We start from the raw sequence: 228,978 nt of genomic DNA, 5'->3' as shown, positions 1-228,978 counted from the left end.
GCGGCCTTGACGTCGGTATGGCGTGTGACGAGCCGGACCGGGGTCTGCAGACCCGGGAGCACCACCTGGGGAAGCCGCTCCTGGGCGCGGAACTCCGCGTATGCGCCGACGGGATCCTCGACGAGTTCGGGAGTCAGGTGGACCGGGCGGGTTCCGGCGGCCGGGGTGGTGGCGTGGTGTGAAGTCATGCCGCACAGCGTGCCGGTGGCCGCCTTCAGCCCGGTTTCACCACGGTTTCACGGACGGCGGTCGCGTGGCGCGTCACATAGCCGATCGTGGAGGCGACGGCGGCCAGCACCGCGACACTGGTGAGCGCTGCGGGCAGGGAGTACCAGTCGGCCATGAACCCGATCGCGGGCGGGCCGAGGAGCATGCCGCCGTAGCCGAGCGTCGAGGCCACCGCTACCCCCGTCGGACCGGCGAGCCTGCCGGCGCGCTCGACGGCGACGGGGAAGAGGTTGGCGAGGCCCAGTCCCGTCACCGCGAAACCGAGGAGCGTCGCCCAAACGGACGGGGCGAGTGAGCCGAGCAGCATGCCCGCGGCGGCCGTGGCGCCGCCCGCGACCACGGTGCGGACCGGGCCGAGCCGTTCCAGCAGCGATGTGCCGCCGAGCCGGCCGACGGTCATGGCGAGGGCGAAGGACGAATAGCCGGCCGCGGCCACACCCGGGTGCGCGTCGAGGTCCTGCTCCAGGTGCAAGGCGCCCCAGTCCGCGAGTGCGCCCTCGCCGTACGCGGTGCACAGGGCGATCAGTCCGAAGACCGTCACCAGACCACGGGTCCTGGTGTCGAGACGGCGCGCGGGGTGTGCCGCGTTCCGCACGCGGTCGGGTGGCACCAAGGGCTCGTGGCGCAGGAGTGTGGGCCCGGCGGCCGCCGTCACGAGCAGGCCGATCACGGTGAGCCCCAGGAGGTGCCGGGTGGGGGACAGGGATCCCGCGACCAGTCCGCCGAGACCGGCGCCCACCATGCCACCCAGACTGAACGCCGCGTGGAAGCTCGGCATGACCGGCCGCCGGAGCGCTGCGACCAGGTCGACGGCGGCGCTGTTGAACGCGACGTTGATCGCCCCGTACGCCGCCCCGAAGACCAGCAGTACCAGCCCCAGGGCGAGCGCCGAGTGCGTGAGCGGGGGCAGGGCCACGCTCAGCGACAGCAGGACCGCGCAGACCACGGTCACCGGGTGGCTGCCGTAGCGCCGGCAGAGCCGCCCGATGAGCGTCATCGTCACGACCGCGCCGGCGGAGACCCCGAGCAGGGCGAGACCGAGCGTGCCGGCCGAGGCACCCGTCTGCTGCTTGATGGCGGGGATGCGGACCACCCAGCCGGCGAAGATGAAGCCGTCCAGCGCGAAGAACACGGTGACGGCGATCCGGAGCCGGGTCAGGTCGTTGCCCGGCACGACGCTGTGCGATCGGGTTTTGTTTATTAGCGGCACAAAATCAGCCTAGAGGGCTCCACCGGGCCGGGGCAAGGGAGCCGCCGATGGCGCACGGCCGGTCAGCCGAGCGCCCGGTCCAGGTTGAACGCCGCGCTGATCAGCGCGAAGTGGGTGAACGCCTGCGGGAAGTTGCCCTCCTGCTCACCGGTGTGACTGATCTCCTCGGCGTACAGCCCGAGGTGGTTCGCGTAGGTGAGCATCTTCTCGAAGGCGAGCCGCGCCTCGTCCAGGCGGCCGGCCCGGACCAGGGCCTCCACGTACCAGAACGAGCAGATGGAGAATGTTCCCTCGTCGCCCCGCAGACCGTCCGGGCTCGCCTGCGGGTCGTAGCGGTAGACCAGGGAGTCGGACACCAGGTCCTGGGTGAGTGCGTCGAGGGTGGACAGCCACTTGGGGTCGGTGGGCGCGATGAACTTTGCCAGCGGCATCATCAGCACGGCGGCGTCGAGCACGTCGCCGTCCTCGTGCTGGACGAAGGCCTGCCGCGTCTCGGACCAGCCCCGTTGCATGATCCGCCGGTAGATCGTGTCCCGGCACTGACGCCAGCGGGGCAGATCGGCGGGCAGCCCCCGGCGGTTGGCGAGCCGGATGGCACGTTCGATGGCCACCCAGCACATCAGCCGGGAGTAGAGGAAGTTCTTGCGGCCGCCCCTTGTCTCCCAGACACCCTCGTCGGGCTGGTCCCAGTGCTTGCAGACCCAGTCCACCAGGTCGCAGACGTTGTCCCACTGGTCGCTGGAGATGGGCTGCGCCCACTTGTCGTAGAGATAGATGGAGTCGATGAGGGCGCCGTAGATGTCGAGCTGGAGCTGGTCGGCGGCGGCGTTGCCGATCCGCACCGGCGCGGAGCCCTGGTGGCCCTCCAGATGGTCGAGTTCGTACTCGGGCAGGTCGGTGCGCCCGTCGATGCCGTACATGATCTGCAAGGGGCCCGACGGCCCGCCGTCGCCCGGGATGATGTGCCGGGTCACGAACCGCATGAACGCCTCGGCCTCGCCCGTGAAACCCAGGCGCAACAGGGCGTAGACGCAGAAGGCCGCATCGCGCACCCAGACGTACCGGTAGTCCCAGTTGCGCTCGCCGCCGAGCTGCTCGGGCAGGCTCGTCGTGGGCGCGGCCACGATCGCGCCGGTCGGAGCGTAGGTGAGCAGCTTCAGCGTGAGGGCGGAGCGGTGCACCATCTCCCGCCACCGGCCGCGGTAGCGCGAGGCGGCCAGCCAGTGCCGCCAGTACGCCACCGTGGTGGCGAACTGCCTCTCCGCCTCCGCGCGTGCGCACATGCGCGGAGGGAGGGAATCGTCGACCTGGTCCAGCGAGAAGACCGCCGACTCGCCCTCGCTGAGTTTGAAGTCGGCCCAGACGTCGGAGTCGTCGCCTTCGAGCGGCATCGTGGCGGTCAGGGCCAGGGACAGATCGGCGGATTCGAAGACGGCCACGTCACCGAGGAGGCGGAGGGTGTGCGGCTGGGCGCCGTAACCGAACCGCGGGGCGATCCGCGCCCGGAACGGGAGGGAGCCGCGCACACACAGCACCCGCCGGATCAGCCGGTGCCGGTCGGCCTCGACGCACCCCGTGCCGACGGGCATGAAGTCCTGCACCTCGCCGACGCCGTCCTCGGTGAAGAACCTGGTGATGAGGACGTTGGTGTCGGGGAAGTAGAACTGCTTGGTCCGGGCCGGCACGGTGGCCGTCAGCTCGAAGGAGCCGCCCCGCTCCGCGTCCAGGATCGACGCGAAGACGCTCGGGCGGTCGAAGGCCGGGCAGCAGTACCAGTCGATGGTGCCGTTCGTCCCCACCAGGGCGACCGTGCGCAGATCGCCGATGAGGCCGTGGTCGGCGATCGGCAGATACCGCGAGTCTCCGGGTGCGAACCGGTCGCACGGTGTCTCGGCCATCGAAGCCTCCCTGAACACCAGGTACCGCCCCACCGCAGGTATCAGCTTAGGCGCCCTGGTCAGCGGGGGCACGGGGAGCGGAACCGCGGAGCCTCACGGGCAGGGGCCGGTTCGTCCGCGGTGGGCTGGTGGCCGTGTCTCAGGCCGTGATCACCCGTACGCCCGCCTCCTCGAACGGCCGTACCGCATCGCTCCCCGCCGCGGCGTCCGTGACCAGAGTGTCCACCGACTCCACCCCGCAGATACGGGCGAACGCGCGCCGGCCCAGCTTGCTGGAGTCCGCCGCCACGACGACGCGCTCGGCGCGCTCGCAGAGCAGCTGGTTGATCGCCGCCTCCGCCTCGTCGTTGGCCGCCGCGCCGTGGACGGCGTCGAAGGCCACCACGCCCAGCACGGTGACGTCGAGGGTGATCCGGCCGAGCACGGCGTCCGCGAGCGGACCGACGAGCTCGTACGACTGCGCGCGCGCCACACCGCCCGTCACCACGATCTTGAACTGAGGGCGTACGGCCAGCTCGTTGGCGATGTTGAGCGCGTTGGTGACGACGGTCAGCGCGGGTGAGCCCGACGCCAGGTCTCCGCGCACCGCCAGGGCCCGTGCCACCTCCGTCGTGGTCGTACCGCCGGTGAGGCCCACGGCCTCCCCGGGTGCGATCAGCCCGGCCACCGCCTCGGCGACGCGCTGCTTCTCGGAGGCGTGCCGGGCCGTCTTGTAGCGCAACGGCAGCTCGTAGGAGACGCCGTGCGGCACCGCTCCGCCCCGGGTGCGCACCAGCATCTGCTGCTCCGCGAGCAGGTCGAAGTCCCGGCGGATGGTCGCGGCGGACACCTCGAGGTCGGCCGCCGCCTCCTCGACATCCAGCCGGCCCCGCTCGACGAGCAGTTCGAGCAGTGCCTTCCAGCGGGCGTCGCGCGACATCCGCACTCTCCGTTTCCCAGACGTCCCGACGAACCCGGCGCACCCCGATGTCGGCCTGATGCTTGATTATGCTCGAAAGTAGCCGATAACTTGCAAGAAAACGCACGGCGGGAGGGGATCGCCATGACGCATGTCGTAGAGGAGCTGGCCGGTCAGCCCGAGTGCTGGGCCCGCGCCGCCGCAGGTGCGGACATGTACAAGGACGCGCTTCCGGCCGAGGGGGAGCGGGTCGCGATCGTGGGATGCGGGACCTCCTTCTTCATGGCGCAGTCCGCCGCCGTGCTGCGCGAGACGTCCGGGCAGGGGGAGACCGACGCGTTCGCGGCCTCCGAGTTCCCCCACGGCCGCCCGTACGACCGGGTCGTCGCCCTCACCCGGTCCGGCACCACCACCGAGGTACTCGACCTCCTCGACCGGCTCCGCGGAAGGGCCCGGACGACCGCGATCACAGCCGACCCGCGCACACCGGTGACGGACCTTGTCGGCGACGTGATCGTCCTCGACTACGCCGACGAGCGCTCCGTCGTCCAGACCCGGTTCGCCACCACCGCCCTCACCCTGATCCGCGCCCACCTCGGCAGGCACACCGACGCCGTGGTCGCCGACGCCCGCACGGCGCTCGGCAGACCACTGCCCGAAGGGCTCGTCGACTGCGCCCAGTTCACCTTCCTCGGCCGCGGCTGGACCGTCGGGCTGGCGAACGAGGCCGGGCTGAAGATGCGCGAGGCGGCGCTGGCCTGGACGGAGGCCTATCCGGCGATGGAGTACCGCCACGGCCCCATCAGCGTCACCACCCGCGGCACGGCCACCTGGATGCTCGGCGAGCCGCCCGAGGGGCTCGCCCGGCAGGTCGCGCAGACCGGGGCGCGGTGGGTGGCCGGCGGACTCGACCCGCTCGCCGAACTCGTCGGTGTCCAGCGGCTGGCCGTCGCCGTCGCCGCCGCCCGGGGGCTCGACCCCGACCGGCCACGGCACCTGACCCGCTCGGTGATCCTCCCTCCCGCCACCCACTGAGAGGAGAGGAGTCGTGCCCCTTGCCACCACCGGTGAGCTGATCACCGACGCGGCCGCGGAGCACCGGGCCGTCGCCGCGTTCAACGTGATCACGCTCGAGCACGTCGAGGCCGTGATAGCGGGCGCGGAGGCGGTCCACGCGCCGGTCGTGCTCCAGGTCAGCGAGAACGCCGTCAGGTTCCGCCACGGACGTCTGCTCCCGATCGCCCGCGCGGCCGGCGCCGCCGCCGAACGCGCTGCCGTGCCCGTCGCCCTGCATCTCGACCACGTCCACGACGACGACCTGCTGCGGCAGGCACCCGGTGCCGGGTTCAGCTCCGTGATGTACGACGCGGCCCGGCTGCCGTACGAGGAGAACCTCGCCGCCACACGCGCCGCCACCGACTGGGCCCATGCCCAAGGGCTTTGGGTCGAGGCGGAGTTGGGTGAGGTCGGCGGCAAGAACGGCGAGCCGCCGCCCGACCCGCACGCACCCGGCGCCCGGACCGACCCCGGTCAGGCGGCCGCCTTCGTGGCCGACGCCGGGGTCGACGCGCTTGCCGTCGCCGTCGGCAGCAGCCATGCGATGACCACGCGCACCGCCGCGCTCGACCACGCCCTGCTCAAGCGGCTCAGTGCCGTGGTCGGTGTGCCGCTCGTACTGCACGGCTCCTCCGGACTTCCGGACGGCGAACTGACCGCGGCCGTCACCGGCGGCATCACGAAGGTCAACATCGGCACGGCCCTGAACGTCGCCATGACCGGTGCGATCCGGGAGTTCCTCGTGGCACACCCCGAGGCAGTCGACTCGCGCGCGTATCTCGCCGTGGGCCGGGAGGCCATGGTCCGCAGCGTGGCCCGCCTCGTCACCGTCCTCCTGGGCGGCACACCCGAGGAGGCACCCCGGTAGACGCCGCGGTGGGGCATGCCGCTCCGGCTACTCCCGGACGGCCTTCAGGACGACGAACTTGGCGTTGCTCGCGACCAGTTCGCTGTTGCCGAAGATGCGGCGCAGCGTCACGTGGTAACCCAGGTGACGGTTGCCGACCACCCACAGCTCGCCACCGGGCCGCAGGGCACGCCGCGCGCCCGAGAACATCCGCCGGGCGACGGCGTCCGTGGTGGCCTGGTGGGAGTGGAACGGCGGGTTGCTGAGCACGAGGTCGACGCTCGCGTCCGGCAGCCCGGACATTCCGTCGCCCACCAGGAACTCCGCCTTCCCACCCGCGTTGTCACGGTAGGTGGCCTCCGCCGAGGCCACCGCCTGGTAGGACTCGTCGACGAACACCACCTCCGCCTCGGGTTCGGCCAGGGCGGCGGCCAGCCCGACCACGCCGTTGCCGCAGCCCAGGTCCACGATCCGGCGGGCACCCCCGCCCTGCGGCAGATGACCGAGGAAGAACCGGGTACCGATGTCGAGGTGGTCGGCGCAGAAGACGCCCGCGTGGTTGGTGACGGTCCGTCCGGACAACGCACCGGTGTCGTCGGGGAGTTCGTAGCGGTAGGGCCAGGGGCTGGCGGCTCGTACGAGTGCCGGGTCGGGGGTGCAGAAGACGAGCCGGGACTTCTGCTCGGCGAGCGAGGTGCGGGTCGGGCCGAGAACACGCTCGAACAGCTTCAGCGTCGAGGTGTGGATCTCCTTCACCATCCCCGTGCCGATGACGACCGTCCCCTCGTGCACGGCGGGTGCCAGCCGGTGCAACTGGTCCTCCAGCAGGGCAAGGCTCTTCGGCACCCGTACGAGGAGCACGTCGATGCGGTCCGGCGGAACGTCCCGGGTGGTCAGGAGCCTTGCCGTGTCCACCTCGACGCCGTTGCGCGCGAGATTCGCCCGGGTCGCCTCGCGGGCCAGGAAGGAGTCGGTGATCAGGGTCGGCCGGTGCGCCGCGAGGGCCGTGGTGAGTGCGCCCCACCGGTCGCCGACGACCACGACCGTGCCGTCCAGTCGGGTGCCGTCCGCCGCGAGGTGCCGCAGCAGATATGCGTCGGACGCGTCCCAGGCGCGCAGCCGGTCGCGGGGATCCTCGGGGAAGCGGGCCAGCGTGCAGGTGCCCCAGGGCGTGGTCATACGGTCGTTCATCGTGCGTCCAGGCTAGCCGAGCGGCAGGTCCGGCCCTGTTCCCGGCAGTGGCAGGCGGTCCTGCGGGCCGCGCGCTGCGTGATGATGAGTCCATGGACGCCGAGCTCTTCCCGCGCAGCCGCACCGAAGTCGTCACCGGCGCGGTCCATGTGCCGGACTGGCTGGACGAGGGCCGTCAGCTGCGGCTTCTGGAGGCCTGCCGCGAGTGGGCCCGGCCGCCCGCCGGACTGCGGACCGTGCACACCCCAGGGGGCGGCACGATGACCTCACGGCAGGTCTGCCTCGGCCTGCACTGGTATCCCTACGGATACGCCCGCACGGTCGTCGACGGCGACGGCGCCCCCGTGAAACCGCTGCCCGAGTGGCTGGCCGCACTCGGCAGCGAGGCGGCCGGGACGGCCCTCGGCGCGGCCGCCGTACCCCGCGAGCCGTACGACATCGCCCTCATCAACTTCTATGACGCGGACGCCCATATGGGCATGCACCGCGACATCGACGAGAAGTCCGGCGCCCCCGTCGTGTCACTGAGCCTCGGCGACTCCTGCGTCTTCCGCTTCGGCAACACCGAGACGCGCGCACGCCCCTACACGCACGTGGAACTGCGCAGCGGGGACCTGTTCGTCTTCGGTGGCCCGGCGCGATTCGCCTACCACGGGGTGCCGCGGGTGCGTCCGGGGACCGCGCCGTCCGGACTGCGACTGACGGGGCGGCTCAACATCACCCTGCGGGTCAGCGGGCTCCGGTCGGATCCGGAGCGGATCATGGGAGACTCGCCCTCATGACTGGCAAGGCGGCCCCCCGGACGACAGGGGAAGGGAACACCCGGACGCGGCTCGACCGGGGGCGCGGGGCGCTCGGTCCGGCGCTGGAGCTGGTGCACACCGGGCGTGCGCCGACCCGTGCCGTGCTCACCGCCGAACTGGGCGTCACCCGGGCGACCGCGGGAGCGGTGGCCGCCGAGCTGGAGGCGCTCGGCCTGATCCGGGTCGACGCGCATCCGGGTGCCGCGGCCGGCGCGCAAGGCCGTCCCTCGCACCGGCTGGAGGTCGCCGAGGACGGCCCCGTCGCACTTGCCGCCCAGGTGCACGCGGACGGCTTCCGGGCCGCGCTTGTCGGGCTCGGCGGCCGTATCGTCGCGACCGCGCCCGGCTGCGAGACGGTCGACGCCGACCCGGCGAAGGTGCTCGGTTCGGTGGTGGAGGCGGGCAACGAGCTGCTGCGCCGGACCGGACGGCGCTGCGTGGGTGCGGGACTGGCCGTGCCGTCGGCGGTCGCCGAACCCGAGGGCCTCGCGCTCAATCCGCTCCATCTCGCATGGCCTCCGGGTGCCCCCGTGCGGGAGATCTTCGCCGAGTGCGTGCGCGCCGCGGGCATCGCCGGGCCCGCCTTCGCCGCCAACGACGTCAACCTCGCCGCGCTCGCCGAGCACCGTCACGGGGCCGGTCGCGGTTCCCGTGACCTGTTGTGCGTGGCCACGGGGCACCGGGGCGTGGGCGGTGCGCTGGTACTCGACGGGCGGCTGCACACCGGCAGTTCGGGACTCGCGCTCGAGGTGGGACATCTGACCGTCAACCCCGAGGGACGCCCCTGCCACTGCGGCAGCCGCGGCTGCCTCGACGTAGAGGCGGACCCGCTGGCCTTCCTCGAGGAGGCGGGCCACGACGCCGGGCCCGAGGTGTCGCAGCTGGAGCAGGCCAACGAGCTCATCCGCACCCGGTACCCGGACGACCCGGCCGTCCGTTCCGCCGTGGAGGCGCTGATCGACCGGCTGGGTCTCGGCCTGTCCGGCCTGGTCAACATCCTCAATCCGGACCGCATCATCCTCGGCGGACTGCACCGCACCCTGGTGGACACCGACCCCGAGCGGCTGCGGGCGGTCGTCGCCGACCGCAGTCTGTGGGGCCGCAGCGGAGGCGTCCCCATCCTCCCCTGCACGCTGGACCACAACAGCCTGGTGGGCGCGGCGGAACTGGCCTGGCAGCCGGTGCTCGACGATCCGCTGGCGGCGCTCGCCTGAACCGGCATACCCACGATCGCGCCATCCCGTCGACCCGAGGTCGGCTGGTTCGTCACCGCACCGACGGAGGCGGCGATCCGCGCGGGTCCATCGTGGACGGGCGCCTCGCGAGACGAAGGAGGGTGCCCATCGCATTGCTCCGTCCTGGAATTCGAGGATCGGTGCGGTATTTCAGAATTCCGCCACTGCCTCCCGCAGGTACATCTCCAGCCGCCTGATCGATGCGGTCACGCCTCTCGTATCGAGCCGGCAGGTGTAGAGACGACGGACGAGTGTGGGTTGCCGCATGGGCAGAGCCACGACGCCCGGCGGGGCGTCCGACAGCAACAGCCGCGGCAGCAGCGCGACGCCGAGACCCGCCGCGACGAGATTGAGCGCGGTGCGGAAGTCCATGCCGTCGAAGTCCAGACGATGTCCGCTTCCCCGGTCGCCTTCGAGGGGTGACGCTGCCAGGTCGCGGGCGTCGACCGCGGTGTTGATCCATGCGTCCGACGGCAGGTCGGCCGGGGTGACACCGTCAGTTCCGGCCAGGGGATGACCGACGGGAAGGACGACCATGATCGGATCGTCCATGAGGTGCTCTTGTGTGAGCCCGGTGGGCACCGGCCCGGGAGCGTGTTCGTAGTCGAAGGTGACGGCCAGGTCGATCTCTCCCCGGAACAGCAGCGCATGCGTTTCGCGCTGCTCGAGTTCCCGGAGTGTGATGTGAACTGCCGGATGGGTCGCACGCAGGCGTGCGAGCGCGGGAGGGACGATGGAGGCCGCCGCCGAGATGAACGCGCCGAGCCGCACCTCGCCGCCGGTTCCGTCCGCGAGCGCCGCGAGCTCGGTGGCGGCGCGACTCATCGACACGCTGATCGCGGACTCGGTGTCGAGAAGGACCTGCCCGGCCTCGGTCGCCCGGACGGGCCGCCGGACCACGACTCGAGCACCGACCCGTCGTTCCAGTTCCGCGACCTGCTGCGAGACCGCGGACTGGGTGTAGCCCAGCTCCTCTGCGGCAGCGGCGAACGAGCCGTGCCGCACGACAGCCGCAAGGGTCACCAGATGCCGCGGATCGAACAACCAGGACATGAAGTTAAGGATAGCTTATCGACCCAGAAGGGATCATTGCTTGTGCTAATCCGGAGGGGTGGCCGACGCTGGGCGCATGGACTTCACGCAATTCGACACCGCGATCAACAAACTCCCCCGATGCCGGGTCGGGTTCTACCCCACTCCGTTGCACGCCTTGCCCAACCTGTCGGCGGCGTACGGGATCAACCTCTTCATGAAGCGCGAGGATCTGGCCGGACCCAGTGCGATCAGCGGGAGCAAGATGCGCCTGGCCGAGTTCATCCTGGGGCGGGCCCTGGAGAACGGAGTGACACACCTCATCACCCAGGGCGAATACCTGACCAACTCGGGTCTGCAGTTCGCCGCCGCCTGTCTGAACGCAGGAATCACGCCGATCCTGGTGCTGACGCGGAACGTGTCCCGGCATGGTGAGCTCGGCGAGTTCCGCGGCAACTATCTGCTCAACAAGACGATGGGTGTCGAAACCCACGTCATCAACGTCGGCGGCAACGTCTGGCACTCTCCGGACGAGGCCGCGCGGATCACCGACGCCATCGCCATGCGCAAGGCCGAACTCGAAGCGCAGGGGCACGAGGTCCTCGTCGTCGGGACCGGTGGCGCGCACCCCGACGGCTACATCGCGCACGCCCTGACGTTCCGGGAGATGCTTGAACAGTCCGATGCCGCAGGGGTCGAGCTCGACTACGTCTACCACACGATCGGCACCGGGACCGCGCTGCCGGGGATGCTGGCAGCCAAGCTGAGTCTGGGACACCCGGTGAAGTTCCGGTCGATCTCCATCCAGAGGTTCAACGACGGAGACCGGATGAACCCCGGCGTGATCGTCGACCGGACCAAGGCGGTGCTGGCCACCTTGGGCGCGCCCGTACCCGACGATGCGACGATCCGCGCCGAGATCGACATCGACCAGCGCTTCATCGGCGAGGACTACGCCGTCGCGTCCGCCGAAAGCACAGCGGCCATCCGCGAGCTGGCCCGAGCAGAAGGCGTCTTCGTCGGCCCCGTCTACACCGGCAAAGGACTCGCGGGTTTGCTCGACCACGCCCGCAGTGGGCGGATCCCCGTCGACAGCAACGTCGCGTTCCTGCACACCGGGGACACCGGCAACCTGTTCGAAATTCCCCAAGTCGTCGGCCACATCGCCGACTGATCCCGCAGCCCATCAGCCACGATCACCCCTGACCAGCAACGAGAACCCGACTGAGCCGAACCGGATCGTGCAGCGGTCCTGAAGCGGATCCTTGGGTAGCAGCGGACGCCCGCACATGTACTCCCGCGGGGGTACACACAGTGCCGCTGGCCGTACGACGACCCGGACCCCCGTCCGGCGCCAGTCTCGAGACATCCCGCAGCAACACACCGAGGAGATGACCCGAGATGCAGACCCTGGCCCACTGGGACGGCGGCCCCGGCCCCTGGATCCTGTTCTTCCCGCTGATCTGGGCGGCCGTCGTGATCGGCGTCGTGACGGTCCTGCGCCGCACCGCCTGGCGCGGGCGCGGCGCACCCTGGCGCGCCGTGGACGGCCGTCCGGCGGGCGACTCGCCGATCGCGGTGCTCGGCCGGCGCTTCGCCTCCGGAGAGATCGACGAGGACGAGTACTGGCGCCGCCTCTCCGTCCTCGACGACCAGTTCGGCCGCACGGGCAAGGGCGGTGCCGCATGAGTTCCGGCCCGACCCCCACCACTGTCCCGGACGAGATCCCCGCGGAGCGCAGCGCCTCGCGGGGATCGCATCGGACCGCTCCCACGGCCACCGCGGCACGGACGGCCGCGCAGGTCGTCGACGCCGTCAAGGTGTACGGGAGCGGCGACACCGCGGTCCGGGCCCTGGACGGGGTGAGCGTCGCCTTCGCGGCGGGCCGCTTCACCGCCATCATGGGGCCCTCGGGATCCGGCAAGTCGACGCTGATGCACTGCGCCGCCGGACTCGACACCCTCACCTCCGGCTCCGCCCTCATCGGTGACACCGATCTGAGCAGCCTGGACGACCGCCGGCTGACCCTCCTGCGCCGTGACCGGATAGGCTTCGTCTTCCAGGCCTTCAACCTGGTGCCGACGCTCACCGTCGCGGAGAACATCACACTCCCCCTGGACCTGGCCGGCGGCAGGGGCGACCCGGAGTGGATCGACGCCCTCGTCGATGTCGTCGGACTGCGCGACCGGTTGCACCACCGCCCGGCCGAACTCTCCGGTGGCCAGCAGCAACGCGTCGCCGTGGCACGGGCGTTCGCCGGGCGGCCCGATGTGGTCTTCGCCGACGAACCCACCGGCAACCTGGACTCCCGCTCCGGCGAGGAGGTGCTCGGGCTGCTCGGCCGCGCCGTGCGCGAGACCGAGCGCACGGTCGTCATGGTCACCCATGACCCCGTCGCCGCCGCCCACGCCGACGAGGTCGTCTTCCTCGCCGACGGACGCCTGGTGGACCGTATGGAGGCGCCGACGCCCGAGAAGGTCCTCGACCGCTTGAAGGCGTTCGAGGTGAGGTCGTGAACGCCTCCCTGCGCCTGAGCGTGTCCTCGCTGCGCGCGCACAAGAGGCGCTTCGCCGGTACCTTCCTCGCGGTGTTCCTCGGCGTGGCCTTCCTGGCGGGCACGCTCGTCATGGGCGACACACTGCGGGCGAGCTTCAGCAGCATGTTCGGCGACGCGACCGCCGGCACCGACGCCGTCGTGCGCAGCGCCGACACCATCACCACGCCCGGCGAGAGCCAGGGCGTCCGGCAGCCCGTGGACACCTCGCTCGTCCCCGCGATCGAAAAGGTCCCCGGCGTCGCCGCCGCGGTGCCCCGGATCGAGGGCCGCGGCCAGCTCGTGGGAGCCGACGGCAAGCCCGTCGGCGGTCAGGGCCCGCCCACCCTCGCGGGCAACTGGATCACCGACGCCCGGCTCAACCCGTACCGGATCGCGGAGGGCAGGGCCCCGGCGAGGAGCGGTGAGGTCGTCGTCAACCGGGGCGCCGCCGAAAAGGGCGGTCTGAGGATCGGGGACACGACGACCCTGCGCACACCCGACCCCGTCGAGGTGACCGTGGTCGGGCTCGCGACCTTCGGCGGCCAGGACGGCATGGCGCAGGTGACCTTCACCGGCATGACCCGTGCCGACGCCGAGAAGTACCTCACCGCCGAGCCCGGTCAGGCGGCGAGCATCCAGGTGCGAGCCGGTCCCGGGGTGAGCCAGGCACGGCTCGTCTCCGAGCTGACCTCCGTGCTGCCCAAAGGGGTCGAGGCCATCACCGGCCAGGAGTCGGCGCGGGAGAACACGGAGATGATCTCCAGCCAGTTCCTCACCCTGTTCACCACCTTCCTCCTGGTGTTCTCCGGGGTCGCGCTGCTCGTGGCGACCTTCTCGATCCACAACACGTTCGCGATCGTCGTCGCCCAGCGCACGCGGGACAACGCCCTGTTGCGCGCGCTCGGCGCCTCGCGCCGACAGGTGGCCGTCGCCACGCTCGTCGAGGCCGGTGCCGTGGCCGTCGTGGCGTCGGCCGCCGGGCTGCTGGGCGGCCTCGGTATCGCGGCCGGGCTCCAGGCCCTCTTCCCGGCCATCGGATTCCCCTTCCCCGAGGGCGGTCTGGTGATCGGGGCCCTGTCCCTGCTGCTGCCGCTCGCGGTCGGCATCCTGGTCTGCCTCGGCTCCGCACTGCTGCCCGCGGTACGGGCCGGACGCACCGCACCGCTGGCCGCGCTGCGGGAGAGCGCTGTCGACCGGTCCGCGGGCAGCCGTACGCGCACGGTCGTCGGTGGCGCATGCGCGGCGGCGGCCCTCGCGAGCACCCTCGTCGGAGTACTGGTGAGCCCCTCCCTGTGGTCGGCCGGTCTCGGTGCCGTCCTCGCCCTCGTCGCGTTCGTGGTGCTCGGCCCGGCCGCGTCGCGGGTCGCGGTGCGGGCGCTCGGTTTCCCGGTCGACCGGCTGCGCGGTGTCACCGGCGGCCTCGCCCGCCGCAACGCCCTGCGCAGTCCCAAGCGGACGGCGGCGACCGCGAGCGCCCTGATGATCGGTGTCGCCGTGGTGTCGCTGTTCACCGTGTTCGGCGCGTCCCTGAAGGCGACGATGGACCGGACCGTGTCCCGCTCGTTCGCCGGTGACGTCGCCGTCAGCAACCCCTCGTTCGGCGCGGGCGGCAGCGGGCTGAGCCCGAAACTGGCCCCCGCGATCGCACGGCAGCCGGCCGTCGCGGACGCCGTCGGCCTGGGCCGCGGCGTGGCGAAGGTGGACGGCAGCGGCCGGGCCCTGACCGTGACCGATCCCGGCGCACTGGGACGGGTCTTCGACCTCGGCACCGTACGCGGCTCCCTGGACCACCTCGGCGGCGACGGCATCGCGATCACCGAGGAGGAGGCCGGCCGGCAGCATCTGGCGGTCGGCGGCACGGCTCGGCTCACCTTCACCGACGGGACCACGCAGTCCTTCACGGTCCGTGCGGTCTACGGCCGGTCGGAACTCGCGGGCGACTACGTCATCACCCGTGCCGCCTGGGCCCCGCACCGTACCCAGGACTCCGACACGCTCGTCGCCGTCGCCTTCAGGCCCGGGGTGGACCCGGCCGAGGGGAAGGCGGCGGTGGAGCGGGTGGCGGAGCGGTTCGGCAACCCGTCGGTGCAGACCCGGGACGAGTACGCGCAGTCGTCGGCGGGCGGCATCGACATGATGCTGAGCCTCGTCTACGCGCTCCTGGCCCTGGCGGTGCTCATCGCCCTGCTCGGTATCGCCAACACCCTGACGCTGGCGATCCACGAGCGCACCCGCGAGCTCGGGCTGCTCAGGGCCGTGGGGCAGACACGGTCCCAACTGCGGGCGATGGTCCGTTGGGAGTCGGTCCTCGTGGCCGCCTTCGGTACGACCGGCGGGCTGGTCCTCGGTGCCTTCCTCGGCTGGGTCCTGGTGGAGGCCTCCGGCGGCGCGTCCGACACCGCGTTCGCTTTCGCGCTGCCTCCCGTGCGGCTCGCGGTGGTGGCGCTGGTGGGTCTCGCGGCCGGTGCGCTCGCGGGCCTGCGCCCGGCCCGGCGAGCCGCCCGACTGGACGTCCTGCGCGCCATCGCCGCGGAGTGATCCGCGCGAGCCCGCGCCCGGGCCGCACCTGGGGGCGGGCTCACCGCCCGGTCAGCCGGCAACGGCGGACCGGGCGGGAGAAACGTGTTCCGTCCTGCGCTCGTCGACCGCGAGCGAGCGGGCCGACGTCTCGAGCGCGGCCTCGTACGGCGTGAGGGCGCGCACCGGACGGGACGGTGCCGAGGACGAGGCGGGCAGCGTGAACCAGACGACTTTGCCCGAGTCGCCGTCCGGGCGCGCACCCCAGCTGTCGGACACCGCCGCGACCATCGCGAGTCCGCGCCCGCTGGTGGCGGAGACGTCCGCGTGGCACAACTGCGGCAGTCGCGGATCGTGGTCGTGCACCGAGACGGTGAGCCGGTCGAGCAGCAGTTCCATCTCCACGGTGCAGGTCTTGTCGGGCTGGGCGTGCAGGTGGACGTTGGTCAACAGTTCCGTCACACCGAGCGCCGCCCGGTCTATCAAGGGATCGAGGTGCCAGTAGCGCAACTGCGCCGATACGATTCTGCGGACTTGTCCGATCCGCGACGGCAGGGCTTGGAGCTCCACCGTGCAGTGCCTGCTTGGCTGGCTGATCACGGCTGCGACTCCCCGAATTGAGGTCCGGAAGAAGACGGAGATCGGATCCAGCAGGAGGGCTGGGCGTACCTGCCGCCTGCTGTGCGGCTGAGTACTCCGGCCGCTTAGTGCGAACGGCTTCGTACGGGGGCCGCCCGCTGACGTGACCGGCGGGCTGGTTCTTCAGCGTTATCGCCGGTAAACCCAGAGTGAGGTGAGACCAGCGTGACGCAAGGGGTGAAGTCCTGCAACTCGCGCCGCGCTCAGCCGCGGGCGGCCCTGCGGACCGCCTCGATGAACCGGCGCGCAGACGGCCCCGGCCGGCCCGGAGCGGCGTCCTGCTCGCCGAGGATCAGTGAGTAGCGGGTGCCGTTGAGATCCGCCGACGCCCGGTCCTGCGGTGCGTACCAGGGCTTCGACGCACGCACCGCCTGCACCGGCGCGCTGTCGATCTCGCTGCCGTAGCTGGTCAGCAGCCGCAGCCTGCCGTCGCTGATCCGGACCTCTCCGGCCCGCGTGAGCGACCGCAGTCCCTTTCCGATCCGCACACCTGTGGCCGTGAAGTCCGGCTCCGCCATGCTGCCCTGCCCCCTTGTGCGCTCGGCTGTGTCCGGTCCGGATCGCCCATGGGCCGCGATCCGGGGTGGTCCTGTCGAGTCCGCTCATGGTCCCGCGTGCTGCCCGTACGGGCGCTGCGCGCACGGTCCGGCCGCACCGGCCGGCCTCCCACGCCGTGCAGTCTGCCCGCACCCGGCGCCTTCCACCAGTGTGCACGGCAGGGTCGCAGCGGGTATCCGGCGCACTCGCGCGGATGCGCCCCCACCGTTTTCCGCCGACTTCCCCAGCGGTGCCTTTGAGCAGCTCAAAGGCGTGTTTATGCAGGTGGGAAGCGCTGCCGAAGGTGTCTATGATCGAGGCGTCCGACCGTGTGAACCGGGCGTCGGACACCCCGGTAAGGAGTCCCGTGGTGAGCACCCCGCAGATCACCCGCCCCGGCGGGACGTACGACGTCGACCGCAGCGACGCGGAGTACCGCTCCTGGCTCAAAGAGGCCGTCCGCAAGGTCCAGGCGGATGCCAACCGCTCGGCCGACACGCATCTGCTGCGCTTCCCGCTGCCGGAGCAGTGGGGCATCGATCTCTATCTGAAGGACGAGTCGACCCACCCCACCGGCAGCCTCAAGCACCGCCTCGCCCGGTCCCTGTTCCTGTACGGGCTGTGCAACGGCTGGATCAGGCCCGGCCGTCCGGTGATCGAGGCGTCCAGCGGTTCGACCGCGGTCTCCGAGGCGTACTTCGCCAAGCTCATCGGTGTGCCCTTCATCGCGGTCATGCCGCGCACAACGAGCCCCGAGAAGTGCCGTCTCATCGAATTCCACGGCGGGCGCTGCCACTTCGTGGACGACTCGCGCAAGATGTACGAGGCCTCGGCCGCCCTGGCGGCGGAGACCGGCGGCCACTACATGGACCAGTTCACCTACGCGGAACGGGCGACGGACTGGCGGGGCAACAACAACATCGCCGAGTCCATCTTCCGTCAGCTGGAACTTGAGCGGTTCCCGGAGCCCGCGTGGATCGTCGCCACCGCCGGTACCGGAGGAACCTCGGCGACCCTCGCCCGGTATGTGCACTACATGCAGTACGACACCCGCATCTGTGTGGCCGACCCGGAGAACTCCTGCTTCTTCGACGGGTGGACGACGGGAGACCCGGACGTCACCTGTGACCGGGGCTCGCGGATCGAGGGCATCGGCCGGCCGCGGATGGAGCCGAGTTTCGTACCGGGCGCCATCGACCGGATGATGAAGGTGCCGGACGCGGCGACGGTCGCGGCCGTGCGGGCCCTGGAAGCGGCCATCGGCCGCAGGGCGGGCGGCTCCACCGGCACGGGCCTGTGGAGCGCGCTGAAGATCGTCGCCGAGATGGTGGCCGAAGCCCGCACGGGCAGTGTGGTCACCTTGCTGTGCGACCCGGGCGACCGCTATCTGGACAAGTACTACTCGGACGCATGGCTCGCCGAGCAGGGGCTCGACATCGCCCCGTACACCGCGGCGATCGGGTCACTCCTGGAGACCGGGGTGTGGCCGGACTGACTCCGGCCCGGCGCCCTGCGCCGCCAGCCTTCGGTCCAGTGCCTGCACGGCGCCGCGGAAGGCGCGTCCCAGGCCCCCGCGCCCACACTTCAGAGCGAATCGGAAGACCGCCGACCCGTCAGCCGCGAAGGTCCACTGCACCCGGGTGCCCGTACCGGCAGGGGTGAGCCGCCACTCCTCGAGCAGCGCGCGCATCCCGGGCACACCCGTCTCGTCGACGCGGTACGCGTAGACCTCGTTCGGCTCGGCCGCTACCACGGACTCCAGGTAGCGGGTGCCGCCCGCCAGATGCACCTCGCGACGGGTGCCGTCGTCGAGGGGGCGGGCGTAGGTCACGCCGGGGAACCACTCGCTCCAGCCCGGGACATCGTGGGCGAGAGCCCGGAAGACCGCCGCCGGGGATGCCGTGATCTCCCGGACGAAGACCAGCCGGACGGGAGCGGTCTTCGTGAAGTCGAGTCCCACCGGGCGCAACAGACGTGCCATGGACGGAACCTCCTCGCGGGAACACCGGCGTCCCCGAACGGAAGCGGTGGTGCGGGTCGGCGCCCACCATAACTGGCGGCCTGTCAGATGTCAGTATCCTCTTCGGCATCCCCCGCCACCACCAGCCGCCTGAGGTGCTCCGAGATCTCCTCCCGCGCCTCGGCGGGCAGCCCCGCGTCCGTGACGAGGGTGTCGACCTGCTCCAGCGCGGCGAACGAACTCAGGCCCACCGTGCCCCACTTGGTGTGGTCGGCGACGACCACCACACGCCGCGCGGACTGCACGAGCCGCCGGTTGGTCTCGGCCTCCGCCAGATTCGGCGTCGAAAGGCCCGCCTCCACCGATATCCCGTGCACACCGAGGAACAGCACATCGAAGTGGAGGGACGCGATGGCCTGGTCGGCGACGGGGCCGACGAGCGAGTCGGACGGGGTTCGCACCCCGCCGGTCAGCACGACCGTGGCGCCGCCCTGGCGCTGGCCGGAGGTGCGCTGTGCGGAGTGGAAGACGTCCGCGACGCGCACCGAGTTGGTGACGACGGTCAACTCCGGTACATCGAGGAGGTGGTGGGCCAGCGCGTAAGTCGTCGTCCCGCCGGACAGCGCGATCGCGGTACCCGGCGCGACCAGTTCCGCGGCGGTCCGGGCGATGTCCTCCTTGGCCGTCAGTTCCAGGCCGGACTTGGCCTCGAACCCCGGCTCGTGCGTGCTCGCCTCCACCACCGGGACCGCGCCGCCGTGGACCTTCTCCAGTACGCCCTGACGGGCGAGTGCGTCCAGATCGCGGCGGACCGTCATGTCGGAGACGCCCAGCTTCCGGGTGAGCTCGTTCACCCGGACACCGCCGCGTCGTCGTACCTCGTCGAGGATCAAGGCGCGGCGCTGCTCCGCGAGGAGGTTCTGATTCTCGCTCACGTCCGCATTGCTCCCTTTCGCCTGATCCATCACGGCATGGCATCCATACCGGCTCCGACAAGGCCATTCTCCCGCCGCCAAAGCCGAGGCCGCCCCATCCTCGCACGGCTTGCCCTGGATGGAGCCACCCCCCCGTGCCCCGTGAATCACCTTCCGCAGTTCGTCACGTCACCCGTATCGGGGAGATTCCGTGAGAACGGGTGTGCACACCTGGGGCACCGGAGATCATCTGCCTGCGCATGACACACGGTACGCAACGCGGGGGAAGTGCTGAGCAGTGGAGCGTGCACGGGAACACGGCGACACCGGGCAGCGGCCGCCGGAGAGCGGGACCGACCTGGAACTTCTGGTCCACGGTGTCGGTGGCACCACACCCGAGGAGATGCTGGGCGATCCGCGCACGGTGCGTGTCTCCGGTGACGAGACGGCCGCCGTCCACCGCCGCGAGGCCGACGCCGGCGCCGACGCCGAGCGGAACCCGCGGGACCGCGGAGGTCCGGTGCCCGAGGCGTACGTGTGGTGCAACCTCACCTCCGGGAACGCCGCCCGTGCCCTGTGGCTGTTGCTGCTGCCCTTCATGGTGGTCAATCTCGCGCACTGGATGCGCCCCACGACGACCGGACGGCCGCGGACCGTCCGCCTGTACGGACTGATCGTCCGTCTCCTCGGGCTCACCCTGACCGTGCTGCTGGTCGCCGCCGCCTGCGAGGTCGCCCTCGACCTCGGTGCCTGGCAGTGCGCCGGTACGCGCGCGTGCGCCGAGCGCCACTCCTGGCTCGGCTTCCTCTCACCCGCGGTCTCCGACCAGGGCTGGTGGAGCGAGCCGGGACGGCGGCTGGCCCTGGCGTCGCTGGTGCCCACGGCGCTGACCGGGCTGCTCTGGTACCTGTCGCACCGCACCTGGAGCGCGTACGAGTCCCAGCAGCCGATCTCCCGCCCGGCCGAGCCCGACGAGGAGCCGCACCGCACCGCACTCGACAGCCCCGGGTTCTGGTACGGACGGCGCCTGGTCGCCCGGTTGCGCGCCGCCCACACCGCCGCGGGTTTTCTCACGGTCGCCGCCGCGCCGGCCACCGCCGCCGCCCGGTACGACAGCCGGCACGGCTCCGTCGAACTCGAAGTCCTCGGCCGGCTCCTGTGCGCAACTCTCCTCGTCGGCGGCCTCGTTGTGGTGGGGGTGGTGTGCCGACGGGGCCGCACCGAGAACCGGCTGGACAGGACTCTCGACCGGGCACTGGTACGCCGACTGCCCGCGGGTGCGCTGGTGCTGCTCGCCGTGACCGCGGTGTACGCCGGCTGGTCGCGCCCGGGCTGGCGGTCCGCGGACCGGTTGCCGGGTGACACCACGTTCGGCGCGCTCGCCCTGGCGCAGGGGGTGCTCGTCGTCGCGCTGGGCGTCGTCGCCCATGTCCTCCACCGCACCCACCCCGACACACGCACCGCGATGCGCGGACTGGCCGGACCCGCGGTCGCGATGCTGGCCTGCGCGCTCGGCGGGGTGATGTCCGGCGGCGTGGCCCAGCGCGTCGCCGACTGGCTGGACGGGACCCGGCACATCATGGCCGGTCCACCCGTCCTGCTCACCTGGCAGGCGTCCACGATCCCGCCCCTGCTGCTCGTTCTGCTCGTCGTCGTGGGCCGGCTGGCCCGGCGCACCGCGGTGCTGCGCCGCGCCGGGACCGCCGCGGTGGAACTCGCCCACCAGGGCGAGCCCGAGGACGAGGCCCGCACCCGCCGTATCGCGGGCACCCGGGCCATGGCCGCCCTCACCGACCGGGCGCCGCTCGTCGTCGCCGTCATGTCCGCCTCGACCCTGCTCCTGGGCGCGCTGGCCCTGGTGGGGGCGTTCGCCGGGCATGACACCCCGGAAGGGGCCGCCCGGGGCAGCCACGCCTTCGTGCGCGGAGCCGCCGAGACCGCTCAGGCGCTCGGCTCCTGGCTGATCGGCATCGGCTTCCTCCTCTTCGTGACCTGGGGACGCCGTGCCTACAAGGACGCCTCGGCACGGCGCACCATCGGCATCCTGTGGGACGTCGGCACCTTCTGGCCGCGTGCCGCGCACCCCTTCGCCCCGCCCTGTTACGCCGAGCGCGCCGTGCCCGACCTCTCCTGGCGCATGGCCACCTGGACCGAGGCCACCGGCGGACGGCTCGTGCTCTCCGGTCACTCCCAGGGCAGTGTGCTCGCGGCGGCCGCGGCCTGGCAGCTCGAACCCTCGGTGCGCCGCAGGGTGGCCCTCCTGACCTACGGCTCGCCGCTCGAGCGGCTGTACGGGCGCTGGTTCCCGGCCTATTTCGGGCCCGCCGCGCTCAGTTCCCTGCACCGCGAGGTGGCCTGCTGGCGCAACCTCTACCGCCTCACGGACCCGATCGGCGGACCGATCCGGCTGCCCGGTGACTGCGGCCCGCAGGTGGACCGCGCACCCCTCAGGGATCCGCTCGCCTACGGCCGCACCGCCGAGCACCCGCTGCCCGCGCCGATCCTCGGGCACGGCGACTACCAGGCGGACCCGGCGTTCGCCGAGGAGCGCGAGCGGCTGCTGAGCCGGCTGCGGCCGGGGCTGCCGGGACCCCGTCCCGCGGGGCCGGGCACGGAGGCGGGGAGCGCCGGTCAGGGGAGCTCCGGCAAGTCCTCCGGGTAGAGCAGGGTCAGCTCGTCCGTGCTCGGCTCCGCCAACTGGGCGACCCGGCCCGCGTGCCGCTCCACCATCGCCTCGAAGGTCTGGCGTGCGGTGCGCCCGTTGCCGAACGCCGGTCCCTTCGGAATCGCCGTGAAGTACTTCAGGAGCGCTTCGCCCGTGCCGGGGCCGAGCCGGTACTCGTGCTCCTCGGACTGCTGCTCCACGATCCTCAACAGCTCGTCGGGGCCGTAGTCGCCGAACCTGATGGTCCGTGAGAAGCGTGAGGCCACACCGGGGTTGACCGAAAGGAAGCGCTCCATCTCGGCCGTGTAGCCCGCGACGATGACCACGACCGCGTCACGGTGGTCCTCCATCAGCTTCACGAGCGTGTCGATGGCCTCACGGCCGAAGTCGCGCCCGGAGTCCTCCGGGGACAGGGCGTACGCCTCGTCGATGAACAGCACCCCGCCGCGTGCCCGTTCGAAGGCTTCCTGGGTGCGGATGGCGGTGGAGCCGATGTGCTCGCCCACCAGGTCGACCCGGGACACCTCCACGAGGTGGCCCTTCTCCAGGACGCCGAGCGAGGCCAGGATCTCGCCGTACAGACGGGCGACCGTCGTCTTGCCGGTGCCGGGGGAACCCGTGAACACCAAGTGCCGCCGTACGGACGCCGCCTTGAGGCCCGCCTGCTGCCGGCGGCGTCCGACCTCGATCATGTCGGTCAGGGCCCGCACCTCGCGCTTGACGCTCTCCAGACCGACCAGCGCGTCGAGTTCCCCGAGCACGGCCGCCGAGGTGCGGGCGGGCTTCTCGGGATCGGGGACCGCCGTGAGGAGATGGTCCTGCTCCGTGGTGCGCTGACCGGGGATGGCGCCCAGCAGACCGGAGGACATGGCCGTCGTCTGTACGGCGGTCTCCTGGGGCGGTTCGGGCAGCCGGAGCCCGGCGCTCTCGTCGCTGGTGCAGTCCTCCACCACCGGGCCGTCGCCGGAGGTGCCCGGGCCGCCGTCCGCGAACTCGTAACCTCCGCGCGCGCACCGCTCGGTCCGGCACTTCCTCAAGGTGGCCCGGCAGCCGTCTATCACATGGAAGCCGTAGCCACCGCTGCCCGTGACCCGGCAGTTCAGGAAGCTGCCCCGGCCGTCCGCCGAGACGTAGAAGCCGGCCTCCGCCGGTGAGGTCACCGTGCACCGGTCGATGGTGGGATCGGCGCCCTTGGTGACGATCACGCCGGTCTGGGTGCCGTCGATGGTGCAGCCGGACAGTGTGCCGCCGCTGCCGTGGTCCCGGAACCAGGCGCCCGTCGCGGCATCCCGGATCCGGCAGTCGTCGAGCTGTGCGGTGGCGCCGTCGCTCACCGACACTGCCGTGTTGCGCACCTGCGTCAGATCGCTGTCCACGACGTCCGCGCGCGAGCCGCGGTCGAGGACGAACAGGGCGTCCGGTACGTCGTGCACCCGGCAGGACTCGAGCACCGCGGTGGCGCCGTCGCTGACCCACACCGCCGGATAGTCGCCCGTGCTGTCGAAGATCTCGCACTGGTTGGCGTCCACCCGGGTGCCCGGATCCCACACCGAGAGGCCGTTGCGGCCGAACTGACGCACCGATGTGCGGGTCAGCGTGAGCACCGAACGGGAGCGCAGGTCGACCGCGTTCTCGGGGATGTCGTGGATGCGGCAGTCGGCCAGCGTGAGCACGGCGTCGGTGTCGAGCGTGACACCGTCGGCGGTCGTGCGGTGCACATCGCAGTCCGTCAGATGTGCCGTGGCCCGGGCGGTCACCTGCACACCGGAGCCCCGGATCTCGTACACCTCGCAACCGACCGCCTCCAGCGAGGAGTTCTCACCCGTCACCGACAGACCGGCGCCCGAGGCGTGGTGCACGCGGCAGTGTTCGAGACGCGGGCGGGCACCGCCGCGGACCGCGACACCCGACTGGGCCGCGGCCACGACCTCGCACTCCTCGAACACGCCGCCGCCACCGTCCACGACGGCGATGCCGACGCCCGCCGGATTGTCGACGGTGCACCGCCGGACGGTGGGGCGGGCGCCGCCGCGGACCTCGATGCCGGCCGCCGAGCGCGTGGTGATCCGTACGTCCACCAGCTCCGGGGCGCCCTCCTCGACGAGCAGCGCGGGCGCGGCCGCGTCCTGCCCCTCGATGTGGAGGTCCTGCACCACGGCGGAGGCCCGCACGGTGAGCGGCACCCCGTCCACCGGGGCGATGCGCACGGAACCGGGGGAGCCCTCGGGGCCGCGCAGCGTCACCACCCGATGGAGGACGAGGTTCTCCCGATAGGTGCCGGGTGCGACGGTGAGGACGTCTCCGTCGCCCGCGGCCTCCAGGGCGGCGGCGAGCGACGCGTACTCACCTGTGCGGCGCCGCCACCGCGATGTGCCGGTGTGCGTCACCTGGACCGTGCCCTGTGCCATGGCGCTGCTGTGCCCCCACCTCGTACTCACGCGGGTTCTCGCGAAGATGCCGGACAGCGGACCAGCCGACCGGTCCACCGTAGCGTGCGCGGACGTACCCGGTTGACCGGAGGCCGAAGGCGGTCAACTGCCCGTTCCGGTGCGGCCCCAGTCCGGGCCCGCCCTGTCCCACGCCTGGTCCCATCGTGTGTAACGGCGGCGGACCATGCGCCAGACGATCAGCCGGCGGCCGCCTTCTATGAGCGCTCCGGTCAGTCCGGCCGCGCCGGCGCCCGCGAGCACGGCGTGTGTCGTCGCGGTGGCCCGGTCCAGCGGGCGGGTCACGAGGCCGCCGTGGGCGTCGGTCCAGATGCTGAAGTGGTCGCCCGGGTGCGGGGACTCGAGCTCGGCGAGGACCGCCGCGTGGCGTCTGGTGCCGTCCGGCGCGGTCCAGTCGGCGAGTACCCGGCTGTGCGCGTTCCCCGTCGTCGAGGACTCCGGATCCGGGTCCAGCACCACGCGGTTGAGCTTCTTGACGACGGTCGCCACCACCAGGTGGCGGCTGTGCTGCTGGTCCCGCACGGCATTCTGCAGGGACCCCTGGGCGACCGAACCGATCACGACCCCGGCCAGGGGCGCCGCGGCAAGGACCAGGAGCAGGGCGGCCAGCGCCGTCCAGGCCTCGGCCAGATCGGTTCCACGGCACAGAGGATTGCCCCGCCAGCGCCACAGACCGCTGATTGCTCGCACCGTCCCGCACCCCCTTACGCGTCCGTGATAACCCCGGAACCCGGACGTCCGCCGCCGAGCCGGAAAAGAGAGAGCCACATCACCTCTCCCGGGCCGACGCGCCTTTCATGAATTTCTCACGTCGGCTCAACGACCGTGCCGGGTTCCGCGGTTCCCCCGACCGACACCCGATCGAGGTGTTCCCGGGGAGAGATATGAAGGGGTCGTTTCCGTAACGGGTGTGCGGGACTCGACGCGGTAGGGCGAGCGGCGACATCGGGGAAGCGGCGGCGGGCCGCCCCCGGCGCCGGGGGCGACGGTCCGAACCCGCCCCGGCGGTTCTCAGTCGAGGATGGTGACGGGGTCGCCGAGGCGGATGACGCCCGGCGACTGCGGCACCAGGTTCTGCCCGAAGGCCAGCTTGCCGCCGACCCGGCGGTGGCGGGCGAGGGTGCGCAGCGGTTCCTTGCCCCGCTCGGCGGTGGTCTGGTCCGTTGTGGTCACGACGCAGCGCCCGCACACCTTGGCGACCCGGAAGACGACCTCTCCGACGGCGATCCGCGTCCAGTCGTCCTCGGCCCAGGGCCGCGTTCCGGCCACGACGACGTTCGGCCGGAAACGGTTCATGGGCAGCGGGCCCTCCGCGGCGTGGTCGCCCTGTGCGATCAGGGAGTTCAGGGCGTCCAGGGACGAGACCGTCGTGAGCAGCAGCGGGTAGCCGTCGGCCATGCTGACGGTCTCACCGGGGCGCCCGAAGGGCGGGTCGTGGATGGGCCGGCGGACGGCCGGATCGTCCAGGTGGACGAGGCGCACGCCCACGCCGACGTACGTGCTGAACCAGTCGTCCGCGGCGCGGCCGGCGGCGACCGTCTCGATCTTGTCTCCCGCCCACTTGGCCGTCGTCGTACCGCCGGACGGGTCGGGGACGGTCACGGTCAGCGGGTCCAGGCCGGGTGCGGACACACGGATCGCGCCGCCGGGCAGCAGCTCGGCGGCGGCCAACGCCAGGTGCGGGTGCTCGCGTTGTGTGACGACCCGGCCGGACTCGTCGATCAGTGCCCAGCGCCGGTCCCCGGCCAGCCCCCAAGGCTCCACCACGGCCTCGTGGGGTGCCTGGCCCCGCAGTGCCTTGACCGGGTGGACATGAAGGGAGTGCAGCACTGGATTCGGCATGAGGCCATCGTCCCATCGAGGGCCGACGGCCTCATCCCGTGAAATGGATCAGTATCCGCGGTACTGCCCGTTGTTGTACGGGTCCTGGTACGGCGCCGGGGCCGGTCGGGGTGCGGCGGGACGGGGTGCGGCGGGGCGCATCGCCTCGTAGCCCGTGCCCATGGGGCGCGGCGGCTGCATCTGCTGCTGGGCAGGGTAGCCACGGGGGCCGGCCGCCTGCTGCGGGATGTACGCGGTGGGGGCCTGCTGCAGGGGCGCGGGATGCGGGGCCGCCTGCGGGTAGCCGTAGGCGGGGACCTGGGGGGAGGGGGCGGCCGGCAGCGCGGGAAGCGCCGACGGCAGCGCGGGCAGATTGCTGCCCGGGATGTCGTACGCGGAGGGGACCCGGATCGGGGCGATCTGCGGGGTTCCCCGCTCGGCGACGAGCCTGTCGTAGATCGGAGTGTCCGGGAAGGGCGACGCGGAGTAGTAGCCGCCGCCATAGGTGGAGCGGGGGGAGGTCATGGCACATAAGTTAAGCCCACGATGTGCTGGTTGGGGAGACCGATAAGAGGGTTGTTTTCCGTGTCCGGGGTGACGCGGGATCCCCAATGCGAGCGAACTTGGCAAAAAAGGGCAATGAGCGGGGTTGAGATCGTGTAAAGGCCGAGTTCCCGGTGGGTTACCGGGGGTTGGCCGGTGGTCCCGCGGTCGGGGTCATGGGAGTTCGGGCTCCGGGGGAATAGGTTGACCGCGACGGTTGCAACGGACCGCTCCGGGCCTCGGTCCCGGTGCGGCACCACGTGATGGGGGCGGACATGTCAATGTCGAAAGGATCCAACCTTCAAGTGCCGACGGCGGCACTGCGCGTCGAACTGGGCTGGCGCCCAGGACCCGGCGTGCCCGACGTGGACGCCTCGGCACTGCTGCTGAACTCCGGGAAGGTCCGGACGGACGGGGACTTCGTCTTCTACAACCAGCCCGCGCACTCCTCGGGTGCGGTGCGCCACGAAGGCAAGCGGAACGCCGGCGGCCAGGTGACGGACACGCTCGTGGTCGATCTCGCGCGCGTGGAGCCCGCGATCGAGACCGTGGTGCTCGCCGCCTCCTCCGACGGGGGCACGTTCGGGCAGGTGCCCGGGCTGGCCATCCGTGTGCTGGACGCCCAGCAGGGCACGGAGATCGCACGCTTCGACCCTGCGGCGGGCGCCGAGACCGCCTTCGTGCTGGGGGAGTTCTACCGTCGCCAGGGCGCCTGGAAGTTCCGTGCCGTCGGGCAGGGCTACAGCAGTGGGCTCGAAGGGCTGGCGACGGACTACGGCATCACGGTGGACGAGCCGCAGCGCGCGGCACCGCCTTCTCCGCCCGCCCCGCGTATCGACCGGCCGGCCGCGCCGGTCACGGTGCCCCCGCCGCCGATGCCGCCCGTGGCGGTGCCTCCGCCTCCGGTGACGGCGGTGCCGCCCACCTCCCCGTACGGGCCGCCGCCACCCGCTCCGACGGGGCCCTACGGTGCGCCCGCGCCCGTGCCGGCCGTCCCTGCTCCGGTGCCCCCGGCCCCGGTCCGCCTCACCAAGGTCACGCTCACCAAGCAGGCCCCCTCGGTCTCGCTGAGCAAACAGGGCGGAACGTCCGGTTTCATGCGCGTGAACCTCAACTGGCAGGTGCACAAACAGTTTTCCGGCTGGGGCAGCAAGCGCGGGCGGGCCGTGGCCCGGCACTCGGACCTCGATCTTGACCTGTGCGCCCTGTTCGAACTGTCCGACGGCAGCAAGGGGGTCGTCCAGGCGCTCGGCAACGCCTTCGGCTCGCTGCACCATCCGCCGTACATCCACCTCGACGGCGACGACCGCACCGGAGCGGTGGAGACCGGTGAGAACCTCACCGTCAACCTCGACCGCACGCAGAGCTTCAGGCGGATTCTCATCTTCGTGACCATCTACGAAGGCGCCCGCTCCTTCGCCGACCTGCACGCCACGGTCACGCTCCAGCCGCAGCACGGCGCACCGGTCGAGTTCTCCCTCGACGAGTGCACGGTGCCCTCGACCGTGTGCGCCCTCGCCCTCATCACCAACTCCGGCGGCGATCTGATCGTCCAGCGCGAGGCCCGCTACCTCGTTCCGGAGCGCGGGGTCAGCCCGCAGCGCACGATCGACCGCGCCTACGGGTGGGGCATGAACTGGACCCCCGGCAGAAAATGACGCGGCCGGTCGCCCCCGCGACCGGCCCGTTCACCGCTCCTCGAACGCCGCGTCCGGGCGTGCGTAGGTGCGGCCCTTCCAGGCCGCACCTCGCCCCCGGTAGTGCTGCACCGCCGAGTCGACCGTCATGAACAGATACAGCAACGCCGTGACCGGAAGCGACAGCGCGAGCAGCGGCGGCTGGCGGTAGTAGCGCAGCATCGGGAGGTACGTCGCCGTCATCACCAGTTTCGCCAGCCCGCCGATCACCACCGCCGCAAGGTTTCCGGTGACGATCCCGGTGATCAGGGCGGCCGACGGAACCAGATAGACGAGGGCCAGTCCGAGCACCGTGCCGGCCAGGAGCAGCGGATTGTGGCGCAGTTGGGCGTAGGCGCTGCGGGAGACCATCCGCCACAGGTCGTGCAGTCGCGGATACGGCCGCACGCTCTCGACGCGGTCGGCGAGCCCCAGCCAGATGCGGCCGCCGCCGTTCTTGACCGCTCGCGCGAGCGCCACGTCGTCGATGACCGCCTGCCGGATGGCATCGGGGATACGCGCACGCCCGGCCGTCTCGGTGCGCAGCAGCACGCAACCGCCTGCCGCGGCAGCCGTTCGGCCCCCGGGCACCGCGATCCGGCGGAAGGGGTACAGCTGGGCGAAGAAGTACACGAACGCGGGGACGACGAGCCGCTCCCACACGCTCTCCACCCGGAGCCGGGCCATCTGTGAGACGAGGTCGAAGCCGCCGGTGCGCGCCGACGCCACCAGTTCCCGCAGGCTGTCGGGGGCATGGGCGATATCGGCATCCGTGAGCAGCAGATACTCGGGTTCACGCACACGTGCGAGGGCGATCCCGTGGCGCACGGCCCACAGTTTGCCGGTCCAGCCGGCCGGCGGTTCGCCGGGCGAGTCGACGGTCAGCGGCAGCCCGCCGTGCCGCTCGGCGAGGTCGCGGGCCAGCTCCCCGGTGCCGTCCGAACTGCCGTCGTCGATCAGGAAGACCTCGGCTCGTCCGGGATAGTCCTGCGCGAGCAGCGACGGCAGGCTCCGCTCCAGTACCGCTGCCTCGTCGCGTGCGGGCACGACGATGCAGACGGACGGCCAGTCGCCGGGGTCCCGGCGGGCCGGCAGTCGCACGTCCGTACGCCAGAAGAAGCCCTGGCACAGCAGCAACCACAACCAGGCCGCGAGTGACAGCGCGGCAGTCCACACGATGGCGCTCACGCGCGCAGTCTGCCCCACCACGAGGGCCGACCGTGGCACATCGTCTATCGTGGCCGGGTGAAGATCGCGCTCATGGACTCCGGACTCGGCCTCCTTCCGGCCGCCGCAGCGGTACGCAGACTCCGGCCCGACGCGGATCTCGTCCTCTCCTGGGACCCCGACGGGATGCCCTGGGGCCCGCGCACCCCCGAGGACATCACCGCCCGCGCCCTGGCCGTCGCCGAGGCGGCCGCCGCACACCGTCCCGATGTGCTGATCGTCGCCTGCAACACCGCCTCCGTGCACTCCCTGCCCGCGCTGCGTGCCCGCTTCGAGCCCGATCTCCCCGTCATCGGCACGGTGCCGGCGATCAAGCCGGCCGCGGCGGGCGGCGGACCCGTCGCGATCTGGGCCACGCCCGCCACCACGGGGAGTGCCTACCAGCGCGGACTCATCCGGGACTTCGCGGACGGGGTGACCGTGGCCGAGGTGCCGTGCCCCGGGCTCGCCGACGCCGTGCACCATGCCGACCGCCCGGCCGTCGACGCCGCCGTCGCCGCGGCCGCCGCACTGACCCCCGAGGACGTCACCACCGTCGTCCTCGGCTGCACCAATTACGAACTGGTGGCCGAACCCATCCGTACGGCCCTCCAGAGGCCGGGCCACGCCCCGCTGATCCTGCACGGGACCGCCGGAGCGGTGGCCGCGCAGGCGCTGCGCCGCCTCGGGGAGACCGCGGCGCCGGACGCCCCCGCCGTGGGCGGGCTCACGGTGCTGCTGAGCGGTCGTGAGGGCGTGCTGCCCGCCGAGGCGCTGACGTATCCCGAAGGCAGGCTTCTCCAGGCGGTCAGCCCCGCACGCTGAGGGGCGCACTGCTCCCCTTTACAGAACCGGCGCCGGACTCTGTGACTCTGCGCAACCTGGTGCCCGCGTTCCGGAAGCTGGGTATTCTCGATGCATGAGGGACCATCCCCAGGGCGACCCCGATATCTGGACGGGACGTGCGACCAATCGTGCCCAGTGGCTGCTGGCGCTCGGCGGTGCCGCCTGTATGGCGCTCGGCATCGCGCTGGCGGTCGAGTCGGCGTGGACGTCCGGCATCGTCCCCCTGGTGATGTCCGTCGTCGGCTGTATCGCGGCCGGGCTGCTGGTCCTGTTCGGAACGCTCGCGTTCGTGCACGTGGCGGTGAAGGTCGACAAGGACTGCCTCGAGGTCAGATGCGGCCACATCGGCGTCCCCCGCCGCCGCATCCCCCTCTCGCTCGTGGCCGGCGCCGAGTTCGCGCCCAGGGTCACTCCCCGGCAGTGGGGCGGTTGGGGCTACCGCTGGCGTCCCGAGAAGGGCACGGCCGTCGTGGTCCGGCGCGGTGAGGGCGTGGTCCTGCGGCTGTGGGACGGTCACACGTTCACGATCACCGTCGACAACGCCGAGACGGCGGTACGGGTCATCCGCGCCCGGCTGCACCCGAGCCTTCCGGGCGCCACGCACTGACCCGTGCGGCCGGACGGCCCGCCGTTTCTTTTTTCACGTCGGGCATCCGGTGTGTCCACCCCGGCGGACCACCCCTCAAGTCTGCGTCCGCGTGCCTCCCTCGTCCGCCAGCGGGCGTGCCGTCGCGATGCCGGCGAGCAGACCCGTTCCCGCCGTCACCGCGGTGAAGCTCAACGCGTTGCCCACCGACGCGATCACGGCGAGCACGGTCAGCGTGGCGCCCCCCGTCAGCGCGACGGGAGTGGGGCGCCCGGTGCGCCACAGTGCGTACAGCACCCAGCAGAAGACCGCCGCGAGCAGTGCCGCTCCGGTCACTCCCTGTTCGGCGGCCAGTTGCAGCGGCGCGGAATGGGGCTTGGCGTCCGGCAGGAGGGACTGCGCGGCTGTGGGACTCAGCTCCCCGAAGCGCCCGGGGCCCGCGCCGAGCCCGGGGTCGCGGTGAGCGAGCGTGAGCGCGTCCCGCCAGAGCAGGACCCGGTGCGGGCCGAGCTGGTCCTCGAGATAGGAGCCGAGCCCGTTCGGCACCACGTTCCCGGCGACCGCCCAGGTCGTCCCGGTCACCAGGACCGCCACGAGTGCGAGACCCGACAGCGCGAGGGCGCGATGCCGCATCCGGTCGGCGGCGAGCGAGCACAGCAGGACCCCGGCGGAGGCGACCAGGCCCGTTGTCGAGCCGAGCGCCGCCGCCACCACCGCGATTCCCAGGGCCGCCGACCGGAGCGCCAGCCGCTGCGCCGGGAACCGGGCCGCCCAGGCGGCGCAGCAGGCGGCCCCCGTTGACAGCGCGAGCAGCGCGGCGATCGCACCGATGTCCCCGGGTGGCGTCACGACCTGCGGTCCTGCCGTGGCGTGCGGTGCGGCGAGGGCCAGCCCCAGGCCGGCCAGCGCCCCCGCGGCAGGAGCGGCGACCGGCAGAAGAGCTCCCAGTATCCGTCCGGCCGCATAACCCGCGGCGACCGCCAGCACGGCGAGCAGAAATCCCTCGGGCCGGCCGCCGTGTGCGCCCGCCGTGATCAGCGACCATGCGGCGCAGGCGCCGAGCACCAGGACGCCCGCTGTATCAGAAACGTTTCGTCTGTCGTCTTCCGCGTCCGCGGCCCCGGTTGCGGACTCCGTCCCCATGGATTCCACCCCGCCACCCCCCTGTGCCGGGCCCGACCGTCCGGCCGTATCCGGCCGCACCTCACAGGCTCGGGCACACGGTAACGGGTGATGCGCCGGTTTGTGGATGAGTTGCGCAGGAACGATGCACCGGATGGAGGGGAGCCAACGCCCCGAACGGGGACGGGGCGGTCCGGATGCGCCCGAACCGAGCTGTCGGGGGTTCGGTCACGCGCCGTAGACTCCCCGGGTGACCGTCACCGCTACTTCCGTGGGCGAGCCGGAGCGGCTCGAACCCCGGTCCGCAGGGGCACCCCGTGCCGTGCGCCGGGTTCGGCGCCTCGTTCCTGCCGCAGCCGCGGCGCTCTCCGGAGTGCTGCTGTACGTCAGCTTTCCGCCCCGGACGCTGTGGTGGCTGGCGCTGCCGGCCTTCGCCGTGTTCGGCTGGAGTCTGCGCGGCCGCACCTGGAAGGCGGGTCTCGGTCTCGGCTATCTGTTCGGTCTGGGTTTCCTGCTTCCGCTGCTCGTCTGGACCGGCGTCGAGGTCGGTTCCGGTCCATGGCTCGCGCTGGTCGCTGTGGAGGCCCTGTTCGTCGCGCTCGTCGGCGCGGGCATCGTGCTGGTCTCGCGACTGCCCGCCTGGCCGGTGTGGGCGGCCGCGGTGTGGATCGCGGGGGAGGCGGCACGGGCCCGTGCGCCGTTCGGCGGCTTTCCCTGGGGGAAGATCGCCTTCGGTCAGGCCGACGGCGTCTTTCTGCCCCTCGCCGCCGTCGGCGGCACTCCGGTGCTGGGGTTCGCGGTCGTGCTCTGCGGATTCGGTCTCTACGAGATCGTTCGCGTCGCCGTGGACGGGCGCCGCGGGGCGGGGCCCTGGCGCTGGGCGGCCGTCGCCGCCCTGATCAGTGTCGCCGCTCCCGTGCTCGGCGCCGTGGCCGCGCGCTCCCTGGTCAGCGACAAGGCCGAGAACGGAACCGCCACCGTCGCCGTCGTCCAGGGCAACGTGCCGCGCGCCGGGCTCGAGTTCAACGCGCAGCGGCGTGCCGTTCTCGACTACCACGCGCGGGAGACCGAGCGTCTGGCCGAGCGGGTCCGGGAGGGCAAGGTGCCGAAGCCCGATCTGGTGCTGTGGCCCGAGAACTCCTCGGATGTCGACCCCTTCGCCAATCCCGACGCCGCCGTCGTGATCGAGGGCGCCGCGAAGGCGATCGGCGTACCCATCTCCGTGGGCGGAGTGGTCGAGCGCGGGGGCAAGCTCTACAACGAGCAGATCCTGTGGGATCCCGACAAGGGCCCGGTGGACACCTACGACAAGCGGCAGGTGCAGCCCTTCGGCGAGTATCTGCCGCTGCGGTCGCTGCTCGGTGTCATCAACAAGAACTGGACGTCGATGGTGCGCCAGGACTTCAGCCGGGGGCACGAGCCGGGCGTCTTCACCATGGCGGACGCCAAGGTCGGCCTGGTGACCTGCTACGAGGCGGCCTTCGACTGGACCGTGCGCAGCACCGTCCTCGACGGGGCGCAACTGATCTCGGTCCCGAGCAACAACGCGACCTTCGACCGCAGCGAGATGACCTACCAGCAGCTCGCCATGTCCCGGGTGCGGGCGGTGGAGCACAGTCGCACCGTCACCGTGCCCGTGACCAGCGGTGTCAGCGCCGTGATCATGCCGGACGGGAAGATCACCCAGCGGACCGGGATGTTCGTCGCCGCCTCACTCGTCCAGAAGGTGCCGCTGCGCTCCTCCGAGACGCCGGCCACCCGGCTCGGCGTCCTGCCGGAGATGCTGCTGGTGCTGGTCGCGGCCGCCGGGCTCGGCTGGGGGGCGGTGTCGGTGATCCGCGGCCGCCGCGGGCGCGCCGCACAGGACGTACGTGTCGATGAGCCGGGGGTGTCGGAGTCGGCCCGTTAGGCTCTGGCCATGGCCACTCCCGACTTCATCCGTACCATCCGCGCTTCGGCCGGACATCAGCTGCTGTGGCTCCCCGGTGTCACCGCCGTCGTCTTCGACGACGACGGCAGAGTGCTGCTGGGGCGTCGTGCCGACAACGGCCGGTGGTCGGTGATCGGAGGCATCCCCGACCCGGGGGAGCAGCCCGCGGCCTGTGCGGTGCGCGAGGTGTACGAGGAGACGGCGGTGCGATGCGTCCCCGAACGGGTCGTCCTCGTGCAGGCACTGGAACAGGTGACCTACATGAACGGCGACATCTGCCAGTACATGGACATCACGTTCCGCTGCCGGGCCGTCGGCGGTGAGGCACGTGTGAACGACGACGAGTCGCTCGAGGTCGGCTGGTTCACGGTGGACGCCCTGCCCGAACTGAACGAGTTCGGCCTGCTCCGGATCAAGCAGGCACTGTCCGACGTACCCACATGGTTCGACCCCACCCATCCGCTCTGAAGTATGTGCGATGAACATATGGGGCGGGGGTGGGCCACTGCCTAGGGTCGAGCCATGACGCCTGCCCCGCACACCTCGCCCGACCTCGGCGGACGCACCGCCCTCGTCACCGGTGCCGCCGGCGGCATCGGCCGCGCCTGCTCGCTGCGGCTGGCCGCAGCCGGGGCCAAGGTGAGAGCGGTCGACCGGGACGCCGCGGGTCTCGACGACCTGGTCGGCGCCGCCCGCGGTCTCGCGGGCACCCTCGAGCCGCACGTCCTCGACCTCACCGACCTCGACGCCGCCGAGGAGATCGCCGCGGGCACCGACGTCCTGGTCAACAACGCGGGTCTGCAACTGGTCAGCCCGCTGCACGAGTTCCCGCCCGACGTCTTCCACACCGTGCTGACGGTGATGCTCGAGGCACCGTTCCGGCTCGTGCGCGGGGCGCTGCCCCATATGTACGGACAGGGCTGGGGCCGCATCGTCAACATCTCCTCGGTGCACGGGCTGCGTGCCTCGGCGTTCAAGGCGGCGTACGTCAGCGCCAAACACGGACTCGAAGGGCTCTCGAAGGCCGCCGCCCTGGAAGGCGCCCCCCATGGCGTCACCTCCAACTGCGTGAACCCGGCCTATGTGCGCACGCCCCTCGTCGAGAAGCAACTCGCGGACCAGGCGCGGGTGCACGGGATCCCCGAGGAGCGCGTGCTCTCGGAGGTGCTTCTCCAGGACAGTGCCGTCAAGCGATTGATAGAACCCGAGGAGGTCGCCGAGGCGGTGACCTATCTGTGCAGCCCCCAGGCGTCCTTCATCACCGGTACGTCGCTGGTGCTCGACGGCGGCTGGACGGCGCACTGAGCCGGGCATGTCAAAGGTTGTCCACAGGTCGGGTGGACCCGGCCCCGCCGTGGGCCATTCTGGGGGCATGGCTCGCGATCACGTACAGTCCGCGGAGCGCCTCGGCACCGGAGCCGAGGCGCCGTTCCTGGAGCTCCTGGCCCGGCGCGCGTCGGCCGACGCGTACGAACAGCCGGTGCTGCTCGCCCGCGCCGAAGGCCTGTCGGCGGAGCGCGTCGACGCGCTGGAGCGGGCCAAGGTGCTCGCCCTGCGCGTGCGCGCGGAGATGGAGGGCCGGCGGCGGCGCGAGGCCGAGCTGTCCGCCCTCTTCGAGACCGCCCACGACCTGGCCGGGCTGCGCGACGTCGACGCCGTGCTGCAGGCGATCGTGCAGCGTGCCAGATCCCTGCTGAGCACGGACGTCGCCTATCTGACCCTGCACGACGAGGCGGCCGGGGACACCTATATGAGGGTCACCGAGGGCTCGGTCGCGGCTCGCTTCCAGCAACTGAGGCTCGGCATGGGGGAGGGGCTCGGCGGACTCGTCGCCCAGACCGCCCGGCCCTATGTCACACCGGACTACTTCGACGACGACCGCTTCCAGCACACCCGCACGATCGACACCGGGGTGAGCGACGAGGGTCTCGTGGCGATCCTCGGCGTACCGCTGATGATCGGTCCTCAGGTGATCGGGGTGCTCTTCGCCGCCGACCGGCGGGCCCGGGTCTTCGAGCGGGAGGAGATCGCGCTCCTGGGCTCGTTCGCCGCGCTGGCCGCCGCCGCCATCGACACCGCGAACCTGCTCACCGAGACGCGTTCGGCCCTGGACCGGCTCGCACGCGCCAACGAGATCATCCGCGACCGCAGCGGGGCCGTCGAGCGGGCCTCCGACGTCCACGACCGCCTCGCCGAACTCGTCCTGCGCGGCGGTGGCGTCCACGACGTGGCGGCGGCGGTCTCACAGGTCCTCGACGGCACGGTCGAGTTCGCAGAGGTGTCCACCGCCCGCACCGCGGCCCTGGAGGCGTCCCGCGCGGAGGGCCATGCCGTGCGCCACGGGCAGGACTGGATCGCCGCGGTGTCGGCCGGCGACGAGTTGTTCGGCGCGCTGGTACTGCGGGGCCATCCGGGGCTCGACCCCGTCGACCAGCGCACCCTGGAGCGGGCGGCCATGGTCACCTCGCTGCTTCTGCTGGCCCGCCGCTCGGCCGTCGAGGCGGAGCAGCGCGTCCGGGGCGAGTTGCTGGACGATCTGCTCGACGGCCGTGACCGCGACCCGCGTGTGCTGCGCGAGCGCGCCGCGCGGCTGCGCGCCGACCTCGACGCCACCCATGTGGTGCTCGCCGCCCGTCTCGAGGGCACATCGGGCGACGCCGACCAGGAGGCGGCCGCTCGCCGTCGTCTGTGGTCCGCCGCGTCCCATCTCGCGTCCACCCGCCGTGGGCTCGCCGCAACCCGCGCCGGCGGTACGGTCCTGCTGTTGCCCCTCGAACCGGGTGACAGCGCTACGGATCTCGCCCGCCGCACCGCCGGAGAGCTGGGCACCGCCGTCCATGAACGCGTCACCGTCGGAGCGTCCGGGCCCGTCTCGGACCTCGCCTCCCGTCCCGACGCGGTGGCGGCGGCCCATGCGGAGGGGCAGCGCTGCCTCGACGCGCTGCGACTGCTGGGCCGGACCGGGGACGGCGCCGCCGCCGACGACTTCGGATTCCTCGGGCTGCTGCTCGCCGGGGACCGGGACATCGCCGGCTATGTCGAGCGCACGATCGGCGAGGTCGTCACCTACGACGAACGCCGCGGTACCGACCTCGTCCGCACCCTCGACGCGTACTTCGACTGCGGGATGAGCCCGGCTCGCACCAAGGACGAACTGCACGTGCATGTGAACACGGTGGCGCAGCGTCTGGAACGGGTGGGCAGGCTCCTCGGCGCCGACTGGCAGAGCCCGGCCCGCACCCTGGAGATACAACTGGCGCTGCGACTGCACCGGTTGTCCTCCTCGCCCGTCTCCCGTTGACCCGGGGCCGCCTTCCGTACCGGGCGGCGGCGCGTCCCGGAGGAGAACGGCGAGCGGCCCCGCACGCGGTGGCGCACGGGGCCGCTCGGTGCCGGTCCGTCAGACGATGGGTGCGTCCGCCGTGCGCGTCCCGGCGGGTTCCGTCTCCACGGAGGAGTCGACCCGGGCCAGGTCGCGGTGGCGCGTCTCCTTCGCGACGCCCACCGCGATGAGGGTGAGAACGGACGCCCCGATGACGTACAGGGTGATCGGCGTGGAACTGTCGTACTCGGAGAGCAGCGCGGTCGCGATGAGCGGAGCCGGGGCACCGGCCGCCACCGAGGCGAACTGGGCGCCGATGGACGCACCCGAGTAGCGCATCCGGGTCGCGAACATCTCCGAGAAGAAGGCCGCCTGAGGTGCGTACATCGCCCCGTGCAGCACCAGTCCGACGGTCACGGCGAGCACGAGGTTGCCGAACCCGCCCGTGTCGGTGAGCGCGAAGAACGGGAACATCCACAGCCCCACCCCGGCCGCGCCCAGCAGATAGACCGGCCGGCGGCCGATCCGGTCCGAGAGCGCGCCCCAGGCCGGGATGACGGCGAAGTGCACGGCGGAGGCGATGAGTACGGCGTTGAGCGCGGTCTGTTTGGAGACCCCGGCCGACGTGGTGGCGTAGACGAGGATGAAGGCGGTGATCACGTAGTAGCTGATGTTCTCCGCCATGCGGGCGCCCATGGCGATCAGCACGTCCCGCCAGTGGTGGCGCAGAACGGACACCAGCGGGAGCTTCTCGGAACCGGCCCCCGGCGCCGAGCTGCGGGCCTCGGCCTGTGCCAACGCCTGCTGGAACACAGGCGATTCATCGACAGACAGACGAATCCACAAACCGACGATCACCAGCACTCCGGACAGGAGGAACGGGATGCGCCATCCCCAGGAGACGAAGGCGCTGTCGGAGAGGACGGCGGTCAGCAGCGACAGCACGCCCGTGGCGAGGAGCTGCCCGGCCGGTGCACCGGTCTGCGGCCAGGAGGCCCAGAAGCCGCGCCGCCGTGCGTCACCGTGCTCCGACACGAGCAGGACGGCGCCGCCCCACTCACCGCCGAGCGCGAAGCCCTGCACCAGACGCAGCACGGTGAGCAGGACGGGCGCGGCGGCGCCGACCGTGGCGTGCGTGGGCAGCAGACCGATGGCGAAGGTCGCGCCGCCCATCAGCAGCAGACTCAGCACCAGCAGCTTCTTGCGGCCGAGCCGGTCGCCGTAGTGGCCGAAGACCAGGGCGCCGAGGGGACGGGCGGCGAAGCCGACGGCATACGTCAGGAAGGACAGCAGGGTGCCGACGAGCGGGTCGGAGTCGGGGAAGAACAGCTTGTTGAAGACGAGCGCGGCGGCGGACCCGTAGAGGAAGAAGTCGTACCACTCGATGGTGGTGCCGATGAGGCTGGCGGCGACGATACGGGGGAGACGGGACGGCGCTGGTGGAGCGGTCGCGGAGGACGACATCGGAACCACTTCCTGGCGTTCGACGGGGACGATTGTGTGTCGCCACACCGTAGGAACGGGCAAGTGGGAGGCGTATGTGGTGGGACACCACAGTTCTGGGTGCTGAAGTGCGTGCTTCCACCATGAAGGGTGTACCGACGTCCCGTATCGGTGTCGGTGGGCCGAGCGCACCGGCCCGATCCGCGAGCCGAGCCGGATCAGGACGGCCTGCCCGGGGACGGGGAGGGGAAGCGGCTGTCTGCGAACTGCCCCTCCCCGGGCGGCGTTCGAGGGCGGTTCAGCCCGGTTCGGCCCCCTTGGCCGCCGCCTCCTCCTCCGTCCGCGCCCGGCCGGTGGCGAGCGTGTCACCCGCACTTTCCAGATGTGCCGGTGCGGCCGCTCCGCCCGGTCGACCACGGATTCCATCGCGTTCGGTGTTTCGACAGGGCTTTCCCCGGCGAAGCGGTCGTAGATGCCTTCGAGCGGAATTTCTGGTCGAAGGACGGCTCGCGCGTGGTACTGGTTGTGCACCCGGACGGTGCAGCCACAGACCGTGCAGCGCGGGCGTGGTACCCGCCCGGGTACTGAGCATGCGGGGAGAGGCGGGTATGGCAGACCGGCTGGACGAGGAGTACGAGGGCCGGTGTCCCGGGAGTCAGGACGCCGATGAGCCGGAGACGACGATCGCATTGTCGGGTGACGGCGGGTGCATAGCCGAAGCGCGCCGTCTGGCTGCCGCCTTTCTCACCCAGGACTCCACCGGGCAGGGTCGCGGCATCCCCGAACGGGTCGTGGACCTCACCCAGTTGGTGGTCAGCGAGCTGGTCACCAATGCGCGCAAGTATGCTCCGGGCCCCATTCTGCTGCGGTTGCGAGTGGCCCGCTCGACGGTGCAGGTCGAGGTGTGGGACAGCGACCCCGTTCTGCCGACGGCTCGAGCCGCCGACCCCGAGCGGGTGGGCCAGCACGGACTGGAGATCGTGAAGGCCGTCGCCGCCCACCTCAGCATGCGGGCGGAGACGGTCGGCAAGCGCATCACCGCGTGGCTGCCGCTGGACTCCGGACCTGCGTAGGACGTCCGTCGGGCGTCGTACGGGGCCCATGCCGAAGCCCGCGTGGGACGACCGCGGTCCCAAGTGCTCCGCGGCGGGGCCGACGGGACTCGTGGCGATCGCAGGTCCGTCGGGAGTACGGGTGAACACCATGGGCCGCCGGGGTGGAGGGTGCAGCCGGAGGAATGCCGGTCGGCAGCCGGGGTATGCGCCTGCTTGCCGGACGGCGGACCGGTGGGACCAGGCCGATCGACAGGGAGGGCGCATCGTGGCGACGAAGACCGTGCGGACGACCGAGCAGACGGTGGACGTGCCGGAGATCGCGGACCCGTCCAAGGTCGCACCCAGGGACGCGCGGGAGTTGTCCAAGCTGTTCTTCGGGCAGCTGGCGGTGCTGGAGGAGGGCACGTCCGAGTACCAGCACGTCCGCAACACGCTGATCGAGATGAACACGTCCCTGGTCCGCTTCGCGGCCGGCCGGTTCCGCAGCCGTGGACCGGAGGAGATGGAGGACATCGTCCAGGTCGGTGTGATCGGACTGATCAAGGCCATCGACCGGTTCGAGATCTCCCGCGAGGTCGAGTTCACCTCGTTCGCCGTCCCGTACATCGTGGGTGAGATCAAGCGGTTCTTCCGCGACACCTCCTGGGCCGTGCATGTGCCCCGCCGGCTGCAGGAGGCGCGTGTGCAACTGGCCCGCGCGAACGAGGAGCTGCGCAGCCGGCTGGGCCGGGCGCCGACCACCGGGGAACTGTCGGATCTGATGAGCCTGCCCGAGGACGAGGTCGTCGAGGCGCAACTGGCCTCCAACGGCTACACCTCGGCCTCTTTGGACGCGGCGATCGCCGGCAGCGAGGACGGGGAGTCCGCGTTGGCCGACTTCATCGGGGACGAGGACGCGGCCCTGGAACTGGTCGAGGACTTCCACGCCCTCGCGCCGATGATCGCCGAACTCGGCGAACGCGACCGCCGGATCATCCACTGGCGGTTCGTCGAAGAGCTCACCCAGGCCCAGATCGGCGAACGCCTGGGCGTCTCCCAGATGCACGTCTCCCGCCTGATCACCCGCCTGCTGGCCCGACTGCGCGAAGGCATGCTCTGCGGCGACTGACGGCCGGGGATCCGCCGGCACGCAGAACGCCCGGCAGGCGCCGTCATGTCGTCGCGCCCGCGACGGCCGTACTCCGCCCCGGCGACCGCCGGACCCGCCGGGGCTCCGCGGACCGGCCGCCGCCGGACGTCACTTCTTGGGGGGCTTGACGGCGACGTCGAGGTAGAAGGCGTCGATGCTGTGGACCGCCGCCTCGAACTCCTCGAGGTTGACCGGCTTGGTGACGTAGGCGTTGGCATGGTGGTGGTAGGCGCCGGTGACGTCGTCGGGAGCGGCTGACGTGGTCAGTACGACCACCGGGATGGTGCGCAGGTCGGCGTCCTCCTTCACCACGGCAAGGAACTCGCGGCCGTTCATGCGGGGCATGTTGAGGTCGAGCACGATCAGGTCGGGCCGCTCCTTGGACGGGTCGCGGAGGTAGTCCAGGGCGGCGATGCCGTCGGAGACCTGGGTGAGGTTTCGGGTACCGCGCTCGGCGAGTGCGTCCTGGATGAGCATCGCGTCGGCGACGTCGTCCTCGACCAGCAGCACGTCATAGGGGCGGATTGCGGCGGCAGCCATGATTCACGAGCTCCGGGGGGTTGGGTGAGGGGTGCTGTTGCTGATCAGCCCGGGCCAGCGGCGCCGGGCTCCTTGACGGCTCATGCCGAGGGCCTGGCCGATCTCCGGGTAACCGGCTCCGCTCGCGGCCGCGGTGTGGGCCACCTCGTCCTCGAGATGCCGGACGGCCTGTTTGACATCGGCGAGGACACGCAGGCGTACGAGGGCCCGCCGGCGCGACTCCTCGGTCATGTCGAGGGGCTCTGCAGGCGGGTGGGCGGCTTCCTGCGCCAGTCGCCGGGCGAGTTCGTCCACCAGCTGGGTCACCAGCGCGGCCGTCTCCCCGTCCGTCGGACGAAATGTGGAAGGTGGACCAGGCATGGCACCACCCTAGGGCGTTGATCTCGGATGGGACAACAGGCGTTGTCGGACCGCGGGTACAGTGTGCCTGTCGCGCCACGGCGCGTGTGACCGGTCGGTCGGGGGAGAGATGCAGGGCGCGATGACAAGCAAGCGGACGGACACCGCGGGTGTGTTCGCCGGCTGGACCACCCGTCGCTGGCTGCGGGCCGGTGTGGCCACCACCCTGATCCTCCTTGCGGTGCTGGGGTCGTTGGGGGGCTGGGCCATGTGGCGCACCTCGCAGATCACCTCCTCGTTGGTCGACCGGCGCTCTCCGGCCCTGATCGAGTCGATGCGGGTGGAGGAGGCCCTGGTCAACCAGGAGACCGGCATCCGCGGCTACGGCCTGTCCGGCCGGAAGGACTTCCTGCAGCCGTACGCACAGGGCGTGGCCGACGAGAAGGCGGCGTTGAAGCGGCTGCGGTCCCTGCTCGGCCACGACGGCCGGGCTCTCGACGACCTGGCCGACGTGGAGAAGCTGGCCGGCACCTGGCGTGAGCGCATAGCCCAGCCCGTATCGGGGGCCGGCCCCGCGGAGGCTTCGAAGATCACCACGGCACGGGCCGACGAGGGAAAGGCCGTGTTCGACTCGCTGCGCCGTGCGATGGCACGTCAGCAGTCCCATCTGCAGGACGAGCGGGTGGTGGCCACGCGGGACCTGCGTCGTGCGACGGCGCTGCGGAACTGGATGTTCGCCATCATCGGCCTTGTCATCGCCCTGGTGGCCGGTCTCGTCTTCGAGGGGCTGCGCCGCGGCATCACCGGCCCGCTGAGCACGCTCGGCGCGGCTGCCCGCGAGGTGGCGCGGGGCCGCTTCGACCGTTCCCTCGCCGGTACCGGTCCCGCCGACCTGCGCCGGCTCGCCTCCGACGTGGATTCGATGCGTCTGCGCCTGGTGGAGGAGCTGCGGTTCAGCGAGGGGACCCGCCGGCTGCTGGACGAACAGACGGAGGACCTGAAGCGCTCGAACACGGAGCTTGAGCAGTTCGCCTACGTGGCCTCGCACGATCTGCAGGAACCTCTGCGCAAGGTGTCCAGCTTCACCCAGTTGCTTCAGCGGCGCTACGGCGGCCAACTGGACGACAAGGCCGACCAGTACATCGCCTTCGCCGTCGACGGCGCCAACCGTATGCAGAGCCTCATCAACGACCTTCTGGCCTTCTCGAGGGTCGGCCGGGTCCACAACGACCACCAGACCGTGGACCTCGAAGAGGTGCTGAGCCGCACCCTGGACACCTTGAGCGTGGCCGTGGAGGAGAGCGGCGCCGAGATCACCCGTGATGTGCTGCCCACCGTCGTCGGGGATCCGACCCAGTTGGGCATGCTCTGGCAGAACCTGCTGTCGAACGCGATCAAGTTCCGCAGCCCCGACCGGCCGCCGCGTATTCGGATCGGCGTCGTGCCCCAGGGGGATGCGTGGGAGTTCGCGGTGACCGACAACGGCATCGGCATCGCACCGGAGTTCCGCGAGAAGGTCTTCATCCTCTTCCAGCGACTGCACACCAAGGACGCCTATCCGGGCACCGGCATCGGCCTTGCGATGTGCAAGAAGGTCGTCGAGTTCCATGACGGCACGATCAGGCTCGACCCCGACGTCGAGCTCGGCACCCGCGTTGTCTTCACCCTCCCCGCCGTCACTGCCGCGACGGCGGCCCCGGACAGAGAGACACAGCCGTGACCGCTCCAGCCGCAGGCCGCGACGAGCAATATGACGTGCTGCTGGTGGAGGACGACGACGGAGACGCCCTCCTGGTCGAGGAGTTCCTCCACGACACCGATCTGCCGCATGCGCTGACACGGTGCCGCACGGCCGTCGACGCGCGTGCGGTCCTCGCCTCGGGGCCCGTCGACTGCGTCCTGCTCGATCTGCATCTGCCGGACGCGTCCGGAGTGGAGACCGTCCAGGCGATCCAGGCGGCCACCGACGCCGCCGTCATCGTCCTGACCGGCCTGGACGAGCCCCGCGCGGGAGTCGACGCCCTTGCCGCCGGTGCCCAGGACTACCTCGTCAAGGGCAAGGTCGATCCCGACCTGATGCAACGCGCCGTCCGCTACGCCGTCCAGCGAAAGCAGGCCGAACGCGCCAACGCCGCCCTCCAGATCGGACGTCTGCGTGCCGAGGAGAACGCACGCCTGGAACGCGGGCTGCTCCCGGAACCCCTGTTGTCCTCCAGCACGGTCAGCGCCTCCAGCCGCTACTACCCCGGACGTGCGCAGGCGTTGTTGGGCGGCGACTTCCTCGACGTCGTGCAGACGGGGGACGGACAGGTCCACGCCGTCATCGGAGACGTCAGCGGCCATGGCCCCGACGCGGCGGCGCTCGGCGTCTGCCTGCGCATAGCGTGGCGTGCCCTGACCCTCGGCGGCCACCGGGATCAGCAGCTGCTCCATCTCCTCGAACAGATCCACATAGCCGAACGCGCCGGCAGCGACCTGTTCACCACGTGCACCTTGATCACCCTGGATCCGCAGGCGGCCTCCCTCACCCTGCACCTCGCCGGCCACCACGAACCGCTGCTCGTCACCCCCGACGGCACCCATGAGGTGGCGGCCGCCCATGGAGTCGCGCTGGGCATCGCACCCGGACTGGGCCAGTGGCCCGCCACCACGCTGGCACTCCCCGCGAGCGGCGCGCTGGTCGCCTACACCGACGGTCTCATCGAGGGCTTCGCGGACGGCACGGGCGCCCGCCTCGGGGTGGACGGTCTGCTGCGCATCATCGACACGCTCCATGCACCCGATCCCGGCACCCATCTCGACGAGCTCATCACCCGCACCCGCACGCTGAACGCGGACCGGCACACAGACGACCTCGCCGTGCTGCGCCTGGACTGGAACACGGGCACCGCCGGCCCCACGGCGAAGACCTCGCGCACCGCACCTTAGCCGTCCGCCGGTGGTCCGCTCCGCGGTCGCCGGAGCACACGCATGGACCCGAGCGCCGATCGGGCGGCCACGCCGTCATGCGTGGCCGCCCGATCGCGCCGCGAGCCACGGCCGTGGCCCGAGGCGCCCTACTGGGCTGCTCCGAAGTCCTGGGTCCAGTAGTCGTTGGGCTGCGCGAGACCGACGCCGATCTCCTTGAATCCGCAGTCGAGGATGTTGGCCTTGTGACCCGGGCTGGACATCCAGCCGGCCATGACCGCCTCGGGGGTGGCGTAGCCGTAGGCGACGTTCTCCCCGTAGGAGCTCCAGTCGTATCCGGCACGGGTGATGCGGTCGCCCGGGGCGGACCCGTCCGACCCGGTGTGCGACATGTTCGCGTGGGCCGCCATGTCCTCGCTGTGCGCCTGCGCGGCCTTCGTCAGCTTCGCGTTGACGGTCAGCGGTGAGCAACCCACCTTGGCCCGCTCGGCGTTGACCAGCTCCACCACGCGTGCGACGTCTCCGGACGCAGGAGCGCCGGCCGCGGGCGCCGAGGCGGTGGCCGTCGGTGTGCCCGGCGTGCTCCGCGGTGTGGCGGGTGCGGAGGCGGAGGGGGAAACAGGGGTCTTCGGGGTGAGCCGCGGTGCGGCGGTCCTGGGCCGGGGAGCGGTGGTCTTCGCGGGAGTCGACGGCGAGGTGGCCTTCCGCGTGCTCGCGGCGGGTGCGGGGGTGCTCGATGCTGCCACCGTGGGTGTGCTGTGCCCGTCCGCGTTCCAGCTGTAGTACCGGTCGGCGTCGTTGCGCCGATGCTTGGTCTCCAGCTTCGCGGCGGCGTACGACGGGTGCCCTGCGCTGTCCCTCCAGTTCGCACAGGCCACGGCGGCGGACGGCACGCCCACGGCCCCCACGGCGACAGCGGCGATGACTATGTTCCGACGGCTCTTCTTGCGGTGCTTCCCCATGCGTGACCTCACTCGGTAATCGCCGAGCGCTCCCTGTGCGGCTGGCTTTTTGCGGACCCACCCCTGAACCACGGCGATGCCCTGCGGCCGTCATTCTCAGTACGGGCTCACAGGGCGCGCAAAGAGCCTTGGTACTACTTTGCTTCGTAGGTGCGGATGACCCTTGCAAAGGAAGAGCGGTCGCTCCGCCCCCTGCTGCGGAGGCCTGTGACGTTCCTGTCGCTCAGTCAGAAGCCTTACGCAAGTGCGAACAGGCGATATCGCCGAGAGGGAAGAAGTCCTCGAATCCCGGATGTGCTGCACCGCCGCCAAGACGGACAAATCCCGTATGTCATCGGAGCGGCATCTACTATTGAGGCCGGTTAGTTCCGGGATCGATGTGATGGATATCACTGATTCGCGGATTTTCCGTCGAGGTCACGGAAAGGGCAATTTCTGCTCGGTGCCCCCGAAGGGTTTGAATCACCCTCACGGTGCATACCGCTCTCGGCCGTCACAAGAGGCGCGAACGGGAAGGATACGGAACGATGGGAGCCCCCGTCGGACATAGCGAGGCCAGGCTTCCCATGGTGACCGACCGCAACTCTGCGCCGTTCCGCGCCCGCGACGAAGACGCCAAGTGCCCCGTCGTGGAGCCCGGATGGGCTCCCGCGCCGTGTTGCGCCCTGGTGTGGGGCATATCTCGTCACGGTGACGCATCCCCATGTCAGCGTGCCGGAATCACAGGTTCGAGGCACCCCTGACCTCGGTTCCGGCGGCCCGTCGGTACGGTCCGTGTCCGGCGCCGTACTAGGATTGTCCGCTTGTTCGGAGCTGGACCGGAAGATCCCCAGGCATACCTGCGGGCCCACCAGCGCCCCGGAACGCTCCGGGAACGAGACGTGAGGACCCGATGGCAGCCCTCCAGCAAGGCCCCGCACTCGCGCCGTCCGAGGAGCGGATGCGCGCAGAGTTCGGTGACCGTGCGCTCTTCTCCGCCGCTCCCGCCGCCTCGCCGCGGACGCTCGTGGACGTCCTCGACGCCTCGGTACGGGCGCATCCCGACGAGCCGGCCCTCGACGACGGTAGGCGTTGCCTGACCTACCGTGACCTCGCCCTCGAGGTCGAGTCCCTCAAACGGCGCCTCGCGCACGCCGGAGTCGGCCTCGGCGACCGGGTCGGCGTCCGTGTTCCGTCCGGGACCAACGATCTGTACGTGGCGATCCTCGCCGTCCTCGCGGCGGGAGCCGCCTACGTCCCCGTGGACGCCGAGGACCCGGACGAGCGTGCCGAGCTGGTGTTCGGCGAGGCGCAGGTGCGCGCCGTGATCGGCGCGGGGCACCGGCTGACCGTCGCCGAACCCTCCGATGCCCCCGACGCCCGGCCGGGCGTCGAGCACGACGCCTGGATCATCTTCACCTCCGGCTCCACCGGAAAGCCCAAGGGCGTCGCCGTCAGTCACCGCAGCGCCGCGGCGTTCGTGGACGCGGAGGCGGCCCTCTTCCTGAAGGAGGAGCCGATCGGGCCCGGCGACCGGGTGATGGCCGGTCTCTCCGTGGCCTTCGACGCCTCCTGCGAGGAGATGTGGCTGGCCTGGCGGTACGGGGCGTGCCTGGTGCCCGTACCGCGCTCGCAGGTACGCAGCGGCGCCGATCTCGGCCCCTGGCTGGTCGAGCAGGAGATCACCGTCGTCTCCACCGTGCCGACCCTGGCCGCGCTCTGGGAGCCCGAGACCCTGAACGACGTCCGTCTGCTGATCTTCGGCGGCGAGGCCTGCCCGCCGGAGCTCGCGCAGCGGCTCGTCACCGAGGGCCGCGAGGTCTGGAACACCTACGGGCCGACCGAGGCGACCGTCGTCGCCTGTGCGTCGCTGCTCACCGGCGAGGAACCGATCCGGATCGGGCTGCCGCTGAACGGCTGGGAACTGGCCGTCGTGGATGACGCCGGGCAGCCGGTGTCGATGGGCGACAGCGGTCAGCTGGTGATCGGCGGGGTCGGGCTCGCCCGGTATCTCGACGCCGAGAAGGACGCGGAGAAGTACGCGCCCCTCGAGGCCCTCGGCTGGGAGCGTGCCTACCGCAGCGGTGACCTCGTCCGGGCCGAGCCGGAGGGGCTGATCTTCCTGGGGCGCGCCGACGAGCAGATCAAGCTCGGCGGGCGGCGCATCGAACTCGGTGAGGTGGACGCCGCGCTGCAGGCCCTGCCGGGTGTGGCAGGTGCGGCCGCGGCCGTGCGGACCGCCCGCAGCGGGAATCAGCTCCTGGTCGGGTACGTCGTCACCCAGGAGGGATGGGACCGCACGGTCGCCGTCGGGAAGCTGCGCGCCGAACTGCCCGCCGCCCTGGTACCGCTGCTCGCACCGGTCGACGATCTGCCCACCCGCACATCCGGCAAGGTCGACCGCAACGCCCTGCCCTGGCCGCTGGAGGGCCTGGAGCAGCCCGCTGCGGAGCTGTACGGCACCGAAGCCTGGCTCGCCGAGCAGTGGACCGAGGTCCTCGGCATCCCGGTGGCGGACGCCTCGGACGACTTCTTCGCGATCGGCGGTGGCAGCCTGGCCGCAGCTCAGCTCACCACCCGTCTGCGCACCCGCTATCCCAGCGCGGCCGTCCTCGACATCTACCAGCAGCCGACGCTGCGCAAACTGGCCCGCCATCTGGAGGAGTCGGCGCAGGACGACGGTGCGCAGCGCGTGGTCGTGCCGGTCCCGGCGCGGACCCGGGTCCTGCAACTCCTCCTGCTGGTTCCCCTGTTCACGGTGCTGGGGCTGCGCTGGACCGTGGCGCTGGCCGCGCTCGGCAACGCTCTGCACTGGTTCGGTGCGTATCCGTGGGCGCCGAGCACCTCCTGGTGGGCCGTGGCCGCGGGGGCGGTCGTGTTCTTCACCCCACCGGGGCGGCTCGCCGTGGCCGCGGGCGGGGCACGGCTGCTGCTGCGGGGCGTCAAACCCGGGCAGTACCCACGGGGCGGCAGCGTCCATCTGCGGCTGTGGACGGCGGAGCGGCTCGCGGAGTTCAGCGGGGCGTCCTCGCTGACGGGCTCCTGGCTGGAGCGGTACGCCCGGGCGCTGGGGGCCAAGGTCGGCGCCGATGTCGACCTGCACTCGCTGCCGCCGGTGACCGGCATGCTCAAACTGGGCCGGTCCGCGGCCGTGGAGTCCGAGGTGGACCTTTCCGGTTACTGGCTGGACGGCGACCTGCTGGAGATCGGTCAGGTGAAGGTGGGCGCGCACGCCGTGGTCGGCACACGCAGCATGCTCTTCCCGGGAGCACGGGTCGGCAAGCGGGCCGAGGTCGCGCCCGGATCGGCCGTCGCCGGCCAGGTCCCGACCGGACAGCGCTGGGCGGGCGCCCCCGCCGTCAAACTCGGCAGGGCCAAGCGCAACTGGCCCGACGAACGACCGCAGCGCGGCCCGTGGTGGCGGGCGATGTACGGCGTCACCGGCTTCGCGCTGACGCTGCTGCCGGTGCCGGCCGCCGCGGCCGCGCTCCTGGTGGCGCACATGTTCGTCGATCCGGCCGCCGGGCTCGGTCGGGCACTGCGGGGGGCGGCCGAGGCCCTGGTTCCCGCGACGCTGGCGTTCGGACTGATGTACGCGCTGCTGCTTCTGATCGCCGTACGGCTGATGAGCCTCGGTCTCCGCGAGGGCACGCACCCGACGCACAGCCGGATCGGCTGGCAGGCCTGGACGGTCACCCAGCTGATGGACCGCTCGCGCGAGACCCTGTTCCCGCTCTACGCCGGTCTGGTCACCCCCGTGTGGCTGCGGCTCCTCGGGATGCGGATCGGGCGGGGCGCCGAGGTGTCGACCGTTCTCGCCCTGCCGAGTCTGACCACGGTCGGTGAGGGAGCCTTCCTGGCCGACGACACGCTGACCGCGCCGTACGAGCTGGGTGGCGGCTGGATCCACATCGGGCGCGCGGAGATCGGGCGGCGGGCGTTCCTCGGGAACTCCGGGATGACCGCGCCGGGCCGGAGTGTGCCCGACGGCGGACTGGTCGGTGTGCTGTCGGCGACACCGAAGAAGGCGAAGAAGGGCACCTCCTACCTGGGACTGCCCCCGGTGAAGCTTCCGCGCGCGGTGTCCGGCGGCGACCAGAGCCGCACCTACGAACCGCCGGCCCGGCTGCTCTGGGCGCGCGGGCTGGTGGAGCTGTGCCGGATCGTGCCCGTGTTCTGCTCGGCGGGGCTCGCGGTGCTGACCGTGGCGGCACTCAGCGCACTCGGCGGGTGGGCGTGGCTGCTGTGCGGGCTGGTGCTCCTGGGCGCGGGGACGGCGGCCGGTGCGGTGTCCGTGGTGGCGAAGTGGCTGCTCGTGGGCCGGCACCGTACCGGGGAGCACCCGCTGTGGAGCTCGTTCGTGTGGCGCAACGAGCTGGCGGACACCTTCGTCGAGGTGGTGGCCGTGCCATGGCTGGCCGGGTCCGTTCCGGGCACACCGCTGATGACGCTGTGGCTGCGTGCACTCGGCGCCCGGATCGGCCGGGGCGTGTGGGTGGAGAGCTACTGGCTTCCGGAGACGGACCTCGTGACGCTGGAGGACGGGGCGACGGTCAATCGGGGCTGCGTACTGCAGACCCACCTCTTCCACGACCGGATCTTGAGGACGGATACTGTGGTCCTCCGTGAGGGCGCGACGCTGGGTCCTGGCGGAATCGTCCTGCCCGGCAGCACGGTCGGTGCCCGCACCACACTGGGCCCCGCCTCGCTCGTGATGGCGGCGGAGTCGGTGCCCGACGACACCCGCTGGCTGGGCAACCCGATCGAGGCATGGCGTCCGCGGAGGCGCGCGGCGTGACTCGTCAGGGGCCGGAAGTCGGGACACCGGCACGAGGTACGAGCACGGCGCAGGGAGCAGACGCAGCAGTGAGCGGTCAGCAGAAGGTGGAAGCGGACCCGTACTTCCCCGACAACGGCGATCCCCGGTACCGGGTGCACCGCTACGAGCTCACGCTGGACTACCGGCCCGGCCCCAACCGGCTCGCCGGGACGGCGCGGCTCAACGCCATAGCGGGCCGGGCTCCGCTCACCGAGTTCCAGCTGAACCTGGCCGACTTCCGGATCGGCCGGATCAGGGTCGACGGGCGGGCGCCGCACTATGTGCACCGCGGCGGCAGACTGCGGATCCGCCCGCAGAAGCCGATCCGGGCGGGTGCCGCGTTCACCGTCGAGGTGCACTGGTCGGGCAATCCGAAGCCGGTCGGCAGCCCCTGGGGCGAGATCGGCTGGGAGGAGCTGGAGGACGGGGCGCTGGTGGCGAGCCAGCCCGTCGGGGCGCCCTCGTGGTACCCGTGCAACGACCGCCCGGCGGACAAGGCGTCGTACCACATATCGGTCACCACCCCGTCGACGTACTCGGTCGTCGCGGGCGGGCGTCTGCTGACCCGTACGACGAAGGCGTCCACGACCACGTGGGTCTACGAACAGCCGGCCCCCACCTCCAGCTATCTGGTCGGGCTGTCGATCGGCAGGTACCAGACGGTGCTCCTCGGCGACGCGGGTGACGCGGGCGTGCCGCAGTACGGGCATGTCCCCGCGCGTCTGCTGCCGCAGTTCTCCAGGGACTTCGCGCGCCAGCCCGCCATGATGGAGCTGTTCCAGGAGCTCTTCGGCCCGTACCCGTTCGGCGAGTACGCGGTCGTGGTGACGGAGGAGGAGCTCGACGTCCCGGTCGAGGCCCAGGGTCTGTCGCTGTTCGGCGCCAACCATGTGGACGGGGCCAGGGGCTCGGAGCGGCTGGTGGCGCACGAGCTGGCGCATCAGTGGTTCGGCAACAGCGTGTCCGTCGCCGACTGGCGGCACATATGGCTCAACGAGGGCTTCGCAAAGTACGCGGAATGGCTGTGGTCGGAGCGGTCCGGGGGTTCCACGGCCGCACAGCTGGCCGCGGTGGCGCACCGGAAGCTGTCCTTGCTGCCACAGGATCTGCGGCTGTCCGACCCGGGCCGCAAGCGGATGTTCGACGACCGTCTCTACGAACGCGGTGGGCTCGTGCTGCATGCACTGCGCTGCGCCATGGGCGAGGAGGCGTTCCACCGGATGCTGCGCGGCTGGGCGGGCGTGCACCGGGGCGGGGTCGTGACGACCGGCGCCTTCACCACGCACGTCGCCCGGTTCGCGAGCCGGCCGCTGGACGACGTGTTCACGGCGTGGGTGGAGGAGGCCGCTCTGCCGCCGCTTCCGTCCCTCGGGCCGCCGATGCCGAGTCGTCCGTCCTATCCGCCGAGCAACGCCGGATCCGGCTGATACGGCACCCCGGACGGGCGGCCGGTGCCGCGGACGCCCGCCCGGGTCCGGCCACGTACGGCCGGCCCCGTTGCGCGCGGCCCTGAACCCCGGGCGGGCCGCGGTGCATGACGCGGCGACCGGCCGCGGTGTGTGACGCGCCGGACGCAGCCCGTCGGGCGTGCGCTCAGGCGGGGGACGTCTGGGAGAGCTGCCGCTCGAGGTGGGCCAGTCGCGTGCGCAGCTCCTTCTCCGTGGTGCGCCGCTCCGTGACCTCACGCATGATCGCTGAGATCCCGGCGATCCGGCCGGTCGCGTCGCGCAGCAGCGCCACCGAGAACTCGATCGACAGGCGGTGGCCGTCCCGGTGGGTGGCGGGCACGCCGAGGAGTGTGTCTCCGTACCGGGTCAGACCGGTGGCCATCGTGTGCCGATATCCCTTGCCGTGCCGTTCCCGCAGCTTCTCCGGGATGATCAGGTCGAGGCTGCGGCCCACCGCCTCGTCCGCCGTGTGACCGAACATCCGTTCCGCTCCGCCGTTCCAGACCTGGATGATCCCCTCCGGATCTGCCACCACGATGGCCTCGGAGGACTCACGCACGATCGCCTGGGCCAGCCAGCCTTCCGGCTCGCCGACGCGCCCGGTGCCGTGGCCGCCCTGCTCGGGCGGGGCTCCGTTCCCGACGGCCGCGTTGTTCTCGTCCACGGCGGTTTCCTCCTTCCGGGGCGCGCCCCGAGGACCGCTTTTCTGTGCGTGCGGCGGGCGCGCCACCTTCTCCGGATCGACGTCGTCGTCAGTATGGCGTCCGGTTCGTGAATAAGGAATACTGCATACAATATCGCTCGAGGTGAAGGAGAGCCGCTCATGTTGTTCCGGCAGCTCGAGTACTTCGTGGCGGTCGCCAGGGAGAAGCACTTCGCGCGGGCGGCCGATGCCTGCTACGTCTCGCAGCCGGCCCTGTCGATCGCCATCGCGAAGCTGGAGCGGGAGCTCAACGTCACGCTGATCAACCGGGGGCGGAACTTCGAGGGACTCACCCCCGAGGGCGAACGGCTCGTCGTCTGGGCCAAGCGGATCATCGCCGAGCACGACGCGTTCAAGTCCGAGGTGGCGGTCATGCAGTCCGGCGTCACCGGCACGCTCCGGCTGGGCGCGGGCCCCACGGTGTCGACCACCACGGGGCTCCCGGTGGCCGCCTTCTGTGCGATGCACCCGCTGGCCAGGGTGAAGGTGTGCTCGCGGCTGTCCTCCGCCGAGCTGGTGCGCCAGCTCCGCGATTTCGAACTGGACGCCGCCATCGCCCACTTCGGCCCCGACGACCGGGAGGGCCTGGAGATGCTGCCGCTGTACGAGGAGCAGTACGTGCTGCTGGTGTCCGGCGAGCAGCTGGTGCCCCCGGCCCCCACCATCACCTGGGCCGAGGCCGCCCAGCTCCCGTTGGCGCTGCTGACCCCGGACATGCGGTTCCGCCAGTTCATCGACAACGCCTTCGAAAGCTCGGGCGTCACGGCGACCCCGCAGGTCGAGACGGACTCGGTGGCCTCCCTCTGCGCCCATGTCTCCACGGGGGCATGGGCAAGCGTCGTCCCGCACACCTGGCTCAGCGCCATGCCGGTGACCGGGGGGACCCGGGCCGTCCGGCTGGTCGAGCCGAACGCCAGGGCGCAGATCTCGGTGGCTATCCATGCGGCCACGCCCGGATCGGTGGTGGCCCGGGCGTTCCTCAACGTGGTGGCGGGGCTGTCGCTCGACGAGGTCTTCGTGTCCGAGCGCCCCGACCCGGCTGCCGGACCCGACGCGGCCGAAGGCCTCCGAGGCAAGCAGCTCGTGGACGTCAGGGGAACGGGCTGAGGGGGGCTGTCCCGGGGCGGAGAGGCCTCTTACGAGGTGCTTCGGCCGGGCCCCGCGAGCGCATCCCGCGCAAGCGGCCGACCCCGCTCCCTTCGATAAACGCGGTAAATCAGCTGGTTGGCAAAAGATCTTGGACGCGCCGGCCCCATGGCGCGGATGGTGAAACACGGAAGACGAACTGGGCGACCCGCTAGGGAGGATCCGGACCATGACGGACGCTGTCGTACAGGACACGGGCGTGGAGGGCGCCGATCAACCGGCCGCCCTGACCGACGGGATCCATCTGGTCGTCGACGCACTCAAGCTCAACGGTGTCGAGACCATCTACGGGGTCGTCGGTATCCCGATCACCGACCTGGCCCGTCTCGCGCAGGCCTCGGGCATCCGCTACATCGGTTTCCGGCACGAGAGCGACGCCGGCCACGCGGCGGCGGCGGCCGGCTTCCTCACGCAGAAGCCGGGCATCTGCCTCACGGTGTCGGCGCCGGGCTTCCTCAACGGACTCGTGGCGCTCGCCAACGCCACCACCAACTGCTTCCCGATGGTGCAGATCTCCGGGTCGAGCGAGCGGCACCTCGTTGATCTCCAGCGCGGCGACTACGAGGAGATGGACCAGCTCGCGGCGGCCAAGCCGTTCGTCAAGGCCGCCTATCGAGTGCACCGGGCCGAGGACATCGGCCGCGGCCTCGCCCGCGCGATCCGCACCGCGATCTCCGGCCGCCCCGGCGGGGTCTACCTGGACATCCCGGCCGCGGTGCTGGGTGAGGTCCTCGACGCCGAGAAGGGCGCCGCGTCGCTGTGGCGGCTCGTCGACCCGGCGCCACGCCAACTGCCGCAGCCGGAGGCCGTGGACCGGGCGATCGAACTCCTCGCCGGCGCCGAGAGGCCCCTGCTGGTCCTCGGGAAGGGCGCCGCGTACGCCCAGGCGGACGACCTGATCCGGGAGTTCGTCGAGTCCACCGGCATTCCCTACCTGCCCATGTCGATGGCGAAGGGCCTGCTGCCCGACGACCATCCGCAGTCGGCGTCGACGGCCCGGTCTCTCGCGCTGCGCCGGGCCGACGTAGTCATGCTGGTCGGCGCCCGTCTGAACTGGCTGCTCGGCCACGGCGACGCGCCCCAGTGGAACCCGGACGCCAAGTTCGTCCAGGTCGACATCGCAGCCACGGAGATGGACAGCAACCAGCCCATCGCCGCTCCGCTGGTCGGGGACGTCGGCTCCGTGATGGAGGCCCTCGTCGAGCGCAGCAAGCCGGGCCGGATCACGGCCCCGGCACCGTGGCGCGAGGAACTCACCGCCCGCTCCGCGCAGAACGTCGCCAAGATGTCCGGTCGCCTGAAGGCCGCCGCCACGGCGCACCCGATGAAGTTCCTCGGCGCGCTCCAGGCCATCCGCGACGTACTGCAGGAGAACCCCGGCGCCTACGTCGTCAACGAGGGCGCCAACGCGCTCGACCTGGCCCGCAACACGATCGGCATGCAGGTGCCGCGCCACCGCCTGGACAGTGGCACCTGGGGCGTCATGGGCATCGGCATGGGCTACGCCATCGCCGCCGCCGTCGAGACCGGCGGCCCGGTCGTCGCCATCGAGGGCGACAGCGCGTTCGGGTTCAGCGGCATGGAGATCGAGACGGTCTGCCGCTACGACCTGCCCATCGTCACCGTCGTCCTGAACAACAGCGGCGTCTACCGGGGCGACGACGCCTCCCCCTCCGACGATCCGGCACCGACCGCGCTGAAGGCCCGTCACGACCTCATGATCAAGGCGTTCGGCGGCACGGGCTACCAGGCGACGACGCCCGACGAGGTCGCCACCACCCTTCGCGAGGCACTGGCCGCGGGCGGTCCGGCACTGATCGACTGCGTGATCGATCCGACGGACGGCACGGAGAGCGGCAACATCGCGCACCTCAACCCCAAGGGCATCAGCGTCCCACGCTGAACCACGTCCCGGCCCTCGCACATTCCGCACCGAGACGATTCACGAGAGAGAAACCAATATGACTGAACTGCCGCTCTCCGGGATTAAGGTCATCGACTTCACCGGAGTGCAGGCCGGACCGGCCTGCACACAGATGCTCGCCTGGTTCGGAGCCGACGTCCTCAAGGTCGAGCGCACCGCCGGCGGCGACGTGACGCGCAACCAGTTGCGCGACATCCCCGACGCCGACGCGCTGTACTTCACCATGCTGAACAGCAACAAGCGCTCCCTGGCCATCAACACCAAGTCCCCCGAGGGACGGGAGGTCATGGAGAAGCTGATCCGTGAGGCCGACATCCTGGTGGAGAACTTCGCACCGGGTGCCATGGACCGCATGGGCCTGGACTGGGAGACCCTCCAGGAGTGGAATCCGCGGCTGATCTTCGGCTCCGTCAAGGGGTTCAACGAGGACTCGCCGTGGAACGACCTGAAGGTCTACGAGAACGTGGCCCAGTGCGCCGGCGGCGCCGCCTCGACGACCGGCTTCTGGGACGGCCCGCCCACCGTCAGCGGAGCCGCCCTCGGCGACAGCAACACGGGCATGCACCTGCTGATCGGTCTTCTGACGGCGCTCATCGATCGCGACCGGACCGGCAGGGGCCAGAAGGTGGCGGTGTCCATGCAGGATGCCGTGCTCAACCTGTCCCGGGTCAAGCTGCGTGACCAACAGCGCCTGGACCGGGTCGGCTACCTGGAGGAGTACCCCCAGTACCCGAACGGCGAGTTCGGTCAGGCCGTGCCCCGGGGCGGCAACGCCGGCGGCGGTGGCCAGCCCGGCTGGGTGCTCAAGTGCAAGGGCTGGGAGACCGACCCCAACGCGTACATCTACTTCACGGTCCAGGAGCAGAACTGGAAGCGGACCGCCGAGGCCATCGGCCGCCCCGAGTGGGCCGAGGACCCGGACTACTCGACCGCCAAGGCCCGGCAGTCCCGCATCTTCGAGATCTTCGAGGAGATCGAGAAGTGGCTCGCCGACAAGACGAAGTACGAGGCGGTCGACATCTTGCGCAAGTGGGAGGTGCCCTGCGCCCCGGTGATGAGCATGAAGGAGCTCGCCGAGGACGAGGCGCTGCGCCGCAGCGGGACTGTCGTGGAGGTCGAGCAGAAGGGCCGCGGGACGTATCTGACCGTCGGCAGCCCGATCAAGTTCTCCGGGTTCAAGCCGGACATCAAGGGTGCCCCGCTGCTCGGTGAGCACACCGACGACGTCCTCGGCGCGCTGGGCTACGACGCCGGCGCCATCGCCGCGATGCGCGAGAAGCAGATCGTCATCTGAAGCGGTCCGTCCGTCCGCGGACAGGGTGAATGACGCGAGAGCGGACGTCCTGTCCGCATCACGGAGCCGGCCCCGGCCATCGGCCAGGGCCGGCTTTCCGTTGTGGGTTCCCGGTAGCCCGGACGGGGGAGTAGAATACTGTATACGGTATTCAATCCTTCTGGTGGCAACATGTGGGATCACGTCCAGAGCGGGACTCCGGACCGCGGGGGAACGGTGGCGCACGGCCCGGCGGCCGCCGCTCAGCCGGACCCCGCTCGGCATGCGTTGCTCGTCATGCCCGCCCGGCCGGCGTCGGTGCGCAGTGCGCGGCACATCGCCGAAGCGCTGCTCCGCCGCTGGGACCTCGGTGCCGACGACAGATACACGGCCGTCCTCGTCGTCGACGAGCTGGCGGCCAATGCCGCCGAGCACGGCCATCGGCGGCTGACGCTGCGCCTGGACCTGGGGCCGGACCTCCTGCGACTGCAGGCGCATGATCACGGAGGGGGCCGCCGACCCGCTCGTCCATGCCAGGACGCCGACCCCGACGAGCACGGCCGTGGCCTGGCGATCATCGACGCGCTCGCGGCGCGGATGGAGATACGGCGAGACGCCGCAGGGTGGTGCGTCATGGTGGAGCTCCCCGTGACGCGTCCCGGGCCCGGGGCGACGCGGGTGTACGGAACGCCCGAAGCGGCCGGACGCGACGGTGCCCGGCCGCTGGGCTGACCGCGGGCCGGCCTGGCCCTCGCCTCCTCCTCCGTCTCTCAGGGCGACTCCCGCGTCAGCCGCGGGGCCGGAGGGGACGCCTGCCGCCCGGGCAGGGCGCGCCCGGGCGCCACCCCGATGGCGCTGAGCGCGGCTCCCTGCCCATGTCCCGCGGTACGGCGGCGGACACCCGGACCTCGCCGGCGTTCCGGCGAGAGGCGTCCTGCCGCCGCAGAAGGGCACACGGGGCGTCGGGGTGCCGCAGAAAGGGCGTCCGGGGCGTGGGGATGCCGCGGGGCGCGTCCTCGGCCCCGGCCCGACACATCCGCTCCTTGGCCCAGGCATCGTCGACGTGGTCGGTCGAGGCCGTGTGCGGATGCACGGTCGGCCGCCGGCTGCGTGTGAACCATCGCTGCACAGGTATTGCATACTGTATGGAGTCTACGCATCCTGATTCCATGGCCCACAACCAGACGCCCTCCGCAGCCCAGGCCCTCGACATCCTGTTGACGGGCAATCAGCGCTTCGTCGCCGGAGATCCGCAGCACCCCAACCAGGACGCCGCACGCCGCGCCGCCCTGGCACCCGGTCAGCATCCGTTCGCCGTGGTTTTCGGATGCTCCGACTCACGACTGGCCGCGGAGATCATCTTCGACCGCGGGCTCGGCGACCTCTTCGTCGTGCGTACCGCAGGACATGTGCTCGGTCCCGAGGTGCTCGGCAGCATCGAGTACGGGGCGGGACAGCTGGGCTGCCCTCTCGTCGTCGTGCTCGGGCACGACGCGTGCGGTGCGATCCGTGCGGCGCGCACGGCTCTCGCGGAGGGCCTGGCCCCGTCCGGATACGTCCGCGATGTCGTCGAGCGCGTCACGCCCAGCGTGCTGACCGCGCGCGCTGCGGGGCTGAGCGAGGAGGCCGACATCGTGGACGAGCACATACGGCACACCGTGGATCTGCTGCAGAACCGCTCACCCGCCCTCGTCGGCGGGCACGCAGCCGTCGTGGGCCTCTCCTACCACCTCGGCGACGGACGGGTCCGGCTGGTCACCAGCCGCGGCCTGGACGGCGTCGCGGCCGCCTGAGCGTTCGGGCTCCCGGCACACGACTTCGCCTCACCCCCCTTCGACATGAAGGGGGGTGAGGCGAAGTCGTGTGCCGCAGGCGCCCGCCGGTCAGCCCGTGGGGGCCTCCTGCGACCGGGCCAGCAGCCCCGCGGCGGCGACGACCACGGGATCCAGGCCGTCCGACCCGGTCTCCACCAGCTCCAGCAGCCGGGCCCGCATCCGGGGGTCCCAGAACCGGCGGATGTGGCCCGCGATCGCCTCCGCGGCCTCGTCACCGGGTACATGCCGCAAGTTCGCGGCGATCTGGTTCGCCATCCGCTGCTCGGACGGCAGGGCGGCGGCCATCTCAGTCCACCGCCGCGAGCCGCTCGGTCCCGAGGGACTCGCCGGCGTGCCGCTCGAGCGGATGGGCCAGGCCCACCTGCACTGCGGTCACCTTGTACTCGGGGCAGTTGGTCGCCCAGTCCGAGTTCTCGGTGGTGACCACGTTGGCGCCGGTCACCGGGTGGTGGAACGTGGTGTAGACGACGCCCGGCGGCATCCGGTCGGAGATCCGGGCCCGAAGCGTCGTACTGCCGACCCGGCTGGCCAGCGTCACCAGGTCGCCGTCGGTGATGCCCCGGTTCTCGGCGTCCAGCGGATGCAGCTCCAGCAGGTCCTCGGGGTGCCATGCCACGTTGCCCGTGCGCCGCGTCTGCGCTCCCACGTTGTACTGACTGAGGATGCGGCCCGTGGTCAGCACCAGCGGGTAGCGAGAGGTGGTCCGCTCGTCTGTCGGCACATAGGCCGTGACGACGAACTTGCCCTTGCCGCGGACGAACGCGTCGACGTGCATGGTCGGGGTGCCCTGCGGAGCCTCGTCGTTGCACGGCCACTGGACGCTGCCGAGCTTGTCGAGCAACTCGAAGGAGACACCCTTGAAGGTGGGTGTGACCTGGGCGATCTCGTCCATGATCTGGCTCGGGTGGTCGTACGCCATGGGATAGCCCATGGCGGTGGCGATCTCGCTGACTATCTGCCACTCGTGCTTGCCCGTCTTGGGCTTCATCACCGCCCGCACCCGGTTGATCCGGCGCTCGGCGTTGGTGAAGGTGCCGTCCTTCTCCAGGAACGAGGCGCCCGGCAGGAAGACGTGCGCGAACCTGGCCGTCTCGTTGAGGAACAGGTCCTGCACCACGACCAGGTCCATCGCCGCCAGCGCCGCGCTGACGTGCTGGAGGTTCGGGTCGGACTGGGCGATGTCCTCGCCGTGCACGAACAGGCCCCGGAACGAACCGTCGATCGCCGCGTCGAACATGTTCGGGATCCGCAGCCCCGGCTCGGGCAGCAGGGAACGGCCCCACAACTCCTCGAACACGGTGCGCACCGCATCGTCGGAGACATGGCGGTAGCCCGTGAACTCGTGCGGGAAGGAACCCATGTCGCAGGAGCCCTGCACGTTGTTCTGGCCGCGCAGCGGGTTGACGCCCACGCCGTCCCGGCCGATGTTGCCGCAGGCCATCGCGAGGTTCGCCATCCCCATGACCATCGTGGAGCCCTGGCTGTGCTCGGTCACGCCGAGACCGTAGTAGATGGCCGCGTTGGGCGCCTGCGCGTACAGCCGGGCGGCTGCCCGCAGTTCCTCCGCTGGAACGCCGGTGACGGGCTCGGTGGCCTCCGGGCTGTTCTCGGGGAGGGCGACGAACCGGGCCCAGTCGTCGAACCCTTCGCACCGCGCATCGACGAAGGAGCGGTCGACCAGGCCCTCGGTCACCACCACATGCGCCATGGCGTTGATGACGGCCACGTTCGTGCTGGGCTTGAGCTGCAGATGATGTGCCGCCTGGATGTGCGGCGAGCGCACCAGGTCGATACGCCGCGGGTCGACCACGACGAGCTGGGCGCCCTCGCGCAGTCGCTTCTTCATGCGTGAGGCGAACACCGGGTGACCGTCGGTCGGATTGGCGCCGATGACCATGATGAGGTCGGCCTTCGCCACCGATCGGAAGTCCTGTGTGCCGGCCGACTCCCCGAAGGTCTGCTTCAGCCCGTACCCGGTGGGGGAGTGGCAGACCCGGGCGCAGGTGTCGACGTTGTTGTTGCCGAACGCCGCGCGCACCATCTTCTGGACGACGTAGACCTCTTCGTTGGTGCACCGCGAGGAGCTGATGGCGCCGATCGAGCTCGGCCCGTACGCGTCCTGGATGGCGCGCATCTTCTCCGCGACCGTCCGGATGGCCTCGTCCCATTCGACCTCGCGCCACGGGTCGGTGGTCTTCTCGCGCACCATGGGCTTGAGCTTGCGGTCGGGATGGGTCGCATAGCCGAAGGCGAAGCGGCCCTTGACGCAGGAGTGGCCCTCGTTCGCCCCGCCGTCCTTGTAGGGCACCATCCGGACCAGTTCGTCGCCGCGCAGCTCGGCCTTGAACGAGCAGCCCACGCCGCAGTACGCGCAGGTGGTGACCACCGAGCGGGAGGGCATGCCGAGTTCGACGACCGACCGCTCCTGAAGCGTCGCGGTCGGGCAGGCCTGGACACAGGCGCCGCAGGAGACGCACTCGGAGTCCAGGAAGGACTCACCGGCACCGGGGGAGACCTTGGAGTCGAAGCCGCGGCCTTCGATGGTCAGCGCGAAGGTGCCCTGCACCTCGCCGCAGGCGCGCACGCACCGCGAACAGACGATGCACTTGGCCGGGTTGAAGTCGAAGTACGGGTTGCTCAGGTCCGGCGCGGCGTCGAGGTGGTTCTCGCCCTCGTACCCGTAACGGACCTGGCGCAGCCCCACCACGCCCGCCATGTCCTGCAGTTCGCAGTCGCCGTTGGCCGAGCAGGTCAGGCAGTCGAGCGGATGGTCGGAGATGTACAGCTCCATGACGCCCTGGCGGAGCTTCTCCACCTTCGGCGTCTGGGTGCGTACGCACATCCCGTCCGCGACCGGTGTGGTGCAGGACGCCGGGGTGCCGCGGCGGCCGTCGATCTCCACCACGCACAGCCGGCAGGAACCGAACGGCTCCAGGCTGTCGGTGGCACAGAGCTTGGGTATGTCGATTCCGGCCTGCGCCGCCGCGCGCATCACCGAGGTGCCCTCGGGCACCGTGACGGGCAGCCCGTCGACCTCGACCGTGACGGTCGCCCCGCCGGGCCGTTCCGGGGTTCCGAAGTCGGGCTCCTTGAGCAGTGTCATGCCGTGCCCTCCCCCCTCGTGAGGAAGTCGTCGGAGAAGTGTGTGACGGCGCTGCGTACCGGCATGGGGGTCAACCCGCCCATGGCGCACAGCGATCCGTCGGTCATCAGCTCACAGAGGTCCTCGAGCAGGGCGAGGTTCTCGTCGCGCTGCTCGCCGGCCACGATCCGGTCGATCACTTCGACGCCGCGCACCGAACCGACCCGGCACGGTGTGCACTTGCCGCACGACTCCGCGGCGCAGAACTCCATCGCGAAGCGGGCCTGCGCCGCCATGTCGACGGTGTCGTCGAAGACCACGACACCGCCGTGGCCGAGCATGGCGCCCGCCGCGGCGAACGCCTCGTAGTCCATGGGCAGATCGAACTGGGACGTCGGCAGGTAGGCGCCCAGCGGCCCGCCCACCTGCACCGTGCGCACCGGCCGTCCGCTGAGCGTCCCGCCGCCGTAGTCCTCGATCAGCTCGCGGAGGGTGACGCCGAACGCCGTCTCGACGATGCCGCCGTGTGCGATGTTGCCGCCGAGCTGGAAGACCTGTGTGCCGCGCGAGCGTTCCACGCCGAGTTCCTGGTACGCCTTCGCCCCGTCGGCGAGGATCACCGGAACCGTGGCCAGGGTCAGGACGTTGTTGACGACGGTCGGCTTGCCGAACAGCCCCTCGATGGCGGGGATGGGCGGCTTGGCGCGGACGACGCCGCGCTTGCCCTCCAGGCTCTCCAGCATGGAGGTCTCCTCACCGCAGATGTACGCGCCGGCGCCGACCCGCACATGCAGATCGAAGGTGAGGTCCGAGCCGAGGATGCGCTCCCCGAGCCAACGGCGATCACGCGCGATCGCGATCGCGGCCCGCATCGTGGCCACCGCGTCCGGGTACTCCGAGCGGATGTAGACATAGCCCTCGCGGGCGCCGACCGCGTGTGCGGCGATCGTCATGCCCTCGATGAGCATGAACGGGTCGCCCTCCATGACCATGCGGTCGGCGAACGTGCCGCTGTCGCCCTCGTCGGCGTTGCAGCAGACGAACTTCAGCGCGTCGGCGCAGTCGAGCACGGTCTTCCACTTGATGCCGGCCGGGAACCCCGCGCCACCCCGGCCGCGCAGACCGGACTCGGTGACGGCGGCGACCACGTCGGAGGGCGGCAGGTCCAGGGCTCTGCGCAGCCCGACGAGGCCGCCGTGGCGCTCGTAGTCCTCCGGGGAGATGGGGTCGATGATCCCGACCCGGGTGAACGTGACCCGGTTCTGGCGGGCCAGCCACGGAAGTTCGTCCACGACACCGAGCCGCAGAGGGTGGTCCGCGCCGTCCAGGAAGCCTGCGGCCAGCAGGTCCGCCACGTCCGAGGGCGCCACGGGACCGTAGCCGATCCGGCCCTCGGGGGTGGCCACCTCGACCAGTGGTTCCAGCCAGAGCATGCCGCGCGACCCGTTGCGCACCAGGGTGATCGGCAGGTTCCGGGCGTCGGCCGCCCGTCGGATCGCCTCCGCCACCGCGTCCGCCCCGACCGACCGCGCGGCCGAGTCGCGGGGGACGTACACCGTCACCGGGGAGTTCGATGTCCGTGTCATGACGAGACCGCCTCGTCCACGATCGAGCGCAGACGTTCCGCGCTCATGCGTCCGAGTACCTCGCCGTTCACCTCGACGGAGGGGCCCAGCGCGCAGTTGCCGAGGCAGAAGACCTGCTCCACCGTCAGAGAGCCGTCCGCCCGCGTCTCCCCGAGGGCGAGGCCCGTCCGGTCCCGGGCGGAGTTCACCAGTGCGTCGGCGCCGAGGGCCTGGCAGGCCTCCGCGCGGCAGATGCGGACGGTCGTGCGGCCGGCCGGCTCCCGGCGGAAGTCGTGGTAGAAGGAGACCACCCCGTGTACGTCCGCCCGGGACAGATTGAGCTCACGGGCGAGCATCGCGACGGCCTCCTGCGGGACATGGCCGAGTTCGGCCTGGATGGCGTGCAGGATCGGCAGCAGTGGACCGCGCTGCCCGCGATGGGCGGCCGCGATCGCACCGACAGCGGCCTCCGTCGTCACGTCACCGACGCTCGTCGTCATGGTTCCTCCCTACGGGGATGGTGATCGACGAGCCCGGACACCTCGCCGCGCTGCTCGTACCGTGCATGACGCCTCTCAATGCATACGGAACTTTGTATACAAGCTTCACTCTGTGTGGCCCCCTGGCGACTCTGAAGGCTCATCGGATACTGTATGCAGTTATCATCGGCTGCGTCCACCGTCCGGAACGGGTCAACCGCGGTCACCGCGGACCGGGGCGGGCGGTCAGGCGAGTGCGCGGACCCCGGGCGCCCCGGTGGGCGATCCGGCCCCCGCGGTGGACATCGCGGCCAGCCATGCGCGGACGGTGCTCAGCAAGCCGTCCGCCTCGCCGTCCCGTTCGAGCAGTGCACCGGCGGGGAGCAGGACGGGATCCGCGCAGACCGTCGACGTTCCGCTGCCGCGCGGACCGTCGCCGCTGGGGCGGGCGGGCACGAACAGGCCGGGCGCATCCGCAGGCACCAGCCACAGGGACGGTCCCTCCCCGCCGTGTGCCGGCGGGGAGGACCAGATGTAGCCGTCGGCCTCGCCCGCCCCGACGACATCGCGTTTGCGGCCGCGCAGGGCCACCACGTCCCCGGTGCGCGTCTCGGTCGAACCCGTCGGTGACGGTGCGGCCCCCGGTGTTCCGGCGTCGTCGGCGTCGGTGAGGGCGAGCGTGCCGAGGTGCAGGCCGACGGCGACCTTGCGGCGCATCCAGTGCGAGCCGTACGCCTCGATGAAGGCGACGGCGGCGTAGTGGGACCGGACCACCGCGCCGGTGGCGGGGCAGGCGCGGGACACGTCGGTCACGACCTCGGCGGCCTCGGTGAGGCCCAGCCCTCCGCCGCCGAGATCGGTGGCGACGGTGAGCCCGAGCAGCCCCGCTTCCCCGAGGGCGGTCACCGAGGCGCGGGGAAATCTCCCGCGCGCGCCGGTCTCCTCGGCGGACGGCTCGATGGTGCTGCTCAAGACGTGGGAGAGAGCGGAGCGGAACGACATGGAGCGGCTCCCTGCGGTCTTGGAGGGGTGACGCCTCATGGGCCGGCGGGGCGGACTCCGCGAAGCCCCCTCTCATGGGTGATTGCATACTGTATACCGCCATGGGGCGACGGGTATCCATCTCTGCTCGGGTGAAATATGGCGTCAGGCCCCGGCGGGCTTGCGTGAACGCCGGCGGGTGGGGCTACGAGGCCCTCACTGCTCCGCTGTCGCGCGCCCGTGGTAGCTGGCGCGGGTGTGCTCGGTGTGGGCCCGCATCAACTGCTGTGCCCGCTGTTCGTCGCCTGCCTCGATGGCGTCGATCATGGCGCGGTGCTCGATCCAGGAGAGTGCGCCACGAGTGCGGGCGACGGGTGTGTAGAGCCACCGGACGCGGCGGTCCACCTGGGCGGACAACTCGGCGAGCACCGAGTTCGCGGCCAGTTGCATCACCTGGGCGTGGAAGGCGGCGTTGGCGGCGACCACGACGTCGACATCGTCGGACACCCGGGCTCGTTCGCCCGCCGTGCACAATGCGCGCAGCCGCTCGGTGGCGCGCGGGGTGGCGTTGGCAGCTGCCAGCCTCGCCGCCTCGGCCTCCAGCAGACCGCGCACGACGAGCAGTTGGTCGGCCTCTTCCTCCGTGGGGTCGTGCACGAACGCGCCCTGGCCGGGGCGCAGATCCACCCAGCCCTCAGTGTCGAGGCGTTGCAGCGCCTCCCGGACCGGTTGGCGCGAGACGCCCAGTTGGCCGGCGAGTTCGCTCTCGACCAGATGCCGGCCCGGTTCGAGCGACCTGGTGACGATGAGTTCCAGGAGAGCCTCGTAGACCCGCTCGCGCAGCGGGCCGGGCCGTTCCACCTTCGGCACGGCGCCGGTCGGCAAGGCCATGACTCCACCCCTCGGTAGCGGCTCACCAGAGCCGCCCGATATTGGATTTCGTCTACAGTCTACTCCGCCCTGGACCGCGGGTGTCGGGCCGCCGCCCCGCTCGCGTCGGCCTGAGGCCCGCACGAGCTGGGTCCCTGCCCGCGTCCCGCCTCTTCCCTTGTCACGAGCATACGAAATACTGTAGACAAAGCGGGGTCGACGACCTCACGAGGCCCTGCCGACCGGGGAGATGCGCCGACCGTCGACCCCGCGGCCGGCCCCCGAGGCGGGTCCACACCGATGTCGGCGGTACTCCATGAACGTGTTCACGGGCGGACACCGCCTGAATCGGCGAGCGGCGGCCACCGTGAGCCGAGGGCGACGCGGCACGTGACACGGACGCGGGACCGGCCGGCGGGTGCGCCCCCTGGGCCGGTCGGTCCCCGGCGTCCGGACCGGTCACCCGACCCGGGCGGGGGACGCCGCCCGGACCGGTGTCGCGACCGGATCCGGACGGCCATCGTGCGGCGTCGGTGCGTCAGGGCCGCTCGTACGTCCGCTCCAGAATCTCCAGTACCTCGGACTCGTCCGGCAGCCGCGGCGCGTTCTTGGTCACGGCGTCGGCGACCGCGCCCGCCGCGATGGCCGGCAGCAGGCCGCGGTCGGCGCCCAGGTCACGCAAGGGGCGTTTGACGTCCAGTTGTCCGGAGATCTCACGTACGGCGGTCACGGCCGCTGCGGCCCAGTCGCCGTCGGCCGGGGGGTCGAGACGCATGGCTCGGGCGGCGCGCTCGTAGGCGTCCTGCGCGGCGGGTGCGCTGAACTCCATGACCTCCTCGAGCACGGCGGCGAGGGCGACTCCGTGCGGAGTGCCGGTGTGGGCCGTGATCGCATGGCCGATGCCGTGCACGAGGCCGAGTCCCGAGAGGGTCAGGGCCTGACCGGCCAGATGCGCGCCCATCATCAACTCGGCGCGGGCGCCGAGGTCCGAGCCGTCCCGGAACGCCACGGGCAGGGCGCGGCTCACCATGCTCACGGCCTGGGCGGCGTACGCGACGGAGAAGGGGTTCGCGCCCCGTGACGCGAGCGACTCGATGCCGTGGACGAGCGCGTCGAGGCCGGTCGCGGCGGTGGCCGCGGCGGGCAGTCCGAGCGTCAGCTCCGGGTCCAGCAGGGCGATGTGCGGCTTGACCGAGGGATGCCCGATGTACACCTTGCGGCAGGCCGCGGCGTCCTCGATCACGCCGAACCCGTTCGTCTCGGCCCCCGTGCCCGAGGTGGTCGGGACGGCGACCAGCGGAAGCCCGGGTGCCGCCCCCCAGAGGTGGTTGGCGTCGGCTGCCACCGCGTCCGGATTGCCGACGAGCAGTGAGATGCCCTTCGCCGCGTCCAGCACCGAACCGCCGCCGAGCGCGATCACCGCGGCGGGGCCGAAGGCGCGTGCCCGGGCCGCGCCCGCGTCGACGTTGCCCGTGGACGGGTTGGGCGCCACCTCGTCGTGGACGGTGTACTCGACATCCGCCGAGTCGAGGATCTTGAGGACGCGCTCGACGACACCGGCGGCCCGCAGTCCGCGGTCCGTGACGACGAAGGCGCGGTTGTGGCCGGTCGTCGCGATCAGTTCCGGCAGGCGGACGATGCGGCCGGGGCCGAACTCGACACGGCAGATCGGATCGATGCTCAGCGACGGTGTGCTGAGGCCGCCGTGTGGGGAAGGGGTCATGGCTTGAGGCTCCTGGAGTGCTGCGTACGGGTTCAGACCGTGAGTGCCGCGCCGGCCGGTGCGGCCGCCGGGTTCGGCAGGCGGAACTCCCGCCCCGCGAGGGTCTCGTAGAGACGGACCGGGCTCATCTCGCCCGCGAGGTCGCCGTGCTGTGCCTTGGAGCGGCGGTAGATCTGCTCGACCAGGGCGGACAACTCGGTGGACACGCCCAGATCACGGCCCAGGTCGACGGCGAGGCCGAGGTCCTTGCAGGCGAGGGCCATGGCGAACGAGTCGTCGTAGTCGCCATCGGCGAGCACGCACATGATGTCGCTCTCCAGGAAATGGGAGGCGGCCGGGCTCGCCAGCAGCGCGCTGCGCAGCACGCCCAGGTCGACACCGGACTTCACGCCCACGGCGAGGACCTCCGAGGCGGCGACCAGGTGGCTGAACCAGAGCAGGTTGATCATCAGCTTGACGGTATAACCCGTGCCGAGCGCACCGACGTGCAGGATGCGGTCCGGGTCGCCCAGGGACTCCAGGACGGGCAGGGCGATCCGGAAGTCGTCCTCGAGGCCGCCCACGAAGATCTGCAGGGCCCCGGCCTCCGCACCGCGCGCCATGCCGCTGACCGGTGCGTCGAGCCGGCGCACGGCCCGGGCGTCCAGCACCGCGGACGCCACCCGCTCCGCCGCGGCCGGGGTCGAGGTCGACATGTCGATCCACAGTGCGCCCTCGGGCAGTGCCTGAGCCGCGCCGCCCCGTAGCAGCACGTCCTCCACGATGCGGGGGTTGGGGAGCATCGTGATCAGGAACTCGGCGTCGCGCGCACAGTCGGCGGGGGAGTCGGCCCAGCGGGCGCCGAGCGCAAGATGTTCGACGGCGGCCTCGGGCCGGGTGTCGTGCACGGTGACCAGGTGGCCCGCGTGGATCAGGTGGCGGGCCATGTGGCGTCCCATGTTGCCCAGGCCGATGAAACCGATCCTCATCAGTGTCCTCGCTGCTGTCGGAGAGCTGTCGGAGAAGAGAAAGAAGGGGGCGCCCCGCTCCGGGGGCGGGTCAGGCGAGATTGATCCAGGTGGTCTTCAGCGCGGTGTACGCGTCCAGTGCGTGCAGCGACTTGTCGCGACCCGCACCGGTGGCCTTGAAGCCGCCGAACGGGGTGATGACGTCGCTGGCGTCGAAGGTGTTGATCCAGACGGTGCCGGCCCGAAGCCGCTTCGCGGTGCGGTGCGCCACGGTCACGTCCCGCGTCCACACCGAGGCGACCAGCCCGAAGTCGCTCTCGTTGGCGAGCCGCACGCCGTCGTCGACGTCTCCGTCGAAGGACACCACGGCGAGGACCGGCCCGAAGATCTCCTCCTGACCGACGGCGGAGGTGTTGTCGACGCCGTCGAGCACGGTGGGTTCGAGATAGCTGCCGCCGGTTCCGGCCAGTGTGCGGCCGCCGCCGAACAGCACGGTCGCGCCGTCCCGTACGCCCTGCTCGACATGGCCGAGAACCTTGGTCAGCTGGGCCTCGTCCACGATCGGGCCCATCACTGTGGCCGGGTCGAGGGGGTCGCCGACCCGGAAGGTGTCGTCGGTGATGCGCCGTACGGCGTCGAGCAGCCGGTCCTTCACCGAGGAGTGCACGACGACGCGCGACCCCGCGTTGCAGGTCTGGCCCGCGTTGTAGAAGATGCCCCAGGCCACGGCCGAGGCGGCGGCCTCGATGTCGGCGTCGGCCAGGACGAGTTGCGGCGACTTGCCCCCGGCCTCGACGGCGACCTGCTTGCCGTTGGACTCGCCCGCGTAGACCTGGAAGAGCCGGGCCACCTCCGCCGAGCCGGTGAAGGCGATCTTGTCGACGTCCGGATGCCGGCCGAGCGCCTGCCCGGCGATCTCGCCCCGTCCCGGGACCACGTTGAGCACGCCGTCGGGCAGCCCGGCCTCGGTGGCGAGCGCGGCCAGCCGCAGCGCGGCGAGCGAGGTCTGCTCGGCGGGCTTGAGGACCACGCTGTTTCCGGTGGCGAGCGCCGGACCCAGTTTCCAACTGGCGATCAGCAGGGCGTAGTTCCACGGAACGACGGCCCCGACGACGCCCAGGGGCTCCCGGGTGATCAAGGCGAGCGCGTCACCCGGGGTCGGCGCGATCTCGTCGTACGTCTTGTCGATGGCCTCGGCGTACCACGCGATGGTCTCCGCGGCCTTGGACACGTCCACCCGCAGCGACTCGGTGATGGGTTTGCCCATCTCCAGGGTGTCGAGGAGGGCCAGTTCCTCGGCATCGGCGCGGATCAGCTCCGCCCAGTGGAGCAGGATGCCCTTGCGTTCCTTGGGCGCGAGGTCACGCCAGCGGCCGTCGTCGAAGGCGGTGCGCGCGGACCGCACGGCACGGTCGACGTCCTCGGCGGACGCGGCCTGCACCGTGCACAGCACCGCGCCGTCGCGGGGCGACACGCTCGCGAAGCCGTCACCGGACGTGGCATCGGTGAACGTGCCGTCGATGAACAGGCGGGCCTCGAAGGCGAGTTTGTCGGCCGCGGCCCGCCATTCGTCGTGGGACCGGGTCAGCAGGTCCTCGATGGTGTACGTCACTTGACCCTCCAGCGGTCGATCGCGTCCTCGTCCAGTTCGATGCCGAGACCCGGCCTGTCGGGCACCTCGAGGCAGCCGTCGGCGTTCACCTGCACGGGTTCGGCGAGCATGAAGTCGCGGCGCTCGGGGGTCCAGCCGGGCGGGTCGTAGGGGAACTCGAAGTACGGGCCGCCGCCGACGCCGGCCGCGACATGCAGGTTGGCGAGCACGCCGATGCCGTTGGTCCAGCTGTGCGGCGTGAACTGACGGTGCTTCAGGTGTGCGAGCTCGGCGAGTGTGCGGGCGCGGTGCATGCCGATCGCGAGGACCACGTCCATCTGGTAGACGTCGAGGGCGTCCTCCTCCAGATAGCGCAGCAGTTCAGTGGGCGAGTGGTGCATCTCGCCGGCGGCGATGCGCACGCCCGGGTTCTCGGCGCGCAGCCGCTTGAAGCCGTCCAGGTCCGCGTACGGCAGCGGCTCCTCCACCCAGAACACGTCGAGTTCGGCGAGCCGGGCGATGGTCTTGCGGGTCTTGGCCAGGTCGGAGGCGTTCGCCGTGTCACCGGCCATCCGCCAGGACTGGTTGAGGTCGACCATGATCTCGAAGTCGTCGCCCAGTTCCTCGCGAACGGCCCGGACCGACGCGATCCCCTCGTCGACGCGGTTGCGGTCGATGCGGATCTTCATGGCCCGGAAGCCGGCCTCGCGCACCTTCAGCGCCGTCGCCACCCGCTCCCCCGGGGACTTCAGCTCTCCGGAGGAGGCGTACGCGGGCAGTCGCCTCGCCGCGTTGCCGAACAGCTCGGAGACGGGACGCCCGTGCACCTTGCCGATGACGTCCCACAGGGCCGCCTCCAGCGGCCAGTAGTGGGCGCCGTGGAAGTTGGCCGTCTCGATCGCCCTGACGTGCCGCGTGATCTCGAGCGGGTCCTCGCCGACGAACAGGTGCTTGTAGGTGTCGAAGCCGTCCATGAGGTCGCCGGACCCGATCCCGGTGATTCCCTCGTCGGTGTGCACGCGCACGATCGTGGCGTCAAAACGGCTGCGCGGCTCGGGGTCCCAGGCGGCGCGGAAGGGCGGATCGAGTTCGAGGCGAAGGCGGTCCAGGGTGATGTCGGTGATCTTCACCGGGCGACCACCTCGGGCGCGGACGCGGCGAGCACCTCGGGGGAGGGTGTGTAGAACGGGTTCGTCGCACCTTCCCTCGCCGCGGCGAGGGCGTCGTCGACCGACGGGGTGCCCGTCACGGCGGCACGGATCGCACCGTGGGCCGCGGCCCGCTGGTTGCGGAAGCAGGCGTCGAGGTCGTGGACCGCCGGGTTGACCCACACCGCGGCGATGATCAGCAGCTCGTCGGCCTCCCCGGGCGGGATCAGGCCCTGCGCCACGGCGTCCAGCACACCCTGCGCCAGGCCCGCCTGGGCGCTGCCCCAGATGGCGCGTTCGTGCAGATCGCTTCCGGCGACGGCCTTGTTCACGAACAGTGTCAGCGGCCGGACCGGCACCGACGGGCGTACGACCGTCATGAACGGCACATGTCCCGCGCTCGGCGTTGCCAGCGCGGTCGCCCAGGCAGTCTCGACCGGGCCGCCCTTGCGGCCGATCACCACGTTCGTGTGTGCGGCGTCGGCGCCGTCACCGACGAAGGACTCGCCGATGAGCGCGGTCGCGGCAAAGGGGGAGGGCATCGGAACTCCTGGACCTTCGGTAGCGGGGGGGTTCGGCAGGGAACCCGGGTGCGACGGGGCAAGGGATGAACCTCGCATTCCGCGCAGTTCATCCGGCCCGATGCGGCGAATCTAGGTCTGCCGCCACCCCCTCGCAAGGCGGCCGGGGGAATCGAAATGCCGGTTGCTCTCCTGACAACTCAGAGGTTGACCTGGGGTTCCTTCCCCGTGTCACGGGCCTAGGATGACGGGCGTGACGGACACCTCCTCGGCCTCGCGGGGTCACGGCCTGCGCCGGGACATCGACCTGCTGGAGGCCCTCGCCTCCGACGAGGCGCAGACGGCCGGCGGCCTCGGCGTCGTGCGCCTGGCGCAGCTGGTGGGACGCGAGAAGAGCCAGGTCTCCCGGGCTCTGAAGGCCCTCGCCGCCGAGGGGATCGTCGAGCGCGACCCCGACACGCTGGAGTACCGCCTGGGATGGCGCCTGTTCTCCCTCGTCGCCCGCACGACGGAGAGTCGCCTGGTACGGATGGCCGAGCCGGTCATGCGCGCCTTGTCGGCGGACCTGGAGGAGACCAGCCACCTGTGCGTGCTCAGCGACCGCGAGGTGCTGACGCTGCTGTCCGTCTCCGGGCACTCCTTCCGCGTCCACGGCTGGGAGGGCCGCGGGGTGCCCGCCTGGCAGACGTCCGCCGGTCGCGTGCTGCTGAGCGACGCCACGCCCGACGAGCTGTACGTCCGCTTCGGCACGACGAGCGAAATGCCCGTCCCGGAACTGTGGGGGCTCATCCAGGACGCCAGACGGCTGGGGTACGCGCGCGTGAGCGAGGAGTTCGAGGCCGGTCTGGTCGGAGTGTCCGCCCCGGTGCGCGACTTCCGGGGCCGTGTGGTCGCCGCCCTCAACATCTCCGCCCCCAAGGCGCGGTTCGGCGACCGGCTCGACGAGGCGGGACGCACGACGGCCCGGGCCGCGACCCGGGTGTCGGCGCTGCTCGGCTGGCAGCCGCGGCGCCCGCAGCCGGCCCGGGCAGGGCTGGTCTGAACAGGGGAGGGGACACACGGCCCGGGATCCCGGCCGCGGGGCGACGGTGATCGTCCGAGTTGCCCTGACAGCAACCCCCGTTGCGATCCGTCGGAGTGGCCTTGTCCGCCGTATGTCGCGCTCGTAAATTCACCGCGCATCGGACGAGCCCCGGTCCGAACCGAGAAAAGAGCAGCTCATGAACCTCGTCGGCATCGACACCCTCGCCAAGTCCCCGCTCGCCGACGGCGACGTGCTCATCGGCGGTCGCTGGCTCCCGGCCGCCGACGGACGGACCTACCCCGTGCACGATCCGGCGACCGGCGCCCTCGTCCGCGAGGTCTCCTCGGCGGGTCCGGGCGACGCCCTCGCCGCGATCGAGGCGGCCGACAGGGCGGCGGCCGCCTGGCGTGCGACGCCGGCGCGGCGCCGCTCGGAGGTCCTGCACGACACCTTCCGGCTGATGCGGGAGCACACCGACCTGCTCGCGGGCCTGATCGTGCTCGAGAACGGCAAGGCCTACCGGGACGCGGCGGCCGAAGTCGGCTACGCGGCCGAGTTCTTCCGCTGGTTCGCCGAGGAGGCCGTACGCATCGGCTCGTCCTTCGGCGACGCCCCGGGCGGTGGTTTCCGGCATGTCGTACGCAGGCACCCGGTCGGCGTCACCGCGTTCGTCACTCCCTGGAACTTCCCGGCCGCCATGGCCACCCGCAAGATCGCCCCCGCCCTCGCGGCCGGCTGCCCCGTCCTGCTCAAGCCCGCCCCCGAGACGCCGCTCACCGCCCTCGCGGTGGCCGCGCTGCTCGCCGAGGCCGGACTGCCCGAGGGACTGCTGAACGTCCTGCCCACGGACCGCGCCCCCGAGGTCGTCTCGACCTGGCTCGGCGACGAACGGATCCGCAAGTTCTCCTTCACCGGCTCCACGGCGACCGGCAGGCTGCTCCTGGAGCAGGCCGCGGCCAACGTCGTCAATGTGACCATGGAGCTCGGCGGCAACGCCCCCTTCGTCGTCTGCGTGGACGCCGACGTCGACGCCGCCGTGCGGGGTGCGATGGACGCCAAGATGCGCGGCGGCGGCGAGGTCTGCATCGCCGCCAACCGGTTCTACGTCCACACCGACGTCGCCGCCGAGTTCACGGAGAAGTTCGGTGCCGCCATGGCGGCCGTGCGCACCGGCCCCGGGACGGAGGAGGGTGTCGCCCTCGGCCCCATGATCAATCAGGCGGCGGTCGACAAGATCCGTTCGCTTGTCGACGACGCGGTGGCCCGTGGCGCGACGATCGCCGCACAGGGCACGGTCCCCGACGGACCGGGCAACTTCCACCCCACGACGGTCCTCACCGACGTGCCCGAGGAGGCTCGCATTCTTCACGAGGAGGTCTTCGGGCCGGTTGCCCCGCTCACCACCTTCACCGACGAGGACGAGATGCTCGCGCGCGCCAACGCCACCGTCCACGGCCTGGCTTCGTACGTCTACTCGCGGGACGTCGCCCGTGCCCTGCGCATCGCCGAGCGCCTCGAGGCCGGCATGGTCGGCGTCAACCGGGGCCTGCTGTCCGATCCCGCCGCCCCCTTCGGCGGCGTCAAGCAGTCCGGCCTCGGCCGGGAAGGCGGCCGCGAGGGAATCGAGGCGTTCCTCGAGACGCAGTACATCGCCCTCGACTGGCCCATCGACTGAAACCTCTTGTACGTCCCCACACCCGTCCGTTCCCCGAGTTCCTCTTCGCCATGCCCTGAAACGGGCCCGGGCCCCCACCCCGGACCGCCCGGCCACCGAACAGACAAGGACCGCTCATGGCAACGACGCCTGCGACCGAGCCCCAGTTCGAGACCCCACCGTCTCCCGTCCCGCTGCGTGAACGCCGCCGCCTGCACACCAAACTGAAGCTCGCCACGCAGATAGGCGAGGGCATCGACGGCTACATCATCGGTGGCATCGGCATGGCGATGGGCGCCCTGACCACCGACCTCCATCTGTCCACCGTGATGGAGGGACTGGTCGGGGCCTCGCCGCTCATCGGCATCTTCGTGGGCGGCCCGGTCTTCGGGCGCCTGGCCGACCGGTTCGGGCGGCGCCCGGTGTTCCTCGCCGACATGCTCGTCTTCCTGGTCGGCTCGGTGCTCCAGTTCTTCGTCACCGACGGGCTGCAACTCTTCGTCATCCGGCTGCTGATGGGTGTGGCGATCGGCGGCGAGTACGCCATCGGCGCTCCCCTGCTCTCGGAGTACGCGCCGAAGGAGGGGCGCGGCAGGCTGCTGGCCAGCCTGGAGATCAGCTGGTACGTCGGTTACGCGCTGGCGACCGTCGTCGGCGCGCTGTTCGCGGACGTCCAGGGCGGCTGGCGCTGGTCCCTGGCCAGCAGTGCGGTGATCGCCGTGGTGTGCGTGGCGCTGCGGGGCGGCATCCCGGAGTCGGCCCGCTGGCTGCTGAGCAAGGGCCGCCGCGAGGAGGCCGAGGAGCTCATCACGAAGTACGGCATCGAGATCGACGTGGCGGCGGAACTCGACGAGCGCACCGAGGCGGGACAGGAGGGCTTCCGCTCGCTGTTCAGCCGCCGGCACATTCGCAGCACCGTGTTCGCCAGCGTCTTCTGGGCCGCGCTCGTCCTGCCGTACTTCGCGATCGGCACCTTCTGGACCCAGGTCTTCGACGCCCTCCACATGGGCGACAACGCGGTCGCGGCCCTGCTCGTCTACTCCTTCACGGCCGTCGCCGGCGTCACCGCGGGCTGCCTGGTCGTGGACCGCATCGGCCGCCGCAGGCTGCTGATCCCGCCGTTCTGGATCACGGCGGGCTGCCTGGCCCTGGTCGCGGTGTGGCCGTCCTCCACGCCGGTCATCGTGGCCGGTTTCCTCTTCTTCATCTTCCTCAACGCCGCCTCCAGCGCGCTGACCGCGGTCTATCCGCTGGAGGTGTTCCCCACCTCGCTGCGCGCCACCGGCGTGGGTTTCGCGACGGCCATGAGCCGAGTCGGCGCCGCCGTGGGCACGTTCCTGCTGCCCATGGGCCTCGACCACTTCGGCGCCCGGTTCGTTCTCTTCGTCGGCGCCGGGGTGCTCGCGGTGGGCGGCCTGGTGTCGCAGTTCCTGGCACCCGAGACCACCGACATGGACCTGGCAGCGGCGGCCCGGACGGCCCGCGAACCGGCCTCCTGACCCGGAATCTCCTCGGGACGCCTGCCGCGCTCGCCGTGTGGTGCGCGTCGAAGGGCCCGGCCGCCGTGGCTGCGACCGGGCCCTTCGACGTGCGCAGATCAGGCGTTGGGGTCGAACGGGATCCCGGACGGCATGGAGTTCGCCAGGGCGTACTCGAAGTCACCATCCTTGATCTTGATGGTGGCCGAGCCGAAGTTCGCGCTCATGAGCTTGTCGCGGAAGCCCGCGGGGTAGCCGTTCCAGCCCACCAGACGCGGGTAGAACCAGCCGCCCGTGGCGTTCTCCGGCGGCTCGTCGTTGTTGTTGGCGAACCGGAAGCAGTGGGTGGAGACGCCGTCCTTGTGGTACACGATCTTCGGGTGGGTCCCGTCGAAGCGCACCGACGAACGCCCGGCCACCTGATAGCCGGAGTGCTGCGACACCGACACGTACTGGACCTCGTTGTTGTTGATCCACACCACGACGTGCTCCCAGTCGTGGGTGTGGCCGATGGCCGCGGGACCGAGCGTGGCCTGGTCCTTCTCGAAGTAGCTGGCGTACACCACGGCGCACCAGCCGTTGTTGCACTTCTCGCGCGAGTAGGTGTTGGCGTTGGCCAGCTGGGCGTAGTCGTGGCAGTGCCCGTTGACGTCGCCGCCCAGCTTCAGACCGGGGTTGATGGTGCCGTCGACGCCGATGGCCGCGGTGGCGTAGCAGCCGTCACCGTCGTAGTCGTAGGCGGGGGAGAAGGACTGCTCCAGACCGTCGGCGTTCTGGGGCAGGAGTTGCAGAACGTTGGCCTGGGCGCTGGCGGGCAGCGCCACGACCAGCGCGATGGCGGCGAGGGCGCTCGCGAACGCGGAGCGGCGCAGCCGCCGCGAGAGCCTGGGGACGGACGGAGTTCTTCTGCGGCGTGCTGTGGGGGGTACCTGGTCGCGCACGTCAACTCCCTGCGGGCGTCAGAGGACGGGGTACATCCCGGGGTCTCCTGGGGAGGGAGTGACCCGGGCGCCGAGATTCTCGCAAGGAGTCGGTGGGCAGGACGAGCCGCGTGACTGAACATTGGCGCAAACATCGCTGAACTCCCCTGTTGAGGAGGGAAGTTCAGCCGTACAGCGCCGGGGAGGGGAAGCCGCAGCAGCCGCCGCGGCGCTTCTGGTGCGCCGGTCCCGGCGGCGGGCCCCGTACGACGGTGGACCGGACCGGGAGCCGTGCGCGCCGGTGTCAGGCCGCGGGGGCCGGGTAGGTCGGGTACTCCACCCCGGAGACGTGCTGCACGACGCGGATGACCTGGCAGGAGTAGCCGAACTCGTTGTCGTACCAGAGGTAGAGGATCGCGTTGTCGCCCTCGGCCTTGAGAGCGCCCGCGTCCACGATCGACGCGTGGCGCGAGCCGATGAAGTCGCTGGAGACGGCGTCGGGAGCGCTGATGAAGTCGATCTGACGGCGCATCGGCGAGGTCAGCGAGACATCACGGAGGTACTCGAGGACCTCCTCGCGGGTCACCTCACGGGCGAGTTGGAGATTGAGGATCGCGATCGAGACATCGGGCACGGGCACGCGGATCGAGCTGCCGGTGATCCGCGCCTTGAGGTCGGGCAGCGCCTTGGCGACGGCGGAGGCGGCACCCGTCTCGGTGATCACCATGTTGAGCGGCGCGGAGCGGCCGCGCCGCTCGGACTTGTGGTAATTGTCCAGCAGGTTCTGGTCGTTGGTGAAGGAGTGGACGGTCTCCACGTGTCCGCGCAGAACGCCGTACTCGTCGTCCATCGCCTTCAGCGGCGGCACGATCGCGTTGGTGGTGCAGGACGCGCAGGACAGGATCCGCTCGTCGGGCTTCACCATGTCGTGGTTGACGCCGTGCACGATGTTGGGCACATCGCCCTTGCCGGGCGCGGTCAGCACGACCTTGTCGATGCCGGGACGCAGGTGTTTCGACAGGCCCTCGCGGTCGCGCCACTTGCCGGTGTTGTCGATGAGGATGGCGTCCTTGATGCCGTACGCCGTGTAGTCGACCTCGGCCGGGTCGTCGGCGTGGATCACCCTGATGGTGTTGCCGTTGGCGATGATCGAGCAGCTCGCCTCGTCGACGGTGATCGTGCCCTGGAACTGGCCGTGGATGGAGTCGCGGCGGAGCAGGGACGCCCGCTTGACGAGATCCTCGGCGGCCCGGTCACCGCCGCCGCGCACGACGATCGCACGCAGCCGCAGACCGTTGCCGGAACCGGCCTTCTCGATCAGCAGGCGGGCGACGAGCCGGCCGATGCGGCCGAAGCCGTACAGGACGACGTCGCGTCCCTCACCGTGCTCGATCTTGTCGGCACCCGTGGCCCCGGCCACCGCCCGGGCGGTGAAGTCCTCGACCGACAGGCCCTGGTCGTCGGTCCGGTACATCGCGGCGAGCATGCCGATGTCGATCTGGGACGGGCCGAGATCCAGGGTGCCGAGCGCCTTGAGGAACGGGAGGGTCTCGGTGACCGAGAGCTCCTCCCCGGCGATCTGCCGTGCGAATCGGTGGGTCTTGAGAATGCTGACCACCGACTTGTTCACCAAGGAGCGGCTGTGCAGCAGGACCGTGACGTCCCGCTCCCGGTGCAGCTTCCCGATGATCGGGATCATCGACTCCGCGATCTCCTCGCGGTTCTTCCAGTTGGTGAACGAGTCGTCGTTGACAGTCACAGATTTATCTTTCGAGCTAGGCGGCGCTCATATGGTAAACGCAGGGTTGTGCGGGCAGGTCGTCAGGGTTCGACCGGCGCGGTGGATGCGTGGGTCCGCGAGGGCGGCTGCCGTTCGCAGGCCCGCCGGAGGAAGGGTTCGGCCGGGGCGGAGACGACGGCGCACGGCAGTCGAGGGCACCGGATCGATGGCCGGTTCGCGCCGCGCGACGGCGGGATCGTCCGGTGAGGTGAAGCCCCGGCCCGGGGCCCGCCGGGTCCTGGTCGCGGCGCCGCGGTGCACGCAGACTTTCAGCCGGTCCCCAGGAAGGCTGTGATGTCCGAGGCGGAACACTCCGAGGCCACGGCAGGTCCCACCGGGCCGCGCGCCCGTGGTGACTTCACCGGCGGCGTGTACGGATCGCTGCTCGCCGCCTCCGTGGTCGTGGGCGCCGGTGCGGCCGGCGTGTTCTCGCGCGTCGAGCTCGTGGTGCTGCTGGTGAGTACCGCCGTGGTGTTCTGGATCGCGCATGTGCACGCCCAGCTGTTCGGCGCCCGCCTGGCGCAGGAGGTCCTGGACCGCCGGGTCGTGCTGCACGTCTGCTGTGAGGAATGGCCGATCGTCAAGGCCGCCGTCCCGCCCGCCGCCGCTGTGATCGTCAGTCCGCTCCTTGGCCTCGACCTCCTGGGCGGGGCCTGGCTCGCGCTCGCCGTCGCCGTGGCCGGCCAGGTGGGCTGGTCGGCGGCCGCCGCTCGCACCGCGGGAGCCTCCTGGCGCCTGGTGATCGTCAGCGCCGCGGTCAATCTCCTGCTCGGGCTGCTGATCATCGTCTGCAAGATCGTCCTGAGGGACTGACACCGGGGCGGGCCGTCGCCCGGTTCACCTTCCGCAGGTGAGGCCGTGCGGTGCGGCGGGGCGGAGCATCGCGGACGGGGCGCGGTACGGCCGCCCGGGCACAGCCGAGGGAGAGCAGCTCATGCGCTATGAGATCCGCGTCGACGGACAGCTGTCGGACACGCTCACCGAGGCGTTCCCGGAAATGGACCACCTCGTTCTCTCGGGACAGTCCGTGCTGGTCGGGCCCGTCGTCGACGAGGCTCACCTGTACGGGTTGCTGGCCCGGTGCCGGTCGCTCGGACTGCGTGTCGTGGAGATGCACCGGCTGCCGGAGTGAGCACGGCCTCGAGGGGCCGGACGACCTCACCCGCCATGGGTGACCCGGCATGCGGTGGACGCCTGGTCCGCACGGGTCCGTACACCGCCCCCTCGGCGAACCTGCCGTGACCCGTACCGATCCTGCCAGGAGGAGCCATGACCGTACCCCGTGGTCGGGCGTCGCGCACCGGGCCGGAGCACCTGTCCGACGGCACCGGGCACCGCACGGACGACGACCGCGGGGTACTGCGGGTGGGTCTCGCCGCCTCGTGGACCCTGGTGCTGAGCTCGGCGCTCGCGGCGCTGATACCGGGCATCATGGTGCTGGCCTGGCCAGGAGGGACCCTGCACGTGCTGGCGGTCCTCGTCGGACTGTCCCTTCTTGTGGCCGGGGCGCTGCGGTTCGTCGCTGCCTTCCCCCTGGAGGAGCGCGACGAACGGGTGCCGCGCCTGCTCGTCGCGGTGCTGCTGGTCCTTGCCGGGGTGCTGTGTCTGCGGCACCCGTTGCAGACCATCGCGGCGCTGTCCCTCATCGTCGGGGTCGTATGGCTGGTGACCGGCATGCTGACCGCCTACACGGCCTTCAGCGACCGTGACCTGCCGCACCGGGCGTTCGTCCTCGGCACGGCGGCACTCGGCATCGTCGCCGGGATCGTGGTGCTCGCCCTGCCGATCGAGTCCGCGGTCGTCCTGGCGCGGCTGCTCGGCCTGTGGCTGGTGCTGCTCGGACTGGCGGAGCTGGTGGTCGCCTTCGCATGGTCGGCCGCATTGCGCAGGGCGGGAGCCGGAGGGCGGTCCGGTGGATCCGCGGCGGCGTGATCAGCGTCGTCCGCCGGCCCGAACCGTCCGCCGCGCGCGGGATGTGCCCGCGGGCGCCGAAGCCGCCCCTGCCGCCGACGGTGGCTCCCTGAGCCACCGTTGCGGAACGAGGTCCAGAACCGCGGGCGCGCCCGCGGCACCGGCGCTCACCCCTGCCGGGTGAGGTCGCGCCGTCCCCGCCTCGCGCACCCTGAAGACGGCACCGGCGGCCGGGGCGAAAGCCCGGAACGGAGGAGAGACATGGTCGCGCAGACGTACCTCGCCTACGACTATCCACTGCTGAGCGCCTTCTGGACGATGCTGTGGTTCTTCCTGCTGGTCATGTGGTTCGTCCTGCTGTTCAGGGTCGTCCTTGACGTGTTCCGCGACGACTCCATGAGCGGTTGGGGCAAGGCCGGCTGGCTCGTGTTCCTGGTCGTGCTCCCCTTCCTCGGCGTCCTCGTCTATCTCATCGCCCGTGGGAAGGACATGGGCCGTCGGGAGGTGGCGCAGGCGCGCGCCCAGCAGCAGGCCTTCGACTCCTACATCCGTCGGACCGCGGCGGAAGGCGGACGCCACAGCAGTACCGACGAACTCGTCCGGCTGTCCGAGATGCGTACCCGCGGCGACATCACGGACGAGGAGTTCCGCCGGGCGAAGGACCTGGTCCTGTCCGATCACACCGCGTCGGGGCGCCCGGCGACCGCGGCGGACGCGCGTTCCGCCGCCCCGGCCCACCGTCCCTGACAGGCGGTCCGGGAGGCGGCGGTCCCCAGGGGGCCGTACGGACCGTCGGGTGCTCACCCCGCATCTGCGGCCGCCACGGACGGGCGGTCGACGCGGGCGGTGACGACAACCCGGCCCGTCCCGGCCCGGCTACGCGCTGCGCCGCCGGCGGGCCGGCTGTTTCGCCGCGGTCTTCTTCGCCGTTTCCTTCGTGGCCGTGGTCTTCTTGGCGGTCTTCTTCGCGGTGCTCTTCTTCGCGGCGGTCTTCTTGGCAGGTGCCTTCTTCGCCTTGGTGCCGGCGGCGGTCTTCTTCGGGAGCTCGTGCACCTCGGCCTCGGGAGCCTCACCGCGGGACGCCTTCGCCTGGGCCACCGATGCCTGGAGTGCGGCCATCAGGTCGAGCACCCTGCCCGGTTCGCCCTCCGGCTCCGGGGTCTCGGGCGGTGCGTGCCCCTCACGCTTGGCCTCGATCACCTGCTCGAGCGCCTCGGTGTAGTGGTCGGCGAAGTCGGGCCCTTCGAGGTCGTCGCGGGTCATCCGGTCGATCAGGTGCTGTGCCTCGGTGATCTCGCCGTCGGAGAGCCGGATGTCCGGCGGTGCCAATTCGGCCGGGTCCCGGATCTCGTCCGGCCAGCGCATCGAGTGCAGCACCAGCGCCTCGTCCCGCACCCGCAGCAGACCCAGCCTCTCCCTGCCGTGCCAGGCGAACTTCGCCACGGCGACCTTCGACGTCCTCGCCAGCGCCTTGCGCAGCAGGGCGTACGGCTTCGCGGCCACCGTGCCGGAGGCCTGGAGGTAGTAGCCCTCGCCGACGCGGAGCGGATCGATGGACCCGGCGGGTACGAACGCCACGATCTCGATGGCCCTCGCCGTCGGCAGGGGCAGTTCCCGCAACTCCTCGTCGAGCACCGGGACGATCTGGTCCTTGGTGAGCGCGTAGCCCTTGCCGATCTCCTGCTGCGGGACCTCGCGGTCCTCGACCTCGCAGTACTTCCGGACCCGCACCCGGCCCATGTCCTGCAGGTGGTACTGGTGGAAGCGGACGCTGTGGTCCTCGGTCGCGGGCACCACGTCCACCGGGATGGTGACCAGGCCGAAGCTGATCGCTCCCGACCAGATGCTGCGGGGCATCGCGGACCTCCATGACGTGCCTCCGGGTCACCACCCTACGAAGCGCTCGAGCGCACGGCACGGCGGAGTGGTCCACGGGGATGACCGGTGCGGCGGCCGACCGGCACGGGTCCAGGTCGATCCGCCGGGCCCCTCGGCCGGCGAGCCCCCGGTGAACCGCGAGGGAACTCTTGGTGTCAGTCCCTGCCAGGGGCTTTCCGGACGGGAGCCGCTGCCTAGCATGAGGTGATCGCGCCGCACGAAGGCGCGCGGGTACGTTCGCACGTTGTTCGGGGAGGCGCGGAGGAATGCCGGTGCCCGGCCTCACCTTGCGGAGGGGCCGCGTCTGGGCCGCGGGCGGGCTCCTGCTCACCCTCGTCCTGGTGGCGGCGTTGCTGATCACCACACTCGGCGGAGCCCGGCATGCGCGGGCCGCCGGCGACGGGCTCCGGCACACGGCCGTCGAGGTGTCGCCGAGTGGCTGCGGCCGCGGCTGGACGAGTCCGGTTCCCGGGCTGCAGGTCTTCGATCTGCACAACACCTCGAGCGATCCCGCGGAGGTCTATCTCGAGGATCCCCGCAGCCGGGCCGTGTACGGAGAGCTGGAGGGTCTCGCCGCGGGCACCACCCGTTCGCTGACCGTCCGTCTCGGCAAGGGCTCGTACGCGTTCACCTGCCTGCCCGACGACGCCGACGCGGTCACCGGCCCCACGGTCCGCGTCACCACCGGCGGCAGGCCCGGCCCCGCCGCGGCCCCCGTCACCCAGCACGATCTCATCCCGCTCGCGATCGACTACCAGAAGTGGGTCGGCGGGGGTCTGAACGACGTGGTGCGGCTGACCGGCCGGCTGCAGGAGGCCATCGACCGCGGCGACCTCGACGCGGCCCGGAAGGCCTGGCTGCCGGCGCACCTCGAGTACGAGCGGCTCGGTGCGGCGTACGACGCCTTCGGCGACTCCGACGCACAGATCAACGGAACGGACGCCGGGCTGCCGGGCGGTGTGAAGGACCCCTCCTTCGTGGGCTTCCACCGCATCGAGTACGGGCTGTGGCACGGCGGGTCCGCGCAGCAGCTCCGCGCCCCGGCGGCGGCCCTCACCAAGGCCGTCCGCGGCCTGCGCGACGACTGGGCGCAGGCCCGTATGGACCCGGCGCAGCTGGGTCTGCGGGCGCACGAGATCCTGGAGAACACCGTGCAGTTCGAGCTGACCGGGCGGACGGACTACGGCAGCGGCTCGAGCCTCGCCACCGCCCGCGCCAACATCGACGGCACGCGTGCCGTAGTGTCCCGGCTGCGTCCTCTGCTCGCCTCGCGCTATGCGGACCTGCCCGTTCTCGAAAGGGATCTGGACCGCGCGCAGCGCACCCTGGACGGCTTCCACCACGGCGACCGGTGGACCCCGCTCACCGGGCTCGACCGCACCCAGCGGGAGCAGGTCGACGCCGCCCTCGACGACCTGGTCGAGCGGCTGGCCTCGGTCGCGACGCTCTGCGACCCCCGGAGGACAGTGTGAACGCCGGGCCCGCCACGGGTGGTTTCGGACGGCGCGGTTTCCTGCGCGGGGCCGCCCTCGCCGGTGCCGGCCTCGCCGCCGGGGGCGCGGCGGCCCCGTCCACCGCCGACGCCACGGGCACACCACCCGTCGTGCCCTTCCACGGCACCCACCAGCAGTCGGTGGTCGCGGCCCCGCGCCGGGTCACCGCGTTCACGGCTCTCGACGTCACCGCCGAGAACCGCGCGGAACTCGGTGAGCTGCTGCGCACCCTGACCGACCGTGCGCGCTTCCTGACCGCGGGCGGAACGCCTCCGGCCCTCGGTATCACCGGGCCGCCCGCCGACTCCGGTGTGCTCGGCGACCGGTTGCCGTCCGGCGCGCTGGCGGTGACCGTCGGCGTCGGTGCCTCGCTCTTCGACGACCGCTTCGGTCTGGCCGCGCGCCGCCCGCGCAGACTCGCGACGATGCCCGCATTCCCCGACGACGACCTCCGCCCCGAGTGGTGCCACGGCGACCTCAGCCTCCAACTGCACGCGGACGACATCGACACGGTGCTGCACGCCCTGCGGGACATCGCGCGGCACACCCGTGGCGGTATGCAGGTCCGTTGGCGTCTCGACGGTTTCTCCAGCCGGCCCCGCCCCAGCGGAACCCCGCGCAACCTGATGGGTTTCAAGGACGGCACCGCCAACCCCGACCCGTCCGACCCGCGCGAGATGGATCGCCTGATCTGGGTGGACCGCGGCATGGGCGAGCCGGACTGGGCGCAGGGCGGCAGTTACCAGGTCGTACGGCTGATCCGCATGCTCGTGGAGTTCTGGGACCGGGTCTCGCTGAGCGAACAGGAGCGGATGTTCGGCAGGGCCCGGGAGTCGGGTGCGCCGCTCGACGGTGACGCCGAGCACGACACCCCCGACTACCCGAGCGACCCCAAGGGCGATGTCATCCCGCTCGACAGCCACATACGCCTCGCCAATCCGCGCACACCGGGGACCGCCGGCCAGCGGATCCTGCGCCGTGCGTACAACTACGACCGGGGCGTGGACAGCAACGGCAATCTCGACATGGGACTGCTGTTCTGCTGCTACCAGCAGGACCTCAGCCGTCAGTTCGAGACCATCCAGAAGCGCCTCGAGGGTGAGCCGCTCACCGACTACATCAAGCCGTTCGGCGGCGGCTACTTCTTCGCCCTGCCGGGTGTGCGGGACGGTGCGGACTGGTACGGGCGCGCCTTGATGTCCTGAACCTGTTCGGACAACTTCCGGGTTCATTGGTCAATACACGGTCAAGGTTTTCCCCTGCTTCCCTGACCCTCTGTTCATGCGTCCGACATCGCCGCTCCAGCATGGTGCCGCCCGTCCGGCGGAGCATCCCTGACCGTACGGCGCAATGACGTTCGTGTCCGGAAGGTGAATCAGCATGGCCAGCAGGGGAAGAAGAGCAACGATGAGGGGCCTTGGTGCGCTCCTGGGCGCGGCCGCGCTCACGGCCCTCGGCGCAAATGTGCCGGCGTGGGCCGCCCCGCCGGCCGGGCACGGTCACGGGCAGAGCCACTCCTCGACGGCCACGCCCATTCAGCACGTGGTCGTGCTCTTCGACGAGAACGTCTCCTTCGACCACTACTTCGCGACCTACCCGCAGGCCGCCAACAGCGACGGCACCAAGTTCACGGCGTCCAAGAAGACTCCGAAGGACGTCGACAACCTGCGCACCGCCGGGCTGCTGACGAAGAACCCCAATCAGTACGCGCCCAAGCGGCTCACCCCGTCCCAGGCGGTGACCTGCGACCAGAACCACGGCTACGGGCCCGAGCAGTACGCCAACAACGGCGGAAAGAACGACCAGTTCGTCCAGAACACGGACTCGGGCAAGTGCTCCGGCAACCTGTTCGGCGAGCCGGGCCTGGTGATGGACTACTACGACGGCAACACCGTCACCGCGCTGTGGAACTACGCCCAGAACTACTCCCTGGGCGACCGCTCCTACAGCTCCGTCTACGGCCCGTCCACGCCCGGCGCGCTCAACCTGGTCTCCGGCCAGACGCACGGTGTCGTCTCCATGGACCCCGCGTCCGGCACCGAGCACCCCAAGCAGACCACGACGCCGGACTCCTACACCGTCCAGTCGCCCGACGCCAAGGGTGTCGGCACGGTCGTCAACGACCCCGACCCGGCGTACGACGACTGCTCCGACAAGGATCACACCAGCACGAACGCGCTCGCCGCGATGCAGGGCCGCAACATCGGTGACGTGCTCAACTCCAAGGACGTCAGCTGGGGTTGGTTCCAGGGCGGCTTCCGGCCGTCCACCCCGTGGGACGGCCAGCAGGGCCACTACGCCAAGTGCGACGCCACCCACACCAATGTCGGCGGTGCCGCGGCCATCGACTACAGCCCGCACCACTCGCCGTTCGAGTACTACAAGTCGACGTCCAACCCGCACCACCTGCCGCCCCGTAACGTCGACGAGATCGGCCACAGCGGACAGGCGAACCACAACTACGACCTGACGGACTTCAGCGCCGCCCTCAAGGCGGGCAAGCTGCCGGCGGTCAGCTTCCTCAAGGCCGCCGAGTACCAGGACGGCCACGCGGCCTACTCCGACCCGATCGACGAGCAGCACTTCCTGGTCGACGAGATCAACGCGATCCAGAAGTCGCCGCAGTGGAAGTCGACCGCCGTGGTCATCGCGTACGACGACTCCGACGGCTGGTACGACCACGCGTACGCCAAGCCGGGCAACGGCTCCAAGGACACCTCGGTCGGCTCCAACGGCAAGACCACCGACAGCCCGGCCTGCCAGGCCGGACCGGCGGCGACGGGCGGCTACGCGGACCGCTGCGGCCCGGGCACGCGTCAGCCGCTGCTCGTGGTCTCCCCCTACAGCAAGGTCAACAAGGTCGACCACACCCGGACCGACCAGTCGTCGATCATCCGCTTCATCGAGGACAACTGGCACACGAGCCGGATCGGCGACCACTCCTTCGACGCCGCCGCCGGCTCCCTCGGAGGTATGTTCGACTTCCGGCACCCGAACAACAAGCAGGTGCTCCTGAACTCCGACGGTTCGGTGAAGTCGGTCGGCAAGATCCACCCGGTGAAGGCCGTCGCCACCAGCATCACCCCCGGTCCCGCCATGCAGAACACGGCGGCGACCACGGACGCGTCGTCCTTCCCCGCCCTTCCGCTGGGCATCGGGGTGGGCGCCCTCGTGGCGGTCGGTGCGACCGGCACCTTCCTCACCATGCGCCGCAGGGACCGTGCGGCAGCCTGACGCCGCACGGACCTGAGCGGGCGGTGGCCCCGGGACTCCCGGGGCCACCGCCCGCTCTGCGTCGTGTGTCACCGTGCCCGCGGTCGGCAGGGACCTCGGCGGCCGGTGGGGCACCCGCCGATCGCGGACACGGATGACGCATGGCCCGACGCCGGATGGGTACGCGACCGGAACCCGCCCGGAGCCGGCGGTTCCGGGCTGTGTCCGCCCGCCACTATCTGGGGATCCGCCATGAACACGCCCGACAAGAACCACCGACCGACCGCAGCTCAGGCCGCACTCGACACCCTCGCGGTGCACGCCGAGGATTCGGACGCGCTGGACACGCTGGCCGGGAGCGACGTGCTCGTCCCCGTGCCGGACGATGTCGCCGAGGAGGAAGCCATCGACCCCTACGCCGTGGCCCTGCCGGTCCTGGAGCAGCCCGACGGCGAGCAGACGGTCCCGGTGTTCACCTCGGAGACGGAGATGGCCGGTCTGCTGCCGTTCGTCTCCCGATACCGGCTGGTGCCGCTCGGGGCGCTCGCCTCCCAGTGGCCCACGGACGAGCTCACGCTCACCATAGACGCGGCCTCGCCGCACGGGCTGACCCTGAACTCCGACGGGGTGCGCACACTGCTGGCCCGCCACTAGCGGCGTCCCGCCCGCCCGGTGCGTCCGCGAGCACGCGCCCGCTCGGCCGCGGGCGCGTCGGGGCGCGCGGCCCTGCAGGGGAACCACCGCGCCGGGCCGCGTCCCGCCGAGGTCACAATGACCGCATGAGATGGATCTCCGGTGCGGTCGGCGCGCTGCTGCTCGTGGCCGTCGTCGCCAGCATCCTGCGCACGCTGGTGGTACCGCGCGGCCTGTACTCGGCGCTCATGTACCGGTTGTGGTGGGTCCTGCGCGGTGTGCTGCGGCTCGGCGCCCTGCGCGGGGGTTACCAGGCCATCGACCGCGCACAGACCTGGCTCGGATCGCTGATCCTGATGGGCATGCTCGCGACCTGGCTCGGCGGGGCGCTCATCGCATTCGGCCTGCTGCTGTACTCGCTGTCCTCACTGGGCTGGGCCGACTCCCTCCGCGAGGCGGGCTCCAGCCTGTTCACGCTCGGCTTCGCCAGCGGCCGGCGGCTGCACCTGTCCGCGCTGGACTTCCTCGCGGCGGCCACCGGGCCGGTGCTCATCGCCCTGCAGATCGCCTACCTCCCCACCCTGTACGCCGCCTACAACCGCCGCGAGCTCGAGGTGACCCTGCTCCAGTCCAGGGCAGGCGAACCGGCCTGGGGGCCCGAGATCCTGGCCCGGCAGTGGCTCGTCGACACCGAGACCGCGCTGGCCGAGCTCTACCGGGCCTGGGAGCGGCAGGCGTCGGACATCGGCGAGAGCCACTCCACGTATCCGGTGCTGCTCTCGTTCCGCTCGCCGCGAGCCCACCGCCACTGGCTGGTCGGCCTGCTGTCCGTCATGGACGCGGCCGCGATGCAGCTCTCGCTGACCCCCGGCAGCGCCCCGCCGGAGGCCCGACTGGTGCTGCGGGCCGGCTTCTCCGCCCTGCGTGACATCGCGCGTGCCCTGCGTATCCCGTTCGACGCGGACCCGGAACCGGACGCCCCGATCCAGCTCACCTTCGCGGAGTTCGAGGCGGCCGTCACGATGGTGTCGACGGCGGGGTTCCCGGCCGAGCGGTCCGCCAAGGAGGCCTGGCGGCACTTCCACGGCTGGCGGGTCAACTACGAGGCGATCGCGTACGAACTGTGCCGCCGCTTCGACGCCGTCCCGGGGCTGTGGAGCGGTCCACGCGACTTCGTCTTCACCCCGATCCCGCCCCGGCGCCCCGTCGACCGGCAGCCGGCCGGAGATCGGCCGGAACTGCCCCCTGCGGCAGGGTAGCCGGGACCGTGCGGAGGGAAGAGCCCACGGGAGGCGGCCGACGGTGCTGGGGGGATGGTCGTGAGGGTCGTACTGCTGGGCACGGCGACCGGTGGCGGCTTCCCGCAGTGGAACTGCGCATGCCCGCTGTGCCACGCGGCGCGCGACGGCTAACTGCCCTGCCGCAGCCAGGAATGTGTCGCCGTCTCGGGCAACTCGCGGGACTGGTGGCTGCTCAACGCCTCACCCGACATCCGGACCCAGCTGGCGGCGGCCGCCCCGCTCCGCCCGGGGCCCGGTCCGCGGGACACCCCGGTCAGGGGCGTGCTGTTGACCGACGCGGAGGCCGACCACGTCACGGGCCTGGGCGTGCTGCGCGGGGCTGCGGAGCTCAAGGTGTACGCGGCGCCACCGGTCCTGGAGGCGCTGGCCCCGCTGCGGCGGCCCTCGACCGCTACGCGGTGTGGCACTGGGCGGACGCCCTGACCGAGGGCGGATTCGTTCTGTCCGGTGGTCTGGTCGTCACGGCTCATCCGGTCGGCGACAGGATGCCCGGGTGTCCACGCGGCACCCGCGGATCGGCCTCCTGGGTGATCGCCTATCGCGTCGAGGATCTGGCCACGGGTGGTGTGCTCGTGTACGCGCCGCGCGTGGGCGTCCGGTCCCGGTCCCTGGACGAGCTGCTGCTGACAGCCGACTGCGCACTGCTGGACGGCACGTTCTACGCCGCGGAGGAGATGGGTACCGCCGTACCGGACGAGTCCGGGACGGCGGCCGGGGGGGGCAGCCCGGCGTCACGGGTGAGCACGGCAGTCTGGTCGCCCTGGCCCGGCATCCGGGTCAGGGCCGGATCCACAGTCCCCCCGGCGGTACGGACCCGCTGCGGGCCCCGGTCCCGACGGCCCGCCGTCCCGTGATCGTGGCCGGGGCCGAAGTCCTCCCGGACGGCGCGGAGTTCAGCGTCTGACGGGTCACACCCCGGTCAGCGTGCGGGTCAGGACCTCGCGCTGCAACGGCAGTACCAGAGCGTGCAGTTCGCGGCCCCGCTCGGTCAGTGCGACCCACACCCCGCGCCGGTCCTCCTCGCACACCGAGCGCAGCACAAGGCCGTCCTTCTCCAGCCGCGCGATCAGCCGGGACAGGGCGCTCTGGCTCAGATGGACGCGTCCGGCGATGTTCTGTACCCGGCACTGGGAGCCCTGCTCGAGTGTCTCGTCGGCGAGGATGTCGAGCACCTCGAAGTCGCTGGCGCCGAGGCCGTGCGGATGCAGCACGCGGTCGATCTCGCACATGGTGCGAGCGTGGACCGACAGGATGTCCCGCCACTGCGCCTCGAGCCGGGCACCGGCCGTATTCGCTGCCATACCCGCACGGTAACAGAAAAGCGACCCTTTGTTTACAGTGCAACTAGTGCGTCTGCAAGCAAACCCGCCGGTGCCGGGGCGGCGCGGTGGTGCCCGGCCTCCAGGCCCTAGGCGACCGGCTCCTGGAGCAGTCCGACCAGGTTGCCGTCCGCGTCCCTGACCGAGGCGATCAGCTTGCCCCCGCCGACGTCCTGGACGTCCTGGAGCAGCTCGGCCCCGGCATCCAGCAGTGCTGCGAGACGCGCCCTGAGGTCGGGCACCTGCCAGTAGGGCACCGGGCCCGTCATGCCCTTGGCGTGGCCGTTCGGGTCGAGTCCCAGTTCCTGTCCGGCAGCCCTGAATCCGACGTAGTACGGCTCGTCCGCGTAGGGCTCCACTTCCAGGAGCGCGCGGAAGACCGCCTTCGCCCGGTCGAGGTCCTTGACGGGATAGATGATGGTCGTGAGGCCGGTGGTCATGGGTGCTCCTCCGTGATGGATGGACCGACGTGATCCGTCGTCGCTGCCACGCTATGGCCGCGGATCGCCCGAAGGCTTCTCCGAAACTGACCGGTTCCGTGCGCGCCCGCAGGGATCCCTTCCGCCGCTGCGCACCCGGGCCCGACCCCGGCAGGGACGGCACACCCGGCCACTTCGGCGCATTCGGACCTCGGCTCCGTCCCGCATCGCGCGCGAGAGTGGGTGGGAGGGCGGTACAAGGGGGCGGGATGCTGAAGAGACCCGTGAACGGGCGGCGGATGCGCATTCTCGAGTGGCTGAGGGATCCGGTGACCCACTTCCCGCCGTTACGGCACGGCGACCGGGTCGAGGACGGGGTGACGGCGGCGGCCGTGGCCGAGAAGCTCGCCGTCCCCCGCTCCGTCGCCGAGGCCGATCTGCGCCTCCTCGCCGCCGTCGGTCTGCTGCGCACCAGGAGGATCCGGCTGCGTACGTACTACCGCCGTGACGAGGTATGCATCGCCGAGATCGCGCGCTTGTTCGAGAAGGGGTGGTAGCCCCGGCCCTTGGGCGTGCGCCTGCGGCGAGCGGGCGGCGGCAGCGGCGCGGGCCGGGTGAACCCCTGGCGGCGTCTCCGCGTCCGCGTGTCCCCGGGAGCCGTTACCCTGTTACCCGGCCGCGATCATGTATGGCGCCGCGATGGTGGGGCCCGCCCTGCCCGGCTCACGGCGCCACCGCCGGGGGTCCCTGCTTGCGATCGAGCGCGCCCGTTCGACAGGGCCCCCGGCGGGCGGGAGAGGTCTCCCCGATGAGAAGCCTGTCGGAGCATCCCGATTCCCGGACGGGGAAGGTGAGAACTCGTTGTGAATCGGCCGTGGGCGCTGGTCGCGCCGAAGTGGACAGGCCCAGTGCCGTCACACGGTCCTCGCCCCGGGACACCGCCGTGATCGATGCCGCTGGCTGTGCGGTGCGGGGCATGCCGGCCGCCGCGGTTGCGGTCGGCCCCGGCTCGTCCCACCTGCGTTTTCCGATCGGCAGGCGGCGGTGCGAGACACCGGACGCCTGTCGGGCGTCCGCACAGGAGACCCTGCGGCCGGCCGGGACGGGGCCGGGCCCTACGCTGCCGCCAACGCCATGGCGGGTGCGGCTGCGGGTCCGGATGCAACGTTGCCGCCGTTCCGTCCGCCGGGGCGCGGTGGCCCCGCTCGGCGGACGTGGCCCGCACATAGTAGAACCTTCTTGCAGTACTACCGTCTACAGCACTGTCGACCAACTTCTCAGAACTGGATCCCATGAGCGTCATCAACGTCGGTCAGGCCGTAGTCCTCGGAGTCGTCGAGGGGGTGACCGAATTCCTTCCCGTCTCGTCGACCGGCCATCTCAAGATCACTGAAGGCCTGATGGACATCCCCGTCGACAACCAGGCCGTCGTCGGCTTCTCGGCCGTCATCCAGGTGGGCGCGATCGCCGCCGTGCTCCTGTACTTCTTCAAGGACATCGTGCGGATCGTCTCGGCCTGGTTCAGGGGCCTGGTGAACAGGGAGGAGCGGTACCACCACGACTACAAGTTCGCCTGGTGGGTGATCGCCGCGACCGTCCCGATCGTCCTGGTGGGCCTGGCCGCCAAGCCTCTCATCGACGGTCCGCTCGCCTCGTTGTGGGTGGTGGCGGGTTCGCTGATCGTCGGCAGTGGCGTGATGTGGTGCGCGGACCAGATGGGCCGGCACAAGCGCGGTGAGGACGACACCTCGTTCAAGGACGCGATGCTGGTGGGCGGCTCGCAGATCCTCGCGCTGCTCTTCCCGGGCTTCTCCCGCTCAGGCGCCACGATGTCGACCGCGCTCATCCTCGACCTGGACCGCGTCGCCGCCACGCGTCTGTCGTTTTTCCTCGGCATCCCCGCGCTGACGGGCGCCGGGATCTACGAATTGAAGGACGCGCTCGGCGCGGGGGTGGGCGCCGCGCCGCTGGCCGTCGGCACGATCGTCTCGTTCGTGGTCGCGTACGCCTCGATCGCCTGGCTGCTGAAGTTCGTCGCCAAGCACTCCTTCAACGCCTTCGTCATCTACCGGATCGTCGTCGGTGTGGGTCTTCTGGGGTTGTTGGCGACCGGCACGCTCAACTGATCCCGGGCCGCCCGCGGTCCGCGGGACGCCGCGGGACGGTCGTGCATCGGACATGGGGCGTGGAGCCGACGACCGGCTTCACGCCCAGCCCCTGAGCCGGGGCGGATCGGGCGAGCGATCCGCCCCGTGAGGCGGCACGATGGAGTCCATGCCGTCGTTGCAGGCCTTCCAGCACGTACTGGAACGCATCGCCGAGGAGATCGAGAGGACGCCCGGGCGCGGGCGCGCCGCGGACTACATCCCCGCACTCGCCGCCCTCGACCCGCGCCGCTTCGGCATGGCGGTGTGCGAGCCGGACGGAACCGTGTACGGCGTGGGGGAGTGGCGGCAACCGTTCTCCGCCCAGTCCGTCACCAAGGTCTTCACGCTCGCCCTCGACCTGGCGGGTGAGGGTGACGCACTGTGGGAGCACGTGGGCCGGGAGCCCTCGGGCAACCCCTTCAACTCGCTCGTCCAACTGGAGTACGAGAACGGCATCCCGCGCAATCCCTTCATCAACGCGGGCGCCCTCGTCGTCACCGACCGGCTGCACACCCGAACGGGCCACGCGGCGGAGAGGCTGCTCGAGTTCCTCAGAGCGGAGAGCGGAAACCCGGCGCTCGCCTTCGACCTGGACGTGGCGGCCTCCGAGACCGTGCACGGCGACCGCAATGCCGCCCTGGCCCATCTCATGGCGTCCTACGGCAACATCGACAACCCCGTGCCGGTCCTTCTCGAGGAGTACTTCCGGCAGTGCTCCATCGAGGCGTCCTGCGCGGACCTCGCCCTGGCCACCGGGTTCCTGGCCCGGCACGGACTGCGTGCCGACGGCACCCGGCTTCTGACGCGCAGCCAGGCCAAGCAGGTGAACGCGGTGATGCTGACCTGCGGCACATACGACGCGGCGGGCGACTTCGCCTACCGGGTCGGCCTCCCCGGCAAGAGCGGCGTCGGCGGCGGCATCGTCGCGGTCGTCCCCGGCCGGTGCACCCTGTGCGTGTGGAGCCCGGGGCTCGACGAACGCGGCAACTCGGTGGCGGGCGTTGCGGCACTCGACCGCTTCACGACCCTCACCGGGTTGTCCGTCTTCTGAGTCCGAGGCTCCGACCGGGCTCTGCGAAGCCCAGGTGAACTGCCGATCACACGGAGGTCATGTGGAGGCCGCCGCGGCGAGGGGCGGACGTCGCTTTCTCGCCACCCGTCGTTGACACGCTTTCCGAGTGTTGGCCATGGCTTTCCCTGTCGATCTCCGCCGCTGCCAGGCGCTCGGTCTGGCCGGTACCGCCTTTCTCGCGTTGGGCGGTGAGACCGCCGGAGCACTGCCGGTCGCGGATCTGGTCTCCCCCGAGTCCGGGCGCGCCGCCCTCGGACTCGTGGGTGTTTACTTCGGGGTCGTCCTGCTGATCGCCGCCTGGGCGCTGCTCGGCAGGGTGATCCGCGGTCCCGAGCCGCCCACGCCGCGCGCACTGCTGCTCGTCCTCGCCGTCTGGGCGGCACCGCTGCTGCTCGCACCGCCGCTGTTCAGCCGCGACGTGTACAGCTACCTCGCGCAGGGCGCCATGGTCGATGCGCACATCGACGTGTACGCGCACGGGCCTGCACAGCTCGGTGGCCCGCTGGCGGACGAGGTGGCGCCGGTGTGGCGGGACACCGCTGCCCCCTACGGGCCCGTCTTCCTCGGTGTCGCCTCGGCGCTCTCCGGGCTGACCCGCGGTGAACTGCCCGCCGGTCTGATCGGCATGCGGCTGGTCGCCCTCGTCGGCGTGGCCCTGATGGCCGCGGCGCTGCCGCGCCTCGCCCGGCAGTGCGGTGCCGATCCGGCCGCTGCGCTCTGGCTCGGCGCGCTCAACCCGCTGGTGCTGCTGCACCTGGTCGCCGGCGCCCACAACGACGCCATGATGCTGGGGCTGCTGGGCGTGGGCCTGCTGGCCGCCCGCGGCCGCCTGCATCTCCTCGGAGTCGTCCTCGTGACGCTCGCCGCGCTGGTCAAGGCACCGGCCGCGCTCGGCCTGCTGGCCGTCATCGCTCTGCGCCGCCATGTGGGCCTCGCCAGAGCGGTGGCGACGACGACGGTCGCGGCGGTCCTCACCACGGTGGGGGTCACCCTGCTCGCCGGCACGGGATACGGCTGGGTCGCGGCGCTCAAGACACCCATCTCGCCGCACAACTGGTCGCCCACGAGCGTTCTGGGCCGGATCACCGGTCGTCTGCTGGACGGTTTCGGCAGCGGCTTCGCGCCCCTCGCGATCCCCGTGTGGCACGCGGCCGGACTTCTTGCCACCATGCTTGCAGTGCTGTTCATATGGCTCAAACTCCGTCCCGGACCGATCTACGCGCTCGGTCTGAGCCTCGCCGTCGTGGCCGTACTCGGCCCGGCGATCCGGCCCTGGTACGCCCTGTGGGGACTGTTCCTCATCGCCGCGGCGGCGCCCAGCGCCTCCGTACGCCACCGGGTGGCCGCCGCCACCGCCGTCCTCGCCCTCGCCGTGCTGCCGAGCGGCGGACCGCCCGACGTACCCCAGGTGGTCCTCGCCGTCTCCGGCGGCGTACTCGCCGTGGTCGTGCTGTGGCAGGCGCACCAGGCTGCCCAGACCCCGGTGTTGGGACGGACCGCGTGAGAGCGCCGCACACCGAGCGCGGACGGCTCGTACTGGTCCTGTGTCTCGCCGCCGCCGTGACCCTCTTCACCGCGACGGTGCCACTGCTGCGCGGCTGGTTCGACCTGCGCGTCTACTACGGGACGGTGGACGCCTGGATGCACCACGGCGGCCACATCTACGACTACCGGGTGCCCGGGACGACGTACGGCTTCACCTATCCGCCGTTCGCCGCCCTGAGCATGCTGCCGATGGCGTTCGTCGGCCTGAGCACGGCCATCGTCTGCGCGCTGCTGCTCAACCTCGCCGCCGTCTCCTTCGTGCTGTGGATCCTGATCGGTCCGGAACTGCGCCGCTACGGCTGGTTCGGCTGGGCCCTGGCCGCGTGCGCGCTGGCGCTGCTCGAACCCGTACGGGACACCTTCAGCTTCGGGCAGGTCAACCTGCTGCTGCTGGCCCTCGTGCTCACCGACGCCTGGCTGCTGTCCAGTGGGCGCGGGCGATTCGCCGGCATCGGCATCGGGCTCGCGGCGGCCGTGAAGCTCACGCCCGCGGTCTTCATCGGCCTGCTGCTGATCGCCCGCAGATGGCGGGCCGCCGCCGTCGCGACGGCCGTCGCCGTGGCCGCCACCCTGTTCGCGGCCTGGGCCGCGCCGGGCGCCTCCCGCTTCTACTGGGCGCACGCCCTGTGGGACACGAACCGCGTAGGGCGCCTCGACTACGTCTCCAACCAGTCGCTGCAGGGCGTCCTCGCCCGGCTCGCGGCACCGGACGATCCGAGCCACGCCGCCTGGGCCCTGGCCGTCCTCGCCGTCCTCGCGGTGTGGGTGTGGCGCACGCACCGGGCGCTGCGGTCGGGGGACTGGCGGGCCGCCTTCGCGCTCACCGGGCTCACGGCCTGCCTGATCAGCCCGATCACCTGGGTGCACCATCTCGTCTGGCTGCTGCCGTCGTTCGCCGTTCTGGTGCACGCGCGCCGGCTGCGGCTCGCGGCCGTCCTCTACGCCGTGCTGTGCAGCAGCGTGGTGTGGCTGTGGTTCGACGACGCGTCGGGGATCGACGGCTTCCTCGGCAGCAACACCTATGTGTGGATCACCCTCGGTCTGCTGCTGTGGCTGCCGGTCGGTCAGCCGCGGGCCGACCGTCTGCCTCTGAGCCAGAGCGCCAGCGCGACCACCGCTCCCACCGCCAACCCGGCCGTTCCCGCGAGCACGGCCCTCGCCGGCCAGTCGGGGGCCGCCGCCGCCGCGGTCGGCACCGCGGTCGCCCCGGACCGTGACACGGCCGGCCGCTCGGGCAGGAGCGAGCCGACCGGTGTGACGCGTCCGGCGGCGGTGAAGCCCCAGTCGAGCAGCGAACGGGCCTCTTCGTAGACGTCGTGGCCGCGGTGCCGCTGAGGGTTCATCACCGTCACGATGAGGGTGCGCCCGCCGTGGCGCGCGGCGGCCACGAGCGTATTGCCCGCGTTGGTGGTGTAGCCGTTCTTGATGCCGATCAGACCGGGGTAGGCGGCCACCCCGTCGCGGCCGGTCAGCAGCCTGTTGGTGTTCGCGATCTCGAACGAGGCCGCGCCGTCGGCGGGGAACCGCGATTCGACGGTGCCGCAGTAGTGCCGGAAGTCCGCGTTCTGGAGCCCGGCCCGCCCGAACACCGCGAGGTCGTAGGCCGACGACACCTGTCCATCGGCGTCGTACCCGTCGGGTGAGACCACGTGCGTGTCCAGGGCGCCCAGCTCGTCTGCCTTGGCCTGCATCTGACGGACCGTCGAAGGCACACCGCCGTTGATCGCGGCCAGGACGTGCACGGCGTCGTTGCCGGAGTTCAGGAAGACGCCCCGCCACAGATCGCTCACCTGGTAGGTATGGCCCTCCTGGACGCCGACGAGGCTGCTGCCCTCCCCGATGCCCTGCAGTTCCCGGTTGGTGACGGTGTGCCGGGTGTCGGCGGGCAGCACCGGCAGGACCGTCAGGGCGAACAGCGTCTTGAGCGTGCTCGCGGGCGGCAGTGCGCGGTGCGCGTCGTGCGCGGCGAGCACCTCGCCCGTCGTGGCGTCGCCGACCACCCAGGACAGCGCCGACACATCCGGCAGCGCGGGGGCCCCTGAGCGCGGCTGCACCTGCGTCCCGGACGCGTACAGGAGCGAGGCGGCCGGGCGGGGGGCGCCGGGGCCGCTCCCCGTGTCGGAGGCCGCCGGGTGCGCCGGCAGGGCCAGCGCCCAGATCACGCCGAGAAGGCACCAGGAGGAGGCCGTGCGGGGCGAGCATCGGATGGTCATACCGGACATAGTAGGAATGGTGACGGTTCGTACGCACCGAAGAGATGGGCCGAGTGGGGGGATCGTGCACCCGGATGTCGCACATCCGGGGGATCGGAGCTGAACCGCTCAGCCGACGGGCAGCGTGGGCTGGACGAGCCGCAGGAAGGCCGCGTTGTCGGGAGTGGCCCGCATCCGCTCCAGCAGGGTCTCCAGGTTCGCCTGCCCCTCACGGGACTGCAGAGCGCGGCGCAGACCTCGCACTGCTGTCAACTCGCGTGCCGGAAGAAGGAGTTCTTCGCGCCGGGTGCCCGAGGAGGTGATGTCCACGGCCGGATAGACCCGGCGGGAGGCGAGGGCGTCGTCCAGGCGGAGCTCCATGTTGCCCGTGCTCTTGAGCTCCTCGAAGAAGTAGGCGTCCGCGCGGGACCCGGTCTCCACCAGCGCGGTGGCCAGGATGGTGAGCGAACCGCCTTCCTCGGCCAGGCGTGCGGCGCCGAACAGCCGCTTGGGGCCGTGCAGGGCCGCGGCGTCCACGCCTCCGCTCAGGGTGCGGCCGCCGGCGGCGGCCACGTTGTTGTGCGCCCGGCACAGCCGGGTCAGCGAGTCGAGCAGGATGACGACGTCCTCACCCTGTTCGACGAGTCGCTTGGCGCGTTCGACGACCAGTTCGGCGAGCGCGATGTGCTGCTTCGGCGTCCGGTCGAACGTCGAGGCGTAGACCTCTCCGTCCACGGAGCGCCGCATGTCGGTCACTTCTTCCGGCCGCTCGTCGAGCAGCACCACCATCAGGTGACACTCGGGGTGGTTGCCTGCGAGGGCCGCGGCGATCTGCTGGAGCAGCACGGTCTTGCCCGTCTTGGGCGGCGCCACGATGAGCCCGCGCTGTCCCTTTCCGACGGGGGAGACGAGGTCGAGCACGCGTCCGGACAGGCCGGCCGCCGGGTGTTCGAGCCGCAGCCGCCGGCTCGGGTGCAGCGGGGTGAGGTCGCGGAAGTGCGGGCGGTGCCGCAGCTCCTGCGGAGAGCGGCCGTTGACGCTCTCGACCTCGGTGAGGGAGCGTCCGCCGGGGGTGCCGACGACGGTGTCGCCCCTGCGCAGCCCGTATCGGCGGACGAGAGCAGGGCCGACCTGGAGGTCGGCGGGCGAGGACAGGCAGCCGGCGGCGCGCAGATGCCCCTTGCCGTGCTGGTCGATGTCGAGCACGCCGGTGACGGTCCGGGTCGGGACCTGCTGCTGTGCGGGGGGTTGTTCCAGAGTGACGGTCATGAGTGGTCCTTTCGAGGACGGACTGCACGGGACAAGAGGGGGAAGGGCCGGGGGGCGGCATGATCACGCCTCGTCGCGGCGGAAACCGGTACCTCGGGCACGGCGACACACGCCGCTCACGAGGTGATCCGGGAAAGCCGATGCGTCGGTCGCAGAAGGACGGACGAGTCAGCGAACTGAGGAGGAAAGAGCACCGGCGCCCAAGAAGAGGCGTCCACGGGTGCTGATCGCACTGTAGCACTCAGCGGCCGATCGGGATACGCCACGGCTCTCGGACTGTCCAACGCGTCGACGGCCTCGTTCATTCCGGACTCCGGCGCGAACGGGCCACGACCCCCGCGCAGTGGTGCGCACGGGAGCTGCGCGTGATGCCGGGAGCAGGCAGAATCGACCGTCGTACGGCGTCGGTCCCGACCCTTTCGACGAGGAGTTGCCGGTGGACACCCCTTCCGCCGCACCACACCGCATGGCCCCTTCGGGCGGCTGTCCCCACGCCGACAACGCGCGGCTGCTCGCCCGGGGTGCCGTCGTACCGGTGGTGCTGCCGGGGGAGATCGAGGGGATGGCCGTGGTGGGGCACGAGGCGCTCAAGGAGTTCCTCGCGCACCCCGACGTCGCGAAGAACGCGCGGCACTTCACCGCACTGCGCGAGGGGCGGATCAGCGAGGGCTGGCCATTGCTGACCTTCGCCACCGTGCAGGGCATGACCACCGCGGACGGTGACGACCACCGGCGGCTGCGCTCGCTCGTGAGCCGGGCGTTCACGGCGCGGCGCGTCGAGGAGTTGCGGCCCCGCATCGAGGAGCTGACCGTCTCGCTGCTCGACGACCTCGCCCGCGCGGCCGCGTCGGACGGCGGGGTGGCCGATCTGCGGCACCACTTCGCGCTGCCTCTGCCACTGGGCGTCATCTGCGAGCTGCTCGGTGTCGAGGACCGTCATCGGGACCGGCTGCACCGGCTGTCCGGACATGTCGTCGCCACCGACATCGGTCCGCAGCAGGTGATCGCCGCGAACCGTGAACTCGTCGCCGTCCTCGGCGAGATCGCGCAGGCCAGGGCCGAGCACCCGGGAGACGACCTCACCAGTGCGCTCATCGCCGCCCGCGACGAGGAGGGCGACCGGCTCAGCCAGCAGGAGCTGATCGGCACACTGGTACTGATGATCATCGCCGGGCACGAGACCACGCTGAATCTGATCACCAACGCCGTACGGGCGCTGTGCGACCACCGCGACCAGCTCGAACTCGTCCGGTCGGGTCATGCGACCTGGGGGGACGTCGTCGAGGAGACCCTGCGCTGGGACGCTCCCGTCAGCTACTTCCCCTTCCGTTATCCCGTGCGGGATCTGACCTTGGGCGGCACGGTCGTCCCCAAGGGCACGCCCGTGCTGGCCGGATACTCCGCCGCCGGGCGCGACCGGGCCGTCCACGGCTCCGACGCCGACCGGTTCGACGTCACCCGGCCGCGCCGCGGCGGGGCCGTGCGGAGCCTCTCGCTCGGACACGGCGCCCACTACTGCCTGGGCGCGCCGCTTGCCCGCCTGGAGGCCGGGATCGCACTGGAGGGCCTGTTCACCCGCTTCCCGGACCTCGAACTCGCGCTGCCCGAGGGCGAGCCGCCCCGGCACGCGAGTTTTGTCGGCAACAGCGTGCTCACCCTGCCCGTGCGCCTGTGATTCCGCGCTCGTGGCGGCGGTGCGGGCGGCCGATGCCCCTGGACGGGTCTCCCGGGCCGGCAGGGGGCGGGGAGAAGGGCCGGGGTACGGGACCCCGGCCCTCCGGCGTGCTCAGCAGTACAGGTTGGAGCCGGGGCTGACGCCGAGGATGGAAGTGAAGCGCTGGTAGGCGTCCACGCGGCTCTGGACCTGCGCGGGGTTGCGTCCGTCGCACTCCAGGGAGCCGTTGATGCTGCGGATCGTCTGGCCGAAACCGGCCTGGTTGACCATCGCGTTGTGCGGGGTCATCGTGCCGGGGCCGGACTGCGTGTTCCAGTACCACAGGCCCGTGCGCCAGGCCACCGCGGAGTCGTTCTGCACCAGCCACGGGTTGTTGAGGAGATCGATGCCGAGCGCGTCCCCCGCGGCCTTGTAGTTGAAGTTCCAGCTGAGCTGTATGGGACCGCGTCCGTAGTACGCAGCCTGACCGGCGGGGCAGCCGTAGGGCTGGCTCCAGTCGCAGTAGGTGGGGTAGTTGGCCGTGTTCTGCTCGACCACGTAGACCAGGCCGCCGGTCTCGTGGTTGACGTTGGCGAGGAAGGCCGCGGCCTCCTGCTTCTTCACGGTGTCGCTGCCGGTCTTCGCGAACCCGGGGTAGGAGCTGAGGGCCTGGACGAGACCGTTGTAGGTGTAGAAGGAGTTCCGGTTCGGGAACATCTGGTTGAACTGGGCCTCGGTGACCACGAATCCGGACGGGTTCTGGTTGCCGCCGCCGCCCGCGGGGGCGTTCCACTTCTGGTTGGCCGCGCCGGTGCAGCTCCAGATCTGCAGGCGGGTGCCGTTGGCGGAGTTGTTGTCCCGCACGTCCAGGCACTTGTTGGCGGCCGGGTTGACGATGTCGTGGGCCGCGGTGACCACCCACTGCTGGTTGGCGCTGCCGGCGCAGTCCCACAGCTGGACCGCCGCGCCGTCGGCGGTGCTGCGGTCGACGACGTCGAGACACTTGCCGAGCGCCCGCAGAGTGCCGTCACCCGGGTTGGACCAGAGCTGCGCTCCGGTGCCGTTGCAGTCGTAGAGCTGTACGGCGGTGCCGTTGGCACTGCTCGCTCCGGCCACGTCGACGCACTTGCCGGCGAGTCCGGTGATCCGGCCGTCGGCGGCGTGAGCGGGCAGCACGGTCGAGAGTGCCATGAGGACGGCGGCGAGAACGGCGCCGACCGTGAGTCGGCCCAGGAAGGCGCGTCTGGGGAAGAAGCGTCTGAGGCGGGGGGTGGCCATCACGGAGTTCACTCCTTGTCGGTTCTGGACGTTCCGGGTGACGACGACGCGTGCGGCGCCGGGGGTGTCCCGCTCCTGCGCGGGGCGCCCGCCGTGGCCGTGCTCGGTCGACGGTCGATGCGACTGAACTTCGGTCGTGTGCAAGTGACTTGACGGCCCGGAACCTAAAGGTCTGAACCAATCGCGTCAAGAGGTGAAGCGTCGCAACGTTGTCGTCCCGGCCAACTTCCCAGAAGTCGAAGGCCGCTCGGGGGGACGTGGAAGGCGGGTGGAACCCGCCACGCCGCAGCCGTGGCTGATGGGGCATCAGGAGACGCGTGGTGCAGCGGCCGGGTGCCGGACAGGGGTCGCGGGCACCCGACCGCTCTATGCGTCCAGTTCGAAAATGCCGTAGCCGAACCCACGGGCGGTGACAGTCCCGCCGGAGATCTCCACACCGGAGGACTCCAGGGCGCGGGCGGCGCCGAGGAAGGGATGAGCGGACTCGTCCCGGCGGGGGTTGACGACCACCAGAAAGCGGCCGCCCCGTACGTACACGAAGGGGTATCCCGTGTGCAGCACCTCCAGCGAGCCCTGCGGGCCGAGTTCGGGCGTGGTCGAGCGCAGGGCGATCAGCCGGCGTACGAGGTGCAGCAGCGAGGTCTCGTCGGTGCGCTGTGCCGCGACCGTGGGGCGATCGGGGGAAGGGTCGAGGGGAAGGTAGAGCCGGTGCCCGGGGGAGGTGGAGAAACCGGCGTTCGGACCGTCGTCCCACTGCATCGGGGTGCGGGAACCGGCGCGGTTGTAGCGCGGACCGAGGACGCTGCCCTCCTTGTCGGGCAGTCCGGGGACGTAGCGCATGCCGATCTCGTCGCCGTAGTAGATCGCCGGCAGCGTCGGCCACGTCAGCTGGAACGCGAAGGCCGCGGGCAGCTGTTCGGGCGTACGGGGGCCGCAGTTCAGCCGGGAGAAGTCGTGGTTGGCGGTCGGCAGGGAGATGAAGCCGGAGCCCCGCACGGCCGTCGCCGCCTTGTCGTACGCCTCCACGAACGGGCGTGGGGAGCCTTTGCCCTCGGGGTCGAAGAAGCAGTCCATCGGGTCCCAGGCCGCGTCCAGCGTGCCCTCGCCGTTGTTCCACAGCGAGCGCAGGGGCAGGCCGTTGGTGGGGCCGCCGAAGTGCAGGAAGAAGTCCGTGTGGAAGCCCGCCGGGACCGACACCTCCGGGTCGCCCCACTCCGACAGCAGCACCGTCTCCGGATGGGCCCGGTCCAGCCACTGCCGGAGTTCGGTCCAGACCCCGGCCGTCTCCGAGCGGTCCTGGTCGTCCTTGACGAGTGAGGCGGCCATGTCGACACGGAACCCGGCGAGGCCGAGCCCGAGCCAGTGGTCCATGATCTCGCGGAGCGCCGCGCGGTTGGCGCGCGGGCCCTCGGCGTCCACGGGCTGCCGCCAGGGTTCGGCCGGATCCTCCCGCGCGTAGCCGAAGTTGAGCGCGGGCTGGACGTCGAAGAAGTTCGGCAGGTACGAGCCGGGACGGGTTCCGGGTGAGGGGACGAAGCCGTCGGGACGGCCCTCGGGGGCCCAGATGTAGCGGTGGTCCTCCGGGTCGTCGGCGGAAGCCCGGAACCAGGGATGCCGATCGGAGGTGTGCCCGGCCACCAGGTCGAGCAGGATGCGGATACCGCGGCGGCGCGCCTCGTCGACGAGCGCGGCCAGGTCTTCGGCGGAGCCGTAGCGCGGCGCGACGGTGAGGTAGTCGGCGACGTCGTACCCCGCGTCGCGGAAGGGCGAGACGAAGCAGGGGTTGAGCCACACGGTGTTGACGCCCAGCCACTCGAGGTGGTCGAGACGCTCGGCGATCCCGTTGAAATCGCCGATGCCGTCGCCGTCGGAGTCGGCGAACGACTGCGGATAGATCTGGTAGAAGACGGCGTCGGCCAGCCAGGCGGGGGCGGGACGGAACGAAGTCATGGGCGGGACCCTACGGCAGTGGGCGCGGATCCGGAGGGGCGCGTCCCCCTTGATCGGGGACGATCCGGCGTGCGCGGCCGGGAAGCGGCCGCCCCGGTCCCGGCTCCTCACGGGGAAGGGATCCGGGGAAGGGAACCCGTGCGTCCCCCGCAGCCCCTAAGCTGACCATGATGTTCTCCCCGCACGGTCCCACCCTCCGCGAGCTGGCCGTTCAGGCGCTGTCCTCGGTCGAGCGCGGCTACGACCTGCTCGCGCCCAAGTTCGACCGAACCCCGTTCCGCACGCCCGACTCCGTGCTCGGCGCGGTCGAGGGGGAGCTGGAGGCCCTGGGGCCCTTCGAGCACGGGCTCGACCTCTGCTGCGGTACGGGCGCCGGCGTGGATGTGCTGCGCAGGATCTGCCGCGGGAGCGTGACGGGCGTCGACTTCAGTGCGGGGATGCTGGCCGTCGGGCGGGAGCAGGTGCGCTCCGACGGACCGCCCGGCGTCGCCTGGGTGCGTGCGGACGCCCGCGCCCTGCCCTTCGGTCCCGCCTTCGACCTGGTCGTGAGCTTCGGTGCGTTCGGCCACTTCCTGCCGGAGGAACTGCCCGGCCTGTTCGCCGAGGTCCACTCCGTGCTGCGGCCTGGCGGACGGTTCGTCTTCCCCGTCGGGGCCCCGCCGCGTCCGGACTCGGCCTGGTACTGGGCGTCGCTCGGCTTCGACGCGGTGATGCGCGTGCGCAATGCAGTCCGTCGCCCGCCCTTCGTCATGTACTACCGGACCTTCCGCTTCGGTGACGTACGGCGTGAGCTGTCCCGCGCCGGTTTCGTGGTCGAGCACCGGGCGCTGCCCGCCTTCGGACGCCGGCCCGACGGCAGCCCGCGCTGCCGGCTGATCGTGGCCACACGGGGGAGCGGCACACCGCGGGCCTGACCCGATGGTCGGGTGGTGCGGGGCCATGTCCGCGCCTCCTGGTGACAAGACGTAGCCGTGCGCGATCGGTGCGCGACCAGATCTGGCATTGGTGTAAACCACCAGGGAAGTGCGGGCCGGGAGTCGGCCGGATCCCGTCCGCACCGGCTACGCCCGGAGCGAGCGGTACAGGGCGTCCAGGAGCGCCATCTTCCTCGGGTCGTCGGCGATGTGCGGGCCCATCCGGTTCATGACGTAGCCGAGGGACACGCCCGCCTCGGGGTCGGCGAGACCGCAGGACCCGCCGAAGCCGTCATGTCCGAAAGCCCTCGGGTTCGGTCCGTAGGAACCCTCCCTACCACTCAGCCACACCCCCAGCGCGATCTCCGTGTCCCTGCCGAGCCCGGCGCCCAGCACCAGGTCCCGGCAGCTGCCCTGTCCCTCGCGCACCTGTTCGGCGGCTGCGGGCGACAGCACCTGCCGTCCGTCCCATGACCCCCGCCCGGCGAAGATCCCGTACAGCGCGGCGACCGCCCGCGCCGTGCCGTGGCCGTTGAGGGCGGGCAGTTCCGCGGCCCGCCACCCGGGGCTGTTGGCCTCGGCGGCACCGACCAGCGGATTGGCCAGGGCCGCCACCGCCACGGGCGTCAACTGGGAGAAGGCCGCGGCCTGTTCACTGCTGTCCGCGACCGGCGGCTGGACCAGCTCCGCCGCCCTGCCGGACTCCTTCTCGGGCAGTCCGATGGTGAAGTCGATGCCGAGCGGTCCGGTTACCTCGCGCTCCAGGAACGCACCCGGCAGCAGCCCCGAGACCCGCCGTACCACCTCGCCCACCAGGAACCCGTAGGTCAGCGCGTGGTACCCGCTTCTCGTGCCCGGTTCCCACCAGGGCTCGGTCGCCGCGAGCCGGGCGACGGTCAGTTCCCAGTCGTACAACTCGTCCGCCGAGTGCGGCTCCCTGATCCCCGCGAGGCCGGCTCGGTGGGACAGCAGATGGCGCACCAGCACGGACTCCTTGCCCGCGGCCGCGAACTCGGGCCAGTACTCGGCCACCGGAGCGTCCAGGTCCAGCAGACCGCGGTCGGCCAGGATGTGCAGACACAGGGCGGCCGGACCCTTGGTCGTGGACCAGACGTCGACCACCGTGTCGCGCTCCCAGGGCCGGGTGCGGCTCGCGTCCGCCCAGCCGCCCCACAGGTCCACCACCGTCTCGCCGTTCAGCGTCACGGCGACGGCCGCACCGAGCTCCTGCCGCCCGCGGAAGTTCTCCTCGAACGCCTCGCGGACCGCCGCGAAACGTGGATCGCACCGTCCGTCGATCTCTGGCTCGTACTGGGACATGGGCCCTCCGGTCCGTCGCGGGCCCGCCCGGCCGGACGGGCGGGGCGTGTTGAACATACCGACTGGTCGGACTGAGCGGAAGCCGTCGGACGGGCCCGGGGCGGGAGGCCGTGGCGCGGCCGACGCCGGTCGTTCCCGTCCCGGCGCGCGTCCCGCCGACGGCGTCCGGACGGTCGTGGCCGGAGTGGTTCCGGCACCGTCACTCCGAACGCTCCACCGCGCTCCGGTACCCGGGATGACGGTGCTTGAAGAGCCAGAAGACGGTCGAGGCGACAAGTGCCCAGCCGGCGAGGACCAGGAAGGGGAAGGCGTGAAGCCGGCCGGTGAAGTAGACCTCGGTGTGGATGGCGCTGATGGCGGCACCCGTGGGCAGCCAACGGCCCACGGCGCCCAGGAGCGGGGGCAGGAGCGGCCAGGAGACCGCACCGCCGGACGAGGGGTTGCCGATCAGGACCATCAGGCCCCAGGTGGGGATGATCGCCCACCGCCCGATCAGGACGGCGAACATCAGGAAGACCATGCCCGCGGCGAACATCGTCAGCGCCAGTGTCAACCAGGCCGACACGAAGGGCAGATCGACGGCGTGGAGCAGCCAGTCCACGACCGCGGCGATCGTGAACGCCCCGAGCAGGGAGTAGGCGACGGTGAACACGATGCGCTGGCCCGGGGTCAGTTCCTTCGCGTGCACATTCATCTGGATCGCGCCCACGAAGCCGAGCACCACCGCCGCCAGCGCGATGTAGAAGATGGCCAGACCGCGCGGATCACCTCTCTGGTTCGGTTTGATGTCCCGCACCGTGACGTCCGTGCCCACTTTCTGCCCGACGACGGGGGCCGCCTGCTCCAGGACCTGCGCCACCGACGCCCCCGACGCGGACGAGACGTCCATCGTCACCGTCCGCTCCTGGCGCACGTCGAAGATCGCGAACACCGTCTGCTCCTCGACCGCGTTCCTGGCCTGCGCGTAGTCGGGGTAACCGTGGACGTCGAGCGAGGCGTTCAGCGCCTTCTCCATGCCCGCGAGGAAGGCCGCTCCGTGCGCCGTGCCGTGCGGGGCGACGACCGCGACCGGCACCCGGTGCGGCACGGGATCGGAGAAGGCATAGGTGTACGACCACGCGAAGAGACCCGCCACCACCGCGATGATGAACACGAGGACCGTCGCGGGCAGGAACGGGGAGCGCCTGGCCGCCTGCCAGCGCTCGGCCCGTGTCGGAGGCCGCCGGTGGGCTCCGTGGCCACCGGTGTCGTGCGCCTCGGACTCGGGCATGGCAAAGACGCTAGGGCAGCCGGGTGCGCTCTGCATCCGGAGGATGCCGGCGCCGCCATGCGGCCGCGCCGGTGCGCGCGAGGACCCGGGTCCGCGGCCCGGATCACGCGCCCGCCGCGTGTTCGGTGGGAGGTGTCCGCCCCGATCAGCCCTTCGGAGCGGCCCGGTGCCCGCCGTTGCCCACGGCTCGTCAGAGACGGGCCGGCAGCCAGCGCAGCTTGACCGCTTCCTGGTACGGACCGCCGCCCTCATGGTCGTTGAAGTCGTACACCTCGATCTTCTTGTCGTCGTGCGCCCAGGCGTTGAACGCGGCGAACACCGTGGACGGGGGGCATGTCCGGTCCTCCAGCGCGGCCGAGAACAGCGCGGGGGCCCGGCCCCGCGCGGCGAAGTGCACGCCGTCGAAGTACGACAGCGTGCGCATGACCCGCTCGGTACGGCCGCGATGCGTCTGGAGGTAGTTGCCGATCTCCCGGTAGGGGTTGCGGTCCGTGAGCGTCGTGGCGCGCGGGAAGTCACACAGGAACGGCACGTCCGGCGCCACCGCCACCAGATCCGGTACGAGGCCACCGACCGCGATCGTGATGCCGCCGCCCTGGCTGGTGCCGATGGCCGCCGTGCGGGAGGCGTCGGTCAGCGGATGCGAGCGGGCCGCCTCGACGGCCCGGACCCCGTCCGTGAACAGCCGCCGGTAGTAGTACGTCTCGGGGTCGTCGACCCCGCGCGTCATGAACCCGGGGAACGCGGGAGCACTGCCCACCGGGTCCGGGGTCTCGCCGCCGCCCCACGCGCTGCCCTGGCCGCGGGTGTCCATGACGAAGTGCGCGAAGCCCGCCGACGCCCACAGCAGGTGCGTGTGCGGAAGGGCGCGTCCGCCGCCGTAGCCGATGTACTCCACGACCGTGGGCAGCGGTCCGTCCACGGACGACGGCACGGTGAGCCAGCCCTTGACGGGATGGCCGCCGAACCCGGCGAACGTCACGTCATGGACCTGGACCGTCCGCAGACCCGTGTCGACCGGTTCGAAGCGGGCGTCGAGGTCGTGCTCACGGGTCTCCTGCAGCGTCTTCGCCCAGAACGCGTCGAAGTCCGACGGCTCGACGGAGGCGCTGCGGTACGTGCGGAGTTCGTCGATCGGCAGGTCGAACAAGGCCATGAAGGATCTCCTGGCGTCGGGCATACGGATGATCACACCGTACGGTGGCCGTTCCGGGCCCGCCAGACCCCTCCGGCGTCTGCCCCCGCCGCACGGGAGGGCACTCCCGTCACGCCGTGCGCCGCCCCCACTCCGGACCCGTACGGGCCCACTCGGCCTCCCATTCCGCCATGCGGTGCCGCTGGGCGACCCGGCGGATCACGGCACGGGCCAGCAGTACCGCCCCGGCCGCTCCGGCCCCGGACCACACCCCCGTCGTCACGGCGTGCTGCCACACCGCGGTGTCGCTCGGCGGGGCGGCGACGCTCCGGTCCCTCGCGTCCAGCCACACATCCGCCCGATCGCCGCGCAGCGAGCCCGCCGGGACCGGCGCGACCGCGGTCCGTGTGCCCTTGTCGGGTTCGGTCCAGCGCACCTTCACCCGGTACTGGGGCTGCTTGCCGCCCTGCGCCGAAGGCACCTCGGACGGGGCGTCCTCGAGGAGTACCGCGGACACCTGATGGCGCTCGGCACGCTGGGTCAGCTGAGTCGTGTGCGCGGTGCCGTAGGCCCACAGACCCGCGGCCGCACCGGCGAGCGGGGCGCCGAAGCACAGCAGAACGGTGAGGAGCGCGGCAGTCCACGCCTCGATCACATCCGACCTGCGGCGCAGCGGATTGCGCCGCCAACGCCAGCCGCGCACCCGGGTTCGCATCTCGACCTCCTTGCCGCCACGTCCCGCTCGTGGACGGGCCGAGACCTCCGCCGCGCGGGACAGGTGTGGAATCCGCGCGCCTTCCCGGCCACGAGAAGGACCCCCTCGGCCGTGCACCGCACCACCCCTGTCGGCGCACCAGCCCGCCACCCGCACAGAACCGGGCGGCGAGTACTCATGGCCGTGTGCCAACAAGGAGCGCGACGCTTCCGCCATGAAACGGCTTTTTACCCCGATTCTCCTCTCGGGCGACGTTCCCGGCCATCCGGCCCCGAAACCCGGGACCGGGGGTCAGCCGAAGCGTTCGACGCGGATGCGGTCCACCGGCTGCCCCGCTTCGACGAGCAGCCGGGAAGCGTGCTCCGCGAAGCCGTTCGAGCCGCACACATAGGCCTCCCACCCGCCGGGCGGCGCGTCGGCGACCAGCGGCGCAACATGGGCGGCCGACATGCGGCCCACGGGCACCCCCGCGGGGGCGCCGCGGGTGAAGACGGGCGTGGTCTCGGCCCCGTACTCGTCCGCGTAGATCAACTCCCGCGGCCCCCGCGCCGAGACGAGAAGCCGCAGGGGCACCCGAAGACCGCGCGACCGGTGGTGGCGCACCATCGACATCAGCGGGACGACTCCGGAGCCCGCGCCGACCAGCAGTGCGGGCCGGTCGCCGGGCCAGGCGAAGAAGCCGCTCAGCGGGCCCCGCACCTCGACGGTGTCTCCCGGCCTCGCCACCGTGTGGAACCAGCCGGAGACCTCACCGCCCTCGACACGGTCCAGGGTGAGTTCGATGTGCCCGGCGTCGCCTGGCGGTGACGCGATCGAATAGTGGCGCTGCGCCACATAGCCGTCCCGGGCGGTCAGCCGCAGCAGCAGATGCTGTCCCGGCAGATGCCCCGCCCACCCGGGAACCGCGAAGCGGAAGGTGGCCGCGTGCGGGGTCTCCCGGCGGATCGCGGTCAGCGTCGCCGTCCGCCACGCGGACGCCGCGTCGCCGCCCACGGCGATCCGACCGGGTACGGCGAAGCGCGTGGGCGGCACGAACGGCCCGGGGACCAGGGTCGTCTCAGTCACCGGAGTACCGCTGCTCCTGCCAGGGGTTGCCCCGTGCGTGGTAGCCGTTCTGCTCCCAGAAACCCGGCTCGTCGTGGTCGAGGATCCTGAGGCCGGCGATCCATTTGGCGCTCTTCCAGAAGTACAGGTGGGGCACGAGGAGCCGGGCGGGACCACCGTGCTCGGCGGGCAGCGGACGGCCCTCGTACTCGAAGGCGATCCAGGCGCGTCCGCCGCGCAGATCGGCCAGTGGCAGGCTGCTGGTGTAGCCGGTGTGGGAGTACGCGACGGCGTGTGTGGCGTCGGCCCCGGGTCCGACGAGGTCCAGGAACACGTCCAGGGAGACCCCGCGGAACCGTGTCCCGAACTTCGACCAGCCGGTCACGCAGTGGATGTCGCCCTCGTAGGCCGACGCGGGCAGGGCACGCGCCTCCTCCCGGTTCCAGGTGCGGGGCTCGGCCACCAGACCGTCGATCCGCAGGGTCCAGTCGGCGGCGTCCAGGTCCGGCGTCACCTCGGCGGACAGGACGGGCCAGTCGTCGCGCGCGTCGTACTGGCCGGGTGGCAGCCCGGGATCGGGGACCCGCGGGCGCCCGGTGAAGTCTCGGGTGACGTTCATGGGGGTGGTGCCTCCAGGCCGCCGGTACGGCACGGCCGGTTCGTGCGTGATCGATGCGTACGCATACAACGGTACGCGCTCGCCGGTGCGCCCCCGCCACCCACCGGACGCGATCATTGCGAGTGCATGAACTCCGCGCCCGCCCGGGAATAGCAGGCGGGTGATCTTCCTTGCGGTGTAGTGGCCGGAACCGGTGGCGTCAGCGGCGGTGGGTCCGGCGAGCAGCGAGGGAGAGTGAGGCGGGACATGCCCAAGGCGTACGCGTACACGCGGTACGGCGGCCCCGGGACCGAGGCGTTCATCGACGTGGACCGACCGGCCTCGGGCCGCGGGGAGCTTCTGGTCGCCGTGCGTGCGGCGGGTGTCAACCCGATCGACTGGAAGCTGCGCTCGGGCTTCCGGCGTCCCGGCGATACGGGCACGCCCGAGTTCCCCGTCGTGTTCGGCAGCGAGGCCGCGGGCGTGGTGGAGGAGGTCGGCGAGGGCGTGACCGGCTTCGCGATCGGGGACGCCGTCTTCGGCAACACCGTGGCCGGCGGCTACGCCGAGTACGCCGTGCTGCCCGCGTCGGTGACCGCGCAGGTGCCGGACGGCCTGTCCTTCACGGACGCGGCCGTGCTGCCCGTCGCGGCCGCCACGGCCTACGACGGGATCCGCGGCCTGGATCTGCCCGCGAGCGCGACCGTGCTGATCACCGGCGCGGGCGGGGGAGTCGGTGTCGCCGCGGTGCAGCTCGCGCGCGCCTTCGGCCTGAGCGTCGTCGGAACTGCCGGTGAGGGCAAGAAGGACTTCGTCGAGGGCCTCGGCGCCGTGCACGTCCCGTCGGGACCGGACCTGGCCGCCAGGGTGAGGGCGGCCGCGCCGGGCGGCATCGACGGCGTCTACGACCTCGTCGGCGGCGACGTGCTGACCGAGGCGGCGACCCTGCTCGCCGACCGCTCGAAGCTGATCAGCGCCGGAGCGTCGCCCCAGGACGTCGAGCGGCTCGGCGGGTCACGCGTGGTCCGCGCCCGTACGGCCGCGGTGCTCGACGAGGTCGCCCGCCTGGTGGAGCGCGGAGACCTCGATCCCCGCGTGACCGAGACCTTCCCGCTCGAACGGGCCGGGGCCGCCCTCCGCGCGGTCGAGGGCGGCCACGCCCGGGGCAAGATCGTGATCGAGGTGGGCGCATGAGCACCGGGCGGCACGTCCTCGACAACCCCGCACTCACCTCGCTGACCGGACCGCATGCCCACTTCGCCGAGCGCCGGGGCCGCGTTCTGCGCTACCCCCTGGACGTGTCGCCGTGGGTGGGACTGCCCGACGAGCCCGGCGCCGACGACTGGGCCGACCTCGCGGCGCTCGCCGGTCCGGGAGCCGAGGCCCCGATCCCCGGCTTCGGTGGTCGGGTCCCCGAGGGGTGGGAGGTCACCTTCGCCCTGGACGGGGTGCAACTCGTCGACGACGGCCTGGCCGCCGTGCCCGACGCCGAGGCCGTACGGCTCACCCACGCCGACGTGCCGGAGATGCTGGACCTGGTCGAGCGCACCCGGCCCGGACCGTTCCTGCCGCGCACCATCGAGCTGGGGACCTACCTGGGTATCCGCCGGGACGGCGCGCTGATCGCCATGGCGGGCGAGCGGCTGCACCCGCCGGGCTGGACCGAGATCAGCGCCGTGTGCACCGATCCCGCCTTCCGCGGCCAGGGCCTCGCCACCCGGCTGATCCTGGCGGTCGCGCACGGCATCCGCGAACGGGGCGAGACCCCGTTCCTGCACACCGCTGCGGAGAACACCAACGCCATCCGGCTCTACGAGTCCCTCGGCTTCCGGCTGCGCCGCACCACGAGGTTCCTCGCGGCGCGGGTTCCGCAGCGTGCGGGGGACGAGCAGACCGTCGGGATCTGACGGTGCGCCGGCCGGTCGTCAGCCGGTGGCCGGCGTGAGCGGAGTCGCGGCCGCCGCGTTGTACCGCAGCAGATACGCCGCGAAGCGTTCCAGGTCGGCCTCCGACCAGCCCGCCAGCCGCTCCTGGAACGCCTTGCGCCGGCTCTCGTCGACCGTGGCGAGGATCTCGCTGCCCGCCTGGGTCGGATACAGCACCTGCACCCGGTGGTCGTCCGTGTCGAGCCGCCGTCCGATCAGCCCCGCCCGCTCCAGCGCCGCCACCTGCCGGCTCACCGTGGACTTGTCCAGCCCGTAGTGGGAGGCCAGGTCGGTCGCGCTGCAGCCGCCGCTCTGCTCCAGATGTCCGAGCAGGGTGTACGAGACGAGCGACAGCTGCGGATGCATCCGCCCGGCCGTGGCGCGGGCGCGGCGGGCGAACGCGGTCAACTCGCGATTGATGGTCTCGACCGCCGCCCGGGCGGCGGGGGCGTGCTCCGCGGTGGTCCCGGCGGACCTCTCGGCTGTCGTCACGGCACTCCCTCCTCGCATGTATGGTTGCACTGTACAACTTGAAGGTGCGGCCGAGGGAGCCGGCTCTCACGGCGAGGTCTTCGGCGCGCGGACCTCCTGCTAGGGTGAGCGCTCCGGCCGTGGATCGCCCCGGCCGTGCGTACCGAGGGAGGTGAGCCCCATTACCGCTGTGTCAGCTCGGGTGCTCTCCCCTCACGACGGCGTGGATCGGCGCCGGTAGATCACACGAGGGCGCCCTTCGGTCAACCGGAAGGCTTCTCGGCCCCATGCCACCGCTTTCACTCTCCGACGTCGTCTCCGCGCTGCGTACCGCCGGCTGTGTCTTCGCCGAGGACGAGGCGCAGCTGATCCTGTCCACCGCCCGTACGCCCGACGAGGCCGCCGCCATGGTCGAGCGGCGCGTCGAGGGGCTGCCCCTCGAACAGGTCCTGGGCTGGGCCGACTTCCACGGTCTGCGCGTCATCGTGGAACCCGGGGTCTTCGTGCCCCGCAGGCGCACCGAGTTCCTCGTCTCCCGGGCGGTGGCCCTCGGGCGGCACGCCCGCGTCGTCGTGGATCTGTGCTGCGGCTCGGGCGCGGTGGGCGCCGCCCTCGCCGCGGCGCTCGACGGACCCGAACTGCACGCCGCCGACATCGATACGGCCGCGGTGCGCTGCGCCCGCCACAACGTCGCCGCGTACGGCGGCCGGGTGCACCAGGGCGACCTGTTCGCCGCCCTTCCCGAGGAACTGCGCGGCCGTGTCGACATCCTGGCGGCCAACGTCCCCTATGTGCCCACGGACGAGGTCCCCCTGCTGCCGTCCGAGGCCCGCGACCACGAGCCCCTGGCCGCCCTCGACGGCGGCATCGACGGTCTGGACGTCCTGCGCCGGGTCACCGCCGAGGCGTGGCGATGGCTGGCCCCCGGCGGGCTTGTCCTGGTGGAGACGAGCGAACGCCAAGTGCCCGGTGCCCGCGAGGCGTTCACGCGCGGCGGTCTGGACGTCCGGCTGGCCGTCTCGGCGGAGCTGGGCGCCAACGTGCTGATCGGCACCCGCCGGTAGCACGGGTGCCCGGCCGGACCGGTGAAGGTCACACCCCCAGGGTTGTGCAACTAGTTGCAAAACCGGGGCGCGGTCGTTTACAACGGATTCACGACACGCCGTACGGAGGGCCCCGATGAGCCGCTACCCGCATCTGCTGACCCCGCTCGACCTGGGCTTCACCACGCTGCCCAACCGTGTGCTCATGGGCTCGATGCACGTGGGCCTCGAGGAGGCCGAGCGCGGCTTCGAGCGCATGGCCGCGTTCTACGCCGCCCGGGCCCGCGGAGGGGTGGGGCTCATCGTCACCGGAGGCATCGCCCCCAACGAGGCCGGACGTCCCTACGAGGGCGGCGCCAAGCTCACCACCGAAGCGGAGGCCGAGCAGCACTCCGTCGTCACCGAGGCCGTGCACCGCGAGGGCGGCCGGATCGCGATGCAGCTCCTGCACTTCGGCCGGTACGCCTACCACCGGGACCTCGTGGCGCCCAGCGCGCTCCAGGCCCCGATCAGCCCGTTCGTGCCGCACGCGCTGACCGGGGCCGAGGTGGAGCAGACGATCGAGGACTATGCGCGGGCCGCCCGCCTGGCCCGCCGGGCCGGGTACGACGGTGTCGAGATCATGGGCTCCGAGGGCTACCTCATCAACGAGTTCATCGCGGCCCACACCAACCGGCGCGAGGACGGCTGGGGCGGTTCGTACGAGAACCGGATGCGCTTCCCGGTCGAGATCGTGCGACGGGTCCGGGCTGCGGTCGGCGAGGACTTCATCATCGTCTACCGGCTGTCCATGCTGGACCTCGTGCCCGGCGGGTCGACGCTCGACGAGGTCGTCACGCTCGCCAAGGCGGTGGAGGCCGCGGGGGCGACCATCATCAACACCGGCATCGGCTGGCACGAGGCGCGCATCCCGACGATCGCGACCTCGGTGCCGCGCGGCGCCTACACCTGGGTGACCAAGAAGGTCATGGGCGCCGTCTCCGTCCCGCTCGTGACGACCAACCGCATCAACACCCCCGAGCTGGCGGAACAGTTGCTCGCCGAGGGCCACGCCGACATGGTGTCCCTGGCCCGCCCGATGCTGGCCGACCCGGAGTTCGTCGCCAAGGCCGAGGCCGGGCGCCCCGAGACGATCAACACCTGCATCGGCTGCAACCAGGCCTGTCTCGACCACACCTTCAGCGGGCAGATCACCTCCTGCCTGGTCAACCCGCGGGCCTGCCACGAGACCGAACTGGTCCTCTCCCCGACGCGGCTGCGCAAGAAGGTCGCGGTCGTCGGCGCGGGCCCCGCCGGACTCGCCTGTGCCGTCTCGGCCGCCGAGCGGGGGCACGACGTCACGCTCTACGACGCGGCCGACGACATCGGCGGTCAGCTGAACATCGCCCGCAAGGTCCCGGGCAAGCAGGAGTTCGACGAGACGATCCGCTACTTCCGCACCCAGCTCCGACAGCATGGCGTGGACGTCCGGCTGAACACCCGTGTCGCCGCGGGCGACCTCGCCGACCACGACGAGGTCGTCGTCGCGACCGGTGTCGTCCCGCGCACCCCCGAGATTCCCGGCATCGACCATCCCAGGGTGCTCGGCTACCTCGACGTGCTGCGCGACGGCGCCCGCGTCGGTGATCGGGTCGCCGTCCTCGGGGCTGGCGGCATCGGCTTCGACGTGGCCGAATACCTCACCGACGGCGGTGACAAGGCGAGCGAGGACCCGGCGACGTACTTCCGGCACTGGGGCGTCGACATGGACTACCGCGCCCCCGGTGGCCTGACCGCACCCGAGCGTCCCGCCCCGCCGCGCACCGTCCACCTCCTGCAGCGCAAGACCTCGAAGGTCGGCGCGGGACTCGGCAGGACCACCGGCTGGATCCACCGCACGGAGCTGAAGCACCGCGGCGTGACGATGGTGCCGGGCGTGACCTACGACCGGATCGACGACGCCGGGCTGCATCTCACGGTGGACGGCGAGAGCCGGCTCCTGGAGGTCGACACGATCGTCCTGTGCACCGGACAGGAGCCGCGCCGGGACCTGTACGAGGAACTGGTGGCCGCGGGCCGGACGCCGCACCTGATCGGCGGGGCCGACGTGGCGGCCGAGCTGGACGCCAAGCGTGCGATCAGGCAGGGCACCGAGCTGGCCGCGGCGCTCTAGGCCCCGAACGCCGTCCTTAGGATGGGCCCATGTCACTCCCGCACGCGATCCTGACCGCACTGCTGGAGAAGCCGTCGTCGGGACTCGAACTGACCCGGCGCTTCGATCGGTCGATCGGCTACTTCTGGTCGGCCACCCACCAGCAGATCTACCGTGAACTGGGACGGCTGGAGGGCGAGGGCCTCATTCGCGCGCTGCCCGCCGAGCAGCCGGCCCGTGGGCAGAAGAAGTCCTACGAGGTCCTGCCCGCGGGCCGCGCCGAGCTCGCCCGCTGGACCGCGGCGTCGCAGGACCCCAAGCCCCAGCGCGACGTGCTGCTGCTGCGGCTGCGGGCCGCCGCCGTCGTCGGCACCGAGGGTATCGAGGCGGATCTGCGCCGCCATCTCGCCCTGCACCAGCAGCAGTTGGCCGAATACCGGGAGATCGAGGAGCGGGACTTCGGGGCCGGCAAGGACTCGGTGCAGGACCGTCTTCAGTACCTTGTGCTGCGGGCGGGCATCGACCTGGAGACGTTCTGGATCCACTGGCTGACCCAAGCGCTCGAGGAGTTCGGCACGCTGCCCGCCCGGGAAGGGCAGCCCGGGAGCGGCTGAGCCGGCGCGGGGACTCAACGGCCCGTCGTCACGGTCCGTTCCGCCGAGAGACCGCCCCAGGTTCCGTCCGGCAACTTCGCCTGGATCCGCACCCGGTGGGTGACCCCGGAGTCCCGGCCCACGTAGAAGCTGTAGGTGGCGGTCGAACGCGGGATCGTGCCGCCCCAGACGAGCGAGGTGGCGGGTTGCCCGTCGAGGTGTATCCGGTACTCGGTGACGACACCGTCCACGTCCGGCGCGACCCATGCGAGATCCAGGTAGTACGCCCCGTCGGCCCGGTGGGTGGTGGCCCGGAACCGGGTCGGCGCGGTCCCCTGCGCGTCGCCGGAACCATGCGGAGTGGTCAGCGCCAGCGCGGGGCTCGCCGCCGAGAGGTTGTCGGCGGCGTCCCGGGCCCGGACGGTGAACGAGTAACGGGTTCCGGGGCGCAGACCGGTGACCACGGCCGCCGTCTGCCCGCCGCTCACACTGTGGATCTTCGAATCGCCCTGGTAGATGTCGTACGACGTCACGCCCCGGTCGTCCGTCGAGCGGGCCCAGGCCAGTTGTACCGCCCGGTTCCCCACGGCCTTTCCGGTCGGGTGCCCCGGGCGGGACGGGGCCCGGTCGTCGGCGGCGACGGCGGCGGGAGTGGTGGCGCGGACCTCCCGGCTCGCCGGACCCAGCGCGCCCTCGGTGCTCCGGGCCCGGACCGTGAAGACGTACGACGTCGAGGGCGCGAGCCGGACGACGTCCACCATGTGCTCGCCGGCCCGGACCTCCTTCACCTTGGCGCCGCCGCGGTACACCTCGTAGGAGGCGACGTCCGGGCCGCCCTCCGCCCGGTTCCACATCACGTGCACGCTGGTCGCGCTGCCCGCCACCGCGGTCACACCCAGGGGAGCCGGGGGAACGCCTCCGCCGTCGCCATGTCCGCCGCCCCAGGCGCAGGACGCCAGCAGCAGAACCGAACCGCAGATCACCGGCACGGGAGCGCGTCGCACGGGGTGCCTCCCCTCGACAGGATTGGTCTGTACCTGTATGCCATGGGTGACGTGGTCGCATCAAGAGGGAGGGTGATGGTGACCGGCATACCGCCCGACTACGTATGCTGGTGCCGGACTCGGCGTGAACTCTCCTTCTTGCCAAGGCAGTTCGGGCCGACGGCGCGGACCGCTGTCGTCGCAGATCCCGCGCCGGCGAATGCGGCCGAGCGGCCGGGCCCGATGGGCGCACCGGCCGCTCGGCCGCCCGGCGAGCGAGCCGTACCGGGCGGCCGCTGTTCCCCGGAGCGCCGTCACTCCTTGCGGTAGGTGTACGCCTCCGTTGCCGCCGCCTCCACCGCGGCCAGATCCGCGCCCGCAGACGCAGTGACCACGGCGGCGACGGCGCCCTCGACGAAGGGCGCGTCGATCAGCCGGGTGTTCTCCGGGAGTTCGTCGCCCTCCGCGAGCAGCGCCTTCACGGTCAGGACGGCGCTGCCCAGGTCCATGAGGACGGCGACCCCCGCGCCCCGGTCCACCGCGGCCGCCGCCGCGCTCACCAGCTCGGCGCTCGTACCGAGCCCACCGTCGGCCGTACCGCCCGCCGGGGCGACCGGCGCCGTCGTGCCGCCGCCGGTCAGCCCTCTGGCCAGGTCGGCGACCGACTCGGCGACGGCGGCACTGTGCGAGACGAGCACGATGCCCACCAGCTTCGCGGGGGCCTCACTCACCTGCGGCCTCCACGAGTGCGGCGATCAGCAGGGCCGACGAGGTGGCACCGGGGTCCTGGTGCCCGATGCTGCGCTCACCCAGATAGCTGGCACGGCCCTTGCGGGCCTGCAACGGTGTCGTCGCGACCGCGCCCTCCTCGGCGGCGGCGCGCGCCGCCTCGAACGAGGTACCGAGGGCCTCCACCGCCGGCACCAGCGTGTCGACCATGGTCTTGTCGCCGGGTGCCGCACCGCCCAGTGCCATGAGCGCCTCCACACCCGCTCGCAGCGCCTGTGCCAACTGCTCCCGGCTGACCTCGGCAGCGTCCCCGAGGGCCTTGCCGGTGCGGCGCAGCAGAGTTCCGTAGAGCGGACCGGACGCGCCTCCGACCGTCGAGATGAGCTGCCGGCCCGCGAGTTGGAGGATCTCGCCGGGGAAGTCCGGCGACTCCTTCTCCAATGTGGCCGCGACCACGCGGAACCCGCGTTGCAGGTTGCTGCCGTGGTCGGCGTCGCCGATGGGTGAGTCGAGCGCGGTGAGCCGTTCCGCCTCGCGGTCGACGGATGCGGCGGCCGCCGTCATCCAGCGGCGGAAGAAGTCGGCGTCGAGCACTGGATCTCCTTGCATGGTAGGGACGTTGACCGCACTCACCTGCCCCAGCGCAGCGCCGCGGTGCTGACCGGAGCGTCCCACAGCCGCAGCAGCTCCTCGTCGACCTGGCACAGACTGACCGACGCGCCCGCCATGTCCAGGGAGGTGACGTAGTTGCCGACCAGTGTGCGGGCGACGGGGACACCCCGCTCGGCGAGTACCCGCTGCACCTCCGCGTTGTACCCGTACAGCTCGAGAAGAGGCGTCCCGCCCATCCCGTTGACCAGGACCAGCACGGGGTTGCGCGGCTGGAGGTCGTCCAGGACGGCGTTCACCGAGAAGTCGGCGATCTCACGGGAAGTCATCATCGGCCGCCGCTCGCGCCCCGGCTCGCCGTGGATGCCGATGCCCAACTCCAGCTCACCCGGCGGGAGATCGAAGGTGGGGGTGCCCTTCGCCGGGGTGGTGCCCGCGCTGAGGGCGACACCGAAGCTGCGGCAGCTCTCGTTGACCTGCCGAGCGAGGGCCTCCACCCGCTCCAGGGGCTGCCCCTCGTCCGCCGCCGCGCCCGCGATCTTCTCCACGAAGAGAGTGCCCCCGGTGCCACGCCGGCCCGCGGTGTAGAGGCTGTCGGTGACGGCGACGTCCTCGTTCACCAGGACCTTCGCCACCTGGATGCCCTCGTCCTCGGCGAGCTCGGCCGCCATGTCGAAGTTCAGCACGTCACCGGTGTAGTTCTTGACGATCAGCAGCACGCCCGCGCCACTGTCCACGGCCGCCGCCGCGCGCACCATCTGGTCGGGCACCGGGGAGGTGAACACCTCGCCGGGACAGGCCGCCGACAGCATTCCCGGGCCGACGAAGCCGCCGTGCAGCGGCTCGTGCCCGGAGCCGCCGCCCGACACGATGGCGACCTGACCGGGGACCGGAGCGTCGCGCCGTACGATCACCCGGTTCTCCACGTCGACGATCAGCTCGGGATGCGCGGCCGCCATGCCCCGCAGCGCGTCCGCGACCACCGTTTCCGGGACGTTGATCAACATCTTCACGGGTACCTCCTGGTGAGCCTGGCAGTGGCCCCCGACCTGCTGATTCCTCGGTCGGAGTCGATGGTGGGTGCGGTTTCGGTCTCGGCGGTCCGTGGCGGCGGGCAGCGGCCCGCGGTGGTTGGGCGCCGGTCGGCGGCCGGCGCCACCGACAGGCCGTCAGGCAGGCGTTTCATACGAATGGGCGGTGTCGACAGTGCACTGTTGGAAGTATCGGCGCTCGCGGCGCGATGGTCACGTGGCTGGACGTTCTTGGTCACACGCGCCCGGTACTTCGACGCCGGGGGGTTCGCCCTGCGTCCGCTGCGGCACCGCGGTCGACGGGGGCCTCGGCACCCGCTCCTTCGGCGTCACCCCGGAAGAACCGGCGGCGTTCCGGGCGGAGTTCGGGATTCCGGAGGCGTACGAAGACAGCGCCCGTAGCGGCCACGCCACCCGCGGCCACCGCGCGCACGACCCGGCGTCCCGGAGCGCCGCGGTCGCGCAGCACCGGCTCGGCCCGGACGACGCCGTCCCGCCGCGCACCGGGCCGCATCGCCGACCACGGTCCGGTCCGGGCCGTGCGCCGTCGGGCCGGGCCGTGGCCCGCGGGTCCGCTCGCGGCGGGCGGCCCGGACGGCGGTCGCGCCCCGGCCGGTGCGGATGCGGGCGTGGGCCGTGTTCCCTAGCGTGGCAGGCGTCGACGTCTCCGTCTGGAGGGACCTGCCATGGCCGTGCCCCGGATCCTGATCGTCGGTGGCGGATTCGCCGGGATGGAGACCGCGCGCAAACTGGAGCACATCCTCAAGCCCGCCGAGGCTTCGCTGAGGCTCGTCACCCCCTACGACCACCAGCTCTATCTGCCCCTGCTGCCGCACGTCGCCGCCGGGATCCTCACCCCGCAGTCGGTCGCGGTCTCGCTGCGCCGGCTGCTGCGCCGCACGGTCATCGTGCCCGGCGGCGCCGTCGGGGTCGATCCCGGCGCCAAGGCCGTGGTGGTCAGGAAGATCAACGGCGAGATGACCGTCGAGCACTACGACTATCTGGTGCTGACCCCGGGCAGTGTGACCCGCCAGTTCGACATCCCGGGGGTGGACCGGCACGCGGTGGGCATGAAGACGCTGGCCGAGGCGGCCTGGGTGCGCGATCACGTCATCTCCCAGCTCGACCTGGCGGCGGCCAGTTCCGACCGTGCCGAGCGCGAGACACGACTGCAGTTCGTGGTGGTCGGCGGTGGCTACGCCGGTACCGAGACCGCCGCCTATCTGCACCACCTCACCGCGGCCGCGGTCAAGCGCTACCCGGGCCTCGACCCCTCGCTCATCAAATGGCACCTGATCGACATCGCGCCCAAGCTCATGCCCGAACTGGGCGACCGGCTCGGTGCCAAGGCGCTCACCGTGCTGCGGCGGCGGGGCCTGAACATCTCCCTGGGGGTCTCGGTCGCGAAAGCCACGGAGAACACCGTGACCTTCACCGACGGCCGCGAGCTGCCCTGCCACACCCTCATCTGGACGGCGGGGGTCGCCCCCAGCCCGCTGATCGCCACGCTCGACGCGGAGACCGACCGGGGACGGCTGGTCGTCCGGCCCGATCTGCGCGTGCCCGGCCTCGACGGGGTGTTCGCGCTGGGCGATGCCGCCGCCGTGCCCGATCTCGCCAAGGACCACGGTGCGCTCTGCCCGCCCACGGCCCAGCACGCCATGCGCCAGGGGTGGATCGCCGCGAAGAACGTCGCGGCGGCGCTGCACGGGATGCCGCTGAATCCCTACCGGCACCGGGATCTGGGGCTGGTCGTGGACCTCGGGAGCGCGGATGCGGTGTCCAAGCCCCTCGGCGTCGATCTCACCGGTGTCCCCGCACAGGCCGTCGCACGCGGTTACCATCTCGCGGCACTGCGCACGGCTCCCGCCCGCCTGCGCACCCTGACGAACTGGACGCTCAACGCGCTGGCGGGCTACGACTTCGTCCGGACCGGCTTCCAGGCGGAGCGTCCGGCCACGCTCAAGGACTTCGAGCGGACCGACGCCTATCTCACGCCCGATCTGATCGCCTCGCACACGATGGGCACGGGGAAGCGCTGACGGGCGCCGCGGGAAAGCGCTGACCGTGCGGGGTGCGGCTCCCGGCACGCCGGAGGTGCGGCAGCCGTGCGGCCTCCCGGCCGAGGGCCTCACGGCGGCCGGGCGCAGCCCGTCCCGCTCCCGCCGAACGAGCCGTCCCGGCGACGGCGCCGTGCCGAGGGGCTCGGACGCGAGCCGGTACTGCCGTGTGCCTTCACCCGGTGGGCGGTCGGACGGCGACCGTTCCTCGGGATCTCCTCGGGTTCGCGGTTCTCCAGGACCGTGGCGACCGGGCCGCCCTCGGGGAACCGCGGCTGTTCCTCGGGACGGGACGGCGCGGGTCCGGCTCGCGGCCGCGGATGCGTGCACCCGGCCAGAAGGCGCCGATCAGCAGTGCCACCACGATCACGCCCGCCACGAACGGTCCGATCCGGAGCAGTGGGTCGCTGCCCGAGGCGATCTCGAGCGATGCAGTAGTCATCCGGCGTGGGTACCCCCCGAGCCGGTCGAACCGGATCGCCCGGCCCGCGGGTGGGGACCGCCTCGTGGGCCGGTCGGGCGGTCGTTCGGGTCCGGCCGTTCCCCGGCCGCGCCGGGTTTGACATGCTCCGCCCCGGCTACCCGCACCCCGTGACGACGACATCCCAACAGGAGGTCTACCGCTTCCTGGAGGACCGCTTCGCATGCGCGCAGTCGTGCACCCAGTGCGCGCGGGTGTGCGCCCTGCGAGCGAGCCTCGCCGAACCGGACGGGACCCACGACCAGGAACTGCTGCGGCGCAAGGGCATCATGTGCGCGGAGGTGTGCGACGCCACCTGCCGGGTGCTCTCCGAGCAGGAACGGCAGGACGAGAACGCCGTCCGCGGTCAGGTGGAGTGGTGCCGCCTCGCCTGCCTGGAGTGCGCGCACGTGTTCGATACGGACCCCGGCGGCGCGGAGGCCGCCCGTGCCTGCCGCGCCTGCGCCCGGGCCTGCAGTGATTTCCTTCGGACGCTGAGCTGACGGATCCCGGCGACGGCTCCTGCATCGACCGCGCGGCGCACGGCCGGCGGTCCTCCCCGTTCATCGCCATTCCCAATTTCTGAAACACGTTCTACGGTGTGCGCCGTCAGGACCGGCTTGGGGAACCTGGAGGCGCCGTGCATCTCGACTACACGCCCGAGCAGCAGCGGTTGCGCACCGAACTGCGCGGCTACTTCGCCCGGCTGGTACCGGACAACGCCTACGCCCGCTACGCCGATCCCGCGACCCAGAAGCGCTTCTACCGCGACACCATCCGCCGCCTGGGCACCGACGGCTGGCTCGGCGTGGGCTGGCCGGAGGAGTACGGCGGGCGCGGGCTGACGCCGATGGAGCAGTTCATCTTCTTCGACGAGGCGGCCCAGGCGGGCGTCCCGCTGCCGCTGATGGCCCTCAACACCGTCGGGCCGACGATCATGCGGTTCGGCACGGAACAGCAGAAGACGTTCTTCCTGCCGAAGATCCTCTCCGGTGAGATCGACTTCGCGATCGGCTACAGCGAGCCGGACGCGGGCACCGACCTGGCGTCCCTGAAGACGCGCGCGGTACACGACGGCGAGGGGAACTACGTCGTGGACGGGCAGAAGATCTGGACCACCAACGGCGACACCGCCGACTGGGTGTGGCTCGCCGTGCGTACGGATCCCGGTGCCCCTTTGCACAAGGGCATCACCATGCTCCTGGTGCCGACCTCCGCCCCCGGCTACTCCTGCACGCTCATCCGCACGCTGGCCTCGCACGACACCACCGCGAGCTACTACGAGAACGTCCGGGTCCCGCTCTCCCACCGCGTCGGCGAGGAGAACGAGGGCTGGCGGCTGATCACCAACCAGCTCAACCACGAGCGTGTCACCCTCGCCGCGCACGGCACCATGGCGATCCGCGCCCTGCACGACGTGCAGCGCTGGGCCATGGAGACCAAGCTCGCCGACGGACGCCGAGTGATCGATCTGTCCTGGGTCAGGCGCCACCTCGCCCGGACGCACACGAAGCTGGACGCGCTGAAGCTCCTCAACTGGCGGATGGTGAACTCCGTCCAGGAGGGCACGCTCACCCCGCAGGACGCCTCGGCCGTCAAGGTCTACGGCTCCGAGGCCCGCCGCGACGCCTACGCCTGGCTCATGGAGATCGTGGCCGCCGCGGGAGGGCTGAAGGAGGGATCGGCGGGCGCCGTGCTCCTCCACGGCGAGCTGGAGCGCGGCTACCGTTCGGCCGTGATCTTCACCTTCGGCGGTGGCAACAACGAGATCCAGCGCGAGATCATCTCCTGGATCGGCCTGGGGATGCTGAGGGTGCGCAGGTGACGCCGGTCAGCTGCGCGGCCGGGGTGCGAATCCCGCCTTCCCGTAGCACTCGTCGATGAGCCGCATCGTCGCCAGCGCGTCCTCCGCGTCGATCGGCAGCGGCTCCCCGTGCCGTACATGGGCGGCGAAGGCGTCGATCTCGTAGGCGTACGAGGACCTGCGGCCCAGTTCCTCCGTGCGCTCGCCTGCCTCCGTGCGCACCACGACCCGGTCGTCCTGGTGCGGCAGCACGAAGTCGACGGCGACCGCCTCACCCCGGGTGCCCACCACCCGGCAGGTCGCCTGCCAGGCGTCCTCCACCATGGAACAGCGCGCGGAACCGGTGACGCCGCCGGGGAACTCGAGGTCCGCGTCCAGCCATGCGTCGACCCCGGGAGCGCCGCTGCGGTCCCCGCCACGGGCGGAGACGAGCCGGGGAGCCCCGCCCGCCCACGGCGCGAACATCCGCTGCGCGTGCAGTCCGTAACAACCCAGGTCCATCATGGCGCCGCCCGCCAGGGGCAGCGACCAGCGCACGTCGTCGTCCGGCGGGGGAGTCATCGCCACGACGGTCTCCACATGCCGCAGCTCACCGAGTTCACCGGAGGCCAGCAGTGTGTGCAACCGCTGGTTGACCGGGTGGAAGAGGTAGTGGAAGGCCTCCATGAAGACGGTGCCCGCCTTAGCGGCCGCCTCCCGGACCTCGGCCGCCTCCTCGGCGTTGCTCGCGGACGGCTTCTCGCTCAGCACATGCTTGCCCGCGCGCAGCGCCGCGAGGTTCCACGGGCCGTGCAGTCCGTTGGGGAGCGGGTTGTAGACGACCTCGACCTCCGGGTCGCTGACGAGATCGGCGTAGGAGTCCACGACCCGCTCCACGTCGTGGGCGTCGGCGAAGGCCCGCGCGCGGTCCCGGTCGCGGGCGGCGACCGCCACCAGACGGTGGCCACCCTCGCGGGCCGGGGAGACGAGAGCCCGTTCACTGATCCGGGCCGCGCCCAGGATCCCGATCCGCAGCGGCTCGCTCATCCCTCGTCCACCTCATCCATGCCGTGCCGAACCTCGTCCATCCGCACCGGGCGGTGCTCCGCCAGCGAGAGCGCGCAGGCCTCGGCGATCCAGCTGGCCTCGATGGCGTCGGCAACGGTACACGGCGAAGGGGTGCGCCCCGCCACGACCTCCGTGAAGGCGGTGAGTTCGGCACGGTAGGCGTCCGCGAAGCGGTCCATGAAGAAGTGGTGCGGGGTACCGGCCGGGAAGGTCGCGCCGGGTTCCACGGACCGCAAGGGCAGCTTGTCCTCCAGGCCCACGGCGATGCTGTCCTTCATACCGTGCAGTTCCAGGCGGACGTCGTAACCGCGCGCGTTGTGCCGGGAGTTGGAGACCACGGCGAGGGTGCCGTCGTCCAGGGTCAGGATCGCCGAGGCGGTGTCGACATCGCCGGCGGCCGCGATGTACGCGGCGCCGCGGTTGCCGCCAGCCGCGTACACCTCGGCGACCTCCCGCCCGGTCACCCAGCGCACGATGTCGAAGTCGTGCACGGAGCAGTCGCGGAAGATGCCGCCGGAGACGGCGATGTACGCCTCCGGCGGCGGCGCCGGGTCCAAGGTGGTGGAGCGCACGGTGTGCAGTCTGCCGAGTTCGTCGGCGAGGACCGCCTTGCGCGCCGCGACACAGCCCGCGTCGAAGCGCCGGTTGTAGCCGATGTGCACCTCGACGCCGCTGTCCCTGACCGCGCGCAGCACGGTCAGGGACTCCTCGACGGTCTTCGCGACCGGCTTCTCGCAGAAGACGGGGACGCCCGCCTCGACCGCGGCGAGGATCAGGGACGGGTGCGCGTCCGTGGCGGCGGCGATCACGACACCGTCGACCCCGGCGGCCAGCAGTGCCTGGGGCGAGTCGACCACCGTCGCCCCGAAACGCTCCGCAGCCGAGGCGGTGGCCGCAGCCACGGGGTCGGTGACCACCAGTGACTCCACAGCGTCGAGTCCGGCGAGGGTGGCCGCGTGGAAGGCGCCGATGCGGCCGAGGCCCAGGATGCCGATACGCATGAGATGTTGCTCCGATCGATCGTGGAAAGCGGTGCGTGAAGCGGTTCGCGCGGTGGCGTCGTCAGCCGAGTCCACCGAGGACGATCTGGTCCCAGTCGATCACCGAACCGGTCACCACGCCGCTGCGGTCGGACAGCAGGAAGACGACGAAGTCGGCGATCTCGTCGACCTGGCCCAGCTTGCCCATCGGCTGCGACTCTGCCGCCTTGCGGCGCCAGTCGTCGCCGGCGCCGTGGAAGGCGCGCTGGACGGCGTCCTCGCCCTCGGTGTCCGTCCAGCCGATGTTGAGCCCGTTGATCCGGATCCGGTCCCAGCGGTGCGCATGGGCGGCGTTGCGGGTCAGACCGGCGAGTCCGGCCTTGGCGGCGACGTAGGGAGCGAGGAAGGGCTGCCCGCCGTGGGCCGAGGAGGTGATGATGTTGACGATGGTGCCGGGTGCCTCGCGCGCCACCATGTCCCGCACGGCCGCCTGCATCGCGAAGAACGGCGCCCGGAGGTTGATCGCGATGTGCGCGTCGAACAGCTCCGGTGTGGTGTCCAGCAGTGTGCCGCGCGAGGTCAGTCCCGCAGCGTTCACGAGGCAGTCGATCCGGCCGTGACGCGCCACGGCCTCCTCCACGCCGCGGCCTGCCTGTGCCGGGTCGGCGAGATCCGCCTGCACGAAGGTGGCGCCCGACTCGGCCGCGAGTTTCTCGCCCACCTCGGCCCGCCGCCCGCTGAGGACGACGCTCGCGCCCTCGCGTACGGCGGCCCGGACGATGCCGGCGCCGACCCCCTGGCTCCCGCCGTTGACGAGGACGACCTTCTCCTCCAGAAGTCCCATGGCTGCTGTGTCCTTTCAGATACGGCGGCGTTCGGCGCCGGCCCGCAGTTCCTCGGCGAGCCGCTCGGGGCTCCAGCCCTGCGACAGGGCCCGCGAAACGGTGTCAGCCTGGGACGGCGGCGCCAGCCCGTCGACCGGCGGGTCCAGGTCGAGATTCGTGGGGAAGGGGTAGCCCTCGGCGCAGGCGGCGACCACCCGGCGCAGCCAGTCCTCACCGGCCCCCTCGCCCCTGCGCCGCAGCAGCACCGGGTAGACCGAGTTCGACACCGTCTCGCGGTCGACCGTCTCCATGGCGCGGCCGAAGGCGGAGGAGATCTGCAGCAGGTTCGCCATGCGCCTGATGTCCGTGGACCGGTTGTGTCCTGCGGCGTGGAAGAGGGCGGGGTTGAAGAACGCCGCGTCACCCTTCTCCAGGGGCAGCTGGACATGGTGCTCGGTGAAGTACGCGACGAACTCCGGCCTGCGCCAGGCCAGATAGCCCGGTCCGAATTTCTGCGAGTGCGGCAGGTACAGCGTCGGGCCGGACTCCACGGGCATGTCGCAGTGCGCCACCGCGCCCTGGAGGGTCAGCACGGGCGACAGGCGGTGGACATGCGCCGGATAGCGGGCGGCCCGGTCCTGGGTGAGGAATCCGAGGTGGTAGTCGCGGTGCACACTCTGCGCGGCGCCGCCCGGGTTGACCTGGTTGATCTGCGAGGTGATCTGGTAGCCGGGACCGAGCCAGGCCTCGGCGACCAGCGCCAGCATGTCGTTGGCGTAGTAGTCGGCGAACGTCTCGGGGTCGCGGACGGCCATCTTGTCGAGCGCGTTCCACACCCGGTCGTTGGCGCCGGGCCGGGCGAAGTGGTCGCCGCGGGCACCGCCCGCCGCCCGCTCCTGCTCGATGACCGCGGTGAAGACGGCGCTCGCCCGGTCCACCACGGTGAGATCGGGGAACGCCCGCTTGAGCACCACGATGCCGGGCCCGTCCATGAGGGCACGCACCCATTCGCTCTGCACGCCCCTCGGGTCGGCGGCCCTCAGCCGGTCGCTGTCGTAGAGCAGGACGTCCTGCTCCACCCCCTCGGCGAGCGGATAGTCACCCGGATCGGTGCGCCGGTCGACCAGGGTGCGGAAGGCGTCGAGGTCGCAGTCCTGCTCCCCGAACCAGGTTCCCGGCCCGATGGCGGTGAGAGACATCGCAAGGTCCTTTCGCCGTGCCGTCGTCTCCGCCAGTCTTGTGAACCCGAGCCCCTCATTCAATGAGCAGAAACCCATCAAAAAACCATCATCGGCAGCCATCCGCAGCAGCCGTCCTCGACCCCCGGGACACAGCCATGGGACACCCGTACACGATCCGTGAGATCGCACGTCAGGCCGGACTGAGCCAGGCCACCGTCGACCGTGTCCTCAATCGTCGGGGCGGGGTCCGGGAGAGCACGGTGCGCGAGGTGCATCAGGCGATCGAGGACCTGGACCGGCAGCGGACACAGGTCCGTATCGGTGGACGTGCCTTCATGATCGACATCGTGATGCAGACCCCGGCCCGGTTCTCGTCGGCGATCCGCGACGCGCTCGAGGCCGAACTGCCCTCCCTCCAGCCCGCCCTCGTCCGCTCCCGTTTCCACTTCCGTGAGACCTGTCCGCCCGCGGAGCTGATCGGCATCCTGGAGCGCATCGCCCGGCGAGGCACCCAGGGTGTGATCCTGAAGGCCCCGGACCTGCCGGAGATCACCGCCGCCGTGGGCAGGCTGGTCGCGGCCGGGATACCCGTGGTCACCCTCGTCACGGACCTTCCCGGCAGTGCGCGCCACGCCTATGTCGGCATCGACAACAGGGCCGCGGGGGCCACCGCCGCCTATCTCCTCGACCAGTGGCTCGGCGAGCGGGCCGGACACGCGCTCGTCACCATCAGCCGGGGCTTCTTCCGCGGCGAGGAGGAGCGCGAGATGGGATTCCGCGCCGCGCTGCGGATGTCGCGGCCCGGCTGTGCGCTGGTCGAGGTCACGGACAGCGACGGGCTTGACGCCACCCAGCGCGACCTCGTGCTGAGCGCGCTGAAGCGGGATCCCGCGATCAACGCCGTCTACTCCGTCGGCGGGGGGAACGCCGCGACCGTCGAGGCCTTCGACGCGCTCGGCCGCGACATCGCCGTCTTCATCGCGCACGACCTCGACCGCGACAACACCCGGCTGCTGGGCGAGCGCCGTATCTCCGCCGTGCTCCACCACGATCTGCGCCAGGACATGCGCCGCGCCTGCCAGACGGTGATGCGGGCGCACGGAGCGCTGCCGGAGGAAGGCCCTCACCTCCCGTCGCCCATCCAGGTGGTCACCCCGTTCAACCTGCCGCCCGACGCGGCCGCGGAGGGTTGAGGAGCCGGCCGGGCGCGGTCACACTGACGACGTGGACGCGGATCCGGGGTTCTTCGGGCCCTCCTCGGTGACCTGGCAGATGCACGGCGACCCCATGATGTGGGTGGCGGGCATCCGAGCGCTCTACCTCCAGGCCCTGCACCCGCCGACCGTGCGCGGGGTCATGCAGAACTCCGACTTCCGGCGCGACGCCTGGGGCAGGCTGATGCGCACGGCCAACTTCGTGGGGACGACGACCTACGGCACCACGCAGGCCGCGGAGCGGGCGGCCACTCGGGTGCGGAAGATCCACGCCATGCTCGGGGCGACGGATCCGGACACGGGCCGGCGCTACGGGGTCGGCGAGCCCGAACTGCTGCTGTGGGTGCACTGCGCGGAGATCGACTCCTATCTGCACGTCCTGCGTCGCTCGGGCTTCCGGCTCACCGACGCGCAGGCCGACCGCTACGTCCACGAGAACCGGGTCGCCGCCGGTCTTGTGGGACTGGATCCGCGGGAGGCCCCGGCCGACCGGGGAGAACTGGCCGCGTACTTCGAGAAGGTGCGGCCCGAGCTCGCCGCCGGACCCGAGGCGCACGAGGTGGACGACTTCCTGCGCCGTCCGCCCGTCCACCCCGTGCTCCGACCGGCGCGCGCCCTGCTGTGGCGGCGTGTGGCCGATCTGGCGTACGCCTCCCTGCCCCCGTACGCCCACGAGTTGTACGGCAGGCCTGCTCCCGGACCCACCACGGTGACCCGGCGTCTGCGCCTCACCGGCACCCTGCTCCGCTGCATTCCCGCACGTCTGCGCTGGCAACTGCCTCCCAAACACATCCTCCGCGCAATGGCCAGACTCGGCCCGGGCGCACGTCCTGCGCCGTACAAAGTCGGCAGATAACTCGCCATACTGGACGGGCCAGGGGAGGGGCGGGGCCGGGACGGGGGCGATCTCAGGCGATGGCGGAGACCAGGCTGATCCAGGGCCGGTATCGGCTGCTCGAGTTGATCGGGCGCGGCGGAATGGGCGAGGTGTGGCGCGCGAGGGACGAATCCCTCGGCAGAAAGGTCGCGGTGAAGTGTCTCAAGCCGATCGGCCCGGACCAGGACCATTCCTTCACGGGGGTCCTGCGGGAGCGGTTCCGGCGCGAGGCGCGCGTGGCCGCCGGCCTCCAGCATCCCGGGGTGACGGTGGTGCACGACTTCGGCGAGTCCGACGATGTGCTGTACCTGGTCATGGAGCTGCTTCAGGGGCGCAATCTCAGCCAGCTTCTGGAGGACAACAAGCACCATCCGCTGCCGCTGGCCGACATCGTCGACATCGCCGAACAGGTCGCGTCGGCGCTCGCCTACACCCATCGCCAGGGCATCGTGCACCGTGATCTGAAGCCCGCCAACATCGTGCGGACGGGCGACGGCACGGTGAAGATCTGCGATTTCGGCATCGCCCGCCTCGGCCACGACATCGGCTTCACCACACGGCTCACGGGCACGGGCATCGCGATGGGCACCCCGCACTACATGTCACCGGAGCAGATCGGCGGGGAACCGGTGGACCAGCGCAGCGACCTGTACTCGCTGGGGTGCGTGCTGTACGAGATCGCCACCGGCGTACCGCCGTTCGACCGCGACGACGCGTGGGCCGTTCTCGTCGGACACCGCGACACGTTGCCGGAGCCGCCGCGCAGTCACCGCGCCGATCTCCCGGAGTACCTGGAGCGCATCGTCCTCGACCTGCTCGCCAAGAGCCCCGACGAGCGCCCGCGGGACGCGCACGAGCTGGCGCGGCGGATCGGCGCGGGCCGCACCCGGTCCGTCTATGTGCCCACGGTCGTCTCGCCCGCACCCGTCGTCCGCTCCTCCTCCCGCGAGCCCCGGCTGCCGTCCTGGACCCGGGGCATGACCACCGGTCACAAGGCCGCGGGCACCGGGCTGCGCACCACCCCGCCCGACGGCCCGGCGGGTCTGACCGACGAGTGGGTCGCCCGTCCCGGCACGGGCCGTCCGGCCGGGCCGGCACCTACGGAACGGCCCACTCCGCCACCGGAGAGGGTGAGCGCCCTGGCCGACCGGCACAACGCGGGGCTGAGCCTCGGCAGGCTCGGCCGTTGGACCGAGGCCGGCCAGGTGCACCGCGGGGTCGCCGCCGAGCGTGAGCATCTTCTCGGCCCGGACCATCCCGACACCCTGGCCAGCCGCTACGAGGTCGGCTTCACACTCAGCCGCACCGGCCGCCCCGCCGACGCCCTGCGGGAGTACACCCACGTCGCCCGGGCCAGGGAGCGGGTGCTCGGCCCCGACCACCCGGACACCCTGGCGGCACGCCAGGAGATGGCCTACGTCCTCGGACAGCTGGGCCGGCCCTTCGAGGCGCATCAGGTGTACACGTCGGTGCTGGCCACCCGGGAGCGCACCATGGGACCGGACCACCCCGACACCCTGCGCTGCCGCCACAACATCGCCTTCAACCTCAGCCGGCTGGGGCGTCTGGAGGACTCGTACCGGACGGCGTACGAGGTGGCGGAGGCCCGGGCCCGGGTGCTCGGCGCCGCACACCCCGACACCCTCGTCACCCGGTACGAGGTCGCCTATGTGCTGGGCCAGTTGGGCCGCTGGGGCGAGGCTCTGCAGACGTACCGGGACGTGGCCGGGGAACGGGCCGCGGCGCTGGGCCCCGACCATCCGGACACCCTCGCCGCCCGCCACGAGATCGGCATCAGCCTCGGCCGGCTCGGACGCAGCGCGCAGGCCCTCGCGCTCTACCGCGAACTGGTGGACGACCGCACCCGGGTCCAGGGCCCTTCGCACCCCGAGACCCTCCGCGCACGGCACGGCCTGGGCGTCAACCTGGGCCGCCTCGGCCGCTGGGAGGAGGCCCTCGCCGAGGCCCGCGACGTGGCCCTGCTGCGCGAGCAGGCACTGGGCCCCGACCACCCGGACGCCCTGGTGAGCCGACGCGAGGTGGCCGTCGGACTGGGCTGGCTCGGCCGCTGGGCCGACGCCCTGAGCGAGTACCGCCGGGTGGCGGCCGCCCGGGAGCGGGTTCTCGGCCCCGACCACGCCGACACCCTCGCCAGCCGCAACGACGAGGCCCACTGCCTCGAGCAGCTGGGCCGTGGCCAGGAGGCGGTGGAGCTGTACCGGAGAGTGGCGGTGTCACGGCAACAGAGGGCGGCGGCCGGACCCTGAGGCGCGCGGTCGGCCCGCCTCTGGCCGATCCGGATCATGGCGTGTTACGAAGGGGCATGCCTGCACACGAGGAATACGACGCCGTGATCGTCGGCGGGGGCCACAACGGACTGGTGGCAGCCGCCTATCTGGCGCGGGCCGGGCGGTCCGTGCTGGTCCTGGAGCGGCTGGAGCGCACCGGGGGAGCCGCGGTCTCGACGCGGCCGTTCGCCGGAGTGGACGCACGGCTGTCGCGCTACTCGTACCTGGTCAGCCTGCTGCCGCGGAAGATCGTGCGGGACCTGGAGCTCGATTTCCGGGTGCGGGCGCGGACCGTGTCCTCGTACACGCCCGTCGAGCGCGACGGCCGGCCCACCGGACTCCTGGTCGGCGGCGGCGAACGGCGGACCCGGGAGGCGTTCGCCCGGCTGACCGGGTCCGAGCGCGAGTACGAGTCCTGGCAGCGCTTCTACGCGATGACCGGGCGGGTCGCCGAAAGGGTCTTCCCCACGCTCACCGAGCCCCTGCCCACCCGGGACGACCTGCGCCACCGAATCGACGACGAGGAGGCGTGGCGGGCGCTGTTCGAGGAGCCGATCGGCGCCGCCGTCGAGGCGAACTTCGCCGACGACCTGGTACGCGGTGTCGTCCTCACCGATGCGCTCATCGGCACCTTCGCGGACGCCCACGACGCCTCCCTGCGCCAGAACCGCTGCTTCCTCTACCACGTCATCGGCGGCGGCACCGGCGACTGGGACGTCCCGGTCGGAGGCATGGGTGCGCTCACCGACGCGCTCGCGGCGGCCGCGCGTGCCGCCGGCGCCGTGATCGCCACCGGGCGGGAGGCGGTGCGCATCGAGACAGACGGGCGCGCCGCCGAGGTCAGTTACCGGAGCGAGGACGCGGAGGGCACCGTGTCCGCCCGCCACGTCCTGGTCAACGCCTCACCGCAGGAGCTGGCCAGGCTCACGGGTGACACTCCACCCGCCCCGGCCGAGGGCGCACAGCTCAAGGTGAACATGCTGCTCACCCGGCTGCCCGCGCTGCGGGACACCGGCGTCGATCCGCGTGAGGCCTTCTCCGGCACCTTCCACATCGCCGAGGGGTACGGGCAACTGGCCGCCGCCCATGCCCAGGCGGCCGCGGGCGCACTGCCCTCGGCGCCGCCCTCGGAGATCTACTGCCACTCCCTCACCGACCCGACCATTCTCGGACCCGACCTCGTCGAGCGCGGCTACCAGACCCTGACCCTCTTCGGTCTGCACACGCCCGCGCGGCTCTTCGAAGGCGACAACGACGGTGTGCGCGACGAATTGCTGAAGTCGACGCTGGCGCAACTCGACGCCCACCTCGCCGAGCCCCTCGAGGACTGTCTGGCCCTGGACGCGGACGGCCGTCCCTGCATCGAGGCGAAGACCCCGCTCGACCTGGAGCGCGATCTGCGTCTGCCCGGCGGCAACATCTTCCACCGTGAACTGGCATGGCCGTACGCACAGGAGGGCACGGGCCGCTGGGGCGTGGAGACCCCGCACGCGAACGTCCTGCTGTGCGGTGCCGGAGCGGTACGGGGCGGCGGGGTGAGCGGGGTGCCGGGGCACAACGCGGCGATGGCGGTCCTCGAAACGGCGGAGAGCACCTCGGCACCATGACCGGGCGGCGGACGCCCGTTCCCGCACGCCCCGCACCGGGGTCGTGGCCGGGTCCGGGCTCCGCGGGTTCCCGGCAAGTGATCTGACGGAGTATCAGAAACAGTCTTCCCTCCTCCGGACCGCTGCGGCATCCTGCGCCCATGCAGACGGAGCTGAGCGAGCAACTCGGCGTCGAGCACGCCCTCTTCGGCTTCACGCCGTTCCCCGCCGTGGCCGCGGCCATCAGCAGGGCCGGCGGCCTCGGCGTGCTCGGCGCGGTCCGCTACACCGCCCCCGACGACCTCAAGCGCGACCTGGACTGGGTCGAGGGACATGTCGACGGCAGGCCGTACGGGCTCGACGTCGTCATGCCCGCCAGGAAGGTGGAAGGCGTCACCGAGGCCGATGTCGAGGCGATGATCCCGCAGGGGCACCGCCGGTTCGTCGAGGACACCCTCGCCCGGTACGGGGTGCCCGAACTGGCCGACGGCGAGGCGTCGGGGTGGCGGATCACCGGGTGGATGGAGCAGGTCGCCCGCTCGCAGCTGGACGTCGCCTTCGACTACCCGATCGCACTGCTCGCCAACGCGCTGGGCTCCCCGCCCGCCGACGTCGTCCGGCGCGCGCACGACCGGGGTGTCCTGGTCGCCGCGCTCGCCGGCAGCGCCCGGCATGCGCGCAAACACCGGCAGGCGGGCATCGACATCGTCGTCGCCCAGGGGTACGAGGCCGGTGGACACACCGGGGAGATCGGCTCCATGGTGCTCACCCCCGAAGTCGTCGACGCCGTCGCTCCGTTGCCCGTGCTGGCGGCCGGCGGCATCGGCTGCGGCCGGCAGGTCGCCGCCGCCCTCACGCTCGGCGCGCAGGGGGTCTGGCTCGGCTCGATCTGGCTGACCACCACCGAGGCGGAACTGCCCTCGCGCGCATTGGTGCGCAAACTGCTCGCCGCGGGATCGGGCGACACCGTCCGCTCCCGGGCGCTGACCGGCAAACCGGCCCGGCAGTTGCGCACCGAGTGGACCGACGCCTGGGACGACGCCGGCGGACCCGGCACACTCCCCATGCCCCTGCAGGGGCTGCTCGTGGCCGACGCGATCTCTCGCATCCAGCGGTACGAGGTGGAACCGCTGCTCGGCACTCCGGTGGGGCAGATCGTCGGCCGGATGAACGAGGAGCGCAGTGTCCAGGCGGTCGTCGACGACCTCACCCGCGGCTTCGAGCGGGCCGTCGACCGCCTCAACCGGATCGCAGGAAGGAGCCGGCAGTGAGCCAGGAGGCCAACGGATTCTGGGCCCAGGCCGGGGAAGACCCCGACCGTAGGGTCCTCGTCGCGCCCGACGGGGAGGAGTGGACCGCCCGACGGCTGCTGTCCGCGGCGAACAGGATGGTCCACGGACTACGGGCGGCGGGGCTCGAACGGGGGGACTCCTTCGCGGTGGTGCTGCCCAACGGAGCCGAGCTGTTCACCGCCTATCTGGCCGCCACCCAGGCCGGCCTCTACCTCGTCCCCGTCAACCACCACCTCGTCGGACCCGAGATCGCCTGGATCGTCGCCGACTCCGGCGCCAAGGTGCTCATAGCGCACGAGAGGTTCGCGGAGGCGGCGCGCGGCGCCGCCGACGAGGCGGGGCTGCCGGCCGCGGGACGGTACGCCGTCGGCGCGGTCGAGGGCTTCCGGCCCTACGCCGAACTCCTCGACGGACAGCCCGAGTCGGCCCCCGGCGGACGCACCCTCGGCTGGGTCATGAACTACACCTCGGGCACGACCGGGCGGCCCCGCGGCATCAGGCGTCCGCTGCCCGGCACAGCGCCGGAGCAGTCGCATCTCGGCGGTTTCCTAGGCATCTTCGGCATCAAGCCGTACGACGACAACGTCCACCTCGTCTGCTCACCGCTGTATCACACGGCGGTGCTCCAGTTCGCCGGCGCGGCGCTGCACATCGGCCATCGGCTGGTGCTCATGGACAAGTGGACGCCGGAGGGGATGCTCCGCCTGATCGACACCCACCGGTGCACCCACACGCACATGGTCCCCACCCAGTTCCACCGGCTCCTCGCGCTTCCGGACGAGGTGCGGGCGCGCTACGACGTCTCCTCCATGCGGCATGCCATCCACGGCGCCGCCCCCTGCCCCGACCACGTCAAGCGGGCGATGATCGAGTGGTGGGGCGACAGTGTCGAGGAGTACTACGCGGCCAGCGAGGGCGGCGGTGCCTTCGCGTCAGCCGAGGACTGGCTGAAGAAGCCCGGAACCGTCGGCAGGGCGTGGCCCATCAGCGAACTCGCCGTCTTCGACGACGACGGCAACCGGCTGCCGCCCGGTGAACTGGGCACCGTCTACATGAAGATGAGCACCGGCGGCTTCTCCTACCACAAGGACGAGACCAAGACGCGCAAGAACCGCATCGGGGACTTCTTCACCGTGGGCGACCTCGGCCAGCTCGACGAGGACGGCTACCTCTTCCTGCGCGACCGCAAGATCGACCTGATCATCTCCGGCGGGTCAACATCTACCCCGCGGAGATCGAGGCCGCTCTGCTCGGCCACCCCTCCGTCGCCGACGCGGCCGCCTTCGGCATCCCGCACGACGACTGGGGCGAGGAGGTGAAAGCGGTCGTCGAACCCGCGCCGGGCCATGAGCCGTCGCCGGCGCTCGCCGAGGCCATCCTCGGCCACTGCGCCCGGCGGCTCGCCGACTACAAACGGCCCAGGAGCGTCGACTTCGTAGGAACGCTGCCCCGCGACCCGAACGGCAAGCTGTACAAGCGCCGGCTGCGCGATCCGTACTGGGAAGGCCGCACCCGTCCGGTGTGAGTCGGGGCCGGTTTTCTCGTGCCGCGGACGTAGGGAGCTTGACCTCCCCGGCGGCACGGAACGAGGATCGCGCCAGGCTGAGGCGGACGAAGGGGCTGTTCATGACGGCGGGACGAAGCGTCACGGTCGACGGCACGCTGCGGCGCAGTGCCCGGCGGACCCCGGAGCGCAGGGCGATCGACTACGGCGACCGGTCGTGGACGTACGCCGAACTCGACGACGCCGTCTCCCGCGCCGCCCGCGTCCTGCGCGATGCCGGGCTCTCGCGCGGGGACCGGGTCGGTGCCCTCGGTCACAACTCCGACGCGTATCTGATCGCCTTCCTGGCCTGTGCCCGCGCCGGTCTCGTGCACGTTCCGATCAACCAGAACCTGATCGGCGACGACCTGTCGTACATCGTGGAGCAGTCGGGCTGTGCGCTCGTACTCGTGGATCCGTCCCTCGCCGGCAACCTTCCCGCCGGCGTACGGGTGCTGGCGCTGCGGGACGCCGACGACTGCCTGCTCGTACGGCTCGCCGGCACCGAGCCGTACGACGGAGCGGAGCCGCGGGGCGAGGACCTGGTGCAGCTCCTCTACACCTCCGGGACCACCGCGCTTCCCAAGGGCGCGATGATGACGCACCGTGCGCTGGTGCACGAGTACCTGAGCGCGATCACCGCCCTCGACCTGAGCGCGGGCGACCTGCCGGTGCACTCGCTGCCGCTGTACCACTCGGCGCAGATGCATGTCTTCCTGCTGCCCTATCTGGCAGTGGGAGCGCAGAACGTGATCCTCGACGCGCCCGACGGCGACCGGCTCTTCGACCTGATCGAGCAGGGCCGGGCGGACAGCCTGTTCGCGCCGCCCACCGTGTGGATCGGCCTGGCCGGCCGCCCCGACTTCGCCACCCGGGACCTCAGCGGGCTGCGCAAGGCGTACTACGGCGCCTCGATCATGCCGGTGCCCGTCCTGGAGCGCCTCAAGGAGCGGCTGCCCGAACTCGCCTTCTACAACTGCTTCGGGCAGAGCGAGATCGGGCCGCTGGCCATGGTCCTCGGACCGTACGAGCACAAGGGGCGCATGGACTCGTGCGGGCGGCCGGTACTGTTCGTGGAGGCGAAGCTCGCCGACCGGGCCGGCGATGACGTCCCGGACGGAGAGCAGGGCGAAATCGTCTACCGTTCCCCGCAGTTGTGCGAGGGCTACTGGGACAAGCCCGAGGAGAGCGCCGAGGCCTTCCGGGACGGTTGGTTCCATTCCGGGGACCTCGCCGTACGGGACGCGGACGGGTACTTCACCATCGTCGACCGGGTCAAGGACGTGATCAACTCCGGTGGCGTCCTGGTCGCCTCACGGCAGGTCGAGGACGCGCTGTACACACATCCGTCGGTCGCCGAGGCGGCGGTCGTCGGCCTGCCGGACGAGCGGTGGATCGAGGCCGTCACGGCCGTCGTCGTCGCACGTGAGGAGGTCACGGAGGCGGAACTCATCGCCCACACCCGGGAGCGGCTCGCGCCCTTCAAGGCGCCGAAGCGAGTGCTGTTCGTGGACGCGCTGCCTCGCAACGCGAGCGGGAAGATCCTCAAACGGGAGTTGCGGGACCGGTTCGGCGACACGGTGTGAAACGCGACGCGAGGAGGCGCGGAACACCGGCTCCCCGGCTCGGCGCCGACCGCGCCGGGCCCGACTCCACGCCGAGTTGTCGCGTGCCCGACCCGGCACCGCCGTCGCCTCCACCGATGCCGTTCACTGCGCCCGGGCACGCACCGGACATGCGCTGCTGCCTCTCCGCCCCCCTTGCGGCCGTGTCGGCCCTGCCCGCCCCGTGCGAGCTGCTGCGCTCCGGCGCCCTGCTCGCCCCGGCCCTGTTGCGGGCCGCCTCCGTCGCCGTCCTCCGCCGGCCGGTGCACAGGGGCCGGCCCGCGCACCGCGACGCCGTCGCAGCCGTCCATCTGGAACTGGTGACCCTGGCCGAGGACCACGCCGTCGTCACCTGGTACACCGGGGTACCGGGCACCCACGACGGACTGGGCCGGATGATCCCGGCGGTCACGGAAGGCGAGGTCGTCTACGGAACGAGCCCCTGGCGCCTGAACCGCACCGCGGGGGAGGACCGGCCCACTGCGTACCACCAGGTGGAACTCACCGACCTGGAACCGGGGCAGACGTACTACTACCAGGCCCGCTCCCGGGGTGTGGCCGCCGCCCCCACTCCGCTGCACCTGGTGCGCGGCAACGCCGTGGGCACCGTTGCGCACGGCCTCGGCACGCGCGGAGGCCCGTACTGCTTCACCACACCGCAGCCCCCGCCCGGGCGCCATCTGCTGACCATCGCGCTGTGCAACGATCTGCACCTGGGCGAGACGACCGCCGGACTCGTGGGCCGTCTGCCCCTGATGCGGGGGGTCTCGCAGGAGTCGGGGCTCGCGCCCTATCCCGAGATCATGAGCCGGGCGATGGTGGAGGAGGCGCGCCGTCGCGGTGCCGACCTGCTGCTGGCCGCGGGGGACATCTCGGCCGGGGGAGCCCCGAGGGACCTGACGGAGGCCAGGCGCATACTCGACGGTTTCGGGGCGCACGGCCGGGACTACTTCGTCGTACGGGGCAACCACGACCGAGCCGCGCTCGGCACCTGCCGCGAGGACTGCCGGCAGTGCTCGGGCATGAGCGCGGACACCTTCCGGGAGGGGTTCGCCGGTGCGGACGGGTCCGCGTACTTCGCGCGTGACGTGGGCGGACTGCGGATCGTCGGCCTCGACACCTACGAGAAGCACGGGACCGGAGCGGACGCGGGCGGCCTCGGTGGCGAGCAACTTTCGTGGTTCCGGCGCCAGTTGAAGGAGCACAAGGAACAACCCACCGTGGTCTTCGGCCACCATCCGCTCACCGTGCGGGACTCCGTCTTCCCCGTGACGGCCGGCCAGCGGTTGCGCCGCGACCAGGCCCGCACGATCCTCGAGGCCTACGGCGCCGCGCCCGGCGTCTTCCTCCATCACGCGGGCCACACCCATCGCAACAAGCGCACCCTCCTGCCGCAGGCCCCGCACGTGACCCTGCAGGAGGTCGGTGCGGTCAAGGAGTATCCGGGCGGCTTCTGCCTGCTGCGGATCCACGCCGGCGGTTACGCGCTGAACTTCTACCGCGCCGGTGGCGCCGCGGCGAGGGCGTGGACGGAGCGCAGCCGCTGGGTGGCGGCGGGCCTGTGGCCGCATCACGCGCTGGGCCGTTCCGTCGCCGACCGCAACGCCGTGGTCGTCCGCGACCTGTCCGGCATCCGGCGCCCCACCCCGTGAAGGAGTCGCCGGGATGCCACCTTGTCGGCGGTGCCTGCGAGGAGGCGCCGGTCACCGGCCCGTGCGCAGGTCCACGATCCGCCGGATCTTGCCCACCGAACGCTCGAGCGACTCGGGTTCGACGATCTCCACCGCCACCGAGACGCCCACGCCGTCCTTCACGGCCGCGGCGATGGCGAGCGCGGCGGCCTCCCGGATCTCGGAACCGGCGTCGGGCCGCGCCTCGGCCCGTACGGTCAGTGCGTCGAGCCGCCCCTCACGGGTGAGCCGGAGCTGGAAGTGCGGTGCCACACCCGGCGTCCGCAGCACGATCTCCTCGATCTGGGTGGGGAAGAGGTTCACGCCGCGCAGGATGACCATGTCGTCGCTGCGCCCGGTGATCTTCTCGATCCGCCGGAAGGTGCGCGCGGTGCCCGGGAGCAGACGGGTGAGGTCCCGGGTCCGGTAGCGGATCACGGGCATGGCCTCCTTGGTGAGGGAGGTGAAGACCAGCTCGCCCTCCTCACCGTCGGGCAGCACCTCACCGGTGATCGGGTCGACGATCTCGGGGTAGAAGTGGTCCTCCCACACGTGGAGGCCGTCCTTGGTCTCGACGTACTCCTGTGCCACGCCCGGACCGACGACCTCCGAGAGGCCGTATATGTCGACCGCGTCGATGGCGAACCGCTCCTCGATCTCGCGTCGCATCTCCTCGGTCCACGGTTCGGCACCGAAGATCCCGACGCGCAGCGAGGTGCTCCGCGGGTCGACCCCTTGGCGTTCGAACTCGTCCAGCAGGGTCAGCATGTACGAGGGGGTCACCATGATGATGCCCGGCTTCAGGTCCTGGATCAGCTGCACCTGCCGTGACGTCATGCCGCCGGAGGCGGGGACGACCGTGCAGCCGAGGCGTTCGGCGCCGTAGTGGGCGCCGAGGCCTCCGGTGAACAGGCCGTAGCCGTACGCGACATGCACCGTGTCACCGGGCCGGCCGCCGGCCGCGCGGATCGACCGGGCGACCATGTCCGACCACATGGACAAGTCGTTCTCGGTGTACCCGACGACCGTGGGGCGCCCGGTGGTGCCGCTCGAGGCGTGGATCCGCCGGAGCCGCTCCCGGGGCACCGCGAACATCCCGTACGGGTAGTTCTCCCTCAGGTCCGCCTTCACGGTGAAGGGGAACCGGGCGAGGTCGGCGAGCGTGCGGCAGTCGTCTGGGTGGACGCCGGCCTTGTCGAAGGAGTCCCGGTAGAACGGCACGTGTGTGTAGGCGTGTCGCAACGATGCCCGCAACCGCTCGATCTGCAGGACCCGCAGTTCCTCCGCGTCGAGCCGTTCTCCCGCGTCCAGCAGGTCGTGCGCTTCCGCCATCGCGCCGTCTCCCTCGCCAACCACATCAATCCGGGCGACCGATCATTCGGTCGGATCTGCTGGGGATCAGTAATCCAGCTCGTCGGCCCGCAGGCAAGAGGTCTGCCTCCGGTTTCCTGCGCCGCAGTGCGCACGCGCGAGGAGGGTGCGCGATCGCGGCCGGCTTCCGCCTGCCCGAAACGATCAGGGACATGCCGCGTCCGCCCCCTGCGGAGGGACCTCGCTCGCTGTCGGGGCGAGCCGGCCCACTCGTCGGCCCACTCGTCGGCCCGCTCGGCGGCGCCCCGGCGACCTTCGGCGGCGGCCGCCGTGCGCGGGTCCGAGTGCGGCCGAAACCGGTGGACCCCACGATCCACGGATGTGACCAGGGGGCCGACCGTGGAGGCACTGCGCCACCCGGCGCGCGCCGGCCGCGCCCCCCGCGAGGCGGCATGCCATTCCGGTCGCGTCATGAGACAGACCTCGATCACCGCCGAGTCCCTGAGGGCTCGGGTCCCCGACGGGCGGAGCGAACGTGCGATCGGTGAGACGGTCGCAGGCGCCGCGCGAACACCCCGATGGGCGGCCGGACCCGACATCGTCAGCGGTTCGCCGCCGCCGCGATCTGCTTCGCCCAGCGGTAGTCCGCCTTGCCGCTCGGCGAACGCCGGACGGCCTCGGTGATCACCAGCTGGCGCGGCACCTTGTAGCCCGCCAGCCGCGTTCGGCAGTGACTCCGGATGTCGTCCAGGGACGGCCGCGCCGCTCCCGTGCGCAACTGCACGACCGCGGCGACGTGGTTGCCCCATCTCGCGTCGGGCACCCCGGTCACCAGCGCGTCGTAGACGTCCGGATGTGACTTGAGCGCCTGCTCGACCTCCTCCGGATACACCTTCTCCCCGCCGGTGTTGATGCACTGCGAGCCGCGACCGAGGACCGTGACGACCCCCTCCTCGTCGACCGTGGCCATGTCGCCGAGGAGCACCCAGCGCACGCCGTCCTTGAGGAAGAAGGTCTCGGCGGTCTTCCCCGGGTCGTTGTAGTAGCCGAGGGGTACGTTCCCGCACTGCGCGACGCGGCCCACGTCACCGGCCGCCACCGGTTCATGGGTGACCGGATCCACCACACGGGTGCGGGAGTTGACGTGGATGCGGAAGCCGTTGTCCGGGCCGGAGTCGGGGGTGGCGGTTCCGTTGAAGCCCGACTCCGAGGAACCGAAGTTGTTCAGCAGCACGGCGTTCGGGACGAGTGCCTGGAACTGTGCCCGCACCGTCTCCGACATGATGGCCCTGGACGACGACACGCTGAACAGGGACGAGCAGTCCGTGCCCTTCATCGGACCGTTCAGTGCGTCGATCAGCGGCCGCAGCATCGCGTCGCCCACCAGCGACACGCTGGTGGCCTTCTCCTTCTCGACGGTGCGCAGCACCTCTTCGGCCACGAACTTGCGGTGGATCACGATCCGCTGTCCGAAGTTGAAGCCGATGAACGCCGTCAGCGTGGAAGTGCCGTGCATCAGCGGGGGAGTCGGGAAGAAGGTGATGCCGTCCCCGCCGGCGGCGACGCACTCGGCGAGCTCCTGCGGCCTGCGCACCGGATCGCCGGTCGGTGCGCCGCCGCCGAGGCCCGCGAAGAACAGGTCCTCCTGGCGCCACATCACACCCTTGGGCATGCCGGTGGTGCCGCCGGTGTAGATGATGAACTGGTCGTCGGCCGAACGCGGGGCGAAGTCCCGCCCGGGAGAGGCGGCGGCCACGGCCTCGGCGAAGTCCTCGGCGGGCGGGCCGGCCGCGTCCGGGGGCGGGGTGCCCACCCGCAGCAGATGCCTCAGCCTTTCCGCCCGGGGCGCGGCCGTGGCCACCCGGTCGGCGAACTCCGCGTCGAAGACGAGCGCAACCCGGTCCGCATCCCGGTAGAGGTACGCCAACTCCTCCTCGATGTAACGGTAGTTGACGTTCACCGGGACGATCCTGGCCTTCAGGCAGCCGAGCACCGTCTGCAGGTACTCGATCCCGTTGTACAGGTGGAGCCCCAGATGCTCCCCGGGCCGCATCCCCGCGTCGAGCAGGTGGTGTGCGACGCGGTTGGCCGCCGCGTCCAGGTCCGCGTAGGTGAGGCGGTGCTCGGCGCCCGTGCCGGGGTGGTCGACGTACACGAGCGCCTCGCGGTCCGGAACCACGTCGACGACCGACTCGAACAGGTCCGCAAGGTTGTACTCCACCGCTCCTCCTGACCCCGGCGCCGCTCCGCGAAGAAGGCGATCCTCGGTTCGCGGGTCATCAGAGCAAAGGCCGGCGCAACTGGGAAGGGCCCCGGCACAGGAAATCTGACTATCTGTCAGAAAACCCTTGTCCTGGCTCCGCGCCTCCTGCAACCTGTTCTCGTTCCGCAGACGGGAGGAAGCGATGGGTGGGACCGAACACCTCACCGTGCAGCGCGAAGGCGCCACACTGGTGCTCACGCTCAACCGGCCCGAAGCCAGGAACGCGCTCTCGTTGCCGATGCTGGTGGGGCTCTACGACGGCTGGATCGAGGCCGACGAGGACGACGAGGTCCGCTCGATCGTGCTCACCGGCTCCGGTGGCTCCTTCTGTGCCGGGATGGACCTCAAGGCCCTTGCCGGCAAGGGGATGGAGGGGCAGCAGTACCGCGACCGGCTCGCCGCCGACCCGGATCTGCACTGGAAGGCGATGCTGCGCCATCATCGCCCCCGCAAACCGGTGATCGCCGCCGTCGAGGGGCCGTGCGTGGCGGGCGGCACCGAGATTCTGCAGGGGACCGACATCCGGGTGGCGGGGGAGTCCGCGACCTTCGGCCTGTTCGAGGTGCGGCGCGGACTCTTCCCCATCGGTGGTTCGACCGTCCGCCTCCAGCGGCAGATCCCGCGGACCCACGCCCTCGAGATGCTGCTCACCGGTCGCCCGTACACGGCAGGCGAGGCGGCCGGCATCGGTCTTGTCGGCCGTGTCGTGCCCGACGGCACCGCGCTCGCCGCGGCCCTGGAGACGGCGGAACGGATCAACGCCTGCGGCCCGCTCGCGGTCGAGGCCGTCAAGGCGTCCGTGTACGAGACCGCCGAGATGACCGAGACCGAAGGGCTCGCCGCCGAACTGAAGCGCGGATGGCCCGTCTTCGACACGGCGGACGCGAGGGAAGGCACCCGCGCGTTCGCGGAGAAGCGGCCGCCCGTCTACCGACGCGCGTGATCCCCCCGGGAGACACAAGGAGATACGGGATGCCCGAAGTCCTCAAAGCCCCCCTCGTCGTGGAGTTCCCCTTCACCCGCTCTCTCGGGCCCGTGCAGAGCGCCTTCCTCACGGGTCTGCGGGAACGTGTTGTCCTCGGGGTGCGGACAAGCGACGGCCGGACCCTCGTCCCGCCCGTCGAGTACGACCCCGTGACCGCCGAGGAACTCCGCGACCTCGTCGAGGTCGCCCCCACCGGGACCGTCACCACATGGGCCTGGAACCACGCCCCCCGCCGCGGCCAGCCCCTCGACCGCCCCTTCGCCTGGGTCCTGGTCCGGCTCGACGGCGCGGGCACCGCCCTGCTGCACGCCCTCGACGCCTCCGGCCCAGGTGCCGTACGGACCGGCATGCGGGTCCGGATCCGCTGGGCCGCGGAGCGCTCCGGCGCCATCACGGACGTCGCCTGCTTCGAGCCCTACGACGGTGATCCCGTCGAACCGGGCGGCCACGACGGCGAGTTCGAGGACGGGGTGACCGGCATCATGGTCCCGGCCCGGCTCGACTACGTCTACACGCCCGGTCGCGCACAGTCCGCCCACATCGGCGCCCTGTCCGAACGCCGGACCGTGGGCGAGCGCTGCCCCTCGTGCCGAAAGGTGTACATCCCGCCCCGAGGCGCCTGCCCCACCTGCGGTGTCGCCACGTCCGAGCAGGTCGAGGCGGGGCCCCGCGGCACGGTCACCACCTTCTGCATCGTGAACATCAAGGCGAAGAACCTCGACATCGAAGTGCCGTACGTCTACGCGCACATCGCCCTCGACGGCGCCGACCTCGCGCTGCACGGCCGCATCGGGGGCATCCCCTACGACCAGGTGCGCATGGGGCTGCGGGTCGAGCCGGTGTGGATCGAAGGGGCGCGCCATCCCGATCACTACCGGCCCACGGGTGAACCGGACGCGGACTACGAGTCGTACAAGGAGCTGCTGTGAGGCTGGAAGAAGACCCAGAGGTCCGCGAGATCGCCGTCGTCGCCTTCGCGCAGACCGACCATCGGCGCACCACCGAGGAACTCTCCGAGGTGGAGATGCTCATGCCGGTGCTGCACGACGTGCTGCACCGGACAGGTCTGCAGGCCGCCGACATCGATTTCACCTGCTCCGGCTCCAGCGACTACCTCGCGGGGCGCGCCTTCTCGTTCACCCTCGCACTGGACGGCGTGGGAGCCTGGCCCCCGATCTCCGAGTCGCACGTCGAGATGGACGGCGCGTGGGCGCTGTACGAGGCCTGGACGAAGCTGCTCACGGGTGACGCCGACACCGCGCTGGTCTACGCGTACGGCAAGTCTTCGGCCGGATCCGTACGGGACGTCCTGACCCGTCAGCTCGACCCGTACTACACGGCGCCGCTGTGGCCGGACTCGGTGGCGCTCGCCGCGCTCCAGGCGCAGGCGCTCATCGACGCGGGTGAGACCGATGAACCGGCGCTGGCCGGCATCGCCGCCCGCAGCCGTACCGCCGCGGCCGACAACCCCCATGCACAGTTGAGGGGTTCGGTCCCGCACGGTGACTACCGGGTTCGGCCGCTGCGCACCGGCGACTGCCCGCCGATCGGCGACGGTGCCGCCGCCGTGGTCCTCGCGGCGGGTGAGCGGGCCCGGGAGCTGTGTGCACGCCCCGCGTGGATCCGGGGCATCGACCACCGGATCGAGGCGCACGGCCTCGGAGTGCGCGACCTCACCGACTCGCCGTCGACACGGCTCGCGGCGGAGAAGGCCGGGGTCTTCGAACGCCCCATCGACACCGCCGAGTTGCATGCGCCGTTCACCGCCCAGGAGGTGGTCCTGCGCAGGGCCCTGCGCCTGGACGGCACGGTCACCGTCAACCCCTCCGGAGGGGCCCTCGCGGCCAACCCGGTGATGGCCGCCGGTCTGATCCGCATCGGAGAGGCCGCCGCCCGTATCCACCGCGGCGCCTCCGACCGCGCGCTCGCCCACGCCACGTCCGGCCCGTGCCTGCAGCAGAACCTGGTCGCCGTACTCGAAGGGGAGCCGCGATGAGCAAGGAGCCCGTGGCCGTCACCGGCATCGGACAGACCAAGCATGTGGCGGCGCGCCGGGACGTGTCCATCGCCGGGCTCGTCCGGGAGGCCGCCCGACGTGCCCTGGAGGACGCCGAGTTGACCTGGTCGGACATCGACGCCGTGGTCATCGGCAAGGCGCCCGACTTCTTCGAGGGCGTCATGATGCCGGAGCTGTATCTCGCCGATGCCCTCGGCGCCGTCGGCAAGCCCATGCTCAGGGTGCACACCGCGGGTTCGGTGGGCGGTTCCACCGCTCTCGTGGCGGCGGGTCTCGTCGCGGCCCGTGTGCACGGCACGGTGCTGACCCTCGCCTACGAGAAGCAGTCCGAGTCCAACGCCATGTGGGGTCTGTCGCTGCCGATCCCCTTCCAGCAGCCGCTGCTGGCCGGAGCGGGCGGCTTCTTCGCCCCGCACGTGCGCGCCTATATGCGACGCAGCGGCGCCCCCGACACGGTCGGTTCACTGGTCGCTTACAAGGATCGGCGCAATGCCCTGAAGAACCCGTACGCCCACCTGCACGAGCACGACATCACCTTGGAGAAGGTGCAGTCCTCGCCCATGCTCTGGGACCCGATCCGCTACTCGGAGACCTGCCCGTCCTCCGACGGCGCCTGTGCCATGGTGCTCACCGACCGTGCGGGAGCGGCCCGTTCACCCCGGCGTCCCGCATGGATGCTCGGTGGAGCGATGCGCAGCGAGCCGACCCTCTTCGCCGGCAAGGACTTCGTCTCCCCGAGGGCGGGCAAGGACTGTGCCGCCGACGTCTACCGGCAGGCGGGGATCGCCGACCCGCGCCGGGACGTCGACGCGGTGGAGATGTACGTGCCCTTCTCCTGGTACGAGCCGATGTGGCTGGAGAACCTCGGTTTCGCCGCGGAGGGCGAGGGCTGGAAGCTCACCGAGTCGGGCGTGACCGAGCTCGACGGGGACCTGCCCGTCAACATGTCGGGCGGAGTGCTCTCGACGAACCCCATCGGCGCCTCCGGCATGATCCGCTTCGCGGAGGCGGCACTCCAGGTGCGCGGACAGGCGGGAGAACACCAGGTGGACCGGGCCCGGCGGGTCCTCGGGCACGCCTACGGCGGAGGGTCCCAGTTCTTCTCCATGTGGCTGGTCGGGGACCGTCCGCCGACCTCGTGACGGCATCCCCGTCACATGACCTGTCGGCAGTGGGATGCGATGGCTAGGCTGGCCGCGGACGACGAACCGGGAGGAGCACGGACGTGGCCGAGAGCACCATCCAGCAGCAGTCGCTCAAGGGCTGGGACAAGCCGGAGCTGGATCTGAGCAAGGCCGACTGGCACTCCAGCAGCCGAGGGCTCGGGGATGTCCAGATCGCCTTTGTCGAAGGGTTCATCGCGATGCGCAACAGTGGCCGCCCCGAGAGTCCCTCCCTGATCTTCACCCCGGCGGAATGGGGTGCGTTCGTGTCGGGGGCGCGGAAGGGGGAGTTCGACCTCACCTGAGCCGCCCTCGTGAGCTGACTCGTCGCCGGTCCGGAATTTCCGGACACGCGGCCGTCGCATCCACGCCGGGGCCGCCTTGTGCGTCAGGCTGGCCCCGGAGGGTGCACAGCGGTGTGCCGGAGGCGAGGAGTCCATGATCACTCTGCCGGTCGTCGTGGCCGTCGACGGATCGGACGACAGCCTGCGCGCCCTCGACTGGGCGCTGGCCGCCGCACGGCTGCGCGCGGCACCGCTGTGGGTGGTGCATGTACGCGGGCAGGTGAGGCGGGCGCAGCCCGACGTCGTGGCCGCCGCGCCTGCGCCATCGGTCGAGGAGCCTGTGCTCGACCACGTCCGCGCACAACTGGCCGACCGGCAGGACCTTCCGGCCACGGAGTACGTGGCCTGCGACGGCGCCGTGGCCACCGTCCTGCCCGAACTGGGCGCGGACGCACAGCTCATGGTGGTCGGCTCGCGCGGCCGAGGGGGATTCGCCAGTCTCATCCTCGGGTCCACCAGCCTCGCGGTCGCGGGAGAGGCCGACTGCCCGGTGGTCGTGGTGCCGCGTCCGGGACGCGAGGTGCACGAGGGTCCCCCCGTCGCGCCGGGACCGCGGGTCGTCGTCGGTGTGGATGTCGACGGCCCCACCGAGGCCACTCTCGCCTTCGCCTTCGCGGAGGCGGACCGGCGCCATGCCGTGCTGCATGTGATCTCGTCCTATCTCTGGGCCCCGCTGGAGGTCTGGTCGGCGCCCGGCCAGATGGTGTCCCCGGACGTCGAGGACGACGCCGTCCAGGAGGAGATCCGCACCCTGGTCACGGGCCTCCTCCCCGTCCACCGCGAGCGGCACCCGGATGTGCGGGTCGAGCTCTCGACCCCTCCCGGCCAGGCCGCGGGCCTTCTGGTCGCCGCCTCCAAGGACGCCGAGCTGGTCGTCGTGGGCCGCCACCGCCGACGGCTGCTGGCCCCCGCACGCATGATCGGTTCGGTGACCCAGGCCGTACTGCTCCATGCGGCGAGCCCCGTCGCGGTGATCCCGCCGGCAGCGGAGCCGATCCGCACCGACGGCTGACCGGAGGGGCCCGCGAGGCACCGGGTGAGCGGACCCGGTCCCCGGGTGCCCCGGAAGCGGATCACCCTCGCGGCAGCCTCCTCGAACGCCCGGGTCGGGGCCGCCGAAGTGCCGGTTCGGGTCGGCCCGGTCGGCGGGCGGGACACCTCGCGGGTCCCGGGGTCGCGCCCCGGGGACCCGCCGCCGACGGGCGCCCCACGAGAGCGGGCCCACAGCCCCGCTTCCCGCTCGGCCACGTACCATTGCGGCATGTCCTTCCTCCGCCGCCGCAGCGCCACTCCCGCCGGGCCGGATTTCGATGTCCTGGCCATGGACCCGGGTGACTGGCCGGGCAATCTCGGTGCCGGTCTGCTGCCCGCTCCCGACGGCAGCTGCCAGGGTGTCTTCCTGCGCTACGACCTGTTCGGCGGCCGCGGTCCCGCGATGATCATCGGCAACCTGCCCGAGGGCTCCCCGGCCCGCGACGTCGCCGAGGGAGAGATCCCGTTCGAGGTGGCCCAGCTCCTCATCGCGCTGGAGAACGACGAGGAGGTCACCGTCGTCGGGAGCGAGGACATCCCGGTGATGCAGGGCGACAACCTTCTGATCGTGCGCCGGCTGAAGCTCTCCGAGGGCCGGATCTCCTGCGTGCAGTTCGACCGCAGTGACAACGTCCTGGTCACCATCGCGGCCTGGGACCGCCCGATCACCGACGACCTGTACGCGCTGCTCAAGCCGTTGCCGGCGGAGCTGTTCCAGCAGGGCTGACCTGCCAGACGTCCATGCAGGAACGGCCGGGCCCCGCGGGGCCCGGCCGTTGTGCGCCTGCTACGAGGCCGAGGGCAGCAGCCGGACGTCCGCCGCCCGGACGAACGCCACCCGGTGACCGAACTGGATCTCGTAGTAGAGGTCCTTGCCGACGACGACCCGGTGCGAGTCCGTCGTGAACGTGACCGCGTAATAGTACTCACCCGGCAGGGCGTCACCGACGGCATAACGCTGGCCGGCCGGCAGCCGGTACGACAGCGGGGAGACCGACTGCGCGGGCACCCCCTCGGGGTACGCCTCCTTCTCCGGGTACGCCCGGCCGTACACGGGGACGTCGGTGAGGCCGGGCTTGGGCGTGACCACGAGGCCCGACGCGTTCACGGCCGTGCGCCGTCCCTTCGGGTCGTGGAACCAGGCCTTCTGGCCCAGGTACCAGATCGCCGTCCAGTCCCCGTCGCGGTCGGCGACGGCGTACCGCTGACCGGTGGATACGCGTGAGCCCACGTCGTTGACGTCGATCGTCGAGGGGTCGCCCTGGGGGCGCAGCCCGATGTCCTTGATCAGTGGGGCGTTCTCGTCGGGCGCGCTGTACAGGCGCAACTCGCTCGAGCCGTGCTCCGCGCACGCCTCGCCCGCGGTGGTGCAGCCCGTGTACTGCGGCCGGTTGGCGCGGTAGTCAGGCAGGATCGTCACCAGACCGCCCCTGGAGCCGGCCGTGGCGTGGAACGGTCTGCCCAGCAGTTCGAAGTAGTGCCGCCAGTCCCAGTAGGGGCCCGGGTCCGTGTGCATTCCGGGGATGGTGGACGTCGTCGTGCCGGGAACGTTGTCGTGTCCCAGGATGTGCTGCCGGTCCAGGGGGATGCGGTACTTCGCGGCGAGGTATCGCACCAGCCGCGCCGACGAGCGGTACATCGCCTCCGTGTACCAGGCATCCGGAGCGACGAGGAAACCCTCGTGCTCGATGCCGATCGACTTGGCGTTGATGTACCAGTTGCCCGCGTGCCAGGCCACATCCTTGGCCTTCACATGCTGAGCGATCAGCCCGTCCGTGGAACGGACGGTGTAGTTCCACGACACATAGGTCGGGTCCTTGATCAGGTTCAGGACGCCGTCCCACTGGCCTTCCGTGTCATGGACGACGATGTACCTGATGCTCTGCGAGGCGGGCCGGTCGCCCAGGTCGTGGTTGCCGTAGTCGTCGCCGAACTCCTCGTACGGCGCGGGGATCCACTCGCAGGCCACGGTCCGCGGGCACTCGGTGCCGTCGGAGGACACGGCGCGCAGTCCGGTGCGGGCCAGTTGCGCGGTGTCGGGTGTCAGCGCGGGCTGCGCGGTGAGCGTCACGCTCTGCCCCAGGTCGGTGGTGCGCCGCTCGCCCTCGCGCATGATCTGGAAGACGTCGTCGGCGTACGCGGACGCCGTGGACCTGTCGTCCGCACCCGAGAACTCCGCCACTGCGCCGTACCAGTCGGCCGGATCCGTGCCGGGCGACACGCCGAGGCGTCGCTGCGCGTCGGCGAGCAGGGCGGCGCCGCCCGCGATGTTCGCCGCGGGGTCGGTGCGCAGTCGCTGCGCCGGGATGCCGGTCAGTGCGGCGGCCTTGGTCAGTGTCTTCAGTCTCGCCGGGAGTACGGAGTCCGCCGGCACCGTCGTGGTGGGCAGCAGCGCAGCACGCGCCTGGTCGCCGCGGGCGTCCTCCGTGCCTGCGCCGTGGTGGGAGGCCCCGGCGATCGCGGTCCGGGCGTCCGTGAGGTGCATCGGGCCGTAGCCGCCCGAGACGCTGGGCGCGCCGGCGTGCGTGTCCCAGCGGGACTGGAGGTACGACACGCCGAGCAGCACGCTCTGCGGCACGTGGTATCGGGCGGCGGCCGTGGCGAAGGCCCCTTGCAGGCCGGCCGGTGCGCCGCTTCCCGGCGCCGCCGGGGCGGCACCCAGCAGTGGAAGCAGCAGGGCGGCCGAGGCGGCGGCCACCGCGGTTCTGCGGGCGCGTCTGCGTCCGGTGGGAGTGCGAAGGTCGATGGCGGATCCGCGCAAGGCAGCCTCCTGGGACGGTGGGGCGCTCTGGGGCGTGCGGGGGCCGAACGTGCGTCAGTGGTACCGGCTTCGCGACGATCCGTCAATCACGCACAGGAGGAGGGGATTTCCCATGTCAGCAGCGGTGGCGTGGATTTTCGCCACGGTAGTGGAACAGCCTGCGGGGCATCAGTGGAGTGGACCAATGGCCCGTACGGAGGAGGCCCGCACGGTGTACGGAGAGGGACCGGACATGACGAAGGCCCGCGGTGCGTCGCTCGCGCGAGCGCACCGCGGACCGCCATCCCCCTCAGCGAGTACCGACCGCCGCTCGTACGGCCTTGCGGGCCATCTGGCAGTCGTCGTGCAGCCGCCGTAGCAGCAGCCGCTGTTCCTCGCCGGACGGCGCAGCACCCGGGTGGGCCACTCCCGATGCCGCGGGGGTCGTGTCGTGCATCGATCGCTGCACGGCCGTCTCATAGGTTCGGATCTCGCGGGTGAGCACGAGCATCAGGTTGACCAGGAAGGCGTCGCGCGAGGCGGGCCCCGCCGACTGCGCGATCTGGCTGATCTGACGGCGGGCGACCGGGGCGTCACCGAGGACCGTCCACAGGGTGGCCAGGTCGTACCCGGGCAAATACCAGCCCGCGTGCTCCCAGTCCACCAGCACGGGACCCGCCGGTGAGAGCAGGATGTTCGACAGCAGGGCGTCGCCGTGGCAGAACTGGCCCATGCCCTGACGGCCCGCGGCGTGGGCGATACCGTGCAGCAGCTTCTGCAGGTCTCCCATGTCCCGGTCCGTCAGCAGCCCCAGATCGTGGAAGCGCGAGATCCGCTCCGCGTAGTCCAGCGGCGCGTCGAACGTCCCGGCCGGTGGACGCCAGGCGTTCAGCCGGCAGATCGCACCGAGTGCCGCCCGGATGTCGGCTCGCGGCGGCGCCTCCGCCGGATGCCGCTGCAACGCGGCCACCCGGCCGGGCATCCGCTCGATCACCAGGGTGCAGTTGTCCGGGTCCGCCGCGATGAGCCGGGGCACCCGCACCGGTGGGCGATGCCGGACGAACGACCGGTATGCCGCTATCTCGTGCCGGAGCCGCTCGGACCAGATCGTGGAGTGGTCCAATAAACACTTGGCGACGGCCGTGCTGCGTCCCGTCGTGCCGACGAGGAGCACGGAGCGGCCGCTTCGGCGCAGCACCTGCACCGGAGTGAACTCCGGGCAGATGCGGTGCACCGAAGCGATCGCCGTGCGCAGCTGCGCGCCCTGGGGGCCGGACAAGTCGATTCTCCCGCTGAGCGGTTGCATGCCGGCACCCGGAACGCGCCGTGCCCTGCCGGCAGCGAGTACAGGGGCCGTCGGCCGCGCGGGGTCGAGGTAGGGGCCGCCGGCACCCGGGCGGGGATGCAGCGACCGGGTGGGGGCGGACACGGAGGACGATGCTGCGTACATGGTTGATACAGATCCCTTCGTGTGCCTTCGAGTTCGGCGCCGCCCGCCCCGGTCGCCGTGGGTGCACCCTGGGGAATGTCCCTGCGGCGACCGGGTCGGGATGGCGCGTTCCTACATGACACCCGTGGGCCCGTGGCACACCATCTGGCGCACCCTGGCGAACCCTGGCGAATAGTCCCGCAGCAACTGACAGAGGGTTACTGTCAACTCAGCCGAGAACCTGGGGGCTTGACGTGAGCGGACAACCCAACACCCGCCTCTCGGACCTGTTCGGCCTTACCGGCTGGTCCAAGGGCGAACTCGCGAGGATGGTGAACCGGCAGGCGGCGGCCATGGGCCACCCCCAGCTGGCGACCGACACCTCACGGGTGCGGCGTTGGATCGACATGGGAGAGATCCCGCGCGATCCGGTGCCGCGGGTGCTGGCGGCGCTGTTCACGGAGCGACTCGGCCGTGTCGTGACCATCGAGGACCTCGGTCTGGTCCGGCACGGGCGCGCGGGGAGACGGCGTGACGACGAACATGCGCAGCACCCCGACGGAATTCCGTGGGCGCCCGAGCGGACGGCTGCGGTCCTCACCGAATTCACGGGAATGGACCTCATGCTCAACCGACGCGGCTTGGTGGGCGCGGGTGCCGCGCTCGCCGCAGGATCCGCACTCAGCAGTGCGATGAACGATTGGCTGCACACCGATCCGGCCCTCGCGGCCGACGCTCCCCGCTTCGACGACCCCCTGCACGCCGACCCCGCTGGGTACGACCGCTATGAGGCCGCCCCCATCGGGTCGCAGGAAGTCGAGGAGCTGGAGCGCTCGGTCGAGGTGTTCCGGGCCTGGGACGCGGCCCGCGGCGGCGGGCTGCAACGCAAGGCTGTCGTGGGGCAGCTCAACGAGGTGGGAGGCATGCTCTCCTACCGCCACCCCGACCATCTGCAGCGGCGCCTGTGGGGCGTCGCCGCCAACCTCGCCGTGCTCGCCGGGTGGATGTCGCACGACATCGGCCTGGAGCCGACGGCCCAGAAGTACTTCGTCATCGCCGCCCATGCGGCCCGTGAGGGCGGCGACCGGCCGCGTGCCGGGGAGGCGCTCTCCCGCGCCGCCCGCCAGATGGTGCACCTGGGCCGGCCCGACGACGCACTCGACCTGATGCAGCTCGCCAAATCCGGCTCCGGCGACGAGGTGCTGCCGCGCACCCGGGCCATGCTCTTCACCATCGAGGCCTGGGCGCAGGCGTCCATGGGCAAGGGGCAGGCCATGCGGCGCACTCTCGGGGAGGCGGAGGACCTCTTCGTCTCCGACAAGAGGGATGTGCCTCCCCCGAGTTGGATGCAGATGTTCGACGAGGCCGATCTGCACGGGATGCAGGCCCTGGCCTATCGCACACTGGCCGAACACGAGCCGGGTGCGGCCGCCATCGCGCAGCGGCACGCCAAGGAGGCGCTGGAGCTGCGTGGTTCGGGCCGGGAGCGGTCGAACATCTTCGACCACATCTCCCTCGCGTCCGCGTGCTTCATCGCGGACGACCCCGAACAGGCGGACCGGTATGCGCGCCTGGCCCTGACGTCGATGGGGGCCAACTCCTCCCATCGCACCTGGGACCGGCTGCGTGAGATGTACCGGCTCACCGGGCAGTACTCCAGCTATCCGAAGATCCAGGATCTGCGTGAGGAGATCAGGCGGGCGCTTCCCAAGGGCCTGACGAAACCCAAGGGCGGTAACAGCGCGCAGGCATGAGGGAGGCCCGCGCCTGTGTCGGAGGTGCCGGTGTCGCGGACGCCCTGAACCGTTTCGTCAGGACTTGATTCGGGCTCAGAACATGCCCGCGGCTCAGGACATGACCCTGGCGAGGAGCACGCAGGCGTTGTCCTCGCGCGCGCTCTCGCCCAACTCCTCCACAACGGTCCGCAGGCAATCCTGTGCTGTGCGGGTTCCGTCGAAGAGCGGAGCCAGGTCGAGCAGCCTCCGGACGGCAGCCGGGCCGCTGTACCCCGGGACCAGCCCGTCGGTGTGCAGCAGCAGCAGGTCGCCTTCCTCGAGCGTCTCCTCGGCCTGCCCGTAGGCGGCCCCCGAGGTCGCGCCGAGAAGCACGCCGTCCGGTGCCGCCAGCATGCGCCCCGTCCCGCCGCGGAACAGCAGCGGGGCGGGGTGCCCTGCTTGCGCCCAGCTCAGGGTGCGGGTGGCGGGGTGGTAGCGACAGCACACGGCGCTGCCCAGGGCCGGCTGGACCGAGGCGTCGAGCATCTGGTTGAGCCAGCCCAACAGGCGGCCCGGTTCGGCCCCGGTCACGGCCATGCCGCGCAGGGCACCGATCAGCGTCGCCATGCCGGACGCCACGGTCACCCCGCGTCCGGTGAGGTCCCCGACGCTGAGCAGCATGTCCCCTTCGGGCAGTTCGAGGGCGTCGTACCAGTCGCCGCCGATCGGCGTGTTCACCGACGCGGGCAGATACCGGGCGGCCAGGTCCAGGGTGCCGGGGCCCTGTCGCGGGAGCCGCAGCGGTCCCCGCCACGGCGGCAGCACGGCCTCCTGCAGTTCGACCGCGAGCCGGTGCTCGCTGTGCTCGCGGTTCCGGTGGTGCCGCAGCGAGTCACGGGTCTCGCTCACGGTCCGCCGGTGGCGGCGCAGTTCGCTGACGTCCCGCAGCACGGCCCACATCGAGGCGGTGCTGCCGTCCGCGGCGAGCACGGGCTCGCCCATCATGTGCACGGTGCGTAACGTGCCGTCCGGGCGCAGGATCTGGAACTCGCCGTCGATCGGCCTGCCGTCGATCAGACAGTCCGTCACCATCGTTGTCAGCAGGGGCCGGTCCTCGTCGTGCACCAGCGAGGGAAGTTCGTCGAGGGTGAGCGCGGGGACCGAGGGGTCGCGTCCCAGGATCTGGTACAGCTCGCCGGACCAGCTCGCCTCGTCGGTCAGCAGGTTCCATTCCGCGCTGCCGACCCGGCTCAGCAGGGAACCGGGGGAGGACGCGGGGCGTGCGGACGGGGGTGGTGGGACGGGGGGTCCGGCCGGAACCGGTGGCGGTCCGTCCCGCAGCTGCGCCAAGTGCTCGTCAAGATCGCGGAGTTGGTGCAGGGCCAGATCGCACAGGGCGCGCTGCCAGCGTCCCTCCGGGTCCGAGCCGTCCTCGGGCGCACCTTGCCGCACAGCGTCCACCTCGCCGCGCAGCCGCCGCGTCTGCGAGATCAGCGCATCGACCGTACCGGGCCGGGGGGGCTGGGCGGCAGGGCGGTCCGCGGAGAGATGGGGTGGCATGACGCGCTCCGATGCGGGGACGGTTCGGCCAAGGCTGGGAGAAGGACCGTTACGACTGTTGCACAGCCCGCGATGCCCTGTAAGGGATTTGGCAAGACACGATACGGTGGTGCTTCTGGCATATGCCACAGGCTCTCCGGAGTGGTCCCGAAAGGCAGATGGCGTACTCGCCGGAGGGGGGCAAGTCTGAGGTGGCGTACGTGACTTGAGGGGTTCGAGGGGCGGACGGCCGGTCGTTCAGTTGTGCGTTCGAGGGGCATGTGTGCGACGGCCGTCGCCCGCGTACGCCTGCGGTCGCGGGGCCAGCTCGACGGACTGCCGAACGCCGCTCTCCAGCGCCAGGACGCCCGCCTCGGCGACCGCCGCGGCCGCGTACCCGTCCCAGACCGAGGGGCCCGCGACGCGCCCCTGCCGGGTGGCGTCGACCCATGCCTGCACCTCGCGGTCGTAGGCCCCCGCGAACCGTACGAGGTAGTCCTGGGCGACCTCCTCGTACGCACCGCCCCCCGTCGTGACGACCATCGTGCGGTCGTCGCCGATCCGGGCGCTGCCGCCTTCGCAGACCGCCTCGCAGCGCACCTGGTAGCCGAACCCCGAGTTGACGAAGATCTCCACGTCGACGAGGGCCCCGCCGGAGGTCTCGAACAGCACGAACTGGGGGTCCAGCAGACCCTCGGGTGCGTCGGACGACGGCCGCGGACGCAGCACGGTCACCGCGGTCAGCTCCTCCTCCAGCAGCCAGCGGGCGGCGTCGATCTCGTGCGACACGGAGCTGTTGATGAGCATGGGTGTGGTGAAGTGCGGCGGCGAGGACACATTGCGGTGCGTGCAGTGCAGCATCAGCGGCCGTCCCAGCCGGCCGCTGTCCAGCAGGGACTTCAGCCGCAGGTACTCGGCGTCGTACCGGCGCATGAACCCCACCTGTGCGAGCCGCCGCCCGAGCCGGGCCTCCGCCTCCACCACTCGCAGGGCCCCGGCCGGGTCCGGTGTCATCGGCTTCTCGCACAGCACAGGCAGCCCGCGCTCGAAGGCCGCGAGCAGCGCCTCCTCGTGTGCCGGCCCCGGGGAGGCGATCAGTACGGCCCGGACCCCGGGTGCGTCGAGCGCGGCGGCCGGCTCCGCGTGCACCGAGACACCGTCGATGCCGGCCGCGGCCTCCTTGGCGCGGTCCGTCTCGGGGTCCGCCACGGACACCACACGCGCACCGCTCACCACGCTGTCCAGCCGGCGTATGTGATCCGCACCCATGTGCCCCGCACCCAGTACCGCCACGCCCAGCAGATCACCCATGCCCGTCCTCCCGCCGCGCCGATCGTCCCTGCGCAGGGTAGACCTCCGGGGTGGGCGTTCTCAGTAGCGGAGTATCCCGGCGATGCCCTGGGCGTCCCCGAGGGCGCCGTCCGGAACGAAGCGGACGTCGGCGCCCGTGTCCAGGCAGCGCTCGACGATCTCGTCCACGATGTCCTCACGGGCGTCGAGATCGCCGCTCTCGGCGGGCTCGAGGTGGTCACCGGCCCCGTCGCGGACCGTCACCCGGTAGTTCTCCTCGACGGCGAGCAGCCGGATACGGCCGTCGGAGGCGTTCTGCCAGACCTCGTCGACGCCGGCGGCGAACGTCTTGTGCCCGCGAGCCGACTCCAGCTCGCGGCTCACCGTGTCGATGTTCTTCCGGTCCTCCTCGTCGATCACCGGCCGGATCGTCTGCCAGACGGCGTCGGCCGTGGCGTGGGCGAGCCCTCCGTGCGGAACGTGCACCGCCTCCCCGGCGACGCTGCCGACCTCGTCGAGCAGGGACAGTGCGGCCTGCTCGCCGGTGATGTACAGCGGGCGCGGATAGCGGCGCAGCATCCCGCTGAGCGCGGTGTCGACATCGCGCAGGAAGCGGCGGGTCCCCTCGTCGCGGAACGTGCTCGGCATGTCGCCGATCCGTTCCTGGCGCTCCGCGTCGAAGTTCTCCCGGCTGCGGATCATCGGGAAGCCGCCGATGTGTTCCTCGGCGACCCGGTCGGCGCCGCCGTTCCACAGCGTCGCGCGGTCGGCCGCGACGGTGAGCACCCAGAAGGGACGCTCCGCGGCCTCCGCGGCCACCAGGTTGCGGGTCAGGAAGGTGTCCGAGAGGACCACCCGCTCGGGCACGGTGCGCGCCAGCGACCACACCTGGTGCTCGCCGGGGGCGGCGAAGATGACCAGGCCGTCCTCGGCGTACGTCAGGTCGACCTCGGCGAGTGCCCGGTCGAGCTGATCCGCGACGTCGAGACGGTGATCACGGGTTACGGCCGGATCGGCTTCGAGCTGCTTCTTGGCGTCGGCCAGCATGTTGCGCAGCCGGACCCGGTCCTGGGAGTTGTCGCGCTCGCGGCGGTGCGTCGGCGTCAGCACCGACACCGCGGGGTACAGCCGTGGCCGGCGCAGGTCCGCGAGGGTCGAGGGACTGAGGTCGTGCTCCATATGAGCACCTTAGGGCGGATTCACGTGTAGGGCATTCGGGGCAATTGGTTGCTATGGTCACTGGGGGTGCCGATATCACACCGTGTACCGCCCACGCCGGGGCCCCACGGCCCGGCGGGGCCGCGGAGCCGGCTCACGACACGTCCGCGTTCCCGGCGGCGTGCCCGCCGGACCGCGTCACGCCGACGTAGGCTCGGAGATATAGCTGCTCGATACAACTGGTTGTCCGGCAGCGGAACCCTTGCGCCGTCGAAGGCGCACACGCCGGTCCGGGCAATCGCACGGGAGGCACGCATGTGCGGCATCACCGGCTGGATCTCCTACGACCGTGACCTGCGGAACGAGATCGCGGCACTGGACGCCATGACCGAGACGATGGCCTGCCGGGGACCCGACGACCGCGGCACCTGGGTGGAGGGGCCCGCCGGCCTCGGTCATCGCAGGCTTGCGATCATCGACCTGGCGGGCGGACGGCAGCCGATGACGGCCGAGACCCCGGAGGGCACCGTCGTGCTCGTCTACTCCGGGGAGGCCTACAACTACACCGAACTGCGCCACCAGCTGATCGGACTTGGTCACCGCTTCACGACCGACTCCGACACCGAGGTCGTCCTGCGTGCCTACCTGGCCTGGGGCGAGCAGCTCGCCGAACGGCTCAACGGGATGTTCGCCTTCGCGGTCTGGGACGGCCGCCACGACAAGCTCGTGATGGTCCGCGACCGCATGGGCATCAAGCCCTTCTACTACGCCCCTACCTCCGACGGCGTCGTCTTCGGCTCCGAACCCAAGGCCATCCTGGCCAACCCGCTGGTGCGGCCCCGGGTCGGCCTCGACGGGCTCCGGGAGCTGTTCGCCATGGTCAAGACGCCCGGACACGCCGTGTGGGACGGCATGCGCGAGGTCGAGCCGGGCACGGTGGTCACCCTCGACCGGCAGGGCCTGAGCCGGCGGGTCTACTGGCAACTGGAGACCCGGGCGCAGCCCGACGACCGCGAGACCACCATCGCCACCGTCCGCTCGCTGCTCGAGGACATCGTGCGCCGGCAGCTGGTCGCCGACGTACCGCGTTGCACCCTGCTGTCGGGCGGCCTGGACTCGTCCGCGATGACCGCGCTCGCCGCCCGGCAACTCGCGGAACAGGGCGAGAAGGTGCGCAGCTTCGCGGTGGACTTCGTCGGGCAGACGGACCACTTCGTGGCCGACGATCTGCGCTCCACACCGGACACGCCGTTCGTGCACGACGTGGCCACCGCCTCGGGCACCGAACACCAGGACATCGTCCTCGACGCCCGGGCCCTCGCCGACCTCGACGTGCGGGCGAAGGTGATCCGGGCACGCGACCTGCCCATGGGCTTCGGGGACATGGACGCCTCGCTGTATCTGCTGTTCCAGGCGATCCGCGGGCATTCCACGGTCGCGCTGTCCGGTGAGTCCGCCGACGAGGTCTTCGGCGGCTACGTCCAGTTCTTCGACGAGGAGGCCAGGCGAGCCGACACCTTCCCCTGGCTGGTGCGTTTCCGCAGGGACTTCGGCGACGACGAAGAGGTTCTGCGCCCCCATCTCACCAAGGCCCTGGACCTCGAGGCGTACGTCGCCGACAGCTACCGCAGGGCCGTCTCGGACATCCGGCGGCTGGAGGGCGAGAGCGATTTCGAGTACCGGATGCGGCAGATCTGCTACCTGCACCTGACCCGCTTCGTGCGGCTGCTGCTGGACCGAAAGGACCGTATGAGCATGGCGGTCGGCCTGGAGGTGCGGGTGCCGTACTGCGACCACCGGCTCGTGGACTACGTCTACAACTCCCCCTGGTCGCTGAAGTCCTTCGACGGCAGGGAGAAGAGCCTGCTGAGGGAGGCGACGGCCGACCTGATCCCGAAGTCCGTGTACGACAGGCTCAAGAGCCCGTACCCGTCCACCCAGGACCCGGGGTACGCCGTCGCCCTTCAGGACGAGGCCAAGGATCTGCTGACCCGCCCCTCCCATCCCGTCTTCGACCTGGTCGACCGCGAACGGGTGTCCCGGGCGGCCCACCGCGAGGCCCCGCAGATCACCCAGCCGTCGCGCCGCGGCCTCGAACGCACCCTCGACCTGGCCACATGGCTGGACATCTACAAGCCGGAGATCTCCTTCACCTGACACCACTGCGCCCCGGTCGCCCGGGGCGCAGGCTCAGCCGGCCGTGTCGGGCCCGCACGAACTCCCGTCGGCCGGCAGCGACCCGTACAGGAGGAACGAGTCGACCTTCCGGTGGACGCACTGGGACGTCGTGTACCCGGTGTGCCCCTCACCCCTGTTGTCGAGGACCACCGCGGAGGGGCCGAGCCGCTTCGCGGTCTCCAGGGTCCAGCGGTAGGGGGTTGCCGGGTCCCCGCGCGTGCCGACGAGCAGCATCTTGGCGCTGTGCACGTTCTTGACCTTCTCCCGGATGAAGTCGGTGCCCTTGGGACGTCCGTAGCACGTCAGCACCTGGGTGAGCCGGTAGCGTCCGAAGACGGGGGAGGCCTCGTCGTACTGGCCCCGCAGCCGCGTGATGTCCTTGGTGATCCGGTCGGCGCTCGGCCGGTCCGGATCGTCGGCACAGTTGACGGCCATCAGCGCGGCCGTCATGTTGTCGACGGGCACGTCGTTGGGTGCGACGATCCCACCGTTCGCCCGATGGACCGAGGGCGCGGAGATGCTGAGGCCCGAGTAGTACATGATTCCCGAGGGATCGCCCTGTTCCATCAACTGGGACAGGCCCTGCTCCAGCATCGGCCACATCCGCTTGCTGAAGAGGAGTTCGCTGATCCCGGCGACGAGGTCCTGCCCCGTGAACGGCTGGCCGAGAGGGGTCGAGGCGGGCTGCTTGTCCAGGCGGGCCACGAGTTGCACGACCTGCTCGCGGGCGGAGCGGGCGTCGCTGCCGAACGGGCACAGGAGATGCTTGACGCACGAGTCGAGGAAGCCCTCCAGCGCGGTCTGCTGTCCCTGCGCGCCCACCAGCCCCTGCTCGGCCAGGGACTCGGTGAGGGTGTCGACACCGTCCAGGACCATCCGGCCCACCTTGCCGGGGAACTGGGCCGCGTAGACCGCACCGAGGCGGGTGCCGTAGGAGAATCCGAGGTAGTTGAGCTTCTTGTCGCCGAGGGCCTGGCGCATCACATCCAGGTCGCGTGCGACATCCACGGTCCCCATGTGCGGCAGCAGCGGCCCGGAGTGCTTCGCGCACTGGTCGGCCGTCTTCCGGATCTGCGTGAGCGCCGCCCGTGGATTGGTCACGTCGATGACGGTGTCGTCCGCGTCCGTGTCCCCGGCCGCCCTTTGCCCGCAGCTGATGGGCGAGGACTGGCCGACCCCGCGCGGATCGAACGTCACCACGTCGTAGGCGTTCGTCAGATGCAGGAAGTCCTTGCCGCCGGCGGCGAGCTCGGGGACGCCCGCGCCGCCGGGACCGCCGAAGTTCAGCAGCACGGAGCCGCGGGACCCGGCCGAAGCCCGGTACCGGGTCATCGCCACGTCGACCGTCCCGGCCTCGGGCCTCGCGTAGTCGATCGGGACCGTGACCTTCCCGCATTGAAGGTCACGGGGCGCCCCCTCGCCGGGGCACGACGACCATGCGATCCGCTGGTTGTAGAACCGGGACAGATCGGGGCCGCCGCCGGCCTCGGTCACCGATGGCAGGGCGGCTCCCAGCAGAGCCAGCACCGCGGCCGCGGCCGTTGCCGTGGTGACCGCGGTGCGGGTGTGCGTGGACTTCATGGCGCCTCCTGGGGCGCCCGGCTGCGGATCCGGCGGCGGCCCTTCGGTCACGTTATGCGGGCTGTCCCGGGCACGCCTCCCGGCGTTCGGCCAGTCGGACACGGTGGGCTCCGCGCCGTCGGCACCCACCGCGCCACGGTGCAGGTCGGACCGGTGGACCCGTCTCCTCAGTGCGTTCGGATCGCAGCCACTCGATGGGGTGAAAGGCAGATAAGCCATAACTCGGATGGTGCGTCTGCGTTTTACGGGGTGCGGGCGAGTGCTCGCGACCAAGTCTGGAAGGCAGGGAACCTATGAAACGGGTTACCCGAAATGGTTTGTTCGTCGCGGCCGCCGCCACGGGGGCGCTGGCCGGGGCGCTGCCGGCGCACGCGGACTCCGCGGCGGACGGCACCGCGGCGGGTTCGCCCGGATTGATCTCCGGCAACACCGTGCAGCTCCCGGTGCACGTTCCGGTGAACGTGTGCGGCAACACGGTGACGGTGGTGGGGCTTCTGAACTCGGCCTCGGGGAACACCTGCGCCAATCGGGGCGCCGACGTGGCCGGGCCGCGGCAGGGCCGCCCTCACGCGCATGGTGCCTCCGCGTCCGGCGTGAGCAGGCAGTCCCCCGGAGTGCTGGGCGGCAACGGTGTGCAGTTGCCGATCCACCTCCCGGTGAACGTCTCCGGCAACACGGTCGGCGTGGTCGGTGTCGGCAACGCGGCCACCGGCAACAAGTCCACGAACACCTCGAGCACCCGGCGTCCCGCTCCGCGGCCCGTCGCGCCGCCGAGGCAGACGCCGGTGCAGCCGCCGAGTAACCGTCCCGTGGTCGCCCTCGCCCACACCGGCGCGGACGCGACCGTGCCCGCACTCGCCGGAGGCGCGGCGCTGGTGCTCGGGGGGACCGTGCTGTACCGCCGATTCCGCCCGGGATCGGCCCGCTGAGCCGACCGCCGTACGCGCCGTAGAGGGCCCCGCCGGACAAACCGGCGGGGCCCTCTGCCATGCAACTGCCCTTGCCGGGCGTCACGTTGGGACACAGGGCGGCGCCGCCCCGCATGGCGCGTGCGGGGATGATCGGGAAGGATGCTCGCGGTGCAGCCGGACGTGGCACCCCCCACGGCACCTCCCCCCACGGAATGGAGCACATCGATGACCTCAGCGGGTCCCGAAGGCCTCGTCGTCGCCCGGGCCACCCTCGACGACTGGCCGGTGATCAGCGGCTGGGCGGCGGACGAGGGATGGAATCCGGGGCTGTCCGACGGCCCCGCGTTCTTCGCCCAGGACCCGGAGGGCTTCTTCATCGGCAGGCTCGGCGACGAGCCCGTGTCGGCGATCTCCGTCGTCAACTACGACTCCGGCTACGCCTTCCTCGGCTGCTATCTGGTACGTCCCGACCTGCGCGGCCGTGGTTTCGGCCGCGCGACCTGGGACACGGCCCTCGCTCACGCCGCAGGCCGCACGATCGGTCTCGACGGCGTCGTCGCCCAGCAGGACAACTACCGGCGGTCCGGTTTCGTGTTCGCGCACCGCACCGTGCGCTTCACCGGAACCGTGCCCGCCGACCAGGTGACGCCCGGTGTGCGGCCGGCCGGGAAGGCCGACCTCGACGCCGTCGCGGACTACGACAGGGCCTGCCACCCGGTCGACCGCCCCCGCTTCCTCGAGCACTGGCTCAGCGCCCGCGGCCACCGGGTCCTCGTCCGCCTCGACGGCGACCGGCTGACCGGTTACGGGGTGATCCGCCCCGCTCGGGTCGGACTGCGCGTCGGCCCTCTCTTCGCCGACACCGCCGACGACGCGGGCGCCCTGCTCGCGGCGTTCGCCGCCGAGGCCGCCGGGCGGGAGCTCGCCGTCGACGTACCGGAAACGAACTCGGCGGGCGTCGCCCTGGCCGAACGCTCGGGTCTCACCCCCTCCTTCGAGACGGCCCGCATGTACACGGGGCCGGTCAGGGCCTTCGCGGGGGAGCGGGTGTACGGGGTGACGACCCTGGAGCTCGGATAGCCGGCGCGTCCTCGGCATGGAGGGGAGCCACCCCGCCGGCGGGCGTGTCCTGGGCGCCACGGGTCGGGGGGCCGGTCCGCCGAAGAGACGCGGCCTCCGGGTACCGCGGCGCCCGGGTCTCGTCGCGGCCACCGTCCCGACACGCGTCGCGCCGGGACGCGACGGCCGCCGGGCTCGTGACGCGGTGTCGCACACCGGCACGCGCGGCGGGAGCGTGCCCGGGAACGCCTCGACGCCGTCCGCCCGCGGTGCGGCGGGGCGCCGAGGTCTGCGCCGCGGCGCAAGGAGTCCACGGTCGGCCGGGACCCGGGTGCGGTCTCCCCGATGCGGCGTATTACCGTGCGGATACATGCCCCGCAGGTTGGAGTGAGCCCATGGACCACGCTGCCGTACTCGCCCTCTACGACCGGGACATGCGGCGGGGTGCCCGCCCCGACGGTCCCGGCACGCGCGTCGAGCGCGACGCCTCGGTGGTGCGCCAGGTCGGCTCCGCACACGACTGGAACGGGATCGTGTGGTCGGACCTGGACGAGGCCACGGCCGATGCGGTGATCGCCGAACAGGTCCGCTACTTCGCCGAACTCGGTCGTGAGTTCGAGTGGAAGCTGTACGGTCACGATCTGCCGGTCGATCTCGGGAAGCGGCTGCGGGCCGCCGGATTCACCCCCGAGCCCGAGGAGACGCTGATGGTCGCCGAGGTCGCCGATCTGACCCTCGACGTCGAGCCGCCCGAGGGTGTGCGCCTTGTGCCGGTCACCGAGCCCGCGTCCGTGGATCTCGTGGCGGACGTCCACCGCAGGGCGTTCGGCACCGACAGCACCCGGTTGCGCGACCAGCTCCTCGCCCAGCTGTCCGGCGACAGCGACCAGGTGGTGGCCGTTCTGGCGCTGGCGGGCGACGAACCCGTGAGCGCCGCCCGTATGGAGCTCGTTCCCGGCACCCGTTTCGCGGGACTCTGGGGCGGGGGCACGGTCCCCGCCTGGCGGGGACGCGGTGTCTACCGAGCCCTGGTCGCCCATCGTGCCGAGGTCGCGGCCTCCCGCGGCTACCGCTACGTCCAGGTCGACGCGTCCGGGCAGAGCAGGCCCATTCTGGCCCGCCTCGGCTTCGAACCGCTGACCACGACGACGCCCTACGTCTCCCCGTGACGTTCCGGCTAGCTGGTCCGCCCGCCACCGCACCGCGCGGTGCGGTGGCCCGGTGAGCGAGGGGGCCGACGACGGCGCCCATGGGCGTGCCCGGACACGGCCGGGCCGAGCGCCTTGTCGGGCTGGGACCGTGACCGACCGTCCGGTGCGTCGGCGGTCGACCGGGTGGGAACGTCGAGGGACGGCCGGGACCCGCTTCGGCGAGCGGAGTGCGCGCATGCATCGGTGCCGGCTCCCGCCGGAGGGCCTCGGTCGCCGGGAGAGGCCGGACTCGAGGACACGCACCGGTCGTCGGTCGCCGACCCGGTGAGCGCTCGCAGGATCGGTCGGAGCGCCGATCCACAGGGGTGCGAGGAATCCGTGGCGGCCGGTCGTGCGGGCGAAGCCCGAAGATCCCGCTCGCCACGGTCCTCGCCCGCAACGCGCCCGCGGCGCCGCGTGAGTGTGACGTCAGCGGTGCGACCGTGCCCGGTCCAGTGCCGCGACGCCCACCGCCGCCAGGCCGATCTGGATGAGCCATTCGATCCAGTCGACGCCCTTGGTGTCGGCCACGCCGACCGCGGCGGCGATGCCCGACCCGATGAAGGCCGCGACGATGCCGACGAGGATGGTCCACAGGACTCCGATGCGCTGGCGTCCGGGGACGACGAGTCGCCCGAGGACACCGATGATGAGCCCGATGACGATGGCGCCGATGATGCTCGAGATCTCCATCTCCGCCCCTTAATGTGAAGGCCTCTGCACTACTTGATGTGCCCGCTGAGCGCGGCAACAGTCCGTTCCGCTTGGGCCTCCGGGCGGGCCGGCGTCGCCGGGCGGGTCCCCGGTCCCGGGATCATGTGGCCGGCACCGTGTGCTCCGGGGTGTTCCAGCCGGAGATCCGTACGCCTGGTGCCGTGCCGTGCAGATCGGCCGTCCGGTAGGTGGCGGTCAGCGTCACCGACTCACCGGGCCACAGGCTCACTTCGTTGTCGGACCAGTGGACGGGAAGCACCGGCCTGCCCGCCGGGTCCACCAGATGCGCGTCGGTGAGCAGTGACGGAGTCCTGCCGGAGCCCGTGGCGCGCAGGGTGACCCTGGTGGTCGACATGCCGTCCCCGCCCGTCCGTGTGGACGCCGTCGCGGACACCGGCACCTGTGCCATGGAGGCGAGTCCGGTCAGATCGGCGTAGCTCGTCGTCGGCGTGTAGTACCAGTCGGTGTGGGCCCAGTCGAGCGTGTCGGGCCTGCTGGACAGCCAGTAGACATTGCGGCTGACCTCCTTGCCCGCCGGGTCGGTCAGGATCAGCCGCGCGAGATAAGTGGTCGGCAGACCGCTCACCGACGAGGGCAGGGCGAGCGCGGTGGTGTGCGCTCCGTCGCCCTCGACGCTCACCCCGGTCACCGCGCGGTCGTACATCCGCCTGCCGTCCGTGGTGTACAGGGAGACGTGGGCGGTGAGTCCGGACACGGCCGTGTGCCGGTTGTTCACCACCACGACCGAGCGGTCGTCGTACGAGTACTGCACGTGCAGCGGCTCATTGGCCTTCTTCGCGCCGAAGTAGGCGCCCCCCTGGTCCAGAAAGCGGTCCACCAACTGCCAGTGCAGCGAGGTCCAGCCGCTGTTGAACATCCAGTGGACGACGCCGGTGGAGGGTTGCACGGCATCGGTGGCGTTGCGTCCGTACGCCTCGAACTGCGCTCGTACGTTCTCGTACTGGGCGAGTTGCGCCTTGCGTACGTAGTCCCCGAGTCCACGCGGTGCGCCGTACCGTCCGGTGAGCGCGTCGTCGTACAGCGCGAGTGTGCCGAACGTCGACGACGGCGAGCGGTGGTACTGCTCGGCCTTCGGGTCCTTCCAGAGGGTGTCCAGCTCGGCCGGGGTCATCATGCGGCGCAGGGTGTCGAGCGTCGGGATGTCGGGGCCCGCACTGGTCTCGGAGTTGAACCCGGTGGCGCCGCCCTCCCGCTTCGCGTACCAGTAGCCCGGCGGCACCCAGTCGTACGGGCCCGTCATCTTCATGCCCGAACTACCCAACCGGGGAGAGGAGTTGTCGGAGGCAGCGGCGATCACCGGGTTCGGCCAGTCGGCGGCCCGCAGAGCGTCCAGGTAGTCCTTCTCGATCGTGGCGTCGGGTGCGAAGTCGCTGCCGATGAGGAAGGAGACGACACTCGGGTGGTCGCGCAGCCGGGCGGCCTCGGCGGCCATGGACTCCTTGGCGACCGGGTGGTCGGCGGCGGTCCACTCCTCGCCGGACTCCTCGCCGTTGACCTCGCCCTCCCACTTGTCGCAGCACTCCCAGCCGGGGAGCGCGAGGATGCCGTAGCGGTCGGCGAGATCGAAGAACTCGTCCGGTTCGATGTGGCCTTCCAGTCGGATGGTGTTGAGCCCGAGATCGAGGGCGTACTTGAGTCGGTCCGCCACGTATGCCGGGTCCCAGCGCAGGAACTCGTCCGGTGACCAGCCGCCGCCCTTGACGAGCAGCCTGCGCCCGTTGACGGTGAACTGCCGTGCGCCGTCGGCGTTCAGCGGTGCCTTGACGTCCCGGATGCCGAAGCTCTCGTGCGCGGTGTCCGACGGGGCCCCGGACACGCTCGCGGTCAGGTCGAGTCGGTACAGCGGCTGCCCGCCCATCCCGGCCGGCCACCACACCCTGGGCGAGACCAGGTGCAGACCGGGGACGTCGGCCGGGCCGAACGTGACCGCCTTCGACTCGTGGGCGGCCAGTGGAACCCTCCTGGCGAAGGAGAGCGAGCCGATCCTCCCGGACACGGTGGCGGTGACCGCGCTCGCCGAGTCGTTGCGGACCCTTGCCTTGACCGTCAGATCGGCGGCGGCGAGCGAGGGCACGTCGAGACGGGTGAGGACATGGGTGTCGCGCAGCGCGACCGGTCCGCCGCGGCGGACGAGCACATCGCGGACGATGCCCATGTTCTGGTCCGGCGGGGGTTGCAGCCAGTCGATCCAGCCCATGGTCAGGTTCTTGTCGGGGTCGTTGGGCCGGATACGGAACGCGACCGTGTTCCTGCCCGCCCGCACGAGTGAGGTGATGTCGAGTTCGTGGTGTGTGTACGCGCCCGTCACAGCCGAGGCGTCCGCGACCCGCCGCCCGTTGACGTAGACGTCCGCGGCCGAGATCACCCCGCTGAAGTCGAGATGGGTGCGCTCGGAGGTGTCCGCGACCGTGAAGTCCGAGCGGTACCACCACGGGACCCGGAAGTCTGCCTTCGGGATCTTCTGCTGGTTGGTCGAGTAGAACGGGTCGGCGTACACGCCGTCTGCGAGCAGCGCTCCGAGCACGGTGGAGCGGGAGCCTGCCGGGTACCAGCCGCGCGCCGGGAAACCGGGGGAGGAGACCGCGACGGGGGAGTCGGAGACCCTGGCCGTTGACTGGATCTCGTAGCGGGACAAGGGGGTGGCGCTGCCCGGCGCGGAGGCGACCTTTGTGACGGGTGGTCCGGGATGCGCCGCTGCGGGGTTCCCTGTGCCGGCCCGAGCGCCGGTGGAGAGCGTGCACATCACGCCCAGGGCGAGGACGGCCGCGGCGGGCCGGCGATGGAGGGCAGGGCGGTGGAACACGGTCGTCTCCTTGGGAGGTGAGGGAGCATCCGCGCTTCGGCACTGCGGGACCCGGCGGCCGGCACCGCGGGATCGGGCGGGACGGGCGACCGACGGTAAAGTTAGGAAACTTTACTAACTGGCGCTTCAAGCTAGGGCGTTGAGGAAGCCCTGTCAATCGTCATGAGGGCAGGGCGGGCCGGTCAGGAACCCGAGCGCCGCTCGAAGACCACGTCGCGTGCCGTGCCCAGCGCCGTGGCCAGCGCCCCGAGCAGGACCGCGTCCTCGCCCAGCCGGCTCGGCGCGATCTTCGGGCGCAACGGCGTGAGGGCGCGCAATGTCTCCCGTACGGGGCGCAGCAGCAGATCGACACTGTGGCCCACCCCTCCGCCGAGCACCACGAGGTCGGGGTCGAGCACCGCGGCCGCCGCCGCGACCGTGTGCGCGATCCGCTCGCCCTCCAGTTGCACCGCCCGGACCGCGGCGGGATGCCCCTGCCGGGCCGCGTCGAACACCGCTTTGGCCGTGAGCTGGCCGGACATGCCGAACGCCCGCGCGGACTCGACGACGGCCACGCCGGACACCGCGTCCTCCAGCGTCTCCGGTTTCTGCCGCCCGGGCCACGGCAGGAACCCGATCTCCCCGGCCCCGCCGTGCGCCCCCGTGAAGAGCCGGCCCTCGCTGACCACCCCCATGCCGAGGCCGGTCCCGATCAGGATGTAGGCGAACAGGCGGCTGCCCGCGCCGACACCGTAGGTGTACTCACCGAGCGCGGCCAGGTTGGCGTCGTTGTGCACCTCGAGCGGGATGCCCAGTTTGTCGCGCATACGGTCGAACAGACCGGCCCGGCCCCAGCCCGGCAGATGCATCGCGTACCGCACCCGGCGCCGTTCCCCGTCGTACACGCCGGGTGTGCCCACCACCGCGTGCGCCACGTCGTCGTGTCCCGCCCCGGAGCCCTCGATGACCTGCCGCGCCGTCGTGACCACCAGATCGGCCAGGGCACCCGAGGTGCGGGCGCGGTTGCGCACGTCGGCACGGGCCACCACCTCGCCGTCGAGGCCGGCCAGCGCGACCCGCAGCCAGCTCCGGCCGATGTCGATGCCGAGCGCGTACCCGGCGGCCGGGTCGGGCGCGTACAGGACCGCCATCCGGCCGCGCTCGGGTGTGTGCGTCCCCACCTCGTGGACCAGGCCGGCCTCCTCCAGGGCGGCGAGCGCACTGGAGACCGTCGGCTTCGACAGGCCGGTCTCCCGGGCGAGTTGGGCGCGCGAGGCGCTGCCGGCCGCACGCAGCCGGTCCAGGAGCAGCCGCTCGTTGGTGCTGCGCAACCGTCTGCGGTTCCAGGTCTGTTCCGGCTGCGCTATGGGGTCACGGGCGGGCATCGCACCATTCTCACGTATTCCTGACGCGCTCTTGACGCACCTAGTAAGGCTCCTTAACTTTATCGCCCAGTCAGCCTCTCCGGGCGAGTCGAGGGGAGCCCATCGCCGGCCGGATAACCGCCGTCCCTGATCCGTCGGCCGCGTCCCGACGTCGGCCCACATTCCGTACATCTCTCCCCGCGTCCCGCTCCAGGAGGTTCCGTGTCCGGTAGCCCGCCACCCACCGGTGGTTTCGTCCGCCGCGTCGGCCTGTTCCAGGCCACCGCCATCAACATGAGCCAGATGTGCGGCATCGGGCCGTTCGTCACCATCCCGCTGATGGTCGCCGCCTTCGGTGGCCCGCAGGCGGTCATCGGCTTCGTCGCGGGCGCCCTGCTGGCGCTCGCCGACGGTCTCGTCTGGGCCGAACTGGGCTCGGCGATGCCCGGTTCGGGCGGAAGCTACGTCTATCTGCGCCAGGCCTTCCAGTACCGTACGGGGCGGCTGATGCCGTTCCTGTTCGTGTGGACGGCGATGCTCTTCATCCCGCTGATCATGTCCACCGGTGTGGTGGGCTTCGTGCAGTACCTGGGCTACCTGGCCCCCGATCTCGGCCGGACCTCCGGGGATCTCATCGGACTCGGTGTCATCGCCCTGGTGATCCTCCTGCTGTGGCGGGGCATCGAGCACATCGCCCGTATCACCGCGGTGATGTGGGTCGTGATGATCGCCTCGGTGCTGCTGGTGATCGTCGCGTCGGCCTCGGACTTCAGCGCGCACCTCGCCTTCACCTACCCGGCGCACGCCTTCGACCTGACGGCAAGTCACTTCTGGCTGGGCTTCGCGGCGGGCCTGACCATCGGTATCTACGACTACCTGGGCTACAACACGACGGCGTACATGGGTGCCGAGATCAAGGACCCGGGCCGTACCCTCCCGCGTTCGATCATCTTCTCCATCCTCGGCATCATGGTGATCTACCTGCTGCTCCAGATCGGCACGCTCGGAGTGGTGGACTGGCATCGCATGACCGACCCGCACGACATCGCCTCGACGTCGGTCGCCTCCGCGGTGCTCGAGGAGACATGGGGCAAGGGGGCCGCGGACACGGTCACGGTCCTCATCCTGATCACGGCCTTCGCCTCGGTGTTCGCCGGTCTGCTCGGTGGCTCCCGGGTGCCCTACGACGCCGCCCGCGACCGTGTCTTCTTCCGCCCGTACGCCAAACTGCACGCCAAGCACCGCTTCCCGACGCTCGGGCTGGCCACGATGGGCGTGATCACCGCGATAGGTTTCCTGATCGGCCGTCATACCGATCTGGCGACCCTGATCCAGCTGCTGACCACGGTGATGGTGCTGGTCCAGGCGCTGGCGCAGATCCTGGCCGTGACGGTCCTGCGCGCACGGCAGCCGGCGCTGCGCCGTCCGTACCGGATGTGGCTGTACCCCGTGCCGAGCATCGTGGCGCTCGTCGGCTGGCTGGTCATCTACGGCTACGCCGACAAGAACTCGCCCGGCCGCCATCCCATCGAGTGGTCGCTGGCCTGGCTGCTGCTCGGCTGCCTGGCGTTCGTCCTGTGGGCCCGGGTGGAGAAGGTCTGGCCGTTCGGCCCGAAGGAGATCAGCGAGGAGTACCTCACCAGCCGGGAGGCAGAGCCGGCGGAGGCGTGAGAACGGAACCGTGACAGGGGGGAACGCTGCGGAGTTCCGCAGGGGTGGCCGGCCCGCCGGGGGTGTCGGGCCGGCCGCTCGCACAAGCGCCCCACCGACGGGCGCCGGCTCAGGACCCGGTGTGCCGCCAGGTGCGGAGCACCAGATCGCGTCCCTTCGACGTGCGGACGACGGGCTCGTCGTCCGCAAGCGCGAAGCCCGTGGACCGGGCGACGGCCTCGCTGGCGGCGTTGCCGGCCTCGATCCGCAGCACCACGGAGCGAGTGCCCGCCTCGCGGACGGCGTGCTCCACGACGAGCCGCACGGCCCGGGAGGCAAGGCCGCGGCCGCGGTGGCCGGCGCCGACGCCGTACGCCAGCTCGATTTCGCGCTCGTCGGGCCCGCTGCGGAAGAACAGGATCTCGCCCCGCGCCCGCAGACCGTCCGTGGTGATGGCGAGCTGCACCGACTGCCTCTCGGCCCGCTTCCTGCGTGCCGCGGCGAGGTAGGTGCGTGCCTCCTCGACGCCGAACGGGGAGGCCACGGGTGTCCACCGGTCGATCTCGGGATCGTCGTACAGCGCGACGAGGTCGGGCACATCGGCGTCGGTCCACTCGCGCAACCGGAGCCCGAGCCCCTCGAGGAGCAGCGGTCGGGACGGGTCGAAGATCCTCAGGTCGTCCACCGTCCGGTCCTCGCGTGCCGGTCGGGCGGCGGCCAAGGGCTCGCCGGAGGCAGGCCGGCGGAACACCGTGGCCGCCATGGCTCCGCGCCGGGCCGGACTCGCAGGCGCGAGGACCGGGCTGGGCTCTCGCGCGCTTCGCAGCGCCGTGCGCAGCGCCCCCACCGGGTCTCCCGCGTGGTACGGCCGCTCGGACGGTTCGATGCCGTCGAGGAACTCCTGGTAACGGACCGCGTGGACGAGATGGGCGAGCGGCTCGGCGAGGCGCAGGGCGCCGGCCGGATCACTGCCGGGGATGTGCGCGCTCCAGGCTTCGGCCCAGGCCCGGGCCGCCGTCGCCCACACCTGCTCATCGAGGAATTCGCGGGCGCGCAGTCCGTCCGCCACCGGGTTGCCCCAGTACGCGTCGGCGAAGTCCACGACGACCGGAGAGCCGCCGTCGCTGCGCCAGTTGCCGGGGTGGAAGTCGCCGTGCACCACCGTGTCGGGCAGGCCGCAGTCCACCAGCCGCTGCCAACGGTCCGTCAGTCTCCGTACCGCGGCGACCTCCTGCCGGCTCAGCCCCGCGGCCGCCGGTCCGTCGAGGAGGGCGTCCACCCGGGTGGCGAGGACGGGTGTGCGCCAGTCCCGCAGCCCGGCGGGCCGGTTCGCCGAGAGGGCGGTCTGGGCCGCCACCAAACGCTTCATCGCCGCGGTCGCCGTACCGGGCGAGGCACCCCAGCAGTCCTCCCCGGGTACGTGTTCCATGAGGATCCGTCCCGGGCCCCGGCCCAGGAGGACCGGCACCAGTGAAGGGTCCGCACCGGCGAGTGCGGTGACGACGGCCCCCTCGTCGGCGGCGAAGTGCGGCGTCGCCTTGAGCCAGACCGGCCCCTGCGCGGTGGGCAGCCGGAACAATGCCGCAAGGTTCCAGGTCCGTCGCTGCTCGACCGGGCCGGTGACGGGTCGTCCCTCCGCCTCCAGGGTGCGCGCGGCCCAGTCGAGGAGTTCCCGCAGGCCTGCGGCACGGGCCCACGGCGCGCGCAGTGCGGAGTCCGTCCCGAACCGGCCGTCGTCGAGGGGGCGCCGCTCCAGCGGCCCGGGTGCGGGGCGCTCCAACGCCTCGACGTGGTAGGTCGCGTGGCCGTCCCGCCCGCCCTCGCCGCCGTCCACCGTCAGCAGGCGCAGGACCAGCACGGGCACCCCGAGCAGCTCCTCCAGCCGTGCGACGACCGGCTCGACCTCCTGCCACCACGGAACGTCCACCGGGAACGGCCCCACGGCCCCGAGGACGTCCTCGCCCGCTGTCACCCATGCGCTCACGGTCCGGCTCACCGCGCCAGTGTGCGGGACCTGCCCGTCCTTGACATGCAAGTAATTGCCTGCATAACGTTGAGTGTGTCATCAGAGAGCGATTCCGCAATGGACCAGGTCTTCAAGGCGCTGGCCGACGCGACCCGCCGCCGGCTGCTGGACCGGCTGCACGAGCGTGGCGGACAGACGCTCGGTGAGCTGTGCGAGCACATCGACATGACGCGTCAGTCCGTCACCCAGCATCTCGCCGTCCTAGAGGCCGCCAATCTGGTCGCGAGCGTGCGGCGGGGGCGGGAGAAGCTGCACTACCTCAATCCGGTACCGCTCCACGAGATCCAGGAGCGGTGGATCGACAAGTTCGAGCGCCCGCGCCTGCGCGCGCTGAGCGCCGTCAAACGACAAGCCGAGGAAGCCATGAGCGACAAGCCCACGTTCGTGTACGTCATCTACATCAGGAGCACCCCCGAAGCCGTGTGGGACGCGCTCACCGACGCCGAGCTGACCGCCGCGTACTGGGGCCACAGCAATGTCTCCGACTGGAAGCCCGGTTCCCGCTGGGAGCATGTCCGCACCGACGGCTCGGGCATCGCCGACGTGGTCGGCGAGGTGGTCGAAAGCGATCGGCCCGGCCGCCTCGTGACGACCTGGACCTCTCCGGAGAACGAGGGGCGCCCGGAGGCGTACTCCAAGGTCACCTTCGACATCCAGCCCCACGCGGACATCGTCAGGCTCACCGTCACCCACGAGGATCTGGCGGACGAGCGCGAGCGCGCGGACGTCGCCGGGGGCTGGGCGGCCGTGCTGTCGAACCTCAAGTCGCTGATCGAGACGGGCAGTCCGCTGCCGCAGGAGCCGTGGCTGGTGCCGAACGACTGATCCGGTGCCGGGCGGCGGAAGGCGCGCACGGCGTGGCCGGTCCGCGACCGCGGGCCGGCCGGGCCGCCCTTCCGCCGCGGTGGCCGGGCGCCGGTGCCGCTATGCGTGCGGGGTGCTCCTCACGGCCGCTCCCGCGCACATCACGCCCAGTGCCACGGCGAGTGCGCCGATGACGATGCTGTTGACCACGACCCCCGTGTCGGGGGCGACGCCGACGATCCACGGCGAAATGATCATCCATGCGCCCATGGCGCACATGGCCCAGCTCAGGCCGTACATCCTCTCCGGCATGATGGTGAATCCGAGGGCCAGCAGCCCGAGCGCGATCCCCATGATGAGGTTGTGCGTCGCGACGGCGGGCTGGCTCGTCGTGTAGTGGAGTATCCACGGGGACGCCGCGCAGTACAGACCGAGCAGGAACACTGGTCCGTCCACGAGCGCCACGTCACGGGTGCCGAGCATGCGGGTGTAGCGGTCCCGCATCTCATGGACATCGGGGTGGGTGGTGATGTCGCCTCTGGTGTGTGAGACGTGAGCCATGACCGGCCTCCTTCGACTCTGCAGGTCCGATCGCGTCCGATGCGGCATAAGTGCCGTATAAGGGTATTTTGCTCTTATTTTTCTTTTATGTGTAGGGGGTGCGGGGCCGGTGACGGAGCCGCTTCGGCCCGGGCCAGCTCGGCCGTGAACTGCGCGCCTGCCAGCAGCGCGAGATGAGACATCCACAGCCACACCAGGAAGACGACCACCCCCGCCAGGGATCCGTACAGCCTGCTGTAGGTGCCGAGTCCCGCGGCGTACGCCGTGAAGCAGGCGGAGGCGGCGAGCCAGAGCGCCCCGGCGAGCACCCCGCCCGGCAGGGCGTGGCGCAGCGTACGGGCCTGGGAAGGCCCGGTGCGGAACAGCACCAGCACCAGGAACGCGACCAGCGCCACCAGGGCCGGCCAGCGCAGCAGGGTCCACGCGGCGGCCCCCGCCTCGCCGAGCCCGGCCCACTCGCCCAGTGCGCGCGCCAGGGGGCCGCCGAGGACGAGCAGCAGCGCACTGCAGAACAACAGGACCAGCAGGATCACGGCCGTGAGCAGGATGCGGTGCGCCGTACGCAGCGCGGGCCGCGTGTCGGCGACACGGTGCTGGTCGTGCAGCGCCCGCCGGAACACCGCCAGGTAGCTGGAGGCCGACCACAGCGCGCTCGCCCCGCCTCCGACGGCCACCGTGAGCGCGGCGGACCGCTCTCCGGCCAGCCGGCGCAGCGTGCTGTGCAGGGCCGAGCCGGACTCGGCCGGGGCCCACGCCGTCACACGGTCGATCAGAGCGTCCGTCAGATGCGGACTGATCGTGCCGATCAGGGAGACCGTCATCAGGAGCATGGGCAGCAGGGCGAGAATGGCGTAGTACGTCAGGGCCGCCGCCCAGTCCGAGGCATCGTCCCGCCACATGGCCACCGGGGTCCGGCGCAACGCCGTCCACAGCATCGGGCCGGCCCGACGGGCCCGGGCGAGCGCACGGGTGACGCCGGGAGGCACGCCGGGGCCGGTCAGTGCGCCGACACGCCGAAGCCATGGCCGTCTCCTGTGAGGTAGTGAGGCCTGTCCCTCCACGGCTGCCCTTCCGTTTGAGCCGCACGGGTGCGCGGCCGCGCGTGCCGCCGCCCTCGGTGACCGCGGTACCGGGCGGCGAACCCGTCCCTCTCCGCCTTCCCTCAGTCGCCGCCGAAAGGCCACCTGATCACCCGGTCGCCGCACGGTGATCCCGTGCCACCGTCCCGGGCCGTTGCGTGAGCGCCCACGGGCATGCATCGGTTCCGCAGCGAACGACCCGTACGGGGTGGGTGTCGGAGCGCCCCGTTCAGGGTGCGGTCTCCTGCTGCAGACAGCTGCGCAGCCGGCGCAGTCCCCTGCGGGCGTGGCTCTTGACCGTGCCCAGGGGCCAGCCGGTGAGCACGGCGATCTGGGCCTGGGTCAGATCCTCGTAGTACGCCAGGCACAGCACCTGCCGTTGTGCGGCGGGGAGCCGGGCCAGCTCGCGGCGGACCACCACGCGGTCGAGAAGGGTCTCGGGCTGCGCACCCGGGGAGTCGGCCGGGCCGAGGCGCGAGGCGGCCGACAGGACCAGCTCGCCGCGGCGTGTCCGGGCGGACAGGGCGTCGGCGATCTTGCGCCGCGCGATGCCCGTGATCCATCCGGGGAGCGCACCGCGATCGGGCCGGTAGCCGCCCCGGCCGCGCCACACACCGAGGAAGACCTGCTGGGTGACGTCCTCGGCCTCCCTCGCGTCGCCCAGACAACGCCACGCCAGCGCGTGGACCATCGGCGACCAGCGTCGATAGGCCTCGGTCAGACAGTCCTCGTCGCCCTCCCTCAGCCCCCGGGCCAGTTCGTCGTCGGCGAGCGGCGGGGGAAGACCGGGGCCGGGGTGTCGCAGTACGGGCATGACGGCGGCTCCTCACACGGGGCGGCGTCCGCCCTGCTCCCCGACGGGGCGGCCGGACCGCGGCGGACGGTCCGGTGGGCCGGTCACCGGGGCGTGCCGACACGCCCCGGTGTGCTGTTCATCGTCCGCGGTCGCCGTCGACGGTCACAACGTGCATCGATTCTGCGTCGTATAGTCGGCGCATGGACGAGTCCTCCGGTGTCCGGAGCGGCGACGAGGGACCCGGGCTTCCCGAGTCGGCAAAGACGGCGCTGACGACGGGCGCGGTCGCCCGTCACCTCGGCGTGTCGCCCACGACGCTGCGCTCGTGGGACCGCAGATACGGGCTCGGGCCCGCGGTGCGGCCCGACGGGCGCCATCGGCGCTGGACGCCGCGCGATGTGGCGATGCTGGAGACCATGTGCCGGCTCACCTCCGCAGGCGTTCCGCCCGCCGAGGCGGCCCGGACCGTGCTGCAACCGGTGGGCGGCGCCCCTGTGCCCGGTGCGTCGCAGCGGACCGGGAGCGTGCCGCGCACCCCCGCGCCCGAGCGTGAGCCCGTGTCCGGCGACACGCGCCAGGAGTGCCGCGGTCTGTCGCGCGCCGCCGTGCGGCTGGACGCCGCGGCCGTGGACGAGCGGCTGACCTGCGCCGTCGATCGCCACGGCCTCGCCGTCGCCTGGCAGGAGGTCATGGTGCCGGCCCTGCACACCGTCGGACGGAGATGGGCGTCGTCGGGCGACCGCTATGTCGAGGTCGAGCATCTGCTGTCCTGGCACGTCTCCACCACGCTCAGGCGCTGTACACCCGCACCCGTGGCGCACGACGGCGCCGGACCGGTCGTCCTCGCCTGTGTGCCGGGGGAGGAGCACACGCTGCCGCTGGAGGCACTCAACGCCGCGCTGGGCGAACAGGGCGTACCCGTACGGATGTTCGGCGCGGCAGTGCCGGCGGAGGCCCTGACCGCGGCGGTGCGGCGACTGGGGCCCGCGGCCGTGGTGCTGTGGGCCCAGGCACGCTCCACGGCGAGCCTGCCGCTGGCCCGGCACGTGGCCGCCGCGGAGTGGGGAGTGAAGGGCGCACGCCGGCAGCCGACGGTCGTGCTCGGCGGTCCCGGATGGGCGGGACGCGCGATGCCGGGCATGGTGCGGCCGCCCGGGCTGCGCGAAGCCCTGGCCGCGCTCACCGCCGGATACGGGGATCTCGCCGCGGCACCGCCCGGGCGGTGACTGCGAGCGGTCCGGGGCACGGCCCGCTCATTCGCGGCCCCGGGCCCGTCTGAACCGGGCAAGGCCTTCCGAGAGGTCGACGACCGGGTCCGGGTAGCTCGCGCAGGCGGCACGCTCCGAGGCGGACAGCTTCCACGGCTCATGCACCGCCGGTCCCTCGATCCCGGCGAGTTCGGGCACCCAGCGACGTACGTAGGCGCCGTCCGGGTCGTGACGCCTGGCCTGGGCGACGGGATTGAGCACGCGGTTGGGTCGCGTGTCCGTGCCGGTGCCGGCCACCCACTGCCAGTTCAGCTGGTTGTTGGCGAGGTCGCCGTCGACCAGCAGCTCGAGGAAGTGGCGGGCCCCCACGCGCCAGTCGATGTACAGGGTCTTGGTGAGGAAGCTCGCGGTCAGCAGCCGGCCGCGGTTGTGCATCCAGCCCTCGTGCATCAGCTGCCGCATCGCCGCGTCGACGACCGGGTAGCCGGTCCGGCCCTCCCGCCATGCCTCGATGTCCTCCAGTGCGGCTCGCCCGGACCGCCAGCGGTCCCGCTTCGTGCGGTAGTCGCTGTCCGCCGCATCGGGCCGCGCCGCCAGGACCTGACGGTGGAAGTCGCGCCAGGCGAGCTGCCGCACGAAGGCGTCCGCGCCGCCGCCGCCCTTGCGCCGGGCCCGATGGACGAGTTCGACGGGCGAGAGCGTGCCGAAGTGCAGATGCGGCGAGAGGCGCGAGGTGGCGTCGCCCGCCAGATCGTCGTGGCGGTCCTCGTAGGCGGCGACACCGTCGCGCAGCCAGGCCGTGAGCCGCCTCCTGCCCGCCGCCTCACCGCCGGGGGCCAGCCCCTGCGAGAGACCCGGCAGCCCGCGGCGTGAGGGGAGGTCCTCGGACCCGATCGGGCCCGGCACCCGTACGGTACGCGGCGCGCCGAGGGCGTCGCGCAGCGGCTGCCGCGACCACTGCCGGAAGTAGGGGGTGAAGACGGCGTAGTGGTCCGAGGACGCCGGTGTCAGCGCGCCCGGCGGCACGGCGGTGGTCACGGTGTCGTGCACATGCAGCCGGCGCCCCTCACCTTCGAGGGCCCGCCGCAGCCGCGCCTCGCGCAGTCGGGCGTAGGCACTGACGTCGGCCGCCATGTGCACCTCGTCGGCGTCCGCCTCGCACGCCACCCGGCACACCTCCTCGACGACGTCTCCCGAGCGGACGACAAGACGGCCGCCCCGCTCCCGCAGACCCGTGTCGAGATCCCGGAGGCAGTCGGCGAGGAACGCCAGCCGGTTCGGGGCGGTGAAACCGGCGGCGGCCACGGCCCGGTCGACCACGAACAGCGGCACCACCTCACGGGAGCCGTCGAGGGCGGCCCGCAGGGGCGGCTGGTCGTGCAGCCGCAGATCGGAGGTGAACAGGACGACCGAGACGTTCATGACGCGAACTCCGGGGACGCGAGGGGCGGTTCGTGCTTCCGGGGGGGGCGGCCCCGTGGACACGGGTCAGCGGTCGGGGGTGCGCTCGTCCGCCCGGACCAGCGGGGTGCGGGCGGCGGCGCGGGCGATGTTGCGGGCCATGCCGCCGAACACGACGGCGTGGAAGGGGGAGACGCTCCACCAGTAGGCCTGACCGAGCAGACCGTGCGGATGGAACAGGGCGCGCTGGCGGTACCGGGTCCGGCCGTCGTCGTCCCGCTCAGCGTACATCTCCAGCCAGGCGAGGCCCGGGAGCCGCATCTCCGCCCGCAGCCGCAGGAGATGGCCCGGTTCGATCTCCTCGACCCGCCAGAAGTCCAGCGAGTCGCCCACCCGCAGCCTTTGTGCGTCACGGCGGCCGCGGCGCAGACCCACCCCGCCGACCAGCCGGTCGAGCCAGCCCCGTACCGCCCAGGCGAGCGGGAAGGAGTACCAGCCGTTGTCCCCGCCGATGCCCTCGATCACGCGCCACAGTGCCTCGGGCGAGGCGTCGACCGTCAGCTCGCGCCGGTCCGTGTAGAGGCTGCCGCCCGCCCAGTCGGGGTCCGTGGGCAGCGGATCGCTGGGGGCGCCGGGCAGCGAGGCGGACGACCAGCGGGTCGTGACCTTGGCGTCGCGCACCCGTTGCAGCGCGAGTCGCACCGCCTCGTCGAATCCGATCGGGTGTCCCGTCGGGGCGGGGACGTACCGCGCGATGTCGTTCTCGTGGCAGACCACCTCGTGGCGCAGCGACTCGGTGAGCGGGCGGGCGATCGAGGTGGGCACGGGGGTGACCAGACCGACCCAGAGACTGGACAGCCGGGGGGTGAGCACCGGGACGGGGAGGACGACCCGGTGGGGAAGGCCCGCGACCTCCGCGTAGCCGATCATCATGTCCCGGTACGTCAGCACGTCGGGTCCGCCGATGTCGAAGGCACGGTTGACGTCGTCCGGCATCCGTGCGCTGCCGACGAGCAGGCGCAGGACGTCCCGTACGGCGATGGGCTGGATCCGGGTGCGCACCCACCTCGGGGTGACCATCACGGGCAGCCGCTCCGTCAGGTAGCGCAGCATCTCGAACGAGGCCGAACCGGAGCCGATGATGACGGCGGCCCGCAGCACGGTGGTGGGGACGCCCGAGTCCAGCAGGATGCGACCGACCTCGGACCGGGAGCGTAGATGTGGGGACAGCTCGCGTTCGGGCACCCCCACGGGGGTGAGACCGCCGAGATAGACGATGCGCCGCACACCCGCGGCCCGGGCCCGCTCTCCGAAGACCCGGGCCGCCCTGCGATCGGTCTTCTCGAAGTCGCCGCCCGAACCGAGGGCGTGCACCAGGTAGTAGGCCACGTCGATGTCGCGCATGGCCTCGGCGACCGAGTCGGCCCGGGTGACGTCGGCGGCGGCCACGTCGACGTCACCCGCCCAGGGCTGGTCGCGCAGCCTGTCGGGAGAGCGCGCGAGGCAGCGCACCCGATGGCCCGCGGCGAGCAGTTCCGGTACGAGCCTGCCGCCGATGTATCCCGTGGCACCGGTCACCAGGCAGCGCAGACCCGGGCCCGTCCCGTCGTCGTTCATCGGCTCCCGGTCCTCCGTGTCGGTTGTCCTGCAACGATCACTTCCCCTCGGGGGGCCGATCCGGATGCGGCAGCGGGCCGATCCACCCGGGTGCGACATGTTCGCGTCGACCGGGGGCAGGCGGAAGGACACGGACTCGTCGTTTCGAGTCGACGATCGAGGTGGGAGGTGTCTGCCGCTATGGGGGCGAAGGTACTGGAGCGCTTTCCCGCGGGAGCCCCGCGCGGATCATGGCCGGCGGAGGAGTACGCGGCGCGACGACGTGCCGAAGGAGAGCCGGCGAAGGTCATCATGGACATCATGTCGGACGCCTTCCTCGTGGTCGTCCCGGGACGCGACGAGGACTGAGCGGAGGGCTCCGGGCGGGCCGTGGCACCGTCGCGTGCGACGACGGCGAGTGGTGCCGCGTTCAGGCCCCGCACGCCGCGTGGCGCAGGTCGTAGGGCTCCCGTGTCGGCCGGCCGGGTCGTCCTCACGGTACGACGCCCGGAATGCGCCGCGAATGCGGGAGATTGCGGGCTCCCCGTCACGCCGAGGTGGCAGCCCTCCCGGTGGACGGGCCGTGTGCCGGGGCCACGGACGCCGCCAGGCTGTTCAGATGCGCCCGGCGCGACTCCTCGGTCTGGCCCTGCACCAGAAGGAACATCCCCTCCCGCGCCAGCCGCTGGGCCTTGCCGGTGAGCAGCATCGCCCGGCCTCCGCCGGCGACCACCGCCGCGGTCGTGGCCGCGCGCATCACCTCGTACGCCTGTGTCCTGAGGGTCGGCCGATCCGCCGGCTCCTCCTGCGGAACCGGACCGTCCGCCAGCGCATAGGCGGCCCTGCGCACCTCGGCGAGCCGGGCCCGCAGGGGCCCGGCGGTGTCCTCGTCAAGCAGGCCGAGCGCAGCTTCCGCGACGCCGAACACCGCCGGTGAGGCGTGCAGGGTCTTGCGGCGGTCGGTCGCCGCCCACCGGTCATGGGGTGCCCGGAGGGCCACCGCCTCCTCGGGCACCCACAGCCCGTCGAGTTCCAGCGACACCGTGCGTGCGGCCGTGAGCGCGGCGAGCCGCAGTGGTTGCGACGCGCGCAGTCCCGGTTGCTCGCGGGCCTCGACGAACGCGAAGACCACCTCTCCGCCATCGCAGACCCCCGCGAGCAGCATGACGTCGTTCAGACCCCAGCCCGAGTACCAGGGCACCGTGCCCGCGAACCGGTGGCCGCCCCGCTCCCGGGTCACCCGTACCGGGATTCGCGGATACGACCGCAGGTGCGCGTACGCCACACCGGAGAGCAGTTCGCCGCGGGCCAGCGGGCCCAGCAGGCGCTCCCGCACCGGCAGATCGCTGTTCGCCAGCGTCTGCACGGGCGTGTGGTGCTGCGTCTGGACGAACCACGTCGAGCAGCAGGCGCCCGCCAGGATCTCCGCGACCTCGCGCGCCACCGAGGCGGGCGCGGCCGAACCGCCGTACTCGACGGGCGCGTTCAGCCCGAGCAGCCCCGACCGCCTGATCGCCTCGAGATGGCTTGCGGGCACCCACTCCTGGTCGACACGCTCGGCCTCGGGTGCGAGCAGGTCCTGCGCGAGCCGGCGGGCGCGGGCGACGAGAGGATGTGCCGGGGTGCTCATGAGGAAGATTCTCCCGGTGTCGCCGGGAGAGGTGTCGATCCGGAGCCCCGCCGTTCGTGTAGGAGGTGAGAGCACCCCGACGGCACCGAGGAGGACGTCATGAAGTACTACCTGCTGAGTGTGATCCAGCCGAGTGAGGGCACCCCGCCCTCGGCCGAGGCCCTGGCCGAGATCATGCGCAATGTCGAGACCTTCCACGACGAACTGCGCGCGGCGGGCGCCTGGGTCTTCGCCGGAGGACTGCACGGTCCGGAGACGGCCACCGTGCTGCGGCCCGAGGACGAGGACGTGCTGATCACCGACGGGCCCTACGCCGAGGGCAAGGAGTACCTCGGCGGACTGTGCCTGATCAAGGCACCCGATCTGGACGCGGCTCTGGAATGGGGCCGGAAGGCGACCCGGGCCACCACCCTGCCCATCGAGGTGCGCCCGTTCCTGCATCCGGCCGAGGACTGATGACCGGGGCCGTCGACGTCGAGACCGTCTTCCGTGCCGAGTACGGTCGTGCGGTCTCCGTCCTCGTCCGGTTCCTCGGCGACATCGACCTCGCCGAGGAAGCGGTCCAGGACGCCTTCGCCACGGCCCTTCGGGACTGGCCGCGGACCGGTGTTCCGCCGAGCCCCGCCGGCTGGATCATCACCACGGCGCGCAACCGCGCGATCGACCGTTTGCGCCGGGAGTCCTCCCGGGACGCCCGCCACGCCGAGGCCGCGCGGCTGTTCGCGCCCGACACACCGGCCGAGGAGGGGCCCGTGCGCGACGACAGGCTCCGTCTGATCTTCACCTGCTGCCACCCGGCGCTGTCCCTCCAGGCGCGGGTCGCGCTGACGCTCCGCCTGCTCGGCGGGCTCTCCACGGCGCGGATCGCCCGCGCCTTCCTGGTGCCGGAACCGACACTGGCCCAGCGGCTGGTCCGCGCGAAGGCGAAGATCCGCGACGCGGGGATCCCCTACCGCGTGCCCCGCGACGCCGACCTGCCCGACCGGCTCGGTGGCGTGCTGACCGTGGTGTACCTGATCTTCAACGAGGGGTACACGGGCTCCGCCGATCTGTGCACCGAAGCCGTACGTCTCGGGCGTCTGCTGGCCGAGTTGATGCCCGACGAGCCGGAGGTCACCGGCCTGCTCGCGCTGATGCTGCTCGTCGAGTCGCGCCGCCCGGCCCGCGCGGGCGAGGGCGGCGAACCGGTGCCGCTGCCCGAGCAGGACCGCACCCGCTGGGACCGCGATCTGATCGGTGAGGGGCAGGAACTCGTACGCCGGTGTCTGCGCCGGGGCCGGCCGGGTCCGTATCAGATCCAGGCCGCCATCAACGCCGTGCACAGCGACGCTGCCACCGCGCGGGCGACGGACTGGAGTCAGATCCTCAGGCTGTACGACCATCTGATGACACTCGCTCCGAGCCCGGTCGTCGCGCTGAACCGTGCCGTCGCCGTGGCCGAGGTGCGAGGTCCCGGGGCGGCCCTCGACCTGGTGGACGCGCTGGACCTGGACGGGTACCACGTCTTCCACGCGGTCCGCGCCGACCTGCTGCGGCGCCTCGGACGCCGGGCCGAGGCGGTGAAGGCCTACGAGAGGGCTCTCGCGCACGCGGACGGCACGGCGGAACGGGTCTTTCTGGAGCGGCGGCTGCGGGACCTCGCGGGAGGACCGCAGGTGTGACCGAGCCCCGGAGGGGCGGCCCGTCCGCCGTCGGCCCGGCCCGAGCCATGGCCGGTACACACCCTTGACTGGTACAGACCAATGGTGTTGAGTGAATCCGCGCAACCCCCCACCGCGGCCGCCCCCAACGGCGTGTGCGCCAGGCTCTGTTGCCCGCCCCCGTCAGGGGGCGGCCGTGCTCGGCTCGACGGAGTTTCACCGATCGGCAACCTCGGCTGCTGACGCCCGACCGTTCGGCATGGTGTCATGCGCATGACCAACGCCGAGCGAAGGGCAACGTCATGCGAACCCCCCACGCCCTGTTCGCCGCGACCGCCGCACTGGTGGCCGCGGCCGTCGTTCCCCCCTCCCATGCGGCCGCAGCCGTCCCCGCCGCAGGGACCTATTACGTCCAGAGCGCCACCACGGGACTCAACGCGGCCGACAACGGCGGAGCCGTGGAGCAGCACAACCCCAAGGGCAACGAGGACCACCAGCAATGGAATCTGAGAGGCAGCGGACCCTCGTACGTCCTCGAAAGCGCCGACACCCAGGGCAGCTGTCTCGGCCGCTCCGGCGACCAGGCCCGCACCGTCTCCTGCACGAGCGCCGACGCGGCGTGGGACATCGCGCCCGAGGGCGATGACCAGTACACCCTGAAGGCACCCGGGACCGAGCGCCATCTCACCGTGGGAGCCAGAGCCTCCGGGTCCAACTACCCGGCCCAGTTGACCGTCGGCCCCTCGGGCGGCCTCGCCACCTGGTACCTCACCCCGGTCGACTCGCCCACCGGCCCCATGCCGTCCCCCGATCGGCGCACCCTCGACCAGGTCACGTTCCTCACCGCGCACAACGCCTACGCCAACGGAGTCGACGGCGGATTCGCGCCGCCCTTCGTGAACCTGGTGCCCAATCAGACCCGCGGCATCAGCTGGCAACTCGACGACGGTGTCCGGGGATTCATGCTGGACATCCATCAGACCCCCGACGGGGCGATCCTCTGTCACGACAGCTGCACCCTGGTGAGCCGGCCGGTCGCCCTCTGGGTGGACGTCCAGCGCATCGTGGACTTCCTCGGGACGCACCCCGATCAGTTCGTCACCGTGTTCCTGGAGGACTACGTCGATCCCGGCGTCCTGCGCAGCGAACTGGCCAGGGTGAACGGGCTGTCGGACGTCCTCTACCGGCCCGATCGCACCGGGGTGCGGCAGAACGGCTGGCCGAGGATGGCCGATCTGATCGCGGCGAACGACCGGCTGCTGATCCTCACCGATCACAGTCGTGCCTCGGACGAGGCCGCGGGACTCACCCGCGACAGCTTCGGCGTGATGTACCAGAAGGACTGGACGGTGGAGAACTACTGGTCGATGGGCCCGGGCATCGGCTCCTCCGACTGGTCCTGCTACAGCCGCTGGTACGACGCGAACACGGTCGTCCCGCTGACCCGCACCGAACCCGGTTTCCGTCCGCTGTTCGTCATGAACCACTTCCGTGACGTCGCGATCGCGTCCACGGCGCAGACCGACAACACCAAACTCGCCGACCGCGCCCGGCGGTTCTGCGGGCCGGCGGCACGGAAGAAGCCCAACTACCTCGCCGTCGACCACTACGACCTCGGCAACCCGGCCTCGGCGGTGAACACGCTGAACACGTACACCTATCCGTAGAGCGCCCCTCGAACCGGATGCGCGGGTCCGCGGAGTGTGTGCATGATCCACCCATGACCTCACGGACGATCACCGCGGACGCCGCGGGCACCTGGACCCTCGGCGATCTGCCCGTCAGCCGGATCGGTTTCGGCGCGATGCGGCTGACGGGCAGTGCCGCCTTCCACCTCGGCACGCCGAGCGACCGCGCGCAGTCGATCGCCGTACTGCGCAGGGCGGTCGAGCTCGGCGTCAACCACATCGACACGGCCGCCTTCTACTTCTCGTCGCTGCGCTCGGCGAACGAGCTGATCAACAGTGCCCTCGCGCCCTACGCCGACGACCTGGTCATCGTCACGAAGGTCGGCCCCTACCGCGACTACTCGGGTCACTGGGGCACCCCGGCCCGCCCGGACCGATTGCGCGGGCACGTCGAGGAGAACCTGCGGCAACTCGGCAGGGACCACCTGGACGTGGTCAACCTTCGCTGGATGGAGGGGTGGGACTCGATCGCCGAACACTTCGGCGCGCTCGCCGAACTGCGCGAGGCGGGTCTGATCCGGCACCTCGGCATCTCGGGTGTCGAGCCCCGCCAACTCGCCGAGGCGCAGGCCATCGCACCGGTGGTGTGCGTACAGAACCAGTACGGTCTCCACGCCCCCGATCCGGACGCGGACGAACTGCTGCGGCTGTGCGGTGAACAGGGCATCGCGTTCGTCCCGTTCTTCGCGGTGGCCGGGCAGGGCGGTGCGCGCGGGCCGGCCGGCGAGGAGCTCGACGAGGTCCGGACCGTCGCCCGGGCGCACGGCGCCACACCGGCGCAGGTCAGGCTGGCGTGGACGCTTCAGCAGGGCCCCCATGTCCTGGCCATCCCGGGCACGGGCAGCCCCGACCACCTCGTGGAGAACGTCGCGGCCGGCGCGCTGCGGCTCACGGACGACGAGATGATGCGCCTGAACACCGTGCGTCTGCAGGGGCGGTAGTCCGTCGCGGCGATCGGGTGCGGCCCCGTCACCGAGGCCTGCGTGATCGTGCGCCCGGGGCCGCCGCGCCCCGTCGCCGCTGCCCTCGGATCAGGGGGGCAGCGGCAGTTCGGCCCAGACGCACTTGCCGTTCGGCGTCCAGCGGGAACCGAAACGGGAGGCGAGCGCGGCGACGATCGTCACCCCCCGGCCTCCCTCGTCGGTCGGTCCGGCACTGCCCGCCCGCAGGACGTTGAGGCTGTGGTCGAGGACCTCGCACACCAGCACCCGGTCCCGGATCAGGCGCAGCCGTACCGGGCCGGCCGCGTGGAGCACGGCGTTGGCGAGCAGTTCGCCGACGATCTGCTCACCGGCGGGGACGAGCCGCTCCAGCCCCCACTCCATCAGGGTGCGAACGGCCGCGGCGCGCAGACCGCCTACGGCCGCGGCGTCGGCGGCCGTCTCCCATTCCCTGACCTGGTCCGGATCCAGCGAGTGGGGCCGCGCCAGGAGCACCGCGACGTCGTCGGACTGCTCCCCGGCCGGGATGGTCGCGACGGCCGCCGAACACAGCTCCTCGAGCGGTGCCCCGGGGCGCTCGCCCAGGGCCCGGCACAGACGGTCCAGCCCGAAGTCGATGTCGTGGTCATGGGTCTCGACGAGACCGTCGGTGTAGAGGACGAGTGTGCTTCCCTCGCTCAACTCGTACTCCACGGTCTCGAACGTACGGGTGCCCACCCCGAGCGGTGCCCCCGGAGGGACGTCGAGCAGCGTGACGGCGCCCGAGGGGTCGACGAGGGCGGGGGGCGGGTGCCCGGCCCGCGCGGCGGTGCACCGCCGGCCGATGGGGTCGTAGACGACGTACAGACAGGTGGCACCCATGATCATGGGGGGCATGGCCTTCGAATCCACGCTGTCGGCCCCGAGCCGGGCGAGCAGGTCGTCGAGGTTGGCCAGCACCTCGGCGGGGGGCAGGTCCAGTGCGGCGAGCGTCATCGTCGCGGTGCGGATCCGGCCCATGGTCGCCGCGGCGTTGATGCCGTGGCCGACGACGTCGCCGACCACGAGGGCGACCCGGGCGCTCGACAGCGGGATCACGTCGAACCAGTCGCCGCCGACACCGCCCCGCTGGTCGGACGGCAGGTAGCGCCACACCACGTCGACGGCGCTCCCACCGCTCGGATGGCTGGGCAGCAGGTCGCGCTGCAGCGCCAGGGCCGCGGTGTGCTCGCGGGCGTAGCGGCGGGCGTTGTCCAGACTCAGCGCCGCCCGGCTGACCAGTTCTTCGGCGACCAGGCGGTCGTTCTCGTCGAACGGCACCGGATTCTCCGTACGGACGAGCAACGTGACCCCCAGGATCTCGCCGCGGGCGTGGAGCGGCAGGATCATCAGGCTGTGCATCCCCAGGGTGACGACCCGCTCACGCCGTCGCGGGTCGTGGTCGAGCCATGAGCCGGGGGAGGCGTCCAGGACGGGTTCCAGATAGGAACGTCCGGAGGTCAGCACGTCCAGGAAGGGGGAGTTCGGGGGGACGAGCACCGGATCGCCGCGAGACCAGACAGACTCCGGTACACCCTCGTGGATCGACGCCAGGCCACAGCGGTGGAACGCCGGGATACGGCCGTCGCCCGCCACGCCCAGCCGGGCCAGGGGCCGCTCGCTCAGATCGGCCGCGTCCAGGAGGTCGACGGTGGCGTAGTCGGCGAGTACCGGCACCATGACATCTGTCAGGTCCTGCGCGGTCTGCATGATGTCGAGGGTGGTGCCGATGCGGGTGCCCGCCCTGCTCAGCAGCGTGATCCTCTCCCGCGCTCGCCGTGAGCTGGTCACATCCACGTTCAGCGAGCACACCCCCGGTCTGCCGTCGCGCGCGTCCTCCACCGGGAACACCGAGAGCGCGTAGGTGCGCCGCCAGCGGCGGTCCAGCTGGTCCAGTTCGCGGCCGATCACCGGCTCACCGCTGTCCAGTACCTCCTGCAGAGCCGCCCTCACGGCGTCGGTGTCCGCGTACAGCGGCGAATGCTCCAGCACGCGGCCGAGCCGATCCCCGGGGGAACCTCCATAGGCCTCGGCGAGTGCCCGGTTCAGCCACGCCATGCGCAGCTCCGAATCCCAGACGGCCATGGGGAAGGGACAGTTCTCCGCGACCGACATCGCGCGGGCCGCTTCCGGCCCGATCACCGAGACCAGCCAGTCCACGGCCCCGTCCTGGCCCGGCAGGGCGCACACCTTCAGACGCAGCTCCACCGTCCGGCCGTCACGCCGGCGCAGCACCACGCGCCCCGACCACTCGCGCCGGAACCCGTGCCCGACCTCGTGGGGCGACGCCAGCAGCGACTCCGCGGACCGCCCCAGAACCTCCTGCGCCCGATAGCCGAGCAGTTCCCGGGCGGCGTCCGTCCACCGAGTCACCGTTCCCGACGGGCCGACCACCGCAAGCGCGGCGCCGGCGTCACAGTACGCCGAACCGGCACCGGACCCGGTGTCGAGGTCGGACATCTCTCCACGCTAGGCCCGCACCATGTCCCCCGCAATCCGTCCAAGGACCGAGGACCGAGAGCTGCGGCGGCCCTTTCATAATGGATGCGCGACCCGGTACGACCGGATTCGCGCGGACTGCATCCCTGCGGACGGTCGACAGGGACGGCCGGTGGGATGAGGAAGGATCCATGACCGAAGCGAAGGACGAGCGTCGCCCGGCGGGCGAGCTGGAAGCGAGCGTCATGGCCGCCCTCTGGGCGGCGGACGCCCCCCGGACCCCCGGTCAGGTCCAGCTGAGCCTGGGCGAAGGGCTCGCCCGCACCACGGTGACGACGATCCTGTCCCGGCTGCACGACAAGGGTGTCGTCGGCCGCCGGCGCCAGGGCCGTGGCTACGCCTATTTCCCCGTCCAGGACGCCCATGGCCTCACCGCCCGGCGGATGCACACCGAGCTGGACCGGGACACCGACCGGCACACGGTGCTGGCCCGTTTCGTGGCCCGGCTCAGCGAGGAGGACGAGCGCGTACTCCGGGACCTGCTGGAGTCCGACGAGACCTGACCTTCCCCCTGCTCCTGCCGCTCGTCGTGCCGTTCGCCGTGTCCCCGCTCGCGCGGCTCCCCTCCCCGCCGCCCTGTGGGTGGTGACCGGCTCGGCGCACGTCCTCGCGCTCGGCCGAGCCGCACGTCGCGCCGGGGAGCACTTCGTGCCCGCCGCGAGCACCGGACCCGTGCCGCAGCGGGTCGCCGCACCGCCGGTGGTCCCGCGCGCGCCGTGCCGGGCGGCCCCCTGGATCGCCGAGGTCCTCGTCATCTGTGCCACGGTCCCCGCCGCCCCGGCGACCGAGGCCGTCGGCATCCACCACGAGGTCGAGGTCGCTCAGGGCGAGGCGGGCCACTGAGCGCCGCCGCTCACCCCCCGTGCCGTGCGTCGGCCGGGGCACCGGGCGTGATGCCGTACGCTACGTGTTACGTATAACTCCCTCCCTGGAAGGTCCGATGAGACGCATCGCCCTGGTCACCCTCGTCGTCGGCGACTACGACGAGGCGATCCGCTTCTACACCGAGGCCCTCGGGTTCCGGCTCACGGCCGACGAGCCGCGGCCGGACGGCTCCCGGTGGGTCGTCGTCGAACCCGGCGCCGGGGCCCAGGGCAGCGGGCTGCTGCTCGCCCGGGCCAAGAACGAGGCGCAGCGCGGCCGGGTCGGCGATCAGACCGGCGGGCGCGTGGGCTTCTTCCTGCACACCGACGACTTCGCCCGGGACCATGCCCGGATGACCGCGGCGGGCGTGACCTTCCTGGAGGAGCCTCGGCACGAGCCGTACGGCAGCGTCGCCGTCTTCCAGGACCTGTACGGCAACCGCTGGGACCTGCTCCAGCCCGCCGAATGACCCACCGACGAGACCCATCTGCCGAGGATCAACCGCACATGACCGCCGCGCACATCGACACCGCCGCCCTCCGCCGCCTCCCCAAGGCCGTTCTGCACGACCACCTCGACGGAGGTCTTCGCCCCGCCACCCTCGTGGAACTGGCGGACGAGGTCGGCCACACCCTGCCCGCCGACGACCCGCGGGAACTCGCCGACTGGTACTACGAGGCCGCCAACTCCGGTGACCTGGTGCGGTACATAGCCACCTTCGAGCACACCCTCGCCGTCATGCAGACCCGGGAGGGCCTGCTGCGCACCGCCGAGGAGTACGTCCTGGACCTGGCCGAGGACGGCGTCGTGTACGGCGAGGTACGGTACGCCCCCGAACTGATGCTCAAGGGCGGCCTCACCCTGCCCGAGGTGGTCGAGACCGTGCAGGAGGGACTCGCCGCCGGCAGGGCGAAGGCGGCGGCCGCCGGCACCCCGGTCCGCGTCGGCACCCTGCTGTGCGGCATGCGCATGTTCGACCGCAGCCGCGAGATCGCGGACCTCGCGGTGGCCTTCCGCGACGCGGGTGTGATCGGCTTCGACATCGCCGGGGCCGAGGACGGCTTCCCGCCCGCCGACCACCTCGCCGCCTTCGAGCACCTGCGCCGCGAGAGCGTGCCCTTCACCATCCACGCGGGCGAGGCGTACGGCCTGCCGAGCATCCACCAGGCCCTGCAGGTCTGCGGCGCCCAGCGCATCGGGCACGGCGTGCGCATCACCGAGGACATCGTCGACGGCAAGCTCGGCCGGCTCGCGGGCTGGGTGCGGGACCGCCGTGTCGCGCTGGAGATGTGCCCGACCTCCAACCTCCAGACGGGCGCCGCCTCCTCGATCGCCGGGCATCCGATCACGGCGCTGAAGGACCTGGGCTTCCGGGTCACCCTCAACACCGACAACCGGCTGGTCTCCGGCACCACGATGACCCGCGAGATGTCCCTGCTGGTCGAGGAGGCGGGCTGGACGGTCCAGGATCTGCGCACGGTGACGGTGAACGCGGTCAAGAGCGCGTTCATCCCGTTCGACGAGCGCAACGCCCTGATCCGGGACGTGATCCTGCCCGGCTACGAGGCCGCGCTCTGAAGCAGCCCGCGGACGTAGGCGGCCTGTCCGGCGTGCTGCAGATCGTCGGACAGGACACTGACCAGCCGCACGCCCAGGCTGACCGGCGGATCCCAGCGCTCGTCCACGATGCGCTCGAAGTCCTTGGCGGTGAGCCCCCGCACGAACCCGAGCGTCTGCTCGTGCACGGCGTCGTAGTAGCCGGTGAGCAGGTCGCCCGATTCCACCTGGACGCGGGCGATCTGCCGGGGGCTGTGTCCGTACCCCGTGTCCTGGCGGGGGAGACCGAGGCCGAAGCGCTTCTCCCAGCCCTGTGAGAGCCAGACCTGCTCGAGGGAGGCGGCGTCGGCGACGTGGTCGTCCTGCACCCGGGTCAGGTGCCAGACGAGCCACGCGATCGAGTTGGCGTCCTCGACGGGCCGGGCGTTGAGCTCGTCAGGCCCCAGCCCGTCGACGGCGGCATGGACTTCTTCCCGGATGCGGCCGTAGGCGTCGATGAGGATGTCCTTCGCATGCATGGGTCCACCATCGCGCATCGGGAGGCACGGCGTCGGGCTGTCGGCCGGAGCCGCGGCCATCCTCACCGTCAGTCCTCGCGGATGCCGTCCTCCGTCTCCGCCGCGAGCAGACCCATCAGTGCCCGGGCAGCCGGGCTGGTCGCCTCGTGCGGCGGCAGCGCTGCGACGGTCTCGTACAGCGCGTCGCTCTTGACCGGGAGCGACACGAGGGTGGACGCCTCCCGCTTCTGTCCGAAGTGACGCGGTACCACGGCGACGCCGAGTCCTTCGTGGACCAGCTCGAGCAGGCTGTGCACATCGCTGACCTCGAGCGTCACCGTCCGCTGAACCCCCGCCTCCGCGAATGCCATGTCGGTCGTGCGGCGCGGTCCCCAGTCGGGGTGGAAGTCGACGAACGCCTCCCCGCCCAGGTCCTCGGGGCTCACCGGGCCGCCGTCGGCCAGCGGGTGCGACGGATGGCACAGTACGGTCATCGGCTCGCTCGTGAGCGGGAGGGAGCGCAACTGGTCGCTGTCCTCCTGGGTGCGCACGGCGAACGCGAGATCCAGCCGGCCCGCCGCGACCTCCTCGGCCAGGGCGCCGGAGCCGGCCTGGCGGAGCCGGATCTCCACGTCGGGGTGGCGGCGCCGGAATGCGGCGAGCAGCCGGGCGACGTCCACCCCGGCGATGCACTGCTCGGTGCCCAGCGACAGGGTGCCGCGCAGCACCCCCTGGACGGCGGCGACGGCCTCCCGGGCGGCGCGCACCTGGGACAGGATCCGCTCCGCCTCCACCAGCAGGGCGCGGCCCGCCTCCGTGAGCGTGACGCTGCGGGTGGTGCGGACGAAGAGCGGCGCCTGGAGCTCCCGCTCGAGGGCGCGCACCGAGGCGGACAGGCCCGACTGGGAGACCATCAGGCGTTCCGCCGCCCGGGTGAAGTGCCGGTCCTCGGCGACGGCGACGAAGTGCTGGAGGTGGCGCAGTTCCATGATTGAGAAGTGTAGATGCTCAATCCCATCGGATTCCTCTGTTGGACCGCTGCCGGAGGGGCGGGTGACAGTGGACCGCGTCGTCAGCCGATCCCACCTGGAGTGCACGTTGTACACGGCAGCCCCCGACCGCTACCAGGCCATGCCCTACCGTCGCACCGGACGCAGGGGTCTGATGCTGCCCGCGCTGTCCCTCGGTCTGTGGCACAACTTCGGCCCCGACCGCCCGGCGGAGACCCAGCGGCGGATCCTGCGCCGCGCCTTCGACCTCGGTGTCACGCACTTCGACCTGGCGAACAACTACGGCCCGCCGCCCGGCGCCGCCGAGTCCGCCCTCGGCGACGCGCTGCGGTCGGACTTCGCGTCCTACCGTGACGAACTGGTCATCTCGACCAAGGCCGGCTACCTGATGTGGCCGGGCCCGTACGGCGAATGGGGCTCCCGCAAGTACCTGCTGTCGTCGCTGGACCAGAGCCTGAAGCGGATGGGCCTGGACTACGTCGACATCTTCTACTCGCACCGCCCCGACCCGCAGACCCCGCTCGAGGAGACGATGGGCGCCCTGCACTCGGCGGTCCAGCAGGGCAAGGCGCTGTACGTCGGTGTCTCCAACTACTCGGCGGAGCAGACCCGTGAGGCCGCCCGTATCCTCGGTGAACTGGGCACCCCGCTGCTGATCCATCAGCCGCGCTACTCGATGCTCGACCGGCGCCCGGAGGACGAAGGGCTGCTGGACGCCCTGGACGAGCTCCAGGTCGGGTCCATCGCCTACTCACCGCTCGAGCAGGGCCTGTTGACCGCCCGCTACCTGGACGGCATCCCGGAGGGTTCCCGGGCCGCGAGCGACAGCCCGTTCCTGACCTCCGAGTCGGTCACCGAGGACCTGGTGGGCCGGCTGCGCGCCCTCGACGACATCGCCGGGTCCCGCGGCCAGTCGCTGGCCCAGCTGGCTCTGGCCTGGGTGCTGCGCGAGGGTCGGGTGACCTCGGCTCTGGTCGGCGCGAGCAGCCCGCAGCAGCTGGAGGACAGCGTCGCGGCCACCCGCAACCTGGACTTCGACGCCGACGAGCTGGCGCGGATCGAGGCGATCCTCAAGAAGTAGGGCGCAGGGCACCCGGACAGGAGGCGGCGAGACCCTCGGGCGATCAGGCCGTGAGCCGTTCGCTGATCTGCCACAGGCGGGAGGCCGCGTCCGGGTCGACCGCGTACCCGAGGACACCGGCGGTCTCCGTTCCGGCCCGCCAGGCGGCCTCCTCCGCCTCGGGCACCAGCGGGCTGATGTCGCAGTTCTCGCAGTAGACGCCGCCCAGCCCGTCCAGCCGCGGGCTGGTGGCGCACCAGACACTGGTGGCGGCTCCCTGCGCGATCGTCTTGAGCTGACGGGAGGGGTCGCGTACCGGGCGGCCCTGCTCGTCCACCGCACCGGCCGCCCGGATCGTCTCCGCGGGGATGTGCTTGGCGAGACCGGTGTCGATGATCATGCCCGGGTGCACGGAGAAGGCCCGCACACCCTCAGCACGCCCGCGCCGGTCCAGTTCGACGGCGAAGAGGGCGTTCGCGGTCTTCGACTGGCCGTAGGCGCCGAAGGGCTCGTACGTCCGGTGCTCGAAGTGCAGGTCCTCGAAGACGACGGGGGAGAAGCGGAACCCGCGGGAGGAGACCGCGACCACCCGCGCTCCGCCGGCCGCCACCAGCGCGGGCCACAGGCGGGACACGAGCTGGAAGTGCCCGAGGTGGTTGGTGGCGAACTGGCCCTCGTAGCCGCGCGCGTCCCGGTGCAGCGGCGTCGCCATGATGCCGGCGCTGTTCACCAGAATGTGCAGGGGGCGGCCGGAACCGAGGAACGTCTCGGCGAAGGCGTCCACGGAGGCCGGGTCCAGTAGGTCCATCGGCTCGACCTCGACCCCGTCGACGCCCTTCAGGGCGGCCCGGGCCCGCTCGATGTCACGGGCCGGCACGACGACGTCGGCGCCCGCGGCACGCAGCACGCGGGCGGTCTCCAGGCCGATGCCGGAGTAGCCGCCGGTGACGATCGCGACCTTGCCGGTCAGATGGATGCCCTTGATCACGTCGTCGGCGGTGGAGGCGGCGCCGAAGCCGGAGGGCAGGGGCCGCTGGGGGGTGGTGGACATGGTGGGTATCTCCTCGCATCGCTCGGGTCGGCGGGCTGTCCGGACCACCGTAGGTCGCGCGATTCGTACGATGAATGCTTGAGAGTGCGGATTACTTGCGCGATAGTTCAGTCATGCGTGCCGATCCCCTGTCCGACGCCCTCGCCGTCGCCGACGCCCGCAGTGTCTTCTCCGGTGGGTTCACGGCTGGCGGCGACTGGGCAATCAGGCTCCGAGGGCGGGACAAGCTCAAGGTCAACGTGGTCGTGCGGGGACGCTGCCTGCTCGTCCGCGAGGACGGCGGGCAGTCCCTCGCGCTGGAGGCGGGGGACGTAGTCGTCTCCGACGGCAGGCGTTCGTACGTGCTGTGCAGCGCCCCGGGGATCGAGCCGCTGGACTCGGGCGAGGTGCACATGGATCCGGGCGATCGCATGGCCCGTCTGGGCGGCGGCGAGGACTTCATGTGCGTCTCCGGCCACATCGACCTGAGCCGGGACGGTGGTGACCTGCTGCGCAGGGCTCTGCCGGAGCTGATCCACGTACGGGCCGCCGAGGTCGAGGCCCCGGTGCTGGGCTGGCTGATCGGACAGCTGGTGGGGGAGATGACGACGGGCGGGGCCGGCAGCGCGTTCGCGTCCGACCAGCTGGCCCAGTTGCTCTTCGTCCAGGTTCTGCGGGTCTGTCTCGCCGATGCCGAGGTCCTTCCCGCCGGCTGGCTGCGGGCCCTCGCCGACGAGCGCCTCGGCCCGGCGCTGCGGCTGATGCACGGAGATCCCTCACGTCCCTGGCAGCTGGAGGAGCTCGCCAGGGAGGCGGCCATGTCGCGGACCGCGTTCGCCCTGCGCTTCAAGGAGGCCGCGGGCGTCCCGCCGCTGACGTACCTCCTCAACTGGCGTATGACCCTGGCGGCGCGCGCCCTGCGCGAGGAGGAGACACCGGTCGCGGCGCTCGCCCAGTCCGTGGGCTACACCTCGGAGAGCGCCTTCAGCAACGCCTTCAAGCGCACGGTGGGCGTCGCGCCGAGGCGCTACCGGGACGCGGCGCGGGCGGCGGTCGAGGGCTGAGCACATCTGTCGCCGGATCACCGGGTCCGGGGCGGCACGTTCCGGCGGTCTCCGGGAGCTGTCGCCAAGGGCCCTGAACGGGGCGCGGACCAGGCGCGCGTGAGCCGTTCCGCGGACGTCGAGCTGTCCACGTCCGTCGTTCCGCGGACCCCGGACCGTCCATGTGCACCGGGAACTCGCGTTGCGCCGGGGGGCGCGCGCACTACTCGGCCGGCCCGGCGCACGAGACCGTCGCACGGGTACCCGTGCGATCCCGCCGCAATCACCCGGATAGACCCTGTTGTGCTGCGGTTGTGATGCCTCAGAACCTGGCGAACACTGGGCAGGTACGGGCAATTCGACTACGGCGGGCGATACGCGGCCGTGTGTCGCCGCCGGACGGGTGGCAATCGTGACGATCTCGCCCTTCGGGTCAGGCGACCCGTTTTCCGATCTCTTCAATCGCTTCTTCGGTATGAGCCCGGCCACCTCGCCGCCGGCCGTGCAGCGCGTACCCATCGGACGGCTGCTCAGCGACTCGTCCAACGAGCTCCTCGCCGCCGCCGGCGCGCAGGCCGCCGAGGACGGCTCCGACCTGGATGCCGTACACCTGTTGTGGGCCGCCACCCAGGTGCCGGCCGCGCGTCAGGTGCTGGAGCAGGCGGGCGTGGATCCCGAGCGGCTCGCCGCCGATCTGCAGAACTCGCTGCCCTCCGGGACCGGCACCGCCGAGCCCGCGCTCACGCCTGCGGCCAAGCGCGCCCTGCTCGCCGCTCATGCCCGCTCCCAGGCGGCGGGCGCCTCCTACATCGGTCCGGAGCACATCCTCGCCGCGCTCCTCGACGATCCGCGCTCCCCGCTGGCCCGCACCCTTCAGTCGGAGGGCGCCTCCCCGGAGGCGCTGAGCGCTCCCGGACGTCAGGCGCAGGCGGCAGGCGGTCATCCCGACACCCCGACACTCGACGAGTACGGGCGCGACCTCACCGACGAGGCGCGCAGCGGCCGCCTCGACCCCGTGGTCGGCCGGTCCTCCGAGATCGAGCAGACGGTCGAGGTCCTCTCCCGCCGTACGAAGAACAACCCGGTGCTCATCGGCGATCCGGGCGTCGGCAAGACCGCGATCGTCGAGGGACTGGCGCAGCGCATCGTCGGCGGTGAGGTGCCCAGGGTGCTGAAGGACCGTCGTGTGGTCTCGCTCGACATGGCCGGGCTCGTCGCGGGGGCGCAGTACCGCGGTCAGTTCGAGGAACGGCTGAAGAAGGTCATCGACGAGGTCTCGGCGTCCAAGAAGGGGATCATCCTCTTCATCGACGAACTGCACCAGGTCGTGGGTGCGGGCGCCACCGGCGAGGGTTCGATGGACGCCGGAAACATCCTCAAGCCCGCCCTCGCACGGGGCGACCTCAGCGTCGTCGGCGCCACGACCCTCGACGAGTACCGCAAGCACATCGAGAAGGACTCGGCGCTGGAGCGCCGCTTCCAGCCGGTCATGGTGCCCGAGCCCAGCGTCGAGGAGACGATCGAGATCCTGCGCGGACTGCGCGACGCGTACGAGGCCCACCACCAGGTCCGTTACTCGGACGAGGCGCTGGACGCCGCGGCGTCGCTGTCCGACCGCTACATCAGCGACCGGTTCCTGCCCGACAAGGCCATCGACCTCATGGACCAGGCCGGGGCCCGGGTCGGGCTGCGCGCCGTGGTCGACTCCACGGAGGTCGCGGACCTGGAGGACCGTATCGAGCGACTGCGCCGGGAGAAGGACCAGGCGGTCAGCGCGGAGGACTTCGAGCGCGCGAGTGAAGTCAAGCGACAGATACCCGAGTTGGAGCGGGAACTGTCGGAGATCGCCGAGGGCGGGGCGGCCACGGCCTCCATGGTCACCGTCGACGACATCGCCGAGGTGCTCTCCGCACGTACCGGCATCCCGGTCTCCCAGCTGACGGAGACCGAGCGCGAGCGGCTGATGAAGCTGGAGGACCTGCTGCACGAGCGGGTCATCGGCCAGGACCAGGCGGTCACCGCCGTGGCCCAGGCCGTACGCCGCGGCCGGGCCGGGATGGGCGACCCCAACCGCCCCACCGGCAGCTTCCTCTTCCTCGGCCCCACCGGCGTCGGCAAGACGGAACTCGCCAAGGCACTCGCGGACCTGCTCTTCGGCGACCCCGACCGCATGGTCCGATTCGACATGAGCGAGTTCCAGGAGAAGCACACCGTCTCCCGGCTGGTCGGCTCCCCGCCCGGTTACGTCGGTTACGAGGAGGCGGGCCAGCTCACCGAGGCGGTGCGCCGCAAGCCCTACAGCGTTGTGCTCTTCGACGAGGTGGAGAAGGCCCATCCGGACGTGTTCAACCTGCTGCTGCAGGTTCTCGACGACGGGCGGCTCACCGACGCCCAGGGTCGCACGGTCGACTTCCGCAACACCGTCGTCATCATGACGAGCAACATCGCCTCGAAGCACATCCTGGACCACCAGGGTGACGTCGAGGAGATCAGGGACGATCTGATGGCCGAGCTCCAGGCGCACTTCCGCCCCGAGTTCATCAACCGGATCGACGACGTGATCGTCTTCCACTCGCTGGTGCGCGAGGACCTGGTGCAGATCGTAGACCTGCTCCTGGACGGCACCCGGCGGCGGCTGCACGCGCAGGACGTCCGACTGGAGGTCACCGAGGCGGCCAAGGATTGGCTTGCCGAACGGGGCCACCAGCCGGAGTTCGGCGCCCGTCCACTGCGCCGCACCATCCAGACGGAGCTGGACAACCGGTTGTCCAACATGCTGCTGGACGGGACGGTCAACCCGGGTGACACGGTCCTGGCGGACGTCGCGGACGGCGATCTGGCCCTGCGCCTCAAGCCGCGAGGCGAGGGCGAAAAGGCCGCACAGGCCCGGAAGACGGACGAGGCCGAAGGCGGCAAGGAGGCCGACGGCGCGTAGCGGCGGCGGCCCGGACCGATGCTGTGGACCGCGCCCGCGGCGTGCAGGGGTTCGTGCCCTGCCGGGACGCGGTCCACGGGGTGCGCGGGTCAGGGCCCGCCGGCGCGCGGCGTACCGCGTGTTGCGTTTCGCGCCTGCCTGTACGCGGTCTACCTCGGGTTCGGGGCCGCGCCCGCCGGGACGCGGTCGAGGAAGCCCAGGACCGCTCGGATCCGTCCGTCGTCGGCAAGGGTGATCACGTCGAAGCCGGCGACGGGGGCCGACCCGTCCGCCTCGTTGACCAGTTCCCAGGCGAAGCGCGCGATGCCATGGTGGCCGTCCACCGCGCCCGAGAGCCGGAAGGAGAAGCCCGGGAACTGCTCGTGCGCCCCCGCGATCACCGCGGCGATCTGCTCGTGCCCGCTGACGTCGGCCAGTGGATCGGTGTAGCTTCCGTCGCCGGCCCAGGCGGCGGCGACGGCCTTCGCCAGCGCCTGGGGGTCGTTCGTGTTCCACGCCTCGAAGTAGCGGGCGACGGCGGTTTCGTGGCGGGCGGTGTCTGCGGACATGGCGGATCAGCCTCCATCGAGGTCATGGTGCCGGGCGGGAGCCGGATCCCGGGGCTCGGTGCCCCTCGGGCCGGTACGGAAACGATGCCCGGACGCGCCCATGGGCGTCGATTACCTCCGGGGTAAGCGATGCCCCCGCCCTCTGCCGAATCGTTTCGGCCATGAGGCTCGCATGAATATGCCAGGAGACTCGCCGAAATGGCGTGGTGACAGAGAGTCAGGAGTGACGATACTCGAGTAACAGGGTGATCCGGCCACGACCGGAACGCGCCGTCGCGCGCCGCGCTCGGGTCACCCCCGTGCACAAGCGAGCGCATGCAAGGCACCACGAGCCCGACCCGGCACGGAGTACCGCACTGGGGGACGATCGTGCACGACGAATTCCTGTGCCATGTCACGGCATACGGCATCTGCGGCGGCCGACGCGTCGGTGTGCCGTTGGGCACCTATCGAGCGCCCACTCTCGCCCTGGCGCTGTGGTGGATGCGGGACCGGGCGTGCTGGATCGCGGAGCGGCTCGACCCGCACCCCGACGACCCGCTCTTCCCGCCGAACTCCCTCGCCCCCGTCGCCGACACCGTGCCCGATGTGCCGGGCGTGCTGCGGGACTGGTGCGGTGACGACGGCCGGCAGCAGGAGGCGGCCGAGGAGCTGGCCGCCGGACGGCTGGTGCGTGTCTCCGTCAGTGACGACACCACGGAGTACGAACTGCTCGCGGAATCCGTGGACGCGCTGCGCATGCAGCGCTTCGTCCCCGCGCTCTCCACCCCGGCCGCCTGACAGCCGGCCCGGTCCCGCGGCCTTCGGGTGCTAGGCGGCCTCGCGCCGTCGGCGCACTCTCCAGGCGAGCAGTCCGCCGGCGAATCCGGTGACCAGCCCCCACAACGCGGCCAGGCCCAGTGCGGTCCACAGCTGCGGCGTGAGGAGCAGCACGCCGGACAGTCCGCCTCCCAGATCACCGATACCCAGCAGGGTCAGACCGTAGTGGGCCGACACCCGGCAGACCAGACAGATCATCAGCACGGTGAGTACCAGCGCGGCGGCCATGTGCAGGGAGTTCTGCCACGGCCGGACCCGAGCCGGCGACCGCGCCGCCATCACGAAGGCGGCGGTGAGGATCAGCAGCGCGGCGACGGCCACCAGCCACCACACCCGGCCGTCGTGCTCGGAGAGTGTGCCGAGGTCGAGCGTCGAGACGTCCGGTGTGCGAAGGACCTGGTCGAGCAGATGTGGCACGGGAAGCCCGAACGGTCCGTCCACCCGGCCGTTCCAGGTGGCGCCCAGTCCGAGGGTGAGGGCCGGCCACACCACATTGGGCAAACCCAGCAGGATCAGGGCGAACGTCCGGGCGGGATGCCCGCGCGTCGCCGCCACGACCAGCCCGATCACCAGGCCCACTGCGACACAGGTGAGGAGCAGGCCCACCATGGCGTAGGCGGCGGGACGCACCCGGTCCTGAAGGCGCAGCAGCCGGGCCGGGAGCGGCGCGCTGCGGGAGACCAGCAGAGCGAGGACGAGCACCCCCGCCAGCCACAGCAGCCCGAAGAGCACGGTCAGCGGCAGGTCGGCCCGGTAACCGATCTGCGGCTCGACGCCGAGCAGGTCTTCGATGTCGCCGATGGACCCGTTGCCGGGCGGGGCGGTGAAGGTCTGGCGGGCCACCCGTGCGAGTCCGAGCAGGGCCAGCAGCCACAGCACGGCGATCCGGGCCGCCCACCCCGCCAGCTCGGACGCCGGGGCGACGGCCCGGTGGCGCAGCGGCCGCAGAAACCCGGCGGCGATCACGAGCGCTCCGCCGAGCGTCACCGACAACGGCATCACCGTCAGCTCCGCCTGGGTGTCGGCGAGGGCGCCGGCGTCGCCCGCCAGCCTCACGGTGCCGCCGACCGCGGCGACCAACGTGGCCGCGACCACCCGGGGGAAGCCGTTGTCGGGAACGCCGGTGAGGCCCGCCGCCCACAGTCCGAGCGCGGCCGGCACGATCATCGCGATGAGCCCGGCGAGCACGGTCGCGAGAGCCCGGCCCCAGCCGTGCGGCACGGCCGGTGGGCTCGCGGTGGGGATGTCGGCCTGCCGGGACGGAGTCGAGGCGCTCACGCTGCCACGGTAAGCAGCCCTTCCACGCAGCGCCTGCCGAGCGGTCCGGTCGCGTCCGCCGGGTGGCGGGCCCGCCACCCGGGGCGTTCGACCCCGATCAGCCCTCCGGTCCGGCCGTCAGGTCGCCCCGCACGACGAGCGCGTAGTCCCCGAGCCCGAGCAGCCGATCGCCCGCAACCTCGCCCAGTGTGGTGACGACCTTCTCGATACGGCCGCTGGACGCGTCGAACACGATGTCCTGGACCGTCCCGCGGTCGTCGCCGTCCTCGGACAGCACCCTGACCCCGAGCGCCTCGTTGCCCGGGCCGGGCGGCCCGGCCTGCGGCAGGACGTCCGACTCCACGAGCACGGCGTCGGTCCCGATCGCGTGCAGGGCGTTCCAGCCGACCGCCCCCTGTGCGCGGCCGCGCCGCCCCGTCACCCGGATGTGGGTGATCCGTCCGCCCGCCGCGTCGACGGTGAGGGAGGCGAGCGTCCCGATCTCCTGTGCCTCACCCAGGGTCACCACCGGCAGACCCCGGACCCGGGAGTACGTCGTCATGGCAGCGGCCCCCTCTCCACACCGCCCGCCGCGGGTTTGCCGAGTGCCTGGAACGCCGCGACGCGGGCGGCGAATCCGGCGAGGTCGTCGGCGACGAACCGAACGGCGTCCGCGGGGACCACCAATGCCCGCCCGGACACTGCGAGCGTCTCGCCACGGGGCACGAACACCTGGCGGCGGCGTCTGCGCGACCCTGTGACGAGCGACTCACGGGCGTCGAGCCGGAAACCCACGACTCGTCCGCTGGTGCCCGCCTCGACCACGACGTCGAGCACGACACCGATCTCCGTGCCCTCGTCCGTCAGCACCCTGGCACCGACCAGCCGGCCGTGCGCCGCCTCCCTGCGCGCCACCACCGCCGACCGCTCGGCGAGCACCTCCGCACCGCGGATCATCACGGCGTGCCGGCCCAGTGCGTGCACGGATGCCCACGGCAGGCTCCTGCGCAGCGGACCTGCCAGCAGGCCACGGCCGCTGAGGGTGAATCCGGTCACCTGACCGGCCGGGCCGTCGAAGACCGTGTCCTTCACCTGCGCGACCACGTCCCCGCCCAAGGTCACCACGGGGCGCCCGGACAACTCGCGCGCGCCCGTCAACTCGTTCACCGCGCTTGCCGCCTTCCGGAGTCCTGTCCCCGTTGGACGGCGATCACCGTGCCCGCCCGCCGGCGCGCCTGCACCCACAGGAGCAGCCCGAACAGCAGCACCACCACCGCAGCCACGAGGACCGGCCACAGCCACCAGCTCACGGTCCACCTCCGGTACCCCGGCCCTGACGGCGTACGGCAGGGCGTCGTACCCTGCGAATGCCCCGGACCGACGCGAAGATGCCCCCGGCGGACGGGGCCGTCGAACTCGCGACGGCGGGGCCGGCAACCACGGTGACTGGGGAACGCGTCACTGGGTACGAGCACTGGTGCGGTGCCCTCGGGGGCGCCGTGACGACGAGGACCGGCATTCGAGAGAGACCGTATGAGGGAGCACCTGGACGAAGTGGTGATACCGACACACTTCGACACGCCCGTCGAGCCGCTGCGGAGAGCGTCGCACTACACCGGCGAACCGGGGTCCGTCACCGAGGCGAGGGCCTTCGGTGAACTGTTCCTCGAGCAGCTCCGGTCCGAGTGGTGCGCCTCCATCGACGGGCGCACCACCGGCGATGTGCTCCTGGTGGTGAGCGAACTCGTCACCAACGCGCAGCGGCACAGCCACGGCCCGTACATCCTCGAGCTCGAGGGCACCGACACCGATGTGACCGTGGCCGTCTACGACAGCAGTGCCGCCCTGCCCCGGCGTTATCCGAAGGACCCCGGGCGTATCGGCATGCACGGGCTGGAGATCGTCCACGCCCTGGCCACCCGGGTGACGTGTGAGCGGGTCCCGGTCGGCAAGCGGGTCACGGCCGTGGTGCGTGCGGTCTCGCCCTCGTGCGGTCTCGCCCTGTGGCCCGTCAGATGGCGTCGACCCGCCTGACGTCGTCCAGCATCCCGCGGCGCAGCTGCTGGACGATGCGCTTGATCAGGCGCGAGACATGCATCTGCGAACAGCCGAGGCGGGCGCCGATGTCGGCCTGTGTGGCCTCCTCCACGAAGCGCATGTGGATGATCGTCCGGTCACGCTCGCTGAGCTTCGCCACCAGCGGGGCGAGGGTGTGGAAGTCCTCCACGAGGGCCATGCCGTCGTCCTCCTCGCCGATGAAGTCGGCGAGCACGGCCTCTCCGTCCTGGTCGTCCCCGGTCAGCGTCGCGTCCAGCGAGGACGAGTTGTAGCCGTTGGCCGCGATCTGCGCCTCGATCACCTCGTCCTCGGGCAGATTCATCAGCGCTGCCAGTTCCGCGACGGTCGGCTCACGATCCAGGCGGGTCGCGAGCTCCTCGCGCGCCTTCGCCAGCTCCACCCGCAACTCCTGCAACCGGCGCGGCACATGGACGGCCCAGGTGGTGTCGCGGAAGAACCGCTTGATCTCGCCGACGATGTACGGCACCGCGAAGGAGGTGAACTCCACCTCGCGGGAGATCTCGAACCGGTCGATGGCCTTGATGAGGCCGATCATGCCGACCTGGACGATGTCCTCCATGTCGTCGCCGCGGTTGCGGAACCGTCCGGCCGCGAAGCGCACCAGCGACATGTTCATCTCGATCAGCGTGTTGCGCGCGTACTGGTGCTCGTGGGTGCCCTCCTCCAACGCGGTCAGCCGCTGGAAGAACTGACGGGACAGCTCTCGTGCATCACGAGGAGCGATCGTCCTCGGGTCCGTGACGGTCGGCAGGCTCTCCTCACCAACCCTGGTCCGGACCGTCCTGTCGGTGACCGTCGACCAGCTCATGGCGGTGTCCATTACCTCTCCCACGAAACTCACTGTTGGGCCTCTCGGCGTTGTCCAGGCGTCGTGTGTGCGCGTGTACCCCCGACTCCGGGAACCATGTGGGCACATGTGTGGCAACCTCGTGAGGCCGGTCACTCCGGCAGGGCGAGGGCCACCGCGGCACGGGCGGCGCGGTCCTGAAAACGGGTGGCGCGCCGGCGGACCGCGGCCGATGCTCGTGCCATGACGGATCTCACCGGAACGGAAGACGGCTCGTCCCTTTCGGCGGAAAAGAAGTTCGGGTGGTCGGACATGTTCGTCCGGCCCGACGACGATCCTCGTGGCGACAGTGGCTTCGTGGGGGAACGGGCCACGCTCGTGGGCTATCTGCGCGATCAGCGGCTGACGCTGGAGATGAAGTGCGCGGGGCTGGACGCCGAGGCGATGGCCCGCCGTTCGGTGCCGCCCTCCGATCTCTCGCTGCTCGGCCTCGTCCGTCATATGTCCGGCGTGGAGCACCGCTGGTTCCGGCAGGTGCTGGCAGGTCAGGACGTGCCGCGGCCCTACCGCACCGAGGAGGACCGGGACGCGGACTTCAACGGCGCGGTGGCCGAACCCGAGGTCGTCGCCGAGGCCTGGCGGACCTGGCGCGCCGAAGTCGCCTTCGCGGAACGCTTCGTCGCCGAGGCGCCGGGCCTCGACGTCACCGGAACGGTCGGCGACGAGCCGATCGCCCTGCGAGCGGTCCTCGTCCACATGATCGAGGAATACGCCCGTCACAATGGCCACGCCGACTTTCTGCGGGAGCGGATCGACGGGCGAGTCGGTCAGTAGGGGCGCCCCGCGCCGCGGCTCGGACCCGGCGGTGGCGGTCACCGCGGCGCGGGATTCACCCAGGGCGGAATGCCGCACCCTTCCGGTGCCGCCCCGGATGCCTAGGCTGAAGGCGTGAACAATCGAGCGCCGAACGAAGCCCGCGTCATCCCCCTGCGTCCGCAGACCGCTCCGCCCCGTGCCGACGGCCCGGCCCGGCCCGCGCAGCCGCAGGAGCGGGCGCCGCGTACCCCGGCTCCGCGGGAGCCGTTGTGGCGCGACCTCGTCGGTGACGTGCTGCGGCGCGAGCGGCTCGCGCAGGAGCGCACGCTCAAGGACGTCGCGGAGTCGGCCAGAATCTCCATGCCGTACCTCTCCGAGCTCGAGCGGGGCCGCAAGGAGGCCTCTTCCGAGGTCCTCGCGGCCGCCGCCCAGGCGCTCGGCCTCGGCCTTTCCGATCTGCTCTCGCTCGCCCAGGGCGAGTTGGCGCGGCACACCCTGTCGCGTACCGGCCGGAGCCGTACGTCTCCGACGGCGAAGTACGACGGGCTGTGCCTCGCCGCCTGACCGGCTCGGGGACGTACGGGGCCCCGGTCCCCGTCAGACGAACGCGAGCCGGCGACTCAGCACCTCGTCGGCGAGTCCGTACGCGACGGCCTCCTGCGCGGTGAACACCTTTTCCCGGTCCATGTCGGCACGCAGGGTCGTCGCATCGTGATGGGTGTGATGGGAGAGCACCTCCTCCACCTGGGCGCGGATACGGACCATCTCCTTGGCCTGGAGGCTGAGGTCCGAGACCGTGCCCTGCTGCCCGCCGCTGGCCGGCTGTCCCAGCAGCACCCGGGCGTGCTGAAGCACGAACCGCCGCCCGGGATCGCCGCCGGCCAGCAGGACCGCGGCCGTGGAGGCGGCCTGCCCCACACAGAACGTGGAGATCGGGGCCTGCACGAACGTCATCGTGTCGTAGATCGCCATCAGTGAAGTGAACGATCCGCCCGGCGAGTTGATGTAGATCGAGATCTCGTGCTCCGGGTTCGACGACTCCAGATGCAGGAGTTGCGCGATGACGACGTTGGCGACACCGTCGTCGATCTCGGTGCCGAGGAAGATGATCCGCTCGTTGAGCAACCGGCTGAAGACGTCGTAGGAACGCTCGCCCTGTGCGGTCCGCTCGACGACGTAGGGAACCGTGTACGACCCCATGTCACAACCCCATCCGTCGGCGTGCCGTGGCCGGGCGGACGTCGGCGAGCGACTCCACCACCCGGTCCACCATTCCGTAGTCCCTGGCCTGCTCGGCGGTGAACCAGCGGTCCCGGTCGCCGTCCCGCGCGATGGTCTCCTCGCTCTGCCCGGTGTGCTCGGCGGTGATCCGCTCGATGGCCTTCTTGGTGTACTGCAGGTTCTCCGCCTGGATCTCGATGTCGGCCGTGGTGCCCCCGATGCCGGCCGACGGCTGGTGCATCATGATCCGGGCGTTCGGCAGCGCGAACCGCTTGCCCCGGGCGCCGACCGTGAGCAGGAACTGCCCCATGCTGGCGGCGAACCCCATCACCAGGGTCGACACGTCGTTGGGGACGAGCCGCATGGTGTCGTAGATGGCGAGCCCCGCCGTGACGGACCCGCCGGGGCTGTTGATGCAGAGGCTGATGTCGGCGCGGGGGTCCTCGGCCGACAGCAGCAGAAGCTGGGCGCACACCCGGTTGGCCGAGACCTCGTCGACCTGTGTGCCCAGGATGACGATCCGCTGGGCGAGCAGTTGCGCGGCGAGATGGTCGTCGAAGCGGCTGGGTGGGGTGTCGCCCTCCTGCGCACGGGGCGAGAGGGTGGTCGGTGGAGTCATCGCGTCTCCTTGTCGTGGCGCGGAAGCCGTCGACTCCACTGTCGATCGCGGGCGGTGCCCGCAGGAGGATTCTCTGCCTACCGCAGATTCGCCCTGGGCAGAGGGCCGGCTCAGCCCTTCTCGCGCAACTCGCCGAAGAACGCCCGGACGTCGTCGATCAGCAGATCGGGCTCCTCCATGGCTGCGAAATGCCCGCCGGGGGAACTCCGTCCAGCGCACGATGTTCTCGGTGCGCTCCGCGGTTCTCGGTGCGCTCCGCGCGGTGGCGCGCTCCGACGTTGTCGAGGAACTCGACGATCGAGCCCGGCCGGCCATGGGTGACGATCAGCGGGGTGGCGTCACGTTCGGGCGAGCGGATGTGGGCGAAGTGGACGCTCGCCCCGTCGATCTCCGTCGTGAACTGCGGGGGTTCGGCATGGTTCGCGCGCCATCCGGATCGATTCGCGTCCTGCCGATGAGTTCCGGTGCCGGGACCGGTCGATACGGATGACCGCATCATGCTCCAGGAGGAACTCATGGCCACCGATGGATTCACCACCTGCCTCTGGTTCGACGGCCAGGCCGAAGAGGCGGCGCACCACTACGTCTCGATCTTCAAGAACTCGAGCATCGGACGGATCGGCCGCTACACCGAGGCCGGACCGGGTCCGGCGGGCTCGGTGATCGCCGCCGAATTCGTGGCCAACGGCCACAGGTTCGTCGCGCTCAACGGCGGCCCTCAGTTCACGTTCAACGAGGCGATCTCCTTCCAGATCTACTGCGAGAACCAGGAGGAGGTCGACTACTACTGGGCCAAACTCACCGAGGGCGGTGGCCGGCCCGGGCCGTGCGGCTGGCTCAAGGACAAGTACGGCGTGTCATGGCAGGTCATCCCGGACGGGCTCATCGAGATGACCGGCGACCCGGATCCGGAGAAGGCCGCCCGCACCACCCGGGCGATGCTCTCCATGGGCAAGCTCGACATCGCCGCGCTCAAGAAGGCGTACGAGGGCGAGTAGTCACCGGCTGTCCGCGGCAGGCCCGCCGGAGGGCCGGCCGCCGGCTGCGCGGATCCTGCCCGGGGTCCGGCTCCGGCTCCGGCGGTGGGCCCTCCGCCCGCGGAGCGGCAGACCGTCCCGACCCCGGAATCCGTATCGGCGCCCGATGGACCGGCGCACGCCGTGCCTTGCCCGGGTTCGCGGCCGAGACCTACAGTGCGGTTTCGGAAGGTTCGCTCATCGGTGCGAAACTTTCGAAATCCTGCGCCGGAGGGAAGTGCCGAACACCATGCGGACGTACGCCAACCCCGTGATAGGCGGGTTCCATCCCGACCCCAGCGTGTGCCGGGTCGGCGAGGACTACTACGCCGTGTGCTCCAGCTTCGAGTACTTTCCCGGCATTCCCCTGTTCCACAGCCGCGACCTCGTCCACTGGCGGCAGATCGGCAATGTCCTGGACCGGCCGGGGCAGTGGTACGCGCCGGACGGGACGCCCGCCTCGGGCGGCATCTACGCGCCCACGATCCGGCACCACGACGGCCGTTTCCATGTGATCACCACGGACGTCGGCGGCAGGGGCAACTTCCTGGTCAGCAGCGACCGTCCGGAAGGCCCGTGGTCGGACCCGGTTCCGGTCGCGCTGGAGGGCATCGACCCCGACCTCGCCTGGGACGACGACGGCTCGTGCTGGTGTGCGGTCTCCGGTGTCCGGGTGGCCCGGATCGATCCGGAGACCGGCGCGGTGCTGGAGGGTCCGCTCCCTGTCTGGTCCGGTACGGGAATGCAGCATCCCGAGGCGCCGCATCTGTACCGCGTCGGTGCGTGGTGGTACCTGATGGTGGCCGAGGGCGGCACCGCCCACGGGCACAGCGTGTCCATCGCCCGGGCCCGCTCTCCGCGTGGCCCCTACGAACCCGCCCCGGCCAATCCGATCCTCTCGCACCGCAGCACCGACCTGCCGATCCAGAGCACCGGCCACGCCGACCTCGTGTCCGCGCCGGACGGCACCTGGTGGATGCTGCTGCTGGCCACACGTCCCCGGGGGTACTTCCCGGAGTTCCACGTCCTGGGCCGCGAGACCTTTCTGACCCCCGTGGAGTGGGTGGACGGCTGGCCCCGGGTCGGACCGGTGCGGGAGCGGCACCCGGCTCCCGCGGCCTGGCATCCCGTCGAACCCCCGCCAGTACGGGAAGACTTCGACACCGCGGACCTGGCGCCGCACTGGATCTCGCCGCGTCGCAGACCGGACGGCTCCTGGTCGCTGAAGGAGCGGCCGGGGCGGCTGACCCTCACCGCCACCGGGGACAGCCTCGACCGCCCGGGGCACACGTTCGTCGGCCGGCGGCAGCAGCACCACGACTGCCGGGTGGCCGTCCGCGTGGACCCCGGCGCGGGCCGGGGCGGACTGTCCGTCCGTATGGACGAGGCCCATCACTACGACATCGAGGTCGGCGCCGGCACCGTGAGCGTGCTGGCCCGTATCGGGCCGGTGCGGCAGTGCCTGGCTCGACACCCGGTGCCGTCCGGCGAGGTGACGCTGACCGTGGACATCCGCACGGCCGATGTACTGCCGCCCACCGTGATCGCCGACGGCCCGCAGGGGCTGGGCGTCAGAGCGGGCGGACCCGACACCATCACCTTCTCGCTCGGCGGCGGTACCCCGGTCCGCCTGGCCGAACTCGACGGCCGCTATCTCTCCACCCAGGTGGCCACCGGCTTCACCGGCCGGGTGATCGGCATGTACGCGACCGAGGGCACCGTCGCCTTCGACTGGTTCGACTACGAGCCCGCGGAGGGCGTCGATCGCTGACCGGACGCTCAGAACCGGGCGTCGGCCGGCCGCTTCGCACGCCGATGCCGTCGCGCCTCGAGTTCCTCGGGCTCGACCAGGGTGAGCATGGGTTCGCCTTCCGCGCACAGCATCACCGCCAGGAACCGTACGGGCACATCGTCCCTGTTGTTGGCGGCCTGGTAGTGGATGACGTCGCCGCCCGGTTCCCAGAAGGCCTCGCCCGCGGTGATGACGCGTTCGGGCTCGCCCTCGAGTTCGAAGACGAGCTCACCCTCAAGCACGTAACCGAAGGCGGGTCCGGAGTGACGGTGCGGCGGTGTTCCGGCGTCGCCGGGCGGAACCTCGACGACGACCGTCATGGCGTGCGGGCGGTCGGGGACGAAGGGGGGCACCTGTGTCAGGAGTTCAGTGATCATGAGACTTCCGCTTTCTCGTCAGGGTTCTGCTCTTGTTCTCCGGGCTTTCGCCGCACTGGACGGGAACGGGGCGTGGGAGCCCCACCACCGCCGTGCGAACCCCGTCAGATCCGGGCGACGTGGCCGGCGTTCATGCGAGTGCCGTCCGGAATCCGGACCGCCAGCTCGGGTGGATCGGGCGCCAGCCCAGCGACGTGGCCCGGGCGTTGTCTGCGCCCCGCTCCCAGGGGGCGCCGCCTCCCTCCGCGCGCGGGGGTACGGGGGCTCCCAGGACGTCGGCGAGGACGGGAACCCACTCATGGGCCGGTGCGGGCTCGTCGTCGACGATGTTGAACGTTCCGCTGGGCCAGGTGAGCGCGGACACGGCCGCCATCGCGGCGTCCGCCACGTGGAGGAACGACGTCACGGCGTCGTCGGCCGGCACGGCGCCCCGGGCGAGCGCGGCGCTGATGAGGCCGTCCGGCGCGTACCAGGTACCCGGCCCGTAGAGGGTGCCGTACCGCAGCACCACATGCTCCTGCATTTCGGCCACGGCCGACTCCAGCGCCCGCACACCCCCCACCGGCACGGCGCGGGGACCGTCCGCCTCGGTGTCCAGGGGGGTCTCCTCGCCCGCAGGTCCGGTTCCGGGCCGGTAAGCCCATGAGATGGACTGGGCGACCATCCTGCGGACCCCGGCCTTCCCGGCGGCGTCGACGAGATGACGCGTCCCCTCCCGGCGGATCCGGGCGTTGGCCACCGAGTCGTGCATGGCCAGGGAGGTCAGCTGATGCACCACGACGTCCGGGGCGGCGCCGAGGACGGCCGCCGTCACGGATGCGGCGTCGAGGGCGTCCATCACGACACCCTCGACACCGGCCGCGCGCAGTGCGGGCACGTGGCCCTCACTGCGGGTCGTCACGACGACGTCATGGCCCTCCGTGACCAGGCGGGGAACCAGCTCTCGGCCGATGACCCCGGTCCCGCCGGCGACGAATACACGCACGTCAAACTCCTGCATCGATCAGGGGAGGTCGTCGGGCGTCCCGTGCGGGCCGCGCCGCGCGTATCCAGCGGGCGGGCACGCGCCGCGACGCCGGATCGCGGGGTCATGTACTCCCTGTCGCTTCCCTGACCCTGCCCAGTAGACGAAACAGCCGCCACGAATGTGATGTCCCGTCCCGCCCGCCGCCCGGAGCGCGAGGCGGGGTCCGGTCCTCCGGTACGGCCGGGGCGAGGGGCGTCACAGGGGCAAAATATGCATCTGAAATGAAAATTTTGCTAGGATCCGTGGCGCCCACACCACAGCGACATGGGACGTGTCGGCCCCTGGCGCACTCGGGAAGGGAGAGGCGTGTGAAGGCCGTTTCCACCGACCGCAGCCCTGCCACGCCGAGCGGGCCCGCGACCTTGCCGGGCTCCGCGGCCGCCGGTGCGGACCGGTCACGGCTCCGGGATCTGTCCGGCAGGACGGACGTGGAGGATCTCGTGCGCGGCTTCTATCGGGCGGCCTTCGCGGACCCGCTGATCGGCCCCGTCTTCACGGACGTGGCGCACATGGATCTGGAGGCGCACATGCCGGTGATGTGCGACTTCTGGGAATCGGTGCTCTTCAGGGCGGGCAAGTACCACGGGAACGCACTGCAGCCGCACCTGGCCCTGAACCGTTCGGTCGCCCTCGAGCAGCAGCACTTCGCGAGGTGGCTCGGTATCTGGCACGCGACCGTGGACTCGCTGTTCCTCGGGGAGAAGGCCGAGTTGGCGAAGACACAGGCAGTCCGCATCGGCGGCTCCCTGCTGCGGCGGCTGCACGACGGAGACGCCAGTGAGTATGTGACCGTCCGGCGGCGCGAGAACGGCTGAACGCGGCACACGCTCGCGGCGCGGTCCGGGTGCCTGGGCGCTGCGAATGATCGTCAAGAACTGTGGGCCGGTCGGTCCCGGCCTTGTTCGGGCGGGTCGATCGCGACGAGTTCGACCTCGAAGCCGTCGTCGTTCTCCAGATAGGCGGCGTAGTGCTGCCCACCGCCGGCGTACGGATGCCGCTCGGGGAACATCAGATGCCAGCCGTGCCCGGCGGAGTCGGCCACCAGTTTCTCGACCGCGGTGGCGTCCTCGACGTGGAAGGCCAGGTGGTTCAGCCCCGCCCGGCAGCGATCGTGCCGTTCGGCGGTGAGATCCGGCGACCGCTCGACGACCAGATAGGTCGGGCCGAGCAGCCAACTGCGGCCGCCGTCCCAGTTCTGGTGGACGGAGTACCCCAGCGCCTGGAGCAGCCAGCCGAACGAAGCGAGCGCCCGGGGGAGGTCCGGCACCCACAGTTCGACGTGATGCAGTGTGCCGTGCGACGGCCGGCTCATGCGGTCGACTCCTCGGCGCGTGCGAGCAGTTCGGGGGCCGTTGGGGACGGTGGCAGCGGGGTCATTGCGGTGCCTTCCCGGCCCGCGCCGCAACGCGGGCCTTCTTGATGACCATCAATCGATCACTCCGGAAGGTACGCCCTTCGCATCCCGCCCCGAGGCCGATCCCACACGTCATGAGCACCACGACGCCGCCATGACACGGCACCGTCGCGGGCGGTCAGTGCTCGATGCTGCGCCGCATCTCTTCGTCGGTCGGCTCGACCACCTGCGCCGAAGGCCCGTGGAAGCCGCGCGACAGGCGCACCCTCGCCCGCTGGAGGCGAGAACGCGCGCGCGTGTCCTCCTGCGGCCCGGGCGCCAGGGGCAGGTACTGCTCATGGGACGTCAGGACATGTCGCTGTGCGGCATCGAGCGGCTTGTGCAGTTCCACGTACTCGCCGTGCGGCAGACGGCGGACGACACCCGTTTCCGAGCCGTGCAGCAGCTTTTCCCTGTCGCGGTACTGCAGACCGAGGCACACGCGCTTGGTGATCACGAACGAGGCCGCGGGGACGACGAAGAGCGCGATGCGGATGACCCAGGTGACGGCATTGATGGACAGATGGAAGTGCGTGGCGAAAATGTCGTTCCCGCCCCCGACGAGCAGACAGAAATAGAGGCTCATCCAGGCGACGCCGAGCCCGGTGCGCACGGGCCGGTTCCTCGGCCTGTCGAGCAGATGGTGCTCGCGTTTGTCCCCGGTGATCCACGCCTCGAGGAAGGGATACACACCGATGAGCAGCAGAACCACCGGAAACACGAGCAGAGGTATGAGCACACCGAGCGCGAGGGTATGCCCTGCCATATCGATCTCCCACCCCGGCATGATGCGGATGAGGCCTTCGGCGAATCCCATGTACCAGTCCGGCTGGGCTCCGGTCGAGACCTGATCGGGGCGGTACGGGCCATAGCTCCACACAGGATTGATGGAGGCGATGGAGGCCATGGCGGCCAGTGTCCCGGCGACCATGAAGAAGAACCCGCCCGCCTTCGCCGCATAGACGGGCAGCAGCGGCATGCCCACGACGTTGCGATTCGTCCTGCCGGGTGCCGCCCACTGGGTGTGCTTGTGATAGACGATCAGGATCAGATGCGCGACGATCAGCGCGGCGAAGAGGGCCGGAAACAGCAGGACATGGATCGAGTAGAAGCGCGGAACCAATTCCGTGCCGGGGAACTCACCGCCGAAAAGGAACATGGAGAGATAGGTGCCGACGATCGGTACCGACAGGATGGCACCCTCGAGGAACCGGAGCCCGGTGCCCGACAGCAGGTCGTCCGGCAGCGAGTATCCGACGAATCCCTCGAACATGCCGAGGACCAGCATGATCCAGCCGAACAGCCAGTTCACTTCCCGGGGCTTGCGGAAGGAGCCCGTGAAGAAGTGGCGCATCATGTGGACGAACATTCCGGCGACGAAAACGAGAGCCGCCCAGTGATGCATCTGGCGGATGAGGAGCCCGCCACGTACGTCGAAGGAGATGTCGAGCGTGGAGGCGAAGGCCTCCGACATGCGGATGCCGTTGAGCGGGATGTAGCCGCCCTGGTACACGACCTCGTTCATCGAGGGATGGAAGAAGAAGGTGAGGTAGACCCCCGTCAGCACCAGCACGACGAAGCTCCACAGACAGACCTCGCCCAACATGAACGACCAGTGGTCCGGGAAGATCTTCCGCATATTGGCCTTGGCGATGGAGTACAGGCCCAGCCGGGCGTCCGCCCAGTCGGCCAGTCGCTCTCCTCGGGGCGACTCGTGTGGGTCCTTGGTGTTGCTGATCGTCACCTTGAGCTCTTCTCTCAGGACCGCGTCAGCGGTTCACGGGCGGGAAGTGTCGCGAGTTACGACGGTGTGCAAGGTGCTGATGTGAGGTGACGGAGGACACAGCGCGGCTCCTCGTGCCGGGACCGGAGGGGCGTGTCGCGGCGGAACGCGCGCTGCGCGACGCACGGGCCCGTTGCCGGGCCCCGACCGGCCGGCCTCACGTTTTCCTGTGCCGCACCGTCGTAGGGACATGCTGAAGAGACACTGTTGCGAGGCGGAGCGCGAGCCCTTGACGAGGTCCATCCGCGACGAGGTCGTGCTGCGGGAGCAGCCGCATGACTGACACACCACGGTCCGACGCCGACGACCGGTCACTGACGGCCGTGTTCGGCGAGCGCCGGGCCCTGCTCAACCTTGCGTTCCGGATGCTCGGGTCGTCGTACGACGCCGAGGACGTGGTCCAGGAGACCTATACGCGCTGGTACGCCCTCTCCGAAGAGGACCGGCGCGGCATCAGGACACCGATGGCCTGGCTGGTGCGTGTGGCCGGCAGGATCTGTCTGGACCAGCTGTCCTCCGCGCGGGTCCGACGCGAGAGTTACCTGGGGGAGTGGCTGCCCGAGCCCCTGCCCGGGACGCCGTGGGACACCGGGCGCCCCGCCGATCCGGGGACGGATCCCGCGGAGCAGGTCAGTCTGGACGAGTCGGTCACCATGGGCGTCCTGGTGGTCCTGGACTCGGTGACCCCGGCAGAACGTGTCGCGTTCATCCTGCACGACGTCTTCGGAGTGCCGTTCACCGAGATCGCCGAGACCGTGGGCCGCTCACCGGCCGCATGCCGTCAACTCGCCTCGACGGCAAGGCGCCGCGTCAGAGCCGCGCAGCCGCGGAGCGTGCGTGGCTCACGGCATCGTGATGTCGTGTCGGCCTTCAAGCGCGCTTGTGAGACCGGCGACCTGGAGATGCTGGTCGGACTGCTCGCTGCGAACGCCACCGCCACGTCGGACGGCGGCGGAAAGGTGCGCACCGCGCTGCGGCCCGTGGTCGGCGCCGACAGGATCGCGCGGTTCTGCCAAGGAGTACTGCGCAAGGAACCAGGAGTCTCCTTCGAGGAAGTGCTGGTCAGCGGGCGACCGGGACTGGTCGGGCGGATCGGCGGGGCCACCGTCCTGGTCATCGCGATCGAACTCGACGATGAGGACCGCATCGATCGTCTGTGGGTGATGATGCACCCGGACAAGCTGCATGCCTGGCGCAGCCGGGACGTCGGGTAGCGCACGTCCCGCGGGGGAGTGAACCGCGGCGCGCACGGGAGGGGCCGGACGTCCGGCCCCTCCCATGAGTCCCGCGCGCGTGCCCTCGAGCACCGTCGGGCCCCTGACACGGACGACGCGTGCTACAGGACGTGACCCGCGGCCGTGGCACTGCCGTTGAGGGCGTCCACGTCGCTCCTGCGTACCCGGATGAGTACCACTGCCATCAGCAGTGCCACGGCGGCCATGGCCGCGGCGGTCAGGAGGGCCGACGCGATGCCGTGCGTCAGTACCGCGTGTCCCCAGGCACCGGGCAGCTGCCCCGTCCGGGCCAGCTGAGACCTCTCCGCGGGACCGGCCTGTGCCATGAAGGACGGCAGTTGGTGCTCCGCTTCGTCACGGCTCGCCGTCCCGAAGACGGTCACCATGATGGAGAGCCCCAGTGAACCGCCCACCTGCTGCGCCGCATTGAGCACACCGGACGCGGCTCCCGCCTCGTGGTGCGCCACACCCGAGACCGCGGTGAGAGTCAGCGTCACGAAATTGAGGCCGATGCCCGCACCGAAGATGAGCATGGGTCCCAGCACACCGCCCGAGTACGTGCTGTCGGGTTCGATGAACGTCAGCCAGTACAACCCTGCGATGGAGAGGGCGGATCCGACGATCACGAGCGGCCTGGGACCGAGGACGGGCAGGAACCGCTGAGTGAACCCGACCGCGACGACCAGCGCCCCGGTGAAGGTCAGTGAGGCCAGACCCGAGGTGATCGGGCTGTAGCCGAGCACGATCTGGAAGAACTGGACGATGAAGAAGAACATGCCGTACATCGCGCCGGCCAGGCACAGGATCATGACGTAGGAGCCCACGCGATTGCGGTCGCCGAACAGGCGCAGCGGGACGATGGGATCCGCGGCGCGGGATTCGATCAGTACGAAAGCGGCGAGGAGTACGGCCGCCGCCACGAAGGAGGCGACGGTGACGGTGTCGCTCCATCCGTCCTCGGAGGCCCGGATGAACCCGTAGACCAGCGACGCCATGCCCAGGGTGGAGGTCGTGGCGCCGGCGATGTCGAAGTGCCCGGGGCGACGCGTGGACTCGTTGATGTACAACGGTGCGAGCACTGCGATCACCAGGCCGATGGGGACGTTGACGAACAGCACCCAGCGCCAGTTCAGCCACTCGGTGAGCATGCCGCCCGCCAGGAGACCGACGGCCGCCCCGGCGCCCGAGACGCCGGCGAACACCCCCATCGCCCTGTTGCGCTCAGGTCCCTCGGGGAACGTCGTGGTGATGAGGGCGAGCGAGGTGGGAGACGCTATGGCGCCGCCGATCCCCTGCAGAGCCCGCGCGGAGAGGAGCTGCCAGGGCTCGTGCGCCAGACCGCCCAGCAGGGACGCGAGGGTGAACAGGAGGATGCCCGCCGTGAAAACACGTCGGCGCCCGAGGATGTCGCCCGCCCGTCCGCCGAGCAGCATCAGCCCGCCGAAGGTGAGGGTGTAGGCGCTCAGCACCCATGACAGGTCCGTCGTGGAGAAGCCGAGCGACCGCTGAATGTCCGGCAGCGCGATGTTCACGATCGTGCTGTCGAGCACGATCATCAGCTGGCACGTGGCGATGACGAACAGCGCGAGTCCCGGATGGTTGCTGCGCCGGGTTCCTCCGGCGACCGGGGCGTCCTTGTGCAGTGGGGCCGTCACCGCTCGGCTCCCTGCCGGTTGGTGCTGCCGGCCCCGACGCCCATGGGCTCGTGATGTTCTTCAAGACAGTCGGACATGTGTTCCTTCCGTTCTGGGTGAGGCCTGCCGCGCGTCTCCTCACGGCATGGAGAGGGCGACGAGAGGCGGCGCCGGGGATGTGCACGGCCGGGAGCCGCTCACCGGATCGACGACACAACATGGGCGGGCGTGAGGTGACGGCTGTCACAGCGGTGGCGGGTGCGCCGGATGCCGTGCCCGCGCTCCACGGGTCTCACCGCCTCGCCGGCGCGAGCGCTCATGGCCGGATGTGAGCGGTCCTACATCACACACCCCGGCGCCCGGACGTCATCTCCTCGAGGCCAGGAGGAGGAGTCCCATGGGCGGACCGGCACAGCGGCGCATCGTGGTCGGCGTCAGCGGTTCTCTGAACAGCGTGGTTGCCTTGCAGCGAGCCGGTGTCGAAGCCCGGCTCAGCGGGCGCCGGTTGCTGGCCGTACTGGTGTGGCGGCCGAAGGACACGGATCCGCCGCGCGGGTCCGCCGCGTCGGCGCCCAAGGGCACCAGAAGGGCAGCGATGCGGCTCCTGGCCGACACGCTGAACGACGTCTTCGGTGCCACCGACCACGACGTGCAGGTCGAGGGACTGGCCATGTCCGGGACGGCGGGCCGCACGCTCGTCCAGATCGCCCGGCGGGACGACGACCTGCTGGTCGTGGGGGGAGGGCATCGAAGGAGGCTGCGCCGATGGCGCTCCCCGGTCGCCCGGTACTGTCTCACCCACGCCTCGTGCCCGGTGCTCGTCGTGCCGCCGTCGCCCCTCCAGCTCGACCTGGAAGCGATGACCGGCCGGAAACTGCTTCTGAGGGGTAGGGGGGACGACCCCGTCGGGGAACTGCGCCGGGCCGGTCCGCGAGGGCCCGAGTACACCGACGGTGACCGCTGATCGTGCGGCGAACGGTGATCGGGGGCCTGTGGCGACAGGTCCTAGGGATCGATGCACCTCGGCGTCAGTTGCTGTTCGGCCCAGATGAGTTTGCCGTCCGGGGTGTGGCGGGTGCCCCACTTGCGGCTCAGCTGGGCGACGAGGAAGAGTCCGCGGCCGTTCACGTCCGTGGTGCGGGGATGGCGCAGCCGCGGGGATCCGCAACTGGTGTCGTACACCTCGCAGGTCAGGAAGCGGTGGCGGATCAGGCGCAGCCGGACCGGACCGCTGCCGTGGCGGATGGCGTTGGTGATCAGCTCACTGACGATCAATTCCGTGGAATCGGCCAAGTGCTCCAGTTGCCAACGGGCGAGCTGTCGGGTGGTCAGCGCCCGGGCGTGGCCGACAACGGCCGGGTCGGCCGCGAACTCCCATGAGACCGTCCGGCTCGGGCCCAGTGAACGGGTGCGGGCCAGAAGCAGGGTGGCGTCGTCGATGGGTGCCCGGGCGGGCAGTGCGTCCACCACGCTCGAGCAGAGGTCCTCCAGGTCGAGGCCGGGGTGGGCCAGGGCGGCGGCCAGGCGGTCCATGCCGGCGTCGATGTCCTGGTCGCGGGACTCGATCAGACCGTCGGTGTACAGGGCGAGCACGCTGTTCCCGGGCAGCTCCAGGGTCACCGACTCGAAGGGGGCCAGTCCGAGTCCGAGTGGGGGTCCGATGGGCAGTTCGGGGAAGGTGACCCGGCCGTGGGGGTCGATGATCGCGGGCGGCGGGTGGCCGGCCCGGGCCATCGTGCACTGCCCGGTGGCCGGGTCGTACACGGCGTACAGACAGGTGGCCCCGATGGTCGCGGCCGCCGGGTCGCCCGGCTCGACGTCGTTCTCGGCGAGGCGGACGACCTGTTCGTCGAGGTGGGCCAGGAGGTCCTCGGGCGGCAGGTCCATGTCGGCCAGGGTGCGTACGGCGGTGCGCAGTTGGCCCATGGTGGCGGCGGCGTTGATGCCGTGGCCGAGGACGTCGCCGACGACCAGTGCGGTGCGCGCGCCGGACAGGGGGATGACGTCGAACCAGTCGCCTCCGACACCGTGGTGGCTGTCGGCGGGCAGATAGCGCCAGGCGACGTCGGCGGCGGGCTCGCCGGTGGCCCGGTGGGGAAGCAGATGGCGCTGAAGGGCCAGGGCCGCGGAGCGTTCCCGCGCGTACTGGCGGGCGTTGTCCAGGGACAGGGCCGCCCGGCCGACGAGTTCCTCGGCCAGCAGCAGATCGTCCTCCTCGAACGGCCGGGGGTCCTGGGTCCGCATGAACGCCGCCATGCCGAGTACCGATCCGCGCGCGTGGATCGGCACGATCATCAGAGAGTGCATCCCGGTCTCGCTCATCCTTCGAGCGCGCAGAGGGTCCTGGTCCAGCCACGCCTCGGAGGACGAGTCCACCACCGGGTACAGATGCGATCCGCCGGACAGAACGGTGGTGTAGGGGGAGGTGGGCGGGACGAGCACCGGTTCCCCCAGGGCGAACAGGGACTCCGGCGCTCCCGGGTGGATCGAGGCGAGGCCTGCGCGGCGAAAGAGGGCGTGACGTCGATTCCCGGGGCCGGGGCGGGTCGGCGGATCCTCGCCCAGCAGGACCGGGTCCGCCAGGTCGACGGTGGCGTAGTCCGCGAGGAACGGCACGGCGAGGTCGGCCAGTTCCTGTCCGGTGCGCATGACGTCAAGGCTGGTTCCGATGCGCTTGCCGGCCTCGTCCAGGAGCGCCCGGTGCTCTTGCGCGCGCCGGGCGTCGGTGGTGCCGGGATCCACGGCGCACACGCCCAGCGTACGGCCCCGGGCGTCGTCGAGGCGGAAGAAGGGAGCCGTCGACGTGGAGTCCTGGCGCGCATCCGGCTGAAGGAGGGCCCGCTGATCCGGGTCGATCAGAAGGCCGCCGTTGTCGAGGAGTCGGTGCATCACTCCCTCGAGCGTCTCGGCCTGGGCGCCCTGGACGCCGTTCACCCAGATACAACGCAACCGGGTGTCCCGTATCTCGACGCCTATCGGCGGCCGCTGCGGAGCGCCGCCAGCGGACGGGGGCGACTCCGTGGCGACGGTGTCCTCCGCCGTCCAGGAGGGGAGCGGGGCCGGGTTCGACGCCGTCACGACCCACTGGGCCCGGCCGTCCCGGCCTGCCAGCGACTCGACGCACAGGCCCACCTCGATTTCGTGGCCGTCGCGGTGAAGGACCCGGGCCGTGCAGGACCAGCGGCCCCGGGGGCCGCTCCGCGCCGCGACCGTCGCGGCCCTCGCCCGGTCCTCCTCGGTCGCCAGCAGGCCGGCTGCGGACTGTCCGACCACCTCCGCGGGGGAGTGCCCGACGAGCCGCTGGGCGGCCTGCGACCATCCGACCACCGTTCCCTCCGCGTCGAGCACCGCGAGCGCCGCGCCGACCGCCTCGAGGGACTTCCGGGCCTCGGACGTTGCCGTTTCCGTGGAACTGCCCACCGTTCATTCCTTCTGTGTCCCCCCTCGATACGGTCTGCCCGAGTGCGTGGCCGCCAGGTCGTGTGCCGGCATCCGGGCGGGAAGCGAATCGAGCGAGGCGGCCAGGACGGGCCTGCACCCTTTCACCGCACCCGGCCCGCGGCACCGGCGTCGGCTCGTCGGACGGGCGAGGGACCGGCGCCACCATGCCGCCGTGCCCGTACGGATCAGGGCCGTGAAGGCTTCCGGGGCGGAGTCCCGCGGTCCGGACGCGGCACCTGCTCGGGACGGCACCCCGGGCTCCCCTGTGCTTCGTTCGTCTTCATGTCCGCCAGGCTACGCAGTCGGCGACATCGAGATGTGGTCCAATTTCATGACATATTTCCGGGACAATTCGGTGATCGGGGTCTGTTCCCGATGTCCCGCCCCGGCGTGCTCGGCCCTCGGGGCCGGCCTCAGGCCCAGGAAGTCAGCTTGTCCGGGTTCCGAATGATCCACACATCCGTGATCCGGGACCCGACGACCTGCAGGGAGACGACGGCGGTCACCACTCCGTCCACCCGGCACACCAGCGCCGGACGATGTCCCGCGATCTCGACCGTCATGAGTGCCACGGTGAGAGTGGGCTCCCTGCGGCACACACCGATGAGGTAGCGGGCGGCCTTGTCCGATCCGTGGATGGGCCGGGGAGCGGCACGGACGTGTCCTCCGCCGTCCGCCCGGGCGGTGACCTGCGGGTCCAGCAATCGGATCAGACTGTCCAGTTCGCCTGTCCGGCAGGCCCTCTTGAACTCGCGGACCAGTTGCCTGTACTCCTGCAGATCCGCCTCGTTGCGGCGCGCTGAGGTGATGCTCCTGCGGGCCGCCGCGGCCAGCGCCCGACAGCTCTCCGTGCTGCGGCCGACGATGGTGCCGATCTCGGCATAGGGGACCTTGAACACGTCGTGCAGGACGAAGCTCACTCGCTGCGCCGGGGTGAGGGCCTCCAGCAGTACGAGCATCCCCATGGTGACGGACTCGTCGAGGGCGACCCGGTCGGCGGGATCCCCTGTGTGGTCCGAGGTGGGTACGCTGCTCCACGCCGCGCTGTCCGGCAGCGGTTCCGGCAGCCATTGACCCGTGTACTTCTCCCTGCGCACCTGCGCGGACCTCAGGTGGTCGAGGCAGATCCGGCCGGCCACCCGCACCAGCCAGGCCGAAGGGGACCTGATGTCCGCACGGGCCGCGGCGGACATCGTGTACCACCGGGCGTATGCCTCTTGCACGACGTCCTCGGCATCGTGCGTCGAGCCGAGCATCCTGAAGGCCAGCGCCATCAGCATGGGCTGGTCGTGCAGTGTCGGGTTGGAGCCGGGGCTCAGCTGCCCCGCGTCCTTACCCCGCATGAGCCTGAATCCTATGGACGACGAGACGTCCGCGCGAACGCGCCGGGTCTCTGTGGATGTCTTGCTTCCATCGTGCCCGCCCGACGATGGAATGGGCGTACGGCGATGGAGCGGGCGTGCGACCTGACCGGGTCAGGCCGCCGTTTCCTGTGCCGACCGGGCACGCTCGCGGGCGTCGTGACCGTGCATCGCGCGCCGTTCGCCCTCCGTGGTACCGCCCCATACCCCCTGCACATGGCGGTTCAGGGCCCAGTCCAGGCATATGGCCTTGACGGAGCACCGCAGGCACACGGCCTTCGCCGCGGCGGTCTGCGCCGCTCCGGGGCCACTGCCGCTGATGGGGAAGAACAACTCCGGATCCTCGGTGCGGCACGCCGCGGCTTCGCGCCAATTCATGGAAACCTCCTCACGCGGACAGTCCGGTTGTTCCGGGGGCCCGGACTCGGGACGGGGCGCCGCGCCGGCGCTGTCCGGCCGGGAATCCGCTGGTCGAGTCGTCTGCACGGTCGTGGGTACGGCTGCCGAAGTGGTGCACGTGGCGCAGCCCGCCGGCCGCGGTCCTGAGCTGACGCTGAGTGTCATGTCTGGGATGGTAGGAACGCCCGCACCATAACGTCCAAGACGCAGATGCGCGGACGATGATAGGCAGAGGCTATGGTCACTGTGCGACGGTTCCATGACCCCGGCCCGCAGCGTCTGCGCTGCCGGTGGTCGGGCCTTCACTCTCACCTGTATATGACGGAACAGCGCGCGCGTATGTGACGTGCTGGACCGCGACGGCGGGTGCGGTGCCGCTTGCGGCCCACCCGTCATGACCTGTTCCATCCGCGCAGCTTGTCCGGGTTGAGGACGAGCCAGACGTTGATGATCAGGTGAGCGCGAAGGTCCAGGGTGACAGCCGCCGCCACCCGGCCGCCGCACCTCACCACCAGCCCGGCCCGGCCGTTCACGCTTGCTTCGGCAAGGGCGAGGCCGGGGCTCGGAGTCAGCAACGTGGCAAGGCTTCGGGCCACGTGCGGGGCCCCGCCGACGGGATGTTCCGGTGTCCGGATCCTGCCGCCCCCGTCGAAGACCGCCGAGACGTCGGGGGCGAGGAGAGCCGCCAGACGGCCCCGGTCACCCGTCTCGCACGCCGTCCGGAACTCACGGACGACCGCCCGGTGCTGTTCCGCCGTCACACGCCCGGCCGCAAAAGCGCGCAAGGACTGCCGGGCCAGTTCCCCGACGGCTTCGTACCGCGGCCCGTGATCGTGGACCCGGCGCACACCCGGTGCGGCGTCGCCGGACGGTTCGCCACCCGGCGACGCCCCCTTCCTGCCGGGGCCGAGCGCGCCGAGGGACTCGGCGGCGGCCCCGGGTGCCGGGGCGTCCCGCGCCGCGGCGCTGTCGTGGCCCCGCCCCGCGAGCCCCGGCGGGTCGTACGCCCCGGGCTCGCCCAGCCCGTCCGGGCGCGACCGGCAATGAGTCACCAGCGTGTCGGCCAGCCATGCTCTCGGGTTCGGTATCTCGCCGTCGTCCATGGCATACCAGCGTCTGTATGTCTCCTCGACCGCGTCGTCCGCCCTCGACGCGGAACGGAGGAGACCGTATGCGAGGCCGAGCAGATACCGTCGCTCTTCGAGCAGTTCGGACAGGGGGGCGATGCCTTGGCGGCCGTTCATCCGGGTCCTCTTCTCCTGGCTCCCGGCGACGTCCATGAACGGCCGGCTGATATGTCCTCGGGCGGGCGACAGCGGCGCAATCCCGGGCGGGTGCGGCCGCGGTTCACGGCATCACTCTGCACAGGGTGTCCAGTGCACAGGCCCATGCGCTGTCGGGGGGAGCCGCGTAGTTGACCACGAGCGCGTCTCTTCCGGGCAACTCCGGTGCCGATCCCGCCGGTTCGTAGCGGAACGTCGCGATCCCGGTCACCGCGAGGCCCTCCCGGGAAGCCGCCCGGACGACCGAGGACTCGGTTCCGCGGGGTAGTTCGAGGACCGCCAGGAGTCCGGCGGCCAGACCGGTCACGCGGACGGCGGGCGCCCTCCGGGCCAGGGCCGACACCAGTTCGTCGCGGCGCCGCCGGTAGCGCAGTCGCATCGAGCGCACATGACGGTCGTACGAGCCCGAGGTGATGAACTCCGCGAGCGTCAACTGCCCCAGGGCGCTGCACATGTAGTCGCCGTGGCCCTTGGCCGCCACGACCTCCGGGACCAGTTCCTCCGGCAGCACCATCCAGCCGAGCCGCACACCGGGGGCCAGGGACTTGCTCACCGAGCCGAAGTACACCACCCGCTCCGGGGCGAGCCCTTGCAGCGCGCCCACCGGCGGACGGTCGTATCTGAACTCCCCGTCGTAGTCGTCCTCCATGATCAGCCCGCCGGTGGAGCACGCCCAGTCCACAGCCGCCGTGCGCCGGTCGGGGTGCAGTGTGCCGCCGGTCGGGTGCTGGTGCGCTGGTGTCAGCAGCACCGCGCCGACTCCGCGCAGCCGCGCCAAGTCGCCGACGCGGGCGCCGTGTTCGTCGACGTGGAGGGGAGCGGTTCGAAGGCCGGCGCCGGTCAGCAGCTCGCGATGGAGGTCGAGACCGTACGACTCGACGGCCACCGCCCGTACCAGCCGCGTCCTGAGCGCCTGTGCCATCAGCGCGAGACCGTGATGGAAGCCGGAACAGACGACGATCCGCTCCGGCACGGCGTACACCCCACGGGCCCGTGCCAGATAGTCCGCGAGGGCGGTGCGGAGCCGCATCTGCCCCAGGGCGTCGCCATAGCCGAAGGCATCGTTCGGTGCCGCGGTCAGCGCATGGCGCGCGGCGGTGAGCCACGCCCTGCGGGGGAATCCGGCAAGGTCCGGTGACCCCGGCTGCAATCCGAAGGCAGGACGCTGCCGTGCGGGTTTCGGCCGGGCGGCCGGGTGGGCGGTGGCCGGGTTCGGTTCGGCGCGGCGGGCCACCCGGGTGCCGGAGCCCTGCCGCGCGGTGAGCCACCCCTCGGCGACGAGCTCGGCGTAGGAGTCGGCCACGGTGTTGCGGGAGACGCCGAGATCGGCGGCGAGCGAACGTGAGGGTGGCAGCAGGGTGCCGGGCGCCAGCCGCCCCATGCGCACGGCCTCCCGAAGAGCGTGTGTGAGCCCGGCGCGCAGCCCTGGTCCACGCACGTCCAGATGCAGGTCGGTGATCATCGGACCGGACTTCTGCGGGAGGTTCTCATGGCATGTGTGGCACCTGTGGCATGCGTGGCACACAGACCCGAGGCCGCCGCCCGCGGGGACACCGCGCCGGAGTCCTCGGCGGGGTGGGCCACCGGCGGAGTCGGTCGAAGAGTGATGGTCATACCCATATGACGCGGCAGAGGACTGATCCGTGATGGACCGGCTCCTCGACGACCGGGGCCGCCGCTGCGTGCCGGCGCGGGCCGACCCCGCGCGAGCCGGTGGCCGTCGGCGCCCGGGGCGATCCGTTCCGGCGGGAAGGGCCCCGTGGTCCCGGCTCCGGCTGCGTTCGGTGGCCGTGCGTTCCGGTGCCGCTTGCGCCGGTGGCCGTGCGTTCCGGCGCTGCGGGACCGGTCCGTCCCGCTGGGCCGCGCGGGCCAGTCCCGTCACCGGTTGGGCGCGCCCCGGATGCCGGCGCGGCGCCGTCCCGGTAGCCGTGGAGCATGCGCATCCTCGGCGAGCTGGACCAGCGTCTGTTCACCCGGGTCGCCACCGCCCGGGTGCCGGGTGCCGATCCGGCGCTCACCCGGCTGAGCCGTGGCGCCGACCACGGCCGGCTGTGGCTGGGCACGGCGGCCGCACTCGCCGCGCTCGGGGGTCACAGGGCCCGCCGGGCCGCGCTGCGCGGGATCGGTTCGCTCGCGATCGCCTCGCTCACCGTCAACACCGTCGTCAAGTGGAGCGCCCGGCGCCCGCGCCCGCTCCTCGACCTCGTGCCGTCGGTCCGCCATCTCACCCGGCAGCCCCGGAGCACGTCCTTCCCCTCCGGTCACTCCGCCTCGGCCGCGGCGTTCGTCACGGGGGTCGCACTCGAATCGACCCGCTACGGGGCAGTGGTCGCACCCGTCGCGGCGGCCGTGGCGTTCTCCCGGGTCTACGTGGGCGTGCACTATCCCGGAGACGTCCTGGCCGGGGCGGCGATCGGGGTCGGCGCCGCGGTGCTCACCTGCCGCTGGTGGCCGCCGCGCCCGGCGAGCGCGGAGCCGGAACGGCGGCCGGCCGAAGCGCCCGCCCTGCCCGACGGCGACGGGCTTGTCGTCTTCGTCAACGCCCGCGCCGGATCAGGGGCCGGGCCCGCCGCGCTGCCGCCCGCCGTCCTGATCGAGGAACTCCTGCCCCGCGCCGAGATCGTCGA

197 protein-coding genes and 4 pseudogenes (2 of these 201 only partly in view) are annotated in these 228,978 nt (G+C 71.5%); 102 read left to right on the top strand and 99 right to left on the bottom strand.

What is annotated here, in order from left to right; genetic code table 11:
* The 4 genes from RCR19_RS04580 to RCR19_RS04565 form a co-directional block, all read right to left on the bottom strand.
* Positions 1-188 carry the 5' end (the start) of a cytochrome P450 gene (locus RCR19_RS04580; protein WP_331263893.1) on the bottom strand. It extends 1,120 nt beyond the left edge of the window, so only the first 188 of its 1,308 coding nucleotides appear in the window; the start codon lies at positions 186-188; the stop codon falls past the left edge of the window.
* Between the two features lie 26 nt (positions 189-214).
* A complete protein-coding gene (locus RCR19_RS04575; RefSeq protein WP_331263892.1) occupies positions 215-1,402 on the bottom strand; it encodes an MFS transporter in 1,188 nt (395 codons plus the stop codon).
* A 98-nt stretch (positions 1,403-1,500) separates the two neighbouring features.
* Entirely contained in the window at positions 1,501-3,336 is a 1,836-nt protein-coding gene (locus tag RCR19_RS04570) for a glycoside hydrolase family 15 protein (RefSeq protein ID WP_331263891.1), read from the bottom strand.
* Positions 3,337-3,475: 139 nt separating this feature from the next.
* The gene (locus RCR19_RS04565; RefSeq protein WP_331263890.1) at positions 3,476-4,255 is read right to left on the bottom strand and encodes a DeoR/GlpR family DNA-binding transcription regulator; all 780 of its coding nucleotides are present in this window, start codon (positions 4,253-4,255) and stop codon (positions 3,476-3,478) included.
* A 123-nt stretch (positions 4,256-4,378) separates the two neighbouring features.
* Here RCR19_RS04565 and RCR19_RS04560 point away from each other — a divergent pair, with 123 nt between their 5' ends.
* The gene (locus RCR19_RS04560) at positions 4,379-5,269 is read left to right on the top strand and encodes a sugar isomerase (protein ID WP_331263889.1); all 891 of its coding nucleotides are present in this window, start codon (positions 4,379-4,381) and stop codon (positions 5,267-5,269) included.
* A gap of 13 nt (positions 5,270-5,282) precedes the next feature.
* Complete coding sequence (locus RCR19_RS04555) at positions 5,283-6,158, top strand: class II fructose-bisphosphate aldolase (RefSeq protein WP_331263888.1); 876 nt, start codon at positions 5,283-5,285, stop codon at positions 6,156-6,158.
* A 27-nt stretch (positions 6,159-6,185) separates the two neighbouring features.
* Here RCR19_RS04555 and RCR19_RS04550 read toward each other — a convergent pair whose 3' ends face one another.
* Complete coding sequence (locus tag RCR19_RS04550) at positions 6,186-7,328, bottom strand: methyltransferase (protein WP_331263887.1); 1,143 nt, start codon at positions 7,326-7,328, stop codon at positions 6,186-6,188.
* A 92-nt stretch (positions 7,329-7,420) separates the two neighbouring features.
* Here RCR19_RS04550 and RCR19_RS04545 point away from each other — a divergent pair, with 92 nt between their 5' ends.
* Positions 7,421-8,110, top strand: coding sequence for an alpha-ketoglutarate-dependent dioxygenase AlkB (locus RCR19_RS04545; protein WP_331263886.1), 690 nt, complete (start codon positions 7,421-7,423; stop codon positions 8,108-8,110).
* The gene (locus RCR19_RS04540) at positions 8,107-9,345 is read left to right on the top strand and encodes an ROK family protein (protein ID WP_331263885.1); all 1,239 of its coding nucleotides are present in this window, start codon (positions 8,107-8,109) and stop codon (positions 9,343-9,345) included. Before RCR19_RS04545 ends, RCR19_RS04540 begins: the two co-directional genes overlap by 4 nt.
* A gap of 171 nt (positions 9,346-9,516) precedes the next feature.
* On the opposite strand, the gene RCR19_RS04535 is transcribed toward RCR19_RS04540, so the two are convergent.
* Entirely contained in the window at positions 9,517-10,419 is a 903-nt protein-coding gene (locus RCR19_RS04535) for a LysR family transcriptional regulator (protein ID WP_331263884.1), read from the bottom strand.
* Positions 10,420-10,495: 76 nt separating this feature from the next.
* Between RCR19_RS04535 and RCR19_RS04530 the strand changes: the two genes are divergently transcribed.
* The 4 genes from RCR19_RS04530 to RCR19_RS04515 all read left to right on the top strand — a co-directional run bounded on the left by RCR19_RS04530 (position 10,496) and on the right by RCR19_RS04515 (position 15,472).
* The gene (locus RCR19_RS04530) at positions 10,496-11,572 is read left to right on the top strand and encodes a pyridoxal-phosphate dependent enzyme (protein ID WP_331263883.1); all 1,077 of its coding nucleotides are present in this window, start codon (positions 10,496-10,498) and stop codon (positions 11,570-11,572) included.
* Positions 11,573-11,799: 227 nt separating this feature from the next.
* Entirely contained in the window at positions 11,800-12,087 is a 288-nt protein-coding gene (locus RCR19_RS04525) for an SHOCT domain-containing protein (RefSeq protein ID WP_059127462.1), read from the top strand.
* Positions 12,084-12,914, top strand: a complete 831-nt coding sequence (locus RCR19_RS04520) for an ABC transporter ATP-binding protein (protein ID WP_331263882.1) — start codon at positions 12,084-12,086, stop codon at positions 12,912-12,914. Before RCR19_RS04525 ends, RCR19_RS04520 begins: the two co-directional genes overlap by 4 nt.
* On the top strand, positions 12,911-15,472 hold the full coding sequence (locus RCR19_RS04515) for an FtsX-like permease family protein (RefSeq protein WP_331263881.1): 2,562 nt from the start codon (positions 12,911-12,913) through the stop codon (positions 15,470-15,472). The genes RCR19_RS04520 and RCR19_RS04515 overlap by 4 nt, the downstream gene beginning before the upstream one ends.
* A 51-nt stretch (positions 15,473-15,523) precedes the next feature.
* Here RCR19_RS04515 and RCR19_RS04510 read toward each other — a convergent pair whose 3' ends face one another.
* Both RCR19_RS04510 and RCR19_RS04505 read right to left on the bottom strand, forming a co-directional pair.
* Positions 15,524-16,051, bottom strand: coding sequence for an ATP-binding protein (locus tag RCR19_RS04510; protein ID WP_331263880.1), 528 nt, complete (start codon positions 16,049-16,051; stop codon positions 15,524-15,526).
* Between the two features lie 242 nt (positions 16,052-16,293).
* Positions 16,294-16,608, bottom strand: a complete 315-nt coding sequence (locus RCR19_RS04505; protein WP_331263879.1) for a hypothetical protein — start codon at positions 16,606-16,608, stop codon at positions 16,294-16,296.
* A gap of 389 nt (positions 16,609-16,997) precedes the next feature.
* Here RCR19_RS04505 and RCR19_RS04500 point away from each other — a divergent pair, with 389 nt between their 5' ends.
* Positions 16,998-18,122: a PLP-dependent cysteine synthase family protein gene (locus RCR19_RS04500; protein WP_331263878.1), complete on the top strand. Its 1,125-nt coding sequence runs from the start codon at positions 16,998-17,000 to the stop codon at positions 18,120-18,122.
* Here RCR19_RS04500 and RCR19_RS04495 read toward each other — a convergent pair.
* Both RCR19_RS04495 and RCR19_RS04490 read right to left on the bottom strand, forming a co-directional pair.
* Positions 18,090-18,608: an SRPBCC family protein gene (locus RCR19_RS04495; RefSeq protein ID WP_331263877.1), complete on the bottom strand. Its 519-nt coding sequence runs from the start codon at positions 18,606-18,608 to the stop codon at positions 18,090-18,092. The genes RCR19_RS04500 and RCR19_RS04495 overlap by 33 nt on opposite strands.
* A gap of 83 nt (positions 18,609-18,691) precedes the next feature.
* A complete protein-coding gene (locus RCR19_RS04490) occupies positions 18,692-19,522 on the bottom strand; it encodes a DeoR/GlpR family DNA-binding transcription regulator (RefSeq protein ID WP_331263876.1) in 831 nt (276 codons plus the stop codon).
* A 277-nt stretch (positions 19,523-19,799) separates the two neighbouring features.
* Between RCR19_RS04490 and RCR19_RS04485 the strand changes: the two genes are divergently transcribed.
* Positions 19,800-22,163: a hypothetical protein gene (locus tag RCR19_RS04485; protein ID WP_331263875.1), complete on the top strand. Its 2,364-nt coding sequence runs from the start codon at positions 19,800-19,802 to the stop codon at positions 22,161-22,163.
* Here RCR19_RS04485 and RCR19_RS04480 read toward each other — a convergent pair.
* From RCR19_RS04480 to RCR19_RS04465, 4 genes are all read right to left on the bottom strand, one after another.
* Positions 22,133-24,574: a right-handed parallel beta-helix repeat-containing protein gene (locus tag RCR19_RS04480; protein ID WP_331263874.1), complete on the bottom strand. Its 2,442-nt coding sequence runs from the start codon at positions 24,572-24,574 to the stop codon at positions 22,133-22,135. The two genes, RCR19_RS04485 and RCR19_RS04480, sit on opposite strands and share 31 nt — an antisense overlap.
* A 123-nt stretch (positions 24,575-24,697) precedes the next feature.
* On the bottom strand, positions 24,698-25,303 hold the full coding sequence (locus tag RCR19_RS04475; protein ID WP_331263873.1) for a hypothetical protein: 606 nt from the start codon (positions 25,301-25,303) through the stop codon (positions 24,698-24,700).
* A 321-nt stretch (positions 25,304-25,624) separates the two neighbouring features.
* Entirely contained in the window at positions 25,625-26,455 is an 831-nt protein-coding gene (locus tag RCR19_RS04470; protein WP_331263872.1) for an MOSC N-terminal beta barrel domain-containing protein, read from the bottom strand.
* Positions 26,456-26,503: 48 nt separating this feature from the next.
* On the bottom strand, positions 26,504-26,959 hold the full coding sequence (locus RCR19_RS04465) for a DUF6643 family protein (RefSeq protein ID WP_331263871.1): 456 nt from the start codon (positions 26,957-26,959) through the stop codon (positions 26,504-26,506).
* A 293-nt stretch (positions 26,960-27,252) separates the two neighbouring features.
* On the opposite strand from RCR19_RS04465, the gene RCR19_RS04460 reads away from it, so the two are divergent.
* Positions 27,253-28,635: a TerD family protein gene (locus RCR19_RS04460; RefSeq protein ID WP_331263870.1), complete on the top strand. Its 1,383-nt coding sequence runs from the start codon at positions 27,253-27,255 to the stop codon at positions 28,633-28,635.
* 30 nt (positions 28,636-28,665) lie between these two features.
* Here the strand turns inward: RCR19_RS04460 and RCR19_RS04455 are convergent, their stop codons facing one another.
* The gene (locus RCR19_RS04455; protein WP_331269345.1) at positions 28,666-29,859 is read right to left on the bottom strand and encodes a glycosyltransferase; all 1,194 of its coding nucleotides are present in this window, start codon (positions 29,857-29,859) and stop codon (positions 28,666-28,668) included.
* A 39-nt stretch (positions 29,860-29,898) separates the two neighbouring features.
* Between RCR19_RS04455 and RCR19_RS04450 the strand changes: the two genes are divergently transcribed.
* The gene (locus tag RCR19_RS04450; protein WP_331263869.1) at positions 29,899-30,684 is read left to right on the top strand and encodes an aspartate/glutamate racemase family protein; all 786 of its coding nucleotides are present in this window, start codon (positions 29,899-29,901) and stop codon (positions 30,682-30,684) included.
* 94 nt (positions 30,685-30,778) lie between these two features.
* Complete coding sequence (locus RCR19_RS04445; protein ID WP_220290633.1) at positions 30,779-31,312, top strand: hypothetical protein; 534 nt, start codon at positions 30,779-30,781, stop codon at positions 31,310-31,312.
* A gap of 75 nt (positions 31,313-31,387) precedes the next feature.
* Here RCR19_RS04445 and RCR19_RS04440 read toward each other — a convergent pair whose 3' ends face one another.
* Complete coding sequence (locus tag RCR19_RS04440; RefSeq protein ID WP_331263868.1) at positions 31,388-32,434, bottom strand: O-antigen ligase family protein; 1,047 nt, start codon at positions 32,432-32,434, stop codon at positions 31,388-31,390.
* A gap of 229 nt (positions 32,435-32,663) precedes the next feature.
* Here RCR19_RS04440 and lnt point away from each other — a divergent pair, with 229 nt between their 5' ends.
* The 4 genes from lnt (at position 32,664) to RCR19_RS04420 (ending at position 37,644) form a co-directional block, all read left to right on the top strand.
* Positions 32,664-34,322, top strand: coding sequence for an apolipoprotein N-acyltransferase (gene lnt, locus RCR19_RS04435; RefSeq protein WP_331263867.1), 1,659 nt, complete (start codon positions 32,664-32,666; stop codon positions 34,320-34,322).
* Positions 34,323-34,331: 9 nt separating this feature from the next.
* Positions 34,332-34,811 (top strand): NUDIX domain-containing protein, encoded by a 480-nt coding sequence (locus RCR19_RS04430; RefSeq protein WP_331263866.1) that lies wholly within the window; start codon positions 34,332-34,334, stop codon positions 34,809-34,811.
* 54 nt (positions 34,812-34,865) lie between these two features.
* Positions 34,866-35,648, top strand: a complete 783-nt coding sequence (locus RCR19_RS04425) for a 3-hydroxybutyrate dehydrogenase (RefSeq protein ID WP_331263865.1) — start codon at positions 34,866-34,868, stop codon at positions 35,646-35,648.
* A 67-nt stretch (positions 35,649-35,715) separates the two neighbouring features.
* On the top strand, positions 35,716-37,644 hold the full coding sequence (locus tag RCR19_RS04420) for a GAF domain-containing protein (protein WP_331263864.1): 1,929 nt from the start codon (positions 35,716-35,718) through the stop codon (positions 37,642-37,644).
* Positions 37,645-37,743: 99 nt separating this feature from the next.
* Here RCR19_RS04420 and RCR19_RS04415 read toward each other — a convergent pair whose 3' ends face one another.
* A complete protein-coding gene (locus RCR19_RS04415) occupies positions 37,744-39,129 on the bottom strand; it encodes an MFS transporter (RefSeq protein ID WP_331263863.1) in 1,386 nt (461 codons plus the stop codon).
* A 587-nt stretch (positions 39,130-39,716) separates the two neighbouring features.
* Between RCR19_RS04415 and RCR19_RS04410 the strand changes: the two genes are divergently transcribed.
* Positions 39,717-40,181, top strand: a complete 465-nt coding sequence (locus tag RCR19_RS04410) for an ATP-binding protein (protein WP_331263862.1) — start codon at positions 39,717-39,719, stop codon at positions 40,179-40,181.
* A 247-nt stretch (positions 40,182-40,428) separates the two neighbouring features.
* Positions 40,429-41,271 (top strand): RNA polymerase sigma factor SigF, encoded by an 843-nt coding sequence (locus RCR19_RS04405; protein ID WP_331263861.1) that lies wholly within the window; start codon positions 40,429-40,431, stop codon positions 41,269-41,271.
* 129 nt (positions 41,272-41,400) lie between these two features.
* Here RCR19_RS04405 and RCR19_RS04400 read toward each other — a convergent pair whose 3' ends face one another.
* Positions 41,401-41,832 (bottom strand): response regulator, encoded by a 432-nt coding sequence (locus RCR19_RS04400; protein WP_331263860.1) that lies wholly within the window; start codon positions 41,830-41,832, stop codon positions 41,401-41,403.
* Positions 41,833-41,835: 3 nt separating this feature from the next.
* Positions 41,836-42,192 carry a hypothetical protein gene (locus RCR19_RS04395; protein WP_331263859.1) on the bottom strand — a complete coding sequence of 119 codons (357 nt, stop codon included), beginning with the start codon at positions 42,190-42,192 and terminating at the stop codon, positions 41,836-41,838.
* Positions 42,193-42,313: 121 nt separating this feature from the next.
* Between RCR19_RS04395 and RCR19_RS04390 the strand changes: the two genes are divergently transcribed.
* Positions 42,314-43,891 carry an ATP-binding protein gene (locus RCR19_RS04390; protein ID WP_331263858.1) on the top strand — a complete coding sequence of 526 codons (1,578 nt, stop codon included), beginning with the start codon at positions 42,314-42,316 and terminating at the stop codon, positions 43,889-43,891.
* Positions 43,888-45,099 carry a fused response regulator/phosphatase gene (locus tag RCR19_RS04385; RefSeq protein ID WP_331263857.1) on the top strand — a complete coding sequence of 404 codons (1,212 nt, stop codon included), beginning with the start codon at positions 43,888-43,890 and terminating at the stop codon, positions 45,097-45,099. The genes RCR19_RS04390 and RCR19_RS04385 overlap by 4 nt, the downstream gene beginning before the upstream one ends.
* A 128-nt stretch (positions 45,100-45,227) precedes the next feature.
* On the opposite strand, the gene RCR19_RS04380 is transcribed toward RCR19_RS04385, so the two are convergent.
* Positions 45,228-46,040: a CAP domain-containing protein gene (locus RCR19_RS04380; RefSeq protein WP_331263856.1), complete on the bottom strand. Its 813-nt coding sequence runs from the start codon at positions 46,038-46,040 to the stop codon at positions 45,228-45,230.
* 892 nt (positions 46,041-46,932) lie between these two features.
* Between RCR19_RS04380 and RCR19_RS04375 the strand changes: the two genes are divergently transcribed.
* Both RCR19_RS04375 and RCR19_RS04370 read left to right on the top strand, forming a co-directional pair.
* Positions 46,933-50,817, top strand: a complete 3,885-nt coding sequence (locus RCR19_RS04375) for a Pls/PosA family non-ribosomal peptide synthetase (RefSeq protein ID WP_331263855.1) — start codon at positions 46,933-46,935, stop codon at positions 50,815-50,817.
* Positions 50,818-50,885: 68 nt separating this feature from the next.
* Complete coding sequence (locus RCR19_RS04370; protein WP_331263854.1) at positions 50,886-52,265, top strand: M1 family metallopeptidase; 1,380 nt, start codon at positions 50,886-50,888, stop codon at positions 52,263-52,265.
* Positions 52,266-52,431: 166 nt separating this feature from the next.
* On the opposite strand, the gene RCR19_RS04365 is transcribed toward RCR19_RS04370, so the two are convergent.
* Positions 52,432-52,950 (bottom strand): PAS domain S-box protein, encoded by a 519-nt coding sequence (locus tag RCR19_RS04365; protein WP_331263853.1) that lies wholly within the window; start codon positions 52,948-52,950, stop codon positions 52,432-52,434.
* A 159-nt stretch (positions 52,951-53,109) separates the two neighbouring features.
* Here RCR19_RS04365 and RCR19_RS04360 point away from each other — a divergent pair, with 159 nt between their 5' ends.
* The 5 genes from RCR19_RS04360 (at position 53,110) to RCR19_RS04340 (ending at position 59,125) form a co-directional block, all read left to right on the top strand.
* Positions 53,110-54,096, top strand: coding sequence for a LysR family transcriptional regulator (locus RCR19_RS04360; protein WP_331263852.1), 987 nt, complete (start codon positions 53,110-53,112; stop codon positions 54,094-54,096).
* Between the two features lie 208 nt (positions 54,097-54,304).
* Complete coding sequence (oxc, locus tag RCR19_RS04355; protein ID WP_331263851.1) at positions 54,305-56,038, top strand: oxalyl-CoA decarboxylase; 1,734 nt, start codon at positions 54,305-54,307, stop codon at positions 56,036-56,038.
* Positions 56,039-56,096: 58 nt separating this feature from the next.
* Positions 56,097-57,353 carry a formyl-CoA transferase gene (gene frc / locus RCR19_RS04350; protein ID WP_331263850.1) on the top strand — a complete coding sequence of 419 codons (1,257 nt, stop codon included), beginning with the start codon at positions 56,097-56,099 and terminating at the stop codon, positions 57,351-57,353.
* 171 nt (positions 57,354-57,524) lie between these two features.
* On the top strand, positions 57,525-58,064 hold the full coding sequence (locus RCR19_RS04345) for an ATP-binding protein (protein ID WP_331263849.1): 540 nt from the start codon (positions 57,525-57,527) through the stop codon (positions 58,062-58,064).
* Positions 58,065-58,501: 437 nt separating this feature from the next.
* On the top strand, positions 58,502-59,125 hold the full coding sequence (locus RCR19_RS04340; RefSeq protein ID WP_220290612.1) for a carbonic anhydrase: 624 nt from the start codon (positions 58,502-58,504) through the stop codon (positions 59,123-59,125).
* A gap of 90 nt (positions 59,126-59,215) precedes the next feature.
* Here RCR19_RS04340 and RCR19_RS04335 read toward each other — a convergent pair whose 3' ends face one another.
* The 11 genes from RCR19_RS04335 to fae all read right to left on the bottom strand — a co-directional run bounded on the left by RCR19_RS04335 (position 59,216) and on the right by fae (position 72,095).
* Positions 59,216-59,452: a formate dehydrogenase subunit delta gene (locus RCR19_RS04335; protein WP_331263848.1), complete on the bottom strand. Its 237-nt coding sequence runs from the start codon at positions 59,450-59,452 to the stop codon at positions 59,216-59,218.
* A gap of 1 nt (position 59,453) precedes the next feature.
* Entirely contained in the window at positions 59,454-62,270 is a 2,817-nt protein-coding gene (gene fdhF / locus RCR19_RS04330) for a formate dehydrogenase subunit alpha (protein WP_331263847.1), read from the bottom strand.
* Positions 62,267-63,835, bottom strand: coding sequence for an NADH-quinone oxidoreductase subunit NuoF (locus RCR19_RS04325; protein WP_331263846.1), 1,569 nt, complete (start codon positions 63,833-63,835; stop codon positions 62,267-62,269). The genes fdhF and RCR19_RS04325 overlap by 4 nt, the downstream gene beginning before the upstream one ends.
* Positions 63,832-64,314, bottom strand: coding sequence for a formate dehydrogenase subunit gamma (locus RCR19_RS04320; RefSeq protein WP_331263845.1), 483 nt, complete (start codon positions 64,312-64,314; stop codon positions 63,832-63,834). The genes RCR19_RS04325 and RCR19_RS04320 overlap by 4 nt, the downstream gene beginning before the upstream one ends.
* 225 nt (positions 64,315-64,539) lie before the next feature.
* Positions 64,540-65,295, bottom strand: a complete 756-nt coding sequence (locus RCR19_RS04315; protein WP_331263844.1) for an acyl-CoA dehydrogenase family protein — start codon at positions 65,293-65,295, stop codon at positions 64,540-64,542.
* A 195-nt stretch (positions 65,296-65,490) separates the two neighbouring features.
* On the bottom strand, positions 65,491-66,165 hold the full coding sequence (locus RCR19_RS04310) for a GntR family transcriptional regulator (protein ID WP_331263843.1): 675 nt from the start codon (positions 66,163-66,165) through the stop codon (positions 65,491-65,493).
* Between the two features lie 517 nt (positions 66,166-66,682).
* Positions 66,683-67,867, bottom strand: coding sequence for an iron-containing alcohol dehydrogenase (locus RCR19_RS04305; protein WP_331263842.1), 1,185 nt, complete (start codon positions 67,865-67,867; stop codon positions 66,683-66,685).
* A gap of 32 nt (positions 67,868-67,899) precedes the next feature.
* Entirely contained in the window at positions 67,900-68,835 is a 936-nt protein-coding gene (locus RCR19_RS04300; RefSeq protein ID WP_331263841.1) for an NAD(P)-dependent oxidoreductase, read from the bottom strand.
* 70 nt (positions 68,836-68,905) lie between these two features.
* On the bottom strand, positions 68,906-70,426 hold the full coding sequence (locus tag RCR19_RS04295) for an aldehyde dehydrogenase (RefSeq protein WP_331263840.1): 1,521 nt from the start codon (positions 70,424-70,426) through the stop codon (positions 68,906-68,908).
* The gene (locus RCR19_RS04290) at positions 70,423-71,535 is read right to left on the bottom strand and encodes a mandelate racemase/muconate lactonizing enzyme family protein (protein WP_331263839.1); all 1,113 of its coding nucleotides are present in this window, start codon (positions 71,533-71,535) and stop codon (positions 70,423-70,425) included. The genes RCR19_RS04295 and RCR19_RS04290 overlap by 4 nt, the downstream gene beginning before the upstream one ends.
* The gene (gene fae / locus RCR19_RS04285; protein ID WP_331263838.1) at positions 71,532-72,095 is read right to left on the bottom strand and encodes a formaldehyde-activating enzyme; all 564 of its coding nucleotides are present in this window, start codon (positions 72,093-72,095) and stop codon (positions 71,532-71,534) included. The genes RCR19_RS04290 and fae overlap by 4 nt, the downstream gene beginning before the upstream one ends.
* Before the next feature lie 223 nt (positions 72,096-72,318).
* Between fae and RCR19_RS04280 the strand changes: the two genes are divergently transcribed.
* From RCR19_RS04280 to RCR19_RS04270, 3 genes are all read left to right on the top strand, one after another.
* Positions 72,319-73,116, top strand: a complete 798-nt coding sequence (locus RCR19_RS04280) for an IclR family transcriptional regulator (protein ID WP_331263837.1) — start codon at positions 72,319-72,321, stop codon at positions 73,114-73,116.
* 178 nt (positions 73,117-73,294) lie between these two features.
* Entirely contained in the window at positions 73,295-74,773 is a 1,479-nt protein-coding gene (locus tag RCR19_RS04275; RefSeq protein ID WP_331263836.1) for an NAD-dependent succinate-semialdehyde dehydrogenase, read from the top strand.
* Between the two features lie 116 nt (positions 74,774-74,889).
* Complete coding sequence (locus RCR19_RS04270; protein ID WP_331263835.1) at positions 74,890-76,251, top strand: MFS transporter; 1,362 nt, start codon at positions 74,890-74,892, stop codon at positions 76,249-76,251.
* A 98-nt stretch (positions 76,252-76,349) separates the two neighbouring features.
* Here the strand turns inward: RCR19_RS04270 and RCR19_RS04265 are convergent, their stop codons facing one another.
* Positions 76,350-77,102, bottom strand: coding sequence for an NPP1 family protein (locus tag RCR19_RS04265; protein ID WP_331269344.1), 753 nt, complete (start codon positions 77,100-77,102; stop codon positions 76,350-76,352).
* Positions 77,103-77,454: 352 nt separating this feature from the next.
* Positions 77,455-78,909 (bottom strand): glyceraldehyde-3-phosphate dehydrogenase, encoded by a 1,455-nt coding sequence (locus tag RCR19_RS04260; RefSeq protein ID WP_331263834.1) that lies wholly within the window; start codon positions 78,907-78,909, stop codon positions 77,455-77,457.
* A gap of 315 nt (positions 78,910-79,224) precedes the next feature.
* On the opposite strand from RCR19_RS04260, the gene RCR19_RS04255 reads away from it, so the two are divergent.
* From RCR19_RS04255 to RCR19_RS04240, 4 genes are all read left to right on the top strand, one after another.
* Positions 79,225-79,743 (top strand): hypothetical protein, encoded by a 519-nt coding sequence (locus RCR19_RS04255; RefSeq protein ID WP_331263833.1) that lies wholly within the window; start codon positions 79,225-79,227, stop codon positions 79,741-79,743.
* 121 nt (positions 79,744-79,864) lie between these two features.
* Positions 79,865-80,062: a hypothetical protein gene (locus RCR19_RS04250; protein ID WP_059127895.1), complete on the top strand. Its 198-nt coding sequence runs from the start codon at positions 79,865-79,867 to the stop codon at positions 80,060-80,062.
* 137 nt (positions 80,063-80,199) lie between these two features.
* Entirely contained in the window at positions 80,200-80,862 is a 663-nt protein-coding gene (locus RCR19_RS04245; protein WP_331263832.1) for a DUF308 domain-containing protein, read from the top strand.
* Between the two features lie 240 nt (positions 80,863-81,102).
* Positions 81,103-81,588 (top strand): SHOCT domain-containing protein, encoded by a 486-nt coding sequence (locus RCR19_RS04240; RefSeq protein ID WP_331263831.1) that lies wholly within the window; start codon positions 81,103-81,105, stop codon positions 81,586-81,588.
* 129 nt (positions 81,589-81,717) lie between these two features.
* On the opposite strand, the gene RCR19_RS04235 is transcribed toward RCR19_RS04240, so the two are convergent.
* Positions 81,718-82,698, bottom strand: coding sequence for a Ku protein (locus RCR19_RS04235; protein ID WP_331263830.1), 981 nt, complete (start codon positions 82,696-82,698; stop codon positions 81,718-81,720).
* A gap of 287 nt (positions 82,699-82,985) precedes the next feature.
* Between RCR19_RS04235 and RCR19_RS04230 the strand changes: the two genes are divergently transcribed.
* The 7 genes from RCR19_RS04230 to RCR19_RS04200 all read left to right on the top strand — a co-directional run bounded on the left by RCR19_RS04230 (position 82,986) and on the right by RCR19_RS04200 (position 90,213).
* On the top strand, positions 82,986-84,191 hold the full coding sequence (locus RCR19_RS04230; protein WP_331263829.1) for an EfeM/EfeO family lipoprotein: 1,206 nt from the start codon (positions 82,986-82,988) through the stop codon (positions 84,189-84,191).
* On the top strand, positions 84,188-85,417 hold the full coding sequence (gene efeB / locus RCR19_RS04225) for an iron uptake transporter deferrochelatase/peroxidase subunit (protein ID WP_331263828.1): 1,230 nt from the start codon (positions 84,188-84,190) through the stop codon (positions 85,415-85,417). The genes RCR19_RS04230 and efeB overlap by 4 nt, the downstream gene beginning before the upstream one ends.
* Positions 85,418-85,619: 202 nt before the next feature.
* Positions 85,620-87,446 carry an alkaline phosphatase family protein gene (locus RCR19_RS04220; protein WP_331263827.1) on the top strand — a complete coding sequence of 609 codons (1,827 nt, stop codon included), beginning with the start codon at positions 85,620-85,622 and terminating at the stop codon, positions 87,444-87,446.
* 231 nt (positions 87,447-87,677) lie between these two features.
* Complete coding sequence (locus RCR19_RS04215; protein ID WP_331263826.1) at positions 87,678-88,079, top strand: SseB family protein; 402 nt, start codon at positions 87,678-87,680, stop codon at positions 88,077-88,079.
* Between the two features lie 125 nt (positions 88,080-88,204).
* Positions 88,205-89,317 carry a hypothetical protein gene (locus RCR19_RS04210; protein ID WP_331263825.1) on the top strand — a complete coding sequence of 371 codons (1,113 nt, stop codon included), beginning with the start codon at positions 88,205-88,207 and terminating at the stop codon, positions 89,315-89,317.
* Positions 89,318-89,470: 153 nt separating this feature from the next.
* Complete coding sequence (locus RCR19_RS04205; RefSeq protein ID WP_331269343.1) at positions 89,471-89,782, top strand: MBL fold metallo-hydrolase; 312 nt, start codon at positions 89,471-89,473, stop codon at positions 89,780-89,782.
* A complete protein-coding gene (locus RCR19_RS04200) occupies positions 89,758-90,213 on the top strand; it encodes a hypothetical protein (protein WP_331263824.1) in 456 nt (151 codons plus the stop codon). The genes RCR19_RS04205 and RCR19_RS04200 overlap by 25 nt, the downstream gene beginning before the upstream one ends.
* A 54-nt stretch (positions 90,214-90,267) precedes the next feature.
* Here the strand turns inward: RCR19_RS04200 and RCR19_RS04195 are convergent, their stop codons facing one another.
* Both RCR19_RS04195 and RCR19_RS04190 read right to left on the bottom strand, forming a co-directional pair.
* The gene (locus RCR19_RS04195; protein ID WP_331263823.1) at positions 90,268-90,660 is read right to left on the bottom strand and encodes a MarR family transcriptional regulator; all 393 of its coding nucleotides are present in this window, start codon (positions 90,658-90,660) and stop codon (positions 90,268-90,270) included.
* A 107-nt stretch (positions 90,661-90,767) separates the two neighbouring features.
* Positions 90,768-91,118 (bottom strand): VOC family protein, encoded by a 351-nt coding sequence (locus RCR19_RS04190; RefSeq protein WP_331263822.1) that lies wholly within the window; start codon positions 91,116-91,118, stop codon positions 90,768-90,770.
* A gap of 248 nt (positions 91,119-91,366) precedes the next feature.
* Here RCR19_RS04190 and RCR19_RS04185 point away from each other — a divergent pair, with 248 nt between their 5' ends.
* The 5 genes from RCR19_RS04185 to RCR19_RS04165 all read left to right on the top strand — a co-directional run bounded on the left by RCR19_RS04185 (position 91,367) and on the right by RCR19_RS04165 (position 97,172).
* Positions 91,367-91,654, top strand: coding sequence for a helix-turn-helix domain-containing protein (locus RCR19_RS04185; RefSeq protein ID WP_331263821.1), 288 nt, complete (start codon positions 91,367-91,369; stop codon positions 91,652-91,654).
* Between the two features lie 735 nt (positions 91,655-92,389).
* Positions 92,390-93,223, top strand: a complete 834-nt coding sequence (locus tag RCR19_RS04180) for an undecaprenyl-diphosphate phosphatase (protein ID WP_331263820.1) — start codon at positions 92,390-92,392, stop codon at positions 93,221-93,223.
* A 139-nt stretch (positions 93,224-93,362) separates the two neighbouring features.
* The gene (locus tag RCR19_RS04175) at positions 93,363-94,295 is read left to right on the top strand and encodes a glutaminase (RefSeq protein ID WP_331263819.1); all 933 of its coding nucleotides are present in this window, start codon (positions 93,363-93,365) and stop codon (positions 94,293-94,295) included.
* Between the two features lie 136 nt (positions 94,296-94,431).
* On the top strand, positions 94,432-95,820 hold the full coding sequence (gene mptB / locus RCR19_RS04170; protein ID WP_331263818.1) for a polyprenol phosphomannose-dependent alpha 1,6 mannosyltransferase MptB: 1,389 nt from the start codon (positions 94,432-94,434) through the stop codon (positions 95,818-95,820).
* Positions 95,817-97,172, top strand: coding sequence for a glycosyltransferase 87 family protein (locus tag RCR19_RS04165; RefSeq protein WP_331263817.1), 1,356 nt, complete (start codon positions 95,817-95,819; stop codon positions 97,170-97,172). The genes mptB and RCR19_RS04165 overlap by 4 nt, the downstream gene beginning before the upstream one ends.
* Before the next feature lie 35 nt (positions 97,173-97,207).
* Here the strand turns inward: RCR19_RS04165 and RCR19_RS04160 are convergent.
* Together RCR19_RS04160 and rho are read right to left on the bottom strand one after the other, a co-directional pair.
* A pseudogene (locus RCR19_RS04160) lies at positions 97,208-98,074 on the bottom strand (serine hydrolase); the annotation flags it as partial.
* A 108-nt stretch (positions 98,075-98,182) separates the two neighbouring features.
* Entirely contained in the window at positions 98,183-99,322 is a 1,140-nt protein-coding gene (rho, locus tag RCR19_RS04155) for a transcription termination factor Rho (protein WP_331263816.1), read from the bottom strand.
* Positions 99,323-99,788: 466 nt separating this feature from the next.
* Between rho and RCR19_RS04150 the strand changes: the two genes are divergently transcribed.
* Entirely contained in the window at positions 99,789-100,997 is a 1,209-nt protein-coding gene (locus RCR19_RS04150) for a cytochrome P450 (RefSeq protein ID WP_331269342.1), read from the top strand.
* Positions 100,998-101,108: 111 nt separating this feature from the next.
* On the opposite strand, the gene RCR19_RS04145 is transcribed toward RCR19_RS04150, so the two are convergent.
* Together RCR19_RS04145 and RCR19_RS04140 are read right to left on the bottom strand one after the other, a co-directional pair.
* Positions 101,109-102,254, bottom strand: coding sequence for a glycoside hydrolase family 19 protein (locus tag RCR19_RS04145; RefSeq protein WP_331263815.1), 1,146 nt, complete (start codon positions 102,252-102,254; stop codon positions 101,109-101,111).
* Between the two features lie 366 nt (positions 102,255-102,620).
* Positions 102,621-104,204 carry an alpha-amylase family glycosyl hydrolase gene (locus RCR19_RS04140; RefSeq protein ID WP_331263814.1) on the bottom strand — a complete coding sequence of 528 codons (1,584 nt, stop codon included), beginning with the start codon at positions 104,202-104,204 and terminating at the stop codon, positions 102,621-102,623.
* Between the two features lie 170 nt (positions 104,205-104,374).
* Here RCR19_RS04140 and RCR19_RS04135 point away from each other — a divergent pair, with 170 nt between their 5' ends.
* The gene (locus RCR19_RS04135) at positions 104,375-105,118 is read left to right on the top strand and encodes a class I SAM-dependent methyltransferase (protein ID WP_331263813.1); all 744 of its coding nucleotides are present in this window, start codon (positions 104,375-104,377) and stop codon (positions 105,116-105,118) included.
* A gap of 147 nt (positions 105,119-105,265) precedes the next feature.
* Here RCR19_RS04135 and RCR19_RS04130 read toward each other — a convergent pair whose 3' ends face one another.
* The 6 genes from RCR19_RS04130 to RCR19_RS04105 all read right to left on the bottom strand — a co-directional run bounded on the left by RCR19_RS04130 (position 105,266) and on the right by RCR19_RS04105 (position 111,221).
* Positions 105,266-106,438: a serine hydrolase domain-containing protein gene (locus tag RCR19_RS04130; RefSeq protein WP_331263812.1), complete on the bottom strand. Its 1,173-nt coding sequence runs from the start codon at positions 106,436-106,438 to the stop codon at positions 105,266-105,268.
* Between the two features lie 199 nt (positions 106,439-106,637).
* A complete protein-coding gene (locus RCR19_RS04125) occupies positions 106,638-107,708 on the bottom strand; it encodes an ABC transporter permease (protein ID WP_331263811.1) in 1,071 nt (356 codons plus the stop codon).
* A 190-nt stretch (positions 107,709-107,898) separates the two neighbouring features.
* A complete protein-coding gene (locus tag RCR19_RS04120) occupies positions 107,899-108,864 on the bottom strand; it encodes an acetylxylan esterase (RefSeq protein ID WP_331263810.1) in 966 nt (321 codons plus the stop codon).
* A 109-nt stretch (positions 108,865-108,973) separates the two neighbouring features.
* The gene (locus RCR19_RS04115) at positions 108,974-109,558 is read right to left on the bottom strand and encodes a hypothetical protein (protein ID WP_331263809.1); all 585 of its coding nucleotides are present in this window, start codon (positions 109,556-109,558) and stop codon (positions 108,974-108,976) included.
* Positions 109,559-109,849: 291 nt separating this feature from the next.
* Complete coding sequence (locus RCR19_RS04110) at positions 109,850-110,623, bottom strand: ferredoxin reductase (RefSeq protein ID WP_331263808.1); 774 nt, start codon at positions 110,621-110,623, stop codon at positions 109,850-109,852.
* A complete protein-coding gene (locus tag RCR19_RS04105) occupies positions 110,616-111,221 on the bottom strand; it encodes a sulfite oxidase-like oxidoreductase (protein ID WP_331263807.1) in 606 nt (201 codons plus the stop codon). Before RCR19_RS04105 ends, RCR19_RS04110 begins: the two co-directional genes overlap by 8 nt.
* A 246-nt stretch (positions 111,222-111,467) precedes the next feature.
* Here RCR19_RS04105 and RCR19_RS04100 point away from each other — a divergent pair, with 246 nt between their 5' ends.
* A complete protein-coding gene (locus RCR19_RS04100; RefSeq protein ID WP_331263806.1) occupies positions 111,468-112,394 on the top strand; it encodes an NADP-dependent oxidoreductase in 927 nt (308 codons plus the stop codon).
* Complete coding sequence (locus RCR19_RS04095; RefSeq protein ID WP_331263805.1) at positions 112,391-113,107, top strand: GNAT family N-acetyltransferase; 717 nt, start codon at positions 112,391-112,393, stop codon at positions 113,105-113,107. Before RCR19_RS04100 ends, RCR19_RS04095 begins: the two co-directional genes overlap by 4 nt.
* A gap of 18 nt (positions 113,108-113,125) precedes the next feature.
* Here RCR19_RS04095 and RCR19_RS04090 read toward each other — a convergent pair whose 3' ends face one another.
* The gene (locus RCR19_RS04090; protein WP_331263804.1) at positions 113,126-113,617 is read right to left on the bottom strand and encodes a MarR family winged helix-turn-helix transcriptional regulator; all 492 of its coding nucleotides are present in this window, start codon (positions 113,615-113,617) and stop codon (positions 113,126-113,128) included.
* A gap of 266 nt (positions 113,618-113,883) precedes the next feature.
* Between RCR19_RS04090 and RCR19_RS04085 the strand changes: the two genes are divergently transcribed.
* From RCR19_RS04085 to RCR19_RS04075, 3 genes are all read left to right on the top strand, one after another.
* On the top strand, positions 113,884-114,660 hold the full coding sequence (locus tag RCR19_RS04085; RefSeq protein WP_331263803.1) for a putative protein N(5)-glutamine methyltransferase: 777 nt from the start codon (positions 113,884-113,886) through the stop codon (positions 114,658-114,660).
* Between the two features lie 115 nt (positions 114,661-114,775).
* Positions 114,776-116,791, top strand: coding sequence for an NADPH-dependent 2,4-dienoyl-CoA reductase (locus RCR19_RS04080; protein ID WP_331263802.1), 2,016 nt, complete (start codon positions 114,776-114,778; stop codon positions 116,789-116,791).
* A gap of 29 nt (positions 116,792-116,820) precedes the next feature.
* Complete coding sequence (locus RCR19_RS04075) at positions 116,821-117,384, top strand: PadR family transcriptional regulator (protein ID WP_331263801.1); 564 nt, start codon at positions 116,821-116,823, stop codon at positions 117,382-117,384.
* 14 nt (positions 117,385-117,398) lie between these two features.
* Here RCR19_RS04075 and RCR19_RS04070 read toward each other — a convergent pair whose 3' ends face one another.
* The 4 genes from RCR19_RS04070 to dhaK form a co-directional block, all read right to left on the bottom strand.
* Entirely contained in the window at positions 117,399-118,367 is a 969-nt protein-coding gene (locus RCR19_RS04070) for a fibronectin type III domain-containing protein (protein ID WP_331263800.1), read from the bottom strand.
* A gap of 293 nt (positions 118,368-118,660) precedes the next feature.
* A complete protein-coding gene (locus tag RCR19_RS04065; protein ID WP_059127925.1) occupies positions 118,661-119,077 on the bottom strand; it encodes a PTS fructose transporter subunit IIA in 417 nt (138 codons plus the stop codon).
* Complete coding sequence (gene dhaL / locus RCR19_RS04060; RefSeq protein ID WP_331269341.1) at positions 119,070-119,669, bottom strand: dihydroxyacetone kinase subunit DhaL; 600 nt, start codon at positions 119,667-119,669, stop codon at positions 119,070-119,072. Before dhaL ends, RCR19_RS04065 begins: the two co-directional genes overlap by 8 nt.
* Positions 119,670-119,704: 35 nt before the next feature.
* Complete coding sequence (gene dhaK, locus RCR19_RS04055) at positions 119,705-120,697, bottom strand: dihydroxyacetone kinase subunit DhaK (RefSeq protein WP_331263799.1); 993 nt, start codon at positions 120,695-120,697, stop codon at positions 119,705-119,707.
* Positions 120,698-121,401: 704 nt separating this feature from the next.
* Here dhaK and RCR19_RS04050 point away from each other — a divergent pair.
* Complete coding sequence (locus tag RCR19_RS04050) at positions 121,402-122,757, top strand: NAD(P)/FAD-dependent oxidoreductase (RefSeq protein WP_331263798.1); 1,356 nt, start codon at positions 121,402-121,404, stop codon at positions 122,755-122,757.
* Between the two features lie 89 nt (positions 122,758-122,846).
* Here RCR19_RS04050 and RCR19_RS04045 read toward each other — a convergent pair whose 3' ends face one another.
* Together RCR19_RS04045 and RCR19_RS04040 are read right to left on the bottom strand one after the other, a co-directional pair.
* The gene (locus RCR19_RS04045; RefSeq protein WP_331269340.1) at positions 122,847-123,113 is read right to left on the bottom strand and encodes a DUF6479 family protein; all 267 of its coding nucleotides are present in this window, start codon (positions 123,111-123,113) and stop codon (positions 122,847-122,849) included.
* A gap of 26 nt (positions 123,114-123,139) precedes the next feature.
* A pseudogene (locus RCR19_RS04040) lies at positions 123,140-123,217 on the bottom strand (hypothetical protein); the annotation flags it as partial.
* A 149-nt stretch (positions 123,218-123,366) separates the two neighbouring features.
* Between RCR19_RS04040 and RCR19_RS04035 the strand changes: the two are divergent.
* Entirely contained in the window at positions 123,367-123,738 is a 372-nt protein-coding gene (locus RCR19_RS04035; protein WP_331263797.1) for a ferredoxin, read from the top strand.
* Positions 123,739-123,875: 137 nt separating this feature from the next.
* Positions 123,876-125,060 carry an acyl-CoA dehydrogenase family protein gene (locus RCR19_RS04030; protein ID WP_331263796.1) on the top strand — a complete coding sequence of 395 codons (1,185 nt, stop codon included), beginning with the start codon at positions 123,876-123,878 and terminating at the stop codon, positions 125,058-125,060.
* Between the two features lie 6 nt (positions 125,061-125,066).
* Here RCR19_RS04030 and RCR19_RS04025 read toward each other — a convergent pair whose 3' ends face one another.
* From RCR19_RS04025 to RCR19_RS04010, 4 genes are all read right to left on the bottom strand, one after another.
* Complete coding sequence (locus RCR19_RS04025) at positions 125,067-126,065, bottom strand: Gfo/Idh/MocA family oxidoreductase (protein ID WP_331263795.1); 999 nt, start codon at positions 126,063-126,065, stop codon at positions 125,067-125,069.
* Positions 126,062-127,087 carry a Gfo/Idh/MocA family oxidoreductase gene (locus RCR19_RS04020; protein ID WP_220290554.1) on the bottom strand — a complete coding sequence of 342 codons (1,026 nt, stop codon included), beginning with the start codon at positions 127,085-127,087 and terminating at the stop codon, positions 126,062-126,064. The genes RCR19_RS04025 and RCR19_RS04020 overlap by 4 nt, the downstream gene beginning before the upstream one ends.
* A gap of 61 nt (positions 127,088-127,148) precedes the next feature.
* Positions 127,149-127,910 (bottom strand): SDR family oxidoreductase, encoded by a 762-nt coding sequence (locus RCR19_RS04015; RefSeq protein WP_331263794.1) that lies wholly within the window; start codon positions 127,908-127,910, stop codon positions 127,149-127,151.
* A 15-nt stretch (positions 127,911-127,925) separates the two neighbouring features.
* Positions 127,926-129,089, bottom strand: coding sequence for a phytanoyl-CoA dioxygenase family protein (locus RCR19_RS04010; protein WP_331263793.1), 1,164 nt, complete (start codon positions 129,087-129,089; stop codon positions 127,926-127,928).
* A gap of 137 nt (positions 129,090-129,226) precedes the next feature.
* Here RCR19_RS04010 and RCR19_RS04005 point away from each other — a divergent pair, with 137 nt between their 5' ends.
* The 8 genes and pseudogenes from RCR19_RS04005 (at position 129,227) to RCR19_RS03970 (ending at position 141,127) form a co-directional block, all read left to right on the top strand.
* Entirely contained in the window at positions 129,227-130,264 is a 1,038-nt protein-coding gene (locus tag RCR19_RS04005; RefSeq protein ID WP_331263792.1) for a LacI family DNA-binding transcriptional regulator, read from the top strand.
* A 79-nt stretch (positions 130,265-130,343) separates the two neighbouring features.
* Entirely contained in the window at positions 130,344-131,141 is a 798-nt protein-coding gene (locus RCR19_RS04000; RefSeq protein WP_331269339.1) for an oxygenase MpaB family protein, read from the top strand.
* A 59-nt stretch (positions 131,142-131,200) separates the two neighbouring features.
* Positions 131,201-133,429: a serine/threonine-protein kinase gene (locus RCR19_RS03995; protein WP_331263791.1), complete on the top strand. Its 2,229-nt coding sequence runs from the start codon at positions 131,201-131,203 to the stop codon at positions 133,427-133,429.
* Positions 133,430-133,485: 56 nt separating this feature from the next.
* A complete protein-coding gene (locus RCR19_RS03990; protein ID WP_331263790.1) occupies positions 133,486-135,057 on the top strand; it encodes an NAD(P)/FAD-dependent oxidoreductase in 1,572 nt (523 codons plus the stop codon).
* A gap of 140 nt (positions 135,058-135,197) precedes the next feature.
* On the top strand, positions 135,198-136,307 hold the full coding sequence (locus RCR19_RS03985; RefSeq protein ID WP_331263789.1) for a nitronate monooxygenase family protein: 1,110 nt from the start codon (positions 135,198-135,200) through the stop codon (positions 136,305-136,307).
* Positions 136,304-137,853: pseudogene (locus tag RCR19_RS03980) on the top strand (acyl-CoA synthetase). Before RCR19_RS03985 ends, RCR19_RS03980 begins: the two are co-directional and overlap by 4 nt.
* Before the next feature lie 101 nt (positions 137,854-137,954).
* Complete coding sequence (locus RCR19_RS03975; protein WP_331263788.1) at positions 137,955-139,457, top strand: acyl-CoA synthetase; 1,503 nt, start codon at positions 137,955-137,957, stop codon at positions 139,455-139,457.
* Between the two features lie 149 nt (positions 139,458-139,606).
* Entirely contained in the window at positions 139,607-141,127 is a 1,521-nt protein-coding gene (locus RCR19_RS03970; RefSeq protein WP_331269338.1) for a metallophosphoesterase family protein, read from the top strand.
* A 51-nt stretch (positions 141,128-141,178) separates the two neighbouring features.
* On the opposite strand, the gene paaK is transcribed toward RCR19_RS03970, so the two are convergent.
* A complete protein-coding gene (paaK, locus tag RCR19_RS03965; protein WP_331263787.1) occupies positions 141,179-142,477 on the bottom strand; it encodes a phenylacetate--CoA ligase PaaK in 1,299 nt (432 codons plus the stop codon).
* A 580-nt stretch (positions 142,478-143,057) separates the two neighbouring features.
* Positions 143,058-144,677 (bottom strand): acyl-CoA synthetase, encoded by a 1,620-nt coding sequence (locus tag RCR19_RS03960; protein WP_331263786.1) that lies wholly within the window; start codon positions 144,675-144,677, stop codon positions 143,058-143,060.
* Positions 144,678-144,861: 184 nt separating this feature from the next.
* Here RCR19_RS03960 and RCR19_RS03955 point away from each other — a divergent pair, with 184 nt between their 5' ends.
* The 7 genes from RCR19_RS03955 to RCR19_RS03925 all read left to right on the top strand — a co-directional run bounded on the left by RCR19_RS03955 (position 144,862) and on the right by RCR19_RS03925 (position 150,987).
* The gene (locus RCR19_RS03955) at positions 144,862-145,662 is read left to right on the top strand and encodes a crotonase/enoyl-CoA hydratase family protein (RefSeq protein ID WP_331263785.1); all 801 of its coding nucleotides are present in this window, start codon (positions 144,862-144,864) and stop codon (positions 145,660-145,662) included.
* A 29-nt stretch (positions 145,663-145,691) separates the two neighbouring features.
* Positions 145,692-146,633 (top strand): OB-fold domain-containing protein, encoded by a 942-nt coding sequence (locus tag RCR19_RS03950; RefSeq protein ID WP_331263784.1) that lies wholly within the window; start codon positions 145,692-145,694, stop codon positions 146,631-146,633.
* Positions 146,634-146,635: 2 nt separating this feature from the next.
* On the top strand, positions 146,636-147,700 hold the full coding sequence (locus tag RCR19_RS03945) for a thiolase domain-containing protein (protein ID WP_331269337.1): 1,065 nt from the start codon (positions 146,636-146,638) through the stop codon (positions 147,698-147,700).
* Positions 147,697-148,863, top strand: a complete 1,167-nt coding sequence (locus RCR19_RS03940) for a thiolase domain-containing protein (RefSeq protein ID WP_331263783.1) — start codon at positions 147,697-147,699, stop codon at positions 148,861-148,863. The genes RCR19_RS03945 and RCR19_RS03940 overlap by 4 nt, the downstream gene beginning before the upstream one ends.
* An 83-nt stretch (positions 148,864-148,946) precedes the next feature.
* The gene (locus RCR19_RS03935; protein ID WP_331263782.1) at positions 148,947-149,189 is read left to right on the top strand and encodes a DUF397 domain-containing protein; all 243 of its coding nucleotides are present in this window, start codon (positions 148,947-148,949) and stop codon (positions 149,187-149,189) included.
* A 133-nt stretch (positions 149,190-149,322) separates the two neighbouring features.
* On the top strand, positions 149,323-150,240 hold the full coding sequence (locus RCR19_RS03930; RefSeq protein WP_331263781.1) for a universal stress protein: 918 nt from the start codon (positions 149,323-149,325) through the stop codon (positions 150,238-150,240).
* 249 nt (positions 150,241-150,489) lie between these two features.
* Positions 150,490-150,987, top strand: coding sequence for a hypothetical protein (locus tag RCR19_RS03925; RefSeq protein WP_331263780.1), 498 nt, complete (start codon positions 150,490-150,492; stop codon positions 150,985-150,987).
* 60 nt (positions 150,988-151,047) lie between these two features.
* On the opposite strand, the gene RCR19_RS03920 is transcribed toward RCR19_RS03925, so the two are convergent.
* On the bottom strand, positions 151,048-153,021 hold the full coding sequence (locus RCR19_RS03920) for a peptidoglycan recognition family protein (protein WP_331263779.1): 1,974 nt from the start codon (positions 153,019-153,021) through the stop codon (positions 151,048-151,050).
* Positions 153,022-153,310: 289 nt separating this feature from the next.
* A complete protein-coding gene (locus RCR19_RS03915) occupies positions 153,311-154,450 on the bottom strand; it encodes an aminoglycoside phosphotransferase family protein (RefSeq protein WP_331263778.1) in 1,140 nt (379 codons plus the stop codon).
* Between the two features lie 233 nt (positions 154,451-154,683).
* On the opposite strand from RCR19_RS03915, the gene RCR19_RS03910 reads away from it, so the two are divergent.
* Positions 154,684-156,183 (top strand): hypothetical protein, encoded by a 1,500-nt coding sequence (locus tag RCR19_RS03910; RefSeq protein ID WP_331263777.1) that lies wholly within the window; start codon positions 154,684-154,686, stop codon positions 156,181-156,183.
* A gap of 93 nt (positions 156,184-156,276) precedes the next feature.
* On the opposite strand, the gene RCR19_RS03905 is transcribed toward RCR19_RS03910, so the two are convergent.
* The 3 genes from RCR19_RS03905 to RCR19_RS03895 form a co-directional block, all read right to left on the bottom strand.
* Positions 156,277-157,704, bottom strand: a complete 1,428-nt coding sequence (locus RCR19_RS03905; RefSeq protein WP_331263776.1) for a SpoIIE family protein phosphatase — start codon at positions 157,702-157,704, stop codon at positions 156,277-156,279.
* Between the two features lie 237 nt (positions 157,705-157,941).
* Positions 157,942-158,994, bottom strand: a complete 1,053-nt coding sequence (locus tag RCR19_RS03900; RefSeq protein WP_331263775.1) for a Gfo/Idh/MocA family oxidoreductase — start codon at positions 158,992-158,994, stop codon at positions 157,942-157,944.
* Between the two features lie 60 nt (positions 158,995-159,054).
* Entirely contained in the window at positions 159,055-160,152 is a 1,098-nt protein-coding gene (locus RCR19_RS03895) for a chemotaxis protein (RefSeq protein WP_331263774.1), read from the bottom strand.
* Positions 160,153-160,446: 294 nt separating this feature from the next.
* On the opposite strand from RCR19_RS03895, the gene asnB reads away from it, so the two are divergent.
* Positions 160,447-162,288 carry an asparagine synthase (glutamine-hydrolyzing) gene (gene asnB / locus RCR19_RS03890; RefSeq protein ID WP_331263773.1) on the top strand — a complete coding sequence of 614 codons (1,842 nt, stop codon included), beginning with the start codon at positions 160,447-160,449 and terminating at the stop codon, positions 162,286-162,288.
* Positions 162,289-162,321: 33 nt separating this feature from the next.
* Here the strand turns inward: asnB and RCR19_RS03885 are convergent, their stop codons facing one another.
* Positions 162,322-163,890 (bottom strand): alpha/beta hydrolase, encoded by a 1,569-nt coding sequence (locus RCR19_RS03885; RefSeq protein WP_331263772.1) that lies wholly within the window; start codon positions 163,888-163,890, stop codon positions 162,322-162,324.
* Positions 163,891-164,183: 293 nt separating this feature from the next.
* Between RCR19_RS03885 and RCR19_RS03880 the strand changes: the two genes are divergently transcribed.
* From RCR19_RS03880 to RCR19_RS03870, 3 genes are all read left to right on the top strand, one after another.
* The gene (locus tag RCR19_RS03880) at positions 164,184-164,819 is read left to right on the top strand and encodes a chaplin (protein WP_331263771.1); all 636 of its coding nucleotides are present in this window, start codon (positions 164,184-164,186) and stop codon (positions 164,817-164,819) included.
* A 207-nt stretch (positions 164,820-165,026) separates the two neighbouring features.
* Entirely contained in the window at positions 165,027-165,881 is an 855-nt protein-coding gene (locus tag RCR19_RS03875) for a GNAT family N-acetyltransferase (RefSeq protein ID WP_331263770.1), read from the top strand.
* Positions 165,882-166,255: 374 nt separating this feature from the next.
* Complete coding sequence (locus RCR19_RS03870) at positions 166,256-167,029, top strand: GNAT family N-acetyltransferase (RefSeq protein WP_331263769.1); 774 nt, start codon at positions 166,256-166,258, stop codon at positions 167,027-167,029.
* A gap of 450 nt (positions 167,030-167,479) precedes the next feature.
* Here RCR19_RS03870 and RCR19_RS03865 read toward each other — a convergent pair whose 3' ends face one another.
* From RCR19_RS03865 to RCR19_RS03855, 3 genes are all read right to left on the bottom strand, one after another.
* The gene (locus RCR19_RS03865; protein ID WP_331263768.1) at positions 167,480-167,743 is read right to left on the bottom strand and encodes a GlsB/YeaQ/YmgE family stress response membrane protein; all 264 of its coding nucleotides are present in this window, start codon (positions 167,741-167,743) and stop codon (positions 167,480-167,482) included.
* 121 nt (positions 167,744-167,864) lie between these two features.
* Complete coding sequence (locus RCR19_RS03860; protein ID WP_331263767.1) at positions 167,865-170,588, bottom strand: sugar-binding domain-containing protein; 2,724 nt, start codon at positions 170,586-170,588, stop codon at positions 167,865-167,867.
* 182 nt (positions 170,589-170,770) lie between these two features.
* Positions 170,771-171,952 (bottom strand): ROK family transcriptional regulator, encoded by a 1,182-nt coding sequence (locus RCR19_RS03855; protein ID WP_331263766.1) that lies wholly within the window; start codon positions 171,950-171,952, stop codon positions 170,771-170,773.
* Positions 171,953-172,153: 201 nt separating this feature from the next.
* Here RCR19_RS03855 and RCR19_RS03850 point away from each other — a divergent pair, with 201 nt between their 5' ends.
* Complete coding sequence (locus RCR19_RS03850) at positions 172,154-173,602, top strand: APC family permease (protein WP_331263765.1); 1,449 nt, start codon at positions 172,154-172,156, stop codon at positions 173,600-173,602.
* Between the two features lie 109 nt (positions 173,603-173,711).
* Here the strand turns inward: RCR19_RS03850 and RCR19_RS03845 are convergent, their stop codons facing one another.
* Entirely contained in the window at positions 173,712-175,577 is a 1,866-nt protein-coding gene (locus tag RCR19_RS03845; protein ID WP_331263764.1) for a GNAT family N-acetyltransferase, read from the bottom strand.
* Between the two features lie 87 nt (positions 175,578-175,664).
* On the opposite strand from RCR19_RS03845, the gene RCR19_RS03840 reads away from it, so the two are divergent.
* The gene (locus RCR19_RS03840) at positions 175,665-176,432 is read left to right on the top strand and encodes a metalloregulator ArsR/SmtB family transcription factor (RefSeq protein ID WP_331263763.1); all 768 of its coding nucleotides are present in this window, start codon (positions 175,665-175,667) and stop codon (positions 176,430-176,432) included.
* Between the two features lie 99 nt (positions 176,433-176,531).
* Here RCR19_RS03840 and RCR19_RS03835 read toward each other — a convergent pair whose 3' ends face one another.
* The 3 genes from RCR19_RS03835 to RCR19_RS03825 all read right to left on the bottom strand — a co-directional run bounded on the left by RCR19_RS03835 (position 176,532) and on the right by RCR19_RS03825 (position 178,865).
* Positions 176,532-176,972 (bottom strand): SPW repeat protein, encoded by a 441-nt coding sequence (locus RCR19_RS03835; protein ID WP_331263762.1) that lies wholly within the window; start codon positions 176,970-176,972, stop codon positions 176,532-176,534.
* 74 nt (positions 176,973-177,046) lie between these two features.
* On the bottom strand, positions 177,047-177,907 hold the full coding sequence (locus RCR19_RS03830) for a YihY/virulence factor BrkB family protein (RefSeq protein WP_331269336.1): 861 nt from the start codon (positions 177,905-177,907) through the stop codon (positions 177,047-177,049).
* Between the two features lie 373 nt (positions 177,908-178,280).
* Positions 178,281-178,865, bottom strand: a complete 585-nt coding sequence (locus tag RCR19_RS03825; protein WP_331263761.1) for a sigma-70 family RNA polymerase sigma factor — start codon at positions 178,863-178,865, stop codon at positions 178,281-178,283.
* A 182-nt stretch (positions 178,866-179,047) separates the two neighbouring features.
* Between RCR19_RS03825 and RCR19_RS03820 the strand changes: the two genes are divergently transcribed.
* Positions 179,048-180,073 carry a MerR family transcriptional regulator gene (locus tag RCR19_RS03820; RefSeq protein WP_331263760.1) on the top strand — a complete coding sequence of 342 codons (1,026 nt, stop codon included), beginning with the start codon at positions 179,048-179,050 and terminating at the stop codon, positions 180,071-180,073.
* A gap of 27 nt (positions 180,074-180,100) precedes the next feature.
* Here the strand turns inward: RCR19_RS03820 and RCR19_RS03815 are convergent, their stop codons facing one another.
* Together RCR19_RS03815 and RCR19_RS03810 are read right to left on the bottom strand one after the other, a co-directional pair.
* Positions 180,101-181,477, bottom strand: a complete 1,377-nt coding sequence (locus tag RCR19_RS03815; protein ID WP_331263759.1) for a deoxyribodipyrimidine photo-lyase — start codon at positions 181,475-181,477, stop codon at positions 180,101-180,103.
* Positions 181,478-181,543: 66 nt separating this feature from the next.
* Positions 181,544-183,073 (bottom strand): SDR family oxidoreductase, encoded by a 1,530-nt coding sequence (locus RCR19_RS03810; RefSeq protein WP_331263758.1) that lies wholly within the window; start codon positions 183,071-183,073, stop codon positions 181,544-181,546.
* Positions 183,074-183,253: 180 nt separating this feature from the next.
* On the opposite strand from RCR19_RS03810, the gene RCR19_RS03805 reads away from it, so the two are divergent.
* On the top strand, positions 183,254-183,421 hold the full coding sequence (locus tag RCR19_RS03805; protein WP_331263757.1) for a hypothetical protein: 168 nt from the start codon (positions 183,254-183,256) through the stop codon (positions 183,419-183,421).
* A gap of 178 nt (positions 183,422-183,599) precedes the next feature.
* Here RCR19_RS03805 and RCR19_RS03800 read toward each other — a convergent pair whose 3' ends face one another.
* Complete coding sequence (locus tag RCR19_RS03800) at positions 183,600-184,682, bottom strand: acyl-CoA dehydrogenase family protein (RefSeq protein ID WP_331263756.1); 1,083 nt, start codon at positions 184,680-184,682, stop codon at positions 183,600-183,602.
* Between the two features lie 99 nt (positions 184,683-184,781).
* On the opposite strand from RCR19_RS03800, the gene RCR19_RS03795 reads away from it, so the two are divergent.
* The 4 genes from RCR19_RS03795 to RCR19_RS03780 all read left to right on the top strand — a co-directional run bounded on the left by RCR19_RS03795 (position 184,782) and on the right by RCR19_RS03780 (position 188,951).
* On the top strand, positions 184,782-185,138 hold the full coding sequence (locus RCR19_RS03795; protein WP_059127969.1) for a YciI family protein: 357 nt from the start codon (positions 184,782-184,784) through the stop codon (positions 185,136-185,138).
* Positions 185,138-186,343, top strand: a complete 1,206-nt coding sequence (locus tag RCR19_RS03790) for an RNA polymerase sigma factor (RefSeq protein WP_331263755.1) — start codon at positions 185,138-185,140, stop codon at positions 186,341-186,343. Before RCR19_RS03795 ends, RCR19_RS03790 begins: the two co-directional genes overlap by 1 nt.
* A gap of 281 nt (positions 186,344-186,624) precedes the next feature.
* The gene (locus RCR19_RS03785; protein ID WP_331263754.1) at positions 186,625-187,989 is read left to right on the top strand and encodes a phospholipase; all 1,365 of its coding nucleotides are present in this window, start codon (positions 186,625-186,627) and stop codon (positions 187,987-187,989) included.
* Between the two features lie 53 nt (positions 187,990-188,042).
* Positions 188,043-188,951 carry an oxidoreductase gene (locus RCR19_RS03780; RefSeq protein WP_331263753.1) on the top strand — a complete coding sequence of 303 codons (909 nt, stop codon included), beginning with the start codon at positions 188,043-188,045 and terminating at the stop codon, positions 188,949-188,951.
* Between the two features lie 90 nt (positions 188,952-189,041).
* On the opposite strand, the gene RCR19_RS03775 is transcribed toward RCR19_RS03780, so the two are convergent.
* A complete protein-coding gene (locus tag RCR19_RS03775) occupies positions 189,042-191,429 on the bottom strand; it encodes a SpoIIE family protein phosphatase (protein WP_331263752.1) in 2,388 nt (795 codons plus the stop codon).
* A 170-nt stretch (positions 191,430-191,599) separates the two neighbouring features.
* Here RCR19_RS03775 and RCR19_RS03770 point away from each other — a divergent pair, with 170 nt between their 5' ends.
* The 4 genes from RCR19_RS03770 to RCR19_RS03755 all read left to right on the top strand — a co-directional run bounded on the left by RCR19_RS03770 (position 191,600) and on the right by RCR19_RS03755 (position 193,910).
* Positions 191,600-191,971, top strand: coding sequence for a BlaI/MecI/CopY family transcriptional regulator (locus RCR19_RS03770; RefSeq protein ID WP_331263751.1), 372 nt, complete (start codon positions 191,600-191,602; stop codon positions 191,969-191,971).
* Between the two features lie 82 nt (positions 191,972-192,053).
* A complete protein-coding gene (locus RCR19_RS03765; protein ID WP_331263750.1) occupies positions 192,054-192,311 on the top strand; it encodes a hypothetical protein in 258 nt (85 codons plus the stop codon).
* A gap of 97 nt (positions 192,312-192,408) precedes the next feature.
* A complete protein-coding gene (locus tag RCR19_RS03760; protein ID WP_331263749.1) occupies positions 192,409-192,801 on the top strand; it encodes a VOC family protein in 393 nt (130 codons plus the stop codon).
* Between the two features lie 38 nt (positions 192,802-192,839).
* Positions 192,840-193,910: an adenosine deaminase gene (locus tag RCR19_RS03755; RefSeq protein ID WP_331263748.1), complete on the top strand. Its 1,071-nt coding sequence runs from the start codon at positions 192,840-192,842 to the stop codon at positions 193,908-193,910.
* Here the strand turns inward: RCR19_RS03755 and RCR19_RS03750 are convergent.
* Positions 193,892-194,407: a DUF664 domain-containing protein gene (locus tag RCR19_RS03750; RefSeq protein ID WP_331263747.1), complete on the bottom strand. Its 516-nt coding sequence runs from the start codon at positions 194,405-194,407 to the stop codon at positions 193,892-193,894. The two genes, RCR19_RS03755 and RCR19_RS03750, sit on opposite strands and share 19 nt — an antisense overlap.
* 68 nt (positions 194,408-194,475) lie before the next feature.
* Positions 194,476-195,375, bottom strand: a complete 900-nt coding sequence (locus RCR19_RS03745; protein WP_331263746.1) for a LysR family transcriptional regulator — start codon at positions 195,373-195,375, stop codon at positions 194,476-194,478.
* Between the two features lie 109 nt (positions 195,376-195,484).
* Between RCR19_RS03745 and mgrA the strand changes: the two genes are divergently transcribed.
* A complete protein-coding gene (gene mgrA, locus RCR19_RS03740) occupies positions 195,485-196,477 on the top strand; it encodes an L-glyceraldehyde 3-phosphate reductase (RefSeq protein WP_331269335.1) in 993 nt (330 codons plus the stop codon).
* Positions 196,478-196,520: 43 nt separating this feature from the next.
* Here the strand turns inward: mgrA and RCR19_RS03735 are convergent, their stop codons facing one another.
* On the bottom strand, positions 196,521-197,507 hold the full coding sequence (locus RCR19_RS03735; RefSeq protein ID WP_331263745.1) for an oxidoreductase: 987 nt from the start codon (positions 197,505-197,507) through the stop codon (positions 196,521-196,523).
* A gap of 113 nt (positions 197,508-197,620) precedes the next feature.
* On the opposite strand from RCR19_RS03735, the gene RCR19_RS03730 reads away from it, so the two are divergent.
* Together RCR19_RS03730 and RCR19_RS03725 are read left to right on the top strand one after the other, a co-directional pair.
* Positions 197,621-198,550 carry an AraC family transcriptional regulator gene (locus tag RCR19_RS03730; protein ID WP_331263744.1) on the top strand — a complete coding sequence of 310 codons (930 nt, stop codon included), beginning with the start codon at positions 197,621-197,623 and terminating at the stop codon, positions 198,548-198,550.
* Between the two features lie 382 nt (positions 198,551-198,932).
* The gene (locus RCR19_RS03725; protein WP_331263743.1) at positions 198,933-201,464 is read left to right on the top strand and encodes an ATP-dependent Clp protease ATP-binding subunit; all 2,532 of its coding nucleotides are present in this window, start codon (positions 198,933-198,935) and stop codon (positions 201,462-201,464) included.
* Between the two features lie 149 nt (positions 201,465-201,613).
* Here the strand turns inward: RCR19_RS03725 and RCR19_RS03720 are convergent, their stop codons facing one another.
* A complete protein-coding gene (locus RCR19_RS03720; protein ID WP_331263742.1) occupies positions 201,614-202,012 on the bottom strand; it encodes a nuclear transport factor 2 family protein in 399 nt (132 codons plus the stop codon).
* 369 nt (positions 202,013-202,381) lie between these two features.
* On the opposite strand from RCR19_RS03720, the gene RCR19_RS03715 reads away from it, so the two are divergent.
* Entirely contained in the window at positions 202,382-202,792 is a 411-nt protein-coding gene (locus RCR19_RS03715) for a hypothetical protein (RefSeq protein WP_331269334.1), read from the top strand.
* A 30-nt stretch (positions 202,793-202,822) separates the two neighbouring features.
* Here RCR19_RS03715 and RCR19_RS03710 read toward each other — a convergent pair whose 3' ends face one another.
* The 4 genes from RCR19_RS03710 to RCR19_RS03695 all read right to left on the bottom strand — a co-directional run bounded on the left by RCR19_RS03710 (position 202,823) and on the right by RCR19_RS03695 (position 205,398).
* Positions 202,823-204,076, bottom strand: coding sequence for a streptophobe family protein (locus RCR19_RS03710; protein ID WP_331269333.1), 1,254 nt, complete (start codon positions 204,074-204,076; stop codon positions 202,823-202,825).
* Positions 204,077-204,206: 130 nt separating this feature from the next.
* A complete protein-coding gene (locus tag RCR19_RS03705) occupies positions 204,207-204,650 on the bottom strand; it encodes a PRC-barrel domain-containing protein (RefSeq protein ID WP_331263741.1) in 444 nt (147 codons plus the stop codon).
* Positions 204,647-205,255, bottom strand: coding sequence for a PRC-barrel domain-containing protein (locus RCR19_RS03700; protein ID WP_331263740.1), 609 nt, complete (start codon positions 205,253-205,255; stop codon positions 204,647-204,649). Before RCR19_RS03700 ends, RCR19_RS03705 begins: the two co-directional genes overlap by 4 nt.
* Positions 205,252-205,398: a hypothetical protein gene (locus RCR19_RS03695; RefSeq protein WP_331263739.1), complete on the bottom strand. Its 147-nt coding sequence runs from the start codon at positions 205,396-205,398 to the stop codon at positions 205,252-205,254. Before RCR19_RS03695 ends, RCR19_RS03700 begins: the two co-directional genes overlap by 4 nt.
* Before the next feature lie 223 nt (positions 205,399-205,621).
* Between RCR19_RS03695 and RCR19_RS03690 the strand changes: the two genes are divergently transcribed.
* Complete coding sequence (locus tag RCR19_RS03690) at positions 205,622-206,122, top strand: ATP-binding protein (protein ID WP_331263738.1); 501 nt, start codon at positions 205,622-205,624, stop codon at positions 206,120-206,122.
* Here the strand turns inward: RCR19_RS03690 and RCR19_RS03685 are convergent.
* Positions 206,100-206,987: an RNA polymerase sigma factor SigF gene (locus tag RCR19_RS03685; protein ID WP_331269332.1), complete on the bottom strand. Its 888-nt coding sequence runs from the start codon at positions 206,985-206,987 to the stop codon at positions 206,100-206,102. The two genes, RCR19_RS03690 and RCR19_RS03685, sit on opposite strands and share 23 nt — an antisense overlap.
* A gap of 279 nt (positions 206,988-207,266) precedes the next feature.
* Between RCR19_RS03685 and RCR19_RS03680 the strand changes: the two genes are divergently transcribed.
* Together RCR19_RS03680 and RCR19_RS03675 are read left to right on the top strand one after the other, a co-directional pair.
* Positions 207,267-207,788 (top strand): DinB family protein, encoded by a 522-nt coding sequence (locus RCR19_RS03680; protein WP_331269331.1) that lies wholly within the window; start codon positions 207,267-207,269, stop codon positions 207,786-207,788.
* 114 nt (positions 207,789-207,902) lie between these two features.
* The gene (locus RCR19_RS03675; protein ID WP_331263737.1) at positions 207,903-208,334 is read left to right on the top strand and encodes a helix-turn-helix transcriptional regulator; all 432 of its coding nucleotides are present in this window, start codon (positions 207,903-207,905) and stop codon (positions 208,332-208,334) included.
* Between the two features lie 33 nt (positions 208,335-208,367).
* Here the strand turns inward: RCR19_RS03675 and RCR19_RS03670 are convergent, their stop codons facing one another.
* The 3 genes and pseudogenes from RCR19_RS03670 to RCR19_RS03660 all read right to left on the bottom strand — a co-directional run.
* Positions 208,368-208,970, bottom strand: a complete 603-nt coding sequence (locus tag RCR19_RS03670) for an ATP-dependent Clp protease proteolytic subunit (protein WP_331263736.1) — start codon at positions 208,968-208,970, stop codon at positions 208,368-208,370.
* 1 nt (position 208,971) lies between these two features.
* Positions 208,972-209,610, bottom strand: a complete 639-nt coding sequence (locus RCR19_RS03665; RefSeq protein WP_331263735.1) for an ATP-dependent Clp protease proteolytic subunit — start codon at positions 209,608-209,610, stop codon at positions 208,972-208,974.
* A gap of 271 nt (positions 209,611-209,881) precedes the next feature.
* Positions 209,882-210,016 (bottom strand): annotated as a pseudogene (locus RCR19_RS03660) (epoxide hydrolase N-terminal domain-containing protein); the annotation flags it as partial.
* A 109-nt stretch (positions 210,017-210,125) separates the two neighbouring features.
* Between RCR19_RS03660 and RCR19_RS03655 the strand changes: the two are divergent.
* On the top strand, positions 210,126-210,608 hold the full coding sequence (locus RCR19_RS03655) for a VOC family protein (RefSeq protein WP_331263734.1): 483 nt from the start codon (positions 210,126-210,128) through the stop codon (positions 210,606-210,608).
* 268 nt (positions 210,609-210,876) lie between these two features.
* The gene (locus tag RCR19_RS03650; RefSeq protein WP_331263733.1) at positions 210,877-212,397 is read left to right on the top strand and encodes a glycoside hydrolase family 43 protein; all 1,521 of its coding nucleotides are present in this window, start codon (positions 210,877-210,879) and stop codon (positions 212,395-212,397) included.
* An 8-nt stretch (positions 212,398-212,405) separates the two neighbouring features.
* On the opposite strand, the gene RCR19_RS03645 is transcribed toward RCR19_RS03650, so the two are convergent.
* Both RCR19_RS03645 and RCR19_RS03640 read right to left on the bottom strand, forming a co-directional pair.
* The gene (locus tag RCR19_RS03645; protein WP_331263732.1) at positions 212,406-212,795 is read right to left on the bottom strand and encodes a cupin domain-containing protein; all 390 of its coding nucleotides are present in this window, start codon (positions 212,793-212,795) and stop codon (positions 212,406-212,408) included.
* Positions 212,796-212,925: 130 nt separating this feature from the next.
* Positions 212,926-213,780 (bottom strand): NAD(P)-dependent oxidoreductase, encoded by an 855-nt coding sequence (locus tag RCR19_RS03640; RefSeq protein WP_331263731.1) that lies wholly within the window; start codon positions 213,778-213,780, stop codon positions 212,926-212,928.
* A 350-nt stretch (positions 213,781-214,130) separates the two neighbouring features.
* Here RCR19_RS03640 and RCR19_RS03635 point away from each other — a divergent pair, with 350 nt between their 5' ends.
* Positions 214,131-214,637 carry a group III truncated hemoglobin gene (locus tag RCR19_RS03635; protein WP_331263730.1) on the top strand — a complete coding sequence of 169 codons (507 nt, stop codon included), beginning with the start codon at positions 214,131-214,133 and terminating at the stop codon, positions 214,635-214,637.
* A gap of 53 nt (positions 214,638-214,690) precedes the next feature.
* Here the strand turns inward: RCR19_RS03635 and RCR19_RS03630 are convergent, their stop codons facing one another.
* On the bottom strand, positions 214,691-215,134 hold the full coding sequence (locus RCR19_RS03630; protein WP_331263729.1) for a VOC family protein: 444 nt from the start codon (positions 215,132-215,134) through the stop codon (positions 214,691-214,693).
* Between the two features lie 220 nt (positions 215,135-215,354).
* Positions 215,355-216,854 (bottom strand): ubiquinol-cytochrome c reductase cytochrome b subunit, encoded by a 1,500-nt coding sequence (locus tag RCR19_RS03625; RefSeq protein ID WP_331269330.1) that lies wholly within the window; start codon positions 216,852-216,854, stop codon positions 215,355-215,357.
* Between the two features lie 419 nt (positions 216,855-217,273).
* Here RCR19_RS03625 and sigJ (RCR19_RS03620) point away from each other — a divergent pair, with 419 nt between their 5' ends.
* Positions 217,274-218,212, top strand: a complete 939-nt coding sequence (gene sigJ / locus RCR19_RS03620) for an RNA polymerase sigma factor SigJ (RefSeq protein WP_331263728.1) — start codon at positions 217,274-217,276, stop codon at positions 218,210-218,212.
* A gap of 122 nt (positions 218,213-218,334) precedes the next feature.
* Here sigJ (RCR19_RS03620) and RCR19_RS03615 read toward each other — a convergent pair whose 3' ends face one another.
* Complete coding sequence (locus RCR19_RS03615; protein WP_331263727.1) at positions 218,335-219,888, bottom strand: MFS transporter; 1,554 nt, start codon at positions 219,886-219,888, stop codon at positions 218,335-218,337.
* A gap of 376 nt (positions 219,889-220,264) precedes the next feature.
* On the opposite strand from RCR19_RS03615, the gene RCR19_RS03610 reads away from it, so the two are divergent.
* Positions 220,265-220,831 carry a universal stress protein gene (locus RCR19_RS03610; RefSeq protein WP_331263726.1) on the top strand — a complete coding sequence of 189 codons (567 nt, stop codon included), beginning with the start codon at positions 220,265-220,267 and terminating at the stop codon, positions 220,829-220,831.
* A gap of 41 nt (positions 220,832-220,872) precedes the next feature.
* On the opposite strand, the gene RCR19_RS03605 is transcribed toward RCR19_RS03610, so the two are convergent.
* The 5 genes from RCR19_RS03605 to RCR19_RS03585 all read right to left on the bottom strand — a co-directional run bounded on the left by RCR19_RS03605 (position 220,873) and on the right by RCR19_RS03585 (position 227,813).
* Positions 220,873-223,287, bottom strand: a complete 2,415-nt coding sequence (locus RCR19_RS03605) for a SpoIIE family protein phosphatase (protein WP_331263725.1) — start codon at positions 223,285-223,287, stop codon at positions 220,873-220,875.
* Between the two features lie 434 nt (positions 223,288-223,721).
* Positions 223,722-224,651, bottom strand: a complete 930-nt coding sequence (sigJ, locus tag RCR19_RS03600; RefSeq protein WP_331263724.1) for an RNA polymerase sigma factor SigJ — start codon at positions 224,649-224,651, stop codon at positions 223,722-223,724.
* Positions 224,652-224,783: 132 nt separating this feature from the next.
* Positions 224,784-225,047, bottom strand: coding sequence for a WhiB family transcriptional regulator (locus RCR19_RS03595; RefSeq protein WP_331263723.1), 264 nt, complete (start codon positions 225,045-225,047; stop codon positions 224,784-224,786).
* A gap of 413 nt (positions 225,048-225,460) precedes the next feature.
* Positions 225,461-226,348 carry an RNA polymerase subunit sigma gene (locus tag RCR19_RS03590; protein WP_331263722.1) on the bottom strand — a complete coding sequence of 296 codons (888 nt, stop codon included), beginning with the start codon at positions 226,346-226,348 and terminating at the stop codon, positions 225,461-225,463.
* Between the two features lie 67 nt (positions 226,349-226,415).
* Positions 226,416-227,813, bottom strand: coding sequence for a PLP-dependent aminotransferase family protein (locus RCR19_RS03585; RefSeq protein ID WP_331263721.1), 1,398 nt, complete (start codon positions 227,811-227,813; stop codon positions 226,416-226,418).
* A 473-nt stretch (positions 227,814-228,286) separates the two neighbouring features.
* Here RCR19_RS03585 and RCR19_RS03580 point away from each other — a divergent pair, with 473 nt between their 5' ends.
* Positions 228,287-228,978, top strand: the 5' end (the start) of a protein-coding gene (locus tag RCR19_RS03580) for a phosphatase PAP2 family protein (protein WP_331263720.1). Its footprint extends 910 nt past the window's final position; only the first 692 of its 1,602 coding nucleotides appear in the window; the start codon lies at positions 228,287-228,289; its stop codon lies beyond the right edge, outside the window.

Origin of the sequence: Streptomyces sp. WAC07094 (assembly GCF_036320405.1) — a bacterium.
GTDB lineage: Bacteria > Actinomycetota > Actinomycetes > Streptomycetales > Streptomycetaceae > Streptomyces > Streptomyces lannensis.
The sequence above is the reverse complement of the archived record's forward strand: the minus strand, read 5'-3'. Positions and strand labels throughout refer to the sequence as shown.

What these genes read in the sequence shown, in the direction of transcription:
- RCR19_RS04570 (WP_331263891.1), bottom strand. Translation starts at nt 3,336, where the DNA reads ATGGCCGAGACACCGTGCGACCGGTTCGCACCCGGAGACTCGCGGTAT.
- RCR19_RS04565 (WP_331263890.1), bottom strand. Translation starts at nt 4,255, where the DNA reads ATGTCGCGCGACGCCCGCTGGAAGGCACTGCTCGAACTGCTCGTCGAG.
- RCR19_RS04560 (WP_331263889.1), top strand. Translation starts at nt 4,379, where the DNA reads ATGACGCATGTCGTAGAGGAGCTGGCCGGTCAGCCCGAGTGCTGGGCC.
- RCR19_RS04550 (WP_331263887.1), bottom strand. Translation starts at nt 7,328, where the DNA reads ATGAACGACCGTATGACCACGCCCTGGGGCACCTGCACGCTGGCCCGC.
- RCR19_RS04545 (WP_331263886.1), top strand. Translation starts at nt 7,421, where the DNA reads ATGGACGCCGAGCTCTTCCCGCGCAGCCGCACCGAAGTCGTCACCGGC.
- RCR19_RS04540 (WP_331263885.1), top strand. Translation starts at nt 8,107, where the DNA reads ATGACTGGCAAGGCGGCCCCCCGGACGACAGGGGAAGGGAACACCCGG.
- RCR19_RS04535 (WP_331263884.1), bottom strand. Translation starts at nt 10,419, where the DNA reads ATGTCCTGGTTGTTCGATCCGCGGCATCTGGTGACCCTTGCGGCTGTC.
- RCR19_RS04530 (WP_331263883.1), top strand. Translation starts at nt 10,496, where the DNA reads ATGGACTTCACGCAATTCGACACCGCGATCAACAAACTCCCCCGATGC.
- RCR19_RS04525 (WP_059127462.1), top strand. Translation starts at nt 11,800, where the DNA reads ATGCAGACCCTGGCCCACTGGGACGGCGGCCCCGGCCCCTGGATCCTG.
- RCR19_RS04520 (WP_331263882.1), top strand. Translation starts at nt 12,084, where the DNA reads ATGAGTTCCGGCCCGACCCCCACCACTGTCCCGGACGAGATCCCCGCG.
- RCR19_RS04505 (WP_331263879.1), bottom strand. Translation starts at nt 16,608, where the DNA reads ATGGCGGAGCCGGACTTCACGGCCACAGGTGTGCGGATCGGAAAGGGA.
- RCR19_RS04495 (WP_331263877.1), bottom strand. Translation starts at nt 18,608, where the DNA reads ATGGCACGTCTGTTGCGCCCGGTGGGACTCGACTTCACGAAGACCGCT.
- RCR19_RS04480 (WP_331263874.1), bottom strand. Translation starts at nt 24,574, where the DNA reads ATGGCACAGGGCACGGTCCAGGTGACGCACACCGGCACATCGCGGTGG.
- RCR19_RS04470 (WP_331263872.1), bottom strand. Translation starts at nt 26,455, where the DNA reads ATGCCGAATCCAGTGCTGCACTCCCTTCATGTCCACCCGGTCAAGGCA.
- RCR19_RS04465 (WP_331263871.1), bottom strand. Translation starts at nt 26,959, where the DNA reads ATGACCTCCCCCCGCTCCACCTATGGCGGCGGCTACTACTCCGCGTCG.
- RCR19_RS04460 (WP_331263870.1), top strand. Translation starts at nt 27,253, where the DNA reads ATGTCAATGTCGAAAGGATCCAACCTTCAAGTGCCGACGGCGGCACTG.
- RCR19_RS04445 (WP_220290633.1), top strand. Translation starts at nt 30,779, where the DNA reads ATGAGGGACCATCCCCAGGGCGACCCCGATATCTGGACGGGACGTGCG.
- RCR19_RS04440 (WP_331263868.1), bottom strand. Translation starts at nt 32,434, where the DNA reads ATGGGGACGGAGTCCGCAACCGGGGCCGCGGACGCGGAAGACGACAGA.
- RCR19_RS04430 (WP_331263866.1), top strand. Translation starts at nt 34,332, where the DNA reads ATGGCCACTCCCGACTTCATCCGTACCATCCGCGCTTCGGCCGGACAT.
- RCR19_RS04425 (WP_331263865.1), top strand. Translation starts at nt 34,866, where the DNA reads ATGACGCCTGCCCCGCACACCTCGCCCGACCTCGGCGGACGCACCGCC.
- RCR19_RS04420 (WP_331263864.1), top strand. Translation starts at nt 35,716, where the DNA reads ATGGCTCGCGATCACGTACAGTCCGCGGAGCGCCTCGGCACCGGAGCC.
- RCR19_RS04415 (WP_331263863.1), bottom strand. Translation starts at nt 39,129, where the DNA reads ATGTCGTCCTCCGCGACCGCTCCACCAGCGCCGTCCCGTCTCCCCCGT.
- RCR19_RS04410 (WP_331263862.1), top strand. Translation starts at nt 39,717, where the DNA reads ATGGCAGACCGGCTGGACGAGGAGTACGAGGGCCGGTGTCCCGGGAGT.
- RCR19_RS04400 (WP_331263860.1), bottom strand. Translation starts at nt 41,832, where the DNA reads ATGGCTGCCGCCGCAATCCGCCCCTATGACGTGCTGCTGGTCGAGGAC.
- RCR19_RS04395 (WP_331263859.1), bottom strand. Translation starts at nt 42,192, where the DNA reads ATGCCTGGTCCACCTTCCACATTTCGTCCGACGGACGGGGAGACGGCC.
- RCR19_RS04390 (WP_331263858.1), top strand. Translation starts at nt 42,314, where the DNA reads ATGACAAGCAAGCGGACGGACACCGCGGGTGTGTTCGCCGGCTGGACC.
- RCR19_RS04380 (WP_331263856.1), bottom strand. Translation starts at nt 46,040, where the DNA reads ATGGGGAAGCACCGCAAGAAGAGCCGTCGGAACATAGTCATCGCCGCT.
- RCR19_RS04375 (WP_331263855.1), top strand. Translation starts at nt 46,933, where the DNA reads ATGGCAGCCCTCCAGCAAGGCCCCGCACTCGCGCCGTCCGAGGAGCGG.
- RCR19_RS04360 (WP_331263852.1), top strand. Translation starts at nt 53,110, where the DNA reads ATGTTGTTCCGGCAGCTCGAGTACTTCGTGGCGGTCGCCAGGGAGAAG.
- oxc (WP_331263851.1), top strand. Translation starts at nt 54,305, where the DNA reads ATGACGGACGCTGTCGTACAGGACACGGGCGTGGAGGGCGCCGATCAA.
- frc (WP_331263850.1), top strand. Translation starts at nt 56,097, where the DNA reads ATGACTGAACTGCCGCTCTCCGGGATTAAGGTCATCGACTTCACCGGA.
- RCR19_RS04345 (WP_331263849.1), top strand. Translation starts at nt 57,525, where the DNA reads ATGTGGGATCACGTCCAGAGCGGGACTCCGGACCGCGGGGGAACGGTG.
- RCR19_RS04340 (WP_220290612.1), top strand. Translation starts at nt 58,502, where the DNA reads ATGGCCCACAACCAGACGCCCTCCGCAGCCCAGGCCCTCGACATCCTG.
- RCR19_RS04335 (WP_331263848.1), bottom strand. Translation starts at nt 59,452, where the DNA reads ATGGCCGCCGCCCTGCCGTCCGAGCAGCGGATGGCGAACCAGATCGCC.
- fdhF (WP_331263847.1), bottom strand. Translation starts at nt 62,270, where the DNA reads ATGACACTGCTCAAGGAGCCCGACTTCGGAACCCCGGAACGGCCCGGC.
- RCR19_RS04325 (WP_331263846.1), bottom strand. Translation starts at nt 63,835, where the DNA reads ATGACACGGACATCGAACTCCCCGGTGACGGTGTACGTCCCCCGCGAC.
- RCR19_RS04320 (WP_331263845.1), bottom strand. Translation starts at nt 64,314, where the DNA reads ATGACGACGAGCGTCGGTGACGTGACGACGGAGGCCGCTGTCGGTGCG.
- RCR19_RS04315 (WP_331263844.1), bottom strand. Translation starts at nt 65,295, where the DNA reads ATGTCGTTCCGCTCCGCTCTCTCCCACGTCTTGAGCAGCACCATCGAG.
- RCR19_RS04310 (WP_331263843.1), bottom strand. Translation starts at nt 66,165, where the DNA reads ATGGCCTTGCCGACCGGCGCCGTGCCGAAGGTGGAACGGCCCGGCCCG.
- RCR19_RS04305 (WP_331263842.1), bottom strand. Translation starts at nt 67,867, where the DNA reads ATGACCCCTTCCCCACACGGCGGCCTCAGCACACCGTCGCTGAGCATC.
- RCR19_RS04300 (WP_331263841.1), bottom strand. Translation starts at nt 68,835, where the DNA reads ATGAGGATCGGTTTCATCGGCCTGGGCAACATGGGACGCCACATGGCC.
- fae (WP_331263838.1), bottom strand. Translation starts at nt 72,095, where the DNA reads ATGCCCTCCCCCTTTGCCGCGACCGCGCTCATCGGCGAGTCCTTCGTC.
- RCR19_RS04280 (WP_331263837.1), top strand. Translation starts at nt 72,319, where the DNA reads ATGACGGGCGTGACGGACACCTCCTCGGCCTCGCGGGGTCACGGCCTG.
- RCR19_RS04275 (WP_331263836.1), top strand. Translation starts at nt 73,295, where the DNA reads ATGAACCTCGTCGGCATCGACACCCTCGCCAAGTCCCCGCTCGCCGAC.
- RCR19_RS04270 (WP_331263835.1), top strand. Translation starts at nt 74,890, where the DNA reads ATGGCAACGACGCCTGCGACCGAGCCCCAGTTCGAGACCCCACCGTCT.
- RCR19_RS04255 (WP_331263833.1), top strand. Translation starts at nt 79,225, where the DNA reads ATGTCCGAGGCGGAACACTCCGAGGCCACGGCAGGTCCCACCGGGCCG.
- RCR19_RS04250 (WP_059127895.1), top strand. Translation starts at nt 79,865, where the DNA reads ATGCGCTATGAGATCCGCGTCGACGGACAGCTGTCGGACACGCTCACC.
- RCR19_RS04245 (WP_331263832.1), top strand. Translation starts at nt 80,200, where the DNA reads ATGACCGTACCCCGTGGTCGGGCGTCGCGCACCGGGCCGGAGCACCTG.
- RCR19_RS04240 (WP_331263831.1), top strand. Translation starts at nt 81,103, where the DNA reads ATGGTCGCGCAGACGTACCTCGCCTACGACTATCCACTGCTGAGCGCC.
- RCR19_RS04235 (WP_331263830.1), bottom strand. Translation starts at nt 82,698, where the DNA reads ATGCCCCGCAGCATCTGGTCGGGAGCGATCAGCTTCGGCCTGGTCACC.
- RCR19_RS04230 (WP_331263829.1), top strand. Translation starts at nt 82,986, where the DNA reads ATGCCGGTGCCCGGCCTCACCTTGCGGAGGGGCCGCGTCTGGGCCGCG.
- RCR19_RS04220 (WP_331263827.1), top strand. Translation starts at nt 85,620, where the DNA reads ATGAGGGGCCTTGGTGCGCTCCTGGGCGCGGCCGCGCTCACGGCCCTC.
- RCR19_RS04215 (WP_331263826.1), top strand. Translation starts at nt 87,678, where the DNA reads ATGAACACGCCCGACAAGAACCACCGACCGACCGCAGCTCAGGCCGCA.
- RCR19_RS04210 (WP_331263825.1), top strand. Translation starts at nt 88,205, where the DNA reads ATGAGATGGATCTCCGGTGCGGTCGGCGCGCTGCTGCTCGTGGCCGTC.
- RCR19_RS04195 (WP_331263823.1), bottom strand. Translation starts at nt 90,660, where the DNA reads ATGGCAGCGAATACGGCCGGTGCCCGGCTCGAGGCGCAGTGGCGGGAC.
- RCR19_RS04190 (WP_331263822.1), bottom strand. Translation starts at nt 91,118, where the DNA reads ATGACCACCGGCCTCACGACCATCATCTATCCCGTCAAGGACCTCGAC.
- RCR19_RS04185 (WP_331263821.1), top strand. Translation starts at nt 91,367, where the DNA reads ATGCTGAAGAGACCCGTGAACGGGCGGCGGATGCGCATTCTCGAGTGG.
- RCR19_RS04180 (WP_331263820.1), top strand. Translation starts at nt 92,390, where the DNA reads ATGAGCGTCATCAACGTCGGTCAGGCCGTAGTCCTCGGAGTCGTCGAG.
- RCR19_RS04175 (WP_331263819.1), top strand. Translation starts at nt 93,363, where the DNA reads ATGGAGTCCATGCCGTCGTTGCAGGCCTTCCAGCACGTACTGGAACGC.
- mptB (WP_331263818.1), top strand. Translation starts at nt 94,432, where the DNA reads ATGGCTTTCCCTGTCGATCTCCGCCGCTGCCAGGCGCTCGGTCTGGCC.
- rho (WP_331263816.1), bottom strand. Translation starts at nt 99,322, where the DNA reads ATGACCGTCACTCTGGAACAACCCCCCGCACAGCAGCAGGTCCCGACC.
- RCR19_RS04150 (WP_331269342.1), top strand. Translation starts at nt 99,789, where the DNA reads ATGGCCCCTTCGGGCGGCTGTCCCCACGCCGACAACGCGCGGCTGCTC.
- RCR19_RS04145 (WP_331263815.1), bottom strand. Translation starts at nt 102,254, where the DNA reads ATGGCCACCCCCCGCCTCAGACGCTTCTTCCCCAGACGCGCCTTCCTG.
- RCR19_RS04140 (WP_331263814.1), bottom strand. Translation starts at nt 104,204, where the DNA reads ATGACTTCGTTCCGTCCCGCCCCCGCCTGGCTGGCCGACGCCGTCTTC.
- RCR19_RS04135 (WP_331263813.1), top strand. Translation starts at nt 104,375, where the DNA reads ATGTTCTCCCCGCACGGTCCCACCCTCCGCGAGCTGGCCGTTCAGGCG.
- RCR19_RS04130 (WP_331263812.1), bottom strand. Translation starts at nt 106,438, where the DNA reads ATGTCCCAGTACGAGCCAGAGATCGACGGACGGTGCGATCCACGTTTC.
- RCR19_RS04125 (WP_331263811.1), bottom strand. Translation starts at nt 107,708, where the DNA reads ATGCCCGAGTCCGAGGCGCACGACACCGGTGGCCACGGAGCCCACCGG.
- RCR19_RS04120 (WP_331263810.1), bottom strand. Translation starts at nt 108,864, where the DNA reads ATGGCCTTGTTCGACCTGCCGATCGACGAACTCCGCACGTACCGCAGC.
- RCR19_RS04115 (WP_331263809.1), bottom strand. Translation starts at nt 109,558, where the DNA reads ATGCGAACCCGGGTGCGCGGCTGGCGTTGGCGGCGCAATCCGCTGCGC.
- RCR19_RS04105 (WP_331263807.1), bottom strand. Translation starts at nt 111,221, where the DNA reads ATGAACGTCACCCGAGACTTCACCGGGCGCCCGCGGGTCCCCGATCCC.
- RCR19_RS04100 (WP_331263806.1), top strand. Translation starts at nt 111,468, where the DNA reads ATGCCCAAGGCGTACGCGTACACGCGGTACGGCGGCCCCGGGACCGAG.
- RCR19_RS04095 (WP_331263805.1), top strand. Translation starts at nt 112,391, where the DNA reads ATGAGCACCGGGCGGCACGTCCTCGACAACCCCGCACTCACCTCGCTG.
- RCR19_RS04085 (WP_331263803.1), top strand. Translation starts at nt 113,884, where the DNA reads ATGCCACCGCTTTCACTCTCCGACGTCGTCTCCGCGCTGCGTACCGCC.
- RCR19_RS04080 (WP_331263802.1), top strand. Translation starts at nt 114,776, where the DNA reads ATGAGCCGCTACCCGCATCTGCTGACCCCGCTCGACCTGGGCTTCACC.
- RCR19_RS04075 (WP_331263801.1), top strand. Translation starts at nt 116,821, where the DNA reads ATGTCACTCCCGCACGCGATCCTGACCGCACTGCTGGAGAAGCCGTCG.
- RCR19_RS04050 (WP_331263798.1), top strand. Translation starts at nt 121,402, where the DNA reads ATGGCCGTGCCCCGGATCCTGATCGTCGGTGGCGGATTCGCCGGGATG.
- RCR19_RS04025 (WP_331263795.1), bottom strand. Translation starts at nt 126,065, where the DNA reads ATGAGCGAGCCGCTGCGGATCGGGATCCTGGGCGCGGCCCGGATCAGT.
- RCR19_RS04020 (WP_220290554.1), bottom strand. Translation starts at nt 127,087, where the DNA reads ATGCGTATCGGCATCCTGGGCCTCGGCCGCATCGGCGCCTTCCACGCG.
- RCR19_RS04015 (WP_331263794.1), bottom strand. Translation starts at nt 127,910, where the DNA reads ATGGGACTTCTGGAGGAGAAGGTCGTCCTCGTCAACGGCGGGAGCCAG.
- RCR19_RS04010 (WP_331263793.1), bottom strand. Translation starts at nt 129,089, where the DNA reads ATGTCTCTCACCGCCATCGGGCCGGGAACCTGGTTCGGGGAGCAGGAC.
- RCR19_RS04005 (WP_331263792.1), top strand. Translation starts at nt 129,227, where the DNA reads ATGGGACACCCGTACACGATCCGTGAGATCGCACGTCAGGCCGGACTG.
- RCR19_RS04000 (WP_331269339.1), top strand. Translation starts at nt 130,344, where the DNA reads ATGCACGGCGACCCCATGATGTGGGTGGCGGGCATCCGAGCGCTCTAC.
- RCR19_RS03995 (WP_331263791.1), top strand. Translation starts at nt 131,201, where the DNA reads ATGGCGGAGACCAGGCTGATCCAGGGCCGGTATCGGCTGCTCGAGTTG.
- RCR19_RS03990 (WP_331263790.1), top strand. Translation starts at nt 133,486, where the DNA reads ATGCCTGCACACGAGGAATACGACGCCGTGATCGTCGGCGGGGGCCAC.
- RCR19_RS03985 (WP_331263789.1), top strand. Translation starts at nt 135,198, where the DNA reads ATGCAGACGGAGCTGAGCGAGCAACTCGGCGTCGAGCACGCCCTCTTC.
- RCR19_RS03975 (WP_331263788.1), top strand. Translation starts at nt 137,955, where the DNA reads ATGACGGCGGGACGAAGCGTCACGGTCGACGGCACGCTGCGGCGCAGT.
- RCR19_RS03970 (WP_331269338.1), top strand. Translation starts at nt 139,607, where the DNA reads ATGCGCTGCTGCCTCTCCGCCCCCCTTGCGGCCGTGTCGGCCCTGCCC.
- paaK (WP_331263787.1), bottom strand. Translation starts at nt 142,477, where the DNA reads ATGGCGGAAGCGCACGACCTGCTGGACGCGGGAGAACGGCTCGACGCG.
- RCR19_RS03955 (WP_331263785.1), top strand. Translation starts at nt 144,862, where the DNA reads ATGGGTGGGACCGAACACCTCACCGTGCAGCGCGAAGGCGCCACACTG.
- RCR19_RS03950 (WP_331263784.1), top strand. Translation starts at nt 145,692, where the DNA reads ATGCCCGAAGTCCTCAAAGCCCCCCTCGTCGTGGAGTTCCCCTTCACC.
- RCR19_RS03940 (WP_331263783.1), top strand. Translation starts at nt 147,697, where the DNA reads ATGAGCAAGGAGCCCGTGGCCGTCACCGGCATCGGACAGACCAAGCAT.
- RCR19_RS03930 (WP_331263781.1), top strand. Translation starts at nt 149,323, where the DNA reads ATGATCACTCTGCCGGTCGTCGTGGCCGTCGACGGATCGGACGACAGC.
- RCR19_RS03925 (WP_331263780.1), top strand. Translation starts at nt 150,490, where the DNA reads ATGTCCTTCCTCCGCCGCCGCAGCGCCACTCCCGCCGGGCCGGATTTC.
- RCR19_RS03915 (WP_331263778.1), bottom strand. Translation starts at nt 154,450, where the DNA reads ATGTACGCAGCATCGTCCTCCGTGTCCGCCCCCACCCGGTCGCTGCAT.
- RCR19_RS03905 (WP_331263776.1), bottom strand. Translation starts at nt 157,704, where the DNA reads ATGCCACCCCATCTCTCCGCGGACCGCCCTGCCGCCCAGCCCCCCCGG.
- RCR19_RS03900 (WP_331263775.1), bottom strand. Translation starts at nt 158,994, where the DNA reads ATGGGTGATCTGCTGGGCGTGGCGGTACTGGGTGCGGGGCACATGGGT.
- RCR19_RS03895 (WP_331263774.1), bottom strand. Translation starts at nt 160,152, where the DNA reads ATGGAGCACGACCTCAGTCCCTCGACCCTCGCGGACCTGCGCCGGCCA.
- asnB (WP_331263773.1), top strand. Translation starts at nt 160,447, where the DNA reads ATGTGCGGCATCACCGGCTGGATCTCCTACGACCGTGACCTGCGGAAC.
- RCR19_RS03885 (WP_331263772.1), bottom strand. Translation starts at nt 163,890, where the DNA reads ATGAAGTCCACGCACACCCGCACCGCGGTCACCACGGCAACGGCCGCG.
- RCR19_RS03880 (WP_331263771.1), top strand. Translation starts at nt 164,184, where the DNA reads ATGAAACGGGTTACCCGAAATGGTTTGTTCGTCGCGGCCGCCGCCACG.
- RCR19_RS03875 (WP_331263770.1), top strand. Translation starts at nt 165,027, where the DNA reads ATGACCTCAGCGGGTCCCGAAGGCCTCGTCGTCGCCCGGGCCACCCTC.
- RCR19_RS03870 (WP_331263769.1), top strand. Translation starts at nt 166,256, where the DNA reads ATGGACCACGCTGCCGTACTCGCCCTCTACGACCGGGACATGCGGCGG.
- RCR19_RS03865 (WP_331263768.1), bottom strand. Translation starts at nt 167,743, where the DNA reads ATGGAGATCTCGAGCATCATCGGCGCCATCGTCATCGGGCTCATCATC.
- RCR19_RS03855 (WP_331263766.1), bottom strand. Translation starts at nt 171,952, where the DNA reads ATGCCCGCCCGTGACCCCATAGCGCAGCCGGAACAGACCTGGAACCGC.
- RCR19_RS03840 (WP_331263763.1), top strand. Translation starts at nt 175,665, where the DNA reads ATGGACCAGGTCTTCAAGGCGCTGGCCGACGCGACCCGCCGCCGGCTG.
- RCR19_RS03835 (WP_331263762.1), bottom strand. Translation starts at nt 176,972, where the DNA reads ATGGCTCACGTCTCACACACCAGAGGCGACATCACCACCCACCCCGAT.
- RCR19_RS03830 (WP_331269336.1), bottom strand. Translation starts at nt 177,907, where the DNA reads ATGCTGTGGACGGCGTTGCGCCGGACCCCGGTGGCCATGTGGCGGGAC.
- RCR19_RS03825 (WP_331263761.1), bottom strand. Translation starts at nt 178,865, where the DNA reads ATGCCCGTACTGCGACACCCCGGCCCCGGTCTTCCCCCGCCGCTCGCC.
- RCR19_RS03820 (WP_331263760.1), top strand. Translation starts at nt 179,048, where the DNA reads ATGGACGAGTCCTCCGGTGTCCGGAGCGGCGACGAGGGACCCGGGCTT.
- RCR19_RS03815 (WP_331263759.1), bottom strand. Translation starts at nt 181,477, where the DNA reads ATGAACGTCTCGGTCGTCCTGTTCACCTCCGATCTGCGGCTGCACGAC.
- RCR19_RS03810 (WP_331263758.1), bottom strand. Translation starts at nt 183,073, where the DNA reads ATGAACGACGACGGGACGGGCCCGGGTCTGCGCTGCCTGGTGACCGGT.
- RCR19_RS03805 (WP_331263757.1), top strand. Translation starts at nt 183,254, where the DNA reads ATGGGGGCGAAGGTACTGGAGCGCTTTCCCGCGGGAGCCCCGCGCGGA.
- RCR19_RS03800 (WP_331263756.1), bottom strand. Translation starts at nt 184,682, where the DNA reads ATGAGCACCCCGGCACATCCTCTCGTCGCCCGCGCCCGCCGGCTCGCG.
- RCR19_RS03795 (WP_059127969.1), top strand. Translation starts at nt 184,782, where the DNA reads ATGAAGTACTACCTGCTGAGTGTGATCCAGCCGAGTGAGGGCACCCCG.
- RCR19_RS03790 (WP_331263755.1), top strand. Translation starts at nt 185,138, where the DNA reads ATGACCGGGGCCGTCGACGTCGAGACCGTCTTCCGTGCCGAGTACGGT.
- RCR19_RS03785 (WP_331263754.1), top strand. Translation starts at nt 186,625, where the DNA reads ATGCGAACCCCCCACGCCCTGTTCGCCGCGACCGCCGCACTGGTGGCC.
- RCR19_RS03780 (WP_331263753.1), top strand. Translation starts at nt 188,043, where the DNA reads ATGACCTCACGGACGATCACCGCGGACGCCGCGGGCACCTGGACCCTC.
- RCR19_RS03775 (WP_331263752.1), bottom strand. Translation starts at nt 191,429, where the DNA reads ATGTCCGACCTCGACACCGGGTCCGGTGCCGGTTCGGCGTACTGTGAC.
- RCR19_RS03770 (WP_331263751.1), top strand. Translation starts at nt 191,600, where the DNA reads ATGACCGAAGCGAAGGACGAGCGTCGCCCGGCGGGCGAGCTGGAAGCG.
- RCR19_RS03760 (WP_331263749.1), top strand. Translation starts at nt 192,409, where the DNA reads ATGAGACGCATCGCCCTGGTCACCCTCGTCGTCGGCGACTACGACGAG.
- RCR19_RS03755 (WP_331263748.1), top strand. Translation starts at nt 192,840, where the DNA reads ATGACCGCCGCGCACATCGACACCGCCGCCCTCCGCCGCCTCCCCAAG.
- RCR19_RS03750 (WP_331263747.1), bottom strand. Translation starts at nt 194,407, where the DNA reads ATGCATGCGAAGGACATCCTCATCGACGCCTACGGCCGCATCCGGGAA.
- RCR19_RS03745 (WP_331263746.1), bottom strand. Translation starts at nt 195,375, where the DNA reads ATGGAACTGCGCCACCTCCAGCACTTCGTCGCCGTCGCCGAGGACCGG.
- RCR19_RS03735 (WP_331263745.1), bottom strand. Translation starts at nt 197,507, where the DNA reads ATGTCCACCACCCCCCAGCGGCCCCTGCCCTCCGGCTTCGGCGCCGCC.
- RCR19_RS03730 (WP_331263744.1), top strand. Translation starts at nt 197,621, where the DNA reads ATGCGTGCCGATCCCCTGTCCGACGCCCTCGCCGTCGCCGACGCCCGC.
- RCR19_RS03720 (WP_331263742.1), bottom strand. Translation starts at nt 202,012, where the DNA reads ATGTCCGCAGACACCGCCCGCCACGAAACCGCCGTCGCCCGCTACTTC.
- RCR19_RS03705 (WP_331263741.1), bottom strand. Translation starts at nt 204,650, where the DNA reads ATGACGACGTACTCCCGGGTCCGGGGTCTGCCGGTGGTGACCCTGGGT.
- RCR19_RS03690 (WP_331263738.1), top strand. Translation starts at nt 205,622, where the DNA reads ATGAGGGAGCACCTGGACGAAGTGGTGATACCGACACACTTCGACACG.
- RCR19_RS03685 (WP_331269332.1), bottom strand. Translation starts at nt 206,987, where the DNA reads ATGGACACCGCCATGAGCTGGTCGACGGTCACCGACAGGACGGTCCGG.
- RCR19_RS03680 (WP_331269331.1), top strand. Translation starts at nt 207,267, where the DNA reads ATGTTCGTCCGGCCCGACGACGATCCTCGTGGCGACAGTGGCTTCGTG.
- RCR19_RS03670 (WP_331263736.1), bottom strand. Translation starts at nt 208,970, where the DNA reads ATGGGGTCGTACACGGTTCCCTACGTCGTCGAGCGGACCGCACAGGGC.
- RCR19_RS03665 (WP_331263735.1), bottom strand. Translation starts at nt 209,610, where the DNA reads ATGACTCCACCGACCACCCTCTCGCCCCGTGCGCAGGAGGGCGACACC.
- RCR19_RS03655 (WP_331263734.1), top strand. Translation starts at nt 210,126, where the DNA reads ATGGCCACCGATGGATTCACCACCTGCCTCTGGTTCGACGGCCAGGCC.
- RCR19_RS03650 (WP_331263733.1), top strand. Translation starts at nt 210,877, where the DNA reads ATGCGGACGTACGCCAACCCCGTGATAGGCGGGTTCCATCCCGACCCC.
- RCR19_RS03645 (WP_331263732.1), bottom strand. Translation starts at nt 212,795, where the DNA reads ATGATCACTGAACTCCTGACACAGGTGCCCCCCTTCGTCCCCGACCGC.
- RCR19_RS03630 (WP_331263729.1), bottom strand. Translation starts at nt 215,134, where the DNA reads ATGAGCCGGCCGTCGCACGGCACACTGCATCACGTCGAACTGTGGGTG.
- RCR19_RS03625 (WP_331269330.1), bottom strand. Translation starts at nt 216,854, where the DNA reads ATGCGGAAGATCTTCCCGGACCACTGGTCGTTCATGTTGGGCGAGGTC.
- sigJ (WP_331263728.1), top strand. Translation starts at nt 217,274, where the DNA reads ATGACTGACACACCACGGTCCGACGCCGACGACCGGTCACTGACGGCC.
- RCR19_RS03610 (WP_331263726.1), top strand. Translation starts at nt 220,265, where the DNA reads ATGGGCGGACCGGCACAGCGGCGCATCGTGGTCGGCGTCAGCGGTTCT.
- sigJ (WP_331263724.1), bottom strand. Translation starts at nt 224,651, where the DNA reads ATGCGGGGTAAGGACGCGGGGCAGCTGAGCCCCGGCTCCAACCCGACA.
- RCR19_RS03595 (WP_331263723.1), bottom strand. Translation starts at nt 225,047, where the DNA reads ATGAATTGGCGCGAAGCCGCGGCGTGCCGCACCGAGGATCCGGAGTTG.
- RCR19_RS03590 (WP_331263722.1), bottom strand. Translation starts at nt 226,348, where the DNA reads ATGGACGTCGCCGGGAGCCAGGAGAAGAGGACCCGGATGAACGGCCGC.
- RCR19_RS03585 (WP_331263721.1), bottom strand. Translation starts at nt 227,813, where the DNA reads ATGATCACCGACCTGCATCTGGACGTGCGTGGACCAGGGCTGCGCGCC.